Here is a 230,686-nt window from a genome sequence, read left to right on the forward strand (position 1 = left end):
AATGGGAATTAGAGATTTACCCTTTTCTGTAAGCGAATACTTTTTCATTGTTTTCACTTTTTCATACTTTTCACTTCTAATTATGCCTTCTAACTCCAACATCTTTAACCTATCTGAAAGAACATTAGTTGCAATCCCTTCTCCTGCTTCAAGAAATTCTTTGTAGAAACACTTTCCTTTTAGTGCTACATCTCTTATAATTAGAAATGTCCACTTATCGCCAAAAAAATCCATGGTATAGCTAATAGGGCAATTCGACCTTTTAACAATTTTCCTCATACATTTACTTGTTTTTTGCAAGTGATTATATATATTTGTTTACTTGCTTTTCACAAGTAACAAAGATACTTCTATTAATCTAAAACCATTTAACATGAAAAAAATAATCTTCGGAACGGTCATTTTTATACTCGTTTCGTTTGCTACTCAGTCTATTTCGCATTTTGTAATTAATATAGAACACTATGCTTCTATACCATTTATGAGAAAAGAACCTATTTTTATTCTTGGATTTCTAACAATGACAATACAAGGTGTTGTTTTATCATATTTATTTCAATTTTATAGCGACAATGAGGTTACTATACAAAAAGGTCTATTTTTTGGTCTAATGATAAGCGCGTTATTTGTTAGTTATCCAGCCTTAGTAGAACCTGCCAAATATCAGGTACCTAATGTTCTAAACTGGGTACTGGTAGAAGGTATTGTTGGTATATTTCAATTTACTCTATTCGGAGTTTTATTAAGTCTTACCTACAAAAAACTTAAATAACGAAATATCTAATCATGGCTAATCCTGTACCCTAGTGTCTACAAAAAATCTTAAAAAACTTGGAAAAACTTGTGTAACCAAATGGTTACTTATATATTTGTAACCGAACAGTTACGTAACTAAACAAAACATGAACAATTTGAACTACAAGACATTAACTATTACGAAAAGCTTTAATGCACCTATAGAAGATCTATGGTTAGCTTGGGCACACCCAAAGTATCTAATACGATGGTGGGCTCCAGAAGGAATGAAATTAAATATTCTTGAACATCATTTCGAAATTGGTAAGAAATGGAAATACTCTATGCCCTTACCCAATGGAGATGAATTTGTTTCAGAAGGTATTTATAAAGAGATTAGTAAACACAAAAAAATTATCACTTCTGCCGATTTTAAGCCAATGACAGAAAATGTAGAGTTACAGGTATACTTTAAAGCTGAAGGTGATACTACCCAATTAACCTTTAAAGTAATTCATCCCACAGAAGAATATTGTAAACAACAAGAAGAAAAAGGTTTTTATACTGGATGGGGAGGCGCTTTTGAAAGATTAAATTTTTTCGTTAATAACATTAACTTATTAAAAAATGAATAGCACAAGATCACAATTACTTTTTTATCGGATAGCAACTGGATTACTAACATTAATGTTGATAATGACCGTTATGAACAGTGTTTTTAATACCGAATTTAGTTCTAGATTTGTAAGACTAGGTTATCCAGAATATCTCATTATTCCATTAATGATTGCTAAAGTAGTGGGGATAATTACTATTTGGTCCAATGTATCATCAATAGTAAAAGAATGGGCATACATCAGTTTTTTCTTTCTCTTCATATTGGCATTATTAGCAGAAATTAATGCTTCAGATACTGATTATGTATCCCCCGTTTTAGCACTAATTCTATTACTATCCTCCTATCGTATCTGGAAGAATATTACCAATAAAAATTCGAAAGAATAAAAGATTATCATATTTTTATATCAACTATCAATTCGATGAATGTATAATACTAAGAAAGAAAATATCTTCAATGGCATTCGCAAATAATCTTAATATGGATATCACCAAGTACTTATATAGAATTAGATACACCGGCAGTTTGACTCCTACAAAAGAAGTGCTGGCAGATTTGCAGCTTCATCACTTATTGAATGTTCCCTTTGAGAATCTGGATATTCATTATCAAAATCCTATTTATTTAGATCTCGAAAAAATTTATTCAAAAATTATAGATGAACAGCGTGGTGGTTTCTGTTATGAATTGAATGGACTATTTTTTGAGCTTCTTATCTCTTTAGGGTTTAATGCAAAAAGAATATCTGCTCGGGTATTTGATAGCAAAAAGAACGATTATGGTAAAGAATTTGACCATCTAGCCATAATTGTAGAAATACAACAAAATGAATATTTAGTAGATGTAGGCTTTGGAGATTTTACATTTAATCCTTTACATCTAAAATTAAATGAAATTCAAAACGATCAAAGAGGAGATTTTATAATAGAAAAATACAAAAATGAGTACTACAAAGTATCCAAATTGATTGATGGAAAATGGCAACCAGAATATATTTTTAGCCCTGAAACTAGAGAATTAAAAGAATTTGGTGGTATGTGTACATATCACCAGACTAGTCCTTACTCCCACTTTACTCAAAAGAGATTGATCACTAAACCTTCAATAAATGGTAGGGTTACTATTACCGGTGACCAGCTAAAAATTACCGAAAATGAAAAGGTAATACTCCAAAAATCATTAACAAACAAAAATGATTGGCAAAATCACCTAAAGAGCTATTTTGGCATTGATGAAATCATACTAAAAAATTCATGAAAGAATTCTTATCCAAAATACATAAGGTAAATGACAGTATTCTGGAAGAGTATATTTCTCACTGGACTGAATATATTGTCCCAAAAAAAACAATAATGACTGCTAGCGGAGATACTGAACGGTTTATTTATTATGTACAAGAAGGAATTCAAAAATCGTACTATCTTAATGAAAGTAAGCAACATATAATTGCTTTTGCATACGCCCCATCTTTTAGTGGAATTCCCGAATCATTTTTTACTCAGACTCCGTCAAAATATTTTTTAGAAACTATTACTGACAGCAAATTCCTGAGGCTTTCGTTTGAAAAACATCAACTCCTGATGCAAGAACATAGAGAAATAGAGACCTTGTTTCGCAAAACAACAGAGCTCTTTTTAATGGGAATGATACAACGACATCATGAACTAATGGCTTTTGATATAGAAACAAGGTTTAAAACATTTGTACAAAGAAGCTCACATTTGCTAAATATGGTTTCGCAAAAAGATCTTGCTTCATATTTAAGAATTGATTCTACTAATTTCAGTAAGCTTATAAATAGTATCCACATTTAAAATCTTGGTGTATACCAAGAATAGAAAGTACAAAAGTCAAGACCTTTGTTTTAAAACATAACAATACAAATACATGAATAGCTGGATAGGTCGGATAGACAAAACTACAAATGAATTTATACATACTTTTGGCTCGTTAACAGATAATGAACTAAATTGGAAACCCAATCCAGAAACCTGGAGTATAGCCCAAAACATAGATCACTTAATCATTATCAACCAAAGCTATTTCCCCATTCTTTCTCTTATAAAATCTCCAAATTACAAACCTCCATTTATTGCTAAACTTGGTTTTATTGTAAATTTTTTAGGCAAAAGTATTCTTAAATCGGTACACCCCGACAGAAATAAAAAAATGAGAACTTTCTCAATTTGGGAGCCAACAACTAGTCATAAAACACTTGATATACTTAAAAAATTTAATAACCATCAAACCGAACTAAAGAAAGAAATCCTGGCATCAAGAGATCTCATCAAAAACAAAGTAATTATTTCTTCTCCAGCGAATAAAAATGTCGTTTACACGCTCGAAACTGCTTTTGAAATCATTGTAACCCATGAACAAAGACATTTGGAACAAGCTAAAGAAGTTTTAAAACTACTACCACAATCTACTCCTATGACTCAGTCTTAGCGACAACATGATCTTATATTTATAATAAACATCGAATTATTAACTAAAAATGATAAGAGCCAAAAGTTAGTATCTTTGAAAAAATCATAAGAGAATTTAATATCTATAAAGTCTACTTTTAATCCAGATATACAACACCAGATATCAATAAAATGAGTACCGTAAAAATCTATAATCAGGTAAATCAACAAAACGACAAATTAAGTTTTGGCATCTCCAAAATGGAAGATATTTATTTGAATCGAAAGGGAGAACCTGATGCTCCTCATCGACATGATTTCTTTACAATATTACTTATAGATCAAGCTAAAGGCAATCATATCATAGATTTTAATCAATACTCTCTGGGAAGTAATCAAATCTTTTTTATTGCCCCAGGACAGGTTCACCAAATGATTGAAGAATCCAAATCTATAGGATTCTCCATGGTGTTTTCTAATCAGTTTCTAATACAGAACAATATTCCGGTATGTTTTATAGAAGATCTAAATTTATTTAATGATTTTGGAGAAAGCCCTCCTTTGGAATTAAATAGTGAAGAATCTCAAAAGCTTAATTCCTATGCCGAGGAAATATATCAAATCTTCAACTCAGATCTATCATTCAAATACGAGGCTATAGGATCATTACTAAAACTTATTTTAATTTACTCTAATAATGTATGCTCTCTACCAAAAAACATTAACCCATCTATTCATAACGGTGATAGCTTGTTACGTGATTTTAAAACTTTGATTAATAACAATTATAAAAAATGGCATACTACAAAAGAGTATGCTTCTCAACTTCATATTACTCCAGATCATCTGAACCGTGTAATCAAAACACAGACTGGCAAAACTGCCAAAGAACATATCCAAAGTAGAATAATAGTTGCCGCAAAACGATTACTATATTTCAGTACATTATCCAATAAAGAAATTGGATATGAATTAGGTTTTTCTGAACCTGCAAATTTTAGTGCTTTTTTTAAAAACTGTGTAGGAGTATCACCTTCTAAATTTCAATCTATTTCGTAACATATCGGATTTTCATAAGTCTGCCCTGTATTTTCATATTCCTTAAACAACTCCCTATTCAGACCTTTGTAATCAATAAAGCAAAGAGTTATGAATAGAAAAGATTTTATTAAGAAATCATTAATTACCAGTGTAATTGGTATAACTACACCTACTTTATTAAAGGGAGCTAATACCAAATCAAAAAACACTAATAATCAAGAATCCATAACTCCACAAGGATTTAATCATTTACCTAATAAAACAGACAAAACTATGAACACAGTATTGCACAAAGCTAATACAAGAGGTCATGCCAATTATGGATGGCTAGATACAAATCATACATTCAGTTTTGCGAATTATCACAATCCAGAACGAATGAATTTTGGTGTCTTAAGAGTACTTAATGATGATCGGGTAGCAGAAGGCAGAGGTTTTAGCACGCACCCTCATGATAACATGGAAATTATATCAATCCCACTAGAGGGCGATATGGAGCACAAAGATAGCATGGGAAATGTAACCGTAATCAAAGAAGGAGATGTACAGGTAATCAGTGCTGGAACTGGTATTTTTCACAGTGAATACAATAAAAACAGTGATAAGGAAGTAAAATTTCTCCAGATCTGGGTATTTCCTAACAAAAAACAAGTTGAACCCCGATATGATCAGATATCACTAAAAGATATTGAAACAGAAAATCAGTTTTATCAAATAGTATCTCCAAATAAAACTGATCAAGGAGTTTGGATACATCAAGATGCATGGTTTAGCCTAGGTAAATTTACGCAGGAAACAAAAATAGAATACAAATTGCATTCTAATAAAAATGGCGTTTATGCATTTATCCTAAATGGCAAAGCTTCTATCCAAGGTCAACGATTAGAGCCGAGAGATGGCTTTGGGGTATGGGGTACAGATAGCATACAAATTACACCTGAAAAAGATTCAAAAATATTGCTCATGGAAGTCCCTATGAGCATCTAATTAAAAATTATAAAAATAGAATACAATGGAAATTATAACAAAAACAAAGTGGGAAATAGACCCTGTACACTCGGATATAGCATTTAAAGTAAAACATATGATGATTTCAACAGTCACAGGACACTTCAAAAATTTTAGTGCCTCTGTAGAGACTGAAAAAGAAAATTTTAGCGATGCTAATATCAACTTTGTAGCAGAAATCGATTCTATAAGCACAAAAAATAATGATAGAGATGCACATCTAAAATCTGATGATTTTTTTAATGCAGATGTATATCCCAGATTAACATTTGTTTCTAAATCATTTGACCACGGAAAACTAACTGGTGATTTAACAATAAGAAATATCAAGAAAGAAATTAGTTTGGATGTCGATTTTAATGGAATTGCAATTGATCCTTATGGACAAACAAAAGCCGGTTTTGAATTAGTGGGAGAGATTAATAGAAAAGATTTTAATCTAACCTGGAATACCGTTACAGAAGCTGGAAACATCGTAGTCTCTGACAAAGTAAAAATTGTGATTGATGCACAATTTGTAAAACAAGAGTAAAAAGGTTTTATAGAATCTATTAAAAAGATACCTAAAGCATAAAGAAAAGTTTTAGGTATCACCTTTTTTAGCATTCTCAAAAACCATCTTTTGCATTTTTGTTTTTCCAACAATAAGGTATGTTTTTCTTTCTTTTGAAATCTCTACTACATTAACATCAGAAACTTTTTCTATACTGGTATATAAAAAGTCAAAAACACTACCACGCAAAAAAGCATAGTCCTTGGATTCATAATCTATTACAGGATATTTTTGATCATACTTCGCTTCTTCGATAGGAGATGCCTCACAATGCAAGTCAGGAGTATAACTTTCTTTTCGCTTTGCTTTATACTTTTTATATCTTACATAAGCTATTTTGAAAATAAATTCTTTGAAACTAGCTTTTATATATTCAATATTGGCACTTATAGTTGCAGAAACAGATTTTTTTGGGTAAATAATTTGTTGTTCAAAATTATAAATATGATTACACCATTCTCTCTTATACGTTAAATCTCCCATTCCCATCTCATAAGACTTATGATCATTTGCAATACACCAATCCAGTTTTTTATATATCTCTACACTTCCTAAACTAAACTTGCTATAATCTATATCATATGAGGATATTGCACTAAACAGTCTTTGACGAAAATGATGATTAAGGGATATAATTATTGGTATATCTCTATCGAAAACGACAAATAATGATGCTTTTTTTTCATTAATTAATGAAAAGTACATATCCATATAATGATCCCATCTCAAAAGACTCTGACTTACATCATTGCGTTGTTCAAACCTTCGAATCAACATTTTTTTTAAAGAGTTCATCAAATCCTGATACTCTTCTTTTTCTATAGCGCCATAATATGTTTTTTCTGTGATCTGAAAACATGACTCAAGTCTTTTGACTCTTCTTCTTATTCCTTTGGCATTACTCCTAAAACGATATTTTATATAGGCATCTGCACTAGCAAAACCATCCAAAAAGATAGCATAACCTTTAAAGAATTGACTAATTTTCTTTACATTAAATAGACTCTTATCTAGTACCGGTTTTAAATAATCTATAATAAAGAAAATAGAGTATACTTTATCAGGGTTTTTAATCAGCTCGTTATCATAATCCGGATTAGCTGAAGAGCCTTCTCTTTCATAATACTCAATTTTATGAAATATCTTTGGTATACTACCTTTCTCAAAAAGCTCAAAAAAGTAATCTATATGCACTTTTTTCATACGCTTAATCTATAAAAGGGGAAAAAATAATCTTTTAAATTCTCTTTATGAACAGTAGAGTACTCTGTGTTAGAAGTCGAGCATAGCTCGTCATACACTTTCTCATTAACAATTTTTCTTCCGGTATAAAAAATCACATCTTCATCTTTAGGAAAAAGTGATTTCTTATGCTTATACAACCCATCTCCATCTTTCATACCTCCACCCAAAACATAGTGTTTTATATTATTTGCAATAGCCCATTCTATGATTTTTACTCTTAGAAAATCATTAGGTCTATAACTAAAATACTCGGCATTGGTTCCTCCCAGAAAAGCAAAAAAAGTATCTCTATAGCTAATAATTAGTTCTATCGAAATAGGGATGTTTTCATAATATGCAATAGCAATAGAGAAGTTCCCTAAATTAGATAAAATTAAATTTTCGAAGTAAGTACTAGAGAAAAAATAAATACTATCAGCATTATTACGGTTCATAGTATCTACATAGATATCATTAAAAATTTTAATAATATCTCTTGTAATCTCTTCTTTATGAAATATTTTGAATTCTAAGTTATGGTTTACTGCCTTTCTAAAGTTATTCCTCACTTTAGGTAAAAATGCGATCCATTGATCATCAAAATTTTCCAAAAGATGCCCTCTTACATTCGATAGCGTTTTTGTCAAATATCCAGAATACCCTTTATGATTTTCATTTAAACTAAATCGAATAAACTCTGCTATAACATTATTATCTTTATACCATTGATCCACGCTGCTCCAAAATTCTATAATATCTTCTTCAGATACCGTATCATTAAATAAAGGACCGCTGTAACCATAAGGGCTTATAACGTCGTAATATGGATAATTCTGACTTTTGAGTTTTATCTCTCTATAAATGAAAGGCATTAGAATAACTGGAGAGTCATCTTTCTCGAATAAAAAATACTTCAGTTTTTCTGAATCTTTCTCAAAATGTAGCATATGCTCGGCGGAGTAGTATACATTATTATCCCACTTGTTTTGCAAGAGTTTTTTGTATGCCAAGACATCTGAACTATCATCCAGGTTTTTTATAAATAGGTTGTAGTTTTGCTTCAATTGTTAAAATATTAGTTAGGTGTCGTTGTTAATTAGGTTTATTATATTGGCCGTTTTTTTAATTTGTTATTCTCAAAAAAGTATTCATTCATTTTGTTAGATAGCACCTCTGATAACCAAATAATTCTCCCACAATGCTCTACATGCCATACTGCTTTACCATCAAAAACATTTCCGGCTAGTAATGGTCCTACAATATGTAAATTATCTGAAGCTTCCAGGGATTCATTTACCTCAAATCCAATTTTAGATTCGTTAGGTTTGGTATATCCTTTATCTATCATATTTTTAAATAGATCAGGAATATTTGGTTTTGTCAAATTAGTACTACCTACACAATTGATTATAATATGAATAGGGTCTTCATGAATTTTATTTTTTCCGGAATCGGTATCTAAATATTCTAAAGAATACTCACCTGTATCGGTTTTTTTAATATCATTAAATCTTCCTGCTATATGGCTAAAGCGTTTTTCTTCTTTTAACCCGTCTACTGTCTTAGAATAGTGAAAACCTGCACATCGCTGTCTTCGTCCTATTTCATTTCCATAAAGACATGCGAATTTTTTTAGTTCTTCTGCATCAAGTTTACCTAATAATGAACCAAAAGCCTTAGATATAATATCTACTGTCGAGGCTGCTCCCAACGCTATCTGATCTGCATAGTCTAAGTCTTTGAACGCTGCTTCTGCGATAATTTTTGCAGTTATCGTTTCTTCTTTTGCTAGTGCCTGCAAATTAAAAGGTGTGTATTCTTTCTTTCGTTTTTCGTTTATAACAGCATCAGGTAATAATCCCTGAGTAGAAAGAAGTACAAATTTATCAATCTGAGACTCTATTTCTACAACATCATTCAGCTTATAAAGCATTTCTAGACCACTAGCATTGGCTCCTACAATAAGAACATTAAGCTTTTTATCTGGGGTTTTTCCTACAAAACCACCTATTTTAGTTAAAACCTCACCAAGTTCAGGATTGTACGGATCGTTTACAAAAAATAGTTTGTCTTCTTCTATTAAGATCTCATTTTTCCATAAACGATTAACAGGCATAGACCCCACAGCAAGAACTACTTTCTCTGATAAAATAGTTTTTTTGTTATCTAATGATAAGGTATACTTATTATCCTTCTTTTCTATGTCCTTTACCTCTCCGTGTATATACTCAACATCTACAAGCCCTTTGATTTTTAGATCCTCCAGTCTTTTATTCACTTTTTCATTAATATACCAGCCAAAAAATCGACGAGGAACAAAGAGGTCTTCCCATTCATTATTCTCAATTTTTTTGGCATGAGTAGTCACCCAATCCAATGATAAGGCACCTCCATCTTTCTTTAGCTCATCTATCAGCCAATTTTTATTATTATTGAGCCATTTTATAAACTTGCCGAGTTCTGGTTCTGGCAAAAAGTTCTTTAAAGATGTTATTAAATGTACCGAAAAACCAGATCTCGAACCATAAGGAATACCAGAATGAAACTCATGATATTTATCTATGATATTGATACGAATTTTTCTTTGTTCTTTATTATTTTCTATTAAATCTAAAAAATGTAAAATGGTAAAGGATGACGAAATCCCTGAACCTATAAAGGCAACATCTGATTGCATAGAGGTATTATTAAGTTGTAGTTCTGGTGATTTAGTTTTTATGATTTTACCAGGGTTACCAACCACAGTAGAATAATCAGGCACATCTTTTAAGACTACGGTCCCTGCTCCTATGGTGCACCATTTACCTATCTTAACCTTTGGTATTACTACAGCCCCTACTCCTACATGCGATCCTTCTCCAACTTCGACATGACCACAAAGCGCCGCTTTTGGTGAGACATGCGCATAATCACCTATAACATTATCATGATCAATACTTGCGGCAGTATTAATAATTACATGTTTTCCTATTACAGTATTAGGTTGTATAATTGCTCCTGCAAAAACAACCGTACCTTCTCCAATTTTTGCAGTAGGCGCTATAATTGCAGATTCATGTATTGCTTTTTCGAACTCACTTTTGAGAAAACCTGCTATTTCTGCTCTTTCTGCATTAATTCCTACTGCGATAATTACTGGATGTCCTTCGTGGGGGAAGTTTTCTATATTTTCTCGTGCTCCAGAAGTTACATTTTTTGATGCATAATGACGACCTGATGGCTTATCATCAAAAGTTTCTGTTACTTCATAACCATTATTTTCTAATACCTCTCGTATAACCTGAGAATGACCCCCAGCCCCATATATCCTGATTTTATTAGATTCTTTAGTTATTTTCATTTTACTCATTACTGTGTTTAAGTTGATTTGTTGGTGTTGTGAATTATAGTCCATTTACATGGACTGCCTTAAGTTTTTAGTTTAGTTATTTCCTTTCCAAGCTGGCATAATTGTATTTTGATCAACATTTACACCTTCTTTTTTTATTACTTTTTTTATAGTTAACAGCAAAATTCTAATATCCAGAAGAAAGCTTACATTTTCTACATACCATACATCATATTCAAATTTCTGACTCCAGGATATTGTGTTTCTACCTTTTACTTGTGCCCATCCGGTTATACCCGGTCTTACATTATGTCTTTTTTGCTGTGTCTCATTATATAAGGGTAAATACTCTATTAAAAGTGGTCTTGGACCTATTAGGCTCATATCTCCTTTTAAGACATTTATAAGCTGCAAAATCTCATCTAATGAATATTTTCTAATAAAAGCCCCAGCTTTGGTGATACGCGATACATTATGCACATCATCTTTATCTTCTGATTTTAGGTCAGCCATTGTCTTAAACTTAATAATCTTAAAAAGCTTACCGTCTTTGCCTGGTCTAGATTGAAAAAAGAAAGGTTCACCTTTATTCACAATCATCAATATCAAAACCAGCACTATAATAATTGGCAATAGCACTAAAATACCAAAAAAAGAAAGTGAAAAATCTAAAAATCGTTTTATATATGGGTTGTACATATACCTAAGTGTATCTTATATTTATCTAATTAACAATATCTTACTACCAAAATCTTACAGAAGCGTTTTTAATTCCTGCTAGGATTTAGACAAGTAGCTTTCGCCTTCTTTAATACTTCTTATTTCTTTTGCCGGAACTCCGTACACTAAGCTAAAATCAGCTACATCGTGCAAAATCAATGAGCCAGCCCCCACAATACTATGCCTGCCAATAGTAATCCCCTGTATAACATTGGCTCCCAGAGAAATTGCTGTACATCTACCTATACTAACATTACCACCTACTGTAACCCCTGGCGCTAAGCTCGAAAAATCCTGAATAGTACTATCATGATCAAAATTGGCATCGGTATTTAAAATACAAAAATTACCTATTCTTGCCTCGGCATTAATGGTTACTGAAGCTAGTATTATGGTTCCTACCCCAATTCTCACACTTGGGCTTATTATTGCCGAAGGATGAATCACTGTAACAAACTCAAAATCAGGAGATACTTCTTTTATTCGAGATTGCATTAAAAACCGAGTCCAATTATCTCCTATTGCAATAATTCCTTTATTAATTCCTTTACTTACAAAATCCGGAATATCATGCTCTGTACCCAAAATTTCGTAGTCAAGTAATTTCTCTCCTTTAGGTTTATAAGTGTCTATAAGCCCATGAATCTGATAATCCCCACCAAGTTCAATGGTTTCAATAATCACTTTAGCATGTCCAGAAGCTCCTATAATCAGGACTTTATCCATTCTTATTTTTTTTTATTTTTTGTACTCCTAAATTACTAAAAGAGATTCTATTAATCACTAACTTGCACTTATATCCTCATACCATAAGGATGTCGTTACTAATATAGAACTATAGTTCAGATTCAATCGTTTTAATCAAATCTCCAACATTATTCATATTCATCAAGTCCATTAGTTTAAATTTAATTCCAAAAGATTTTTCTACTTCTGAGATAATCATCATATGAGTAATAGACTCCCATCCATCAACATCATCTGCTGTGGTCTCATAAGTAAGTTGAAAATTCTCGTGGTCTAATACAGATACAAAAGCTTGTTTTACTTTTGATAAGATCTCTTCTTTATTCATTCCTATTTGTTTATTGTATGTCAAAATATGTTTTTAGTTCTTTTCTATTAATCTTGCCATTAATACTATGCGGAAACTCTTTTACAAACCTCACATGCGTAGGTACCATATAGCCCGGCATTTTTGTTTTCATATGGTCGAATATCTCTGTTGTATCAAATTCTTCTGATTCTATAGCTAATCCTAACTCTGCATTACCAAGATTATTAGTAATATCCAGAGCTACCATATTTACTTTCTTTTCTGATTTTGATTTTGCATGAAATTCGATTTCTGCTAGTTCTACCCGATATCCTCTTATTTTAACCTGAAAATCTGCTCTTCCTACATATAAAAAATCTCCCTCTTCATCTTTAAAACAAAGATCTCCTGTTTTATAATATCGTATCGGTTTACCATTTTCTTCTCTTGTAAAAAAGCTTATGGCATTACGTTCTTCATTTTTCCAGTAACCGGGGGTAATTTGAGGTCCTCCGAGGCACAATTCTCCAGTCACCCCTATTGCTACTTCTTTATTATTTTCATCTACAACAAGATACAACGTATCTTTTTGTGGCGTTCCTATGGCAATGATACCATTATGCGCCTTTTGATCTGTTTCTTTATGATATGGATAAAATCCACTATATACTGTAAATTCTGTCGGACCATAATAATTGAATATTTTACAGTTTGGTAGACAGTCACTCCATTCTTTTGCTATATCACTATGCAAGGCTCCTCCACCAAAACTACAATATCTCACATCGGGAGCGTTAATCTCCGGAAAATACGGTCTAAGATAATTTATGATTGAGGGTACCATAGTGAGCACCGTAAGTTTTTGTTCTTTTATTAGTTTAAAGATATAAAAGTACTTTATCGCCCCTTTTGGTATAGTGTACATACAAGAACCTGAAAGTAATGGAAATAGATACGTAACCACCGAAAAATCAAAGGTAAGCTCAAACATTTGCAAACATCGATCAGAAGGGGTCAGATTAAACTCTGGTTCGGCATCAATCGCATTGACTAGGGCATCGACATTATCAAATGTTATTGGTACACCCTTGGGAAGTCCAGTAGTACCAGATGTAAACAATATATACGCCAATTGATCCCCAGAAACATCTTTGGGTTTCAGGTTAATATCTGTATCATCTAAAGCCGCAGAAGCAATAACAGTATGATCCTCATAAATAGAAGATTCTGAAGAGTCAATTACATATTTTGTTTCTGTTAATTCAAAAACTTTAGTGTTACGCTCTTTTGGCGTAGTAGGGTTTACAGGAACATATGCTTTTCCTTCTAGCCAAAGTGCTATAATACTTGCATAGGTTTGTATATCATCATTTGTTACCAAACCAATTAACTTCTCTGAATCGTCTACAACATTAGTGACTGCAGATCTTATCTTAGATATTTCGATAGCAAAATCACGATAGGTATAAAACACATTATTTATACATAAAACATTGTGCGCTGCATGATTTTCTATGGATTCCTGTAGTTTATTTACAAATTTCATCTGTTTGGTTTAATAAAAATGACCGTCTCTATTCAGCATATTTGCATTTTCAAAATCCAGAGTAGTCTCATCATGAGCTAATCCCTTTTTTGTAACTCTATGCGTAAAAATAGTTTTGTATCTTTTGGTTATAGCATCAGATAATCTGGTATCATCGGTAAAGATAAATTTTGTTCTTTTTTGAATAAAATTATCCATCAACGCATCTATACACAGGTCATACTCTTCTTCTTTTGCTAAAAAATACTTTACATTAAATTCATTATAATTAACAACATAGGACAAAAATCCTATAATTTCATTCTCTTTTATAATTTTGAGATTATGAATATGAATATTATTACTCGTTCCTGTCTGTAATGATTTATAAGGGTGTTTTGTTGGTATCGGTGTTTGGGTATATTGCCTCCCATCGATTTGCCAGTTGATGTACTCTTTTGTTTTATAAATTAAATCATTTTTACAGAAGGGAGCGATAAACTCCCATGTAGCATCGTCTAATTGCGTACAATAATCATAGATCAATGCTTTTGTTCTTTTTCTGGCTTTTGGCCTGTTAAAAAGACGAATTATCGCAGCCGCTGTAGCATCTACCCTATCGAGGATAAACTTAAATAATTTAAGAAATTTAAACCTTCCGATAAGCATGGATGCATCTAAGCTAAAAAAGATAGTATGTCTTAATCTGGATGCTATAATAGTAAAAGGCTGTTTTTCATAAAAAGTAGTTACATTTTCGGCATAAGACTTAATAAGAATCTGCTTACCCGTATAATTTACCGCTTCATTATATATGTAGGTCCCCAGCACAGTATCTTTATATGCCTTATCTACCCACCATGATATCATCCAGTATACTTTGGTTTTAGTATCAGTAGCACTATTAAGCCAGTCAGGAAACATAAAAACAAAAGAGATCATTTTATGATCTGCATAGCCAATAACTCCACAATAATCATCGTCTTCTATTCTAGAATTAGAGACCAGCCACAATGCTTTACTCTTAGGTAATGGTGTTAAGTCCCCATGCCAATAGGTATTTTTATCAATGCCTTCTCTTAGCATTTTTTTTGTTATGGCAATTACCTCTATATTATTACTCATCTACGGTTTTTAAAAAATAAAACTAATTGGTACCATTAAAATATTCTGACGTTTCTTCTTCTGATAGATTTACATCAGATTTTTGAATTACTTTTTTAATGGTAAGCATTACTATCCTAACATCCAATAAAAAGTTAAGATGTTCTACATACCACACATCATATTCAAATTTTTGTTTCCACGGGATCGAATTCCTGCCATTTACCTGTGCCCATCCTGTAATCCCTGGTCTAACATTATGTCTCTTTTTTTGAGTTTCGTTATAAATAGGTAAATACTCTATAATGAGTGGTCTGGGACCTATCAGAGACATATCTCCTATAAGTACGTTAATCAATTGCGGAATCTCATCCAAAGAAGAGCTTCTTACAAATGCTCCAACTTTGGTAATTCTATCCTTGTCTGCTAATAAATTACCTTGCGCATCCTTTTTATCGTTCATGGTCTTGAACTTAATAATGCTAAAAATCTTTTCATTTTTACCTGGTCTTCTTTGCACAAAAAATGGAGTTCCTCCATTGGCAATAGCAAGAAATAGAATCAATAGTAAGAATATAGGTGAAATAAAGATCAGTAAGATTAGTGAAGCACTAAAATCCAGAATTCTTTTTATAAAAAATTTATACACCTTTTTTTAAAGTTTAGATGACCATAAAGTGGAGTCTTTTTATTAATTCCAACAAATGTATAAACCATTTGTTAAAAAGTGAAATAAAAGAAATACTATCTCCCTATACAGTCATTGATATTAATAACCCTTACCATAATCCCAAAATACATCCAGGATCATAAAAAAACACTTAAAAATTGGGGGAAAATTACTAGAAAAACAGCTTATATACTACTGGGGAGCGTAGCGTACTATTTATCTATGATTCTTTATTTAAAATCGAGCGTAAATATACAATCAATATTTCGGTTTTTGACAACCTGGATTAACTTTTTTTAGGACAAGACAACAGCATTAGAAAACTATACGATCTATCGAATCTAACAAACACTCTTCTGTATTGAGTTTTCATCGATTAACGGTAATATATCCCTTCCCTACAGTATAAAAACACTCCCGCACATAAATTTTATCGACCAGCGGTACTCCGATAGCATTCCGCACAGTATGGGTACCTTCCCCCACACAAGTTTTGTCGACCAGCGGTACTCCGTTAGCATTCCGCGCAGTATGGATACCCTCCCGCGCACAAGTTTTATCGACCAGCGGGACACCAATAGCATTCCGCGCAGTATGTATACCCTCCTTCGCACAAGTTTTATCGACCAGCGGTATATTCTAAGCTTTCAGCACCGCGCGGGCGCCTGTAAATAAGGGGTTAAAGAGATTCTAGTCTGCGATACTCTTCCAAAAGAGCATTCCAAACCACTTTACGCTCATATCTACTGGTGATAGACTCACGCGCTTTACTCGCCAATGTATTTCTCAAGGTTTTATCCTCTACTAAGGTCTTTAGATTTTCGAATAACAAATCTGTATCCTTTGCAGGTACTATTTTACCGTTTTCACCATCGGTTATGATCTCATTACACCCATTAATATCTGTCACTACACTAGCCAGACCCATAGATGCAGCTTGCATAACCACATTAGGAAATCCCTCTCGATAGCTAGGAAATGCCAATATATCCGAAATCGCAAAATAAGGTCGTACATCATTCTGCCACCCCACCATAATGATATTAGGATTCGTATTTATCTCCTCTTCTGCCTCTGGTTGTAATGGATCCAGATCTTTTTCATAGGTACCTACCAATAATAGCTTGATATTTTTTGAGACCTGGCTTAATTTCTTAAACGCATCAATAAGTTCATGTATCCCCTTGTCTCTTACCAGTCGACCTACATATACGATAACCGTATCTGTAGATTGAATCCCTAAACTATCTGATAAGGTAGTCTTATCCTTTTCTGAGTATAAAGCCGGATCAAAAAAAGAAGTATCTATACCATTAGAACTACCATTGGCAATAACTTTTAGTTTTTTGGGCGAAGTATATTTATTATTGATAATAATATCATTAAGACCGGTAGAATTAGGATAAATTTTGGTTGCACAGGCATAGGTCATTTTTTCTACGGTATCCAGTAATAGTCTTTTGGCTCCTGTAGCTTCTAGCAGTGGTAGACCAGCTATAGTATGTAATCGATGCGGTACTCCTGCCAGTTTTGCCGCCAGCATTGATAAGGTTCCTGCTTTTGGAGTATGGCTATGTACTATAAACGGTTTCTCTTTTTTAAACACCTTATATAGTTTATACACAGCTTTCAGGTCCTTAATCGGGGTAATTTTACGAGTCATCTCTACAGGAATAACAGCCACCTCCTCTTGTTTGGCTACCAAGTCCAACTGATCCTCTCCTTTACCAGACACACCGATCATAGTATAGTGCTGCGACATAAATTTTAATTGTCCCTGTAGTAGTTTTCTTAATGAAATGGGCACAGTCGTAACCCGAATTATTTTTTGCATTTCCCCAAATTAATAATGTGATGAACTCTAATCGAATTTTTCGAATACAAATATAGGTATCTAAAAATGTTTGAAAACCCTAAAGGATAGTTTCTTTTATTTTTTAGACCCAAAGTAAAAAAACAAGTATAAATGACTATTTACATACTGAAAGACATTAACATTTGTAAGGTTTATCCTAACAAAATCAAGGTTTTACATTTTTTTTTGAAATTTTAACATTTAAAAATAAAATTTGCACAATAGAATCACAAAACGTACGTTGAGCAATACATAATTAACCCAGAAAAATAGTCCCCCCCTCATGAAAAACTTATTGTATTACCTACTTATTCTTATGACCTGCGTTGCTATGTCCTGTAGCAAAGAGAATGTAGATGAAGTTCTTGCTCCTGAAACGGGAGAAGAAAATCCTACTCCCGATCCCGACAATCCAGATCCAGATAATCCTGATCCAGATACCCCTCCTAATGATGTAACTACTCCTTGTGATTTTGATCTTTCTAATGTAGCTGCTAACTCTACTATTATACTAGATTGCGTTTTAGATCTTAATGGAGAAACGATTACCTTGCCTAATAATGTTGATTTCGAATTTGAAGGAGGTGATCTCAAAAACGGAAAATTGATTTTCTCTGGTGGTAAAATCGCCGGTGAGCTTTTAAGCTCTTCATTAGAGCTTGAAGGTGATGTACAATTAAAAGAACCTGTATTTGAGTTTTTTGCTTCCCGTTGGGAAGGTATCGTAGAAGGTACAACAACCTCGGATATTGCTCAACAAAACAATGATGAATTGGAACGATTAATGGAATTTACCAAAAGCCTGGGAGCTACAACTTTTAAGATTGGTAAGTTTGATGCCTATTTTGAAGTAACTAAACCCACTGCTCCTTACAGTATTGTTTTTCATCCTTCAATAGAAGCTGTTAACATCCCTTCAAACTTTAATTTGGTGATGTCTGATGATACCTACCTGAGAATGTTTACAGGAGAAGCTGGTACAGAAAATGGAGCTATTTTAGCTTTTCGAGATGTCGAAAATTCGTCTGTTAAAGGAGGTCGCCTTATTGGAGATAGAAGATCTCGTGTGTATTCATCTGCAGATGTAGGTCTGGAAGGAGCTCATACATGCGTCATTGAATCTGGAAGAAATATTACTATTGATGGTGTTAAATTTAGTCAAGGTTCAAAAGGAGCTATTGCCATTCATTCTCTTGGTTTTTCCTTTAACCCAAACACTTACAAACCTACAACAGGGGTCACTATTAAGAATTGCTCCTTTACAGATATAAGAAGAATGAGTATCGCTCTTACTGATGGTCGTGATATCCTTATTGAAGGTAATACTTTTACTAATGTTGGGCAACCTGATGCTAATTCTGATGGTGGAGAAGTTGGTTATGCCATTAATATAGAAGCTACCCGAAGAAGAAACCCTGATACCGGTGAATTACAAGAATATGAAAAAGCCTTTGATATCACCATTAGAGGGAATACAGAAAAGAATAGCCGTGGTGGATGTGTATCGGTAACCATAGGACAAAATGTAACTGTAGAAAATAATACTTTTGATACCCAATTGGTATTTACACATACTTCTGGTACTCGAATAATTAACAATACGTTTAAAGCCCTATCCGCAGAATCTGCAGATCGATTTGCTATATTCGCAGCAGATGGTGGCGTTACTGCATTTAATAATGAGATCTCGGGTAATACCATCAGTGGGTATGATCTGGGGATTTCTACTAATGCAGATGATACCAATATTACCAATAATACAATCACCGACGGTGCCATAGGATTGCAAATTGGAAAATCTAAAAATTCTCAGGTAAATAACAACACCATAAATGTAAGTGGTAATGGTATTAGTGCTACCAACTCATTTGTAAATAATGTAACCCTAAAAGGTAACACTGTTACCGCTGGAGGATTTCATGTATATTTTGCACAATTAAACGATAAGCCAGAATACGATGCCTATAGAGTAACTCTGGATGGTAATAAATTCCTTAATGCCAAAAAGGTAAGTTTCTCTAATGCAAACGGAATTACTTTTAAGAATAACGAAGTTATTGGTGGTCTGGAGATCGGTAATGCATCCAATATAGTAGTATCATCTAATACGCAGATCAAACCTGAAGAAAGTGATGGTATACGTTTATATGGAACACACTCTGCTGTTTCTATTACCAATAATACAATCTCAGAACCATCAGGTGCTGCCAGGTTTGTATGCCTAAATAATAACTCTGACACCCCTGGTGCGATTACAGATACAGGAAATACCTGTAACTAACCCCTACAATCAATTTATAAAGTAAATAGATAATTTTTTATATAAATGACCTGCATAACAGATGTTATGCAGGTTTTTTTTGTTCCTAGGAAAAGGCTAAACGGTGTACTAATTACACTTTACATATTATAGGAGTACTGCTATTCCATAATAGAAATGTAACTTGATTTGGGCTCTAAAACTATACCTCTTCAGTTGTAATATCACTTATCAACACATCAAATTGAAGGAAAAAAAATAAGTTTTACATCTGCACCCAATATAAAATATGGGTGATATTTCCCCACACCACCACAGGTATCCACAGTTATTACAGGGATTCGCTTTGTTAACCCAAAAATATACAAAACCGTATAACAAAAGTGATTTATAAAACAATCTCTATTAATGGTCAAAATTACCGATAAAAAATACTGGGCATCCTAAACATTCTTACAAAAGTATTACAGTTCAATAGACAACACATTCTTCTTTTTTGTTATATAAAATAAAGGCATAAATCTTGTTTTTATAAAACCAATCACTTAACAATATACAATCTGCACTTAGTGCAAAATAACTAACCACAAAACACCACACATCAATGTTACCCATTTTATTTTCACCTCCTTCCATATCCCATAACACTATAGATCTACATACCAATGTTTGGAATAGCGATTAACTTAGTTGCTCCATGTAATACATCAATTTTTATGTAATACCCTCTTTTATTGCTTTTAGTTAACAATGCTAATTAAAGTATTTGTTACTACTCAGAATACATATACTACCAACAATAAAAGAAGACTTTGTTACATACCTATGATGATGATATCCCGATTTCATAGATCCTGTTTTACGGGCTTACATGATGCCAAACCATTACCTAAACCATAAATACTTACTAACACCATCTACAAGATTGTTTATAGATATATGCTTAATAAGCCTATTGTTACTATCCTAAGATGCTCTATACCATCCTATACACTATGATAAAACATTACTTTTTTTCAAATTAATAGTTTAACCAAAAACATCCCTCTAATGAAAAATTTGTTTTATTACCTGTTAGCCTCCATGATTTGCATAACCGCTTCATGCACCAAAGAAATCATACAGGAAGCTCCACCCGAAAGTCGTAATCAAAATACAGACCACGACGAGTGCCCTAATATAGTGACAACACCCTGTGATTTTGATTTGTCCAACGTTGTTGCCAATTCAACAATTGTATTAAATTGTATCCTTGATCTTAAAGGAGAAACCATCACTTTACCTAATAATGTTGACTTCGAGTTTGAAGGTGGAGATATCAAAAATGGGACATTAGTATTCTCCAGCGGAACCATCGACGGAAGATTATTAAGTTCTAACCTAAATATCGAAGGAAATGCACAGCTTAAAGATACTACCTTTGATTTTTATCCTTCCCGATGGGAAGGTATTGAAGAAGGACCCACAACTTCTGATACTGCATTAAAAAATAATCAAGAACTAGAACGTCTATTTTTCTTTATCAAAGAACTGGGAGGCACTACTTTCAAAATAGATAAATTCGATGCTTATTTTGAAGTAACTAAGATCACGCCTCCAAATGTGTATGTATTTCACACTTCAAAAGAGTCTGTAAATATTCCTTCCAATTTCAATCTCGAAATGACAGACAATACCCATCTACGTGCTTTTCCTGCCGAAGCGGGCAAAATGAATGGAGCAATCCTGGCTGTTCGTGATGTAGAAAACGTAACTGCATCTGGAGGAACCTTGCATGGAGATCGACTTCAAAGACAATATTCTGCCAACAACGGGCAGGAAGGAAGTCATCTATTTCATATCCATTCTGGAAGAAATATTACCCTTGATGGTATGACCTTTATCGAAGGGTCAAAAGGAGGTATTGCCATATACTCTTTTGGATTCTCTTTTAACCCCAACACATACAAACCAACTACAGGTGTAACGATCAAGAATTGTACTTTCAAAGACAACAGAAGAATGAGTATTGCATTTACCGACGGAAGAGATGTAACGATCAAAAACAACACTTTTATCAATACAGGACATCCAATGGGCAACTCTAATGGTGGAGAAGTAGGATACGCTATTAACATCGAAGCTACCAGAAGAAGAGACCCCGTTACCGGTGAGCTGCAGGAATATGAAAAAGCATTTGATATTGACATTAGTAACAATACAGAAATCAATAGTCGTGGTGGATCAGTATCGGTTACTATAGGTCAGGATGTGACCGTAGAAAATAATACCTTTGATACCCAACTGGTATTTACACATACCTCTGGCACTAAAATCATTAATAACACATTTAATGCTACCTCGGCAGGTGCACAAGAACGATTCGCCATATTTGCCGCCAATGGTGGTGAAACAGCCTTCAATAATGAAATATCCGGCAATACCATCAACGGATATACTATAGGGGTCGCTACAAATGCAGATGACACCAATATTACCGAGAATATTATAAACGATTGTGGTATCGGCTTACAAATAGGTAGGTCTACTAACTCTGAAATTAATGACAATATAATTAATGTAACCGGTAATGGGATTAGTGCTACAAACTCATTTGTAAACAACGTATCTCTTAAAGGGAATGAAGTGACCGCAGGGAGATTTCATGTGTATTTTGCTCAACTCAATGACAAACCCGAATATGAAAACTATAGACTAACACTTGAAGGCAATAAATTTCTTAATACAAAAAAGGTAAGTTTTTCTAACGCAACCGGAGTTACCTTTAAAAACAACGAAGTTATTGGAGGATTGGAAATAGGAAATGCTAAACATATAAAAATATCCTCAAACACAAAGATCAAACCAGATCAAAGTGATGGTATTCGTCTATATGGTAGTCACACCAGCGTATCTATAACAAACAACACAATTACCGAACCCACTGGTGCTGCTAGATACGTATGCCTAAACAATAACTCGAATACTCCAAATGCTATTACAGATACAGGTAATACATGTAACTAATACCCTCTAATCTCTAGTAGACCCTCAAAAAAGTCAGGACTACATTTAGTTCTGGCTTTTTTTTAATTGCTTGGCCAAATCTCTGGTAAACAAACGTGCACCATCATCATTAAGATGAGAAGGATCATGAAACAATTCTGGTATACTTGTAAATTGCCCTGCATTAAAATAATCCAAAAAAGGAACCTTTTCTTTTTCTGCTATCGCTTTGATATGAGTAAAAGACTCATTTGTAGAATGATCAACAGGTTTATAAGTTGGCGAAGTAACAAAAACCAATTTTATATTATTATCTCTTGCTGTAGTAATAAAACTATGCAATGCCGTAACAAAATTTTGGTCTATCTCTCCTTTTTTATCTTTATTATCAGATTCTTTTTCATCTATAGATCCAACAGAAGGCTTTATTTTACCAAATAAAGGTCGGTATCCTTTATAATCAATCTGAGGAGAAGCATAATATCTCAATACATGCATAATCGTTGAATTAGTCTGATAGGCATTAAAGAACAATTTGAAGTCTACTAATTTTGATTGTAATCCTAATATTGGTTGTAGAACATCGCCATGATCAGAATAATAAGGATGTAAATCGCTAAGTCTATCATAAGCTTCTTTAGAATAATACAAAAAGTCCTCGTCAATATTGAGAATAAGTAACTCGGGTTTTGTTCGCTTCAAAATCATTTTTTGTAGTGCTGCATGGTATAACAATTGCTGTCCTTCTGCCCCTGCATTGTAACAGGATACTTTTAATTCTTCTTCTATTACCTCTGGTACATAATGACGATGTGCATGAGAACTACCCAAAATCAGTACCTTGGCATCAGTTTTATTAATAGCATGATTGGCTCTGGCATATTTTCCTGTTTCCTGGCTAAAAAATAACTGTTTGGAAATCACACCCAATACAAGATCAGCTATGAGAAAGATGATAATAAACTTCCCTAGCTTGATAAATGATTTTGTATACTCCTTTTGCATCATTTCTTAAAACTGAAAATAAATAAATTGACTTTTACCAAATACCCCAAAATACAATATTATATAAATTAAAAAAGCATATCCTGCCATTCTTACCAATTCAAATTTGTGTTTTGAAATTGAAAACAAGGTATTAAAATATTCTTTTTTAAGCTCTACCAATACAAGGATAGCAATGGCTAGAGTTGCATATAATGAAGCTGTAATATCATCTCCACTTCCTATATATAATCGTCCCGGAACTGTACATATTTCGCTTATGATGTGCATAGCATTTTCAATACTATTTGCTCTAAAAAATACCCAGGCAAAATTGACCAAAACAAAAGTTAGTAACACATTGACTACCCCTTTTCTTTTCTTTTTAAATAGAAGTACTTCAAGAATTAAATAAAACCCGTTTAATGCTCCCCATGCTACAAAAGTCCAGTTAGCACCATGCCATAATCCACTAATCAAAAAAGTAATAAAAAGATTAAACAACCAACGTGGTTTTGCTACCCTATTACCTCCTAAAGGGATATATAAATAATCTCTAAACCATGTAGATAATGAAATATGCCATCGGGTCCAGAATTCACTAACCGATGCGGCAAAATACGGACGCCTAAAATTTGTCATTAGATCAAATCCAAAAAGTTTGGAGGTACCAATAGCAATTAAAGAATATCCAGCAAAATCTCCATATATCTGAAAAGCAAATAACACTGTAGCGGCAATAAAGCTAAGACCATCATGATTTTCGACATTATTATATACGGCATCAACATAGATAGCTGCTCGATCTGCTACAACCAGCTTTAAGAAAAATCCCCAAATCATTAATTTGATACCATAAGAAAATGCTTTATAGGTAAATGTTCTTTTTTGCAAAAACTGAGGTAACAGATTGGTAGCTCTTTCAATCGGACCTGCAACCAATTGGGGAAAAAACGAAACAAAAGCGGCAAAAGCAACAAAATCTTTGGTAGGCTGTAGTTTCTCTCGATATATATCTATAGAATATGACAAAGTCTGAAAAGTATAAAAAGAAATCCCAACAGGTAGAATTACTTTTAGTGTCCAGGTACTTGTGAATTCATAACCAACAGATGCAAAAAGATCGATCCATGATTCGATAAAAAAGTTATAGTACTTAAAAAAGCCTAATAACCCCAGATTAAATATAACACTTACCCATAGCCATCTCCTTTTTCTCTGCTTATCTATAGCTTTGTGTATGCGAAATCCAACGGTATAATCCATCAATGTACTCAATGCTATTAATGATAGAAAACGCCAATCCCACCACCCATAAAACACATAACTAGCTATTAACAATAATATGTTTTGAAGTTTTATATTATTATAGACAACAAACCAATAGAGAATGAAGACAATAGGTAAAAAAAAGAAGAATTCAAAGGAGTTAAAAAGCATGATTCTTTTACAATTTTATTTTGAAATTCCTTTTTACGGCGTCAAATTTACCATTTGGTCCTAATGGAATATCCTCTACAGTATTAATTTGATAGGATATATTTTCACCCAATCTGGTTTTTAGATTGTGTAATAAGCTTTCTTGCATTGATTCATCAAACTTTTGATCAGCTATTAAGTTGACAATAATCTCTTGCGGACTTTCTTGTATTATCTGGCTCTTTACGATTCCTTCTAATCCCTTATAAGCCGTATCCATTCTCCCTACATATCCTTTTTCTTCAGTCCATAAAATATCATCTTCTCGACCTGTTAGTTTTTCAATAATCGGCGTGGCACATCCGCAAGGACACACAATTTCCTTTTCAGATAACAATATGGTATCTTCTATATTATATCTTATTAAAGGGGTTTTTAAATTTGTAAAGCTTGTTACCATAAGCTGAGCAACGTCTCCTGGTTTAGCTTTTTTTCCATCGGTTGTTATAAATTCGAACACTCCTGAGTCTAAATTTAAATGCAAATTACCTTCTGTACATTCTGTTATAAACGGACTTCCTTCACTAGACGCATATTGATTAAAAACATGACATTTAAACGCTTTTTCCATTTCTAACCGTTGGTAATCGTATAACGTTTCTGCCGTAACAGCAATAGCTTTTGGAGTAAAATCTAAAGTAATATTGTTCTCATTAATAAATCGACTAAGAATATAAATCGCTGAAGGGTAACCATCTAATAACAAAGGCTTAAAATCATTTAATTTTTTTACATAGTGCCCCAAATTACTTTCTTTCAAATGATATGTTGACATGAGCAACTGACGTTCGAAATAATTATACACCCAAAATGGTGGTTTTTTTGCATCAGGGCGTACCATAAGTCTTCCAGAAAAACGAACTTGCCTTACCTTTTGCGTATCTAATCCTATAACTTTATGAAATCTCCTCCATAGCGCAAAGGAACGATTTATAGATTCTGAATCTAAATAATTAATAGTTGGTGCACCTGATGTACCACTAGTATAGCCAACAGCATCAGTCTTGCGGCTGGTATTTACAATTGTATCTGCACTGGTTTTCCTTTCTGTCTTTTTTAAAATAGGCATTTTTTGAAGCACCTCATATGGATTTTCTTCGATAGCCTTAATCGTTATTCCTAATGGCTTCATTATACTACTATACCATTCTGAATATTGATATGCCTCTGAAAGTAAACCAATCAATTTCTCTTTCTGATACTCTTTAATTACTTTTATATCTGCATTCCATAAACCAATATATTCTTGTAAGTATTTATCAAATTCTTTGGTGTACCGTTGCTTACTATTCTGAAATGCCTTAATATTAAGTAGGATAAACTTAAACGGATATGGCAGGTTGTTATATATTTTTTCTTGAAGCTTCCCCATGATTATTCACCTATTTGTTGGAAATAAAATTCTTCGATCGTTTTTGTATTTGAGACAATATCATAATCTCCTTCAATAATCTTATTGGTTTGATCTTCTTTTTTAAAAGTTCCTATATCCACTATCTGATCAGCCCATTCTTTTGCTGGAGCATCAATTGAAAGAAATTGAATATTATCTGTTAAATGAACCTCTGATGTAATGGTGTCAGAAGCAAAGATCTTTAAACTTGAGGCTTGCGCTTCGATCAGAGTAACAGGTAATCCTTCATAAAAAGAAGGAAAAACAAATATATCCAACATCTGGCATAACTGCGGAATATCTGTACGAACCCCAAAAAAATGTACTTTATGATCTATTCCCAAATGTTTAGCTTCTTTTTCCATTGAGGCTTTCAAAGGACCATCTCCTATAAGAATTAAACTCGAATCAGGTTTTTTTTCCAGTACAGCTGCAAAAATGTGCAGTAAAAACGCATGGTTTTTTTGACTTACAAAACGCCCTATATGACCAAGAACTAATTCATTTTCTAAACCAAATTCTTTTTTATAAGTCATAGACACTAACTCATCGTATTTAAAACTTTCTGTATCGATGGCATTATTCATTGTCGTAAAAGGAGTATCTCCAAATAACCAATTACCAGCTTTTTCTCCACAAGAAAAATAATGAGTGGCATCCTTCTTAATTCTTTTCTTGAGTTGAAATTTTATTAGCTTTTTTAATGTCTCTTTAAAACTTTCTTTTTGCGTAAATAGTGTAGAAAGATTCACCTTGTCAATGGCAATATGAGCATGGGCTATACGACAAGGGATATTAAACTCTTTTGCTATTTTTAAAGGAAAGCAACTAAATGTATTTAAGTGAGAGTGGATGATATCATATTCCTGATGTTCTTTAAAAAAAGCCCTCAATTGACTATAATAAGACCCTGGAAATAATGGATTGATGGCATCAAACTTATAGATCTTACCACCCAAACTTTCTATTTCCTCATCAAAGGCTGCTTTTTCTTTTCGATGAACCAAAAAATCAAATTGAATTTTTTCTCTATCTATCTTTCGATAATAGTTCATAATCATGGATTCTGCCCCTCCCCGGTTCATCACTGTAAAAACTTGTAGAACTCTTATTACTCCCATTAAAATTCGCCTTTAGTTTTAAATCTGATATATAAATTTAGTAATACCCCAAGCGGGATTGCTAAAAAAGTAATTAGTTTTTTAGGGGATTCTTTTAGAAAAGCACCATTCTTTATAAACAAAGAACTTGAAACATAATGAATGGCATTTTTAAACCTGTCCTTAAAATTATCTGCCAATTGCATTCTACTTTTTCTCGAGAACGCAAATCCTCTGGGGTGTCTTCTATACTGTTTTAGCATATTCATGCTAGAGCCATCAGTCATATACTCTACTACGCAAAAAACTTCATTAACAGGTAATAACTTATAATCCTGATCAATTAGTTGATATAAGTACCCTAGAGGAACAAACCGTTCTCCTTCAAAAATAGGATATGGCGGATATTTCTTTACTACTTCGGTTCTATATACTAATTTTTTATCGCCTACGACCTTATGAGTATGATATATTTCATACAATGTAGTTTCTTTAACATTTTCAGGGATTTTGGTTCCTATAATATTTCCATCTTCATCGGCATCAAGACCTACAATACCAGCAAATTCTGATTTATCTTTAATACGTTCCCAAGAGTCCAATATCTTCTGAATTGCTTCTTCTCCCATACAATCGTCACTATCGATGCAAACATTAAGTGTGGTTTCAATAAGCCTATAAGCAGCATTATGCCCTCCGTGCATCCCCAAATTTTCTTGGTAGTGATATTGTATATCTATCTTATCCTCCTTAATCCATGAGTCTACTAATTCTTTAGTATTATCAGAAGAGCCATCATCAATAATAAGCCATACAAAATCCTGATTTGATTGTCTAATTAGGCTTTCATAACATTTATGTAAGCAATAAGCTCTATTATAAGTAGGAGTAAATACTGTAATCGTTTTCATACTTTCTTTGTTGGTTAATCTTTATCAAGAATATAAATAATACATAGCATAGGTGAACATAAAATAGACGAGTACTATTTTACCAATCATAAAATGATGATCTTTAAAAAATTTTTGTTTTATAAATGGATAGATAACCACTAGCCCCATCATAAACCATGATAAATAAGCAAACCTATTCGAATAATTTGCTTTTATGACCAAAATCCAAAACCCATTACAAATTAGATAGGTGTTTAGAAGTTGGTAGTAAAACTGATCCTTGTAATCTTTCTTATAAATGGCGTACCATCCTGCAAATACCGCAAAAGCGCTATGAAACAAAAAATCCCATCGAAAACCAGTGCTCGCAAAAGTTCCTTCTTCTGCCTGAGTGGTTAAATATCCTGCAAGTCTATCATCAAAACCTAGGCTACTAAAAATAGATACCCAAACGCTTCCCATAGCCAATGATAAAGGAATACAGGCAAGCCATCCTTTTAAAAATACTTTAGGATCATTATAGAAATATGTAGTGACAAATGCGAGTATCGGAAGGAACATTGTTTTATGAAATGAAACCGAAACCAAAAAACAAAGCGCCATGATTACTTTGTTCCGATTATAACTTACCCCAAGTAAAAACAAAGAAGTTGCTGCTCCATTTCTAATACCGTTTACTCCATAGGTATAAAAAGAAAATGATACTACGAACATTAGAAATGCGTAATACCAATATTCTTTAAATAATTGTTTGGAAATTCTATATAATGGCAAGACATATATCATCGCCATAATCGTGAAAAAGGTATGTGTAGAAACAACATATGACAGGCTTTTCATAAACACATGAAAAAAGATATCTTTTGACCCTAATATCTCTCCTCCCATCATATAATTCTCAAAATACCGGGTATAGGTTCGCATATCCCCAAAGTATTTTCCACTGATAGGTCTTTGTCCCATATATAATATAACAAATGTCATTAACAAGTATCCTGCTATATTAATAAAAATGACATTCTTAGAATCTTCCATCTTTAACACTCGAGTGTGTAATAGTGTAAACATCACTAGAAAAAAGAAAGCGTTAATATATAGAGGGAAATAATATTCTAAAGGAACAAAATCAAACATGTTTAATCTTTTTTATATTTCATTTCTCTATTTATTTTTTTAGTTAGGATCCTTGCCGGATTACCAACCGCAGTACAATTATCGGGAATACTTTTGGTCACTACACTACCTGCTCCTATAATGCAATTATCACCAATCGTGATATCACCGATTACAATTGCTCCTGTATAGATCGATACATTATTACCTATAGTAGGTCTTTTTCCTTTTTCTTCACCTATTGTAACTAGGTGATTTACATAAAAATTATCCCCTATAGCGTCTGCATTTAAAATTGTGCAATATGGATGTCCTGTAACAATTCCCCCTCCTAATTTAGTACTAATATCAATTGTGAAATTAGACTGTTTTCGGCAATATATATTTAGGGCATGAGAAACCAAACTGCGTGTTCTAAAATAGAAAATAGTTCTAAAGTCGCGAGAATTTGCCAGAAAGTCCAGAAGTAACACATACTTTCCCATCTTCATTCCTTTCACTGCTGCCCATCGATCGATATCCATATCAATTTTAGCTCTATTCTTACTAAATCTATATACCACCAAATGCGGAATCAGAAAGATTTTATATAATGTTATAAGTATAGATACCATCTGTTTTGTATATTATTTTATTCTTGCAATGTATTAATTATCTTCTTTACTTACTATTAGCTCTATTTTTTAGGATTGAATCACAGAGTATATTTGTAAATTCTAAACCTCCATGTTTGTCCAAATGATGACCGTCATATGTTTTGAAAGTAGAATGTCTATCAGGTGCATTAAAATTAAAGTAGTCGATATTATTGGTTTTTGCAATGTCATTTATATCCTTATCAAAATTCAAATAGAATGATTTCTCTACGTCTATAAAATCCAAATCTATAGGCATACGTACCAAATACACTTCGCCATGTTCTTTTAACTTTTTAACTAACTCATCCAGGCTCTCTAGTCGTAAGGAAGAAGTTTCATAATTTCTTATCATTTTGTCAAATAATCTTCCTTGCCTTTTTTTCCATTCTTCAAAAACTTTTGGGTTTTTCGGAAGGTTATTCTCTTCTAGCCACCCGTCTTTATGCATGGTAGATGTTTTTCTAAAAAGTGCTTTGAAATGAAAATAGGTGAGGTTTTTAAAAAGATATTCATAATTAGGGTTTGTATTTACAAACCTCATATTATGTGGTGGTCGACCAGCCTCTCTAAACTCTCCTTTGTCATTATCATTATTTTTATCAGATCCAAACATCCATGGAGTAACCGAAATAATAAAGACTCCATTTTGCGATGTTTGATCTAATTTCTTTTCGATACTTTTATTGTAAAGAGGACCTATTGGTGTCTCTGCAATAGTTAAACTATAATTAAATATTGGTAACTGATACTCTAATTCTTTAAATCTTTCATTTATAACTCTAGGCTGTATTCCTTGCATACTTCTAGAATCACCAATAATCATAGATGTTGCTTTTGGGGTAGTAAATTTTTGATAAAAATAATCTACATTTCCTCCATATTTCACTAATACAAAAGTGGTTATCCCTAGACAACACATAAAAAAAAGACCCAACTTTAAAAGTAATAATCTCATAGTTTAAAATTGAAAGTATATAAATGTTTCAGAGCTTTTCCCAAAAAGTAAAATCAATACAAAAATAGATATATAAGAAATCCATCTCAGGTAAATACTATAGTTGCTTATCTCGAAATCATGATCTTTTTCTCTATTGCTCCATTCTACAAGAACAAATATTCCTATCAATGCAAGAGTAATTATACTGGCAGAAGTAAGTACAATAGAAGGAAATTCAGCAATGCTAAAAGAAAAAATTCTTCCCAAATAGTCAAACCCCATCGCAACATTATCTACTCTAAAAAAGACATCTGTTAGCATTACCAGAACGAATAGTAGGATCATCTTTAACACCTCCTTAATTGATGGAAATAACTTTCCTTTTGCTACAATTTCAGAAGAATTCATTTTTCCAGAATACACCAGTGGCACAAAATAAATCCCATGTAAAAGTCCATAAACCACAAATGTCCAATTAGCTCCGTGCCAGAAGCCCACCAAAATAAAGGTGGCTATAATAGAAAAGATCAATCCTTTTTTCTGGTGTCTCCTCAATGTAAATGAAAGTGGTGTAAACACATAGTCCATCATCCAAGTAGTTAACGAAATATGCCATTTTCTCCAAAAATCACTAATATTTGTTGAAAAAAATGGGGTTGAAAAATTACGCATTAACTGTATCCCAAAAAGTTTGGATACCCCAATTGCCATATTTGAATAACCTGAAAAGTCTGCATATAGCTGTATCGCATAAAAAAATGTACCTACCAACAATACACTTCCTGATTCATTTTCATAGTTGCCAAAAATAGGATTGACAATGGCCGCACAATTTTCGGCAACAACGATTTTGGCAAATAGTCCCCATAATATTTGTCGTAGCCCATCTACTGTTGTCTGATATGATAATTGTCTTTTTTCCTGGATCTGCGGGATAAACTTTGCTGCTCTTTCTATAGGTCCAGAAAGTATTTTTGGAAAGAAAGTGACAAAAACTGAAAATTCTATAAGGTTTTTACTAGGTTCTATTTCTTCATTATAAACATCAATAAGGTATCCCAATGTTTGAAAAGTAAAGAAACTGATTCCCAAAGGCAATAATATTACTAATGACGTATAACTTGATTCTACCCCAAATACGTTTAAAATCTCGTAAAATCCTTCATAAAAGAAATTAAAATATTTAAAATATAATAACAACCCAATATTAAATATCAACCCCAGATATAGAAAAATACTTTTTTTACGATCCTCTGGTGTACGATAAATTCTTAGTCCCAAATAAAAATTAACACCTATACTGACAAGTAATAATATCAAAAACCTCCAATCTGCCCAGGCATAAAAAAATAGACTTACCAGTAACAGAAAAAGATTCTGGTACACACTAGATTTACTAAAGAGTAACCAGTATAATAAAAATACAGGAATAACAAAAACGACAAAATCTAATGAATTAAAAACCACGTCTTATAGATTATATTTTAGTCTGAATTACAGAAACAAGCGAGCCTAAATTTTTAAGTTTATTCAAATCTCTTAGCTTAAATCGAATATTAAATTCTTCTTCGATCTTGGTAATAATCATCATATGTGATAGCGAATCCCAACCATCTACATCTTTGGCGGTTAATTCATCGTGCAGTTCAAAATTAGTATGCTCTAAAATAGCTTCTAGCACTCCGCTTATTTTTCCTTTTATAATATTTGTTTCCATGCTTTACAATTAATTCTTTTTAACCCTTATTAAATAACTCTTTTAGTTTTTTCCTATCTGTTTTTCCATTTGTATTAAGAGGAAATGCATTCATAAATTTGATTTGGGAAGGGATCATATACTGCGGGAGGCTATTTTTTAACTCATCCAGCAGTTCTTTTGTTTCAAATTCTTCAGATTCTATAACTAATCCAATTTCTGTATTATGTATGCTGTTTATAAAAGCTATAGCTGCAACATTTATCTTGTCTAAAGCTGCTTTTGCATGAAACTCAATTTCTGACAGCTCTACTCTAAATCCTTGTATTTTTGCTTGAAAATCTACTCTTCCGAGGTATAGTATATCTCCATCTTTATCTACTGTACATAAATCTCCGGTTCTGTAAAATCGTATATTTTTTCCTTTATACTCTTTATAAAAGAAAGTTTCTTTATTTTTTTCCTCATTTTTCCAGTACCCAGGGGTGAGTTGAGATCCACTTAAACACAATTCTCCGTTTTCTCCTTCTTTAACCTCATTATTATCTTCATCTACAATAATGGTAGTTGTATTTTTCATATCCTTACCGATAGTCAAAACTCCATTATGTGTTTTGTTATATTTTCCTCTCTTAAAGGTATAATCTGTGCAAAAAATAGTACATTCTGTAGGTCCATATACATTTGCTATTGTAGCATTAGGAATACATGTGCTCCATTCTTCTGTAACATCTAGTGGTAGTGCTTCGCCACAAAAAAGACTATATTTCATAGCTGGGCAATCAATTTCATCAAAATAAGGTCGTAAATAATGAAGTATTGATGGCACCATCAAAGCAAAGGTTAACTCATAATCCTCCATCAGCTCAAATATATAGCTATACTTGATTTCTTCTTTTGGAATTGTATAGATACAAGCTCCCTTAAGTATTGGCGCTAAATATGATACTACTGATAAATCAAATGTCAACTCAAACATCTGTAGACATCTGTCCTCACTTGTTATTGGGTAATCTAATTCCCAGAAAGCGTCCATAAAACCCGACAGATTACCAAAAGTAATAGGCACTCCTTTTGGGGTTCCGGTTGTACCTGATGTAAAGAATATGTATCCAAGATCGTCGTCGGTAACTTCTACTGGTGTTAAATTAATTTCTGAAGAATTACACTGTTTGGTTAAAATAGTATTGCATTCAGTAAAAATTTCAGTTTCAGAAGAATCCAAAACGGTTTTCACTTCTGCTTGGTCAATGACCATTTTATTTCTACCCACAGGAAAATCAGGGTGCAAAGGGATATAAGCTTTACCTTCCATCCATAAAGCAATTATTGATGCATAGGTCTGAATATCATCGTTGGCAATTAAGCCAATATTAATTTCATCATCTTTTACAGAAGATCGAATAGCCTTTCTTATATCGGATATTACCTGAGCAAAATCCTTATAACTATAATGGGTATTACTAAAACAAAAAGCGTTATTAGTATAATTCTCTTCTATAGATTTTTGTATGTCAAAAACTAGATTCATTTTGGTTTATTAGATATTACAACAATATCACTTTGAAGTCTAAGGTTACAAAGTTATTTTTTAGCTCAAATACTCGTTTGCTACTTTTTCTAGATCAAATTTCATTAATAATTCATTTTTGTTGCCTTCCAGATTTTCTTTATATTTTGACGATTGCAACATTAATTCTATAGCTTCAGAGAGGGTATGTTCTTCGCTAATAAAATCGTTCGTCTCAGGAATACCCAATTTATCTTTATACAAATTTGGAGTAATAATTCCTGCTTCTACTTCAATCATTTCATCTTTGACTGTATGCTCGTTAAGACTCATTAACTCAACAATCCCATATGTACAGCATGATGATACTATTGGAGTTGCTAGGCACATGGCTTCTACAATTACATTAGGTGTTCCTTCATAGTGTGAAGCAAGAGCTAATGTCTTAGCTTTTACCAAATACTTATAGGGATTCTTTTTTCTTCCCAAAAAATGTATTTGTTCTTTAATATTTAACTCATCAATCAAATTTTCAAGATGATTTAATACTCCTGCATCTCCATCTCCTATAAAAATTAACTTGGCATCTGGTATATTTTTAAGTACCAAAGAAAACGCTTTGATTAAATGCCATGGAGATTTTTGGGTAGAAAGTCTTCCTATAAATAATATTGATTTTGAATCAAATAATTCAATTTCTTCAGGTATTGTTATATCCTCGACAGAACGTTTCTGAATTTCATTAACATCATGAGGGTTGTATATGACTTTTAATTTATTGATAAATTTAAAATCACATTTATTTATTAAGTCTTCTTTAATAGCATTACTAATACAAACAACTTTATCAAGGTTTTTATAGGTGTATTTATAGCCAAATCTTGTCATTTTACTCAGTAAAGAATTATTACTAAGCTCTACACTTTTTAGGGCATGAATACTTGCTATTTTATAATCTTTTGTATAAGTCAAAGAACTATACACATTTGGCATTGCACCAAATGCTATAGAATGAGTTATTTTATGTTTTTTAATTACTTTTCTTAATTTGTACGGAACCGAAATATAGAATTTAAGTCGTTCTGCTTTTGACATTTCGCTAAAATCCCGATCTGAAAAATACAACTCATCCTCTTTATCAAAATTAATGATATCATTTTCGAGTTTAATAAATTTCACAGCCTTGATAAAATGCCCTTCTTTTTTATAAAAATTATAAAAAGAAAATGCTAACCTCTCCATGCCTCCTACACCTCCATATGGTATAATAAGTAAAATATTTTTCATTAATTAGGATGAATTAAATTAACAAATAATTGATTCCATTCTTTTATAACCGCTTCAGGAAGATATCGTTTGGCAGAGGTTCTTGCTTTATCTCCCATCATTTTTCTATCTTCTTCGTTTTCTATTAAAAACATGATCCCTTTTGCAAAAGCTACTGTATCATCATTTTTGATTAATAACCCATCTTTTTTATCAAGTATAATATCTGATGGTCCGTGTGGGCAATCAAACGAAACACAAGGAACCCCATATGCCATAGCTTCTGTTAAAACCATTCCAAAACCTTCATACCTGGAGGACATCACATAGATTGATGCTTCTTGATATTTATCTGCAATATTTCTAACGGGTTCATAGAAATTTACTTTTTCTGACACTCCCAAAGTACTAGCCAAACTATCTAACCCTTCTTTTTCGCTAATGGTACCATAAATATCCAAAACCCAATCAGGATATTTTTCCAAAACCAGTTTCCAGCTCTGCAACAATCTATCGTAACCTTTTTGAAAACTCTGTTTACCAACAGCCAAAACCTTTTTATTACTTAGAGAACTTTGCTGATCTGGATAAAATGACAATGGGTTAGGAATTACTTTAAGATTCTTTAAGTTCCATTCTTTCAAGTTTCCGTTTGTCAATACTATAAAACTATCGTATGATTTCCCACCTATATTCATAAGCCAGAACTTTAGGCTTGTAGAAATTCTACTTAGTAACGATGGTTTGGCGCTTTTAATTTCAATATTTTTAGACACATGCCTTTCATAAATCATCGGGCAAGGTTTACCTATCAATAATGGAACAAAAAAACCTTTTAACCCATCATCACATACAGAAATTATATCTGGTTTAACCTGCTTTACAACTTTCCTGAGTCCTTTTACGTAGTTTATCAAGAGTTGAACAGGATTACTACTTGTTGTTATATCGTGATGTATAATTTTAGAGCTAAAATCGTAAAACATTTCGGCATCACCCTGATCCAGGGTTACAATATGAACCTCATAATCCATATGGTCTGCCAAATGACTTGCTTTTATAGACAATACTCTCTCTAAGCCTCCTGGACCAAATGTTTTGTTCGTTATATAGAGTAATTTTTTCATTTATCTACTTCCTGTTAAAAGCGAATATACCTTTGGTGTTGTTTTCTGAAGTAACTTGGCACACCAAACGCATGCCAACGTTGCTAACACAGAGCTCATAAAAAATAGAGCCAACAACACAATATCATTCTCGCCAATGTATCTTACATATATCTTTGTAAAATATGTTAATGCAACCCCATGTGCTGCATATATAAAAAAACGATATCCATAAAGGGGTTTATTAGTAAACTCATATTTCTTGTTAATAAAATCATACATAGTCCACACTGTAAAAAAACCAACAAACATGGTTATTCTTTTACAGAGGATGGCAATTATATGTGTTTCTTCATAAGCATCTCTAACATAGAAATTAAAGAAAATACATATTCCCCAAACCACTACCGATAACAAGTAGGTTGATGTTTTGAAGTTTGATATGATATTAAGTTTTGCAATAGAAGTGTACGCCCCACAAGTAAATGAAAATAAACCCAAATACTGAAATAGATAAACATTATTGGCATAAAACAAACTAGGTTGTTCTAAAAAAAGTAAGGCACATAAAAAGATTAAAAAATAGAATTTAAAATATTTTATAGCCAAATAAATCAGAGGTGTTATCCAGATATAAAATATCAATTCTCTAATAAACCAAAATGTATAATTTATTGGATCAACAAATGCCAACCATGCTTGTCTCCACAGGGGCATTTCGTAAAGTGGTTCTTCAAAAAAATGAGATAGCATTGGTATAAACTGAATGGCATATACAATCAAAAACCATAATCCGCACCACAAAAAATATGGAATCACCAAAGTTTTAAATCTATTTTTAATTTTTCTCTTAAATGTAAAGACAGAGAAATCATGGTTCTTAAAAAATAGAAAACCAGAGATAAAAAAGAACATCGGTATAAAGATATTTGACAGCTCTAATGCGAACAAATACTCTATATAATATACTACATCTCTATTAGTTTCAATATCTAAATTGGTCAGATTGTATGCATGACAAACTACCACCATAAAAATGGAATAGAAAGAAAGAATACGTATCTTATTACTAACACTTTTGTCCATAAGCCCCCTTGGAAAATTTATTAGTTTACTTGGCTTCTCACCTTTTCTTTTAGTGCATTGGCAAGATCATGATGTTTTTCAAGGTTCTGCACTATTGTATTTTTATTAATTTTTCCGTCTAGATCAAAATTAGCAGTAAACTCCCCAGTTTTACTGTTTATATCAATTCGATTAAACAACTCTAGGATTCCATCAAAACGACAAGAGTCTACAAAACTATCAAATCCATTTACAAAAATTACTGGAGTCCCTAAAGCCAAGCATGGCAATGCACAATGAATTCTGGAGGTAATAACCAATTTTGCTTTTGCGTATTTACCTAACAGTGCTTCTGCCATTTCAAATTTTTCTTCATCAGTGTATTGATTTGATGGTGGCTCTTGATTAATAAATTCTGCTGTATTCAACACCTCTTCACTGATAAAATTCTTAAGATGTTTGTTCTTTTTATTTAATTGAAAAGCGGTTCCATTAAGAATATTTTTTATAGTATGCTTAGCGTTATAAAATACTTTTTCTGGTCTAGGGTAGCTATACAAAGGATCTACAATATAAATATCTTCACCACGCTCGCTATCATCAACTTTGTACGAGTCCAAAGTTAAGGTCAAACATCCAGTAAAGTACGCATCAATTCCTTTAGCCTTCAAAGTATCTGCAGTAAACTGATCTCTACACCCAATAGGTTCGTGTTTTTTTAGATATGCTATTCCTTTTTCGCTTAGCATAGCCGGCGCGGCAGTATTATTCATATGAAAAGATACAAATACAGGATCTATATCTTCTGATGGAACCCAATGATGAGTATTATGTGTAAACCAACCATTCATTATCAATTTTACAGGCTCACCATTATAATCCCCCAATTTCTCTCTATTTAGAAAAACATCGACTTTTGGTAAAAACTGCTTGGCAGCTAGACTTTGAATATTGTCTCCAACATTAAAAAATCGTTTATTTTCAACATATGTTAGTAGTCCGTATTTCATACGTTTAAATTTTTCTTTTGTTTTATTTAATATCTTAGTTTTCTATATATTTCTCTCAACCAAGGGAATTTATTTCTTACTATAAATTTTATCCTTTGTTTTCCTTTATTGGGGTTATTTAATTTTTGTTCTAAAAGTTGGTCAATTTTTCCTGCCCTAATTTTATCTATTTGAGAAGTTTCTTCTTCTTTATTTTTAAAGACATAAAACTCATTTGTTTTTTTAGCCTTCTCCATAAGTTCCCACCAAAAATACTTTACTCCTTTACTAGCGGATCCAATTTTTAGCACCTCATAAAACTTATCATACACGGTTTCGTCAACATTAAAACCATAATCGTTAGGATTTTTCCCATTTAGGATAAGACCAAGAATAGTTCTGAAACATTTCTCACAATTACTACAGTTGAACTCTGTTCTCAGCTCAGAATAACATACTCTAAGTTTGAACTTGTTATCTGTATATGAAGCGAATTGCGCTATCAAATCTACTTTATCTTGTCTTTTTAATTCATACCCATCATGATATACTTTTACTCCTCCTGCCCAAGTAATCTTTTCGTCTATCTCTGGAGTGGATCCCCAATCAATATCAATATGATCTGTATAAGAAGAAGCGATATAAATAGCTCTATAATCATATACAAAAGATAATGGCGCTAATGCTCCAATAAGAGCCAAACCATGTTGGACTTTGCCCCACCATCCAATATCTTTAAGTAAGAGCTCTACTTGATAGGTATAAAACTCTCTCAGGTTTGTTTCGATATATTCCTGATTATTTTTTTCTAATAGTTTCTCTGTTTCAATAAAATTAGTAAAATCTTCCCATTGTGAGTGATCTTCTATAGCAATATCAGCACCGTGAATAGTTACTAAATCTGGTTTTTGTTCAAAAACTCTTATATAAGTTGCATAAGCATCTACTCCACCACTAAATAGCATTGAAGATTTATTGCCAGAAATCTTATTTTTTACAAGTTTTTTAGCTTTTAACCCTCCTTCTATAGCTTGTAACGAATCTCTTTTTTGAAATTCCTTTTGCACCAATAACAAGGCGTTATAAAAATCTTCATCAACTTCTTCTACTTCAACAGTAAATCCTGCATACCATGCAATAGGCATCATATTAGATAAAAACGGGATTACAGCTATACTGTTTGGTATACTACTTACATCAACACCGTATTTGGAATAAAGAGGTTTATTATGTTCGAAATACTTCTGGATATGAGTATCTGCAGAATAATCATAAACGATTCTTTTTCCTTCGTCTGTATATGATATCGTATGAAGTGTTAGTTTTCTCATTACAATTTATTTTCGCTTTACTATTGAAGCTATTGGTTTTGAAAATAATTCTCTCTCATAGTCAAGCATTCCTACAAAATACATCAGTATTCCAAAAACTATAGTGTATGTACTTCCTTTTAATATAAAGTTAAACCATCCTTCACCTGGAACGTAGTTAATAAAATAGCCTATCGCAATTACAACAAGTACAACAAAGAATGTTTTATGAAGTAATTCTTTAAAAAACCTAAAAATATTTAGTCCAATGGTATTGTGATAATAAAAATTCATTACATTTTGTACTATTATCCACCCTACTACCAATCCAGAGATCATTCCTATCGCTTGATATTCTATTGCAAGAAATCCACCAAGACCGGCACCTAGAATCATAAATACGAGATATAGAATTGCTTTAAAAGATAATTTATTTTTAGCTTCTAATATTGAATTACCAAATGCCTGTAATAATGGAAGTGTATATCCTACCATTATCATCAATGCTATGATATAAATCTCTTTACATTCTTTTGCGTTATATCGTCCATCTGTTTTTAACTCTTCTCCTCCTACCCACAAATTAATAAACTGCTCTCCATACAATATAAAAGCCCCGAGTATATACATCAAAATAATAAAAGATAATCTACCAAGTTTAATCATCATACTTGTCAATTCTTCTCCCGTAGCATTATCTACTGCCATCTGAGTTGCTCTGGGCAAGAAAACACTTGATATTGCTGTTGAAAAAGCTCCATAATAGGTTCCCAATGCAATTCCGATCCCATAAATACCCAAAACTTTAGGTTCACTTAATGCTCCTAACACCCAGCTTCCTGATTTCCATTGTAGCATCCCAACAATCGAGAACACAAAAATCCAACTGGAATATTTAAAAATTTGTTTAATGAATTTTTTAGAAAACTGATGTAATTTAAATCTAACTTTTAATTTTTTAAACACATAATAGGCAGTTACCAGAATAGTAAACAAGTTAAACACCGTGTCTACTATTACCAAAGATATAGCTCTACCTCCTAAAAACAATACTGCAACAACAGTAATCGATCTTAAAAGATACCTAATTACACTTACTGACTCAGGAAACACAAATGCTTCATACCCTTTACATATTCCCGTAAAAATCATCCCCGGGAGCTGGATCGCCAAATTAAATATCAAAATCACAAACATTAATTTAGCAATTCTAATTTCTTCAGCATTAAATTTGGTAAAATACGAGTCTATGAAAAAATAAAAAACAACTCCTATTATAATTACCAAACCAGATATAGCTATATACAAAAGCTTTATAGTTGCCAAAAAGTTCTCTTCTCCTTCTCTATCTTTCTCTGCTCTATACTTTGCGACAAACCGAACAACCGTATTTGTAAGACCAAAATCTAAAAGCGCAATAGTTCCAATTAATGCTCCTATTGCATTAAAAATACCATATTCATCTTTTCCCAAAAAACTAACAATCAAAGGTGTAATCATTATACCGATAACGTTAGTAAGAAAAATCTTCAGGTATGTTAGTAACGCTCCTTTTTTGAGTTGACTCAAAATGATTATTTTTAATTATTATATATTCAAATACAAAGACCGGTCTTTATAGCCTTCCGTCTACTTTTTCTTCTAATATTCCTTTAACATCATAAATAATCCCATCTGGTAAAAGCATAGATTTTAAATCTACATCCAAGAATTCTTTATGAGCAACAGTTAATACAATTGCATCATACTTTTCTTTGGGCAATTTGGTGGTTGTTTCGAGATTATATTCGTGCATCACTTCTGATGGATTTGCCCATGGGTCATAAATCGTCACTTCGGTTCCAAAATCACTTAACTGCTTAATTACATCAACGGCTCTGGTATTACGTACATCGGGGCAGTTTTCTTTAAAAGTTATTCCTAGAACTAATACTTTGGCACCTTTTATATGAATATCATGTTTTACCATTAGCTTAATCACCTCAGAAGCTACATATTGCCCCATGCTATCATTTAGCCTGCGACCTGCCAAAATAATTTCTGGGTGATATCCAAACTCTTGTGCTCGTTGTGCCAAATAATATGGATCAACACCAATACAATGTCCACCAACTAGTCCAGGTTTAAAGGGAAGAAAATTCCATTTTGTTCCAGCTGCTTTTAATACATCATTAGTATCAATATCCATAAGGTTAAAGATTTTTGCTAACTCATTAACAAAAGCAATATTGATATCCCTTTGAGAGTTTTCAATTACTTTGGCTGCCTCTGCAACCTTAATGGTTGGTGCCAAATGAGTTCCTGCAGTAATAATAGAACTATATAAATCATCTACTTTTTTACCTATTTCGGGGGTAGACCCTGCGGTTACTTTAAGTATTTTTTCTACCGTATGTTTCTTATCTCCCGGGTTAATTCGTTCGGGTGAATATCCTGCAAAGAAATCCTCATTATATTTTAACCCACTTACTCTTTCTAGTACAGGGATACATTCTTCTTCTGTAACACCTGGGTAAACAGTGGATTCATAAATAACAATATCTCCTTTTTTTAGCACTTGTCCAACGGTCTCACTAGATTTATATAGAGGAGTTAGGTCTGGTCTATTATTTTTGTCTACTGGTGTAGGAACTGTAATCACATAGTAGTTGCAGTCTTTAATATCTTCTATCTCATATGAGCAATAAAGACCTTCTTTTATATCAGAATTATTCTTTAATACAGATTGTAATAATTCGTCTTCAACTTCAAGGGTCGAATCTGTACCAGAACGTAATTCATTGATTCTTTTTTGATTAATATCAAAACCTACGACTGGATATTTAGTTGCAAACAACCTGGCTAGAGGTAATCCCACATATCCTAATCCTATAATGGCAATTTTAATATCTTGCATAGCTATCCTTTTGTTTGTTAAAGAATTGGAATTATTTTAGATTTTCCCAATACCATTTTACTGCTTCTTTTAATCCAGATTTTATATCAAATTTAGGGTCATATCCCAAAAAAGATTTAGCTTTATCTACAGATGCCAATGAATGCGGTATATCCCCTTTACGTTCTGGTCCATATTTCACTTCTACATTAGCAATTTCTGCGTCATATTCTGACAAATATTCTTTTAAAAGAGAAGTAAGTTCGCTTAAAGTTGTTCTTTCTCCAAAAGCTGTATTGTATACATTATTTAAAGCTTCAGGATTATCGGATGACATAGCGCGCAAATTCATCTGAATTACATTGTCTATATATGTAAAATCTCTAGAAAACTGTCCGTCACCATTGATTACCGGAGACTCATGCTTCATAAATTGCATTACAAATTTTGGAATTACAGCGGCATAGGCTCCATTAGGATCTTGTTTTCGACCGAAGACATTAAAATATCTTAATCCTACAGTATCCAAATCATAGGTTCTTTTAAAGTTATCTGCATATAGCTCATTAACATATTTGGTAATGGCATATGGTGATAATGGTTTTCCTATTTTCTCTTCTACCTTAGGTAATGCTTTAGAATCTCCATATGTCGAAGAACTTGCTGCATAAATAAAACGTTTTACCCCAGCATCTCTAGAGGCTACCAACATATTAAGAAACCCTCCAACATTAACATCATTTGTAGTCACCGGATCATTAATAGACCTTGGAACTGATCCTAGTGCTGCCTGATGCAATACATAATCAACATCATTACATGCTTTATTGCAATCATCAATATTTCTAATATCTCCTTCTATAAAGCTAAAATTTGGATTCTCTATACAAGCTGAAAGATTTTTTTTATGCCCGGTAGCAAAATTATCTAATCCAATTACGGTACTTCCTATATTTAAGAGTGCTTCGCAAAGATTAGAGCCTATAAATCCGGCTGCACCGGTTACAAGTATTTTTGAGGAACTAAGATGTTCCAATTGATTTGTGTTCATGAATAATATTTTAACCCCCTGTTTTTAAGTGCAAAAGAAAACTCTTTCGCATAGTCAGCGCGAAATTAAGATTTAGTTCTAGAACATACAACATAAGTTAAAGGGGATTTTACCCCTATTTATAATTTATAATACTTAATTTACTTCCAAATGTATTTCCAGACATTATCAACATAAATAAACACCTGAAAAACAAAAACTTAACCACTATTTAGTTTTATTTATTAACTATAACGTTTTCAGAATAAATCATAAAACAAAAAAAATGATGACACGTAAAATTAGCACTCTTTTTTAGCATATTTTATAGCCCTTTTCTGTCTCGATACCTCACTCTTACATCGGCTACATTTTGATTCTTTCAGGGAAATTTACTCATAAAAGATTCTAACCATTGGATGTCTGACTATCCCTGATCATTTTTCGCACCCATTCATTCGGCAACATATCAATAGTTAGGTTTACTCGCTCTGTATCACCATGGTTATCAATCCTATGTGGATCTGTAAGTTTTAGATACCAACACTCACCAGGTTGCATTGGTACCACGGTATTATTCAAGAAAAAATTAACTTTATCATTTTTAAAAACAGGTATAGTAAGTCTAATTACAGATTTCTCTATTTCTAAAGCCAAGGTAGGATCTGTATGCTCTTTTACCATTGAATTAGGCGCAAGACGTAACAATCTAACTAGAGTAACAGTAGTATGCTTACGAAAAGTATCAACCACACTCATAAGATATGGAGATTGCTTCAACTCATTTGTATCCAACCAATCCGTCCACGAACCATCTGCATAATCATCGGCAGGTGGAGGAAAAGGTAATGAAGTATCTACTAAATGCGCAGGGGATCTTAAAGGAATAACATTGTAATATTCAAAATACTCTATTTTTAAAGCTTCAAATTCTGAAAACATTTTATTCGCTTCAAAAAAGAAAGGTAATTTAATGCGGTCAAAACTCTCTGTTTTTGTATCTATATTCTGGATCATTATTCAACTTTTTTATTCATTACCAATTTATGTTTTCAGGATAAGATTCATTTTCTCTTTATTCTATTTACAAATTATTCTTACACCTTTGATTAATTAGAAGTCAATGTATAAAAATACAAGAGATTTTATAAAAGAAAAAGGTGAAGTTATCATTTTTCACCTTTCACTACAATACGTAACTATATAATTTCAATACATTTATCTTCTTTTTTCTTTAACCAAATAAAAATAATTATTATCCTCTAAAAACTTAACAATGACAACAACTCTTCTTCAAATCTATTTTTACCAAGATATTGACTTTCTAAATTAGAATCAAATGGGATTGGAGTTTGTAAGCTTGCCACTCGTTTTACTGGTGCATCAAGAAAAGTAAAACAATTTTCCATTATCAATGCAGAAATATCTGAGGCGATTCCTCCAAACAAACTATCTTCTTGTAAGATAATAACCTTACTAGTTTTCTTTACTGATTGATAAATCGTGTCTACATCCAATGGTTGTAATGTTCTCAAATCTATAAGATCAGCCTTAATGTTCGTTTGTTTATTAAGAACTTCTATTGCCCAGTGTACACCAGCGCCATAACTAACAATGGTAATATCATCTCCTTCTCTTAATACAGATGCTTTTCCTAATGGTAAATTATAATATCCTTCAGGTACTTCTTCTCGAATACTTCTGTAGAGCGCTTTATGTTCAAAAAACAATACCGGATTAGGATCTTCTATAGCAGTAGCTAGTAAACCTTTGGCATCATAAGGAAAAGCAGGATATACAACTTTAAGCCCTGGAGTTTTGGTAAACCATGCCTCATTTGTTTGACTATGAAAAGGTCCTGCTCCCACACCAGCCCCACAAGGCATTCTAATAACAACATCTGCAGATTGATCCCATCTATAATTTGATTTTGCTAATAAATTTACAATAGGATTGAATCCTGAAGACACAAAATCTGCAAATTGCATTTCTACAACGGCTTTATAATTATTTATAGATAGCCCGTATCCTGCAGAAACGATTGCCGATTCACAAATTGGAGTATTTCGTACTCTTTCTTTTCCAAAAGCTTCTACAAAACCATCGGTTATTTTAAAAACGCCTCCATATTCTGCTATATCCTGCCCCATAATCACAAGATTCTCATACCGATGCATACTTTCTTTTAGACCATCAGAAATAGCATCAATCAATCTAAGCTCTTTGGTTTTTACATTAGGTTTTGCTTCTGTATACTTAAATGTGGTATAAACATCATTTAACTCCCTATCCAAATCTACGTTAATAACCTCTTCTGTATTTGCCCGTTCCCAATGCGCTTCTATTTCTGTTTTTAAAATAGATTTTTTTTGAAGATTTTCACCGACAGAAATAACTTCTTGATCAATTAAGTAATTTTTATAATTTTCTATTGGATCTTTGGCTGCCCAATATTCCATTAGTTCTTTAGGCACATATTTGGTTCCACTTGCTTCTTCATGTCCTCGCATTCTAAAGGTTTTAAACTCTAATAAAACCGGACGTGGGTTTTGCCTTATACTTTTAGCTAGATTACTAACATTGTGATGAACATCAAGCACATTATTACCATCAATAATATGAGATTCCATTCCATAACCAGCTCCCCGGTCAGCAATATCTTTACAGTTATATTGCTCGCTAGTGGGTGTAGACAAACCATACCCATTATTTTCTACACAAAATAGGACAGGTAAATTCCAAACAGACGCAACATTCAGAGCTTCATGAAAATCTCCTTCGCTAGTCCCTCCTTCTCCTGTAAAAACTGCTGTCACTTTATTATTCCTTTTTAAAAGATTACCCATAGCAATACCACAAGCTATCCCCATCTGTGGACCAAGATGCGATATCATCCCAATGATATTATATTCTTGTGTTCCAAAATGGAATGAGCGATCACGCCCTTTGGTAAATCCGCTAGCTTTACCCTGCCATTGACTAAAAAGCCTGTATAAAGGAATATCTCTTGTTGTAAATACTCCCAGATTACGATGCATCGGTAAAATATACTCATCACTATCTAAAGCTGAAGTAATACCTACTGATATTGCTTCTTGTCCTATGCCTCCAAACCATTTTGATATTTTTCCTTGACGTAGCAATACAAGCATTTTTTCCTCAATAAGCCTAGGTTTAAGCATCTTGAGGTATAATGAAATAAGCTGTTCATTACTGTATTCTTTTCGATCAAAGTGCAGTTGTTGTTTTTCCTTTGACATGTTATCCATAGAAGAAAATTTGATAGGTAAATGTACTTATTTTTACATCAGAACCCGCATTACTACTACAATATTATTAAGTAGTTGTTAATTTTCCTGAAACAATTCTATGAATTAGTTAAATTTACTTTAAATTAGAGATTAGAGATTCAGAAATAATGAATTTGACTGATATTTTACAACTGTAAATAAATTTGAGTTCCTATTAGGTATTTTCTATAAAATACGCCTAATTTAGTATCTTAGACACACAAAGACTAGAGTAATGAATAATATACCAAGTGTAGATTTGGCTGATTTTTTATCTGATGAACCATCGCGAAAACAAAAATTTGTCAACGAAATAGGAAAAGCCTATGAAGAGATAGGTTTTGTAGCATTAAAAAATCATTTTTTAAGTGATGAACTGGTAAAAAACCTGTATAAAGAAATCAAAAGTTTTTTTGACTTGCCAATAGACACCAAAGAGAAATATGAAATCAAAGGTCTAGGTGGACAACGTGGCTACACCTCTTTTGGTAAAGAGCATGCAAAAGGGAAGAAAGAAGGAGATCTTAAAGAGTTTTGGCATTTTGGTCAAGAAGCAGATCCTGACGCCAAATTAATAGAAAAATATCCTCCTAATGTAATTGTAGAAGAACTGAAGAACTTCAATTCAACAGGAATGGAAACATATAAAATGTTAGAAAAAACAGGAATATATGTCCTAAGAGCATTAGCTCTTTATATTGGATTAGACGAACATTATTTTGATCATTGGGCAAGTAACGGAAATAGCATTTTACGTCCAATTCATTATCCTCCGATACAAGAGGAGCCTAAAGGAGCTGTTAGAGCTGGAGCCCATGGTGATATTAACCTTATCACACTATTAATGGGCGCTTCTACAGGGGGATTACAGGTACAACATAAAGACGGCAGATGGATCGACGCGCTTCCAGAAGAAGATGAATTGGTAATTAATGTTGGAGATATGCTAGAACGACATACTAATAACAAACTACGATCTACTATACATCGAGTTACCAACCCTCCTAAGGATCAGTGGGACAAGCCTAGATACTCTATCCCTTTTTTCATGCATCCAAGAAGTGACATGAAGTTAAATTGCCTGAAAGAATGTATTACAGAAGATAATCCAAAACATTATGAAGATATTACTGCTGGAGAATTCTTACATCAGAGGCTTGTTGAAATTGGACTAATAAAAAAATAAAACCTCCTTATGGATTTACAAGATCAATTAAAAAATTTATTCCCCGATCATCAAATCGAAGAAGAGGAAAGTGCACATGATGATAAAGATCAAATATGGATGCAGGATGATCCGATATTATGCAAATACGAAAAGCGAAAAGGAAAACCAATCACAATACTAGAAGGGTATACTGGAGCAGATGACGATTTTAAAAAACTTGCCAAAGAGCTCAAAACACGTTTAAGTGTAGGTGGAAGTTTTAAAAATGATGCTATAATAATACAAGGGGATTATAGAAATCAAATTATGGAAATTCTTAAAGAAAAAGGGTTTAAAGTAAAACGAGTAGGAGGATAAACTAATACATATCATTTTGGGGAAAAACACATTACATATTACCAACGGGGATAGCCTAACCAATAGACTAAAGGAAATAAATCTTGTTACTGGAGAGTTTTTTGTATGGCGTGAGATGTTATGTGAAGGTCCTACCGAAATCAAGATTGAAACAGAGAACTCCATAAAAACACGTAAAACCTTTTTGAAGAAATATTACCGTATCCCTCATTCTGATTATGAAGAAAAGTTTGTTTCTCAACTAAAAAAGCTAGATGATCTTTCTAAATACAATGAGATTATATTATGGTTTGAATATGATCTTTTTTGTCATATTAATATGATTGCAGCGATTAGCTTGCTTCTTCGCAAAGAGATTAAAGATACTCCCATTTATTTAGTTTGTAGTGGTCGAATAGAGCATGAGAAAAAATTGTTTGGTCTCTGCGAGCTATCTGATGCCTTATTAAAAGATCAATATCAAAATAAGATTCTATTAAATATTGATGACCTTGAGTTTGCATCACATGTCTGGACCTTATATTGCGAATCCAAACCTCAAAAAATAGCTGGTCAGATTAAAAGAAACTCTTCGTTTGAGTATCTTTCTATATGCCTAAGAGCCCATTTACAACGTTTTCCAAATATGCTTACTGGTCTTAATGTACTAGAACATAACATCTTGGAAATGGTAGACAATTACCAAATAAAAAATGTAAAACAACTTATGGGGTATGCTCTAGAATATCAAGGTTATTATGGCTATGGAGATATGCAAATGAAAAGAGTACTAGCAAGGCTTTTTCAGTTTTTAAACCAAACAAAAGATCAACTTCTTTTATCCGAAAGAGGAAAACTTGCTTTACAGCACAAGAAAAACTTTTATAATACTCAAATCTTAAATTGGTATTATGGAGGTGTCAAAAAATATGATTACCTGTATAACGATGAGACACACTCACTCTTAAAATTATAATATGGCTATAGCCAAATCTGAATTAATACTTAATGAAGATGGAAGCATCTATCACTTAAATTTAAAACCCAAGCATCTTGCTCAAAACATCATAACAGTAGGTGATCCAGATCGGGTTAACCAAGTTACCCAGTTTTTTGATAAAATAGAACTCAAAATCCAAAAACGAGAGTTTCATACACAAACAGGAACCTATAAAGGGCAAAGAATAACTGTTATCTCAACAGGTATTGGAACAGACAATATTGATATTGTACTTAACGAGCTTGATGCTCTTGTAAATATCGATTTTAAAACCCGTACAGTCAAAAAGCAAAAAACTTCACTATACATCACCCGTATAGGAACTTCTGGAGCAATACAACCAGATATCCGTATAGATAGTTTTGTTGCTTCAGAAATTGCTATTGGTTTTGATAGTCTTTTGCATTTTTATGACAGTGAACATATACAACTTCCAGAAATTTCTAATACTCTAGCAAAACATTTAGAATGGGATAAAAACAAATCAACACCCTATGCAGTGTCTTACGACAAAAAATTAGGAGATCATTTGATAAGTAACTCTATTCAAAGAGGAATTACTGTTACTAATGTTGGGTTTTATGGACCACAAGGAAGAGTCTTAAGAATACCATTGCAAGACAATAAGTTAAATCAAAAACTAGCTTCTTTTGAATATCAGGCAAATAAAATAACTAATTTGGAGATGGAAACCGCCGGTATATACGGAATAGCAAAATTACTTGGCCATAAAGCTATATCGATGAATGCTATCATAGCAAATCGTGCTACAGGAGAATTTAGTCAAACTCCTAAAAAAACAGTAGAGAAACTTATCCTATATACACTAAACAAAATAGCCAGTTTTGTAAAATGATATTTAATCACTTTACCAAAAACTTTAAATTACAAATAAAAAAGAATGAATCTAATATCCATCCTTTTTTATTGAAACAGAATATATTAACCAAATAATATTTTCAAACTAATTAATAAATTAGTGAGCAACAATACTGCAATAAATACTACAATACCATTCTCAATAGAATTATTTTTTAACTTCGTAACCTTTACATAAGTATTTTTATTTTTAAAAAAATTCTTTTTCATAGCAATATTGTTTTTATTTGGGGTTAAAACTTATTTAAAGATAAATCTCTTTTAAAAAATATTGATTCAAAGATAAGAAAAACAACAGGTTTTATCGTTAAAAAACATAAAAAATCGATGAAATACACTTTTATTAACCTTTAGATAGCATGAATACGATAAAAATAGGCGGTGTTCCTGAGCATTTTAATTTACCATGGCACTTAAGTATTGAAGACGGAAGTTATCTAAAAAGTAATATACATTTAGATTGGATAGAATACCCTGGAGGAACAGGGGCTATGTGTGAAGCTTTAAGAAATAAAGATATTGATATGGCTATAATTCTAACCGAAGGTATAGTTAAAGATATTATTGATGGCAATCCATGTAAAATTATACAAACTTATATTCAAACCCCTCTTATTTGGGGAATACATGTAGGAGCAAACTCTAACTATACAAACCTTTCTGAATTAGAAAACACAAAAGCTGCGATTAGTAGATACGGATCAGGATCTCATTTAATGGCATACATAAATGCACAAAACCAAAATTGGGATACTTCCCTCCTCAAATTTGAAGTTGTAAAAAATCTCAACGGAGCTGTGGGTGCATTAACAAATGGAGATGCTGATTATTTTATGTGGGAGCACTTTACCACAAAACCACTTGTCGACAATGGAACCTTCAGAAGAGTTTTGGACTGTACCACCCCCTGGCCGTGCTTTGTAATTGCTGTTAGAGAAGAAATACTTGACACCAAAATAGAAGAAATTAAAACTATTCTAAATATAATCAATAGAACTACCGTAGATTTTAAGCATATCCCCAGCATAGATAAAACATTAGCGCTTAGATATGATCAACAGTTAGAAGATATTAATAAATGGTTACAACATACAGAATGGAGTCAATCTCTCATCAAAGAAGAAACTCTTAATGAAGTACAAGATTATCTGTTCAATCTAGATATTATTAGCAAAAAAGTAAAACCTAAAAACTTACTTTTTGACGTTAACCCACCAATATAAGCTAAAAAAAAATGACAAAAACAATATTTCTAAGGTAGGGTTATCGCATTAAGAAACGTTATTTATTAGAGGGTATATAAAGGAATCGAGGGTAATGTTAAGATATACTTAAAATTAGTCACTCTTTTTTAGCAAATAACTAATTATTAAATATCTATAAAACCTATAGATATCCAAATAAAATATTTTTGTACATTTGCCGAGCCTACCCCAATGATATGAACTAATTATTAGGAGCATACGCAACCAATTAAAAAAGTATGCATCTAGTAGTTAACTAACAAATCTTTTATGGTAACTTTTTTAATAATACTAGTAGCTCTTGTCGCTTTCAACTTTATTCTACTTAAATTGAGTACGCAATCAGTTGACACAGACAAAAAGAAATTAAGATCTCAAAAAGCTAAGATCAATTCAATACAAGGTCAATCTTCTGATAAGTCGAAATCTTCGGAGATTCCTAACGCAGCATAATCACCAATTTATACTTACCTGATTTGTTTCAAGTAAATATTCGTTGGTTTTACTAAAATGTCTATTCCCAAACCAGTAACCTCTATTGGCACTTAATGGAGAAGGATGACCACTTGTCAATACATGATGTTTGGATCTATCTATTTTTGCACCTTTTTTCTTAGCATAACCACCCCACAACAGAAACACAACATTTTTCTTTTTGTCAGAAATTGTTTGGATAACAGCATCTGTAAATTGCTCCCATCCTTTATTTTGATGGGATCCAGCCTGATGTGCCTTTACTGTCAGTGTTGCATTTAATAGTAAAACTCCTTGTTTTGCCCAACGCTCCAAATTCCCGGTGGAAGGAAAAGGTAAGTTCAAATCGCTCCTAATCTCTTTAAAAATATTAATCAATGAAGGTGGCATATCAATACCATTATTAACAGAAAAACACAAACCATTCGCTTGCCCAGCCCCATGATAGGGATCCTGACCAATAATAACCACTTTAACATCATCAAAACTACAATAATCAAATGCAGCAAAAATTTCACTCCCCTTAGGGTAACAGGTGCCATTTTTATACTCTGTTTTCACAAAATCTGTTAGCTTCGCAAAATATGACTCATCAAACTCTTGTTTAAGCTCCTGATTCCATGAAGATTCAATATTTACATTCATATTGGTGTCAAAAAATTATATCAATTATGTATTTTTGCTCTGTTCAAAAATCGACCGAATATAACCCAAAAAAAGGGTAAAAAAAAGTATGATCCGTATTTCTAAAAAAACACTTGACGATCTTGAATTTGATACAATCCTTAATCAAGTTGCAGAATATTGCAATACTGATTTAGGAAAATCAAAAGTAGCACTTATTGTACCTTATAGTACTAAAGAGAGATTGCACATTGCATTGCAGGAAGTATTTGAGTATAAATCTTCTTTTCTAAATGATGCCCGTATTCCAAATCACGGATTTGATAGTATTAATAAAGAAATTCAGTTACTGAACATCCAAAACACATTTTTGGAAGCGTCGAACCTAAAAAGATTGGTTTCTATAAGTGCAACAACCAACGAATTACTTCATTTTTTTAGAAAAAATGAAGAGCACTACCCTACTCTCTACCAAACATCATCAAAGGTGTACTTCACCAAAGAAATTATTAATTTAATCGAAATAGTGATTGATAAATTTGGAGAGGTAAAAGATAATGCTTCTTCTAAACTACTTGTTTTAAGAAAAGAAATTAATAGTATACAAGGAAAACTAAACGGAAGTTTTGGAAAAGATTTATCTAAGTATAACAGTTTGGGGTATTTGGATGAAATTAAAGAAAGTGTGGTCGATAACAGAAGAGTTTTGGCAGTAGCCGCTATGTATCGTCGTAAAGTAAAAGGAGCTATAATGGGTAATTCTAAAACAGGAAGTATCGTTTATATAGAACCTGAAGCTACCCTAAAATATAGTCGAGAACTTAGTAACCTAAAATATGAGGAACGAGAGGAGATAGTAAAAATTTTAAAAGAACTCACTAACAGACTACGCCCATTTATAGATCTTTTGCAACAGTACCAAGAATACTTAAGCGACATCGATATTGTCTCGGCAAAATCCAAATATGCAGGCTTACTTAATGCTGTATTACCAAAAATCACAGAAAATCGAGAGCTAACTCTTAAAGATGCCTATCATCCATTACTATATAGAGCTAATAAAATAAAGAACGAGAAAACTCACCCCCAAACCATCACCTTAGATCAAAACAATAAAATAATTGTAATCTCAGGTCCAAACGCCGGTGGTAAAAGTATTACATTAAAAACAATTGGTTTACTACAGGTTATGTTACAAAGTGGCATGCTGATTCCCGTACATGAATACAGCCGTATGTGTTTGTTTGATGTAATTCTTACTGATATAGGAGATAATCAATCTATAGAAAATCATCTTAGTACATATAGTTATCGTCTAAAAAACATGAATTATTTTTTAAGAAAGTGTAATGATAAAACTCTTTTTTTAATAGATGAATTTGGTACTGGTAGTGATCCAGAACTTGGTGGTGCCCTGGCAGAAGCTTTTCTCGAAGTTTTCTATGAGCGTGGCTCTTTTGGGATTATAACAACACATTATGCCAACTTAAAGATGCTGGCAAACGAATTACCGAATATGAGTAATGCAAACATGCTGTTTGACTCCAAAACTCTTGAACCATTATTTAAGCTACATTTGGGCGAAGCAGGAAGTTCGTTTACATTCGAAGTTGCCCAAAAGAATGGAATTCCCTATAGTCTAATCAATAAAGCAAAGAAAAAAGTTGAACGAGGTAAAATTCGATTTGATAAGAGTATTGCAAATCTCCAAAAAGAAAGGTCAAAATTACAAAAAACAACTGCTGGATTAAAAACCAAAGAACAAAAAGCAGAAGAAGAAAAAGAACGTTTAGAAAAAACAAACCAGCGAATTCAACGCAAACTAGAAAGCTATCAAGAGCTCTATGATAGCAATCAACGAATGATCTATCTAGGTCAAAAAATAGACGATCTGAGTGAAAAATATTTTAACAATAAAAAGAAAAGAGAATTAATAAACGAGTTTATTAAAATTGTTGAAGTAGAAAATTCTAAACGCAAAAAACAGAGTGCAAAACAACGAACAGCAGAAAAAGCCAAAACAAAAAAAATCATAAATGAAGTAAAGGAAAAGGTTCAGGTTATTCGCAAAAAAAAGAAAGAGGAAAAGAAAAAAGAAGAGAGAATTATAGCCTCAAAGCCTAAAGTTATCTTAACAATTGGAGATCGAGTAAGAATGATTGACGGCAAGTCCGTTGGCACTATAGACACCATAGAAAAGGGGAAAGCAGTTGTTAACTATGGGATTTTCACCACTAATGTGGCTGTTGATCAACTAGAATTTGTAGAAAGAAAAAAGAAGTAATCTTTCGCAACATTAAAATTTGCTATGCTTGTTAAAGTATCCTTAAACGATAATTCTGAGAATTTTATCTTTATATATTTGGGGAAATTCAATTAAAAATTGCACCCATAAATCATGCGAAAATTACTTTTTGTAGTCTGTATTAGCATTCTATCACCTTTTGTTTCAAAAGGACAACAACCCAACAAACCTAACGCAGCAGAAATCCATCAAGCAATACAAAAACTTAACTTTTTAGGTTCAGTACTATATGTTGCTGCTCACCCTGATGATGAGAATACTCGACTTATTTCATATATGTCGAATAAGGTAAAAGCAAGAACTGCCTACTTATCACTTACCCGTGGAGATGGGGGACAGAATTTAATTGGACCAGAAATTAGAGAATTACTTGGAGTAATTAGAACACAAGAGCTTCTTGCCGCTCGTAGAACAGACGGAGGAGAACAAATGTTTACACGAGCCAATGATTTTGGTTACTCTAAACACCCTGATGAAACATTATCTATCTGGGATAAAAAAGAAGTATTAAGTGATGTAGTTTGGGCGATCAGAAAGTTTAGACCAGATGTAATAATAAATCGATTTGATCATAGAACACCTGGTACAACCCATGGACACCATACATCATCTGCTATGTTAAGTGCAGAAGCTTTTGATCTAGCGGCAGATAAAAACATATACTCGGATCAGTTGCAACTTACTAATGTTTGGCAACCAAAACGCCTTTTTTTTAATACATCTTGGTGGTTTTACGGTAGTCGAGAAAACTTTGAAAAAGCAGATAAATCTAAACTTTTAGAATTTGATACTGGAGTATACTACCCTGAAATAGGGCTATCCAATACTGAAATAGCTTCTTTAAGCCGAAGTCAACATAAATCACAAGGATTTGGCAGTACCGGAAGTCGAGGTCAACAGAGTGAATATATAGAATTAATAAAAGGCGAATTGCCTAAAGATAAGACCAATGTTTTTGAAGGAATAGACACCTCTTGGAACAGAATTAAAGGAGGAAAAGAGATAGGAAATATCCTAACACAGGTAGAAGAAAACTTCAATTTTAGAACTCCAGAAGCTTCGATTCCACAATTAGTAAAAGCATATCAATTAATTCAAAAACTGGAAGATATTCACTGGAGAACTATTAAATCCAATGAGATTAAAGATATAATTACAGCTGCCTCTGGGCTTTATCTAGAAATCGTATCTACAGAAGTTAACGCTACCCAAGGAAGTGAAGTAACTCTAAAAGTAGAAGCTATTAATAGAAGCACAAGTAATATAACTTTAAATTTTGTAAAAATTGATGCCATTGGAGTTAATGATTCATCTCAAAAAGCTTTAAAAAATAATATTAAAAGTAACTTTGAATTTATAGGAAGTATTCCTGAAAATTTTGACTACACCTCTCCTTACTGGCTCAATGATAAAGGTACTTTAGGAATGTACAAGGTTAATGATCAAAAATTAATAGGTAAACCTGAAACAGAACATGCTATCAAAGCAGAGTTTAACCTAACAATTGAAGGGGTTTCTATTCCCTTTATTAAAGATGTAGTATTTAAAGTAAATGATCCTGTAAAAGGAGAAGTATACAAGCCTTTTGAAATTATCCCTGCAGTTTCTGCAAGTATAAAAGACAAAGTTATCATCTATGCAAATGGCGCTTCTAAACAAATACCAGTAACTATAAAAGCTGGAAAAGCAAACCTAAATGGAAAAATAACACTCAAACATCCTGTAGGGTGGCAAGTAAATCCAACGGATATAAACTTTAATCTTTCTCAAAAGGGAGAAGAAAAAACCGTTGTATTCACGCTTACTTCTCCTGAGACTCAAAGCGAAGGTTATATTTCTCCAAAGATTGAAATTAACGGAAATGAATATTCTAAAGAAGTTGTAACTATTGATTATAACCATATCCCCTATCAAACAGTAGTTTTACCATCTAAAACCAAAGTCGTTCGGTTAAACATAAAAAAGAAAGGTCAGAATATTGGTTATATTGAAGGAGCAGGAGATGTAGTTCCCGAAAGTTTACAACAGATCGGTTACAAAGTAACTATAATAGATCCAGAATCTATTTCACCAGAAAACATAAAATCTTTTGACGCCATTGTTGTTGGAATAAGAGCTTACAACACCATTGATCAATTAAAATTTAAACAACAATACCTACTAGACTATGTTAAAAATGGAGGGAATCTTATTATCCAATACAATACTAATCGAAGATTAAAAGTAACTGATAATCTAGGTCCATACCCTTTCAAACTATCAAGAGATCGAGTAACCGATGAAAATGCAAAAGTTACTTTTTTAACTCCAGAACATCCAGTTCTTAATTCGCCAAATAAAATTACCCCTGATGATTTTAATGGATGGGTACAAGAACGCGGACTATATTTTCCTAATGAGTGGTCTGCCGATTACACTCCTATTTTATCAACAAAAGATAAAGGAGAAAGTATAAAAAAAGGATCACTTCTAGTAGCACAATACGGAAAAGGATATTATGTATATACAGGATTAAGCTTTTTTAGAGAATTCCCGGCTGGAGTCCCTGGTGCATACCGCCTTTTTGCTAATATGCTATCTCTAGGAAAATAATTATACAAACAATAAAAATTAGCAACTTAGATATGGAAGAGGTTAAACAAAAATTAAAATGGAAAAAGCTATACACTGCTGTACTTATTGCTAATGCTATATATATAGTATTATTCTATTTAATCACTAGTAGTTATTCTTAAAGAATATTCTTTAAAAAACATCAATCACTCAACAACTAATTTAATTAATCAATTATGCAAATCATTGACTGGATCGTTCTACTCGGCACTTTACTATTTATAGTGTTATATGGAGCATGGAAAACCAAAGGAAGTAAGAACGTAAAAGACTATATACGAGGAGGTAATGATGCTCACTGGTGGACTATTGGCTTGTCAGTAATGGCAACTCAAGCCAGCGCTATTACCTTCCTCTCTGCTCCTGGGCAAGCTTTTCATGATGGAATGGGATTTGTTCAATTTTACTTTGGAGTCCCAATAGCAATGGTTGTTATCTGTATGGTTTTTATCCCAATATATCATAGACTTAATGTATATACTGCGTATGAATATCTAGAAAGCAGATTTGATCTTAAAACTCGAAGCTTAACCGCCATTTTGTTTTTAGTACAAAGAGGACTAGCCGCAGGTATAACTATTTTTGCTCCTTCTATCATACTATCTTCAGTATTGGGATGGGATTTGACAACTTTAAACATTATCCTGGGAATTCTTGTTATAATATATACAGTATCTGGAGGTACAAAAGCGGTTAACATAACTCAAAAGCAACAAATGGGTATCATTTTTACAGGTATGTTAGTTGCCTTTTTTATCATTATTAGCTATCTACCAGAAGGGATAACATTTTCTAAAGCCTTAGATATAGCTGGAGCCAGTGGAAAAATGGAAGTGCTTGATTTTTCTTTTGATCTTAATAATAGATATACTATATGGAGTGGAATTATCGGAGGAACATTTTTAGCACTCTCCTATTTTGGAACCGATCAGAGTCAAGTGCAAAGATATCTAACAGGCAAATCAATAAAAGAAAGTCAACTTGGACTACTATTTAATGGTCTACTAAAAGTACCTATGCAATTTTTTATCTTGCTTGTTGGTATTATGGTATTTGTTTTTTATCAATTTAACGCTTCACCACTTAATTTTAATCCAGAAGGAAAAAAAGCCGTTATAGATTCGGAGTATATAGAACAATATACTTCTTTAGAGAATAAACTTAATAAAATCCATAACTCTAAAGATGAAGCAATTAAAGAATATCTTTCCGAAAAAGAATCAGGTAAGACCGAAACTTCTGATCATAAGATTTTAATTCAAGAACTTAACAAAAAAGAAAAAGAAACCAGAGAAGCAGCCAAAGAATTAATAAAAAAGGCTAACCCTGATGTAGAAACCAATGATAAGGATTATGTATTTATTCATTTTATACTAAATAATCTTCCGAGAGGGCTTATTGGCTTACTACTGGCGGTAATTTTATCGGCCGCCATGTCTTCGACAGCATCAGAATTAAATGCTTTAGCTTCGACAACAGCTATTGATCTTTATAAAAGAAATGTAAAAGAAGAAAAGAGTGATCAACATTATGTCTCTGCTTCTAAATTTTTTACGCTCTGCTGGGGTGTATTAGCAATAATTGTCGCATGTTTTGCTAACCTATTTGATAACTTAATTCAACTGGTTAATATTATTGGTTCTATCTTTTACGGAAACGTATTAGGCATATTTTTATTAGCATTTTTTATAAAATTCGTGCACAGCAACGCTACTTTTATAGCAGCTCTTATCACCCAGGTTGCTATTATTTTAATATGGTATTTTGCGATATTTAGATTAGAACAAATGGGATTAAAACCATATGTTGGTTTTTTATGGCTTAATCTTATTGGTTGTGTTCTTGTAATGGGTATTGCCATTATTATACAACCGATGATAAAATCTAAAGTTAAAGCATAATGAATTCAGAAAGAATTATTAACTGGGGAATATTGGGTTGTGGTAAAATTGCACATTATTTTGCTACGGATCTAAAGCATGTCCCAAATGCTAATCTATATGCCGTAGCAAGCAGAAGCCTTGAGAAAGCTAAAGCTTTTGGTAATGATTATGAGGTCTCTACTTATTATGACACCTATGAAGCATTAAGTAAAGACCCTAATATCGATGTAATATACATTGCCACTCCTCATGTTTTTCATTATGAAAATGCAATAATGTGCCTTAACAATAAAAAAGCTGTTTTGTGCGAAAAACCATTTGCTATGAATGCATTGCAGGTTAAGAAAATGATCTCGACTGCAAAAGAAAGCAAGGTATTCTTAATGGAAGCGCTATGGACATATTTTCTACCACATTATAGATATGTCTTAGATTATATCCAATCAAAAGAACTCGGGGATATAAAAACACTAAAAGCAGATTTTGGATTTAGAGCTCCTTTTGATTCCCATGGTAGAGTATTTAATAAAAAACTTGGCGGTGGAAGCCTTCTTGATATAGGTATCTACCCATTGTTTGCTGCCCTAAGTATATTAGGGTATCCAGAAGAAATACTCGCACAAGCCACAATAGGAAAAACAGGAGTTGATGAAGATTGCGCTATGCAACTTCATTACAAAAATGGAGTAAGCGCTTCCCTCTTTAGCACGGTTACCGAAGAAACTGCTACCGAGGCAATCATTGAGCTAGAAAAAGGAACGATAACAATCAATAGCCAATTTCATAAACCTTCTTCTGTTACTATTGTTAAAGAAGGAAAATCTAAATCTGAATGCATTGAATTTGGAGTGACTACCAATGGATATAATTTTGAGGCGATTCATGTACAAGAAATGCTACTTCAAAATCGTACTGAAAGTACCATCATGAGTTTTGAAAAAAGCCTACAGCTTATAGAGCTTTTAGATAATGTAAGAAACAAAATAGGACTGCATTACGATTAAAACCTTATTGTTTCTTAACATTATTTATCTATAAATAAAAAGTTTGTATGATACAAAAAAGCGTTCTGAGATCTCAGAACGCTTTTTAGGTGATTTATGTGTTATTAAGAAAGAGTATCTTATTTTCCTCCCCACTCTGCAATAGAATCTTTATTCATTTTTACATAGTCAGCATTTCCTGCTTTTTCTGCAAGTTCTAGTGAAGTTTTTGCTGCCTTTATTGCTCCTGCCTTATCTCCTGATTTTGCATAGATTAAAGATTGTTGTCTATGATACCAAAAAGCCGGTTCTTTACGAATAGAAATTGCCTTATCAATATTTTCTTTGGCTTTAGCTATTTCTCCTATTGCTTTATAAAAAGTTGCCGCTTGATAGTGATCATTAGCAGATGGACCAGCCATTGCTTTTTCGATACTAGCTATTGCTTTTTCTTTAGAAGGAACTTCTAATTTAACTGCAGCTTCAGTATTTGCCCATAAAAAATTAATAATTGCAGAATCCATTTTAAAATCACTAAACATAATTGTAAATGTCTCTACATTCATAGGAATAGTATTTGCTTTTACTGTTACTTTGGCTCCTACTTTTGCATCATCCCATTTTTGCGGGGTTCCCCAATTATTCGCATCACTATAAAAAATCACTTCCCAATTTTCTTTTCCTGGCTTAGTAAATATAGCATACGTTCCTTTTTTAAGTTCTTTTCCTTCTACCTTTACATCATCACTAAAAGTAATTTGTGTATTCTTATTAGCACCAGTTCTCCAAAGTTTATCATAAGGCACTAAATCTCCAAAAATAGTTCTTCCTTTCACACTAGGGCGTGAATACTCTACAGAAACATCTGTTAACCCTACAACTTGCTCTATTTTTGAAGTTGGACTAGGTTGCGGTGTTTTTACCTGAGCCTTTATCCCAAAAGATAATAAAGCCACAGAAAGAAATAATAAAGTCTTTTTCATTGCGTTGAATTTATTTGTTTTTTTGAATTATTATTGACGAAAATAAGAATTACACGTGCATTTAGAGTTAACAAAAACTTAAAATAAGGATAGTTATATTTGTTCTCATTTTAAGAGTAATTCATGAGAAAATATATTTCAGAAGTAATAGGGACATTTAGCTTAGTCTTTTGTGGTACTGGGGCCATGGCGATTAATGAAGTTACAGGTGGCGACATTACTCATGTTGGTGTAGCCATTACCTGGGGGCTTATTGTGATGGCTATGATCTATGCATTTGGCGAGATATCAGGTGCCCATTTTAACCCAGCTGTGACTATTGCCTTTGCTTATGCAAAAAAATTCGATTGGAAAGAGGTTCCCAAATATATTATGGCCCAATGTATAGGAGCCATACTTGCTAGTAGTGTTTTGCTTTTCTTGTTTCCACAAAGTGAATACCTTGGAGGGACCTTGCCAGTTCTTGACGATTTAAGGGCATTCGTCTTAGAACTATTACTTACCTATTTTCTTATGGTTGTTATTATTAATGTCTCGACCGGTTCTAAAGAAATCGGTACTATGGCTGGTATTGCAATTGGAGGTGTAGTATTACTCGAAGCCATGTTTGCTGGTCCCATGACCAAGGCTTCTATGAATCCTGCAAGATCACTTGGTCCTGCTTTATTATCAGGTCACTGGGAGCATCAATGGCTTTACTTTACAGCTCCGGTTCTTGGAGCGTTATTAGGTGTACTAACTTGTAAATTAGTAAAGCCAAAGAATTGTTGTGATGACTGTTAGCCTGCAATATTTTTTGTTCTTGTAACATAAAATCTATTAAATTAATTCTTTTTAACATATATTTACAATTAAATAAACCATACCCATATCCCCCAATGGAGCATTTTACGAATGAGTTTTGTGAAATAGAATTATACCATCAATATGTTATAGTTACTATTAATGAGAATATCGAGTTTACACTGGATAAAGCTTCAATAATAAGAGAAAAATTACGTAGTCATTATAAATCTAATGACTTCATTCTTATAAGCCACCGTAAGTATAAACATCAAATTTCCTCAGAAGTCTATAAACATGGGCAGTTGGATAATATGAAAGGGCTGGCAATTGTTTCTAGTAGTGATGAGGAGAGGGATAAAGCAATCATTGAACAACCATTGTTTAATAAGCCTTTTACCTTTTTTAGTACAATTGAAGAGGCTAAATCTTGGGCAGAAGTATTTTTTTAGAAATAAACATAATACCAACCTCAAAAATAAAAGTCAGTACTTCTTTTTTTAAATCCAACGTAATGAGAAAAAATATTCTACTTATTGGTGGTAGTCATGGTATCGGTTTTGAAATAGCACTGAAGCTATACAATGACCATAATGTTTTTATTGCCTCAAGAACCTCTGAAAATCTAGGTAACCTTGAAGTCACTCATATACCTTATGATGCCTCAAAAGATGAGATTGAAACCTCAACCCTTCCTGAAAGGATTGATGGATTTGTATACTGCCCAGGTAGTATTAATCTAAAATCATTTGAAACGCTTACTCCCGACATCTTTGAAGAAGATATGCAGATCAATTTTATGTTTTTAATCAAAATCATACATACATTACTCCCTAAACTAAAGAATTCTGAACAAGCAAGTTTGGTTTTTTTTAGTACTGTCGCCGTAAAAATAGGGATGCCCTTCCATACTAGTATTGCAGCTGCAAAGGGAGCTATTGAAGGTTTTGCAAGAGCATTGGCTGCAGAATATGCTCCCCAATTTAGAGTTAATGTTATTGCTCCTTCTTTAACTGATACGCCATTATCAAAAAAACTATTAGGAAACCATAAAAAAAAGGAACTTATGGATAATCGTCATCCGATGAAACGTGTTGGACAGGCAGAAGATGTGGCCAATATTGCTCGTTTTTTATTGAGTGATGACAGTAGTTGGATTACAGGACAGGTTATAGGAGTTGATGGTGGGATGTCTACTTTAAATGTAAACTAAGGACTTATTCCTTTTGTTTTGTATTATACTCTCAATGCAATTAGTAATCAACTGATTTCCAAATTATATCATTTCTTTATCGCTAAAAATTGAAGTTTTTTGTAATTTACATATCACAATTTACAAACCAATAAAATTTTGATATAATGAATACACAAGAAGTAGCCACTCGTTTAGTTGAGCTTTGCCGTCAGGGAGAAAACATGCAGGCTCTTAAAGAATTATATGACCAAAATATAGTAAGCAAAGAAATGCCGGGAACACCTAATGAAATTACATCTGGTATTGATGCAGTAGTTAAAAAAAGTGAAGATTGGTATGCCTCTGTAGAAGAATTTCATGGTGGAGAAGTATCTGAACCTGTTGTTGCCGAAAATCATTTTAGTTGCACTATGAAAATGGATTGTACTTTTAAAAAACAAGGACGTATGCAAATTGAAGAAGTCTGTGTATATCAGGTTAATGATGGAAAAATTACCGCAGAACAATTTTTTTACTCTATGCCGAACTAGTTAGAAAACTAAAAAACACCTATCAGCATTAACGTGTACATAGAGTTTCTTTCATGTGCCAATACAATCTCTTCTGATATATTCACGTTACTAGTTACATATCTTATTATGATTGTTTGTTATGCCTCTTTATTATAATGGATTAATATCAACATCAATTGTATTTTTAATGAATGTTTGTGATTATCGAGTTTTTAACCGATATTTACAATTATTGACTAAAAAGTCAATAATCTAAATTATTGACTAAAAAATCAATAATTAGCATTATTGATAAGAAAAACAATTTATTATAAAATATTTATGACCAGTATACTAACAGGTGATATCATAAATTCTAGAAAAATTGAACCTCAGCATTGGATGCCAGTCCTCAAGGCAGAACTGAATAAATACGGATCCCAGCCTTCACAATGGGAAATCTATAGAGGTGATAGTTTTCAACTAGAAGTTTCTCCTAGTAAGGCAATAGAAGTCGCAATACTTATAAAAGCAACTATGAAGCAATTTAAGCCCCTTGATGTCAGAGTCGCCATTGGTATTGGAGACAAAACATATACCTCAACAAAAATTAAAGAATCTAACGGGAGTGCATTTGTTTATTCTGGTGAATGTTTTGAACAATTAAAAAAACAAACTATCGCAATAAAATCTCCTTGGGAAACTTTTGACAAAACCATAAATTTAATGCTTCAATTAGCGTTACTCTCTATGGATTATTGGAAACCCGCATATTCTACAATCATTAAAACAGCATTGGAGTATCCAGAAAAAACTCAGGAACAAATTGCTCATATATTAGGCAAAACCCAAGGTACAATTAGTGTTGGCTTAAACAGAGTCGGTTATGACGAAATAAAAAAATTAATTACTTATTATAAAAATTATATACAAACTAAATGATCGCACTGATCCTAAAACTAACATTATCTCATTTAATGGGAGATTTTTTATTCCAACCGCTTTCTTGGGTAAAGGATAAAGAAGAAAAAAAGTATAAATCTATTTATTTATATCTGCATATTCTAATACACACTTTACTCCTGTTTATATTGCTTCAATTCAATATCAAATATTGGGTAGGGATATTATTCATAGTTTTATCCCACTTTTGTATAGATATATTAAAAATTTCATTAAAAAATCGTTTTAATCAAAGAATCTTGTTTTTTGGAGATCAGGCACTACACCTAATTATGATAGGATTTGTAACCTATTATTATTACCCGTATGACCTTCCTTTTTCATATTTATTTACTCCAAAATTTATACTCTTTATAACCTCTATTCTAATAGTTACTATCGTCACATCCGTCATCATGAAAACGATTATTTCTAAATGGGACATCGAAGATGATCGAGATTCATTAGAAATGGCTGGTTCATATATTGGGATGCTCGAAAGAATACTAATTTTTGTGTTTATAATCAGTGATCACTGGGAAGGCATTGGGTTTTTATTAGCAGCCAAATCTGTATTTCGCTATGGGGATCTTTCTAAAACCAAAGACCGAAAACTTACAGAATACATCCTTATAGGTACACTTATTAGTTTTGGTCTAGCCATGTTAACAGGAATAGGATACAATTATTTTCTAGAATTGATACCTGCCAATCTGTAACAATTACTTAAATAAACAACAAAATCAAGTTACATAATCAAAAGAAAAAAGGCTGCCCAAAGAATTTTAGGCAGCCCTTTTAATATGATACTTTATACCTAATCAATGATTAGTTTTTTCACTTGTGTTTTCTGTGATGAAGTAGTCATTCTAATAAAATAAAACTCTTCAGACAATTCGGTTAGATCAAGTTTTTCTTTATGCATTCCTTTATTCATTACCTTATTAACTAATACCCGATGATATGTCCCTTTAACATTTAGCAATTCTATTCTTACATTCTCCCTTTTTGGTACAAAAAAGTTGATCGTAGTTTCTATTTTTGCAGGGTTTGGGTAATTATAAAAAGTTGAGGTTGATCTATTTTCTTCTCTTTTAAAAACTCCAACAATTACATTTGATTTTTTAGTCCCTTCTTCAAAGTGTATGTTATCTAACCAAACACAATCACTTCCGCTACTTACAGAATAATCCTTCTTATAAATCCAGGTCAAAACATGATCTCCTGCATTAACTGTATAGCTCACTTCATTCCAATCGATATCTCCACTCCATCTATTCTTTTCTTCTCCATCAATTTTGAATATTAAAAAGTCATAATTCCTCTCTGAAGAAACTTTATAATCAAACTTAATAACAGCCTCCTTAATAAAGCTTTTCTTTACAGATAATTGAGTTTGCTCATTATCAACAATTCTCAAAGATTTTGCACTTACACCGTGATTAGAGTCCAACGCAACCAAACTCCATTCAGGATTATGAATAAAACTAAAATCAGCCTGACTATAATCATTGGTTTCAAAATCTACGATTGAAGGTTCATTAGAAGAGCCTCCTTCTTTTACTTCTATCTCAAATATCTGATTGTTGGATATAGCTGCATCTTTTACTTTTAATTCTATTGTATATCTCCCAACATCATCAGAAGTTGGAGTTCCTGTAAGCCTATAACTATTGTTATCCGATACAATTTGTAACCATACAGGTCTCTGAACAAGCTCTATCTGTAACTCATCGCCATTCTCATCAAATGTTTGGATTGCATACGTATATTCCTTATCTACCTGTGCTTCTGCAGAAGGAATAGAAGTAATAATCGGAGCCATATTTCTAGGCTTCAGATTAATAATAGCAGAATTATTCTCTACCCAATTATGATCTCCATTATGAGTAATCATTTCGGTTAGGTAGAAATAACCATTAGATCTACCTCCCCATCCCCAATTGATATGAAAATAATCTCCCTGGTCGGTTATCTGATAGCCATCCAAAGCAAATAAATGTCCTGCAGAGGTAGTAAGACTACTTCTTCCGGCATACAAAACTGGTCTTTTAGCCTCCAGCTCTCTTTTCATTATAGTATTCCAATCGGATTGATTGTAAGAATATCTATAAATCTGACGAGCACTTTGATCATACTTAAAATATCTTTTCAATATATCCTGAAGATTATAAGTATAAGCACCAGAAGAATTGGCTCCATAATTCATATTTACTGCTACTCCACAATGATATAAAAGTTTTGCATTTTCTTGATCAGGAACATCTTTAGACATTTGATCCCAATGATAAGTTGTCTCTCCAAAATTAACAGATAGTTGACCATACTTGCTATGAGAATAGGTATTGGAGCCGGAGCCGGTTTTAGGAAACTCCCAGTATCTCAATACTTGCCCCATGGCAGTTGCTACACACCCTACCAAAGCACGTCCATCTCTTCCTTCAGGATCTTCTGGGCATTGTTTGTTCCACCCGGATCCCTGACTGTATTTAACATCTGCCATAAACGGAATCACCTGAGTAACCCTGTTCTTTGCAGACTTCTGCTTTAGGCTTTTCCACTCGGGAGATACATAATTAGATTTAGAAGTTTTACCTATCAATACCTGATTATAGACGTACTCCTTATATTGTTCCATCCAAGAAACAATAACAGGATTATGATTAGATAAATCCAATAAATTTTCATCAGAATACCCTAAAATAGGCTTGGCTGCATCATCAGCAGAGACAATTACAAACCCACCTTCATTGTATTCAATTAAATAATAGGCTGTAATACCTTTATAGGTAACTTCATGTACATTTTGTACACTTTTTGCATTAGAAGATTTAAGATGGGTACTTCCATTAACCCAATTGTTGGCAACATCAATAGCTGTTTTTTTGTCTATTGAATTGGCGTTCATTCTGAAGAAAAAAAAGCATAGAATGACTACTGAATAAGATAATAATCTTTTCATTTAAGTTGGTTTTAATTAATATAATTTATTAAATATTAATACGAATTTAACCTCTCTAACTTTAAATAATTAATTATCCAACTAAAAAATTTAACACAAAAATACTAGTAAAACACCATGTATTATATCGATTTAACCAATTACAACCAACATATAACAAAATTGATTTTTGCAATAGCAATTTTGGTAATGTATCAACAAAACAGAAAATAAAAAAGGGGAAAATTCCCCGTTTCATGTTTTAAAAATTTTCATTTCATAGTTAAAACTTTAGCAAGAATTAAAGAAATTTCATGATCTGCCATAAGGCTGGGTTTCGATTATCCTCTTTCCAAATAATAGAAAGTGCTGATTTTTGAGGTATTTTAGGGATCTCCAAAAATTTCACCTTCAAATCAAAACCATATTGCAATGATGTGGGTACAATAGCAACGCCAAGACCACTCTCTACCAATTTAAATATAGTTTGAGCATGTACAGATTTATGAGATACTTTGGGCGTAAAACCTTTATCCTCACAAATACTCATTATTTTATCATAATAAAGCGAACTATAATCTGATGAAAACAATACAAAATGTTCATTAGACACCTGTTTGATACTTTTAAAAGTACTTTTTGAAAGATGATGGTTATCCGGTAAAACCAAAGAAAAGGTATCTACATGTATTGTTTTCATTTGCATTCCTTCAGGTACTCTCGCCAATCGTACAAAACCAATATCCAATTGATCTTTTTGGATAGCCTCTACCTGAAGATAGTTCGATATTTCCTCTAAACTAAATTTTATGTTCGGATACTCCTCATTAACCTTTACTAATAAATCAGGAATCACAGTTTGTATTGCAGAACCAAGAAAACCTATTCTAATCTCTCCATCACTTCCTTTATCTATCAACTTGGTTTGCTTAAGAGTAAAATCAATATGATTAAAAATATAATCTAACTCTTTTTTAAGATACTCTCCCGCAGCAGTCAGGCTAACCTTTCTTTTATTTCTTATAAAAAGAGCCACTCCTATAATATCTTCCATTTGTTTAATCTGCCTACTTAAACCTGGTTGTGAAATAAACAACCTATCTGCTGCTTTTCTAAAATGTAACTCTTCGGCAACAGCCATAAAATATGTAAAATGACGAAGCTCTATCTGATAACTCATAGTTATTAATTAATGACCAAATAAGTATTTCTAATTATTAAAAATAAGCATTAAATTAGTACTATCAAATAGAAACATACAAATGACAGATACAATACACCATTTTGCATACGGAGAAGATCACCTAACAGCAGGAATAGCCATCAAAATTGCCAATGGCAAGACCAAGGGTATAATCTCTGAAACTTCTAGAGAAAAAATCAAAAGAAGTAGACAAATCGTAGAAAATATTGTAGAAAAGGGAGACCCGGTATATGGAATCAATACAGGTTTTGGTCCATTATGTACTACAAAAATATCTAAAGAAGAAACTAATATTCTACAAAGTAACATTTTGCAAAGCCATAGTGTTGGTGTAGGAGAACCTATCGATTCTGAGATCGCTAAGCTTATGATGATTCTTAAAGTTCAATCCTTGTCACAAGGGTACTCTGGTATTGCAGAAGGGACTTTGGATCGTATTTTATGGCATATTGATAATGATGCAATTCCTATTGTTCCTTGCCAGGGTTCTGTAGGTGCATCAGGAGACCTTGCTCCTCTTTCTCATCTATTCTTACCTTTAATAGGTTTAGGAAAAGTAGTATATCAAGGAAATGTAATTACTACTGCAGAATTGTTTAAAGCAACTGGATTAGAATCTATAGACTTAGGACCAAAAGAAGGATTAGCATTAATAAACGGAACACAATTTATTGCAGCACATGCCGTACAGGTAGTAGCAAAACTACATAATTGTCTTGCACATGCAGATATTATTGGTGCTATGATGATCGAAGGGTTACAAGGATCAGTAAAACCATTTTTTAAAGAATTACATCAATTACGTCCTTTTAAAGGAAATATTCATGTAGCATCCAGAATAAAGTCCTTATTAAAAGGTTCCGAAATTATGGAAGATCATATCGATTGTGATCGTGTTCAGGATCCATATTCATTGCGATGCATGCCACAGGTACATGGATCGTCAAGAAATGCATGGTTACATCTAAAAGAACTTCTCGAAGTAGAATTAAATTCGGTAACCGATAATCCTATAATTATCAGCGAAGACCTCACCATTAGCGGAGGTAGTTTTCATGGTCAACCTTTGGCAATGGCAATTGATTATGCTTGTTTAGCAGCTTCAGAATTAGGAAATATTTCTGATCGAAGAATATACCTCGCTTTAGAAGGAAACTCTCCTGGAGTTCCTAAATTGTTAATGAAAGATACAGGTATCAATTCTGGATATATGATATTGCAATATACCACAGCAGCTCTAGCCAGCGAAAACAAAGGCTTATGTTTTCCCTCTAGCGCAGATAGTATCCCAACATCTCTAGGGCAAGAAGATCACGTAAGTATGGGTTCTATTGGAGGTAGAAAGGCACTAAGAGTTATAGAAAATGTAGAAAAAATACTGGCTATCGAACTTTTAACAGCTGCTCAGGCTTTTGAGTTTAGAAAACCTCTAAAATCAGGAATCATACTGGATGAAGTTCATAAAATAATTAGAGAACATGTGTCTTTTGCTGATAAAGACAGAGTATTCGCGGATGATATAGAGAAAGGAATACAAATAGTAAAAAACAAAACTATTGTAGATATCGCTACTAAAATATCTGAAAAAGAAAACTTATCATTAGAAACAGAATTTTCTGGTGAATTAGAAGTATACTAAAAAAAGTACTCTTATTACTCTGATACCATTATAGTATATATAATCACTACCAGAGTTTATACCTTAACGATAATTATGAAAAATTATAAACTAATAGGACCAATCACTCAGCTTATTTCAATGGATAATCTGAGTATCAAAGGTGCTATAAAAGATGAAGATCTCGAAATAAAGAAGGATGTTGGTATACTTATCGAAGATGGATATATCCATAATATCGACACTTTCGCAGATTTAAAAATAAAGACCAAAGAGTTGAATGCTGAGATTATAGAACTACAATCTGATTATGTATGTACTCCAGGGTTTATTGACGCACATACGCATATTTGTTTTTCTGGATCCAGAGCCAGAGATTACGCAATGCGAAATGCTGGAAAATCATATCTAGAAATAGCGGCAAACGGTGGAGGTATATGGGATACCGTTACCCAAACCAGAAAAGCAAATCAAGAAGAACTTACTCAAGGAGTGATAGAAAGAGCCAATGCCTTATTAAAAAAAGGGATTACCACCATCGAAGTAAAAAGTGGGTATGGGCTTTCTGTAGACGAAGAACTCAAAATGCTACGAGCAATCAAAACTGCAAATACAGATACTAATGCAGATTTAGTATCAACTTGTTTGGCAGCACATATATTGCCAAAAGATTTTGAAGGAGATCATAAAGCATATCTTCAAAATATTAGTGATACCTTATTCCCTATACTAAAGGAAGAGCAACTAGCCAGTAGAGTTGATGCTTTTGTAGAACAAGGAGCTTATGAACCAGAAGATATCTATCCTTATTTTGAAAAGGCAAAAGCAATGGGATTTGATATTACAGTACATGCAGATCAGTTTAGCCCCGGTGGCAGTGAAGTAGCTGTAAAAATGGAAGCCGTTAGTGCCGATCATTTGGAAGCAAGCTCAGAACAAGAAATTAATATACTGGCACAAAGTAATGTAATCTCTGTAGCCCTACCAGGAGCTTCAATAGGATTAGGTTGTGACTTTACTCCTGCCAGAAAAATTCTGGATGCTGGTGGCGCTTTGGCAATTGCCAGTGACTGGAATCCTGGTTCTGCTCCTATGGGAGACCTGTTAACACAAGCCTGTATTCTTGGTACTTTCCAAAAATTAAGTAATTCTGAAGTTCTTGCAGGAATAACATATAGAGCGGCAGCAGCACTTCGTCTGGAAGACAGAGGAAGATTAGTACCCGGGATGTTAGCAGATTTTAATCTGTTTGAAACCGATCACTATAATGAAATCTTTTACCACCAGGGAAAAATTGTTCCTTCTCAGGTATGGAAACTAGGAAATCTAGTATCATAAAACAAAAAACACCCCTTTTTAAGGTACACACCTTGGGGACAAAAAAAACAAATATGACCTTCAAAGAGCAAATACTTCAAGGGATCCCTAAAACATTACCTCCAAAGAAATCTTTGGATACAAAAATTAGTCGTGCTCCCAAACGAAAACAAATTTTATCCAACGAAGAAAAGAAATTAGCGCTTAAAAATGCTTTGCGATATTTTCCAAAAAACTGGCATAACGAGCTTGCTACAGAATTTTTGGAAGAATTAAATACCTATGGGCGTATCTATATGTATCGATTTATTCCTGAATACACTATCTATGCACGACCTATAGACGAGTATCCTGCCAATACAAAGCAAGCAGCGGGTATTATGCTAATGATACAGAATAATCTTGATGATGCAGTTGCACAACACCCATACGAATTAATAACTTATGGAGGTAATGGAGCTGTATTTCAAAACTGGGCGCAGTACCTACTTACAATGCAATATTTGGCTACAATGACCGAAGAGCAAACCTTGCATATGTACTCCGGGCACCCTATGGGATTATTTCCTTCATCCAAGGATGCTCCTAGAGTTGTAGTAACCAACGGGATGATGATTCCTAATTACTCTAAACCTGATGATTGGGAAAAGTTCAATGCGCTGGGTGTAACACAATATGGACAAATGACCGCAGGAAGCTATATGTATATTGGACCACAAGGAATTGTGCATGGTACTACGATCACAGTCATGAATGCATTTAGAAAAACATTAAAATCTGGTGAAACGCCAGCAGGAAAAATTTTCTTAACCTCTGGATTAGGAGGAATGAGTGGAGCGCAGCCCAAAGCAGGAAATATAGCAGGATGTATCACTATCTGTGCGGAAGTAAACCCAAAAGCTGCCAAAAAACGCCACGAACAAGGCTGGGTAGACGAAATTATTGATGATATCAATGACTTAGTTACCCGAACACAAAAAGCGATGGATCAAAAAGAAACTATCTCTATTGCCTATCAAGGTAATGTAGTTGACATATGGGAACGATTTTATGATGAAAATATACATATCCAATTAGGGTCAGATCAAACTTCTTTGCATAACCCCTGGTCTGGTGGATACTACCCGGCAGGAATAAGTTATGACGAAGCCAATGCCTTAATAAGTACTGATCCCGATGCATTTAAAAGTAAAGTACAGGAATCTTTGCGTAGACATGCAGATGCTATTAATAAACATACTACCAGAGGCACCTATTTCTTTGATTATGGTAATGCTTTCTTATTAGAAGCTTCTCGTGCAGGAGCAGAAATCATGGCAGAGAATGGCATAGACTTTAAATATCCATCTTATGTACAAGATATTCTGGGACCTATGTGTTTTGATTATGGATTTGGTCCTTTTAGATGGGTATGTACTTCAGGTAAACCAGAAGATCTAGATACCACAGATCAGATTGCTTTAGAGGTAATGGAAGCCATTAAAAAAGTATCTCCAAAAGAAATACAACAGCAAATGCAGGATAATATTACCTGGATTAGAGAAGCAAAGCAGAATAAACTTGTTGTGGGTTCTCAAGCTCGAATTTTATATGCAGATGCAGAAGGTAGGATAAAAATCGCTGAAGCCTTTAACAAAGCTATAGAAAGTGGAAAAATCTCTGCCCCGGTAGTTTTAGGACGAGATCATCATGATGTTAGTGGTACTGATTCACCTTATCGAGAAACCAGTAATATCTATGATGGTAGTAAATTTACTGCAGATATGGCTATTCATAATGTAATCGGTGATAGTTTTAGAGGTGCTACCTGGGTCTCTATACACAATGGTGGTGGCGTTGGATGGGGAGAAGTAACCAACGGAGGTTTCGGAATGTTACTTGACGGATCTGCCGAGGCTTCAGAAAAACTGGAGCGTATGCTTTTTTATGATGTAAACAATGGCATCTCTAGACGAAGCTGGGCTAGAAATGAAGAAGCTTTATTCGCCATAAAAAGAGAAATGGAAAGAACACCAAAACTTAAAGTCACCCTACCAAATCTGGTAGATGATGATGTATTAAAGGATATGCTATAATTTTTATGCACTTTAAAATATCAAATTGAGCTTGCCAAAATTTTACCCAAACAGGATTGTTAAAATTTTGACAAGCTCAATTCAATAATTATATGATCATTTTTATTTATGTTTACGCTATATGGAAGCTACTCTTATCACATCAGATAATTTTATAACCAATAATTGGTCAGGAGGAACAACAACGCAGTTTTTTATGAACCCTCCTACGGCAGATTACAAAAAATTAAATTTTGATTTTAGGCTAAGTATGGCAACAGTGGTGATAGACACATCTGTTTTCACCTCATTACCTGGTATATCAAGAACATTAATGGTTTTGGATGGCGAAATCACTCTGGATCATAAAAACAAGCATTCAAAACACCTTACCCCCTTAGATAGCGATCATTTTGAAGGAGGTTGGAAAACAACCTCTACAGGAAAATGTACCGATTTTAATTTGATGACTTCGGGCAATACAACCGGTAAGCTAGCAGGTCATACTATAAAAGAAAATAATAGTATCCAATACCCATCACAAGATATATGGGATTGGGTATTTATCTATAACTATTCTGGCAAAGCCACTATTACTGTTAATGAGCAGATATATACTATACACCAATCCGACTTATTGGTTATTAAAAAACCCACGAATAGCGAAATAGATATTAAGGCTATCGAAGACAGTATTCTGGTATTTTCTGAAATAGCAAACAAAAAATAATATGAAATTATTTGAAATAAAGGAGCCACAAGCACCATTAGTTCCTATCATTATAAGTGTTCCTCATTCGGGTACAAAATTCCCGTCAGAAATAAAAAAACACTACAAAAAAAGAATGCGCAAGCATCTTGATGACACTGATTGGTATGTACATCGATTATATAGTTTTGCCTCTTCCATGGGTATCACTATAATTAAAGCAAACCTAAGCCGATGGGTAATTGATCTTAACAGAGATCCAGAAAGTGTCCCCCTCTATAATGACAACAGGCTTATTACAACAAATACACCTACCACTGATTTTTATGGTAATAAAATCTATAAATCAAAGAATGTAGAGCCTGATCAAGATGAAATTAATAGAAGACTAGACACCTACTACTGGCCATACTACAAGCAAATTGAAGCTTTACTGGAAGAAAGAAAAAAGCAGTTTGGCAAAGTAGTATTATGGGATGCCCACTCGATACGCCATAGGGTAAGCACTATCCAAAAAGATCCTTTTCCGGATATGATTTTAGGAAATAACGACGAGAAAACGGCATATCCCGAACTTATCAAATCTGCCTTAAACGGATTACAATCAGGAGAATTCCAAATCAATCATAATACTCCTTTTAAAGGTGGACATATTACACGGTACTTCGGAAAACCGAAAAATGATATTCATGCCCTACAATTAGAAATGAATAAAATTCTATATATGGATGATAATGAAATTACCTATAATACAGACAGGGCAAAACAAGTACAGCAAGTGCTACAACATACCATGGAGCGTTTGATCGAAACGTTGAATGCTTAATAGTATTGAAAAGTTGGAGGATTGGAGGTCGGAAGTCCGATGTTTGGAGTTGAAGGCTTTGATTGAATGCTGAAAGGCTAATAAAAACTTATAACTTAATAGTATTAAAATAAGATATAGAGATCAATAAATAAGTTAACACTCTCTAATCACAAAGAATATAAGCAAATGAAAACCTATCATTTTAAAGGAATATTACAAAACACAGGTTGGAAAGAAAACGCAGGAATAACCGTAGATGGTACAGGTATAATTACAGACATTTTTTCTATAGATTCTGATCATGATGTAAAACCTAATGTAGAGACTTATGATGGTTATGCCATTCCGGGATTTCAAAATGCACATTCACATGCGTTTCAATATGCGATGGCAGGATTGGCTGAGCGACATGAAGGAGGTGCCAACCCAGATGATTTTTGGGGGTGGCGAGAGGCTATGTATCAATTAGCACTAAGCATGAATCCTGAACAGATGGAAGCTATCGCTACTATGTTATATGCAGAGATGGCTAGACATGGATATACCAATGTTGCCGAATTTCATTATGTACATCATGATAAAAACGGAAAACCCTATGCTAACCTATCAGAAATGGGTAGTGCTCTTATTTCTGCAGCAAAAACAGCCGGTATTGGCATTACACTAGTTCCTATATTTTATCAAAAAGGTGGTTTTGGGCAAGAACCTAACGATAGACAACGTAGGTTTATCTCCCCTACTATTGATGACTATCTACAACTATTAGAATCTAGTAGAGCATCCTGTAAAGAATATCAGCATGCTAATATAGCCGTTGGCATCCATTCTATGCGAGGTGTAGAACCAACAGACATTGCCGAAATTGCAAAATCAGGTCCTGAGGACATTCCTTTTCACATCCACGTTTCTGAACAACTAAAAGAGATCGAAGACTCAATTTCCTATCTAGGAAAACGACCTGTAGAATGGTTATTAGATAATGTAGATATGAATGACAGATATCATCTGGTACATGCCACACACCTTACAGATCATGAGGTTAATGGGATTGCCAAAAGCAAAGCCAATGTGGTTCTTTGTCCCAGTACCGAAGGTAACCTGGGAGATGGGTTATTCCCTTTAAGAAAATATCAGGAAGTAGGTGGTAAATGGAGCATAGGAACGGATAGTCATGTGGGATTAAACCCTCTTGAAGAATTACGCCTTTTGGACTATGGACAACGACTCATCTCACATAAACGAAATACATATTCTTCTCCTCAGCAAGGAGATTGTGGGATGTATGCCTTAGAAATGGCAACTGTTACAGGAAGAAAAGCGATGAATAATTTTACACCAGAATTCTTTACCATTGGAGAACCGCTAAACGCTAACATTATTGATGCCACTTCTCCCCTTCTCACTACTGCCTCTTCAAAAAATCTGGCATCGACCATCATATATGCTAATGATTCTAATATGCAGCTAGGAACAATCTCTTATGGAAAAACCATAGTAACCAATAGAACACATCATAAATACCAAAGTATCGTAAAAAACTTTGCCACCGCAATGAATGAGTTGCAAAGCAGGTAACGCTTTTAACACCACTGTATATAGTAACACCTTCTTTTGTGTATGAATTTTACATATAAAAGAGGGTGTTCTTATTTATTTGAGCAAGGTCAATTCCTTAATAAAAATCAGCTTTCTTAACACAATCCTCTATAATTCTACATTTTTATTACTGCTTCCCGTAAAACAGCTGTTTTTACTATCGAAATACGAACGTGATTTAATGCTAAAAAAATTAAGACTAAAAAGGGTATAGGAATTATTAAAATAACAACAAAAATCACGCCATTATTACGCAAACCAATCTGTTTTTTAGCAAAAAAAACACACAACTCTTTAATTATAAGCTATTTAACACGCAAAGCACAACAATTTTAGCAAAAAAACAAAATCAAATATTGTGGTTTTCCCGTACCCAGCATAACCTTAACTTCCTTAACTTCCTTAACTTCAGTAACTAAAATGTGTATAGGGTACATCAATATTCATAGGGATCACATATTCTCAATATTGTGGATAAAGTAACCTCAATAACTATGCTCTAAAGTTGCTAACAATTAAAACATAAAACTAGCAACACACCATAACTGAATTAGATAACTAACTGATATTTAAAATTTACTCAAACTTAATTTATAAATTCTACCAATAGAATTAGTTTCGAAAAACCGAATTATACAATGAAAAAAATATTTTTAGTAATAGTATTCTTTTTAACGTTTTCGTCCTTTTGTCAAGATATGTATTTAGAGGATGTACCAATCAGAGGAAGTGTTTCGGAATTGGGAATTTCACCTTCCGAAAAGATTTGGATTGCAACAAAAGCTGGTAATACATACTACACTAATAAAGTTGGTGACTTATGGCATTTCGGTCCCATAGGAACAAAAGACCCTTTATCAATTACAAGTAGCGGAACTTTTGAGAGAGTGAGTTTCTTTTCAGAAGATATTTTGATGATTTCTGGTTTCATTCATGGAGAAAACTCAAATCATGATTTTGTTTTTCGTTCAACAGACAAAGGAATGACTTGGGATAAAGTAAAATTTGGCAAAAGTAGTTGGATTGATGCAGCTTACATTAACGACAACGGTAAAGCTTGGATGAGTGGAAATTCTCAACTTATCTACTATACTGAAAATAAAGGAGAAACTTGGAAGAGCTTTGATAAAGCAGGAAATGAAAACGCATTAAGATTTGCGACAATTCATTTTGCTAAAGATGAAAAAACAGGCTTGTTTGGTTCTTTTTGGAACGTTCTATATAAAACGACCGACAATTGTATTACTTGGGAGAGATTACCAACACCTTTAGACCAAAAAAAATACAAAAGACTTTCCAAAGAACATAGACCAGATATTAGAAAAATAAGGGTTTTTGGAAACTATTACATTATCAACCAGCAAGGAAATATTTTTTATACAAAAAATGATAATATAGACTGGATAGAATTACCTAATATATCTGACTTTGAAACTACATCTAATGAATCGGTTTATTTGATTGAATCAGATTTAAAAATTGATTTGAGAGATTCAAATTTCACTTCTATTTGGCAATCCAATAAAAATTTGAGCCGCCTACCAATAGCTATCGCTACAAAAAACAATAGCCTTTTTGCTTTTACTTTTGATAAAATTTATAAAATCAATAAAAACGATTTTATAGGTTCAAAGCTTATGACAAATGAAGTACCAATTAAAGAACCTTATTTAAAGGTAAATTACAAAAGTGAAGAAATAGGTTTTGATAGAAATACTGTTTTAAGATTTGATAAAATAAAAACAGTGTGGTATCGATTTATGGAATTACCTATCAATGTTTCAAATGCTGTTATTTTCAAAAACCAAATTGTAGTTGCTGACAATTATTTGGATAAAAGATTGTTTATAGACATTAATGAACAAAAAACCAAGGAATATGAGCTTCCAAAATCGCTATTCGACCTGTCAAAAAATAGTATTGATAAATTCTCTATCGAAACAGGCAGTCAAGGTTGTTTTCATAGTGACAGGCAATTCAAAAAGTATCATTTAAAAAATAATTTATTTAAGCTTCACAAAAAAAGTAGACGATTTTTATCCAAAATGGATAAAGAAATAAACCCTCAAAAATTAAACGAGATAGTCAGCGAAATTGATAATTCTCGTTTCAAAGAGCTAACAGTAAATGATGTAAAAGCTTCAAATGAAGATTTAAAGAACTTTAAGGACTTCATAGATAAAGAAGAACAAAAAATAAAGAAAAAAGGCTATGACCACTTTGGTTATAATAATTACTACACGTTCCCAGGAGAAAACACAGATTTCAGTTTTTACAAAAAGGTTGTTGACAAATTTGATTCGATTCCTGATACTGTGATTGACGAAGTATTTAATACTGGATATAGAAATTGGAGCACCACAACTGATTGGAGAAAAATAACAATTGAATTTAAAAATGGAGAAGTCTTGACCATTGAAAATTCTGACAGTAAGCCAAATTATTTATATACGCCTTGGATTATAAATTTTAACGGACTAATTATGAAAAGTAATTCACTGAAATTAGGTCAGATGATTAATGAACTTACTAAAGGCGATTTATATTCCGATATTTCAAAAGAAAAGAATTACGCTATCTACAAAGTAGCAAATTTCCTCTATGAACAATCATTGAACAAAAAATAGCAGTTAATTCGCTTAAACGAAAATGAATAAATTAAATATCATTCTACTTTTTATAACTTCCTTTTGTTGCTTCGCACAAAATAGGAATAATGTAATGATTAAGTTTAATGGACTTTACGAAACGAAATGTGAATATGAGGAAGATAACGAAGAAGGAACTCAAGGCTACTTAAGGTTTTACTCGAATGGAAAAGTTATTAGTGCTTCTACTGAATGTGAAGCGACAGCTCTTGACTTAAAGGATTGGTTTAATCTGGAAATGGAATATCTAAGTATTGGGAATTATAAGCTGAATGGACAAAGAATTAGATTTTCAACCACGAGCAGAAATGGTAAGGTTAATTATAAAGGACAAATTAACAAAGATGGTACGTTAAAATTAAAATCGAAAAGCTTAATAAATGGATATAAAAGTCGAGAAGAATATTTATTTGTTAAGGTAAGTGGACTGAAGTAAAAACTTTAGTCAGCAATGACTATAATTCATTGTGCTATTATTCCACACCTATATAAAAGTATAAACATAAAAATTAAAAAGTTAGTACGTAAAGTCTAATACTAGTCATACACAAACTATTACCTACAATGATAAAAAACATTTTACTCCCATTTATAATCCTGATTTTTAACTTAATTGTTAGTTGTAAATCTATAGAATATAAAAAACCAGAATATCCTAATATTCCCTTCGAGCTGCAGTTCCTCTCGCATTTTCGAACTGATATGGTAGAAAAAACAAACGAAGTAGTTATTGAATATGAAAAATTAAAACTCAAACGAATAATAAAAGATTCAGAATCCGAATTTTGGATTGCAGGTAAAAAAGTAATTACAGTCCCAAAAAGTTCACATGAAAATTGTTACATCAGAGAGATTTTCAAAAAGAACTTTCTTCTGATTTCAAAGAGTAATTGTAATGCTGCTGGACCAGATTTAATAGAAAGAAAAGAAGTTATATTAGTTGATTTGAATTCTCACAAAACATACACCATTGACTTTGAGGAATTTATGTTGACTCGTTCAAAAAAAGCAGTTGATGAATTTTATAGTAATTCCGAAAAGTATTCAGCAATTTTTGATGTCAATGTTGAAAAAAGAATTATTCGGATTACTAACAACAAAATTGGAATTAGGACTTTCGATATGATTATAAAAGAATAATTGAATGGTTGTTGTATTTTTGATAAGGTGCAATGCTTGCAAAGGGAAAATATAGCTGTCCATGTACAGAAAATGTCAATAGTTAGCTAACAATTTGCCCAGGTACGACATATATATTAAACGTTAGTAATAAGCTAAGACAAAACTATAAACAATGTCTAACATATATATATTTATAACCAACCAAGTACACTTGCTTGATTTAAGTGGAGTTTCTCAGGTATTTCAAGAAGCTCAACAATTAGGTTTTGATTATAATTTAAAATTTATCAGTAACAAATCTACTGTTAACAGTTCATCTGGGTTAGAATTTTCTTCTTTAATTCATTTCTCAAAAACAAATCCCAAAAAAAATGATATAATTTTTATTCCAGGATTTAGTACACAACAACTTAGTGATTATTCAAGTCACGATTTGTTTTTTGAATGGTTAAAAAATGCAAACGCTAATCAAACAACAATTTGTAGTATTTGCACGGGTGCATTCCTTTTAGCAAAATCTGGAATTTTAGACAATCAAGAATGTACGACACATTGGAGGTTTATTGAAAAATTAAAAACAAATTTCCCTCTTTTGAAACCCCTTGATGATAGACTATTTGTAAAATCTAAAAATATATACTCCAGTGCAGGAGTGTCTACAGGGATTGACTTGGCATTATTTTTAATTGAAGAAAGACATGGAGAACTAAATGCTCTAAAAATTGCCAGAGAACTAGCTGTATATATTAGAAGAAATGAAAATGACAAACAAGAAAGTGTTTTTTTACAATTTAGAAATCATCAAGACCAAAGAATTCATACTGTACAAGATTGGATAATTCATAATTTAGATAAACCTTCAACTCTTGAATCTTTAGCTAATTTAATACACATTAGTCCACGAAATTTAACACGTATTTTCAAAAGACAAACAGGAATCACCATATCTGAGTATCGTACTAAGCTAAAAATTGAAAGAGCAAAAAAACTGTTACAAAATTCAGGACATAAAGTAGAACATATTGCTCACTTATGTGGGTTTAAATCGTCAAAGCAATTAAGAGTTATATTAGAAAAAACTACTTAACTTAAGCTTAAAAATTAACTTCAACTGTCTTAAAAAGACCATTTTTTGTCCTTTTATTAATTTTTTATAGCGACTACATTTATATCCAAATTAGTAATCAGATTATATATTATGAAAAAAAATGTAGCAATTCTTATTTTTAATGACGCAGAAGTATTAGATTTTTCGGGACCTTTTGAAGTTTTTGCTGTGGCATCACAATTACACAGTTTTAAACTTTTTAATGTTTTTACAGTTGCAAAAAAACAAACACCTATTTCAGCAGTAAATGGTCTTTCTGTAAATCCAACATATGACTTTAACAACAGTCCAAAAATAGATGTTTTAATAGTATCCGGTGGTCAAGGAACAATTCCCTTACTTAAAGATACTGAAGTATTAAATTGGGTGGATAAGCACCATAAAACTACAGAGTTAACATTAAGTATCTGTTCCGGTTCGAGAATTTTAGGAGTCCTGGGATTATTAGACAATCAACATTATTGTACTCATCATGAAGTTTATGACCATATGCAAAAGATAGTACCAACAGGAATACCACAAAAAGACAAAAGATTTACAAATTGTGGAAAAATTTATACTTCCGGAGGAATATCGGCAGGAATAGATTTGTCATTTCACATTGTAGAAAAATTATATGGAACTGAAATAGCAAATACTACTGCAAAATATATGGAATATCATAAAGCTAGCTACTAACATCGTGCATAGCTTATTGCTAGTACGCTCTTACCCAAGGTTAGTTACCATTTACAAACTTCTGCCAAATTTTTCATTTTACTTTTAAATTAAGATAAAACAAAATGTGAAAATTTGGCTTTGCACTAAATCTAATTCGATTTTAATTTACTAAATTAGTTATTAAACCATATAACCAACTACTTACATACAAACGCGACGATTAACTGGGCTTCAAAAGGACAGTCAGAACCAATCCTTCACAACAAAATCACAAAGGAAACTTCTACCTTAATCTAAAAAAAATGAAAAATGAAAAACTCACTTATTATACTACTAATCACAGTAAGCCTTATAAGTTGTAAAAAAGAAACGGTACAAGAAAACCTAAACACGGTTGTGTATTATAATGGAGATATTCTAACCATGAAGAGTGATAAACCAATCTATGTAGAAGCGTTAGTATCCAAAGACGATACTATAAGTTATATAGGCGATGCCAAAACTGCCATGCAAATTGCTGGTGCCGGATATCAAATAGTAGACCTAAAAGGTAAAACCCTACTCCCTGGTCTTATTGATGCTCATGCACATTTTGCGGCATTTTCTGCTCAGGCAATTGGAGCGCAAATCCTACCTCCACCAGATGCCAGAGCAAAAGATATTCCTACCTTACTAAATATTCTGAAAAAATGGAATACCCCAGAAAACAGAGCCCTGACAGGTTGGGTTTTCGGAATGGGTTTTGATGATTCTGTATTAGAAGAAAAACGTTTTCCTACCAAGCATGATTTAGATCAGGTATCTACAGAGTTTCCGATTATGATAATTCATATTTCGGGGCATTTTTCTGTTGTTAACTCAAAAGGTCTCGAACAATTGGGTATAACCTCTAAGACAGAGGAGCCAGAAGGTGGTATTATAAGACGAGAAAAAGACAATGAGCCTAATGGAGTCTTAGAAGAGTTAGCAGCAATCCCGCATATGCTAGCTGCCTTAAGTCCAGTTAACAAAGAAGCCGAAGATCTATTTTTTGAAGCAGGACAACGTATGGCATTATCCTATGGATATACCACGGCTCATGAAGGTAGAGCAATGCAAAATCATGATATGTTAGTTGATGCTGCCGAATCTGGAAAGTTAAAATTGGATGTTGTAAGCTATGTTGATTATCTATTTGCCGATAAATACATGAATTCTATATGGAATAGTAAATCATACATCAATCACTATAGAATTGGAGGTATGAAAATCACCTTAGATGGCTCGCCGCAGGGTAGAACTGCATGGCGAACACAACCCTATCTACTCCCCCCAGATGGAGCAGATAAAAAGTATAGTGGTTATCCCGCTATTCCAGAAGATAGTGTAGTTGCTTCGTTGTATGAAAAGGGGTTTAAAAACGATTGGCAGATTTTGACGCACGCAAATGGAGATGCTGCTATGGATCAGATGATAAGAACCATGAAACCAGCCATAGATAAGTATGGAAATACCAACAGAAGAAATGTGCTAATCCATGGACAATATATACGTGAAGATCAATTAGACTCTTTCAAAGAGTTAGATGTTATTGCCTCTTTATTCCCTTTACATACTTTTTATTGGGGAGACTGGCACAAAGAAATTATTGGTGACAGTCTCGGTAACAAAATAAGCCCTACAAAAACCGCTTTGGACAAAGGTCTAAAGATTACCATACATACAGATGCCCCTGTAGCACTGCCAAACTTAATGCGTATGGTCGGCATTTCGGTAGAGCGAAAATCACGTTCTGGACAAGTTATTGGACCTAATGAAAAAATAACCGCTTATCAGGCGCTACAAGCCATTACTAGCTGGTCTGCTTATCAACATTTTGAAGAAGATACCAAAGGTACGCTAGAAGTAGGTAAATTAGCAGACATGATCATTGTAGATAACAACCCTCTAAAAGTTTCAATAGAAGAAATTAAAAATATCACGGTCTTAGAAACTATCAAGGAAGGAATATCTGTTTATAAGAAATAATACCCATAACATTCTGAATTGATCCTAACAAGAAAAAAGTTACAACAATAATGTAGAAAAATTTGTGATTCAGGTAACATTTTACCATTTTCTGACATATACATTAACTTGTATCCAAGAATTAAAAGAAATGAAAAGCAATACTCTATAATCAATGACCATTTGAAAACAGTAATACTTTTTATTACTTAGGTAACAACACACAACACAAACCAGTAAATGAAATCTATACTTCTTACTCTATTTAAAACTAAAAAAGGTCTCGAACTCCTTGATAACGAATATGAGGATGATCTATGGAGAAAAAGTGCTATAATTTTTGGTTTATACGCGATGATTCAATTCCTTTTTGATTTTGATGAAGACAAAGAAGTAAATAAATTCATACTCAATTTAATGGAGTTAATATTTTTTATATTTCTTTTTATTTTGGTTGGTATGTTTTGCTCTCTTATTCTCTATAAAATCGGAAAATGGATGAAAGGAAAAGCGAAGTACATAGAAATCTATTCTCTTTCTGCCTATGCTCTTATTCCAATTACAGTAGGACTCATAATAAGAGGAGGGTTGAAACACTCAGTTTTTTTTGTTCATGATTTTAACAATCCCTACTCCAGAAATTTTATTCTCTACCTCAGTTGGTTTTTTTCTCTAAAAATTCTGATTTTGGGACTGACCAAATTCAATCAATATGGAATAAAAAGAGCTATATTAAATCTCTCTCCTTTTATCTTATTACAAATTAGTCTTTTAGTAATTAGCCTTATACTTAGTTAGGTAAAGAGATTTACAGATAATCCATTAACCCCTACAGAAATCGGTAGCCAACATTAAACCTATGGGAAAATATAGTAATTCAGAATGGTATCTAAAATTAAGCAAAGAGTATCTCGAAAAACATGGAGACGTACCTCCTCCTTGGGTGTATTGCCCAACGTGTCACCCATATAGTATTTGCTGGCGAATGGGAGGAGGAGAAACACACATCATGGTATTATCAGAGTGGTTAGATCAAAAAAAGCTAACATTTAATCAACGAGTAGCCTATTTAAAAAGATACCCTGCACCGGCAAGATGGTATCAATGGATCGTTAAGTTTCTTTGGGATCTAGCACCAGAAGAATCTGATTTTGCATTGTATTTTGGAAAACTGGAAAAATTAGGTTTTCCTAATGTATCAAATTTTAAAGAAGACTTTGACAGAGAAGATTTGGAATAAAGTGGATAATGATATCAATACGCCATTATACATAAAAAGCTATAAATAGACTACCTATAATAATTTCTTTACCAGTCTTATCGTTTTTTATGAAAATGATATATTGAGGGGCTAAAACCCCCATCGTAAGACTATTCATTCAGGCATAGTCTGGCGTGAGAGTTCAAAATAAACAAGTTATTTTAAAATGACAAAAAGGGATTACCAGAAAATAATCCCTCTTATAGATTTAAAAAACAAATGCCCAAAATTTGTTATATCTCTATTACTTACGAATCGCATAGCTTGAAGCCCTAGGTAGTTCTTTTAAAAAATTTACAAGGCTCTTAAAACTTAGCCCAAAAGTTAAATAAAAATGACTCATGATTGTGTGATTTAAGGTTAATCACCTCTAATATAACAAGTTATCAACAACTAACAAAGATATTTGTTCATTATATGTTAATAATTTGTTGAAAACATCATTTTTATCGTTATAATACACAAAATTTTGTAATAATTTAAGAGACAAATAGATAAAACTTATCTAAATTGTTAATAACTCTGTTTATTATTCACTTCAACCTAAAACCCTAAAACTACTTATCAAAAATTGAATACTCATCAAACTATTCTTTTTGCTTAACAAAGTATATTTTAACTTAGGATTAACCAAATATGGATATTACATCATAAGTACTTTTACCTCTTCCATTAACACATAATAATTTTCTAGTAATATGTTCTACTTCGTAATTTGATAACAGAAGACCACTCATCTAATAATTTGTATATATACTTTTACTTAAATTGCACATATGAAAACTGCCACTGTAAAAGAACTTAAAACTGAACTCACGGATCGATCTCATCAAGAGCTTTTAGAATTGTGTCTTAGATTATCTCGATTTAAAAAAGATAATAAAGAATTACTCACATATCTCCTATTCGAATCTACTGATGAAGAAGAATATATACTAAGTATAAAAAGAGAGGTTGATGAACTATTTGAAACAATTAATACAGCTTCTTACTATTTTATAAAAAAAAGTGTTCGAAAAATTTTACGCACCATAAAAAAGTATATCAGATACTCTAATAAGAAAGAAACGGAGGTAGAACTTATTCTTTTCTTTTGTGAAAAATTAAAAAATTTGAATCCATCGATACATACGAATACCGTTTTAAAAAATATGTATAAAAGAGAACTGGGAGCAATCAAAAAGAAGATAGGTTCATTACACGAAGACCTACAATATGATTACACATTAGAATTGCAAAAATTACTTTATTAGACAATTTAGATATAGATCATTCACTATCAATGATTTCAATAAACATGCTTTCTTTCCTTTTTTACAAGTATAATTGATATTTTTTCTGCTTTTCTTAACAATAAACACAAAAAAAATGTGTTTATTGGACAAGTAAAAACATCTAAATGATGATCATTTGGATATTTGGGCTTATCTTTGATACTTATTAACTAACATTTTAAATTTTAACAATGAACAAAGGAACAGTAAAATTCTTCAACGATGCCAAAGGATTTGGATTCATTACTGAAGAAGATTCTAACAAAGAACATTTTGTACACATCTCAGGCTTAATTGACGAAATTCGTGAAGGCGATGCAGTTGAATTTGATTTACAAGAAGGAAAAAAAGGATTAAACGCAGTAAATGTGAAGGTACTTTAATATACCCTATTTAGTTTTTTAAAGCATAAAACCTGTCTTACAAGACAGGTTTTTCTTTTTTATCTCTATGTTTTTCTCTATTCTTCAAAAGAGAATCTATCGTAAAACATTAAAAAGGTTTCACTTTACCCTTATTCGAGTACCTTTAACACTAGTTTTCCCATTTTATCTCCAGAAAAGAGTCTCAAAAAGGTTTCGTAAAAGTTTTCTATACTTTCATATATATCTTCTTTACTTTTTAGCTTTCCTTGAGCCATCCATCTTCCCATTTCTATAGCCGCTTTGCCATAATCCTCTACATAATCAGTTACTAATATTCCTTGCATCGTTGCTCTGTTTACTAATAGAGATAAATAATTACCAGGTCCTTTTGGAGTTTCTTTATTATTATACTGAGAAATAGCTCCACAGATTACTACACGTGCATGTAGACGCAATTTGGTTAAAGCGGCATCCAATATTTCTCCTCCTACATTATCAAAATACACATCGATACCCTTTGGGCATACTTGTTTTATAGCATCATAAATATTTACTGCTTTATAATCAATAGCCGCATCAAAACCTAGTTCATCTATGAGATAGCTACATTTTTTTGCACCTCCAGCTATTCCTATAACCCTACATCCTTTGAGCTTAGCGATTTGCCCAACTACGCTTCCTACTGCTCCTGCTGCTCCAGAAACCAATACAATATCTCCTTCCTTAATTCTTCCAGCTTCCAAAATTCCAAAATATGCCGTCATTCCAGGCATTCCAAGTGTACTTATAAATAATGGTAATGGTGCTATTGTTGGGTTCACAGAAAACCAGCTACTCCCATCGGTTATAACATACTGCTGTACTCCACCCCAACCAGTAACATAGTCTCCTTCCTTAAATTTTTGATGATTATTCGTCTTAATGACTTTTCCTACAGAACCAGCCCGCATCACATCATCCAATTCTACAGGCTCTATATACGACTTGATATCATTAATCCAGCCGCGCATTGCCGGGTCTAAAGACACATAATGTTGTTGAATCAGAATCTCTCCTTCTTTCAGTTCTCTAAGCGGATTATTCTGTAATTCCCATGTATCTTCTTCTGGAAGCCCAATAGGTCGTTTTTTTAAAATGATTTGCTTATTCATACACTTCGTTTAGTTATCTATATGCGAATATTTTTTCTATTTCAATTATAAAGAAATACCTCCATCTAAGGTAATTGTTTGCCCAGTTATAAATTTAGTGGAATCAGAAGCTAACCAAACCACAGCCTCTGCTATTTCTTCTACTTGTCCGTAACGATTCATAGGGATCATACTTTTTAGCCGCTGGTCCATATCCGATCGTACGGACAATAGTTTATCTAATAAAGGGGATTCTGTATACCCTGGGCAAACTGCATTGATACGAATATTCTTACTAGCATACTCAAGAGCTGCTGATTTGGTCATACCTACCACTGCAAACTTACTTGCACAATACGAAAGATTATTTATTGAAGCTTTTAGACCTGCCAAAGAGGCTATATTAACTATATTTCCACTTTTTTGTTTTGCCATTTGTTTTAATGCCAGCTTCATACCATAAAAAACCCCAGTTTGATTAACTGCTATCACATTATCCCAATCTTCTAATGTGTATTCTGCAGTTCTTACAATATTCTTAGGTCCAACTCCTGCATTATTAACCAAAACATCCAACCGCCCATACCTTGAAATCGTTTTAGAAACAAGTTGTTCAACCTCATCAAATTTTGCAACATTTGCAGCGATCACAACACCTTCTCCTCCATCTTTATTAATCTCATCTGCTATTTCTTGTGCTTTATCTTCTCTGATATCAGAAATCACAACTTTTGCTTGATGTTTTGCAAAATGTTTTGCTGTCGCGGCTCCAATTCCTGAGCCAGCACCGGTTACAATAACTATTTTATCTTTTACTTCCATATTTTTATTCATTAATACCTCTTTTCTATTTACCCGTGCATACTATTAATCTCGAATCAATCAAAGCTCGGTTTCTCATTTCAGAAGGGTACCCTTCTGCTGCAATCATTTTCAAAAAATCTTCTTTACTCGCATACTCTACTATTAATATTTTATCCCATTCCCTTTTCTCTTTAGGGCCTATAATATTAAACATTGGTTTACCATGGTAAATAATTTTAGCTTTTGAAGTTTGAAAAAAGGGCTGTACAGCATGCATATATTCGGCATATGCTTGTGCTCCAGAAATTTTTGTTTTTTCTACCCTGTCCTTAAATTTCAAAAGATTAAACATCTGAAAAGGACCTTCGACAGGAAGAGATGTAAATTCTTTAAATTGCTTTGGGGTAGTTTCAATAAATGTCTCGCTCATACATCGATTTTATAAATTGATATTTATGTTTTTTTATAATCTTATCTCTTTGGCTCCCTGAAATTGTTTTACAATTTTCGGATAATGATTTTTCATGTTTTTAAAAATAAAATCAAAAGGAACATCTTCAAAATGACCATAATCCTCAATATATTCCATAAATATGCTTCCTTTTCTATCGTACTCCTGGAACATTGAATCATTTTCGCCATCAAATTCTAAAGGAAGAACATTACATTTTTCACATAGCGCTTTATTAAAAGCAGGAGACACTTTAAGCCATTTCCCTTCTAAAAATACATTTACCATTCCGTGAGGAGTTAGCTCATTGGTACCAAATTTTTCAATTAATCGCTCAACGGCGATATGATTTTTTACTTTAGCAAGGTGAATTCTTGCAGGAATCCCTACTGCTCTCAGACATGCAATAAGAAGAATCGATTTATCTACACAATGCCCTGTTGTTTTTTTAGCTACAGCACTTGCTTTATAACCTTCTTTCAAAAGGCTAATATGATAAGGATCATATCTCCATGAATCTCTGATTTTGAGATATAGTAGCTTAGCCTTTTCTTTTGAAGTGAGTCTATCTGTTTTAAATTCTTTGACGAGCTCTTGAATTACATCTGTCTCATAGTCAAAATAATATGTAGTGGTTAAATACTCCATTTTTATAATTTTATTATATATCGTAAAAAATCCTGCTAGATCAATTGTTTTCTAAAAACATGATACATCTGTCTATCAATCTATTTTTTTATCATAGATTGCCTGTAATCCAAGATTACAAAGTAGTTCTGTTGCCTTGTTCAGCTCTGCAAAACGAGGGTCTGTAGTTAATCCTTTCAGATACCTATAATATATTTGTTGCGCTATAACTGCAATTTTAAAAAGTCCAAAAACATAATAAAACACCAAATGATCTACATCCCTACCACTTTTTTTAATGTATGATTCTACAATATCACTTCTTGTCGGATTACCATCCATAATAGTAGGCAAAGGCATTCCTTGTTTTACAAAAGCATGATCACTTGCCATAGTCCAATACCCTAGTGAGGTACCTAGATCCATAAGCGGGTCTCCTAATGTTGCCATTTCCCAATCCAAAACCGCTATCACTTCATCCCAACTATCATCTTTAAAAACAACATTGTCATATTTAAAATCATTATGAATCAAACTGTGGCGGTATTGACCTGGTTGGTTTTCTTCTATCCATTGCATTACTTTTTTTGCAGCAGGTATATCTTCTGTAGCTGCTTTAAGGTATTGTTTGCTCCAATTAAGCACTTGTCGTTGTACATATCCTTCGGGTTTTCCCAAGTCTTTAAGTCCCGATTCTTTATAATCTATATTATGTAATGCCACAAAAGTATCTAGCCAAGAATCTGCTATAACTTTAAAGCTTTTGGCAGGGATATTCCTTTTCTTAGCTTCATAAATACTAAGAATAATCCCATCTACTTTTTCCATGATATAAAAAGGAACCCCTAGAATACTCTCATCATTGGTATAGGTGTACATTTTTGGAACCTTACGAAAAGTATCATATATACCAGACTGCACTTTGAATTCTCTCCCCATATCATGTCCTCGCCTAATAGCTCCAAAGGGTGGGCGACGTAGTACGTATTCTTTATTTTCTATATGCAACAGATACGTTAGATTAGAATATCCATGAGTAAACTGGGTTACTTGCCAATCACATTGATCTGTACTGATCAACCCTTCTTTTTGAAGAAATGCCTTTAATCTTTTCTCATTTAACTCTTCGCCTTTGCGTACTTTTTGCATATATCTCTTTTTAAATATGTAACATTCTAAAAACTCTCTTTAAAAAAGTAGTGCAATGCATCCTATTCTTTTACATGTTTATTGATTACACTTTTTCCTAGTTGATACATATGTACTTCATCTGGTCCATCGGCTAATCTTAATACTCTTGCTGCAACAAAAAAATGTGCCAATGGGGTATCCGCACCTACTCCTTTGCCCCCATAAATCTGCATGGCTCGATCGATAACTTTTAAAGTCATTTTTGGTGCTATAATCTTTATCATTGCTATCAAATCCTTTGCTTCCTTATTCCCTTCTTTATCCATCTTATCTGCTGCAGAAAGTGTTAATAACCGAGCTTGTTCTATTTCGCATTGGGATTTTGCAATTTCTTGTCTGATACTACTATAATCTTTTAGTGTTTTTCCAAAAGTAGTACGCTCTGAAGCTCGCTGTGACATTAATTCTAATGAACGTTGAGCCATGCCAATCAAGCGCATGCAATGGTGGATACGTCCTGGTCCCAAACGCCCTTGGGCAATCTCAAAACCTCTCCCTTCTCCAAGAATTAGATTTTCTTTTGGTACTCGAACATTTGTAAGTTCAATCTCTGCATGCCCCTCTGGAGAATCATAATACCCAAAAACTGATAGCGGTCTTATTATTTTTAATCCAGGTGTATCCATTGGTACTAAAATCATACTTTGTTGCTCATATCTTTTGGCATTAGGATCTGTTTTTCCCATAATGATAGCAACCTTACAATTAGGGTTCATCCCCCCAGAAGACCACCATTTATGACCGTTGATTACATAATCGTCACCATCCCTAATTATAGATGTTTCTATATTCGTAGCATCTGATGAGGCTACCTGTGGTTCTGTCATTAAAAAAGCAGATCGAATATCTCCATTCAGTAAAGGCATTAACCATTTTTCTTTTTGATATGGAGATCCATATTTTGCTAACACCTCCATATTTCCTGTATCAGGGGCATTACAATTAAACACTTCTGAGGACCATAGTACACGACCCATAATCTCTGCCAAAGGAGCATACTCAAGATTAGTTAAACCAGGACTAAACTCGTTATAACTTTTAGGGAGAAAAAGATTCCATAATCCGGCTTCTTTCGCTATTGTTTTAAGGTTTTCTATTCCTGAGTATTGTTTCCAATAATTATCAGGATTTTGATTAAAATTATTTACTTCTTTTTCTATTGGGAGTATATGATCTTCAAAGAAGACATTAAGTTTTTTTCGAAATGAGTTTGTTTTTTCTGAGTAATCAAAATTCATACTAATAGTATTAAATAATACGATTTTACTTTGTTTGAAATAAGAAAAGAGTGCTACCCCGCAATCATATACCCTCCATCTGCATTATAAACACCTCCTGTCATATAAGCCCCTGCATCGGATGCGAGCAAGCATACTAATCCTGCCATTTCATTAGGCATTCCCATTCTTGAAACGGGTAAAGTTTTTTCTATTTTCTGTAGTAATTTCTCATTTTGCCAAAGTGCCGCACTAAATTTGGTTTTAATCAATCCGGGGCATATTACATTAGCACGAATACCATATTGTCCCCATTCTTTTGCTAGATTTTTGGTTAGCATTAACAATGCTGCTTTGCTGGTACTATATAACCCTAGGCCTTCTCCGGGGTGTAATGCTTCTACAGAGGCTATATTAATAACACTACCACCACCACGTTGTTGCATAAATGGCCAAGTTAGGTTTGATAATATCCATGGAGCTTTTACATTAATATCCATAATTTTATCAAAAACAGCTTCTTCCGCCTTCTCTATAGGTGCATAGACTGGGTTAATTGCTGCGTTATTTACCAAAACATCAATTCCTCCAAAATGTTCATTAGTTTTTTTTATCAGAAATTCTCGTTGATCTGCCTTACCAATATGACATGCAACGCCAATTGCTTTTAGCCCTTTGGATGTAAACTCTTCTACCACTTTATCAACACTCTCTTGACTACGACTACTAATTACAACACTTGCTCCAAATTCTGCTAGCCCTTGTGCTATAGATTTTCCTATTCCTTTACTAGACCCTGTAATAATAGCAACTTTACCCTCTAGATCAAATGATTCTTTTATACTACTCATTATAAATTAATTAGTTAAAAACTTTATTTCCGTCTGCTACAGTAAGTGTATTTTCATCCATCAAGGTTTCTGCTAATCCTATCGTCTTAGGTAATTCATATTTGTAGTAAAATTTCATAGCATGAATTTTACTTTCATAGAACTCTTCAGAGTGATTTCCTGTAGCAGTAATTAAGGCTTTTTTTGAATGACAGGCAATATCTAACCATATCCATCCCATAGTAATATTTCCAAAGAATTCCATAAATGGAGTGGCATCAGATAGAAAACGCTCATACTCTCCCTTTTGAGCAAAATCGAGTAAAAATCCTATTACCTTCTTAGCTAACTGCAATTTTTGACCAAGCGTATTAGCATACTTTTTTAAGTTATCATATTTTGAAGCTTGTTGGATAGTTTGCATTATTTCGTTGGTTAACAACTTCAATGCTTTACCATCTTCCATAATTAGTTTTCTACCCAGTAAATCTTGTGATTGAATTCCGGTTGTACCTTCATAAATCGAAAAAATACGAATATCTCTATAGTATTGCTGAAGTATAAAATCAGAACAAAAGCCGTATCCTCCAAGTACTTGCACTCCATTAGAGATTGCTTGTATTCCCATTTCTGATGGATATGTCTTCACCATTGGAATTATCAATTCTAATAAAAGTGAGTATTTTTCTTTTTCGTCTTTATCCGTCAGTGTTGTCTTAAGATCATAATACTTTGATGCCAAAAGGACAAGACTTAAGGAACCTTCTGCAATAACCTTTTGCAACAATAGCATTCTTCTTACATCAGAATGGTTGATAATTAAAGTCTGACCTAGTCCTGAATCTTTTTTTCCTGCATTAGTTAATTTTCTTCCCTGCGGTCGTTCTTTTGCATATTGCAATGAGGCTTGATAAGCTGCTGTGGTAATCGCAGCAGCACCTCTTCCTACAGCAATACGGGCAGAATTCATCATCATAAACATACATTGTAGCCCTTGATGCTCTTTTCCTACTAACCATCCATAACAATCATGAGTATCACCAAAACTGAGATGGGTTGTACAATACCCCCTTTGCCCCATTTTTTGAAAATCTGCGACTGTAGTTACGTCATTCTGCATCAAATTACCATCTTCGTTAAATCTCTTTTTGGGAACTACAAATAATGAAATTCCTTTTGTCCCCGAAGGAGCCCCTTCTATACGTGCCAAAACTAAATGCACAATATTCTCTGCGTATTGATGATCTCCGCCAGAAATAAATATTTTTTGACCAGTAATTTTATAACATCCATCATCTGAAGGAACTGCCTTTGTAACAATATCAGATAATGAGCTTCCCGCCTGTGGTTCTGTAAGACACATTGTACCTCCCCATTTTCCCGAAAGCATATTAGGTACATAAATCTCATTGAGTTCTTTATTTGCAAAATGTGTTATTAGCTCTGCAGCTCCTATGGTAAGACCCAAATATCCTGGCAAATGATTATTCGCTGCATCTTGTATAAATGCTGACGCGGTATAAATCATCATGGGTAATTGTAACCCACCAGAATTATAATCAAAAGTACCAGAAATGAGTCCCATCTCCCCGCCTTTTTTCATTATAGCTTCTACTTGTTTATGAACAACGATCGATCCATCTTTATAATACGCTGGATTTTCATCCATTTCTTTAACAAAGGGAAACAATTCTCTATCAGAAAACTCCTTTACCGAGTTCAAAAACATATCCAAAGACTCTTTATCATGATCGGTAAACCGGTCTTGTTTTAGTATGTTCTCTAACCCATGTATTGTATATAAAAAATATTTAAGAGTTTCAAAATCTATATATTCGTTAGCCATTACTTTGCTTTTAAGAGTATTTGTGCAATAAATTTCGGCAATATCCAACAGATTCTCATTAAACTAGTTTAATAAGTGTTGAATTTTAGATTTTATTAACTTATTAGTAAATATTACTTTTCGCTTAATCTCTTTCGAATTTTTGACAACCCTACTGGAGTTACTCCCAAATAGGAAGCAATTAAATATTGTGGTACACGCTGAAAGAGTGTTGGACGTTTTTTTAACAATTGCGTATACCGCTCTTGATTGGTAAGACTTCTAAGCTGGTTAATTCTTTGAAAATTCACAACAAATGTTCGCTGCATGGATAATCTCCCAAAACGTTCAAACTGATGAGAATGATCAAATACTTTCTGCTGATCTGTTTTTGAAATACTATATACCGTTACATCTTCTAACGCTTCGAGATAAGCTGTCGATGGAGTTTCTTCTATATAAGCATATAGATCTGTAAAAAAATGTCCTTCAGTAAAAAATTCCATTACTCTGGTAGTCCCTTTTTCAATAGTATAATAAGACACACATCCCTGGATGGTAAAATAGAAATCATCTATATATTGACCAGGCTGTAAAAGCAATGTTCCTTTTTTAAAGGTTTTCTTTTCAAAAAATCGAATTCCGAACTCCATATCAGCATCACTGATTTGTGTAAAAGTTCGTATCGTTTTTTTTAAATCCTCCAAGGTGTAATGTTGTTTTTAACGAAAAAACAAAATATTTTGTGATTGACAAAAAGTAGCTCTTCCGTATTTCAAATTTTAAAATAAATTTTGATAATTTACAACCATGATTCTAAAATAAAAATAATTTTTTACGGTTTTACGTAAGTGAAATTTAACAATTGTTCGTAGCTTTAAGGGACATAAAAATTATATACTATATACTTTAGGTTAGTAATAACTATAAAAATCCACTTATTGTAGTATTGACTCTATGGATACACTAAATTTTTATCAAATCTTAATTTTTCTCTTTCAGGGGTTCGTTGTAGCATTTCTAATACTTCTCCTCTTCCGCCTGCGAACAATGATTGGTTTAGGGGTACTATTTACCTCATTGGGGCTTTTTCAGTTCATTCAGGTTTTTATGGCTAGTACTCTGTATTTTGAAATATCCGAGGTTATCGTAATTTCTCCTGGTTCATCGGTCTTATTTTCGGCCACACTTTTTGCTATATTACTAATATACATTAAAGAAGATGCCATGACTGCGAGAAAATTGATATATGCGCTTGTTATTGCTAATATCGTATTATGTTTTCTATTGTTATCGTTTAGAATGAATATTGAAGGAGCATACAGCTACAATCCCTTTGATGTCTCTACAGAATTCTTTTACACTAATGTATTTGTTCTATTTGTAGGAACAGGTATACTTTATCTCGATTCAATATTAATAATTTTTTTGTATGAATTTGTATCTAAACATACTTCTAGTTTATTTCTAAGAATGCTATTTACCATGGCGTTAGTGCTAAGCTTTGATGCCGTTTTCTTTACTTTAGGGTCATTTTGGTTTTTTGAGGACATACAGAAGATTATGATTTCTGGTTTAGTATCCAAAAACTCAATGGCTCTTGTTTACAGTATCCTCTTTACAGTATATTTGAAATTTTTCGAAAGAGAAGAGTACCAAGCCAGCTACATGGCTTTTAAAGATATTTTTCATTCACTTACGTATAAGCAAAAATTCGAAGTAGCCGAGAAAGCAGTTCAATTTTCTAAAAGCAGATATCATACCTTAACCAATCTGGTGCCTGTTGGTATTTTTATGACCCATTCTGACGGAAAAACTATTTTTGTTAATTCAAAATGGTGTGCAATTTCTGGTTTATCACAGGAAGAAGCACTAAACGATGGCTGGCTTAATGCGGTGCACCCTGACGACAGAAAAAGGTTAAAAAAAGGATGGTATACTGCCGCTGACAAAAGAGAAACATCTGATGCCGAATATAGGTTTCTTAAACCAGATGGATCCATTACCTGGGTATTAGGTCGCGCTATGCCGGAGTATAATGATAAACATCAAATTATTGGTTATGTAGGTACCATTACTGACATTACTAATATCAAATTATACGAACTCGAACTAAACAGGTTAAAAGAGAAAGCCGAAGAAAGCGACAGGCTCAAATCTGCTTTTCTTGCTAATATGAGTCATGAAATCCGTACACCTATGAATGGTATATTAGGGCTTGCAGAGCTTTTAAATGAGCCTAAACTTTCTGGTGATGAGCAACAACTTTATTTAGATCTTATTAAAGAAAGTGGAGCAAGAATGCTCAATATTATCAAAGACATTATAGATATTTCGAGAATAGCTGCTGATCAGGTAGAAATTTCCATTGATGAAGTCGACATTAATAAACAAACCAAAGATCTATTTGAGCTTTTTAAACCGCAAACCGACAAAAAAGGAATTATTTTATCCTTATCTAATGGATTACCTTCTGATGATGCTATTATAAAAACTGACAAAGAGAAATTCAATACAGTAATAACCAATTTGATAAAGAATGCTATCAAATACACCAATGATGGTGGTATAGAATTTGGATATCAAAAGGATAATGGAGTGTTGCAATTTTATGTAAAAGATACTGGAATGGGCATTGCCAAAAATCGTCAAAAAGCTATTTTTGAACGATTTGTTCAGGCTAATATTGAAGATAGATATGCATTAGAAGGTGCTGGTATTGGGCTCTCAATCGCTAAAGCATATGTCGAAATGTTGGAAGGAGAAATATGGCTTGAGAGTAAAGAAGATCAAGGATCTACATTTTACTTTACTTTACCCTATACAAAGGTAGAATTTATTCAAGGGTAATATAAAACTGATCACACTACAATAAGAAACACCCATTACAAATCACACACACAACCGAAGTACTAAAAACAACTCATTAGATCAATTGTAATCTATTCTTTTTTATCCCCTCCAAAATACCATTCCATAAATTCAATCTCACTTTTAAAGCTTTTTTACTAATAGCTATGGATTCTTCCCATTTATCAACATTATCTCCGCATAATTCTGTTATCATTCGCATTGCCAAAGGTCCGTGTACATCAGCATCTAACTCTATATGTCTATCTAAATAATACACCAATTGATCTAATTTGCCAGGTAATTTAGAATTTAGATCTGTTACCAATGCATTAAACATATCTGGGATTAAGTCTTCTCTTCCAAAGGTAAAAGCTGCAGCGATTTTATGAGGCTCTTTAGTATCTATTACATCAAAAGTAAAAAAGACAAATTCTTTTACAGATTCTGATATATCAAGTTTTGCAATAGAAGTTCTTAAATCTTCTCCTTGATTCAACAAATCAACCAAACATTCAATTTCTTTGGTATTTGCCTGGCATTCTGCCATTGCTTGTAGATATAATTCGAAATGACTTGCTGGATTACCTTCTTTATCCCTATCGGTTTCTTCATCCAATACAATTTCATTTATAAACCTACGTGTAGATGGATTTCCTTTAGGTATCCATGGTGTAGTAACACAGGTTAATTCTATTTGTAATCCAGTTAGGAGAGACATAAAATCCCATACTGCAAATACGTGATATTCTAAAAACACTCGTAAATCATCAAGGTCATTTATGGATTTATACACTTCATGATTTAGAAGTTTCTTTCTTAAAGGCTCAATCTCTCTTTGGATATCTACGGTGGTAATCATCTTTGTTTTTCTTTTACTAAACAATCTACGAATTGTTATTTTGAGTTTTGGAAAAAATAATTACTCCTAAATACAATTTATAACTATCCGCTGAATATAGGGGTCAAAAGAAACAAAATACTTATTCTTATACAAGGTTTTATTCTATTTATTCTGCAATATTACAGTAGTACAAAAAAAGAAAACCGGAGCTTAAATATTCGAAAGAATTCATTAAATGGGAGTTGGTCTCATAAAATGATTGGGCATAATAAAAAAAGCTTTTCAAAATTTGTTAAGAAAAGCTTTTTTGATTTATCATAATATCATCAAAGTTATGATGAAATTCTTGTTATTTTGGCTCCAATTGCTCTAAGACGTTCATCTATATTCTCGTATCCTCGATCAATTTGTTCTATATTATGTATTGTAGAAGTTCCTTTAGCACTTAATGCTGCAATCAATAGCGATATCCCTGCTCTAATATCAGGTGATACCATGGTGGTAGCTTTTAATACAGATTGAAAATCATGTCCTATTATTGTAGCCCTATGTGGATCACATAGAATAATTTTGGCTCCCATATCAATAAGTTTATCGACAAAAAACAGACGGCTTTCAAACATTTTTTGATGTACCATCACTTCTCCTTTAGCTTGTGTAGCCACGACCAACACTATACTAAGTAAATCGGGAGTAAACCCTGGCCAAGGAGCATCAGCGATCGTCATAAATGATCCATCTATATAACTTTCTATCTGATATCCTTCAGTATGAGCTGGAATATAGATGTCATCTCCTACTTTTTCTAATGTAATTCCTAGTTTTCTAAATGTATTTGGGATTACACCAAGGTTTTCCCAGCTTACATTTTTAATAGTTATTTCACTTTTGGTCATGGCAGCCAGACCTATCCAAGATCCAATTTCTATCATATCTGGTAGTACACGATGCTCGCATCCTCTTAGAGATTCTACTCCATTTATCACCAATAAATTAGAACCAACACCAGATATTTTTGCTCCCATTGAGTTGAGCATTTTACACAATTGCTGCAAGTAAGGTTCGCAAGCAGCATTATATATGGTGGTAGTTCCTTTGGCGAGTACCGCAGCCATAACAATATTTGCCGTTCCTGTTACTGATGCTTCATCAAGTAACATATAGGTACCTGTTAGCCCATCAGGTGCTTCTACACCATAAAAACGTTCTTCTTTATTATATCTGAACTCTGCTCCAAGATTTATAAATCCTTCAAAATGAGTATCTAATCGTCTTCTACCAATTTTATCACCTCCCGGTCTAGGGATATATCCTTTTCCAAATCTAGCCAATAATGGACCTACAATCATGATTGACCCTCTTAGCCCACTTCCTTCTTTCTTAAACTGTTCACTCTCGAGGTAGTCTAGATTGAGTGCATCACTTTTAAAGGAATATTTTCCTTTTCCCAGTTTTTGTATCTTGACTCCAAGATTTCTAAGAATATCTATTAGTTTATTAACATCTCTTATATCCGGGATATTAGAAATTGTTACTTCTTCTGGTGTTAATAATACGGCACAAAGAATTTGTAGGGCTTCATTTTTGGCTCCTTGTGGAGTTATCTCTCCTTTGAGCTGGTGCCCTCCCTCTATCTGAAAAGTACTCATGTAATCGTCAATAATTAGTGGTTAGAAAATTTGGTAGTTGGTTTTGGTTTAGTAGCGTTTTTTACCACGATTGTTATTTCGGTAATTCTTTTTGCCACCACTATTATTCGTAGTATGTTTTTTCTTATTTCCTCTCATAAGATTTGAAGAGTCCATAAGAATTTCACTACTTCCTTTAAGATTAATCTTACCATCACTTAGTTCATAAAGATGATTAAAAATAGCGCTATCTTCTACTGTATCTTTATTCCAGTTCAGATAGCATTTTTTCATATGATTAGCAATAGTCAAGGTAAGCGCATTTTTTAAATCTCCTTCTTCCCAACTATTTGCTACATCAATCATTCTTTTAATATTATTTCCGTAAAAACGATATTTAGGAAAATTCTGAGGATAATTGAGGCGCTCTGGTCTCTCTTGCAATTTTTCTTTAGTCAACACAGGAAAAGGAGTGTCCACATCAAGTTTAAAATCACTCATAATAAATAACTGATCCCACAACTTATGCTGAAACTCAGGCACATCTCTTAGATGTGGTTGTAGATTTCCCATCACCGCAATAATAGATTTAGCAACCTTATTACGCTCTTCTCTATCCTCGATAGCGACTGCATGATTGATCATTTTCTGCAAATGACGACCATACTCAGGAATAATCAGTTTCTCACGCTCAGTATTATATTCAATATTATATATGTCCATAAAATGTATGTAAAAAAAATGTAGAGATAGCCTAAAATATCAATGTGTAAAGTGATGTTACAATAAGTAATTGAAGACTCCTAACAAGCAATGATGTGTAAAGTTTATAGGTTCGGTTTGACAATTAGATCCCTTTTTGGGCTATTCTATAATTTGTTTCGCAAAATACTAAAATAAAATAAGTATGCTACGATCATTGCCAAATTTATTTCCGAACCTTTTATATTGACTCTATACTTCTATAAACTAAAGGCTAACCATCACTATAATAGAACAAGTGACTATACATTATAAAGATATTACTCCCTCTACCTTATCTGCAACTTCTTTGTATTTGAGAATCACATGGTCAGGGTTTTTCATTCTTACATTAATTGATACGCTTGTATACTTTCCATTTTTGGATTGCTTTGTACTTATTACTGACCCCAAGTTGTCAAAAATAGTTTCGATTTGTGCTATCTTAGCAGTATCTGTAGGTACTATAAACTTGTATAAGTAAGCAGTAGGCCAAAGAGATGTATCTGCCAGCTGTAATTTTAATTTTTTGTAAAATTCTTCTTGATCTTTCATAATAATCTATTCCTGCAAAATTTAGACCAAAGATAATAGGTTACTTTTTATTTTTTATCAGAACAAAGATCGGTGTTTTTATTAGTTGTTTTTGGAAGAAAATAGCGTTTTATTACATTTTTGTATTCTGCTATTGTATCGATATCTACACCTCTGGTGCTTGCTAATACCGTTTTTACATTATCTATATTTTTTTTGATAACATATCTAGCCCCATGATCAGCCTGTAATCCACTCAATTCATCAAAAAATATTGCAGGGATTATTGCCGGTACACCGATAACGCCCTCTCCAAGATCTGTTGCGACAATTCTATTAGTGTTTTTGTTAAACAACTCTTTTAATGCTTCAAAATGAATACTACCTAACAATGGTTGATCTATTAATGAAATTAAGACAGCATCATACGACAAATTGTCTTGTTGTATCCACTGTATTCCATATTGTATGGAAGTTCCCATTCCCGATTCCCAATCTACATTTTCAAGTATTTGGATAGGAAAATGCTTAATCTTGTTATAAATAGCATTATAATTTGCCCCCAAAACTACGTGAATCGATGTGTTTTTTAACAATAGACTTTGTTGTATAGAATGTCCTATCAAATTTGTATCACCCCAAGGTAACAATTGCTTTGGTTCGCCCATTCTACTGGAGGATCCAGCTGCCAAAATGAGATGTGCTATTTCAGGATTTGACTTTAACGACATCTAACTCTTTCCTTTTAGGATCATCATGAATAGCTCCTATTTTTTCTTGTAATGGTATTGGATTTTGCCCTCTTATTACCGACAAAATTTCTGCAATAACTGAGATAGCAATTTCTTGTGGGGTTTCTGCTCCCAAGTTTAATCCTGCAGGACCATGTATTGCATCCAAAAAAGTATCTGAAACCTCTGGGAAATATTCTATAAAGGCAGAAAGTAGCTTTTCTCGACGACGTGCAGGTCCTAAAAGACCAATATAGGCAGGTCTAACCTCTTTTATTGCTTGAAGATATAATAGATCCTTGGCAAAATTATGTGTCATTAGAACAATTGCTGTTTGATTATCTACATTGTCTATATTCAAATTTTCTGGTATGCTATGAATTATATTTTTTGCTCCCGGAAAATCTTCTAATTGTTTAGGGCTACTGGGTGAACCTATTATAATTACTTCCCATCCCGTTGCCGTGGCTAATTTACATAGCTGTACGGCATCATGTTCTATTCCTATTATCACTAACCTAAAACACGGTTGTATTTCTCGTCTAAAGTTATTGAGAGATTCATCTTGCACGACATTATCTGAAAAAGAAAATGTCTTTTCTTTATTAAATTGTACTATAGAGCCCATAGACGAAATATCTGTCTCCGTTTTAGAAAATACAGATACAATTGTGAAAGTTGTTCTAGATTTCAGATAATCTCTTATTGTTTCTATTATAGTTTTACTAATATCGAATGTTTCTATCAAAATATACAATAGCCCTTCACATCCCAATCGATATTTACCATCATAGGTCATCATTTTTGGTTTTCCCGATTGAAATACGGATTGCGCTTGGCGTAATACTTCTTTTTCTACGCAACCTCCGCTAACGGCACCTGTCATTTTTCCATTTTGAAGTATTAGCATACCAACTCCAGGTCTTCTATAAGAAGAACCTTCAACATCCACTACGGTAGCAATAACAGCAGGGATTCCCTGCTGTTTTGCTTTAGAATAGGATTCTATTATTTCTATAAATTCGTGAGTCATAAAAGTATTATCCAAGTGGAGCTTTGGCATTCATATTTTTAATAAACGGTTGTTTATAAATACGTATCCCTTTGGCTGCTTTAATTGCATTTGCAACTGCTGCTCCCGCTGGTGGTAATGTAGGTTCTCCTAAACCTGTAGGAGCAATATCACTTTCTACAAAATGCGTTTCTACTACTGGAGTTTCATTGATACGTATCAAACGATATGTATCAAAATTTTTATCTTGTGGCACTCCTTCTTTAAACGAAAAGTCTCCATACATAGCATGACCAACACCATCAATTACACCTCCTTCAATTTGATTTTTGGCTCCCAATGGGTTTACTACTATTCCACAATCCACCACACAGGTCACTTTTTTAACCACAGGAATATCATTTTCTAACACTACATCTGCTACCTCTGCTACATGAGTGTTATGGCAATAATACGCACTAAACCCTTGATAAACCCCTTCTTTTTCTTTTCCCCATCCTGATTTATCAACCGCCACTTTAATCACTTTCTCTAACCTTTCTGGAGAATATTCGATTCTATCATCTGTGGTTCCTTTTACTTTTTGAAGTAAATCCAAACGCAACTGGATACGATCAATTTCTAATATTTCTGCCAGCTCATCAAAAAAGCTTTGTTCTGCAAACGATAAAAAGTTTGTATATGGGGCTCTCCATGCTCCTGTAGTAATCTTACTGCTATATTTGGCTACATCAACCTGGTAATTTTCTACTGCTCCCGCCGGAAAAAAATTAGGGATAAGACCATACATATTTGAGTTTATTGAAGCTTCCTTAAGATGATACCCTGTTATTTTACCTTCTTTAATCGATGCTCCTATCTTATACTTTATTGCAGGTCGATATATTCCAGCAGACATATCATCTTCTCTAGAAAACACAACTTTAACCGGTTTTTTGGCTATTTTTGATACTTGTGCAGCTTCCATAGCAAAATCACCATAAAGTCGTCTTCCAAAACCACCTCCCATTCTAGTCATTTCTACAGAGACGTCTTCAGGATCACGATCTAATTCTTTGGCTATCCAACGTGCTGTACCTGCAGGAGTCTGTATTGGTCCTACCAAGCGTACTTTTTCTTCGGTAACATCTGCAAAGAAGTTCATGGGTTCCATACAATTATGAGGTAAAAAAGGAGACTCATATGTTCTTTCTATTACCTGATCTGCTTCGGCAAAAGCTTTTTTCACATCACCATCCGATCTTAGGGTATCAAACTCTTTACCATTAAGAAGGTCTGTAAGCAGTTTATCATGCTCTTCGGTACTTTCTAATTTCGAATCAGTACTCCAGTTTGCTTTTAAAGCATTTTTACCTTTCATTGCTGTCCAGGTATCTTTTGCTAAAACGGCAATTTTATCTCCAAACTTGACTACATCATATACTCCAGAAATTGCTTTAGTAGCTGCATCATCAAAATCAACTAATTTTTTACCAAAAGCAGGAGGTCGTAATACCGAGGCATACACCATTCCTTCTTCTTTATAATCCATTCCATATAGTGATTTTCCTTCCAGAATATTATCAATATCTACATTCGGAATATCTTTTCCTATAATTTTAAAATCTTTTGGATCCTTTAATACTACATTCTCTGGTACTTCTAAAGCTGCTGCTGCTTTAACCACTTCTCCATACCCCAATGTTTCTCCATTAGAATTAGTAATTACTCCGTTTTCTGTTTTGCATTCTGAGGCATCTACACCCCATTTGGCTGCGGCAGCATTAATTAGCATTTGTCTGGCTGTAGCACCAGTTTGTCGCAGAGGCTCCCAGCCAAATCTAAGAGATTGGCTTCCACCGGCAACTTGTCTGGTAAAGTTTTTGGTATCCAAGGCTCCTTGCGCTACATGCACATTATCCCAAGACACATCTAACTCTTCTGCAATAAGCATTGGCATTGACGTCTTAACTCCCTGCCCAATTTCTGGATTTGGTGAAAAGATAGTTACCATCCCATTATCTGCTATTTTAATAAATGCATTGAAGTCATTAAAATTTAATTTAGAAATATCAACCGGAGGTGCCACCTCGGGTTTACATGCTTGAAATAAGTTAAACCCAATTAGCATTCCGCCACCAGCTAAAGCTGATGTTTTTAAAAAAGACCTTCTACTTACTGAAGGAGAGATACTATTTTTCATCTGTTTAAAATTTAAAAGGGTTAACTCATTTTACTGGCAGCAAGTTCTACAGCCTTTTCTATTCTATTATACGATGCACATCTGCATATATTACCACTCATGGCATCTCTAATTTCTGATTTATTAGGATTTGCATTTTCTTTTAGGAATGCGGCGGCAGACATCATTTGCCCAGCCTGACAATAGCCACATTGCGGTACATCAATTTCTTTCCATGCTTCCTGAACAGGATGTATAGTATCTTCAGATAATCCTTCAATGGTCGTAATCTCCATATCTTGAGCTGTAGAAACTGGAAGTAAACAACTTCTTGTAGCGGTACCATCGATATGTATAGTACAAGCTCCACATTGACCGACACCACAACCATACTTGGTTCCTACCATATCCAAATGATCTCGCAACACCCACAAAAGAGGAGTGTCTTTATCAGCCTCAACACTGTGAGATTGACCGTTAATTTTTAAATTATAAACAGGCATGAGTTTAATTTTAAGATTTATTTTTAACTAATCTAAATAAAGCAAAAGAGAGTAAATTGCTAATGAAGTTACTAAAAATTCACTTCGTTGATTCAACTTTAACAGATCATTACAATTTTAGATAGTTAATCCAAATAGGATGTATCTCTTCTACTTTTTCGGCAATAGCCACTGTTAGTTTTTATATTGTGATATTCTTATATCCCCGTAAAACACAATACTCTTCCTAAAATAAGCAAATCCAATTTCTCTATTAAAATCTTTTTGCTAAGCGACCAATATGCCACTACAAATTGAATATTTACCTCGACATACTGCTAAAACCGCACTATTTGTATTTTATCTAAGAATTAATGTTTTTGATAGAAATTAGTTGCCTTTTTGGGTCCAGACAGTTTTTGAATATTAGAAATCTACAAGGTTAAAGCATCTAATATTATACCGTTTTTGTATTTTGGAATAGAAAACTTTAAACGACTTCTTTTTAAAATCCTTTAATAATTACGAAATTTGCAACAAAACTAATCTTTTGATAAGTAAAAGAATTCTAATCACCGGGGGACCGGGAACAGGCAAAACCTCTATAATTAATAAATTGGAAGAGGGTAATTTTTTCTGTTTTCATGAAATTATACGTAGTATGACTCAGGAAGCATTAAAGAGTAATGATTCTACTACAATTGTTTCTAACCCTATAGTTTCTGTATCTGATCCGTATCATTTTAATTTACAAATTCTGAACGGAAGAATTGATCAATTCGAAGAAGGAGCGTCTCAAAATGATCATCTTTTGTTTTATGACAGAGGCATTCCTGATGTATTGGCATATATGAACTATTTTGATCAGCCCATAGATGATTATTTTATAAATGCTTGCAAAAAACATATTTATGATCAAGTATTTTTATTACCTCCATGGAAAGAAATTTACATCTCTGATGGTGAGCGTTATGAAAGTTATGAGCAAGCAACAGAAATACATCATTCTCTCTTAGATATTTATCGTCAATTTGGATATAATTGTTTTGAGGTTCCTTTTGGCAGCATAGAGGAACGCTATGATTTTATTATAAAAAACATAAAATAATTTGATAAAACCTCCTGTAAAAATATTACAACACTACTGGAAGCATTCTAGTTTTAAGCCCATGCAAGAAGAGATCATCTCTTCTGTACTTAAGAATGAGGATACTTTTGCTTTGTTGCCTACGGGAGGAGGCAAATCAATTTGTTTTCAGATACCCGCTTTGCTAATGGATGGTATCTGCATTGTTATTTCTCCTTTGGTTGCCCTAATGCAAGATCAGGTAAAAAACTTACACCAAAAAGGCATTAAAGCAATCGCGTTGCCAAGTGGTATCAAATATGCTGAATTAGATACTTTGCTGGATAATTGTATTTATGGCAATTACAAGTTTTTATATCTTTCTCCAGAGCGACTTCAACAAGATATTGTACAGGAGCGATTAAAGCAAATGAACATTAATCTTATTGCTGTAGATGAGGCGCATTGTATTTCGCAATGGGGAAATGATTTCAGACCTTCTTATAAAAAAATAGAAATCTTAAGGAAACTGCACCCTTCTGTACCCATGATTGCTCTGACAGCATCAGCTACTTCAGAGGTTGTAAATGATATTATTGTAGAACTGGATCTATTTCAACCCAAAATTTTTAAACAATCGTTTTTCAGAGCTAATCTGGGATATATGATTGAAAATGTCGTAGATAAAAAGTATAAGCTTACTCAAATTCTGAGTGCACACTCTGGCACCTCTATTGTTTATGTGCGTAATAGAAAATCTGCTGTTGAGCTAAGTGATTTTCTAAATGCTAGTGGGTATTCTGCTACCTATTACCATGGAGGGGTTGATTCTGAAAGCAAGACAAAACGATTTAAGCAATGGCTGAAAGAAGAAGTAAGAGTTATGGTTGCTACCAATGCCTTTGGGATGGGTATAGATAAACCTAATGTTCGCACTGTTATTCACTACACAATTCCAGAAAGTATAGAAAGTTACTTTCAAGAAGCAGGTAGAGCAGGTCGCGATACTAAGACATCCTATGCTTTTCTCTTAAAGAATAAAAACGACAACCAAAGACTTCACAACCAATTCATAAAAGTATTACCCGACATTGATACAGTAAAACTAGTTTATCGAAAACTATGCAATTACTTTAGAATATCATATGGCGAGGGAGAACAAACCGTCCATAATTTTGAATTTAATACATTTTGTAAAACTTATAATCTTAATACATTAATTACCTATAATGTATTTCTATTTCTAGATCGTTGTGGTGTCATTAGGTTTATGAAACGATTTACTAAAAAAAGTAAACTGCATGTTTTAACAACCGGAAACCATCTTTTGGATTTTTTAGACGACAACAAAGAATATGAATTGATTACCAAAGCCATCCTAAGAACGTATGGTGGGATCTTTGATGAAGAAGTACCTATCAATATACCAATGATTGCTTCTAAAATAAACACCCCAGATTCAAAAATAATCCAAGTACTTCGTAAATTAGAAGAAGCCGAATTATTAAAATTTGATCATAAAATTTCTGATGCAGAAATTATCTTTTTACTCCCCAGAGAAGATGACCACACTATCAATAGAATTAAACATCATCTAATAGAACAAAACACTTCAAAAATTAAAAAAGTAGAAGCTATCTTAAAATTTACAGAAAACATTACTGAATGTAGAAGCAGGCAATTGCTGCATTATTTTGGAGAGGAAAATACGCAAGATTGTGGTATCTGTACCTTTTGCATTACTCAAAAAAGTAACACTACACCTACTGATCTTAATAAAATACAAGAGGATATCATCTCACTTTTAAAAAGAAAAAACTTATCTTCAAGAGATTTACTAGCCGAACTTACTTATCCTGAAAAATTAGTTCTTAATGTATTACGGGAAATGAATGAACATCAAATCATAAAAATCAACTACGATAATAACTACCAATTAGTATAAAAATAATGAGAGATTTACGAATTCTGTTTATGGGGACTCCAGATTTTGCTGTCGAGACCTTAAAAGCCATCATAGAGCATAGGTATAATGTAGTTGGGGTTATTACGGCTCCCGATAGACCAGCAGGTAGAGGAAGAAAACTTAGAGCTTCTGCTGTAAAAGAGTATGCTATTACTAAAAATCTAAAGGTTCTGCAACCCACTAATCTAAAAGATGACAGTTTTATTGAAGAATTATCTTTACTAAAAGCAAACCTTAATATAGTTGTAGCGTTTAGAATGCTCCCCAAAGTAGTTTGGAATATGCCAGAATACGGTACTTTCAATCTACATGCTTCACTTCTGCCAGATTATCGTGGAGCAGCACCAATTAATTGGGCAATCATTAATGGTGAACAAAAAACAGGGATTACTACTTTTTTTATAGATGAAAAAATAGATACAGGTCATGTTATATTTCAAAAAGAGGTAACAATAGATAGTGATGATACTGCCGGTATTTTGCATGACAAGCTTATGGTACAAGGAGGAAAACTGGTAATTGATACTATAAAGGCTATAGAAAATGATTCGGTAACCGTAAAACCTCAACCCAAAGAGGATACATTTAAAACAGCCTACAAATTAAATCGTGAAAACACTAAAATCAATTGGGAAGAAGACATTAATACTATTCACAATCTTATAAGAGGACTAAGTCCTTACCCTTCTGCTTGGTGTCAATTATACAATAAAGGTATATCAGAAAATATAAAAATATATGATGCCAAATCTATTATAGAAGCTCACAACCATGAGACTGGTAAAGTTATTATTGAGGATTCTATCATAAAAGTTGCTGTAAAAAGTGGATATATACTTCTCAATAAACTACAACTTCCCGGAAAAAAAGCGATGGAGTCTAAAGCACTATTAAATGGCTATGTTTTTTATAGAGATGCAAAAATGAGTTAAGTCTAGGGTGCGACTAGGGTATGAAAATCGATATAAACAACTATGGTTATTAACAATCACCTTGAGTTATCAACAAATCCCTGTATTTACTGGGCTAATCCTTGCATGAATCATAAATCCGTATAAATTTGTAAAGCGTTTAACATAAAAGATTGGTTTAACCAACAATTAATTTAAAAACAGAATTATGAACAAAACAGAATTAATCGATGCAATGGCAGCTGACGCTGGAATTACTAAAGCAGCGGCTAAAAAAGCCTTAGAATCTTTCTTAGGAAACGTTGAAGGTACTCTTAAAAAAGGAGGACGTGTTTCTTTAGTTGGATTCGGATCTTGGTCAGTTTCTCAAAGAGCTGCAAGAGAAGGTAGAAACCCTCAAACTGGTAAGACTATTAAAATCGCTGCTAAAAACGTTGTTAAGTTTAAGGCTGGTGCTGATTTATCAAGTTCAGTAAACTAATCAGTTCGTTTCCGATATTATTTAAGAGCCTCCAAATACCGGAGGCTTTTTTTTATGCTTTTTCTACAAAAAACAATGAACTACTTTGATTTTTAGAAATATTTATTTAGATTTAAGATAACCAAAATAGTTAATATGATATCACTTCAACCCTCGAAAGGACATTTATTAATCGCTGAACCATCCATTATTGGAGACGTCTCTTTTAATCGTTCGGTAGTTCTTTTGGCGGATCATAGTGACCAAGGCTCTATTGGTTTTATAATGAATAAACCTCTTGAATATTTTCTTGCAGATCTGGTTCCCGAAATAGAAGTAGAATTTAAAATATATAATGGTGGTCCGGTAGAGCAGGATAACCTCTATTTTATACACAAAGTACCTGATCTAATTCCTAATAGCGTAGAGATATCCGGAGGAATCTATTGGGGTGGCGACTTTACCATAGTATCCAGGCTTATTGCTGATGACAAAATTACACCTAGCGAAATCAGATTCTTTCTTGGATATTCTGGTTGGGATTCAAAACAGCTTAATCAAGAACTTGAAGCTAACTCTTGGGTTATTGTAGAGAATAATTACAAAAAGAATATTTTTGGAAAGTCGTATGACACCTTCTGGAAAGAGAAAATGATCGAACTAGGAGGAGAATATCTACTATGGTCTAATGCTCCAGAAGATCCCACTTATAATTAACCTCCTAATCTAATCCTGCTATTTAGTATACCAAGTAATCTTTTACTTGTTTTAGAGGTATAATTCTTTTTCCTAAACTTGGTAACGGGTCGAATTCCGGTTATAACATTAGTAATAAACAATTCATCTGCTTTTTGTAACTCAAAAGGAGAAATTGAACCTTCTTCCACTTTATAATCCGGTAATTTTTCGAGTATGCGTAATAATTGAGTTCGTAAAATTCCTTTTAAGCACCCATCTGATATAGGTGGTGTTTTTATAACATCACCTTTTACCAAAAATAAATTCCCATTAAGAGCTTCGATTACCATCTTATCAGAATTCATCAATACACAATTATCAAAACCATTTTCTTTAGCAAAAATCCCTCCTAAAATATTTACTAGCTTATTATTGGATTTAAGAGTTGATAGAAGGTCTTTTGCCACATAGTGATCTTTAAAAAGTGTAATTTCATACTCCTGATCAGAAATCGTATAAAAAGTAGATTCTATTTTGGTAACTGATATAGTATAATCTATATCATGAGAAGAAGGGGTATACAACCCTCCTGACGACCTATTAACTATTATTTTAACTCTTACAGAAGAATTAAGTAATCCATTTTCTGTAACAATATCGATAATTTCCTGTTCCAAAAACTCTGGGGTAAATTGCATAGGAATTTGCATCCTAAGAATTCGCATAGAAGCCATTAGTCTAAAATAATGATCTTCCCAAAACAAAATTGTTCCCGAATTTACTCTAATGGTCTCAAATAAAGCATCACCATAGGTATAACCCCTATTATTAATCGCTAGTGTTGCTTTATTATCTTCCACCAAATTTCCATTAATATTAATCATAAAAAAAAGTCCCATAAATTTAACTCTATGGGTGATAAAATTTATAAAAAAAAAGAAGATTTAAGCCGAGCCCAAAACATGTTTAAGGTTACCTATCATATTATCCCATAACATTTTGTTTTCATCCATCTCATCATCATCAGAATAATCTGTTATCATAAGAGAAACATCTTTGGTTATTTCATCCACTTGTATACGGATTTCGAAGAAATAATCATTTCCTTCTTCTTCATCTTCTACCCATCTAAATTTGATTCGTTCACCGCTCTTTCTACTTAATAGTTTTGCCTCTTCTTCAGAGTCATCCCAGATAAAAGTAAACAACTCTCCTCTCGAATTTACATTATCCGCAAACCACTCTGAAAGCCCAGATGGAGTAGATATATATTGATATAATAGTTGCGGTGAAGACTGTACCACAAATTCAAGTTCATATTTTGTTTTTTCAGACATATCATTAATTGTTGGTAAGCCAATATATAGATTAATTATCGACTATAAAAGGACAATGAAAAAAAAATTATTTATGCATTATTGTTTGCGACATTCCATTTTGTTTTTATATTTGCACCCTCCTTGAGAGCAGATAACAAAAATGTTCTTTTTACATACACTTTAATACAGTGTTTTGTAATTACAAAACAAGGAATATGGCGAGGTAGCTCAGTTGGTTAGAGCGTCGGATTCATAACCCGGAGGTCACGAGTTCAAATCTCGTTCTCGCTACTACAAAATCAAGCAGTTACAAATATTTGTAACTGCTTTTTTTATGTTTCAAATGTAAATTTTCTTTAATCTGGTTTCATCAAATCTTTAACGGATACTCGTTTATAATGTCGTATTATTTCTTTTGAATTTTACTGCGAGTACCAATTATAGTTACCATATTTCTAAAATGTATTTCTTACCATAAGTTGTAACTACGATTTTATTTTCTTTAGCTAAGCAAATTGACTGCATTTACAATTGGACAAAAAGCACTAATTGCAGATACGATTGCCTGAGCTTCTTTTGACGAAAGTCCGAAAACGTTTTGAAGAATTCCTTTTATTTGATCTTCTACCCACCCTAGTACTTTAGCTGCCATTTCTGCCCAATATTTTGGATCTGTAAAAAGTTTAACAAGAAAATCTTTTACTGCTTCAAAGAGTTTAGAAGGTAAATCAGAGAGTTTACCTACATGGACATCTAGGCTAATTTTTCCAATTGAGTGATGATCTCCTCCCAATTCAAAACCAGCTGTAAAAAATGCTCCAAATGTACCATTCTCTAAATCTGCATAAATATCTGATTCGGCATAGACCCCGGTATTAATATTCCAAGTTCCTAATTTCCCAAGATCAATTGCTCCAATTCCAACATTAACTTTGCCATCAATATTGAGTTTCTTTGCGGTGAAATTTCCAGTAAGAATCCCTTCAAAAAAACCACCAAGAGAAGAACCTGAAACCTCAAAATTAGCTCCACTTTTATTAATATCAACAAAAATACCATAACCAGCTCCAAGAATAGTCATCTTTCCATTGATAAAAAAATGTGGTTCCCTGAATTTTTCTGGTGCACTTTCCTGCGTAAATGTAGAAATAGACACTTGTGGTCCTCCCGAACCTTCTTCTGCCCCTATACTAAAGAAATTATCAGAAATGAGGCTTATTTTATCCATTTGAGCATCTACCTTAATTCCTTTATTTATTTCAATATCTATATCTACATCCACCTTAAATAAGAGAAATTGAATACGCCCACTAATTTTCATTCCTTGAGGATAGAAAAATGTTCCAATATTTACACCAGATGGAGAAGGAACAAAGTAAAGTTGTGCTTCTTTAGAAACATTTATAACTCCCTTAGAATTTTTTATTAATTGCCAATGTGTTATAGTAGAACTATCTCCTGATCCCGATTTTTCGGTAATATACCATTTTCCATTTTCTGAATCATTAAAGATCATCATACCTTCACTAGTACTGGGAAAACTTGATTGCTTACCATAATTTATAAAATCATTCTGAATTACTTCTCCGTCAAAATTGTTTAAAGCATTTTCCAAAGTAGTTGCCGAGGAACCTTTAGGAACCTCAAAGGAACCATCTTTAGTTCCTTTAATAGCTACCTCATCCAATACAGATTTAATTGGTGTAGGTAGTTCTTCATTAGCCTCGCCAACAAGTTTATCCACCACATCACCCAAAGTAATATCACTTAGAGCTCCAGCAACCATACTTTCTGAAGGGTTAGAGGTATTAATAAGTACCGCCAGAGTACTATCGAATAGATTTTCTACCATTAATTCTCCTGAGAATCCAAAACTTGGCAGCCCCTCAAAAGAAATACCCAATTCAATTGCCAATCCTCCTAATTGTAATGGTCCTATTTTTAAAGGTTTTTCTACTTTCAAAGTTCCAGAAACAAATACGCCATTAGCAACTACACTTAGTACAACATCAAACTCAAGATTAGTACTATCAAGAATTGTTTTAAGTGAAGCGGTAAGACCAAAAGCAAAACTATCAGATCCACCTGCAATTATCATCATTGTCCCTGTTAAACATGTATTTTGGTACCCCAGTTGCCCAGTGCATGTTCGTTGGTTTATATCTTTAACTGGAGTAAGAAAAGTGGTTAATGATATCCCAAGTTGAAATTGTTTTTTCTCTGTAAGGTATGCCAAGAAAGCATCTAACTTTGTTCCTTCAGGAATCTTTAAAATATCAATTAACGCCCTTAGAATCTTGTTTTTTTTGGTAAAAACAGTACTTGTATAGAGAAAGAACCCTGGTTGAATTCCTTGTGCAATTGCTGGTAATGTAATTTTAGAATTCCCTAAGCTTGTTTGGTTAAATTGTTTAAAACCAGGGAAGGTAAATGATTGGTCTTTTAAGGTTGAAACTGCTAAAGTAAATGTCTGAAACGGAAACCAGGAAGCAAATGCTTGTACACTATCTCCTACTCCACCAGATAAATTACCAAGTTGATCCAACTCGATTTGTAATCCTGCCGCTACACCCCATCCTGTAGCTCCTTTTTGAAGCACAAAAGCTAAGCTTCCTATTTTGTCTACTACCGTTCCCAGTTCCATTTTATAATCGGCTCCCTTCTTTTGGAGTATAACATAGGATTGTGTAAAAGTAAGATCAAAGCCTTTTGGTACATTTATTTGTTTCTGAATGAAAAAAGATACTATTTCACTAAGTGTTACACTTGGAAAGTTTCCTCGAATGATAACATCTCCAGGTATGTCGTAACGAGAACTTAGTGTAACCCCAGCTATTTGTGCTGTACCAGAAAAACTACCACTTAAATCTCCTGTTTTTGGTTTTAACAAAAACATCCCCACGTCACTAAACTTTAATTCAGTAACCCCGAGAGGAATAACCCAAGGTGTGGGTTGTTGTGCCATCATGAGCATTATGGAATAGTAATTTCCTGGAGACACAATAAGTTCTAAAGCATTAATTGAAAGATCACTTACAGGTGGGATTCCTGGAGCGTATGTTGACATTAGTTGAGACAATGGTACATTAAATCCATCAGGAAGTGAAGCTATTATTACAAAACCTGTTGTTTTTTGTGCAGCAATGTTTACTTGTACTCCTTCGATTTCAAGGTTACCTCTCACCAAAATATTTACAACACGTGTTTTTGAATCAAATGGATTTTGAACATCTAACTTTGCAGAGACCGATGCTACTTCAAAATGTCCTGGCCATATATCCCAATTAAGTTTTGGCATACCTATAGTTACAGAAACAGCTCGAACATCTAATTTTTTATCAAAACCAATTGTCACACTTGCTCCTTGAATTCCTAATCCACCTAGGTTGCCATTTTGAATACTATCAGGAAAAGAGCTAAGTACATTATTTATTCCAAGAATATCTATCAATTGACCAAAATTTCCGATAGGAGAATCCTTAAAATTTGCAATTAATTTTGCTGTTTTTGTTCCTGGTGGAGTCACTGCTGTTACCCCAATTTTAGAAGATGCACTAGGTATATCAAATATTCCTGTATATGCTATTGTTGTAGTATAGGTACTATTTTTTCCAAACCACTCTACTGTAGCAGCAGAATACATTCTAAAATAATCTGCATCAAAAGTCATATTACCTAATAAGAAAGGTGCTACGGCAAAACTGGCTTTTAAATTAATTCCAGGTGCAGTTCCTTTTGGATCCCAAGGAAACTCCCAAGGTTTTAGAGCTGGTGTAATTACTGTAGAACCAGGAACATTAATAGTACCCTGTAATTTTAAACCCCCACGCCCCCAAATAAAAGTTTCAAAAACACTTAAAATCTCGGTAGGTGCCATGTCAGCACGAAAATTCGTACCTATGATTAAGACTTGGTCATCTACTGTTTGTTCATAGGTAGATACAAGAAATTGTGCATTGGTCATTACCAATGAATCTAAAGGACTAAATGGATCAGATCCTGGTTTGGACACATCTATAATCTTTGGTAGTTCAGGAAAACTATCAGAAAATTTCCAAGGAGTGGCAGGTGGAGTTTCATCAATTACCGTAAATACAAATAATGCTTGTACATTACCATCAACCATAGTTAATGTTGTTTTTGTAATGGCTCCATTAGTTTTGAATCGAAAACTACTTATTCCTGTAATAATGACATCTGTACCATCAGTAGCTTGATTTGCTTGTGCATCAGTAATCTCGATAGGTTTATTATCAAATGCTTTAAGAAGAATAGCAGGAATAACCTTTTTTTCATCTATCGATGATAAAGTTGTTCCATTAATTATAACTTTTCTTCCAGGAATAGTTCCATCTTTAGAAATTTGAAGCAACGTTCTGATTGGATTATCTACCACCTCCTTTAACCCTACATTTTCTGATGTTTTATTCGCCATACCATAATTTATTTTAGTCCCAAACTACTTTTTACGACAATTATCTATTTAAAATTAATCCTTTATAGAGTCTAACTTCTACCTTTTATAGCTGTGAAAGAAACTACCTCAAACTTTGTATAACCACTAGTTTTATAGATCTTATTCCACACCTCATCGCTAAAAAAATCACTGAGCCTTTCTTCTGTTCCAAAAGTAAATTGCCCCAAATTAGCGTCAAAGAATTGAAATATCCCTGGAAAATTAGAGGACGCGGATAGATCTGGTCGAAAACCAAAGGCAATAGCGTGCCCAGTACCGTTATCCCTTCTCATTCCAACAAAAAAATATGACGGTCCTTTATCTTCTACAATATCATTCATATCCACAAAAATCTCAATAGGCGCAAGGTCGGCATCAGCATCTTTTATTTCTTTTACAGCATCCATCCCTGGTCCAAACCGTTGTTTTATACGATTACTCTTTAAGGTTCTGATAGAAGCCATAACTTCAGGTTTATTTGCTGATTCAGCCGCCTTGTAATTAGCAATAAGCTGAGCCATATTCTGTTTATATTGTACTAGCATTGCTTTCAAAGCTGATTGAATTTCTATATATTTTGCCGGAATTCTATTAGTTGTCGGATCCACTTTTGATGTATCACGAATATCATTTAAAAAATTAAATGGACCAGGTGCTCCCACTTGAAAGGCAGTAACAAAATCAAAAGCCATTGCTGCACATACACCATTGCTATTGATCTCTTTTAATAAAGAATCTGAAGATTGATCTACCCAGACCACAAATGCTCCCTTATATTTTTTGACAATATCTATCCAAGTTTGTTTATCCATACTAATCGTGTTAAATATTAAGTTATCCCTATGCCAGCTATCGTTAGAAATTACTTCAATAAAAATTCTTTCTTTTTATGTAATACATTAAACCTACTTCCAAATAGGAACTAGAATTTTGAAAACCTTATTATAAAAATCTAAAGACTATTTTCTAGTTCTTTATTGGCTCCGAGTTGTTGATTAAGTAAAGCTGTAATAAGTTTTGTAACCTCATTACTTATAGCCGAAAGATGATTTTGGAACTGACCATTTACCGCAGAAACAATTTTATCTTGAACTTCTGAAGTATTCAATACTTTTTGAACTGCGGGACCAAGACCAGTTTGGTCAGATATAGTGATCTGCATATCATTTACATTTGGAACCTTATATGTAATTGAATCAAAAGTTATTACCAATTCACTGGCGTCAGCTCCACTAGGAGTAACAACACTTGTTAATGAAACAGATTTAGCTGTTATTGTAACTCCGAATTTTAAAATCCCACCAGTGTATGATGCTGAAAAATCTGCGGTAGCAGAAGTACCAGAACCTAATGAACCAAGTAAAACCAATATATTTAAAGTTGGCGGTGTTAAAAGCATTTGATCTGCTGGTGCGGTTGCATTAGGAAAACCAGTAACTACAACATTGGATAAGGTTACATTTGATAATTTGAATCCTGCAAAAATCTCAAAAGACCCAATAGAAAGATCATCTGGTTTAAAAGGGTTTAATGATGGATTGTTATAATTCTTTAATAATGTTTGAACATACCAACTACTGCTTGGATTATTTAATGAATAACGAATTCTATCAAATATATACAGATCCACTTTATTTGTACTCTTTTGTCCTGTATCACTTGGTAGCGCTCCAGTAACAGGACCTAAACGAGTATCTAGGAAATTAGCAAATTGTTCTGTCATTGTATTAGATAGCGCATCAATGTTAGTTGGAGTGTTAAGAGATGCCTGCATTTGTGTAAATACAGCGTCACTAGCCTCTGGTGCACTCATAAAAGAAGTAATAGATGCCGAAATTAGATCTTGATAGTCAGAGATATTACTCAATTTTGCGTCTACATCTATAAATTTGGGAGCCTCTGCACCACTTGTAATCAAGGATAGTTTTGTTACTTGCACATCCAATCCAGCTCGTTTTGGTTTCACTCCAATTTTTATAGAAGCAACAAAATTTAATTGAGTGATATTTGCTGTAAATATTCCATTTCCAACGATAGAAATTGGTTTCGCATTCGGGTCTTTACATTTCTTATCCCCCAAGTTATCTATAGTACACAGGTATTGCGTTAGAATAAAAGGTGTACTTAATGCAAGTGGTGTTACCTTCTGTCCTGGTTGTAACCCTTCTGGATTTCTTGTCCAATAATTAAACTGCATATTAACATCTGCTGTTACTGTTGCACTTGCCTCATCATAATTATAATTATCAAACCCAGTAACAAAAACATTATCTAATCCTTCAATCACAACTTTATCAACACCTTTATCATCTTTTAATTCTAAGGACGGTTCTGGGTCGTTTGGATATGGGATTGCTGGATCTCCATTAAGAAGAAAATATTTGTCAGCGATATTTTTTGCAACTGTTAATCCACTTGTGCCTCCCAATTTACCTACAGTCCAACTATCTTCTTTTAGAGGAAGAAGAGGTTCCCCATCTCTTTGAATGTTTGATAATATTTTGGGAAGAAAGTTCTTCGATTTAGGATCATTTGCGGAAGCTTTTACCGTAAGAAATATAAACGAAAATAATTTTGAATTACCTGCCATAATAAATTGTTTTAAATTTTTCTATCGATGGTATAAAGTGCTATTTCTTCTAAAGCATCTCTATATTTATTCTTTTTAAAGTGTTTTAGGTACTCCAATGCATCTAATGCTTCATGTCTTGCATCGGCATACGATCGTTCAATAGCTTGTGTAGATTTTATTGCTTCTATTTCTGCACTCACATCTTCTGGAACTGCGATTTCTCCTCTAATGATTCGGCTTACGGTATGTGATCTTCCTAGTTCTTCCATTGCATAAATAATTGGTAAGGTTACCCGTCGTCGTATCAAGTCAATTCCTAATTGCTTTCCTGAATCTTTCTCATCTTGTAAAAAATCAAAGAGATCATCCATAATCTGAAATGCTCTACCTACGCGGCGTCCGTAGAATCCTAACCTTCGAGATTCTCCCGTACGACTTTTGGCTAGAGCCATTCCTGTCTCACATGCCAAACCAAACATAATAGCTGTTTTTCTTTCAATTACTTCAAAATATCGCTGTTTTAGTGTTATCAAATCCCAATCTGGATCTGTTTCTAATTCATCCAATTCTCCAGCACAAATATTAAATGCAGTATCCAAAACCATTTTTACTAATCCCATTTCACTATCTGTTTCTACAGCATCTGTGAATGTTCTGATGGCCTGAACAAATTGTAAATCTCCAACCAATATTGCAGCATTAGTACCCCGTTGAGCATTAACAGAAGTTAACCCCCTTCGTACAAGGGCGTCGTCTATAATATCATCATGAATCAAAGTAGCTACATGAAGCATTTCGAGAGATACACCCGCTTTTATGATCTTGTGTGACAATTCTTCTCCTCCTCGTAGCATACGTGCAGATAAGAAGAGCATAATTGGTCGTATTTTTTTACCTCTTTTATAGATTTGACGTTCTGTCTCTGATAGATATTTCGATTGTGGTGTTAATGCCGTTTCCAAAGTTTCTTCAAAACGAATCATATCACCATCTAGTAACTCTTCGAGTATACGGTTTAAAGGGTTGGATCTACCATTGATTCCTGCTTCTAGCACACTCCCTCTAGGCAAATCGATTTCATACTTAGTGTTTTCCAATGTATAACTTAATTTATGGTAATTATTAAATCGCTGTAATCGCCTGCAAAGCAGATTTCTGTACGAGTTTTTCTAAGGTTAGTTTAACCTTACTCTGAAGTAAACTTTTTACAAAATGAATACTAGTTAAACGTTCTCTAACAACATCTGCTGTTTTTCCTTTCCAAAAAGAATCATCTATTTCTATTGCAAAGCCAGGAAGTGTTATCTTCGATTCACTAGTTTTCCATTCTGCTCTTTCTTCATCGTACCTCAACGTTACTGATGCTTCGGTTTCACCAAGTTCGGCCCAACAATCCCCTTCCCATAATAATTCTGGTTTAACTCCTTTTATTTTCATCATTTCTTCTTCAAAAAGAAACAACCGTTCCCTAATTAATGCTCGCTCCTCTCCTCTCAAAATTCTCCAGCCATTATTACGTGCTTCTTCATCTGCGCCACCATCTTTACTATCTTGATCATTTGCTTGATCTATCATGTTTTTAAATTCTGAATTCGATACCTTCTTATGTGATGCATTATGATCATCTAGTGTACTAAATACTTGTTCACCAGTCATTGGATCTGCTCCAGAATCACCAGACCCCAAACTATTTACTGTTTTATTAAAACTTGCAGCTGCTAATGCTGCTTCACTATATTTGGTTGCTAATGCGGTGTTTCCTTCTTTCTTTGCTTGAATCGACATAACCTGAAGTGCAAATGCAACATTTGTCTGCTGTGTACCTGCATTATTGTTAAACGGAAGGTTGTTTGCATACAATTTTGTCTTTGAGTTTACAATTGTATTATTGTTAAGAGCATCATGCGTATCTCTTGACATTTGTGTTGTAACCCCCTGTGCCGCCCATAACTTTCTTAGTGTATCACTTACTACAAATGCAGAATTATAAGATTCACTGTGCTCATTATATGTTGACATTAATGTTGGTCCATGAACCGTAGCTTGAATTGGTGTTTTTTGGTCTCTTGCTTGAGTTAACATTGCATCAACCTCGGTCGATGAAAGCGGTTCTACTCCACTATCTGAAGCTCCTGCTTCTCGTGAGTAATCTTCTCCAAATTCTCTCATGTTACCAGCAGTATCCATTGTAATTTGACTGGCATACTTACCATTAATTTCATACTTAGCTTTCAGTATCATTTCATCTATTCTCATTTGAATATGAACTTGATTTTTGGATTCCTTAAAGGATGTAGAGGTTACATTAAGACTCTGAAGACCGTTTAATTTAAACTCTTTGAAACGAAAGGAAAGATGACCATTATCAAAATCTACATCTTCTGGCATTTTTGCATGAAATGCAAGTGGATAAAATGGTGTGTCATTTAAAATAATATTTTCTTGCTCTTTTTTTAGATCAGCTTTGATTCCTGCTTCAAGAGACTTCCAATTGTATGTTTTATTGTTTTTCATGATTAATTGTGTTCTAATGATTTACTATTATTGCCATTAAGAAAAAGCTATGGAGAATCCTTCAATAATATAATTATCTCCTTGTGGAACGAGTGCTGCTCCGGGCTCTGCCGAAAGTGTTACATTTATTCCTTCTATTTGCTTGGTTACAGAGGCATTTTTCCAGACTTCGATATCTTGTGCATTATTTTTAATGATATCATTTACTATTTTTCCTTTAAAAATTGCAGATAGTAAATCAACAAATCCTGCTGCAGCTGCTGCAAGTGCAGATCCTATTACTCCACTCCATTTTGGTGCAGCAATAATCTGAACAGAATCTATTTCTCCAATACTCACTTCAACACTTTCTTTGGTTGTTACTTTTGCAGTAAAAGGGATATCTAATGGATTAGGTTTATATTCAATCGAAAAACTTGAAACCACTTTGTCCCAATTTTTAGGATCCGAAATCGCATCAATAGCGGTACCTATAGGACATAAAACTGTTTTGGCAATTGTTGTTGCAGTCCCTGATAATTGTCCATACCCACTAATATCAATGATACTTAAACTTACCAATGTTTTTCCTCCAGAAATTTTACCAACAGCGCTTTTTAAGGTTCCTTTAATCTCTGCACTTGCTTTTGCTGCACTACCTCCACTAGAATCTGATGCTTCTAATGGAAGATTACTTAGTTTTTCTTCAAGTACCGTGTTGATTAATGATATCCCTGCTTGTAAATAGATTTCTTCAGAAGGTGGAGGTGTATAGTCATCCAAGTTTGCTGCCTCGCTGGTTTTCATAGATGTTGCCAAAACAAGCTCATTCTCATTAGTGATACCCAGTATAGGATCCTGAAATGTGGTAGTCGTATATTGTGTTGGAATTTGTGGAAAAGGAATTGCATTCATTAGCCCATTAACAGTATCTAAAGCGTGCGGAATAATAATGGCATTTACTATTGCTTTTGTAATTCCGTCCTTTTTCCATTTACTTTCGTCCAGCCAAACAGAAAGTCCTGTAACATTGAGTACATTTTTGGCTAACGAAAATTGAGCATACACTTCTATCTCACCAGTTCCTGTTACAGATACTCCAGCAATTGTTCCTGTCACTTTTACACTAGACAGGAGCACCTGAAACACATTATTTGTTGGAGGTTTTCCTGTTTTCTGTACTCCATCAGCACCATAAGACGCTTGCCATTTCTCGTCTGAAGGTGAAGTGAGCAATACAGTGGGCACCTTCTCTATTACGAATTCTACTACAACTGCAATGCCTTCGACATCTTGCGATATCTTTTGTTTAAAAATTTTAGATTGCGCTGTAGAATTACCAAAAAAACTTTCAAGTGTTGTATTTATACCACTTTGAGTAATCCCCACAGCAACGTCAAAACTTGCCATATCTATTCTATTTATTTTGTTGTTAATTTATTTGTCCAAAAAGTCTCAGTCCAAACCGCACCTCCTTCTCTATATTTTTCAGGGAATGTATCATACAGTTGAATACTTGATCCATGCAATGAATCTTCAATGATAAGATTTCCTTCTTCTGCGTTGTACCCTTTTACAAGTATATAATGTGCTCCTCCTTTAAACCATTCTAGTCTAACTCCAAGAGGTCTCCCTTGATTTATTTCGAATTGGATGCGTTCAAAAATGGGTTTACCTAAAGTCCAATGACTAAAACTACCTACAAACTTTAGTGCTATATCCAATTTGAAATTGATATTCTTCTCTTGAATTTCAGATTCTGTATATTTACTTTGATCATAATCTACATCTCTAAGTATTTTTTTTACCAAAGACTTTTGCTTAATAGTACATGTTTGGTAATAATTCCCAACCGCACTTGCAATTGCAGCCCAACACCATCTGGATTTTAATTGCTTATTGATATCGATTGGCAACCAGACATCAGAACCTTTTATTTTTGGAGCTCGATAAAATTCTCCCAAAGTAGATTTCTTAGCTTCATTCGAATCAATAAAAATCTTCATTAAAATACCAGATATTGGTTATAAACTAGTGCATTGTGGTAGAACACCATCCAAGGCATTATTGATTGCTGGAGTAACAGCTCCTTCTATTGTATTGATAACGGATCCTTTTACTAACCCCAAAATAAAGTTTTCTAGAGGATGAAGTAAGCTATTAAAGATCCCTAGCCCATCAATATCTACATTGATATTACCATAGTTTAATCCAGGATTTTTTACATCGATCTCTGTCAAACACAATTTTTCTCCAACAGTTGCATCAAAATCTCCCGTTGCATTAATGCTTACTTTAGAAATGGTTACATTTCCTCCAATTCCTACAGAAGGTTTTAAAAACCCACAACCTGCCTTAAATTTTCCTCCAACATGAATACCTAAATTTGACGTTACAACTGCTTCTAGTTTAACGGCTCCATGAAGAGTTTTGCCATCTTCACTTGTAGTTGCCGAAGTGATTACTAGAGAATTGATATGAAGGGAAGAAAGTCCTGTAAGGTTTTGCAGTGCATAACTAGCTACTGCTTCAGCCGTACAAATACCTAGGTCTATACTTCCTATTTTATCTGATCCAGATGCTACATGAATCATAGGATCCAACCCTCTGGATTTAATGGCTGATGTAACAGCAGAGTTTATATCAGATAGTTTTGATTTAATTAATGCGTTTAATAGATCTTGAAATTGACTCATAGTTGGTTAGTTATTTAAAATATTGTTTAGACTCTTTTAATCCTGATTTATTCAGTGCTACTAAGCTACATCACCCTTAATGAAAATAATATTTCATCATATTTCATATTTTGTCAATTGAAACTGTGAATAGAGCGAACGTCTCAAAAAGATCTACACATATTACCTAAAGGGGCTTCTACTTAAAGTAAAGAGCAAACACACCTGGATTACAGCTATACATCAAACCATGTAAACCAATATCCCATTTTAAAAATAACAACATGATATACAGACATTAAAACAGCACTAAGTAGTATTCAAGATTCCGAATATTAATTAGTGCTGTTTTAAAAATTAAGAGCATAGGAGAAAGAGTATTGCCTTTGAATCATGTAATTATTTTTACATGACCTCCTAACAAGTTTACTTAGTGTTTTTCTCTAAATAACTTTGGAGAAATAGATACATACTTTTTAAAAAATTTCCAGAAATATGCAGAATCTTCAAAGCCCAATTCATAAGCAATTTCAGAAATACTGAGGGAACTAAAAATCAAAAGACGTTTGGCTTCTAATATAATTCGCTCTCTAATAAGCTCGCCAGCGGTTTTTCCAGTAGATTTTTTTATAGTATCATTAAGGTAGGTTGGAGTAATATGTAGTAGAGATGCATAATAGCTTACTCCTCTTTCTTTCTTGTAATATTGATCTATCAAGTTTCTAAAATTTTGAATAGTAGTGTGATTTACACCACTATTTTCAATATTTATATCTTGATACACTTGTCGTAAGACATGAACCATCAGGATATTTAGGTAATTACTTATAATCTGATCTTTTTCTACAAACTCATGAATACTTTCTTTCCAGATATCTAATACAATACCATGAATTACTTTTTCTTCAGCTTTATCTGTTTTGACGACTAATACAGTATTGTTAATCGTTTTGTTTATCTCTTCGAAACTAGAACATACACCTTTTTGAGTCAATAGAAGATCTGGAGAAAAATGAACTACAAATCCTTTAAAATCATTGGAGATTTTACAGGCATGTACTACACCTGGGCTGATATAAAACAACGACCCCTTTTCCATTCGATACATCTGTTCGTCGACCATGATGTCCCCAAATCCATGAGTAATCCATATAATCTGAAACAAATTAAGATGGCGATGCGGGCGATGTACCCTATCAGATTGTTCAGGAATCTCTTCAAGGCGTTTGATGTTAAAAAAAGAAGCTACTTCATCTTTAGTTTCATCGCCATACAGACGGTAGTTCGGTATTTTTTTATCAGATTTTAAAAACATCATTGACTGTATGCATATTCATTCTTGTATAAATATAAAGAATATCATACACTTAGATTTCTTCTCCTTCGGGATTAAATATTTTTTTAAAAGTAAAAGCCCCGGCAGTCAAACCATTTTTATCTATACCTTCAAGTTTGGACATGGCTTCATGCATTGTTGGTATATGATCGCTGTCGATCCACCATAGTGCCATATGAGGGCTTTTCATCCTTTCGAACCATTTTCTACCTGCTCTTACAAAATAACTGTGAGCGGTACCGTATGTAAAATTCTTAAGAGTTTCGAGATCTTCCCATACAGACATATTAATTAGCATCATATCATCTTCTAAGGGGGATTCTATATTCGCTGCGGCACTTCCGTCTTCATCTTTTAACCTCCAAATAAAACCAGGACTTTCATCAGCCATTTTATTTATAGGATCCAGAAAATCTACAAATTCTTTTAATAAAGGGGAGTCCAAAGGAGCTTTCATTCTTGCAATATTAATCTCTGCGATATACTTTTTACTCATATTTTGATTGCTATTATTATTTAGACTTTCAAAATTAGAGATAAGAGGCTCCTTAGTTTACACCATAATCACGGTTGTTTCTGTACTTTTTACAGAAATCATATTGTTATACCAGTTACACTTTGAATTTACCGCAATAAAATGTACCTAGTCATTGTTATTTCTTTATCAAAATGGTACGGTACCTGCAAAAATAGATTTTTATTCTTTTAGAAGTTTATGAAATGCATCTGCCAGTCGTATCTCTATAAACTTTATAATATGCTCTTCTGACTTTTCGTTTTCATACATTGAGAATACTTTTGAAGCATTTCGTTTTTTGAGTGCTTTAATGACTCCATCTGGATTTTCGATATCTTGTGGTTTCAAATTCCATTGTAGCAATGATTGCAGCAACACGGTATGTGATTCATAACGTTTCTCTAGTATTTTTTGTCGCTCCAGATCTTTTGAATCTTTTTCTTCTGCACTATTAATTTTGGCACTAAGTACTGTAAATTCATCTCGGATCTGACGATCAATTTCTTGTGCTTCGCTAACCAGTTTTAGGTAAGCTTTATATATCTTCTCATTATAAAATTCTGCAAATTCTAAATAAGAGTCCATTTCTTTAAGGTAACCAACTGCTATTTCTTTATATACTCTTTTATCTCTTTCTTCTGTTTCTAAAAGCTGCTCCTTTAATTCACTAACCTTTCCTTTTTTGTCTTTTATAATATGTGCAAATCCTTCTTTTTCTGGTAGCGATAACAATTGCGGTGTAATCTCTGTGGGCAGCCCTTCAAAACGATAGGTTCTATAATTGATTTTGATAGAATCATTATCTTCTTTTGGTGTTTTAGGCTTTTTGGCTTTCTTTTTAAAGTTTAGTTTAGGTTTCTTTAGTCCAAACGCATAGTTATACCCAAAAGTTGCTGTAAACTCACTTAATTGTCCATTACTACCTCCTTCTCTAAACAATTGCACGGCGTTAAGATTAAAATTATGTCTTTCTTTTAGCGTATAGGTAACAGCACTTCTAAGGTTAACTACACTTGTATTGGTTGTCGAACTATTAGAACTGTTATAACCAGATGAAAGTCTTACATTCAAGGTTTTCTTTAAATATCGTTTACCTATACTTATAGTAGGTCCCCAGGTAGTTGATTCTTCTCTGCCAATGGTATTGTAGGTGCCATTAACAGCCGTACTAATACTTAGGTTTCTTTCAGAAAAATTTATGGTATGCCCTATATTCATATTATGAAAAGTAGATGCATCTCCCAGTCTTACGATCCCCCCCTGCTCATTAGCCACATCATTAAGTGCATAATTGGTAATCAGGTTTTGTCTCGATGTTTTTTTGTTGGATAGTACATAACTCACGGTTAATGTTGCGGTTTGAGATAGCTGTCTATAATCTAACTCTTCTATTTGTTCATCTAGCAGATCAGCATCATTAATTTCATCAAACTGATTGGGTTTGATATTGGTAAATGTGCTAAAGTTAGAATAAGAACCAGAAATATTTAACCGCTCTGATAGTGCCAGGGTACCATTTAACGAGCCTACTGTTCTATTGGTATTGTTGGCTTTTAAATTATCCAAGTCATCTCTTTGGTATCCAATATTAAGAGCTAGTGTTAACCGATCTCTAAAAAAAGTATTAGAGGCATCAAAAGTTATATTTTCAAAGTCATTATTAAAGTAATAGGCTCCCAAGGTCTCATAACCGGGATCAATACGTTCGTATCCCACCCCAAGATTTACTCTACCTATAGCGTATCCCAATCGGGTTTTTACCGCATTATAATATTCTGTAGAAGCTCTATTATTAAATAGCGTGGCTATGGGTGCGATTTCTGTATTTTCTGTCTCCTCTGCTCTGGTATCTTTGGTAATAGCTGTAGCGGCATATTCTGCCTGTAGGCTAAAACTTTTCCCCAGTTTCACTTCCCCTTCTACACTAACTACCAAGTTTTCTTGTGGTAATACTCCTTTTACTTCAGGTATAGAGTCAATAGAATTTTGATCATCTTTTGCATAGAACCCAATCACTCCAATTTTATATCGTTCTTTTTCAAAACTAGTTTTTAGTCCGTACCCCATACGGTTATAGGCTGGGATGGTTCTTGGATCATCGTCATCTTCTGTGGCTTTAAGCAATCGTCCTGCCATAGCACTTACTTTGATAGCTCCCGGGGGTGTCAGATCAACTCCTCCACCTGTAAACTGGTGTCCACTAAGGGTATAGGGAGAAAAGGTCATACTCACATTACCAACATGCCCGGTTATCCATTTATACTTAGGGTGCAAGCTTATACGATTAAAATCAAAAGGTAACTGATATCCTAAATCCTCTCCCTGATTCGAAAAACTATAGGATATCGGTATCGAAAAACTATAAATACTTATATTAAGTGCTCCTTGCAAAAAGTATGTGTATGGCTCTCTATTATTATTTTGATTAGAGTTATAATAAATCCCACTCGCAGAAACCTGTCCACTAATTTTAAATGGCTTACTCTGGGTAATAGATTCATAGTCCAACGTTTGGGCGATGGATATAAAAGGTAATAGTATAAGTGCGAGTAATAGTTTTCTCAAATGAAGTACGCCTGTAGGTTAATATAGAAAAGATTTAGGTTTTGGGTTCTTACAACCTCTTCATACTAAAGAAATTGAAGGTGCGAAACTACTAAAAAAACAGGAGTCAGCAAAGAAAAAAGGTGCTAAAGTGGGTGGTTTTATCATAAGCGAATTACTGTAATTCATTACTAATATGGTAAGGTTTTTTGGAAATGCATTTTATCATTACCTGACAATAAACCTCTTTTATCTATAAAAATCGTTTAAAAACTTGACAGAAAGGTTCTGGATTTTAAGAATGTTGAAGATCCAGAACCAATTTATAGTACTTTTTGTATAAAATCCCTCTCTCTTGATGATATCTTATAAAATGGTTGTGCTCATACCATTTGTATTTTGAATTTAGTCGTTTGTAGTCGGTTATATTTGCTCTGCAATGATTGCAGAAGGACTTGTTGCCATGACAAGAGCTTCCGCAAGCATTGCAAGACCCATTGTTGATACGACAATCGCATCAGCAAGTAATGTAAAGGCAATAGTTGTGGTGTAGATTGACTCTGCAACCATTGCAGAGCTAATTGTAGTGCTTTAGATACCTTCAGCAAGTATTGTACAGGGTAGTGTTTCATAAAATGTGTTAACAACTCATAGCAACAGGTAACCTTTTGCTAGTTAGAGACATATACTAATATGGTGGATATTTCCACTCTTATTATTAACTTAAAAAATTTAATAAATGAACACACCTTATTTGAACCGTTATCGTAATGGAGAGTATTTACAGTATATGACAGATTTTCTGGATCTACTGAGTAAACAGGACTTACAAGTATTGCAACTTACTACACAACAAGAAACTCTAGAACCTATTGTTGCAAAGATCGATGCTGCATTTAAACAAAGTTACGGAAGTGGATTAACCCAGGAAGTTATAGCTCTTGATGAGCGCAGAGATCGTGCAATTGTAGGATTAAGAAGTGTTGCAGATAGCTACAAATATCATTTTGATAAGAGTATTTCTGAGGCAGCCACAGCATTATATACGAATATTGCATCGCATGGGGATAATATCCAACGTCTTAGCTACCAAGAAGAGACAGCTGTTATTAATAGCATTGCCAAAGATTGGGATACCGAACCAGAGTTAAAAGCTGCTGTTATGAAGCTTGGTCTAGAAAACTGGCATGAAGAATTAAAAGAAAGTAATGCTAACTTCTCTGTCAAATATCTTGATCGTGTAGACGAGGCAGCTTTGAATCCATTGGCAGATATTCCAGAGCTAAGAAATCAGGCAACAGAAGCATACCGAATATTGGTTAATCATATTAGAGCCCATGCTACTCTTAGTGGCAAAGAAACTTACAATATTATTCTTAACCAGATTGATGTTTTGGCGGGGCAATATAATCAAGTAGTGACAAACCGTTCTAACAACAGCTCGAATGATAATGATTCATCAACGGAAATCTAACTCACATTGGGGGGCTGACTTTTTAAAAATAGTTTAGAGTACTACTTTTGGCACGAATCAACATTATTATTTAGCTAATTGTCGCACTGGGCTATTCAATAAAAACTCAGGAAAAGCTTGTCGAAGTGCTCCTAAATTTAGGTTTTTATAGTCTTCGACAAGCTTTATACATTAAAACCAATCTAAAAAGATTGGTTTTAATGTATAGTTTTATGTCCTTATATTTTATTAAGCTGATTCTTTCTCAAAAATATGGAGAGTGTTATTTCTATCCAATACTCCAATCTTTCCTTCTGATATTTTTAAATCCCGTAATAAACTCAAAACAAAAGAATCTTCTGTTTGTATCTTTAAATCATGATTCCATACAATTTCGAAGTTGTTTCTATCCATAACAATAACTACTCCTTTTGGTCCATCATAAAAATAGAAATAGTTATCATCAAATTTAAACCCTTCATTTCCTCCCATCTCACATTGTAATCCCTTTAACGAGGAAGCCATATTTCTCCATACTTTTTTCGGATTAGATTTATTTAAATCTACTTCAAAATAATCTTCTCCACTAATAAGAATAATCTTACCTGTATTACTGTCTAACTTATATTGCGAACTAATATACACATGCCCTAAATCTTCATACCATCCCCTTTCTGTATTATTTTCTATAGCGTAACCTAAGTAATGTTTTTCTTTTCCTGTATCTATATCAACTCCAAGTAAAAAACCATTATTTAAAACCATCCATAAGGTATTATCATATACTCCTAAAAAGCTAGTAACTTCTATACTATTCAATTCGGTTGACGTGCGATTGGCTTTAAATCCTTTTTTGTTTAAAACTTGACAGACCCATATTGGTTTTCCATCAAACACCTTTCGGGCTATTATATTATTGTTATTGTTATTAAAAATTTTATCTTCAAAAACGATGTTTCCTATAAATTCGTTAGTTTCAAATAAAATTTTTTTTTCTTTTAAAGAAAAAATGCCAAAGGTCTGATCAAATAGCCCTCCAGAATAAAATTTCATATATATATTGTTTTGGTCTACAATAGAAAAGTGAATTTCACTTTCCAATTCAATTTCCTTAACAACACATTCTTTATCTATATATTGAATTTTATTGCCTAATAGATTATAAAAAAAACTCGATTTCAATTCATAATCATCTTTTAATACTAATAGTTTCTTATGATTTAAGAATAAGTTATTGTTTTTGATATATAAGAGACCACATGAACTATAATTATAGTCTTCAATTTTTTCTATGTCTATATTAGAGCTATACATTTTTCAATTTGTTTTTACAAAGTCAAAAATAAATGTTTTTAAAACATCTTTATGTTCCAAAATTTGTTTAAAATTATTTTTGGTTATCTCTATTTCTTTTCCTTCCAATTTAATTTTCTTTCCTCTAAACAAATCTCCTTTTTCTTTCCAAATATCATCAACATTATTTTTAAATATTTTCTTAAACTTATTCTTCCAAACCAATTCATCTGCTTTAGAGACATTAAAAACATAGTTTAACTCTGTTAAATCCGTTATATCTTTTAAATATTCTTTAAATTGTTTTATATGCTCTTTTGTTCCAAAACCATCTGGCAAATAACTTTTATACTCAATGTATTTTAATGTTTTTCCATTTACAAATTTAAGGTCAAAAAAGTTGTCGGATGTATCAAACTTACCTCCTAGACTTGATACGTCTTCAGCTTTATATCCTTTTTCTCTCATGTCTTTAAACATGTGTTGGATACCATCTCTTCCCCTAAAATTACGAGTTAATAGCTCTTGTCCAAACATTTTACTATCCATTTTATCACCAAACTCCTTTAAACAATACGTCGTATTATCTATAATCTCATGTAACATAGGCATATATGCTTTATATCCACCTGTATCTGGACAAGTTGCACAGCGTACATCATTATAAGCTTTTAAAAAATTCTGTATTCCTCCAATTTTTGGATGATCAAACAATGAAACAAGTTCATCGCTTTTTAATACTTTACCTAAGGTCTGTAAAACATCAAAATCTTTTGCAAAGGATGTTTTTTTACCAATACTATTTTTAAGCAATTTCCAAGCCGCAACAATATCCTCTGTCAAATCATCAATATGCTTCGCAAAATCTGGTGTATCTGCAATATCATCTAATAACCTAATCACATCCCCATCAGCTTTATTGATAATATCCGCTTTTTGTAGCAGTTTACCTACATTATCAGCCCCCAGTTTTTCTACCAACTGTTTTGCTTTATTTATGCTGGTAATATTAAAGCCGTCTTTTAATTGATTCGCTAGTGCTTCAAGGTTACCTAACTCTTCTACCACTACACGATAAGCGCCATTGGTATCACTTACAATTTTAAGTATTCGGTTTTCGAATTCTTTGATACCATTATGAACACCAATGCCTTCGGGTAACTCTAAGGCAAAGACGGTATTTCAAATAAATTGGAAATATTAAAACTCCTATATAATAGGACTATCTTATACCGATTAAGATATTAAATCCTCTTCTGAATACAATCTCGAAAGAAACTCTTCAAAAGAATTTGAGATATACTCTGTTTCATATACTTCTTCTCCATTATCAACAATTCCTTCATGTTTCCACAAAATAATATTAGGTTCAAGATTATCCGTATTATAATCAAAACATAAATAATCACCACTTGGTTCTGAACCAAAGGGATAAACTTTAAACGGTAATATGTCTTTAATTCTAGAATGAACATCTAGCACATTATTTGAATTGTTCAAATTAAAGTCTAGTAAATTACTAAAAACCTTCTCTTTTGACATATCTGTATCAAATATGTTTTTTGTCGGATAACCTCCATTATTTTCTAAAATAATTTTCCGAAAATACTGTGCAATTTTACCCCAAATTTTAATTCAATTGTTTCTAAAAAAAGTTTATCATTAAGCGTTTCAATATACTTCCATTCCATAATTAACTGTTCTATTTTTGCTTTTACCTATCTATTCTCTATATTTTTTTACCACTCATATGTCTTGATAAGCCATGCGCAACTTCATCTATTAGTATTGATAGAACTGGAAATGCATTTTACACACTATTTTCTTTTACTCTCCAAAAATCTTCTCCCCAATTTTTATAAAATTTTTCAGTATCTATTTTCTCATCGAAATTTTCAAAATTTACTACAATTGGCTTGATGTTTAGGAGTACTTCATAGATATTATTAGCAATAAAATTAATTTCCTCAGTATCTTGAGTTAAATATATTTCATCTTGATTATCTTCATTAATCCCTACTAATAAACCTCCATTAAAACCATGAATACTTATAGGTAATAAACCATATTGGTTAACATAATGTTTGTACCCTTCACAAATAAATAATTCATTTATATCCATGAAATTTTCTAAAGATAGCTCATCATCATCTATACTATAAGAATCCTTATTTTTAGAAGAATATATATAGGCAATAAAACTATTTGCTTCCCTAGAATCAGAAACTTTATAGGTTTGATGAGTAAAATAAGGATTAAGAACATTCAAAAAACTCTTATAAACAGGAGGTAACTGTACTTCATTTTGCTTTTCTATTTCTTCGATATTAATTTTTTTATTTCGAAATCTTAAAAAACTAATTTGTTCTTTATTTATCATAATATTTATTTCCCAGTTGAATCCAAGCGAAAAAATACCTAGTACTGATTTAGTGTTGGCATTATTCTATATTATCAAATTTCCCATCCATTACACCTATTTTAAACAAAAAAATAGAAGAAACAAATCAATTACTCCCTCATGAAAATTTATATCCTTTGTCTGATCATCTTAAAACTAAGATTCTTCATTCATAGATTCCCAATACCTTTGTTCCTGAGGAATTAAATCAAGAAAAACTTTTATATCTTCAATCCAAACCCCTTTCCATATTTCGGGTACTCTATCTTCTAAAGCTTGGTCATAATAATTATTTACTAATTCCTTATTATCAAAATCAATCAATAGTTGAGGAAGATTATTTTTTAATAAATCTATTGTATATAATGACAAGTCTAATTCAAACTTAGCTATAAATTCAAAATAACTCTTATCATTAATTTCACGATCCCAATCATCAAGTAACCAAGTAGAGTTTTCTGAATAATAAAAAGCTCCATTCCCGTTTTTTATAATATAAACTACGATGCCACCACTTAAAATTAAATTATCATTCATTATTATTCTATTACTTTAACACTACCTTTTATATAATTTTCTTCTATTAAAGTTTGCCAAGACTCCTTAATTCCAAAAGGATTTCCCGGTTGATTATAATCCACTATTTGAGGAGAATTATTATTCAAAGCATTTGATCCAGATTTATGTTGCGGGATTGCATCTTGTTTTAACTTATCATCTAACCATTTCGGAACTTTGAATTCAACTATTGTACCATTAGGTCTATTAGCTGGTGTTTTGGTTATAACCTTTCCATTAATATTTGTTCCCGTCCCATTTACATAGTATGCAGCATGATCAATATTATCAGTACTAAAATACAATTCTTTTGTTTTATCAGCAAAAGACATATTACCATTAGCTTCTAAAACTAACAATTCTCTACTTGTAGCACTACCAGAACCACCACCTTGAACTCTATAATATTTTACAGTACCAGAACCTCCAATACCTTTTTCGTATTGAGTCATTTTCTTTAAACAAGTCAAATAATCATTAGGCTTGTCTATTCTAAAAGAAGGAATCCCGTCAGCAATTTTTTTCCATGCTAAAGAACTTATTTCTCCAGATTCCATAGCAGCTTTCAGACCACTATTTTTTCCTAGTTCTAAAATTAATTCATCTGCTTGGTTTGTTGGAAGTTTATTAAAAATCTTAGAACGCAAGGCATTTGATATTTCACCCCCGGCGTTATTGACACCTCCTGCCTTTTTAACAGCAGCTTTATACTTCCCTTTCGCATCTTCAATAATATTAAAAACACGATCAGAGATACTTGTTCCATCATCTAAATTTACTCTATACCCCTCAGGAGTAATTAATTGTCCAACAGGTTGTAAGTTCTCATCAATACTCTCTGATAGGGCTTTTATATATAGGGTAAGCTTTTCTTTATTCAAAGTCGCTATTCTTTGCCCTTCAATTAGGATATCTCCAGTTATATTATCAATCTTGACCAATACTTTTTTACTAAGTTTTCCTATGCCCACCACCATTTCTTGTAATTTGGATGGTATCGCTTGCAAGGCTTTAAAAGTAGTAGATGTAATCTTCCCTGTTTTCAAAAAAACCTTTACCTCGCCATATCCAATAAATAAAGAAGCAACATCAAAAATCAACTTGCCTTGGTTATATCTCGCTTGAGGGTCAAAAGCTAATGTTTCATCTACATACTTCCCAAATTCTTTTTTTATAGTGTCAGTAACAGAACTTACTAGTTTGTCTTCCTCATCCAACTGACGGATCAAGACAACAATATCTATAGTTTGTTGCCGTATTTTATAAGCTTCAGCATTTAGGAAAAAAGGATCAAGAGGATCCCATGCAGCTTTAAATTTATAGAGATCAACTACCATTTCTAATCCTTCCCACGCAGCGTCGATAAAACCAGCATAATATGCCATGGCAGGATTAACATTATGATCCCATAAACATTTAGGAACAATTCCTTTTTTCTGAGATTTAAAATCCTCAGCACATTTTTTTGTAAAACCTAGGACTGATTTAAGAACATCATAGGTAGAATATCCAGCTATTAATTCTTCATTCACGAATGGAATATGATCTTTATATTCTTCTAATAACAGATCCAAATGCTCTGAAGTATTGATTATAGCAGACCCTATAGATTCTTTGATATTGGTTGTAAGTATATCATTATAAAGCTTTACATATTCTTCTTTTACAATGTTTAATGCTCCAAAAAAGTTGTCTTTAAATGATATCTTATATTTAAGCATTTGCTCTTTGAGGTCGTAGTGTGCCCATAACAAATGCTCATTACCCGGATTAGCCACCCATTGTTTTATACTATCAATACTTTTCTGGGTAGTTTCAGAATTAGTAATAATCAATTTTTTATTACTTCCAAGAGTCTCTATAATTTTTTGATTATCCTTTGCATAATCAGTAGAAGAATATAGTACTGGAAGATTCAGATTACCAATACCATCAACTGATTTTGGGTTATCACTATTCTCTATTTTGGAAAGTTTAATAGTACCATCAAAATAACTATCGTTACCAATGGTAATATCTTTATCGTTACTAATGCCTAATCTGTTCTCTAAATTATCAGCAGCTTTTTTTACTTTTTCAGCTTTTTCTTTTGCGTTTTCTAGTTTTTCTTTTGCCTGTTCCTGTAATTCTTTTTTCTTTTCGGCATCTTCTTCATTTTCTGCCAATTCCCGTAATCTGTCTACCTCTTCTTTTTCCTTTTCTAACTCATTAGTCTGTTCTTCTATCGACAGACGTTCTGCATCAATCTCATTTCTTTCTTCTTGTGATATACTTCCATCATTTTGTAACTCCTCAACTCTTTCTTCTATACGATTGGTAGCATTAAAAATATCAGCTATTATACCTCCTAAACTTTTCAGAGCATCAATCTCATCACTAATATCATCGACCCCTCCCCAGTTTTCATCATAATCGGTAACGACAACGCCATCTAATAGCTGGTAATCGGTATTAATTCTAATCCCATCAAAACTTACTTTAAGCCTTGTATCTTGTAAATAGGGCACTACAATATATCCCCATCCAGAAAAAGATCCATTGGCTCCTGTGACCTCTTTTATCGTCACCGGAAAGTCTCCTGCTGTAAATACTTCGTTTACCACCAGAGTTTCCAGAGGGTCCTGATTCGTTATTACAATTTCTGGCGTGATCCCACAGTTATAGGTGGATTCTTGATCTGCTGCCAGTGTGGTCGTAAATTCATAAATCTGAGAATATGTAAAAGGTCCATTATCCAAACACTGCCCTCCTACTCTAAACTCATAGGTAGTACCAGGCTCGAGATTATATATATTGGTATATTGATTGATGGTACTGCTATCAAACCAGATTGCATTTTCTGTGTCTTTTTTGCGGTACTGTACATTGTAGCGTAGGTGATCTACTCCCTGCCAAAGAATTTTTTCTGTAGTTGTGTTTTTTGCTTCTGCCAGGATATATTCTGGTTCTGCACAACTACCGGTATAGGTAAAATAATAAATTTCACTATAACCATTATTTTTAAATACTGAGGTCTCACTTATCCCATCACTAACCATGGCACGAACACGCCAGCCATAGGTTTTATCAGGTAATAAAGGAGTTTCTCCCGGACCATATAATAAAGTAGTGGCAAATGTATTGTTTTGATATATGGGGCGACTCGCCAAAAATGCTGCCTGTGGATCCATCTGATTATCCCAAATCTCTGCCAGTGTAAATTCATATTCTACATTGGTAGCATTAAGATGTCTGGGAGTCCACTGAAATATAATATTTTGAGGATCGCGCATGAGTACCTGCTCCCCGCGATTGGGTAAGTTTAAGAAAGGAGGATCATTAAGTACCAGATATACTGCGGTGCAACTTTTGCGAGAAATCTGTTGTCCCGATTGTGAGTCATACACCTCAAAACAAAAACGATATAAGCCCTCGGGAAATGGCACACTATACTGTTGAGGGGTGATCCCTATAAGGTTTTGAAATTGAAAATAGGGTTGTAGATCAAAATTGGTGAGTCGTAGTGGTACTCCTCCATCCAGAAAAATAGGATTGGCGCCAATTACAACATCGGTGCTTTGTATAGCTAAGCCAGCGTTGTTCTCTACATAAAATTTTAAATTAACCTGCCGATTGGATTCTGTGATATCGGTTAGTAACAGGTTAAGAATTAATTTATCTGAAGATGCCGTAGCATATTCTGATAGTTTTAAACTATAAGGAGGTATTACCAGTGGAGTTACATTAACAGGAAATACCTGAGCAATTGCAATATATGGGCATATCAATAAAAGGACAAAAACGGTATGTACCCATATCCTGTATCGTGTAGTCTTCTGATAGTAATTATGCTTCATATGATAAAACCCGAGTTAATTTTGTGTTTTTTATTTTCTGGTCGGTAGACCAATTCAATGGCATAAAACAGGTTGTTTACTAACAACCTGTTTTATCAATACTTGTTTATTATCTCGAGTAGTAATAATCATAGGTTTTAGAAGCTCCTTCGCTATCAGGTCCTTCAATCGATTTTGTAATTAATACTCTCCTGTAATTTCTATTCTGATTTTGGTAAGTATTTCTCCTAATAGATTTTTGCCTTGCCAAGTTTCTCTATTTTGTACTCTGGGATCATCTTCTGCTAGACCAATACCCCAAGTTTTATCATTAGGTGCTGCTTCTACAAGAGTAGTTCCTTTTGTGGCAATTAAAGCCTTTTTTAAATCTTCATTTTGGGTAAACTTTGCTTTATTAGCATCATAGACAACATAAGCTTTAAAAACTTCCCATGTTTCTAATATTTCCTCTGTCATTTTCACAGAACGTCCTATCTGCTTTTGCTTTTTTGGGTCTTTTGTTGATAATACCTCCTGTGCCGCGTCAAAATCTAAGGACAGTAAACATTTATGGTACATCATGTACTGTTCTGTTGATGAAAACACCTGTTTATTATCAAATCTTTTCAGTAAGTAATCAGAAGCTCTAAACATACGCCCCCCTATAAAGTTACATTTATGCCACTGAGAAAAAGGTGATTTTGTTGCCCAAAAAAAAGTAAATTTTTCTTCTTTACGTTCTTTTGCTTTTAACAACAATTCATCTCCTAAAGTTAAGCCTATAACATGATTGGCGGCAGGTTGAAAGCTTCGTAAATGCTTTATCTCTAATTCTCTCTGTGTCATTTTAGAGTACTCCTTTTCAGCTTCTTGACGTTGAATACGCCCTTTAGCTTTTCCATATTCTATAAGTTTACGAGCTGGTAATTTATCCAAAAAATCACTTCCAAATGAATCTAATTTTTCTTCTAATTCAACAAGTTCCTTTGCTAAATCATTATCTATAACACTAGACAAAACTTTATTTAGTAAATCTTTCATATTAAAATTCTCTCAAAACTATTTCAAAAATTCCTTCCGTATTTTTTTCTGCGGATTCTACTATAAATTTCGTACCACTTTTAAATAAAACTTCTGCTTGATTTTCTCCCACTACTTTAGTATAGTGCGACATATCATTAATATCAATACCTGTTTTTGATTGTATATAATATTTAGCTTGAATCTTATTAGGATCCCTAAATTTTTCTATAAAATCATCTGCTACTTTTTCTAATTTACTAGACGATGTAAAAGCATCTTCTGTAATTTCCTTTCCTACATTATTGATATACTTATTGATCACTAAAGATTCATCTAAATTAGCCCCTCTAAAAACTAATTTATCATATAATTTAGTGTTTTTCAATTTATCCAAAGTAGCATTCATCATTTTCTGATGTAATTCGAGTTTTCCTGTTAAGGCTTGTCCTGCGTTTAATGGGTTATTCAAGTTCTTGGAAGACGCTGTATATCTGTATATACTAATGATTTCTAGTTCATCTAACTCTGGATAACTGGTTTTAAACTCATCAAGCAATCCACTTTTCTCCAATGACTTTTTAGCTTTTCTAAAACTCGAACCACTTTTGCCCCATAAAAGAGCTCTTTCGGCATCTGTTATCAGTTTACCCCCAGTATTATTGATCTTCCAAGCATTATATCCACCATCAAAAGCCTTAATTTTGTCAATATTCTTGCTTACCAATTCGAGTTCACTGATATTTATTCGTATTGCATCATCGACCCCTTCATCACTTAAGACCTTCCACGCATCCAGTAAATCAGGATTTTCATCAATTGCTTTTGCTAATGCCTTGCCGTTTATTGAAGTCTCATCCGTATCTTTTTTAAACCGTTCCCATTCGCAATCTTGCGCCAAAGAAAGCACTGTATTGCATAAAAAGAGGAAAATTGCCAGATATATTTTTATAATTCGTTTCATTAGTTACAATCAAAGTTTTTAGATTTTTTAAGCACCTTGGGGTTTCTTCTTAATTTAGGATTTACACCAGCTTTTTCCATTTTAACCCACACAGATAACAAATCAGGATTATTACCAATATCATCAATCACCTCTTTAGAGGCATTTGCAAAATCATCAAGAAAAGCCTTACCACCATCAGGCAACCCTAATTCAGCAATTTTATCCTCAAAATCAGATTCAATACATCGGTTAGTGAATTTCTTGTTATGAACGTGATGAAATGACACCTAGTATCGATACCGCTAAAAAAATAGCTAATTTATTAGATAATTCTGTAAGGTATTATTAGGTAAAACGAAGAAGCTGACCTTTTAAAAACCCTGAGACACAACGGTTCAAGGATATTCTTTCTTTTCTTAAAGATAAACAAAACATATCCTATTTGCCATAGATTCTATGATTAAAGCTACTAAATTAGAAAATAAATGAGTGCTTATCTCTAAAAGAAAAATTCAATCGAATTATAAAACTTGTCTTATTTTTTTATATAAAATATCCATAGGCTTTAACTCTATTCCTTCTGGAATTTTTAATGTAATATCCGCTCCATAAGCTTGTGGTACTTCCATTACATCTTTTCGATACATCTCTAATCGCTCAATAGAAATTAACATATCAGGACAAGTTTCTAAAAATAATTCGTCTTTTATACTGTAATCATTAATTGCTCGGCCAGAAAGAAAAACTATTCCATTATTACTAGAATGAACCATAGCGACTAATATAGCCTTTTTTTTCATGTTATTTTAATTATTAGTTATTAATTATTCTCATGAACTCAGTAACTTCTTTTGGAGTCAACTTTCTCGTATTTTCGATATAGTAAGCCACATCTTCAACCGTTTTAAAACTAGAACTGCTTGGTAAATCTATTCCAAAATTCTTCAATGCTTGTCTGGCTTGTTCTATCGGTATTTCTTTAGTTACGTAGTTTGAAAAATTTGAAGGAGATATCTCTAAGGCAAGTTCCATTTCAGATTTTGAAAGTATATTAGGAAAGCCTAGGTCTACATTTTTTAAGCTATTCACATCTGATACTTTCAAAACCCCTTTTCCTCCCGAAAGGTAATCTGAGTTTAATCCAAAAATAACAGAAGATGCAGGATCTACAGATGTTGAAGTAATTCCAACAGCTGCATTACCTTTACCTCCAAAATTTTGTGATGTCCCTCTGAAAATATGTTCTACAGGAACATCATCAGTAATAATTTTATTTAAGATATTCATATCATTAACTCCATCTAAGTATGAAGAAACAGAACTTATTTGAGTAGCATTATTTTTGTGCTTAGAAATATAATTTAACAAATCATCAAAAAGTTTCTCATTTGTACTTAGATTAAATCGATCGATCAAACCACTAACATTGCTTCGTTCTGAGCCTAAAAACAAATCCATTAAAATCTCTCCATTAACTTCATGATAAGAAACATTTCTAACTATGTCGTCAAGTTTAGATTTTAAATTTTGAGGTACTAATTCTATTAATCCGTCATACCTCTCTTTAATAATATCATTAGCAAATTTTAATTCACCTCTTCTACCCCCTATATTTTGACCAGAGGTGTTTTTTCCTCCTATATTTTTACTAATTACATCACCATTCTGATTAACTGTACGTAAATCAATATCGGTAACAGTAATCGGTTTATCACGAATACCCAGATGCTTATCTGCATTACCTCCTTTGGCAACAATACTGCTAATATCACCATTATTCATAGCTTTAACAACATTTTGCCGTTTTGAAGTTAACGATCCTGAAATATCATCTAAGGATTTTTTGTTGTTTTCAAAAACGATACGATAAATACTTTGCCCTCCTTCTTCTAACTCTTCCAACAAAGGCACTCTTATGGTAATCTTATCACCGTTTTTGATAGTGACCTCTAAAGTGATGTTAGCTCCTTGCTTTTTGATTTTTCTAGAGATATTTCCAGAAACATTTTCAATAATCTGATCATTAATATTTGTTTCGGTATCGGCAGCAATATCTTTTATTGTATTTTTAACCCCCTCATTACTTATTTCACTTACATATTCTTCTATAGATTCTCCTAATTCTTCTTCAACCTTAAAACTAGATTTAATATATTTTGCTATTTTTTTATCCAAACTATTAGAAACTCCCAATGCCTTAAATAGATCATCTTTATACTCTTTTACACCTGTCCTTAAATCTTTTTTAAAAGTGGGACCAAAATCATCTGAAAGCTTACGCCATGCCTTCATGAATTCTTTAGGATTTTTTTTGATAAGAGTTGATAATCTTTTAAAAACATATCCCAATGCTTTATCTGTAGGGCCATCGATAAAAATATACTTTACCACATTTTGTACACATCCTTTTAGGTCTACGGTTACTTTTGCATTACTTGCGTCCATAGTTTCCCAATTCATATTCTCTATTTTAATACCATCTTGCAGACATGCCAAAACCAATTTATGTCGTGTGCTAAGGGAATAAGCAGCATCTAAAACTTCTTGACCTAATTCAAATTTATCAATTGAAAGAAAAGCTTTATGCCAACGTTGATTATCATCTTTAATGGATGTAATCTCTTCACCACCAAAATAATAATTGGTAATAGTCTGAATAGCAATGTTGGTAGCCACGGCTATTGATATCTCTTTGGCTTTTTCTTTTCCGATCTGACGTAATGCTTCGGTTCCTGCTATAGAAGCGGCTGGTATCGCCAGAGCTATATATAAGGGAATAGCGATTAGAGTTTCTGTCATTGTCATCCACTCAGATTTTTCTATATCTTCTCCCCACGGAACTATATTTTTAAGAATACAAGGGTTGTTTTCTGCATGTCTTCTAAACTCTGGAAATTCAGTCATTATAGGTTTATTCCTATACTCTGCTAATAATTCTTCACAATCTTTATAATCAAAATCTTCATGAAAATATACGGTAATTGCCTTTATAACTTTGGCTATTTTTTGCTCTGTATTAGAAAGTCCAAACTCGGGATCTCTATTATTATAAATGGTCTTAAACTTTCCTTTTTCTAAAGGTTTTTCTAATTTAGGTGTATACAATGTATAAGAAAAACCCTTTGATTTTATATACGTATCTTCACTATCTACTTTGCGAATTACCTCTCTTATAGAGTAATTTGTAAAAGGTAATAATATGTTTGGTTTGTCACTTTTACTTAATTTTGAACCTTTATAAACTTCTACCACTAAATCTCGAAATGTTTGAGAGAAGGTGAGAAAAGTTTTTAATTCTTTTTCACTTCGTTCGCTAAAATCCTTATTTTTTATAAGCTTAGTAATATAACTTTCTTTTTGAGCCATTGATGACATATCACTAGGAAAAATAGGAGTCAAAATTTTGTTCTCATAATCAGTAAAAGCTACATATACAGCTGTCGTACTATAAGAATTAAGTTTTATAAGGTGATTATTAAGATTAGTTAAATACTCATTTCTAATTTGTGTATCCTTTGTCTTGTCAATAATATATTTTAGTTCTTCTAGGGTTCCACCAGCTATATATATGTACCAAGATGAAGAAAGATCATTTGTATTTGCTGCTTTTTGGTTATGATCAACCAAATAATCCAATTGCTTTATAGTATTTTTAACAAATGAAGATTTAATTTTCTCATCATAACTAATATCACTAAAAGCATAACCTGCCTGTACAAAATAGAGTAACAATATTGGTAATATTCTTAATATCATACTACTTCTTTTTTGCTTTAATCTCATTTATAAAATTCTTCCCAAAACCCAATCCAACGATTAATGGAATACATCGAACCACCCAAAAACCGTATTTATTTTGAGCAATTGCATATATAATAGAACGCGTCATCCTATTTTTGGTTGTAACCGCACCATCTATGTAATCTTTATCAACTACAATAAAATCTTCAAAGCATATGAATATATATATACCTACTAAGCAAAGAACTAAAGAAAACCAAGTTTTTATACTATACATAATCTTTCTAAATATTTTCTATTAATATATTACTAAACAATTTTGTTAACTCTTCAACCAAAAAATCTACAATTTCTGAATTAGCCTGTCCTTGATCGATACGTTGTTTCATCAAAACTAATACATTCGTTTCTTGAGCTTTTAACTTTTCTAAAAAACCAATAAACGTTTCACTTTTACTATCAGATTCATTTAAAATTTTAGCAAATAAATAAACCCCTAGTTTTAATTCTACCTTATTTAATTCTCTTTGAATCTCACCTACTTCTACCGTCTCCAGTTCTTCAACAACCTCATTATCGAAAACGAAATAATTATTATTTTCTATTGAATTGTGACTTTCTATTATTTCATTTGCTTTATTTACTTGCTCCTCTGAAATATCTTTTCCTTCTCTATAAATTTTGTTTATGGCTTTTTTTAATAAATCGGCTACTTTAATTTTATATTTATCTGCAGCTTCATTAACTTCTTTTAGTTCACTTTGGGCTCCTTTAAATTTACTTTCTGCGATATCCATTTCCTCTTTAGCCGCTTCCCTTTCTGCTTCAGAGGCATCTTCATTTTCATATATTTGTCTTGCTTCTTGATATGCATAACTTGCTTCTTGCATATCGGTAGCAGCATCTTGCATATCTTCTTTTATGCTATCAGGCAAGCTTTCTTTATCAATGTGATTTACTATAGTTCCTGCAATCTGGTCAATCTTGTCTTTTGTAGCCGAACTAATGTCCAAATTAAGAGCTTCAATAATAGCATCCCCAAAGCTAATCAACACTTCCAACTCATCACTAATATCATCAACTCCTCCCCAGTTCTCATCATAATCGGTTACCACAACGCCATCAAGTAACTGGTAATCGGTATTAATACTAATCCCATCAAAACTTACTTTTAGCCTTGTATCCTGCAAATAAGGTACTACAATATATCCCCACCCTGTAAAAGAACCATTGGCGCCAGTAACCTCTTTTACCGTTACCGGAAAGTCTCCTGCTGTAAATACTTCATTGACCACCAGCGTTTCCAGAGGATCCTGATTGGTAATTACTATTTCTGGGGTGATCCCACAGTTATAGGTCGATTCTTCATCTGCCGCAAGTGTGGTCGTAAATTCATAAATCTGAGAGTATGTAAAAGGACCATTATCCAAACACTGCCCTCCTACCCTAAATTCATAGGTAGTGCCAGGCTCAAGATTATAGATATTAGTATATTGATTGATGGTACTGCTATCAAACCATACTGCATTTTCTGTGTCTTTTTTGCGATACTGCACATTGTAGCGCAGGTGATCTATTCCCTGCCATAGAATTTTTTCTGTAGTGGTGTTTTTTGCTTCGGCTAGTACATATTCTGGCTCTGCACAGCTGCCGGTATAAGTAAAATGATAAATCTCGCTATAGCCATTATTTTTAAATACAGAGGTTTCACTTATCCCATCACTAACCATGGCACGTACACGCCACCCATAGGTTTTATCCGGTAATAAAGGTGTTTCTCCCGGACCATATAATAAGGTAGTGGCAAATGTATTGGTTTGATATATGGGACGACTTGCCAAAAATGCGGCTTGCGGATCCATCTGATTATCCCAAATCTCTGCCAGTGTAAATTCATATTCTACATTGGTAGCATTAAGATGCCGGGGAGTCCACTGAAATATAATATTTTGAGGATCTCGCATGGGTACCTGCTCTCCTCTATTGGGTAAGTTTAAAAAAGGGGGATCGTTAAGTACCAGATATACTGCGGTGCAACTTTTACGAGAAATTTGTTGTCCTGATTGTGAGTCATATACCTCAAAACAAAAACGATATAAGCCCTCGGGAAATGGTACACTATATTGCTGAGGGGTAATCCCTATAAGGTTTTCAAATTGAAAATACGATTGTAGATCAAAATTGGTGAGTCGTAGCGGCACTCCTCCATCCAGAAAAATAGGATTGGCGCCAATTACAACATCGGTGCTTTGTATAGCTAAGCCAGCATTGTTCTCTACATAAAATTTTAAATTAACCTGCCGGTTCGATTCTGTAATATCGGTAAGTAACAGGTTAAGAATTAACTTATCTGAAGATGCCGTAGCATATTCTGATAGTTTTAAACTATAAGGGGGGATAACCTGTGGAGTTACATTAACAGGAAATACCTGAGCAATTGCAATATATGGGCATATCAATAAAAGTACAAAAATGGTATGTACCCATATCCTGTATCGTGTAGTATTCTGATGGTAATTATGCTTCATATGATAAAACCCGAATTGTTATACTTTTATTTTCTGGTCGGTAGACCGGTAAATAGCAGACTGCCTATTTTTTTGAATACAAACAGTCTGCTTAAATTATACTACATATTACTGTTTTTGGAAACTATAAGAATAACTTGATTTACCCGTTGAGGTATCTACATCGTATGCATAGGTTAAATAAGATATACCTACGATACAAGTAATAGAAGGAGTAGTCCCGTCATCAAAGGTAAGCTTAAAACGTGGAGTAGTACCAGCAGTCCCATCCGTTACCCACTTGCCATTAAGAGTAGACACTAACTTACAATCACCAGAAGTTGCATCTTTTTCATAATATTTATTTACAAATTTACCGTCCTCCGTAAATGAATATGTTTCTAGTAATTCACATGCACCCAACGTACTGGTGCTATCTTTACCATCTATAGAAAATGTAGATAGTTTCCATACTCCACCGGTTATTGATAAGTTATCCGGTCTACTATCGCCATCATCGCTACTGCAATTGGTGGTTGTTAAAGAGATAGCGGTAATAAGGGTAATTAAAAAAAGGTTTTTCATTCTTAATAGAATTTTAAATTTAAAAAATTGATTATTATAATTGTTCACATTAACTGACTTTCTATTCTTTTATTTTATTTCTATAGGGCTTCTTTTTGTACTTTGATATCTACCAAAATATAGGAGTTGGCTCCATCATCAACAAAATCTTTGATTTTAATAGCTCCTTTGGTTCCTTCCTGAGTTTGAAATAATACAATTCTAGGTTGCATCGTATCATCAAAACTTTGTAGTCCCCCCGGGGTCTCTTCTATAACCATGGGTCTGAATAATGCATCATCCTGCATGGCATCAAATTGGGCTGATGTCAAAGACGTAGCACAACCACAGAGTTCCTGAGAGTTAATAAATCTGGTTGTTCTTGGATTCTGAAATTCCTCAAAAGTAGTTCCTCCTAACTGCGCAGGGTTTACAAAGCGGTTTAGCGTAAATGCATTACTTAGCCCAAAAAACACCAAATCGATCTGTGCTTCGATCTCTGATGTCATTTCCGAAGCCATATACACCTTTCGGGTATCAATGCTATAAAAGCTTCCTATGGTATTAGCATGATGTGCGCTATTAACTCCCAACTTTATATCTTTTAACGTTCTAAGATTGGTGTTGGTAAAAAAGGTAATCTCTTTACTACTGGTTTTAGTCTCTTTTCCATTAGTTGCTGTCAGTAGTACCGTTTGGGTTCCCGGGTGTGTGAATACCACCTCCGGGTTTTCCTGATCAGAAACAAATATTGATGCTCCACTAAAATCCCAATGATAGCTGGTAGCACTAGTAGAGTTATTCTGAAGCTGGATTCGCGCTGGCACCTGATAATCATCATCATCAAAAGCGACTTCAAAACCAAAATCAGAAATCAAAAACGGAGCTACCGTTATTGTCTTTTGTATATCATAGGTTTCTCTACCATTACTAATCTCTAAAGTAATCGTATGATCTCCAGGCTCTGTAAACACTACCTCTCCTGGATTCTGACTTGATGATGTTGCAGGAGTTCCCCCTTCAAAAGTCCAGATATAACTATCTGCTCCTGATGATTTGTTATGCAAGGCATACGTAGCAGGAGCAAAATTATCGACCAGATTGGTGACTTCAAAATCTACTAATACGGGGTCGTCTATTTGGATTTCGATTGTTTTACTATCTTTTTCTCCATCCTGATTGGTAGAAAAAAGTTCAATAGTATATGTCCCTTTGGTATCATATTGTATCATTCCGGGATTACGATTTACAGACCTTGATGGTACTCCGCCTTCAAAAGTCCATTCGTAATCATCCCCTCCCTCGGTACGATTAAAAAACACTACCTGAACCGGAATAGAAAAATCATCATTAAATACTTCAAACTCAAAATCTACAATAACCGGTACTGCCTCTTCTTTGGCACAGCCTGTAAGGAGGATAAGAATGGTTAGTATGTATATTATTTTGTTCATTTTGTTTTTATTTAGAGAATCTAAGGTTTAAAGACTTAGAGATGCAAAGACTCAAAGAAGCTTAGACTTGGAGATACTGAGAAGCAAAGTTTCAAAGACTTTTGGAATCTGAGAAGCTTAGACTCAAAGGCTCTTAGAATCTGAGAAGCTTAGACTCAAAGAAGCAAAGACTCAGAGACGTTGCGTTTTCTTGGGCTCTTATCACATTGATTCTTCTACTTTTTTGTTATAACTTGATAACATTCGTTCTAATTCTCTTGTTTTATCATAAATAGTTTCAAATTTATTCTTATTCATGTATTTTAAATTTTTAGCAATCTCTAATTGTGTCTGCATCTCAAATAATGAACTCATTGCAATATTTAAAAACCTTACGTATTCTTTTTTACCTTTTCTTCCATATCCCTCAGCAATATTACTGGGTATAGAAACACATGCTCTTCTTATCTGAGAAGTAAGCCCATAAACCTCTTCCTTAGGAAAATCATTTGTATCTCTATAAACAGTCGTCACTATACTCATAGATTTCTGCCAAATTTTTAAATCCCTAAAGGTACTCATTACTATCTGATCTTTTAATTTTAAAGTTTTAATCAAAGTTCTAAAGAAGCAAAGTTTCAAAGACTTTTAGAACCTGAGAAGCTAAGACTCAAAGTTACAGAGAATCTGAGACTCATAGAATTTTTAATTCTCTATCTCCTCCTCCAAATATTTGCTTCTCAAATTTTCCGCATCTCTGCTTCTTGCTTCTCTCTATACTCCTTTTCTCATCTTAATCTTTGATTCTTTTCTTCTCCCTCTACTCCGTTATATCTCTTGATCTTCTCAGATTCTCTGTAACTTTGAGTCTTTACACCTCTCAACTTCCTCTTAATCTTTGCTTCTTCATCACTCAGCTTCTTTGCTTCTTTGAGTCTCTCTACTTCTCCACCACACATCTCACTTCTACTCAAACACCAATTTACGTGTCTCTGTCCCTTTGGGAGTTTCTAATAATAGTAAGTATACTCCTGTGGGCAATGACAAAGAATAGTCTAACAAAAAGTCCTGATTATTCTTTTCTGATCGCTCATGCATGGTTGCTCCAGACATAAGGTTGATAATCTTCAGGCTAATATTAGCATGTTCTGCCAGCGTAATCTTTGTTTTAAAAGCTCCTCCGTTAGGGTTAGGATATACTATAAACTCTTCTATAAACTCTCCTTGCGAAGCAAAAACTTCTGGTGCTTCTATTGCTGGTTGTACCAATACGGTTTTGGTAAAATCCTGATAACAATCTCCTTGATTCGATCTTAAATTAATATCATAAGGACCCGCCCCATCAAACTTAAGCACCAATTTTTCTTCACTTTCTGAAATCACCTCTACTCCCTCTGGGATAGTCCATTCGATGGTTTCTCCCATTGGATCGCTTACATTTACCAAAATTACCTCCTGATCATCATACGCCTGAGTGGTAATTAAGAAATCAGCATCAATAGGGGTATCAAAAACCTTAACCTCTATCTCTCCAATCCCTATACATCCCAGACTACTGGTTATCGTTGCCGTGTAACGCCCGGCATTGGTAATTTCTACTGCACTATCTGAGCTTACAAAACCATTATCACCAGACCATGAATATACCGCTCCCGGATCGGGTATTGCAATATCAAGTTGTAAAGACTGTCCATTACATAAGGAACGCTCTTGCTCCATAGCAACTACAATTGGATCAGGATTCGTAAGTGTTTCTTCAAAAAAGGCTTTACATCCTTTGTTATCTTCTACTTCTATTCGATATGTTCCTGCAAATAATCCATTAACACTTGTGGTTGTATTCCCTATATCCCAGGTATAGGTATACGGAGGGTTACCACCCGTAATCTCCACTTCTATCTGCCCATCGTTGCCCTCAAAACAAGTAGGATCTACGACTGAAATTGGCGTGATTTCTAACCCATTGGGCTGTTCGATTTTTACACTACCTTCTATACGACACCCTTTGGCATCGGTAACAAATACTAAATAAGTTCCTCCGATCAGATTATTGACCGTAGGAGTATTTTGCCCATTACTCCATTCATAACTATATGGAGGTGTTCCTCCGGTCACCATAACAGTTGCCTCTGCATCATCACCATTAAGACAGGTAACTACCGTATTAGTAAAGGCTATTTCTAATTTATCAGGTTGCGGTAAATATTTTGTTTCATCGGTAGCTTCTACCAACCTATATTCTCTGGATCCATCTGGGGATATAAATTCTTCATAGGTTCCCAGTACAATGCCATTTTTATCTTCTACATTAAGGGCATAGGTTCCTACACTTTGATGATATATAATATTATCATTGGTAGGTATATCTACCCAGATGCCGCCAACTAGTTTTTTCCAGTTATAGCAATAGGGTTTAAAGTTAGCTCTACACTCATCTGCTCCAGCTATAGTATTCTCAAATGGTACTCCACCAGTAACCGTAGCGATCAATGCTCCATCCTGAAATTGATCAGGAATCCCTAATGGACTATTAAAATCAACTCCATCATTATATTCATTTTCGATATGACAAGAAATAGGCAAATGTATATCTATGGTTACTTGTATGGGTTCTGGTTGCTCCAGTGTATATTCTGAATTAATTTGAAAACAACCTGTTTTATACGTGGCTTCATCATACTTAGCATCCCAAACATTTAGATAATAGGTACCAGCACCAATAGAATGTAATGTAAGCTGATACCCTTGATCTCCCGACAATACTTCTGTAAATACTGAATTAAGAACTTGACCCGCTTCATTTTTCCATTCGAACCTATAACTACCGTCAACAAACTTAGACCCTCCAAAAATTCTAGCCATAATTCTACCATCTTCAAAACCAAAAGCGCTAGGTTCATTAAGCAAGGTATAGGCTATACCTATTGGATCTTCTGGCTCTGTAATACTTACTGATACCAGTTTAACCACAGATGTTGGCTCATTACTACTATTTAATTCATAAGCGACACATTCTACGGGATAATCTCTTAAAACCTTTTTTACTTTGATATCATAGTCTCCTGGTTTTACATCTATCATTCTATGTTGTAAACCATTATTAAAATCTATCCATGCAGAAAAAGCACCTCCATCAAGTCTATAGGAATACTGAAATTTCCCAGGATTTCCACCTTTTGCAGTAATCAATATCTCTCCATCATTATTATTATCAGGGTTGCTATCACCATCATCACACCTACTATTAACCCCAACCACAGATTCAATCTCCACCACACTTGGTTGACCAATAGTGAAATTCATAGAATGATCAGCATCCTCTGAATATGTATTATAAGTTCCATAAAACCCAAGTACCGTGGCTCTATAGGTACCTGGGGGTAAATTTTCTAAAGTATATGTATCTCGTTTTCCTGATATAGGATTCACTTGCAATTCTGTAATATCTCCTGTTGAGGGAAAGCTCGTTGATCCAACCTCAGGTAGAATTACTAATTTTTCTCCAGAAAATAATTCTCTAGAAAATGTAAAACGTACACTACCATCAACACTGGAATAACAACTGGTTAAAAATTCTTCTTTAGCGCTAAATGTTGGAGCAGAAGGTACTATCGTATAAGTCCTTGGAGGCACAGAATATCTGCGATCATTACATGAACTCATCCTAAACTGTATCTGTTTTCCTAAATAGGATTCTACAGCTGCCCCCAATATATCTCTTGCACTTATATTCATTATAGGCTTACCGCTGTGAGCCATAGGTACATCATGAAAATTCACAGCATTATCTATACTATATTGCCAAGTATAAACACTAAAGTTTTCTGGAAAACCTGGAGTAGCTTTAACCTCTACCTTTCGATCCATTGGCAAAAAATCATTGATTCCGGGAGATAGAACATCAACCAAAGGTTCTGCGTTAATAGTAATATCAGCAAACCATAATGCATTCCCAAACAGATTGTCTCCATGGTCAGTACTTTCTGAATAAAAACAAGTATAAGGATTCTGTAGCGGAAAGTCTATCGAACTATTTGGTCGGGGACCGCTACAACTACTTCTTTCACGACGCGAAGCCCATAATCTAATCTTATGAATAGTCACATTATCAGGAACAGATATTTGCTTATCAAAATCTATCCTAAAAGGAGCAGTATTATAACTTTGTCTATGTACCTCTCTTACATCTCCATCACTAAGGGTAACCTCGACACCTAGTTCAGCACAATGCGCATTCTTACTATGATGTGCATTTCCATGAACGCTTATCATATACTGTATCTGTGCATTTGATATAGTAACTCCAAAAAGAATGTATACAATAATTACTATTTTCTTCTTCATATAATTAATATGTTATATTAACCACTTCTATCGTACTATAGGCACTATTTTTTAATATCGCTTTTAGTTGATAAGTATATTTTATATTGGGACTAACACTTTTATCTGTAATTTTTTTTATTCCTCCAGGTAATTGTTTCCACAATACTGGTTTATTACCTTCTTTGTTTTTATAAATTAATATCTCAGAAACGTTATCATTTGTAATTTTCCAGGATAGATCAATCTTATATCCTATTCTATCGGCTAATCCCGTAAAATTCTTTACTACTTGTATTGGCTTATTTTTCTGTATTGTTAGCGTTAAAGGTGTAGACGGTATTGAGGTAAGCCCTGATTCATCTTCTGCAAAAATGGCATATCTATATTTTTGCCCTGTTACAACTTTATTATCTACGAATTTAGAAATCGTATCTGTTTGATATATCACCTGCCAACCTTTATCGGCTATAGCTACTTGTTGACGATATAGTTTGTGATGCTTAACGTCTTCACTACTACTATTGATCCATTGTAACTGTACTCCTTCTTCTTTTACTTTATATCCCGAAAATATTGGAGATGATGGGGGTACTACATCGGGTTTTTTTAGCGCCAGTTTTTCTGAGTAGTCAGACATATTAAATCGTTTATCTACAGCTACAATCTGATAAAACACTTTGGTATTCAACGATTTTACCTGTACTGTATCTGTAAATGTAGTTTGCTCGATGGGAGCTACAGTAAGTTGAGATACTTCTTCTTTTTCTAAGTTTCCTCTAAAAACACGATACCCCAACATATCTTTTTCTGTATTTGCCTGCCATTGTAATTGCACCACTCCAAGGGAATCTACGACTCCTGTTACTCCCTGAGGTTGTGATGGAGGTATAGAATCTATGGTTTGTACAAAAGCTGTTAAAGAGGTGGTTTTTTGATTGTTTTTTCCTATCGCAGTAATTCTAAAGTAATTAGAGGGTTCTGGTTCCAAGTAGATTGTTTCTCTGGCATTAGAAGGGATATCTGCCTGTACTACCTTGTATGGTCCTTTTTCTTGTGCTGCCCAATTAAGTTCGAATCCCTGGATTTCATTTTCTACAGCTTTTTCAAAACCCCATTGTAGTACGACACCGCCTGATACATCAAATTCGTATTTTGAGATATGAGGTACAGCAGATAGTTTTTTAACTCCTTGCCCAGAAGCTATTTTTGAAGCTGGGCTTTCTTCTCCAAAAGGAGAAATCCCTTTAACTCTATAATAATATGTTTTATCATTCTGGGATAAGGTATCCACATAAAACATACGTTTAGAAGGGCTTTCAGGTTTATCATTAAGATTAACCAAAGGAGTATCTCCCAAACGCTTAAAATCTGTACCATTCTCAGAGCGTTCTAAGTAATATGATGTAAATACTGTTTTGAACATTTCATACTCCCAAGTGAGTAATATACTTTTATCATCTCCTATTGCTATAAGATCTATGGGTTGAGGTAATTCTTCTTGTTTACTGCTTTCTACAAATACATTACCTTCTTTTACAATCAATACCTCCGAAGGGATCGCAGTTTTTATTGTATAAAAATAATCTTCGTTTTCTTTGATAGTAGCATCGATATATCCTAATCCACCCAATAGTGCTGCCTCAAAGTTGAGATCAGCGGCAAATAATGCAAACGAAAAACGCTGTTCTATTTCTTTAGATTTATTAATGATTTGAGCAATTCCACCTTGCATTTCTTCAACCTGAAAAGTTTCACCATACAATGCTTGTGCAAGAATAGCTGCATAATCATTTTTTTCGATAATACTCTCCCATTCTGCCATAGGTTTAGGAGTAATAGGAACTGGTGTTACTATCTTTTTTTCGGCTGTATCTAACTGTTTGCCATCTCTTTTGATAGTATATCGTTCTATAATATACCCATATTTATTTGCCCTTAACCAAGCTGTTGCACTTGTTATAGCCCAGCGTAACCTAACTTCGTTTGACTTTACTCTAGAAATCACTTTGACAGTCGGAGAGTCTTCCTTCAAATTCTGAGATTGGGAATGCATACTACCACTAACAAGCAATAAACAGGTAATTATTAAACATAAATAGTTCCGCATTATCTAAATTTTAAGGTGTTTTTAAAATCAATTTTAGCTTCGGTACCTTTTATTCCACCGGGTAAAATATAATTCAACTTAATCTTATATTTTCCATATCTCATGAAATAGTATTGCGCTTTGGTTAATGACATAGCAGCATGCTGTCCATTAATTAAACCTTGTGTAAAATCACTATACACCTGATCTCTTAGATCGACAAAATCTTCTTTATAAATCCTTGGCAAATTATATCTATATGGGAAATTAGTTTCTATTAGATTTCGATTTACATCGTTTTCTAGACTTGTAATGTAATCACTCCCTATTGGCAAAGCTTTTCTCGGAGGGACTCCTAATATCTCGATTTCTCTTCTTGTAATTTGATACTTTCCGGCAATCGGATATGAATTGTATAATATCGGATTGATATCTTCTGTAAAATACGAGTCTGTTAAAATCGCCTTCTGAATTACTAGTGCCTTGTTTTCAGAATATGAATTCCCCCTTAACTCCACTAGATCAAAACCTTCATAATTCGAAACATTATTAAACAAATAAATTACATCTGAGTTAATTTTACCAACACTATAGTTTCTTACAGAAATAGCTTTTATTTTATTTGCAAATGTTTTATATCTACTAGATTTAAATTCATATGCTAGCCGTTCTATTTCTCCTTCTTTCAGTACATTTTCTGCAGTATTTTTTCTAATTTCGACAGTATTATCATCACCATAATCTCTTTTATCACTGGTTGTTCTAGAATTTACCGTACCACCCGATCCTTTTGTGGCACTAACAATTGACATCAGATATTTTGTTTCTTTACTTACTTTTGGAAGTGTGTAACTCACTTTATTTTCTCCATTATTATACCCAAATTCGGACTCTTGTATTTCTCCTGTTTCATCTATATATTTTATCACGCTTTTCCATTGTGCATCATCAAATAAATAGTCTTGCCCTCTTTGTAATTGGATATAACCATTCTTATATTCTCCTGAGTAAAATAATTGTTGATCTACTACAGGATACGAGTATTGAATATTATGAAGTGGTATATGATCAGGAGCTCCACCTGTAGTAAAATTACGTTCTTCTTTTTCTATTGCTTTTTGTCCATCTACCAATATGGTCTTAAACGCTCCATTTACTTTTTCCTGAAAACTAACTTCTACCGCTACCTTTAGTTTGGTGTCTGGAGGTAAGATATCATCAGAGATAAAAGTTGTTCTGTCATTCATTCGACCCCATTCTAACTCTCCTACGATCTCTTTTCCTGTCTCATCTATAATAGCAAAGCGTTCCAGAATAACTTTGTAGGTTTTATCGCCATCATCTTCTGGGATTACTATGGGTTGATTTACTCTCATAGCGAATGCAGCTTGTGGAGCAGCAAAAACATCAACATCACTATCTCCTTCTTTTGGGGTTAGACCTGTAATCATTTTGATTCCACCAAGCGGAGATGCATTATCCAATTCACACTCCTCACCGATTGTCATTTTAAATCTAAAGCTTCCTTTGACCAATCCTCCTAAAAGGTCATAGTATCCTCCTACATATCCTCTAAACCAAAACGGATTTGGTCCTTTACCTTGTAGTAAGACAGCAGCTCCTCCTTTGATAATTGGGATTTTCTTTTTTATAAAAAACAGCTTAATATTTATTCCTAACTCTCCTTGCAAATAGGCATAGGATTGTCCATTAGCATACCAGCCATTAATACCAATCTCATCATTAGAGCCAACACATTTGGCACTGCCATAATCTTTTAGCATAATATCAAAACCAACACCTGCCTGAAAACGAGCATATAGAATTAGAAAATTAAGATCCCCCGTATCTATTTTGAAATCTGCTCCAAAGGCAAATCCTCTTCCTTCTCCTAATGCATTTAAATCACGCATATAGTCTAACTCTTCTGCATCTACTCCTAATATTTCTGCTACTTCTGGTGGTGGTGGTGGGCTACCTGGGATACGATCACCCATCATAAAATACCCTCCTGTTTCTATAGAGAAAGAGCCTACGCCCATTTTTAGCCCCAAACGATCGGTGGGTGTTCCAAAATGCACATACCACTCATCGGGAGAGACATGAATTACTCCCCACCCTGCTCGACCTCCTGATGCTCTTCCTTGCACTATCCCTCCTGGAACATTTACATATAGATCTAGAGTAGCGTGAAAAGAATCATTTACAAAATCAAACTCCATCCCCATTTTGGCACTAATTGATACCTGCCCCACAATATCAGGCTCATATTCTGTATCGGCCTTATCCAAGAAAGTCTTACCTGCTTTGCTATCCATGACTCCGTTTATGAGTTCACTATCAACCATCCCGCTAAGTTTATCGGTTAGTTTGCCTACAGGATTTGGAAAATTAAATGCTTTCATGACTTGGGCTTCTCCAAAAAAGCCTAGTCTATTTACGCCGCCTTTATTGTTAAATTCTATTTCAAAACCAGCTCCAACTGCTATTGCGCTTTCGTCTCCAATAGCTCCAAATACCATTGCTTTTACCCCCAGGCTAGAGTTTTCGCTAGGGATATATGAAAGTCCTGAAGGTGAAAAATCAGGTCCTGCATTGGGCCTTCTTGTCATTTTATAAAATGCACCTCCGGCAAATCCAGATATTTGTATAGGACCTACTTGTATTTTTAATCCATGGACAGCTGCATCCACATACCAATACCTAAAGTCTTTTTTTCCAAAAATTGCTTTACAAGTTAAAGGTCCAAATTTGCCAAATGTTCCTTCTATTTCGGCAGAAAAACCATCTCCATAGATAGGATCATTATTCATAAGTTCCAGACCTCCTTTGAGCTCAATAGCCCCCATATTAACAGCTATATTAATCCTGGAGAGATGGAGTCTGTCATATTTCCATCGTTGTTTGTAGTTTTCTTCCTGAAACTTTCCAAAAATTCCTAAACGGGCATCACCAGCAAAGCCTTTGTCCTTTTTACCCATCAGATTGATCATAAGATCAAATTCTATCCCAGCTTCAAACTCGTTGGACATAAAAGCAATATTGCCTATGGATACAGGAAAATTTGCTAATTTGACTTCATCTCTGTATCCGAAGTAATCTACCTGAATAATCGGAGATACAGTCTGAAGCACCAGGTTTTGAAATTCTATTCCTTTAAATTGAACCGTATGCTTCTCTTCGTCATCTCCTTCTCCTGTAGTATATGTTTGCCCTTCATTGGCTAGTGATTCCTTCTGACTGGCAGAGATTGCCATACGACCATTTAAAACTGCTTTAGGTCTAAAATTACCGTCAACTACCATAAGTTCTACTGAAGAATTTGGTAATAGTTGTGCTTTGGCTTTAAAAACATCAAAACTTAAGGTATCTAAAGTAGATACAACCAGGCCATACTCTTCTTCAGAAATAATCCCTTCGTAGCCTAATCCCATTTTACCGTCTGCTCCTGCCTGGGTATTATTATTTTTTCCTTTATCAGAGATTGGAAGTAATATTTGCCCTCTAAAATCTGCTCCTACTAATCTATTAGATGCTAACTCTATACCTATCCTATCTACAGAATATGCCCAAGATTTGGATTCTGATGTTCTACCAGATTTTAATGGAATTACATTTTCTGCAGAAAAGTATCCTGAAACCCCATAACTATCTATTAAAAGATTTGCTGCTTCAAAAGTAATTCTGCTCTTTTGAGAGATACTCTCTTCTGTCTTAAACTCTTGAGGCAACCCTACTTTTAGAGATTGTACATATACTCCTCGCCAGGTATCCTCATTTGGCAGCAATAATCCATTATCATAATAATGCTGTGGAAAATTAACATTTTCGGTTCTAAGATCACTAAAATCAAAAACAGCTTGATTGACAGAGAACATAAATTTATCAGGCTGGCTAGCCATCACAAATGGAGATAAACTTATTTCTACAATAAGGTCATTCCAATCTGAAGCTATCGCTCTAAAATTACCTCGTACCCTATTAGGTATTTGTATAGGCTCCTTAAGTGCTCCCGTATATGTTGTAGTTTCTGGTAATGGTTGCCCAATACCATCTACTGGTAAAATCATATTTCTTGAAAACTGAACCTCTCCTTCAATTCCCATTTCTTTTACACCGTCACAATCTATGGTAACAAAAGTTCTATTTAGAGTATCTCCTGTTCTATAATCAAACCCTCCTTTAAGAATTAGCAACCAATTCCCTCCATTAAAAGGGATAAATATATCACCAAGTAATACCAAATTAGCTTCACCTATAATTCCTCCCTGATGAGAGAGTTTTACATTATTTGCTCCAAAAAACAGCTCTATTGGCAAGCCTTGCTCATCAGACTGAGGTAAAATAATTTTCACAAAAACAGTTAGTTCTGTAAACTCTTTTGTGAATCTAGCTTTTGTAAATCCTAATTGGTACTCGACCTCATTTAGTTTATGTTTTATTCCTACAGGTAATACCTGTATATCTTCATTGCTAAAAGAAGACACCCATCTGCCAGTGCTATCAATTTCTCTAAACCCAGCTTTTGCTTCAGACCTCGCATCATTAACACTTGCTACTGGAGCTGGGAATTCATTTTTAATGTTATCAAAAGTAAACTCTGGAAGTGCAATCTTATTGATCAGATTGTGGACAGGAAATTTTTTATCTAATTCTGGTAAATGAACAAATTTTGAAATCTTTTGTTCTTCTTCAATAGGATTGTTTTTCTTTATGGATAAAGAGTCTTTTTCGCCAGCAAAAAGGTTAAAAGAGTATAAACCAACACACCACAAAAGTAGGAGTAATTTTATTTTCATAAAAAAGTGTTAAGATTTGGGTCTACAATATTACAAAAATTTAGGGTATTTATACAGCAATTATACGGCATACACTTAAAAAAAAGGTTCTGGATCTTCAACTTCTTATAAATCCAGAACCTTTTTTTACTAAAAATTTCTACTTATACAGTAACAAAAAAAGCCATCTCAAATAAAATTGAAATGGCTTCTTAATTATTAGTAAAGTAGTATTACATACTATCAGACAGTTTTGCTAATTGCTCTGATTTAACCTGCATATACTCGCTTAGTTTTGTTATTTCTTCTCCAGGAAGTATATTCATAAGACGACTATACTGTCTGGTTAGGTCACTACTGGCATCGCTAAGTTTAAGAAAAGAATCCATATCGTTTGATTCTACTGCTTTTTTATAATTAGATACATAACGTTCATAATCTCTTACATATTTTTTCACATAAGAATTATCTGTCGAATCAAAAGTCCCAGGTATACGAAGGGTCTTATCCTTTGTTGTAGATTTCTTTTTAGTAGTTTTTTTCTTCTTTTTAACTACAGGCTTTTTTTCTTCTACAACCTCTTCTGCAATCACAATGGTTGAATCTTGAACTACCTCTTCTACCACTTCAAGTTTGTCAGATTTAGGATCTTTTTTACAAGATATCACCGACAACACCATAATGGAAAGAAAAATAGTTAAAATGGGGGTTTTCATAATTTTGATTTTAAGAATATAAATAGTTTGTTTAGCGTTATAAATAGTAACGTCAGTAATATATTTTATTTTAAAAGTAACAAAAAAATTATCGTAAAAGCCCTTTTAGCTCCTTTAAATCCATTTCTTTTTGAGTACCCGCTTGCATATCCTTGACGGTAAATGTATTATTTTCTATCTCAGAAGTACCTGCCAACACCACAAAAGGGATATTTCTCTTATTTGCATATCCCATTTGTTTTTTCATTTTAGCGCTATCAGGATAAATCTCGGCAATTATTTTGTCTTCTCTAAGCATATTAACAGCTTTTAGGCAATATAACGCTTCAGTTTCTCCAAAATTTATAAATAGGGCTTTTGTAGAAGGTAGCACTGTTTCTGGAAATAAACCCAACTCTTCTAGTACTAAATAAATTCTGTCTAAACCAAAAGATATACCAACTCCACTGATATCTTTTAATCCAAAAATACCTGTAAGATCGTCATATCTACCACCACCACCAATGGATCCCATCTTCACTGTTTCTGGAGGAGAAACTTCAAAAATCGCCCCAGTATAATAATTCAATCCTCTTGCCAAAGTAACATCAAGATCCAAAATTGCCGTTTCCAAAGGAACCTCTTTAATGGTATTAATAATATACTCTAATTCATTTACACCTTGTGTCCCTTCTTCTGAAGAAACTAGCATACTGCGTAGCTTATCAATTTTTTCGGTTGTGCTTCCTTCGAAACTGAATAATGGTTTTACACTTTCTATAGCGGCTTCAGAAATTCCTTTATTAAGCATTTCTTTTTTCACTCCATCTTCTCCAATTTTATCCAACTTATCCAAAGCAACTGTAAAATCTATCAGTTTATCACTTGCACCTATTACTTCAGCAATACCCGACAAAATTTTTCGGTTGTTCATTTTAATAGTTACTCCTTTTAGGTTGAGTTTTGTAAACACTTTATCGTACAGTTTTACAAAATCAACTTCTTGTAATAGAGATTTACTACCAACTACATCAGCATCACATTGAAAAAACTCTCTGAATCTTCCTTTTTGTGGTCTGTCTGCTCGCCAAACTGGTTGAATTTGAAATCTTTTGAATGGGAAATCGATTTCATTTTGGTGTTGCACTACATACCGTGCAAATGGTACAGTAAGATCATAACGAAGTGCTTTTTCACTAATGCTAGGTGTTATTTTCCCACTGTCCTTAGCTTCATATAAAGCGTCATCTACTTTATTAAGAAAATCCCCGCTATTCAATATTTTAAAAATCAGACGATCACCTTCTTCTCCATACTTTCCCATCAAAGTATTACTATTCTCAAAACTTGGTGTTTCAATAGGTTGAAAACCAAACAATCGAAATTGCTCTCTTATGATATCAATTATATAATTTCTTTTTGCAACTTCTACAGGAGAAAAATCACGTGTTCCTTTAGGTATTGACGGTTTTTGTGCCATTATTATCTGTTTGTATCTTATGATCGAAACTAGTTAGTTTACTGGATTTCAATATTAAATATACCAATCTTCGATCTGGTCTTCATCACAACTAGTTATTTTCAGGCTGCAAATATCTAAAAAAGGATAAAGACCTTCACTATTGGCAATAAAAAATATAGTTTTTTAAGTAACTTTAAACGTCTTTTGGAGTCCTATTATAAATAACGCTTATCAAAAATTATTATGTTTTCACTTTTTAGAGAGAATATCAGAATTGCAATGGATTCTATAAAGGGTCAGGTTCTACGAACAATTCTTACGATATTAATTATCGCTATTGGTATTACTTCACTAGTTGGGATTCTTACATTGGTAGGGGCTTTGGAAGATACAATTTCAGGAGATTTTGCTTCAATGGGAGCAAACACCTTCAATATACAGCGTTATGAATTCAATACCAGAAATAATAGAGATCAGAAAAAAATAAATCCAATTATCAGCTATCGAAATGTAAAGAAGTTCAAAGACAAGTTTGAATATCCCTTCTCCAAAACTTCAATTCATTTTACGGGTACACGCAATGCAGAGGTAAAATATGAAAATGAAAAAACTTATCCCGAGGTTTCTGTTTTAGGTATAAATGAAAATTACCTCGAGAATACGGGAACCGAAATTGATAAAGGTAGAAATTTTACTTTTTTTGATGTAGAGAACAATAATCACGTTTGTTTAATTGGAGCGGATTTCAAAAAGAATTTGTTTAAAAACAATATAAACCCAATAGGAAAAACCATCAGCATCAGAGGTGTAAAATTTAAAGTTATTGGATTGTTAGAAAGCAAAGGAGCTACTTTTAGAAATAATCAAGATCTACGTGTTCTTATCCCTTTACAGATCGCAAGATCAATCTTTACTCTTCCTAATATCAATTATGGCATTAGTATACGTGTTGATGACAAACAATTCATAGAAGGAGCTATGGATGAAGCAATCATTACATTTAGGAACATCAGAGGATTAAACCCTATTGAAGAAAATGATTTTGGTCTAGAGCGTAGTGATGACTTATTAAATAGAATAGCAAGTATTACTGTATATCTATATTATGCAGCATGGATAATCAGCATTATAACCATCTTAGGTTCCTCGATTGCTTTAATGAATATCATGTTAGTTTCTGTTACAGAAAGAACGCGAGAAATTGGGGTTAGAAAGGCTTTAGGCGCTAAAAAACATACAATAGCAGGTCAGTTTTTTATGGAAACTTTAATCATTGGACAAATTGGGGGTCTGGCTGGTATTATTTTAGGGGTTGCTATTGGTGGAGGAATAGCTTATGCATTAAGCTTTGCTTTTAGTGCACCATGGTTAGCTATTATCGCTGCAACTACCATTTCTTTTGTTATTGCGGTTGTTTCAGGACTATACCCTGCACTAAAAGCTGCTAAACAAGATCCTATTGAATCCTTAAGATATGAATAATAAGATTATCCTTTGTTTTTAATTAGTTTATCAAAAAAGTGATACAACTCTCCTTTGGTAATATTAGCTCCTTGTTGGATAATTTTAAACTTATCGAGGTTTTTATCTTCCCCGTATACTTTAGAAGCATTATAAAACACCACTTCATCATTTAATAAGTTCTCCTTTAACCAACTATAACCATCCTTTGTAGTTAAATCAATTGTAGTATCATTAATCTTTATAGCAATAAGATGCATTTCATCTTCTTTCAATTCAAAAAGATGTATCTGGTTTTTAGAAAAATGCTCCAAATATTGCGCATTAGTAAGTACTTTTTCCCACACCAAATCACTAAATATATCTATTTCTTCTTCTGCCACATGTGGCTTATTGGCTTTAATATCACTCCATTCATCTGCTGTAATAGATTGCGTAGCCAAAAAATTAATAAACTCTACATGCAACTCTTCTAGTTGCTCTTTACTTAATCTTAGATATTTCATTTAAAAAAAATTGACTGCAAAAGTAGTTATAAAAAGGTGATTATAAAATAGTAATTAGAGTATTCTAACGGTAATAAATCATTTTTAACTTAGCGTATCTCAAAGTTTTTATTTTTATACTTTTAAGCAAAATATTACAAAAAATGAACACCTCTTTAGCAACAAAAATCACTTATACATTACTATTTCTCCTGACTACTTTTATCATGAACGCTCAAAAATTATCTAAAGCAGAAAAAAAAATCATTACCTCTATAGAGAATAATCACAAATCTGCTATTCTGTTTTTGGAAAAAGTAGTAAACATCAATAGCGGGACAATGAATCACCAAGGTGTTAAAGAGGTTGGCATGGTGTTCAAAGAGCAGTTTGACGCTATCAATTTTAGAACAAAATGGATTGAAATGCCCCCTGAAGTTAATCGTTCTGGGCATTTGTTTGCAGAAACTTTTGGGAATAAAGGAAAAAAAATATTGCTTATTGGGCATTTGGATACTGTTTTTGAAAAAGACAGCCCTTTTCAGCAGTTTAAAGTAAGTGGTGATATTGCATATGGTCCTGGCACTAATGATATGAAAGGCGGCAATGTAATCGTCTTGTATGCACTAAAAGCGCTATACGAAAACAACCTGTTAAACGATGCGCAAATAATAGTAGCCTTTACTGGTGATGAAGAAAGTACCGGAAAGCCATTAGATATAAGCCGAAAGGATTTAATTGACTCAGCCAAAAAAAGTGAAATAGCTTTAGGGTTCGAAACCTCCACAGGTTTTAACTATGCTACTGTTGCACGAAGAGGCTCTTCTAGCTGGAGTCTAGAAGTTAAAGGCAAAAGAGCTCATTCTTCTGGAGTGTTTAGCGAGCATACTGGAGCAGGTGCCATTTTTGAAACTTCCAGAATCTTAAATTCTTTTTATAACGAAATTAAAGGAGAAGAATTTTTAACCTTTAATCCAGGAATAATCCTAGGAGGAACAAATATAAAATTTGATGATGAAACAAGTAAAGGAGATGCTTTTGGAAAAAACAATGTTGTATCTCAAACTGTGGTTACAAAAGGTGATCTACGTTTTATTTCTGAAGAGCAAAAAGAAAGAGTTCGCGCTGAAATGAAAAGTATTGTTAAAAATAACCTACCTCATACCACTGCCGAAATAACCTTTAAAGATAGCTACCCCGCAATGCAGCCCACAGCAGGTAACCTAAAATTACTAGAGTTGCTAAATGAAGTTAGTATAGATCTAGATCAAGGAATAGTTGAAGCGTACGATCCGGGAAAGCGTGGTGCCGCAGACACTTCTTTTGTTGCCAAATACGTAGACTGTTTAGATGGATTAGGTACCATGGGAACAGGAGCACATACTCCAGAAGAAACCTTGGATCTAACCACTTTTGAAGCATTAACCAAACGTACTGCTATATTAATCTATCGATTAATCAACCAATAGATATAAACAAAAAGAGGCTGCTTTACTAGTATACTTTTCAAACAACCTCTTCTTGTAATATTTATGAGAAAACAGTTTTATTAATTAAAAATATATCTTAATCCTACCTGCGCCTGCCATCTTGAGTCCAGACTAAAATCATTTGCAAAAGTTTTTGTCTGAGAAGTATCAAACGTATAAATAGGATCCAAAGGTGCTCCATCTGCAAATCCAACACCAATAGGCTGATCATTAACGGGTAGTTCTATCACACCCCAATCTGAGTTAAGCAAATTACCAAAATTTAATATATCCAAACTAAGTTGAATCGTATTGATTCCATCTCCAACCTTTATATCATAATCCTGTAAGAATTTAACATCCCATCGACCTCTCCACGGACTTAAAATTTCATATTTCTCGGCATAATTTCCTCTTCGCTCTCTTAGATATTCATCTTGTTCTATATACGCTTCAAAAGCCGCTCTTTGCGCTTCTCTTTCATCAAAAGACACCCCACTAAAAGTATAAGTTGCTAACTCGCTCTGAGTAGGTATATAAATCAAATCATTCAAAGGGGATCCATCTCCATTTATATCTCCAGAATATGTATAAGAAAACCTTCCTCCTTGCGCATACTCATAAAAAGCACCAAAAGAGGTTTTCCATTGTTTGTTTTTACCATAACTAAATGATTTATTGATCTGCCCTACAAATCTATGTTTGTCTCCATAACGAGAAGTAGAACTTACTGCTTTATTCACATTCCCCAAAGCTGGATTTCTATCGAATGCATCACTCGAAATCTCGGCATCTAGCGAACTTGCATCTTCTACTTCTAAAAAATTATATGCTATACTAGCAAATATGCCATTATTAAAATTCTTTTGTAACTTAAATGACCAGTTAAAAGAATATCCAACGTTAGTATTTGTAAACACATAAGCATTTGTAGGTCCTCCAAACTCATTAAGCGCTCTATCAGAAGCCAAATAAACCTGCCTGTTATCAACACCATTCAACGCCCCTTTTGGCGTACCTAAACCATAATTCCTCACCATTTGGGCATTTACATCCTGAGTATAAATAATATCAGTTGAGGCTACAATTCCATTTTTGAACCTATAATCTACACCTAGGCTATTTCTCCATACTTGAGGAAATTTGAAATTTGGTGCTGAAGTCGTATAGAAAAAGAAATTAGGGTTTGCTACCTGATTTCCTATCCAAACAAATGGTAAGCGTCCACTAAATATTCCTGTTCCTCCTCGAATTTGAAACGTCTTATCCCCTTTTATATCATAATTAAATCCAAATCTAGGAGAGACCAACAGTCTTCTTGTAGGTAAATCCAGACTGTTTAAATTAAGAGGGGTTCCATTTTCATCAAAATATGTAATTCCCGGTTGATAATTTCCATCAGGAAATGTCCCTCCTGCTCCTCTTTCTATATTTTCTGCAATTTTATCTTCTGTATCAAAATACAAAGGCTGATCAACTCTCAAACCAAATGTTAATGTAAGTTTATCATCTACTTTCCACTTATCTTGGGCATAAAAAGCTAATTGTCCTACATTCGTTTCTGCCAGTGCCCAACTACCCGCAGCATTGTTAGCATCAAACACATTCTGTGCATTAGCCAAAGCCGCTGCTATTGTTCCATTATTAATAGCATCTTCAAAACTGGTTCCTGGAGATGCCGGGTTAATTCTTACACTTTGAAAAGCATCAAAAAAAGTACTCACAGGTCCATGTCCCAAATCAGCATCTCCACCATAATCGAATACTCCCAAATTAAATGAGTTATCAAATTCAAACCGTTCAAATGACCCTCCTATGGTAATCGTATGATTACCCGTTACAATATTTAGATTATTAGTTATCTGATATACTTTTTGCTCTAATCTATTATTTATCGAAAATGGTTCGTGCCCCGCTACAATATATCGCACTCCATCCTGTTGAATATTAATTGGTGGTGCAGGAGCAGAAAAGGGATCTCTACTATCATCAAAAAAGGTATATCCCGCTTGAAACTTATTAGATACATTTCCTCCAAAATTAGAATTCAGTTCTACTAGAAAAGAGTTTATTTTATTATTGATGCGATACCCAGAATTCTTAAACTGTAGCGTTGTAAGATCTGGCCCTCTACGCCCAATAGCTTCTCTGTTTGCAGGTAAATCCCTCGATGCATTCAAAAAATTATAAATTATTGCTGCCCTATGATTATCATTAATATTCCAATCTAGTTTAAGAATTCCTTTTGTAGATTCGGTATCATGTGTATATCCCTCATATGCCCCTGTATCATAACCCAAAGCACTCAATTGTTGAGAAACATAATCTAAATCTTCTGCAGATACCCTAGACACATTAGCTCCAGTCAACCCTGCTCTTGCAGCAAGAAAATTTGATCCTAGATCTTCTCTATCATCTTTTTCAAAATTACCAAAAACAAATAATTTGTTTTCAATAATTGGTCCTCCGATACTTACTCCATACTGAGCTTGTGTTAAATCAGGTACGATAATATCATCATCCCCAACCTTATCTCCTGTCATATCTTGATTTCTATAAAACCCATATATAGTCCCCTTCCATTGGTTGGTTCCACTTTTTGTCACAGCATTTACCGACGCACCTGTAAAGCCTGCTTGAGTAACGTCATAAGGCGCAGTAGATACCTGTATTTGATCTATTGCATCTAGGGATATTGGCTGGGCGTTGGTCTGCCCGCCAGGAGTAGCTGCATCTAATCCAAAAGGGTTATTAAAAATAGAACCATCTAAGCTAAAATTATTAAATTGATCATTTCTACCCCCAAAAGATCCATTACTGGATGCTGTTGGTTCTAGCCTATAAAAATCTGCCGCGGAACGAGTAATGGTAGGTAAGGTCTTCAACTCTCTATTACCAATGCTTGTCTCAGCTCCAGTTCTTTCACTACTAAAGACACTGGATAAACCACTTCCCTTTGATGTTATAACCACTTCTTCTAATTGATTATCATCCTCTATCATAACGACATCTATATTAAAAGTTTGACCTAGCTGAAGAAAAACATCATCTATCAGTTGCTTCTTAAATCCCAAATAACTTATAGTTACCCTGTATGGTCCACCTACTCTAAGGTTAATTAAATCAAAACGACCATCAAAATTTGTTGTCCCGCCATAACGGGTGCCTGTCGGTTGGTGTACTGCAACTATACTTGCTCCTGGTAGCTCCTGATTACTGTTATCATATACTACCCCAGAAATATTAGATGTAGTAATCTGGGCATTAATTGTAAATCCAATTAATACAATGCCCACTAAAATAATTCTTTTCATATAGTTATGCTTTTAAGTTAATTAATTGTTACAACTAAAAATAAAACAAAAAAATCGCTCAAAAGAGCGATTTTTTTAATATTATAAAACAGTTATTAACTGTTATACTTCTTATTTACCTTGAGACACTATCTCAAAAGCAACAGGAATAATTACTTCTCTATGAAGACGAACAGTAGCCTCATACTGTCCTAATCTTTTGATTGTTCCACCTGGTACAGTAATAAACTTCTTTTCTAATTCTACATCTTGCTTAGCGAATGCTGCAGCAACATCAGCATTAGAAACTGAACCAAACAACTTGTCTCCAGATCCTACTTTAGCAGATATTTTGATTTCTAACCCACTAAGTTTCTTACCTACTTTTTCTGCATCTTCGATTTCTTTCTTTTCTTTAAAAGCACGTTGCTTTAAAGTTTCGGCAAGTACCTTTTTTGCAGAAGGAGTTGCCAACAAAGCAAGCCCATTAGGTATCAAATAGTTACGACCATAACCATTCTTAACTTCTACTACATCGTCTGCGAATCCTAGATTCTCAACGTCTTTCTTTAATATAAGTTCCATAATATGTTATGACGAATTTTATTTTAATAAATCACCAACGTATGGCATCAAAGCTAAATGTCTTGCTCTTTTTACAGCAACACTTACTTTACGCTGATATTTTAACGAAGTTCCTGTAAGACGACGAGGTAGTAATTTACCTTGTTCATTTACAAATGCCATTAAAAAATCTGGATCTTTATAATCGATATATTTGATTCCTGATTTTTTGAAACGACAATACTTCTTAGTTTTTGTAGTATCTATATTAAGAGGAGTAAGATATCTGATCTCTCCATCTTTTTTTCCTTTAGCTTGTTGTTCTATAGATGACATAATTAAGCTTTTTGTTTGTTTCTATTTCTTCTCTTTTCTGCCCAAGCAATTGCGTGCTTGTCTAGACGCACAGTTAAATAACGCATCACACGCTCATCTCTTCTGTACTCAACTTCTAAAGCGTTAATCGCCTCACCAGGTACTTGGTATTCAAATAAGTGATAAAATCCACTTTTTTTGTGCTGGATTGCGTAAGCAAGCTTTTTAAGCCCCCAGTCTTCTTTTGATATCATCTTGGCACCATTAGAAACAAGAATGTCTTCGTATTTCTTAACTGTTTCCTTTATCTGATCTTCAGATAAAACGGGATTCAAGATGAAAACAGTTTCGTATTGATTCATAATAAATCTAAGTTTAAATTAAAATTGGCTGCAAAAGTAAGACTATTTTTTCAATTTTCAAACCTTATTTTTACTTCGACGAAACACTATTTTTATCGATAAAAAGCTAAAAATGTTTGTTAAAATAAGATATATTCATTAATATTGTAATCAGAAATCTAACACGATACAAGTGGAACAATCTCAATTAAAATGTGCGGTAGTAGATGATTCCCGCCTCCAAAGACTAGCTATTGTCAAGCTCATAGATGAACATTCTTCACTAGAACTAGTGGCCGAGTGGAATAATGCTATTGAGACAAAAAATGGTTTACTCGATACACAAGTAGACTTGTTATTCCTGGATATCGAGATGCCAATCCTTACTGGATTTGATCTTTTGGATGATTTGGAGAACAAACCTCATATCATTTTTGTTACCGGAAAAACAAAATATGCGTTTAAAGCTTTTGACTATGATGCTGTAGATTACTTAAGAAAACCTTTAAAGAAGGATCGTTTTAATGCTGCTGTTGACAAAGCATTAAGTATGTCTCGTATAGGTGGTGAAAATGCTGCTGTAGAAGATGATGACTATATTTTTGTAAAAAGTAACCTTAAAAAGCGAAAAATCTTCCTTAATCAATTAAAGTATGTTGAAGCTTTAGGAGATTATGTAAAACTTATTATGGAAGAAGGTGACCCTATCGTAGTTTTGGCAACTATGAAATCTTTTGAAGCACAATTACCAAGTGATCGTTTTTTAAGAATTCACAAATCTTATATTGTTAATCTAGATAAGGTAGAGCGTTACAATAGCCGTAATATAGAAATCGCTGATGAAAAAATTCCTCTCAGCCGACATAAAAAGCATTCTTTGATTGAAGCTTTGAACAATTAATAATTATCTACATTAATCACAACTCTTACCCCTGAAAATTCTTTTATACTTTTAAAGGAACTGTGGATTTTTTTGATTACTTCTTTTGTTTTACCCAAAGATTGCCCTTGAGGTATTTTTATAATTAGGTTTTTATGATACTGATTCCGTATTCTGGATATGGGTGGAAACTCTGGTCCCAAAACATTTTCTTTGAATACATTTCTAAAAGACCTACCCAACCAATTTGTTGCCTCATTAACCTTGTTATAATCTTTATGCTTACCTGTTATTTTGATTAGTTTATAAAAGGGAGGATACTTATACTGATGCCTCTCTTCTATCTGATCTTTATACATTCCTGTATAATCATTTATAGATACTTGTTGTAAAATTTGATGAAACGGGTTAAAAGTCTGGATCAATACCTTGCCTCTTTTTTTGGTTCTTCCTGCTCTTCCTGCTACTTGCTGCATTAACTGAAAACTACGTTCATGTGCTCTAAAATCTGGAAAATTAAGCAAGTTATCAGCATTCATTATACCAACAAGGCTTACATTTCTAAAATCTAATCCTTTAGAAAGCATTTGTGTACCTACCATAATATCAATATCTCCTTGCTCAAAACTATTGATAATTTTTTCATAACCATGTTTACCTCTTGTGGTATCCTGATCCATCCTACCAATTCGATGATCCGGAAAAAGTTCTTTTAATTCCTTTTCTATCTGCTCTGTCCCAAAGCCTTTAGTTGTCAAATCTACACTCTCACAAGCCATGCATTTTTGTGGCATTGCCATATGATATCCACAATAATGGCATCTCAGTTGGTTTTTATAATTATGAAAAGTAAGGCTAACATCACAATTTGGACATTGAGGAGAATGACCACAAGTATTACATTCTATCACTGGGGAATACCCTCGCCTATTTTGAAAAAGAATAACCTGCTCACCTTCCCTAAGAGCCTCGTGAATTCCTGCTAATAAAGTATCACTAAAATGCCCTGTCATTTCTTTTTTACGATATTTTGTCTTTATATCTACCAAATTAATATCTGGCATCAACACATTACCGTATCTTCGAGTAAGTTTTACATACCCATATTTTCCTTGTTGCGCATTATAATATGTCTCTAGAGCTGGAGTCGCCGACCCCAAAACTACCCTTGCAGAAAACATATTAGCCAAAACAATAGCACTATCCCTTGCATGATATCTCGGTGCTGGGTCATATTGTTTAAAAGTATTTTCATGTTCTTCATCAACAATAATCAACCCTAAATCCACGAAAGGTAAAAATATTGCTGACCTAGCTCCGATTATGACCTGTGCTTTAGCTTTTCCTTCTTTTACATTATTCCACGCCTCTACTCTTTCATTTACAGAATACTTAGAATGATACACTGTTAATTTTTCTCCAAAATATTCCTGCAAACGAGAAATAAGCTGTGTAGTTAACGCTATTTCTGGTAATAAATACAAAACTTGCTTATTCTCTAATATAGCTTCTTCTATAAGTTTTACATAAACCTCTGTCTTACCTGAGGAAGTAACTCCATGAAAAAGACATACACTTTTATCTTTAAAAGAATCTTTTATTTCCTGAAGAGCGTTATCCTGATACTCATTAAGCTGTTTTGTATAACCTTTGATATCCCCAGAAAACTGAACTCTATCGGTTTGCAAATGGTATTCTTCCAGTACATTTTTGTCAATTAATGTACGTATTATAGATGAAGAACTTTTTGACACTTCAACTAGCTCACTTACCTTGATTGGCTTGGTTGCTTTGGCTTGTAAGGTAAATAAATGCATCAACACCTCTCGTTGTTTTGGTGCACGAGTCATCGTATCTAACAAAGTTCGTAATGAATCCTCTTTAGTATATTCAGAATTTAACCTTATGTACCTTACTATTTTTGGTTTATATTGCTCATAAATTTCTTCTTGAACTGTAATAACTTTCTTCTCTATCAAGCGTTTTATAACTGGTAGTACATTTTTCTTGCCAATTATATTCATTATTTCTTGTATCCTAAGCAAACTCTGATACTGTAACGCCTCATAAATTAAGAATTCATCATCTTTTAAAAGAGATTCATCAAATTCTACTTTATCATTTTTTAATATAATAGTTTCACTTTCCAGTAAAAAAGCGCCTGGTAATGCAGCTCGCATCACTTCTCCTTTTGTACATAGATAATAGTTAGAGATCCATGACCATAGTTTAAGTTGATATTGAGTAACAATAGGTGTTTCATCAAGGATATGTTCTATTTCCTTGGCTTCATAAATCAAAGGTGCATTTTGATGTACCGTGGTAACCAAAGCTGCATACACTTTACTTTTTCCGAATTGAACGGCTACACGCATTCCTGGTTTCAAAAAAATTGCCTCACTTTTATTAATACAATAAGTAAACTCTTTATCAAGAGGTATAGGAAGGATTACATTTATAAAGTACGACATTTCCAATTATACGAAAATCAAAATAATTAAGTGTAGGAACAAAAATACAAGTTTAAGTAATAGAATAATGCCTAAAAACAGAGAATAACTACACTTGTATTATTTTAAAAACTACTTTATTCTTTTTATTTATATCAAGGAAAAACCAGCTTATCTTATTTTAAAAGATATTTTTGAGCACATCCTTTTCGTTAATCACCTAAATACCAGAACTTATACATCGTATTCCAATTGTTTAATGAAAATAGTTCTCTTTTTTATAAATCAAAAAAGGCTATCCAAAACTATTTTTGGACAGCCCTTTTTTTTGGCTAACATAAAGCTTCACTACACTGGTTTACTTTATAAACACTTTTTTGGTCATAGTACTTTTGGCAGAAGTCAACCTTAGGAAATAAATTCCTTTTGGTAAATCACTAACATCTAACCTACCCTTTAACATCCTTCCTGGAGGTGCTTTTATGGTTTCTGTTTTTAACCTCTTTCCATTAATGTCATTTAACTCTATACTAATTAAACTAATATCTAATAGATTAACATCAATGTTTAATATCTCCTTTGCAGGATTTGGATACACTGCAAAATCTAATTTGTTATCAGTAGGCTCAATTGGTGGGGCAATTTTTGCTGATCTACTTGTTCCACAAGCTCCAAGGTCTTTCCACCCTGTTTCTGTTTTTTCATACAGACGTCCTTGATAGGTAACTTTATCTCCAGGAGAATATGTTGTACCACTAGACCATGGACTAACACCTTGACAGGGATCTGTTGGGGTACCACACGGCCCCAAGTTTTTCCAGCCGGTAGCGGTTTTTTCATAAAGATTTCCTTGATATGTTACTCTATCTCCTGGGGAGTACGTTACAGAACTCGACCATGGGCTAACACCATCACAAGGGTTTCCTGTAACAGTACAAGAACCAGAAGATGAATAGGTTGTCTGATTACAAACAATAGAGAAATTATCAATTGTATCTCCAGAAGGTTTTTTTACAACCCAATTACTTCCAACTGTTGTATTGGCCGTAAAGTTTCCTCCTGCATTTGCAGATCCTTTTAGTACATTATTTTGGTAATACTCCAAAGTACAATCGGTAGTATTTTTAAAAGTCACAGTAACCGGATCACCAGCCGAACAACCTCCAGAGCCTCCTAATTTTTGAATTGCTGCTTTAATATTTGGTAATGGACCGATATGTCCTCCTCCTCCTTGAGCAACGCCTGTAGACTTAAGAAGGTCTCTCATCTCTCTTGGCTTAAGTCGTTTTCCTAATTTTGATAAAGCATAGGATTGAATACATGCAACTGCACTTGTTACTACAGGAGTTGCAGAACTTGTACCACTAAAAGACGGGGTATATTCTTTTCTATAATCATTATCATAAGTTAAATGCCCATAACCTGTGGTAAATACATTTTGTCCCCATCCTTGTACATCTACTCTTTGTCCATATGTACTAAAACTAAGTTTGCTGTGAGAGGTATTTGAAGAACCTGCTCCTACTATAATACTCCCATTATCTCCTCTGTTTCTATAAGCACGATATGAAGATGAATCCAGATTAGCATTACCATTTCCTGCCGCGGCTACTACAATAATCCCAGCATTTGTTGCTGCTCTTACTGCATCCCATACAGACTGTGTAACATCAGCCGGAGCTAGATTACCATCAGGACCTCCAGTTTGCATTTCTAATACAATCACATCTCCTGCTTTTGAGTTTTTTGTTGCATTTATTATTGCAGCAGCACGCCCTTGTACCTCACTAAAAACTCGTCCTACTGCTTTTGGGGCTGTTCCTTTGATTCCCACATTATTATCCTCATCACCAACAAGAATTCCCATAACTGCTATACCATGATCTGCATGTTGACCTGCGTCATGTGACGATCCATAAGCAATATCCTGATTAATAAATTCTTCATGGTCCAATTTTCCCCAACTGTATTCTATGTCAGATATTTTGACTCCTTGTCCCATAGCACCTTGAGACCATGCATAATCAACATCAATTCCTGGGTTTGCCTTTCTATACCCTTGTCTATTTACCAAATTAGGAGTAGCGTAGTAGTCAAAAAAACCTGGTGGAGGTGGAGATTTTACTGGTTCTAAAGAGCAATACTCTACTTCTGCGAGTTTTTCTAATTGTTTTCCTAATGCTAGTAAATAATGTTTATCTTTCTTTGTTGCGGTTACTTCACATAAACCGGCAAAGTCCAAAATATTAAACCCATTTTCATTTACTTCTTTTCGTTTAGAAGAAATTTTAGCCTGTTGCTTTTCTTCTTCTGTAAACTTTACAACAGGAGTAAATACTAAATCGGTCAAACTGTTGCTGGATTTTGAAGAAAAAGAATGATTAAGAAACTGTATTTTTCCTTTCTCTACAACAGGTTCTAATTTGGGTCTGAATTTAACAATGAGCTTATACTCATCTACTTCATCAAGAACATAAAGTTGCCCTTTAAGCGGATCACTATTTTGCGCATAAAAAACATTTGCCATCATGAGGCAAATCAATAAGTTAAAAAAATTTTTCATAATTAAGATTGAGTTTGTTATTATGTAATTGCTAATTTATATAAACCCTATCTACTTACTAGGAGAAATTTTATTCAAAAAGGAGGACTAAATAGTCGTAGCATATCAATAATTAAAAACATCCTCTTTTTTGACAAAAAAGTGTGATATAAAAATATCGTAAGCCCTGTATATTTGTTTTTCATACTTATACAAAATTGTATCAATTAAATTTACTTAGAAATGTTAACTAAAGCGAGGTTAGGATTACAATAAAACATCTGTTCATTAGCTTTGTAGGTCTAGTAAATTTGATCTTAACAAATACACCTTCGTTATGTTATACAGCTTCACTTAAATACATATTGAAATAAAAACAAACTCAACTAAATTTAAAAATCATGAAATTCTTAAAATCAAGTTTTCTCATTGCAATTCTATTAACTTTCACACTTATTACATCTTGTGTCAAGGACGATATACTTGAAAAACAAGAACAAACAATAGAACAAACAACACCGGATCTTAATTCCAACAAAAATGCTGGTCCTTATCCTGGTGATTGTGATATAGTGCCTATTTGGGCTCCTCGACATTATAATGTGGGAGAGAAAGTAAGATATAGATCTAATAACAACCAACCGTATACCGTTTATGAAAGAACGCATAATGGATGGAAAAATCTGGGTGTATGTAGTGATAATCCAAATCCAGGGTTTTCTATTTCTGTTGCCACACGCGGAAATAGCTGGGTGATCGGAAATCCAGCACAAACAAATAGAGTAGTTACCGGTTCGGGAATTAGAAACTGGAATAATTCTAACATAACAATAAGAACTTATTTTTATATTACATCTCCTGGAACATATAGTTTAGGAATTAATGCTAGAGTGCAATCTGGTAATTCTAAAATAGAGGCTTCATTCGGTGGTACGTCTAATGGAACTAGTACAACTAAACAAATAAATGTTTCAAATACAGGTTTTCAGGATATATCTATAGGAAATCTTCAGGTAAGTGAAAAAGGATATTATTATGTTGATTTAAAAGGTATCTCAAAGACATCTGGCAATTATGCTGATGTTAATTCGGTTAGACTAGGTGGTAATGCCAGCAATTCTAATATAAAGTATATTAAGAATGATACTCATTTTGGAAGAAGAGGACCTTCTGTTCATCTAAAATTTAGTAATCCTTCAAATAATAACATACAGGCGTTCTATAACGAAATTGAAATAGAGCCAGGACAAGATGTTATTGGGTCTTATTTTAACGCTAATGGTTTTAATTATGGTTATTTTGGTATTCAGGTAAACTCAAGTTCTGAAAGAAGAGTTCTGTTTTCTGTATGGAGTCCCTATTCTACAAATGATCCTGGTTCTGTTCCTCCAGAATACAGAATAAAGCTTCTAAAGAAAGGTGCAGGAGTATACACAGGACAATTTGGAGGTGAAGGTGCCGGAGGTCAAAGTTACAAAGTATACAACTGGAAGGCAGGAGTTAGATACAAGTTCTTATTACTAGGAAAACCAGCAGGAAATAATAAAACAGATTTTACAGCCTATTTTATGGATCCATCTCGTGGCACATGGGATTTGATAGCAAGTTTCAGAAGACCTAAGACTAACACATACTTAGGAGGTTTATATTCTTTCCTTGAAAATTTCCATCCAAACAGAGGAGATGTTCAAAGAAAAGCTGGTTTCTATAACCAGTGGGTATATGATACGTCTAATAACTGGCACGAAGTAACTAATGCAAATTTCACTTATGACGCTACCGCTTCTAACGGATTTCGTTGGGATTATTTCGGAAGAAGCAATGGTAAAGGTTTTGAGTTAAAAAACTGCGGTTTCTTTAGCACCAATACGAGCGCAAATACTCAATTACGTAGAAGTAGCACTAGTGCCAGTAGACCACAAATTAATTTTTCTACCTTAGAATAAAAATGATAGTAAAAGAAACGTCTGAGATGTAATCTCAGACGTTTTTTATATTTAAATAACACTATTTCCCTATTTACTAAGGCCTAACATACCTCCTTTAATTAGTCTACAAGCTGGTTCGTTTCCTAACCAGATTTTAAACAAGGCGTATTTAAAATCTCTTCCCTCAATAAAACCAAGTTCTTCTCCATTTTTATATGTTTTGATTCCTTTTCCTTTGATATACACCAAATCGAAGTAATCATTAATTTGCATAGGAGAAGAAAACAATTTTAAAAACTCTTCAATTCTTACATCCAAACTTTGTGTATTACCGTACATAGCATCATCAAAACCTTTTTTAAATACCTTAATCATTCGGTTATTACTTACTTTCTTTGAAACAATATTTAGGCGTATTGACATAGTTTCATCAGAATCCAAAACTACTCCCGGATCATTGTATTTCTTTTTGGTATACAGTCCTCCTGAGTATGTATCAAACCCAAGAACACTACGCATTCCTGCACCGTTTAAGGACAATTCTTCTCCTTCAAAATTCACTTTATATGGTAATACAATATCTCCTACTCTTACTTGCGCCATAGATAGTGTAGAAATGACAAGTATGATTGTTAATGTAATTATTTTTTTCATGGTTTAGCTTTTATAGATTACAGAGAGTTAGTTCCATGATTTATAAAAAACTAACATTAAAAAAATGTTAAAATTTTCATTCAGAAAAAATAATATTCAAAAAAGACTATATTTTTTATACCCTAATCCATTGTTGTGTCCTGAACAAAAAAGCGATATATCCTCTTACGTTAAGCACATTAGGATTATTCTTATCAATCCATATTTTACATCGATATACTTTGCCATTTTCTGGATCAGTTATAGTTCCATCTTCATATTCATTTCCATCTTTTTCTAATCCTTTAATGATTACCATACCTTCAATTGGTTTATTATAATCAGTGCCTTTACATTCTACACATAATTTATTTTTTTTGGTTATATCCAGTATCTGTTTGATCTTGCCATATAATTTATCTCCTTTTTTATATATTTCGACAATAGATCTCGGCTCTCCTGTAGTATCATCAATAGTTTTCCATTCGCCAATTATTTGTTTTTGTGCAATTGTAGTTCCAGAAAACAAAAGGACTGTTGCCAAAAGTATTTTATAAAAACTCATATGTAATAAATAGGGTTAAAATTCTAAGATAAAGAAATACGATAAAAACAAAAAGCTACCTAATTAAATCAGGTAGCTTTTATAAATATTTATTTAGAAATGTTTAGAACTATTGAATTCCTAGCATTCCATTTTTTACATCTTCACTTGCTGGTTGTTCTCCCAGCCAAATTTTGAATAGTGCATACTTAAAATCACGCCCTTCGATTACTCCAAGTTCTTTCCCGTTTTTATAAGAAACCACTCCTTTATCTTTAACGTAAACTAAATCGAAAATATCATTTTTCACAATAGGTTCAGAAAAGAAATTAATGAATTTATTAATTCTCTCATCCAGAGTTTTAGTATTTCCGAAAGTAGCCTTAATGAAGCCATCTTGCACTGCTTTAATCATTTTCTTTTGTGTAACAAATCCAGAGACAATATTTAACTTTATTGCCATAGTTTCATTTGCATCAAGAATTTCTTTTGGGTTTTTACTTTTTTTGGCAAGGTAGAGTCCTCCGGCATACATATCTATCCACAGAACTTGTCTCATTCCTGCCCCGTTTAATTTTAATTCAACTCCTCCAAAATTTTCTTCATAAGGTAAAATAGCTTTTCCTACTCTAATCTGTGCAGTTGCAGATGATAGAGAAATTAATGCTATCAATATCAAAACAGTTTTTTTCATTGTTACTTAGGTGTATTTGGGTCTTTAATCAATTTTATATTCCAATTTTTCAAGAGGCAAATATAAAAATTATTATGCATGCACAATAATTTATTTATCTCTTCAAAATTTCTGCAAAAATACGAATATCTAACTGATTACTACATCCCTAACATTTCTTTTTTGAGCCCTTTGTCTGCAGGTTTGTCACCAATCCATATATTGAATAGAGCTTCTTTGAAGTCCATTCCTTTAATATATCCCTTTTCTTTACCGTCTTTATAGATTACACTTCCCTTTCCTTTTTCGTATACTATGTCGTATATCTGTCCTACTTCGATTTCGTTATTTATAAAGCCTATAAATTTTTCAATTCTTTCGTTATACAGTTCTAATTTACCTTTAGTTGATTTTTTAAACCCTTCTCTCAACGCAGTTGCCATTTTAGCCCTAGACATCATACCTGATAAGATATGTAATTTGATCGCCATAGTTTCGTTAGCTTTGGCTATACTAGCTGCGTTTTTACTTTTTTTCTTAAGATATAGAGCTCCTGCATAGATATCAAAAAAGAATTTTTCTCTAATACCCGCTCCGTTAATTGACAAGTCTTCACCATTAAACTGTACAGTGTTGGGTAATGTAGCATCCCCAACTTTAGTCTGAGCCTGAGTTGATACAATTGTCAATAAAACGAGAAGTAATGTGCTGAGTTTTTTCATTTTCTTAATTATTAAAATAGTGTTAATCAATTATGTACTAAAATTTTTTCTGAGTTGATTTAATGATGCATTTAGTTCAAAACCAAGTAAAACCAAATTGGCATTCAACCATATATACAGCATTAATATCAACATTGCTCCAATGGACCCATACAACTTATTATAATTTGAAAAATTATCTATATAAATACCAAACAGATAAGTGGTAACTATAATCAAAAAAGTAGTCATAAAAGCTCCCGGAGAGAAAAACTTATTCTGTCTCCCTTCAGAAGTTCCAAAATAGAATAAAGTAGCAATAATAACAAATATCATAAAAACAAATAGTGCATATTTCCCTATTGTTAACCAAAAAACAGTATCATTTACTACTCCCATTTTATTTAAATCATCTACTAAATATGAAAAATACAGGGTTCCTATAACGGTTATAAGCAATAAAGATGCCACAATAATAGAGACCCCTAATGCTACTAGGTATTGTCTTACAAAATTTCTATTAAGGGTTACATGATAAGAGTACTCAAAGCCCGAAAAAACAGCATTAACTCCATTTGTCATAAACAATATTGATAACACAAAAACGGTAGACAGTAATCCTCCGCGAGGGTTGGATGCAATATCCTCAAATATTCCAGAAAAAAAATCTGAGGATTGTTTTGGTAATGCTCCATTAATAAATTCGAAAAAATCGTGCTCAAACCCTTGTATGGGGACATAAGGGATTAAATTAAGAAGAAATAACAAAAAAGGAAACAGAGAAAGAAAAAAGCTCCAGGATATAGCACTGGCTCTAGCCGAAAACGTTCCTTTTATAATTCCAATAGCATAGATTTCGATAAGGTCATAAATAGATAACCCTTCAAAACCAGGAAGAATAAGTTTCTTTCCGATTTTAACCAAAATATTGATTACAGGAATTTTACTAAGCTTATCTTCTATGTTTTTTGACATATACTATACTGCTTTCAAACTCAAATCCAGATTATAAACAGAGTGCGTTAATGCGCCACTACTTATATAATTCACACCACATTCTGCATATTTTCGCACAGTTTCTTCATTGATCCCTCCACTTGATTCTGTGAGGCAGGTGTCCCCTATTAATGCTACAGCTTTTCGGGTATCTTCATAATTGAAGTTATCGATTAATATTCGATATACTCCCGGTGTTTTTAGTATTTCTTTGATCTCATCAAGGTCTCTAGCTTCAACAATAATCTTAAGATCTCGATTATGATCAGTAAGATATTGATTCGTTTTTTCTATTGCCTTAGTTATTCCTCCTGCAAAATCTATATGATTATCTTTTAACATTATCATATCATAAAGTGCAAATCGATGATTCTCTCCTCCTCCTATCTTTACGGCCCATTTTTCGAGAGCTCTAATCCCTGGGGTTGTTTTACGAGTATCCAGGATCTTAGTTCCTGTACCCTCCAGCAGTGTAACAAAATGGTTGGTCTTAGTAGCAATCGCACTCATTCTTTGCATCGCATTAAGTACCAATCGTTCTGCTTTGAGAATAGATTGTGAGCTTCCTGAAACATAGAATGCTATATCCCCATATTTAACCGGAGTTCCATCTGTAATTTTTACATCGATTTCTATATTTGGATCTACATATTTAAACACTTTTTTGGCAAAATCTACACCTGCCAAAATTCCTTCATCTTTGACTAAGAGTTTTGCTTTTCCGGTTGCAGATTTTGGAATACAGGCTAATGAGCTATGATCTCCATCACCAACATCTTCTCTTATCGCATTGGATATTATCAAATCAATTTCTGTATTGAATTGGGTTTCACTAATCATATTGAATGGTTATTTTTGCTAATGTAAAAAAAGAAGTCGGAAGTACGAAGCCCAAAATGCATGGTATTTCTATTTACTTTTATCATTAATTTAAAAAACATCGAGTTCTCTGGATGTAACATAGTATAATACTTTGTAATAATGAATATTAAATTAGTAGCGATTGGTAAAACTGATAACAAGCAACTTATCGACCTTATCGACAACTATATCAAAAGGTTAGGGTTTTATATTAAGTTTTCTTTTGAAATAATCCCTGATATAAAGAATGCCAAAAATCTAAGTGAATTTCAACAAAAGGAAAAAGAAGGGAAACTCATTCTTAACCATGTTGCAAATTCTGATACCCTTTTATTACTAGACGAAAAAGGAAAGCAATATGATTCTGTTGCTTTTTCTGAAGTATTACAAAAACATATGAATAGTGGTATCAAACAATTGATTTTTGTCATAGGGGGTCCTTACGGGTTTAGTCCTGAAATATATAGTAGAGCTAATGGTAAATTATCATTATCAAAAATGACTTTTTCGCATCAGATGATACGTCTCTTTTTTGTAGAACAATTGTATCGTGGTTTTACGATCTTAAAAAACGAGCCGTATCACCATCGATAGGTTCTTTACTCTTTTACTAGTCGAGTCCAACTTTTTCCGGCAATAGAAATACTATAAAAGCCTGAATTTAGATTTGCTATAACGAGCATTTCTTCTTCACTTTCTGCGACAGTTTTTTTTACGATTTTTCCCAGATAATCATGAATTAAAATAAGGTCTCCTCTTTCAATACCTTCAATATTTATTATCTCTTGTGCGGGATTAGGGTATATTTTTATTCCAGCATATTTTTCATGAAAATCAATAATGCTTTTTGGCGCAATAGCATCATTAACTTTTTTTATTATACCAGCCATATTATTTCTTTCTTCGGGTAATTTTCTATCGGTCCATGACCAGACTAAGGATCCTGCCCATTGATTGCTGAGAAGAATATTCCCTAGATCAGTTGCAAAAAGAGTAGATAAATCATGATCTTGGTCTCCTTTTTTTTGATCAAAGGATAAATCATCTGGATAATATTCTCCTATAACTGCCGGTTTATCGATTTTATCAGGATCGTAGTTATTATGAAATGGAGATCCTTTGGAGCGAGCCCAATTGTAGTAATGAATATTATAAAAATCCAGATATCCTTTTTCATCATTTCCTTGCGAAAAAAGATTAGCATCAGAGTATGCATTCCAAAACTCTTTTGATGCATCTTCAACATTTGTCATAAACCCTAAAGCGCCATTGGTGATCCTAACCTGGGGTTGTGCTCTTCGAATCGCTCCTGCTGTTCTATTAATGAATCGCTGGATATCAGACATTGTTACTCTTTCTTTAAATCCCTCCCAATGACTAGCATATTTATTGGTCATCCCTTCTGGTTCGTTAAAAATTTCCCATGCAAAAAGTGCAGGATGATCTCCTATAAAATTAACAAGTGGTAGCAATGCATTGTTGATATAGCTATCCATATACTCATCTTGGGTAAGTATATTTTTGTTTGCTATTGTATCTACTCCCCATTGGTCTTTTAGCATATCAAAAGACCATAGACAGATTTGTACTTTAAGCTCTCTTTCTTCTGCTAAGTCCAAAATAGCCTTAACATCATCATGAAAGAAAGACGGGTTAGGTTTTACCTTTTTATCAGTATCAAAAACCGGATTTGTAGCACCATTGGTATGATACCACCAGCGTATCATGTTTCCTCCCTGCTCTTCGACAAAGTTCATTGCTTCAATAAATTTTTCTAAATCCGGTCGATAATAAATATCTGAAGAAGCAGGGCTTACCCCTATATCTCTTCCATAATTGACCCAGGCAAGGTTCATTCCATTTACAAATAAAATATCGTCTGTAAAATCAGATTTGCTTTCTCTATTTTTCAAATTTAAACTGGCTAATAGTTATTACATCAATATACTTAAAATTAATATGTTCAGGATTATTTTTTTAAAGAATTCTATTTAATATCATTTTAGGTTCGGATTTGCCGTATTTCTTTTGAGCACTTATACATTAAAATTTCTCCCTGCATAGTGCAGGAAGCTTTTTTAACCCCTACAATTCCTCCCTGCATGGTGCAGGGAGCTTTTTAACCCCTATAATTCCTCCTTGCAAGGTGCAGGGAGCTTTTTAACCCCTATAATTCCTCCTTGCAAGGTGCAAAGCTTTTTAAGCTATACAATTCCTCCCTGCACGATGCAGGAAGCTTTTTTAACCCCTACAATTCCTCCCTGCATGGTGCAGGGAACTTTTCTAACTGTAGAATTCCTTACTGCATCATGCAGTAAGGAATTCTAATTATGACTATACTTTGATTTGACTCAGGACAAGTGATTATGCCAAGATTTTTTCTTTTGTGTCATCAAAAGATATAATTGGGACTATTCTTTAATTACCTCTTTTATATCTGTAAACATATCAATTAAGGTTTCGATCATATCTGCCGATATGTTTTGTTTATTAATAAAAATATCGAGTTTTCCTTTCTTCAGTTTTACAGTATATCCCGGTTTTCTATTCGAAGTATACTTCCACACATTCATTGAGTTTTCTTTGATCATCTTAGTATCCAAATGATCTTTTAAAAATTGCTTTACTTTTTCTGTATTAGCGTGCGGAAACTTTGCCTGTAAACTGTACTCCTCTTCTGTATTACTAATAGAGATATTAATTTTATAGTTTTTATCTCCTTGTTTGTCACTAGAATGTGTAATAGTAACCTTAGAGTTCGAAGATGTCTGCGCATTTCCAAAAGAAAATGCTAATACTAGACTTGCTACATAAATGATTGTTTTCATACGATTCGTTTTTTGATTTATAAATGATTGATTTAATTCGGGTTATCAATGTCGTTCTGTTAAGGGTATTATTGGATACTCTTTGTCACACTGGGTTGTTACACCGGGCTTCGGCTCCGCTCAGCCCTCGGGTGAGAACAGTTTAAGCCAGAAGGTATAGCGGTCACTGAGCGTAGCCGAAGTGAAAGCGGGATTGCATCATTCGGTTTAACTATTTCCTTCTCTTGATGTGATAGATTTTAATTCTTTTCCTATCTGTCTAAACTTTTTAACAAGCTTATTAGGAGCTAGATCTTTGTCGATGTTAATCCTTAATCTATTTCCTTTAAGTCTTACTTCATATATTTCTTCATCTTCAATTTCTTTTTTCCAGAAATATGTGTTAGCATCCACGATCATTTTTTCTTCTCCAAACTGATCTATCAGATAGGATTTTACTTTACTGGTCATAGACTCCATAAATCTTATTTTAACTCTAAAATTTTCCTCTGTGTCAATAACAACAAAAGATCGAGAAAAGCTTTCTTCTTCTGTATCACTATCTATACTTACTGTAACCTGCGTTGAAGATTGAGAAGTGGTGGTGGTTGAGCTTTGAGCACTTACTGTTAATATACCAATTATGAGGTGTATTAAAATGGTGACTAATGTTTTCATGATTATTTGTTTTTTGATTGTGATTATTGATGTTATACTATTTATACTACATTAAATGTGAGTCCTACGCCTCTCACACTTTCTATAGTGATATTATGATCTTGTTTAAAATATTTTCTTAATCTGCTAATAAATACATCCATACTTCTACCAGAGAAAAAATCGTCGTTCCCCCAAACATCTTTAAGCAGTTCTTCTCTTTTTATCATACTATTTTTGTGTTTCCACAAATACTGTATCAAGATGGTTTCTTTTTCTGTAAGCCTCTGGGATTCATTATTTATTTTCAGTTGATGATTTATAAGATCAAATTCATAATTACCAATACGTATAACTTCTTCTTTTAGTAATTCTACCTTATGTGATCGTTTTAGGATATTTTGAAGTTTTAGCACCAGTATATCTGCTTCAAATGGTTTTACGATATAATCATCTGCCCCTAGCTTTAGTCCTCTGATTTTATCTTCTTTCATTTTCTTGGCGGTAAGAAAAACAAATGGCATTTCGGGATTATGATCAATTACCTTTTCTGCCAGAGTAAAGCCGTCCATTTTGGGCATCATCACATCAAACACGCATATATCAAACTGTTGCTTAGTAAATGCTTCAAAAGCTTCTTTACCATCTTTGGTCCATGTTACGGTATAATTGTGCAGTTCTAAATATTGTTTTAGGATACTGCCAAAATCAAAATCATCTTCTGCTAGTAGTATATGTTTCATGTAGTTATAATATTGTTTTAGATGTCACATTAAACTAACCAAACAATCATTCTTTTGTCTATCAAAAATTCTTGTTGTGGCTCGTTTCATTATTCTTTTATCGTTGGTATGGTTATTATAAATGTTGTTCCAATATCCTGTTTGCTTTCGACCTTAATTTCTCCCTGATGTGCTTTAATAATCTGATCTGTATAAAACAACCCTAGCCCCAGCCCTTTTACATCATGCACATCGCCACTATGTACTCTATAAAATTTATCAAAAATATTGGGTTGGTCTTTTTCAGGAATCCCCATACCATTATCTTTAATCGAAATGGTATATCCTGTCTTGGTTAATTCTGTTTTAATATCTATTACAACTTCATCCTGCCCATATTTTACTGCATTATCCATAATATTAAATAAGGCAGTGGTGACCAAAAACTTATCTATATCAAGATATGCATCTCTATATTCTATCTTTGTATTAATAGCTACATCCTTATCTCTAACAGATAGCTTAAAATCTTCAATAACATTGTTGAGGTATTCGTTATCCAACACTCTTTCTTTTTTCAACAGTAGTTCTTCTGATCCCAGTGTATTATTCATTACCTGATCAATTAGCTTTTGCAGTCTGTTGTTTTGACGATCCAGTATATCCAGTGCATTAGAAAATAGTGTTGGAGAACTTTGTATTTCTTTATTTCTTATACTTTTGGAAGCGATACTTAATGTTGCCAGCGGGGTTTTGAGCTCGTGAGTTATATTATTAATAAAATCATTACGCACATCTGCTATTTTCTTTTGCTGAATTAAGCTTTTTATCGAATAGAAAAGCAATACTACAACAAACAACAGTAGTACTACAGAAAATATAAAAAGGCTTGTCATCTGCCCAAACACAATTTTTTTCCAGCCAATAATATTGATGGCATCCTGTGTTTTAATTTCGACATCCAAAGTCGTTTTTAAAATCTCTCCTTCATCGCTATCATCTTCATAATCGTGTTCTGTAAACCACCTTGCATTACTAATTACATTACCTTCTTCTTCAGGAAAATTTTCCCCAAACAAAAAGTAGTTATTTCCCTTTTCTGAATAAAAAATAGTATCTAATACATCATTATCGTAGATAATAATACTCTTTATCGTTTTTTTATATTGTAATGGATATCCTAAATCAGCTTTACTAATTTCTTTTTTATAATACTGGTTAAAAATATCATTTAATGAGTCTGTAAAAGGCTTAAAACGTTCTATAGTCTCATTTTTGAGAAGGTTATTTTTTTTATACTCTGTCAGGTTTTTTGCCAATTGATTATACCATAGCTCTGCCAGAGAATCTATTTCTTTGGTGTTATCTATACTAGACACTGATTTCTTGGTTTCTTTTATAAATACATCTTTTTTTAATTGATATGTATTATGAATCAAATATCCCTGAATTCCGCAGAGTGCAACCAATGCCAAAATCGACATGACAATTAATATGTTTATCTTTTGCTTCATTATAATGATATCTGAATACGTTCTATAGCTTTTTGAAGTTGCTCTTTAGGATCTAAGATATAATGTTTAGGTCTAAAATTTTCTCTTGGCGTTCCATTTACATGAAATAACTTTTCTACAGGGATCTGATATCCTATTTTGGTTTCTGGCAACGTATAGCTATATATTGCCCCCAGTAGTCCTGCCATCTTGGTTCCTACTATTCCTGCTCTGCCCATGGCATCAAAACCGATCACCATACCTTCTCCCATACTACCTGTCCATCTGCCGCATAACACTATCAGCGGTTTGCTATACACTTCTCCCCGGGGAGCAACCAGTTCTATGGTATTTCTTTTTACTCCATATAACTTTTCTTCATAAGTAAAGCTATGCCTTTGGTAGGGTTTTTCTTCATCTATAAATCTTCCCATAATCGCTCTGGCGATTGTAGTATTGCCACCGCTTGGGGTTTCTCTAAGGTCTACTATCAACCCTTTAGTATTTTTCATACCAAGCATTGCTTTGTCAAATGCTGCTACTGTTCCCTCTTCTCCAAGGGAATTATTGAATTTTATATATCCAATAGCATCAGAGAGCATCTTTGTTTCTATAAAACTACCAGATTCTAGGTTTTTTACCTTATCCAGATTGAATGTTAATGAGTCATTAACTTTCAATACCCGATCTGTATCATGAGTAGCGGCGATAATCATATTAGCCACATACTCATACATGGATTTGGTATGTTTTTCTGTTGCTTTTGGTAAGTATTGAGCTACTATTTTTTCAAAAGGAACTCCATTAAATGAAGTGATTTGCATACCCGGTTTTATTCCTGATTTTTCTGCAGAAAACCCTTCTCTCAGGTTACTTACAAAAAACTTTTTGTCTTTATAAGACACCCAGATATCTGTTCCTGTAGGGATTAACCTGTGTGATGATGGCAGGTTTGTATTTAGGCTTATATGCCCGTTATGCAACTCATTGTTTGCTTTTTCAAGAACTTTAATAAAATCAGCAGTATTACTTATCGTATCAATGATGGGTTGATAAATCGTTTTAGCCTTTTGCCAATCTACTTTTTGTGAATCAAAATATGCAAAATAGGAGTCTACAGTAGTCCAATACGTTGTAAAATCTTTTTGATATTTGGATTGTGCAAAAGTGGTTAATCCGATAAAAAAGGTAATAATGCTGATTTTCAAAATAGTTCGTTTTTTGATTGATGATGGTATCAAAAGTATAACAAGCTCCCCTTGATTCAATAAAATCTAATGCCATTAACCCACCATTAACGTTAATAAAGCTGGGCTTCTCTTAATAATAAGGGCTTGAGGTATCTGTGTTAATAGTCTTTTTGTAAAAGTCGGGTATCGGAAGTCGGAAGTCGGAAGCTCGAAGTGGATCGTAATGTGGGGCTGAGTCCCTCCCGAGGGCTGAGGCTCTCGAAGCCCGGTGTTGGAGGTCAGAAGACGGAAGTCGGAAGTCGAAAAACTCGAAGTGGATCGTAATGTCGGGGTTAGCCCTTGAGGGCTGAGCGGAGTCGAAGCCCGGTGTTGGAGGTCAGAAGACGGAAGTCGGAAGTCGGAAGCTCGAAGTGGATCGTAATGTCGGAGTTAGCCCTTGAGGGCTGAGCGGAGCCGAAGCTCGGTGTTGGAGGTCGGAAGACAGAAGTCGGGTGTCGGAAGCTCGAAGTGGATCGTAATGTCGGGGTTAGCCCTTGAGGGCTGAGCGGAGTCGAAGCCCGGTGTTGGAGGTCGGAAGACAGAAGTCAGGGGTCGGAAGTCGGAAGTCGGAAGCTCGAAGTGGATCGTAATGTCGGGGTTAGCTCTTGAGGGCTGAGCGGAGTCGAAGCTCGGTGTTGGAGGTCAGAAGACGGAAGTCCGAAGTCGGAAGCTCGAAGTCGGAAGCTCGAAGTGGATTGTAATGTCGGGGTTAGCCCTTGAGGGCTGAGCGGAGCCGAAGCCCGGTGTTGGAGGTCAGAAGACAGAAGTCGGGTGTCGGAAGCTCGAAGTGGATTGTAATGTCGGGGTTAGCCCTTGAGGGCTGAGCGGAGCCGAAGCCCGGTGTTGGAGGTCAGAAGACAGAAGTCGGGTGTCGGAAGCTCGAAGTGGATTGTAATGTCGGGGTTAGCCCTTGAGGGCTGAGCGGAGCCGAAGCCCGGTGTTGGAGGTCAGAAGTTGGAAGTCCGAAGTCGTCAGTTTAAACCCTTAGACAAAATATTCAGGACAGGCATATCGAAGACAATGGAAAATGCAAATTCGTGTTTTAGTGCCTAATACCTCCAAAAGGCTTCCGACCTCGGACCTCGGACTTCCAACTTCTGACCTCCAACCATTCTTAACTAAACGACATTGATAATACGGGTGTAAAAATTGGGATTAATTATTACATTTGCTGACTCATTAACCAATTACTTCTATGCTTCCATATTTAAAGCTTATAAAATTTGATAACTTACTTATTATTGCCCTTGCTCAATTCTGTATTAAATATGGTCTTTTTGAGCCTTTTAATATAGCCATTACGCTCAATGGGATAGGTATTACCATGCTAGTGGTTGCTACTGTCTCTATCGCAGCGGCGGGTAATATAATTATTGAGATCTATGATCGGGAGGATTCTGGTGCCAAGAGCTTACTGCAAGGATCGATTACTGAGAAGTCTGCTAATCGATTATTTATTGTTTTTAATATCATTGGTGTTCTTATTGGTTTTTATTTAGCTAATCTTATCAGTAGACCAGGATTTGCGGCATTATTTATTATTATTTCTGTAGTGTATTACATCTATGCCTCTTATCTAAAAGAAATTATTGCTGTAAAAAATATTGTTATTGCACTACTGGCAGCATTAAGTCTGATTGTAGTAGGGATTTTTGATCTTCTACCAGCTATAACCGAAAAAAACAGAGCGTCACAAACCGTTATTTTCTCTATCATTACGGATTATGCCATATTTGCATTTATCATAGTTATCCTACGAGAGCTTGTAAAAGATTGCCTGACCATAGATAAAGATCATAATGTTGGTATACGCACTGTTCCTATTGTTTTGGGAAAAAGCAGAACCACAAAACTGATCGGGGTGTTAACGCTTCTACCTATCGCAGCCGTGATTTATTATATCTATACCTATCTTTTTTCTAATAGTAAAGCGGTTATTCTGGTGTTGGCTCTTGTGGTTGCCCCACTGCTCTACTTTATGATCAAAAGTTTTAGTGCAGAATCCGACAAGCAATTTATACACTTGCGTCTTATTCTCAAGCTAGTTTTGGTCATAGCCTCTATTTCATTGTTACTCTATCAATTTGTTTTAATATAATCTGCATGTTAAAGGATATACTAGCCAATAAAACAATAATTCTTGCTTCTGGTTCTCCCAGAAGGCAGCAATTTTTTAAAGATCTAAATCTCGATTTTACCATACAACTAAAGGAAATCGAAGAAATATATCCTGATCACCTTAAGGCAGCAGAAATATCAGATTATCTGGCTAAACTCAAAGCAGCTGCTTTTACAGATATACAGCCAAACGATATTCTGATTACCAGTGATACTATCGTTTGGCATAATAACAAAGCCTTAGGGAAACCAAAAAGCCTGGAAGAAGCTGCCAGTATGATTGCCTCCTTATCCGATGATACCCATGAGGTGATCACTTCGGTATGTTTTAAAACGGTGGATCAGATAAAAGTAGTACATCAGACTACCAAAGTAACCTTCAAAAAGCTCTCTAAAGAAGAAATCGACTATTATGTAAACACCTGTAAACCTATGGACAAAGCCGGAGCGTATGGCATACAGGAGTGGATTGGTTTTATCGGGATATCAAATATCGAAGGTAGCTATTTTAACGTAATGGGACTTCCTACCCATCTTGTTTACGAAACGTTAACGACACTTGCCAAATCCTAGGTTTGTTGTAATTTGCTATTAAAAATACTATTATGAAACCCTCATAGAGGGATTTATTACAGCAAAGTAATCGCCTCTAAAAAAGGAAATGAGAAAAATCGAGAGTTGTCGAATCTAAAACGCTTGTTAAGACACTCTTATCAAATAATTAAAAATCAAATAGTTAAACTAAATTTATTCGTATGAAAAAGTTAGTCTTCATATTTGCGATATTGGGCATATTTGTCATTATCGCCTGTAGCAATATTAAAGCAGAAAAAGCCGCCAAAACCACTATAGTAACAGAAGAACCCACGATAGAAAAAGAGAAGCCAGCAAAAGCGCTTTCTGAAGATTTTAAAAAATATTGGTATGCCGGTAAAGCAGAAATAACCTCCTATCAGCTAGAACAAGCACGATATGGCGAAATAAGAAAGGGAACGGCAGTACTTATCTATGTTACCGAAGATTTTTTACCCAAGGTACAGGTAAAGGCAGATCGCCAAAATGATGATAACATACCCGTCTTAAAACTTAATGCTACCAAAAAATTTAATACCGGGATTTATCCCTACTCTACCATGCAGAGCGTATTTTATCCCGTAGCCGATAATCGCCATGCGATTAAGGTATCTAATTCGATGCAAGAATGGTGTGGGCATGTATACGCTCAATTAAATAACAAAAAGCAGTTTGAAATCACATCCCACTCCTATTTTGAGAGTGAGGCAGATCAGGAATTTACATTAGATAAAGCAATATTAGAAAACGAACTGTGGGCAAAAATCAGGATTAACCCAAACGAGTTACCACAAGGTGATCTCCAGATTATCCCTTCTTTTGAGTATTGCAGATTAAGGCACAAAGAAATCAAAGCATATACCGCCAAAGCTTCTATCCAAAAAGGTGGTGACATCACTACATATACTCTAGAGTATCCTGACCTGGATCGTAGTATAAGTATTACCTTTACCAGCTCTTTTCCTTATGAAATCGAAAACTGGGAAGAAACCTACAAAAGTGGTTTTGGTCCCAATGCAAAGAAGCTTACGACAAAAGCGACGAAGATCAAAAGTATAAAATCCGCATATTGGGGAAAGAACAGCAATAAAGATGAGGTCTTGCGGGATGAGCTAGGACTCAATAAATAAGAAACAAATAGTAATTAACAAATACCTAATAGTATACTAATGATAAAATTATCAGAATCTGAAATCAAAGCAAAATTAAACGATGTAGATGGTTGGGAGTATCACGATAATGCGATCCATACTACCTTTGAGTTTACTGATTTTAAAGATGCCTTCTCTGTTATGACTCGTATTGCTTTTGAAGCTGAAGCCCTACAGCATCACCCAGACTGGTCTAATGTGTATAATAAATTACAGATTAGCCTTTCTACGCACGATGCCGGTGGCATTACAGAAAAGGATTTTACGCTTGCCAAAATCATCGATACGATTATCGAGGGGGAGTAATATTATTTCTAATATATTGAAGTTACACAAACATTTGTCAAAAACTTGGTTTCTACTTATGTTTGTATTCAGATTTTTAAAACTAGCATAATGGGAAGAGCTTTCGAATTTAGAAAAGCACGTAAGATGAAGCGCTGGTCAGCAATGGCAAAAGCGTTTACTAGAATAGGTAAAGATATTGTAATGGCAGTAAAAGAAGGAGGACCTGATCCCTCCACTAACTCTCGCCTAAGAGCAGTGATCCAGAATGCCAAGTCTGTAAACATGCCCAAGGACAATATCGAAAGAGCCATCAAAAAAGCCTCTGACAAAGAACAAGGGGACTACAAAGAAGTTCTTTTTGAAGGGTATGCTCCCCATGGTATTGCTATTTTGGTAGAAACAGCAACAGATAATAATAACAGAACCGTAGCCAATATACGATCATATTTTAATAAATGTGATGGTAACCTGGGTACATCGGGATCTGTAGAGTTTATGTTTGACCATACCTGTAACTTTAGAATCAATGGAGAAGGATTAGATCCAGAAGAACTAGAGCTAGAGTTTATCGATTTTGGTGCCGAAGAGGTATTCCAGGATGATGATGGAATATTAATCTATGCACCCTTTGGAAGTTTTGGAACCATCCAAAAGGAGTTAGAAAGCCGTGAAATCGAAATCCTGTCTTCTGGTTTTGAAAGAATCCCACAGGTAACCAAAAAAATTACTCCAGAACAGGCTGCCGATGTAGAAAAGCTACTAGAAAAGATCGAAGAAGATGACGATGTGCAGAATGTATACCACACTATGGAAGAAATAGTGAATGAATAACCTACTCTACCAGGTTTTTTATACTATACCAATACTTAAAACACTTATAATTGTTATTATTTGTTAGCTTATGTACTACTCATCTACATAAGTTAGCAAATAATAGCATTACCATACTCTTTATAACTGCAAATAAGAGCGACTACCAATACGATAAGAATTTTGCGCCCTGAGTTGTCACACTGAGCTTGTCGAAGTGTTGTCGAAGTGTTGTCGAAGTGCTGTCGAAGTGTTCTCAAGTGTAAGCGGTCACTGAGCGTAGCCGAAGTGAAAGCGGAATTGTACTATGTGGTTTATTATTAAGGTAGGCATTCGGTTGTCATAACACCGGGCTTCGAGAGCCTCAGCCTCGACACGAATACAAAGTAAGTAGTTCGTACCCTGAGTTGTCACACTGAGCTTGTCGAAGTGCTCTCGAAGGGTAAGGCTTCGTGATGTATAAGTTATATAGTTTTCATAACACCGGGCTTCGGCTCCGCTCAGCCCTCGGGAGAGAAAAGCTAAACAAAGATGGCAGTATGAAGTGTTTTATTCCCGATATACTTATTCAGAGTTTTATAGATTGCTTCTGAAAACCCAGAGCAACATCCAGAGCTTTGAAAAGCTTCCCGGAAAACCCATCACAAAATCCAGAGCCCTGGAAAGCTTCCCGGAAAATCCGGCACAAAATCCAGAGCTCTGGAAAACGTCTCGGAAAATCCAGCACAAAATTCAGTTGGCAATAATCATTCTAAATAAGAGTGCTCTCCGTACCAAATTATTGTAACAAAATGTAGTTTTAAAAGAACATAGATCGATATATTGGATTGTCACACTGAGCCTGTCGAAGTGCTACCGAAGTGTAGCGGTCACTGAGCGTAGCCGAAGTGAGCGGTCACTGAGCTTTTCTCGAAGCACTCAAACCAAACATTAGCTACCCAACATCAAAAAGTTGGAAATATCCCCTCACACCTATATACATTTCATCACCACTACCCTTTCGTACCTCCTATGGTTATTACGGTTTTCCGTAAAACGGGTGTTCTTAGGAATTATTAAAACGGACACAAAAACTACACCATTATTAGCCAAAATTCTGTGTTTTTGAACCTTAAAAACTTAACTATTTAATTTTATGACAATTACACTTTTACTTTACCCCAATTTTAACAAAAAATCATTTTTAAAATAATTTAAAAAGTGTGGTTTTACCGTAATCTTCGTGGTGCTAACTTTCTTAAATTCAGGCTTTCGAATAAATATAGACTTGGTGTATGGTTGCTTAGGTGGCTGTGTATCTTAAATATTGGAGATGTAGTTACTTTGGTGACTATACTCCTGCATTATCAATAATTAGATGAAAACTAATCTTGAAAAAATTAAAGTAGATCTCAAAAGGTTACAACGAACTGGAATAGAACTTCAGTTAGGAATAGTTAAAGATTTAGGAAATCTGGACAGCATACCAAATAAAGAAGAGGTTTTAGAAACAATAAAACCAATTGACTTCAATAGAAATTACGAACAATGGTACTCCGAAGCTTTTCAAGTTATCAAACAACTAATTCCTCATAGACTAGATGATTTTAAAATTCTTTATAAAAATGATAACAGAAAAAAATTAGAATACACAAACTATTCTGTTTCTGATTATTTAATAAATGTTGTTAGAAAAATTGGTGATGAAATTATAGCTGACAGGTCCGCTGCCTATCCTAAATTTGTTCAACAACTAGATATCTTAAATTCGGCAGAAAACAAACTAAAAAGTTCTCTTTTCGATATTAAACAAATAGTGCAAGCTGATTTGTTTGACACAGAATTAGATTCAGCAAAAGAATTATTAAAGAAAGGGTTTTTAAGAGCTTCGGGAGCAATAGCCGGTGTTTTAATAGAGAAACATTTAAATCAAGTTACTGAAAATCACAATATTAATATTGAGAAAAAGAACCCATCAATAGCAAGTTATAATGACTTATTAAAAACAAATGATGTTTATGACACTCCTGATTGGAGATTTATTCAAAGACTTGCTGATTTGAGAAATTTATGTGATCATTTTAAGGATCGGGAACCAACAAAAGAGGAAATTTCAGAGCTTTTAAATGGTACGGATAAAATAATGAAAACTATATTTTAAAAAATATTGACAACAATTTGTATAGTTCATTTGCTCCCTTCGGGAAGCAAACGCACCATACAAGAAACGTTAGTGTAAAATAAAAAAAATGATTGATAAACCTCAAATTCTCACACTAAACCTAACCACAAAGACTAATCAAGCTTTGAAAGAAAAAGGTTTCAATATTTATGAAGGCAGTTTGGGAAAATTAGTAGACACGAAAAACCAAAAATACGAGTTCAAGTACTGTCTTCCAAATAAGGATTTTCCACCAAATATTCATGAATTTGAAATTGTAATTGTGGATTTGTCAAATGAAGATACAATTGATTATAAAAAAGAAGATCATACAAGAACTGTTAACAAAACTGAAGTTGATAATTATTTGGAATGTAGGCATCCACAAACCATTTTTGATCCTCGCGGATTCGCATCAAAATTTTTAGTAAAAGGAATTAAAGAAATATTAAAGAGAGAATGCATAATTATAGTTTTTCAAAACGAAAATATTAATATTGAATATAAGCTTGTCAAAAAAAATGGTGATCACTCAAAATTACTAACCAGAAATAAATATAGTTTATATGAATTCATGCCGATCTTCCCCTTTAAACAAAATAAATTTGGAAAAGAAACCGAAGTAATTATTAAAAATAATGAGTTCGGCAATTTTCTTGAAAAATATAATTCGGATTTTACTTATGAAAATATCTATCATTATCCAACTGTTTGGGATAATGAAGAACAAATACTCGATCCTCGATTTCATCCGATTTTGAAAAATAAAAGTGACGAAATAATTTCATTTACATATTTCGACGATAAACTAAGGCTTTATTTATTCCCTATATTAGAAGATAATTCTGATTTTATATTAGAGTTCCTTCAGTCTATTGCTCCGACTGCTCACCCCTCTTTATTTCCTAATTCTAATCAAAAGAAATGGACAAATAAAACTGAATATGCCTTACCAAATCATTTAAACCTGCTAAATGAAAAGGAATTAATTTTCAAAGAATATCAAAGAAAAATTAAACAAAAAGAAATTGAAATAGAAGAAAACCTAAAGAAGTATGGTTTTTTACATGATATCATTACAGAAACTGGTGATAAATTGGTTGCAGCAGTTATTAATTTTTTAGAATGGCTTGGTTTTGAAAATGTAATAGACATGGATACTCAAGCAACTAAAATAAAAGAAGAAGATATCCAAATTGAAAACGAAAAAGGGCTTTTGATTATTGAAGTAAAAGGTATTGGAGGAACCTCAAAAGACTCGGAGTGTAGTCAAATTTCAAAAATAAAGTATCGTAGAGCAAAGGAAAGAGGAAAGTTTGATGTTTTTGGATTATATATTGTAAATCATCAAAGGCATTTACCCGCAATCGAAAGAGAAAATCCACCATTTACAGAGGAGCAAAAAAATGATGCTCTCAACGATGAAAGAAGTTTATTAACAACATGGCAATTATTTAATTTATATTATGATATTCAGAATGAAATAATAACAAAAGAAGAAGCAAGAGAAGTAATATATAATTATGGTTTGATCTCTTTTATACCTCAAAATATTGAGCTTATTGGTACAGTAGATGAAATTTTTCTAAAAGGGGAAGTTTTTATTCTTAAAATTAATGATGTTAAACTTAAAACTGGGAACTATCTATTTATTGAAAAAAATAATAGTTTTAGAAAACTAAAAATTATTGGACTTAAATTAAATGATGATACCGTAGAGGAAATAAGTAACGGAGAAATTGGAATAAAGGTAAATAGTAAAGTGAGTAAAAAATCTAAAGTGTGGATTAAAAATACTTACCCAAGCACAAATATATAAAGTCATAATGCCCTATCGCGATATAACGACTTATACATAAAACGTTAACCACAAAATAAATGAGTAAAAGAATAATTAAAGGATTAGACATTGAAGAATGTAGAATTTTGAAGCATATAGTTATTGTTGCCGATAAAAATTATGGTGAAACAACTATTGGAAATGTTTTTTATAAAAGAAAATTCTCTACTGTTTACAATTTATTGGAACAAAAAAAAGAGGATGACAAATATACAGGAAGTAGAATTGAAAAACTCTTAAAAGAGTATCCGCAACAAGAAAATTATCCAAATGACAGGATTGATAAAATTATATTAGAGTCAATTAAAGACAAATATCCTAAATCTTATTTAAGAAATTATTTAATAATTTTTAATACGGATTTAGAAAAAATCGAAACTTTAAAAAGTAAAAACAAAATCAATAGTAAAATTTATTTCACTCCAAATATTACAGATTTATCAAATGTTTTTGTATATGTAGGTAAGACATTTGAATCACCTGAGATAGAAATAAATATTTATAGTGATTATCAAAATGAAATAAAAAATGGATATACTTTTTCTTCAAGTTATTTCTTAGACGAAAAGCAGATATTAGATGAATTAGAATTAATTGAATTTGAATAAAAAACTGGCAAACAAAACCTATTATTAATACGGGTTTTGATGTTCAATCCAAAGTTTAGTTTAGTCTATTCTTATAATATCCACCGAATCTTTTGACTTGGCTTTGAAAATGAAAAATTAAAACAAAATAAAAAGTTTTGGCTAAGTGCTTAATCGGAAATTAATCACATTTTAATCCCGTACTAACCATAGCCGAGATGTTAGCATTCATTAATACTCTACTTTGAAAAAAGCTTACAAAAAAGAAATTGAAGATATAAACAAGCAAATCTCACAAGTAAAAAAGCTTGATCAAGTAAATGAAAGCCTGAGAAAATCAAATTGGATTTTCTTACATCCATATGTACAAGTATTTGAAATTAATAAGCTGAGAAGAATAATTTCTGAAAATGATAATATTGATGAAAAAATACTAACTCATTTTGCAGAAAGGTTTTTAAATTTAAGGTCAACAATACATTTTATAGATGGATTCTTTGCTACGCGACCATTTTTAAAAGATTATGAACAATCAATAAATGAATCAGTAGTTTTATGCTTACAAAAGGATTTCAATGGTGCAATAAACACATTATTGCCTATTATTGAGGGGACATTAAGAAAACTATTGGTAGAAAAAAAAGGTATTCACAAAGAGAGCGAAATTAATATAGAGGAGCTTTTAAAAGTATTCAATTACTTAACTGCAGATTATGTTAATCTACAAAAAGAATACTTAAATAAGAGGTATGAATCTAACATAAGAAACAATGAATATTTTGATAAAAATCAAGAAAAATCTATATTAAAAAAACATAGAGAATATTATGAATTATGGTCAAATCAATTTGTAAAGTATCTAAAAGATAATCTCTATGCTAATACGAAAAATAGAAATATTAAGGATAGCTTTAATAGACACATAATGTTTCACAAATTAAGTGATAATGTAGATTATAATTTCGCGAACTATTTAAGACTGTTTAATTGCATACATTACTTAAGTTGGGCTATTGGCTCAGTTTACAAAGAATGCTCTATTTTATCTGCAGCTGACGAAAAACAGGTATTAAATAAATGGTTTGACTATTTCAGCATACTAACCGTTTCTGAATCATTAACTGAGACTAAACGAAATATTTACAAAAATCCAGAAATACCATATTTTAAGACATATTTGAACCCTAAAATAGCTAAATTGATGGTTGTTCCAAAATTAGGGGTGGATATAGCACTAAAAGCTTATAACCTTATGAAAAGTAACGAATTCTAACAATGGTTCCTATGCAAAGCCTTTTTCCCAAGACCTAGGTAATAAAAATCCAATATTTTAATATTCTAATTAATTAATAATAGTGATTTTAGATTGTTAAATTGTCAACAACTTTAATAAAAGTTGTCAATATTTCAACGATAACCTATTATAACTCTACACCACTTCCTATACAAAGGAGGTCATCTCACAAACAACAACCTCCTTTATAGAATACCAAGTTTAAGCTTTATCCAACCCCTCAAACCTTTCCCATAAGATTTTTACATCATGTAGGGCAACTTTTTCATGTTCATCAATCAGGTAATCCGAGTGATACAATGAAATGTCATGAATCAATTTTAGAGATCTAATAAAGCTATCTAATCCGTGAAATTTTACATAACTAAGGAATTCTTTTTCCTCATCAGTTAAAGGTTGTGAGATTGCTGTCTTACCAGCCTTACTTTTTAAGCAAGTGCAGGTTTCCTGACCATTCTGTGTTCGCATAAGAATGAAAATTTAAGATTAATAAAATTCAAAAAAAGGGAAGTCACTGCGAACACATTCCAAGCGGTGCTTAGATAGGTCTCGGGACTTTCACCCGTATGCTCCCCCAAGATTTTCTGTTTAAGACGTAATTGTGATAAGTACACCATTGATAATAAAATTGAAATATGTTCGCATTTCAAAAGTACAAAAAAGAATCGAGTAAAAAAGCAAACGTGATATTAAGCAAATAATCCATTGAGTAGTCAATCAAAGTTTTGTATTTTTAAGCCATCCTACCCATACGATTTATAGGTTTAAAAACTCTTAAAACCAAAAACATGGGCATTATTGCCAAATTATATGCCGATGGGCAAGTGTATAATGTACTACAAGCCAGTCACAGTATAACACAGGGTAGTGATGAGACAGGGCGACCAACCTCGAGACCTTTTCATACAGGATTATTAGCTGTGATCGAATCTACAAAAGACACCTACTTTTTTGAAAAGGCGATACACCCCACCCAACAGATACAAGAAATCATTCTGGAATATACCAATAGTATGCCCGGTAGCAGACCCCGTAGGATTAGATTTGTTGATTGCTATGTAACCTATGATCGTACAGACTTTAAGGCAAACGGCACAGAATCACTTACAGAAACCCTACTAATCACGGCTGCAGGAATCGAAGATTCACACTCCCGAGGTAAATATACTACGCCTAGACGAGTAACGGCGTTTCTTAGTGATGAGGTAGCTCTAACTACGCCAGATGAGGAAGAAGAAGCTATAAAAGTAATCAAAGTAGAGGGACCGTTTGATGAAGCAGGAAACAAGATAAAATATATTAGCCCTAAGCATGAATACTTTTATCATGCAACTTTAAAAAATTATGAAGAAGGTGATGATTTAAGCCAGATACAATGGTCTGCCAGTTATGATGATGAGAGTACTACTCAACAACTCACCACAGGAGGCACGTATGAGGATGGACTGTTAAAAACACCAATACAAGTAACCAAAGGCAAACAAACAGCAACTATTTATGCCCACATAGGCAGTCTTAACCCAAATATAAATACCAAAGCAACTTACAAACAGGTAGTCACCTTTTTTATTGGCGGTGCTGGGGATAAGGAGCCTTTTTATGGCTCTGGTCCTACAAATAATATGTCTCGAGTAGGAACTGACTTTAAAAAGAAAATACTACACACTCAGTATCATTCTAAATTCCTTGGATATAATGAGGTAAAAGGAGAGGAAGATATTAGAATTAATGTACTAAGTCTAATACCCAATAAAGATGGTACACAAGTAAATATTGTAGGGCATAGTTTAGGTGGATGGAATGGGGCGCATTTATCCCAAATACTTACTGATATGGGATATATGGTAGAGGTATTAATTACTCTTGATCCTGTAGGAGCAGGAGAACATATCAAAATAATTTCGGATATTCATATGCGTACACCAAAACCTAAGATGAATTACTGGATCAATATTTATACTCACCCAGAAAATTATATTGTAGATGATGCTGTGGCAGATGCAGGTAGACAATGGACTCCTGATCCAAAAGATATTCATGTGCTACACATTACCAAATATAGTCATGGTGAGGCCAAGAAAATGCTTAATGAAATACTCGTAAAGGCAACAATTTCCGCTTCTAGCTTACTATCAAATTCTATTAATAATTTTATAGAAACACAATGAAATCATTAAAAAATAAAATAGCACTTTTGACTGTGTCCATAGGAATATTCTATTTTGTTTCCTGTTCAAAAGATCATAATATACCTCAAGCCAATTTAAATTATTTAAAATTTAAACCTATTGACAAAAAGCATCCTATTCTGGATATTTATAATGTGAATTTTTCATCTGATATTGCAATTGATTCGTTATTAAAAGAAATAGGAGGAGATCCTTACTTATTTTGTTCTCTAAGTAATGAAAATATTGATTTTGGTATAGAAGCTACAGGTATTAACAACCCACATTTGTCAGGATCATTTGAAAAAGTGAAGAGCTCACCCAAAATTGAAAAATTGCATTATTACACTGCAGAGGTAATATTCTATAACGCTGATCATAGTAGTGAAGAATATTTAAGTAAAGAGTTTCTCAAAAACCATATTTCAAAAATAGAATGTATCAATTGTAAAGTAGTAAATAGATTTTTTATGGATACTCGAAAACCCTATATTTCTAACTCAATGTGTATCCCAGTAGAAGATATTTTAAAAGCTTTGGATGATTAAAAAATATCTTTGAACAGCATCCTAAATATAGTCATGGAGAATCAGGAAACATGTTCAATGAAGACATAACCAAAAATAGCATAACATCTTCTAGTCAGTTACTTTTTGCAATACAAAAATATTTAGAAACTAAATGAAAATAATTAACTTCACACTCATTATTTTAATATTGGTATTTTCAATCAGCTGCCGTTTGGACAATAATATACAAGAAACAAAAATCCAATTTTTGGATTTCGAAAAGAGTCCTACCACTAATAGATCTGATTTATACAATATATATTTCAATACGAACATAAAATTAGATAGTACTCTCATTAATTCTTTAATGTATTGTCCATTAAATAAAAATGTCAATTTTACTGTAGAAAACCTTAGAAAATCTAATAATGCTTTATCTGGTTTCATTTTGGAAAACAAAAAAGTTAATATCCCTGAAAAACCATACACTTATATTGCAGAAGTAGCATTTAAAACATCCAAAAGTCAAGGAAGTGAAACTAGTTTTTTGGAGGAAAAAGAAATAAAAAGGTTACTTGAAAATTTAACTTGTGTGCCTTGTAAGATATACAAACCCTTCTATTTAGATTCATACAAACCCTACCTCTCCAACCCCATGTGTATCCCAGTAGAAGATATTTTAAAAGCTTTGGATGATTAAAAATATTGACAATTATTTCCAAAATCTAATTGATAATAAAAACTCAAAAGATTTTATTTCCTCGAAACTCTCATAAGAGATTATCATTTTGGAAATTTCAATGGAAAGCATTACAAGATGATATTATAAAATTTTATAAAAAATGAAATATATAGCTTTTACGATACTATGGTGCTGGATAATAACTAATAGCTATTTAAATGCGCAAATACAAGAAGTAAAAAAACCAGTTATCCCTACATCTTCACATAGAATATTGATAAATAATAAACAAGGGGTTTTTATTTATAATAGAAAGTCCGACAATCATTTACTTAACAGTAAATATGAGATATGTGAAACTTATTTAGATACCGATACTGATATTGTAAACAGCTATAACTTTTCTGGATTATGTGAGCAAGGTAATATAAGAAAAGGTTACAAGGATGGCTTTTGGAAAACCACATATGAAAGCAAACTAGTAAAAACTGAAAACTGGAACAATGGATTAATTTTGGGGAAATATAGAGTTTATAATTCTAAAGGAGATATACTTTATAAAACCAATTTTGGATCAAATGGTAGTGGCAAGTATAAAGATTTTTATTATACAACAGGAACCCTAAAACAAGAAGGTAATTACGAAAATGGTAAAAAAGAAGGAGAATGGTGTGATTATAATAAGCAAGGTAAAATAATAAAAGTCATTAAATATAAAACAGGAAATATAGTTAATGAATAAAAAAACAGCTTAGCCTAAACTACTAATTGATAGCTAACCCATCGAGATAATCACATAGTCATACAACAATCGTTGGTCTAATTAAAAAGAGTAAATCATAAGATATATATACATAGGTACGCCGATATCATATTGAATTCTGATTATGAACTTAGGGAAGAACTTGAACAAATCTTGAATTCGATTTCTTATGATCGGGGTTCCGAAATTTTTAATACGCGTAATCTGCAAAGAAAGGAAGAGGGTAAAAAATTAATGAAAGGAAAACATGACATACGCTAAATACTCTTATTAGATGAAAAAAATAATTTCAGTAACTGTAGTATCAATTTTGATCTTTCTTTCAATATCATTTTTGACTGTTTTAAACTTTGTTTTTACTTCGGGTTTCCCTGAATTAAAAATTGGTTTTCCTTTACAATATTATAATCGATTTTTTACTGCTCCAGATGAATTAAGATTTTCTTGGAACATTTGGAATTTAATAATAGATTTTTTAGTTATTTGGGGAATCACGGCAGTAGTATATTATCTAAGTAAACGAATAAAAAAATAATCGATAATAAAAACTCAAAAGATTTTATTTCCTCGAAACTCTCATAAGAGATTATCATTTTGGAAATATCAATGGATAGCTATGCAAGACCATATTATAAAGTTTTATAAACCGTAAATCAGCTAATATGAAAAAAAATATTCTTTCTTTAGTTTTATTATGTAGTTTTCTATCTTTTTCTCAAAAAAAAGTTTTCGAACCAATTACGAAACCTATTTTATCTTTCGATATTAAAATAGAGAATAAGAATGGTATTTCTTATTATCAATATAAAGATGATTTAAAACCACTTAACGGAGTTTATAACATCAATATCTATATTAAAGATGAAAATGTAGGTGATATTGAGGTTTCAGAAAATGGAACAAAGAAAAGAACATTAAAATATGACTTACCCAATAAAAATTATATTAATATAAATATTAATGAAAAAGGTTCTTTTAAAAATGGATACAAAACAGGTCTCTGGAAAACCACATACAAAGGAAAAGTAATCAAGACAGAAAACTGGGATAATGGTCTGATGATAGGTAAATATAGAATATATGGCAGCCAAGGAAACTTACTTTACCATACTAATTTCGGATCACTTGGCAATGGCAAATACAAGGACTACTATTATAAAACAAACATTCTAAAACAAGAAGGTAATTACGAAAATGGTCAAAAAGAAGGAGAATGGTGTGATTATAATAAGCAAGGTAAAATGATAAAAGTCATTAAATATAAAACAGGAAATATAGTTAATGAATAAAAAATAGCTTAGCATAAACTACTAATTGATAGCTAACCTACTAAGACAGTTACATAATCTTATTACAAACAGTACCCACAATGATGAAAAAAAAATTAACATTTATACTAATTGTTTTCGCCTTTAGCCTGGCTTCGTCCCAAGAAATGAAAAAAGAACATCAGGATGTTATCAAAACATTTATTGATTGTATTGAAAATAGGAATATCGAAAAATTAAAAACCTTTATCGCATTTCCTTTTAAAAGAAGATATCCTCTTCCTCATATAAAAGATGAAACCGATTTTATGAAGCGATATGATAAAATTTTTGATGATAAACTAACACAAACGATTACCAAATCAGACTTGAATAAAGATTGGTCTGCTGTAGGTTGGAGAGGAATAATGCTAAACAGAGGGGCGCTTTGGATTGATTATGATGGCAGATTACTCTCTTTAAATCTATCTGATACAGAACAAACTATTAGAGAAAAAATAATTGAAGCCGATAAAAATTCGATTCACAATAGCCTGGGCGAATTCGAACAACCTATACTACTAGCAGAGACCAAAAAATTTAGAGTTAGAATAGATGTGTTAAGTAACGGAAAGTATAGATATGCCTCTTGGTCAATTAACGCCGAAATGAATGAAAAACCTGATTTAATAATCGAAAACGGAAAACAAATTCTGAATGGATATCGTGGCGAAAATATAAGCTATGAATTCATTAATGGAGATTATAAATATGAATGCATATTTAACAACAGAGGTGATAGAGAATTATGTGTTTATAAAAACGGCAATAAAATATTGACTCAGCCTTTTCTTATAGTAAATCATTAAAAGTACCTGACAAAGATTATAATCAATACCCGTTTTTGGTATTTACCCTATAGTTTAGAGGTTATTTTAAATTATATTTTTTATTCAAAAGAGAATGATGAGTCAGTAGTTATACCAGTTATACTTCTGCAAAGTTTATGGAAAAAATTTTAGGGCATGATTCTGAAGTTGGTTATAAATTCTCTGGACAACAACCTCCAACTACTAAAGACTACTATACATGGACAGCTTGGTATACTATGAATTATAATAATTAGAGATATAACAGAAAAAGAAGTATTTACAGAATTCAGACTCGATAGAATATCAGAGTATAAGTTAACCAATAGTACATTTAAAAATGTAACTGATTTTTGACCTTTCAAAAAAATTATTTGAAAACTATCAACCAAAGTTGACATAGGGTTGTCATGACTCCATCGTAATTTAGCCATTAGTAAATAACAAATTGTATGATAATCAAAAATTTTAAGCCGTTTAATGGGCAACATTGCGAAACTACAACTACAGGAAGTTTACTATATCAACTTGATATTAACCTGTCAGAACCCATGCTATTTGGACTTGGAGAAGGTTTAGGGTATATTTTTTGGAATATGAAAATCATGGATTTTCCATTTATCGGTGGTAGAGTAAAACCAGACGTATTAACGGAGAATATTTGTAGAAACCTAAACTTAGATTTAGAGGTAAAAGAAACTTCATCAATAAAAAAAGCCTGGAGAAATGTTCAGGAAAATATAGAAAAAGGGAAAGCAGTTGGTCTAAAGTTAGACTGTTATCATTTGGATTATTTTACCACAAAAATTCATTTTGCAGGTCACTATGCCTCAATCTATGGTTATGATGACCAATTAGCATATCTAAATGATACGAATCAGCAAGGTAGAAATGCTAAAACAACATTAAAAAATTTGGCGTTAGCAAGAAACGAAAGAGGTCCTATGTCTTCTAAAAACCTTTCATATACTATTTCTAAAAAAGGAGAAATGCCAAATTTAAAAATTGCAATTAAACATGCGATTCGCAATAATGCCAATGACTTCTTAAATCCACCTATAAAGAATATTGGCTACAAAGGAATACTTAAGACAAGTACAGAGATTAAGAAGTGGTTTGAAACCAGTAAGGATATAAAAAAGGATTTTCAAACTTCAGCTTCTTTAATGGAAAAAGGAGGAACAGGAGGTTCTTTGTTCAGAAAAATATATCGCGATTTTATTAAAGAAAGTGGAGAACTCCTTAATTCTAAGGCATTAATTATACTAAGCGAAGAGTACGATGCAATAGCTAAATTATGGACAAATGTTGCAGATTTATTCATTGAAATAGGAGAAACAAAAGACATTAAGTATGTAAATCATGCTTCTGAAATATTAATCGAATTATCAAAACGAGAAAAAACAGTTATGGAACAACTAAAAGATGCCATTGCCTGATACTGTATAAAAAAATCTAAGGCAATTTAGCCTTTCTGAAAGGTATGCGCTTATTTACAAAGTTAGTGACACATCATTTACATTTTTTTAGGTATTAATTTGACATAAAAATCAAATGTTCATACCTTGGAAAGGAACATCAATTATCGAACGAAAAAATGAGTTTGTTTCTAAAAATCAATAATGAATAATAAATACATAAGTATCATAAAAAACGCACCCGACGGGTTTGGATTAGAAGAAACAGATACATGGCAAAAAACATTTCCTAGAATTGATTCATGGAAAGAAATCTCTCATTTATACAAGCATCCTCAATTAGAAAGCGCAAAAGATTTTACTGCACTATCTATGTTTACCTATCAAAGTTATTTTCATGATGTATACGAGAGTATTTGTTCACAAAATTCTATTAAAGATAAAATCTTCGGAGGAAAAATGGAAGCGTATTTTCAGTATAAAGAACTGAAACCTGAACACCACTCTTTAACCCTGTTTGAAGACAAAAGCTATCGATTAGATTTTAGCAACTTTAATGCGTTACGAAAACTAAATATATCCCGGTGCAGGAATGCTGTGGAAATAATAGTACCCAAGGATAATACCTTAGAAGGTTTTGAAGTTATCGGAGGGCAGCAGCTGAAAATTATTAATGGATTAGAAAGCCTGAGTAATGTAAAATACCTGAGCATAAAAAAATGCAATAAGTTTAAAAATTTTAACTTGGCAGGAGAACTCAAACAACTAGTTTTTCTAAATTTGAGCGAAAATAAAGGCTTAACTCATATTAACTTTCTTGAAGGACATCCAAATATTGTTTTTCTTTACCTAATAGGTTGCTCAAAAGTAATTAAAAACCCATCAACTATTGAAATATTAAAGAGTCTTCCTAAATTGAAATTTCTTAGGATTGCTGCAAACATGAGTGAAAGGGCAAACCTCAAAGAAAAATTACCAAACATACATAGTTAATGTATTATTATAAACAGAATAAAACACATTAAAACGAGCTTTATTTAAACCTTTAGCGTAATTAGAATACATGGACAAAAAAACAATCTCGATATTAAAAAAGGTTTATTTCCATGAAAATGGTTTTTACAACCCTGAGCTTGATAGACACGAGCACAAAATTCCTGATTCGGTTACTCAATCCGATTTGAATCTGTTAAAGGACAATGATTTTTCTCCTAATAATTTTGAAACATTCGAACACGATAATTCTTTAGATAGATTATTAGCGTTTAAAAGTAACCCCAAATTGACATTGGATTTTGCAAAGGCAATGTTTCTAAAAGGGATAACAGGTGAGTTTCCTAGAGGAAGACAAACGTTGATGAGTTATATTTATATTAAAAATTTGTCGAAGCATAACTTTGAAGGAAAAGATACTTGCGAAATATGCGGACTACCCAAAAAGAAAACTATTGATAGAACCTCTCAACTTTATACCTATTATTTAGGGCATTCTTGGAATGAAATGCCAGTCCATAACCTGATTGAGCTTGAGGAAATCCTGAAGTATGAAAAGCCAAATTCTACAAAAGAAGATAAAGACAAACTTATTGAATTGTTAGATTTAATTTCTAAATCCAAACCAAATGAAACTCCCGGAAAGTTGGAAAAAAGAATAGCAAAAAATAAGACTTTACCAAAAACGGATAAGTATAAACGGTATGGAATCCTATTAACGTTATCAGAATGTGGAATACTACCAAACGAATTTATCTTACCGACATATGATAAATTTTCGACCAGAAAAGAAATATGGAAAGCAAGTGAACATTTAAAAACTTCACATCGCTCAGATATTGTTTTACCTTTTGGTGGTTGGAAAGGGAAAAATGGAGTTAACTATAAGCGATATAAAGAGATATTTTAAACAAAAACAGGTTCTATACTATATTAAAAGAGTTTAGCCATGCTAAGTTCTTTTTTAAGTATATCCCATTCTATTTACAAACTCAATTTGGCAGTGACGCATTACTTTTAGAGTATATTTTTTTAAAATTTTACATGAAAAAATCTTACTTAAAATGACATAAATAATAAGCTTTAGATCTTTCACTTGATTTTGAGTTTAAGTATATTTATGAAAAACATTAGTCGGTATATTTCTAAAAAATAATTAGACAAAAATAGTATTAAAAATTCTCGAACAACAAACAACACTATATCCAAAACATACAAATTAATAGGCTTATGACACATTTTGCACATCTTATTATAGGAACAGGACAAGCTACAGGAACCTTACTCGGCAAGCTAATCCCTACAAATGAAACCATCGGAGTTATTGAAGCCGATAAAGTAGGCGGCAGCTGTGTTAATTATGGCTGTACTCCCACCAAAACCCTGGTTGCCTCTGCAAAAGCCTTTTATCAAGCCAAAAGAGGTGATTTTTATGGTTTTCATTCTGAAAACCTAACTCTTGATTTCAGTACCGTAAGAGATCGTATGAACAGCATAAGAAATGGCAGCAGTAATGGACTGGCATCTTGGATGAATAACACCCCTAATGTAACACTCATTATGGGCAAAGCAAGTTTTACAGGAGATAAAAAGATTAAAGTAAATGATCAGACTTATACCGCTGATAACATATATATTAATATAGGAACCAGACCTTCTGCCCCACCAATCCCAGGTTTAGATACTGTAAACTGGCTTGATAGTGCCAGATTATTGGATCTGGAAAATATCCCTGAGCATTTAATAGTAATTGGAGGAGGATACATCGGTGTTGAATTTGCTCAAGTCTATAGAAGATTTGGTGCTCGGGTAAGTATTATACAAAGAAATAGCCAGTTAATGCCCAGAGAAGATAAAGACGTTGCCGATGCGATAAAAGAATTTATAGAAAATGAAGGAATAACTATTTATTGTGGTGCCAACACAACAAATATCATACAAAAATCCGATCATAAAGAAGTTGAAATTGAAATAAATGGAGCATCCAAAACCTTATCTGGAGATCAGATTTTGGTAGCTGCAGGAAGAACTCCTAACAGCGATACCCTAAATCTTGAAAATACTGGGATAAAAACCAATACCCGTGGATTTATCGAAGTAGATACCTATTGCCAAACTACTGTTGAAGGTGTATTTGCCGTAGGAGATGTAAATGGTCATGGTGGATTTACACATACCGCAGTAAATGATGCAGAAATTGTTCTGGACAGACTTTTTGAAGGGGGTCGCACCCTTGGGGATAGAAATATGGTCTATGGGCTGTTTACCGATCCACCGCTTGGCAGAGTAGGTCTTACAGAAAAAGAGGCTATAAAAAGTGGAAAAAAGGTGTTAAAAGCCATTAAACCTATGAGCAAAATAAGTAGAGCTAAAGAAATGGGAGAAACGAATGGGTTTGTTAAAATATTGGTAGACGCAGAAACCGATCTGATTTTGGGTGCTTCAATTTTGGGAGTTGGCGGTGATGAAATCATTAATATGTTTGCCACTCTTATACATTCTAATATTACCTATAAAGAGTATCGCAAAGTCGTATTAGTACACCCTACCGTTTCTGAATTAATGCCATGGACACTAGACGGGCTACAGGAAATCAAGTAAGCTTTATGATATCTTGCATAGATTAAGTAACAATTTACTAACTCATGACATATATATAATACAAAATGTATTTGAAAAGCTATTCCTTTTTAAACATTGATGCTAATTATAAAAATATATGAAGAAAAAATATGCAATTTTACCTAATCGAATAAAAGCTGTTGTAGTAGACGGAATAATAATAATCGCTGCGATGTATGCTGTAACAGAAATTTTTGCATTGTTTGATAATGTTCCTAACATTTTCAGAATTATTGCTTTTACCTTTATATTTATCCTCTATGATCCTATCATGACAAGCGCATATGGTACTACAGTAGGGCATTCCTTCAGCAAAATCGCTGTAAAAAGAGAAGACGATCATAACAAAAATCTCCCTTTTTTTAAAGCGCTTATTCGATTTTTTATAAAATTCTCTTTAGGTTGGATTTCATTGCTGACCGTAACTGCAAATGAGAAAAGAAAAGCAATTCATGATTTTGCAGTTGATTCTATAGTTATCGAAGAGGCATAGTCTACATTAGAGAATATTCGTTAAACATTCTTTCACAGAATAAATCCTAAAAAAAGAGTTTAGTTATATGACTAAGCTTTTTTTGTTATGTTTTCCTCATAAAACCGACTATAATTTAAATTCAAAGCTATGAAAAGACTACTCTTTCTTCTTTTGTTTTCATTTTCGGGTATTATTTGTGCCCAAGATATGGATAACAACAAACTACAAGAACTTATTAAGAAAAATGCGGATACTTTGAATGGATCTTTAGGCAATTGGAAATTTATATATAAAAAAATCCCAATGCTTTGTGTTACTGATCAGACTAACAACAGGATGAGAATTATCTCGCCAATTACATCATCTAATTCTCTCGACAAAGATTTGCTACTAGATACAATGACTGCAAATTTTCATTCGGCACTTGATGTAAAATATGCTATTTCTAATGAGATTCTCTGGTCTGTTTATATTCATCCTTTAAAAGAGCTTAGCACAGAGCAGGTAGAAAGTGCAATATCACAAGTGTATTATGCAGCAATAACTTTTGGAACTACATTTTCTAGTACAAAATTTTTATTTGGCGGAAATAATATTGAAACAAAGACCAAAGACAAAATAAAGAACGATAAAATTCAAAGGTTTTAATTCCCATCAAAACTATATTCAGGAACCTTACCTATAACTCCTTTAAAGAAGCTGTACATATACTCTAAATCTTTTTCAATATTATCTGTTGGATAAAACGGTTTGGATATTACGTTTTGTTTTTTTCCAAAATCAAAAGTTACCATGATGATTGGTACTTTTGCAGTTTTGGCAATATGATAAAATCCGGTTTTCCATTCTTTCACCTTCTTTCTGGTTCCTTCTGGAGCCAAAGCCAGTCTCAATTCATCTCTTTTTTGAAAAAGTTCTGCAATGGCTTCGACTTTATTCTGACCTGGTGTTCTATCAAGGGATATCCCTCCTACTTTTTTAAGGTACCAGCCCAATGGCCATTTAAAGAGCTCCTTCTTTCCTAAGAAACTAATTTTCAAATTTACCAGTTTACGAATTAGCAGACCAATATAGAAATCATGCCAGCTAGTATGAGGTACAACAACAACGACGCATTTTTTTACCGTTTCGGCACTAAAGTCACCAACAATCTTCCATCCCAGAATTTTGTGATATATAAAGGACGAAAAATATTTCATATATACTTAAATCGAAAAATGCTTATAAAGAACGATAAATTTCTTTCAATTTATCTGCATTTATTTTTGACTTCCAATCGCTTCCTAATGCATTTTCCCAAAGTGGTTCTAAACTTAATGCTACCTGAGTCATTACATTCAATTGATCTTCGGTTACATTAGCACAAACTCCTTTAGGCAAATTAATATTATGAAACTCTTTCATTTGTTTAAAAACAGCTACTCCTTCTGGATAATACTCTCCAAGTTTATCAAATACGATGCAGTTCCCTATTCCATGTTTGGTACCTAACACATATGCTAAGCCATAACTCATTGCGTGAGCAACACCAACCTGAGAATATGCGATACTCATCCCACCATGCCAAGAAGCCATCATTAATTTTGCATCTGCTTCTTCTTTGCTTAAAGAAGTTTCTAGGAAAATTTCTTTACAAAGATCGAGTGCTTTTTCTCCATAACTCTGGCTAAATGCATTTAAATAGGTACCATCCAAAGACTCAATACAATGAATATAGCAGTCCATTCCTGTATAAAACCATTGGTCTTTAGGAACATCCTTTATCAATTCTGGATCCAAGATTACCTGATCAAACGGAGTATAATCAGAATTGATACCTAATTTACGTTCGGGTCCGGTAAGAACGGTGGTACGAGATACTTCTGCACCAGTTCCAGAAATTGTTGGAACCCCAACATGATATACCGCTTTATTTTTAACCAAATCCCATCCTTGATAGTCTGCCGCACTACCAGGGTTTGTCAGCATAATTGCAACAGCCTTAGACAGGTCTAGAATAGAGCCTCCTCCGATTCCAATAATTCCACTTGGGATATATTGATAATCGTCTTTAATTTTAGAAACTATTGCATCTACCTGCGATGTTTTAGGCTCTTCTGCTGTAGATACATAAATTATTTCATCTGTATAAGACAACGGTATTCTATCCTCTATAAACGAGGTGTTACTTTCGAACACACTATCTATCAGATAAATAAATGGAGCAACGCTATTTCGCTCAGATGAAATAATAGAACTCATCTGATTAAAGGCGCCTTTCCCAAATACTACCTTAGGCACCATAGGAAAGTTTTTGTGCTTAGAAGTAGGTACTACTACTTCGGGTGTAGTAATTATAGATTTTGGATTCAATAGATCTTTTTTATTTATTAAACTCTTTGCTCTTTCTAAATCTTCCGGGGTATCAATCTCTACGCCTTCATGATGCGTTTCGACCATCTTAATATTTTTGCCATATTCAAGATATCGAATACATTCAATTTTTTCTGACGCTTCTAAAGAGCGCATAGATAAACGATAAAAATCTAAAATGGCTTGTTTTCTAAATGCATAAACTCCTTTATGCTTATAATATATATGGTTTATTTCTTTATCTCTAGGATATGGGATGGGTGCTCTCGAAAAATACAATGCATAGTCATTTTCATCCACGATAACCTTTACACTATTAGGATTCATGATATCATTCCAATCATCCATAGGTGTCATCAAACTAGCCAAATCTATACGGTCTGAGTCATCCTGATAAAATACATCTAATACTTTTTCTAAGCTCTCACGATCTGTAAAAGGCTCATCTCCCTGAACATTTACAACAATGTCCACATCCATATTTTCAACAGCTTCTGCAATTCTATCACTACCACAAGTATGTTCCTTCTTACTCATTATAGCAATACCTCCATGAGAAGTGATTTCATCAAATATTATATCACTATCCGTAACTACGTATACTGCATCAAAAAGTTTCGAATTGAGGGTTGCTTCATATGTTCTTCTAATGACGCTTTTCCCTCCAAGATCCTGCATTAGCTTACCAGGAAATCGCGTGGCAGCATATCTCGCAGGAATCATTGCGATAGTTTTTAGAGTATTTTTGTTCAAAATCTGTTGCTTTTCTAGAATTGCAAAAATAACTTTTTTAAATTAATTCTCCTGCTTAAGAATGTATTTAGTTAAATACTATTTCTAAAAAGCACCTTAAATCCAAGATTATAAACAAGTTAAGAATGTTAATTTTCAACAAAAAAATCGTCTTTAAACCCTATAAGATATAGTTTTTTCTTAGCTCTGGTAACTGCTGTATACAACCACCGTAAATAATCTCTGGTTATCCCATCGGCAAGATAAGGCTGTTCTATAAACACATTATCCCATTGTCCTCCCTGAGACTTGTGACAGGTAATAGCATAAGAGAATTTAACTTGTAAGCTATTAAAAAACTTATTATTCTTTACTCCCATAAACTTTTTGTACTTCGATTTTTCATCTTCAAAATCCTTCAAAACTTCCTGATAGAGTCTATTTGATTCTTCATATGATAAAGATGGAGTTTCTGAGGTTAAAGTATCGAGCAATAAAACAGTTTCAAAAGGTTTTTGATCAGGATAATCAACCATGTTTACATTGACAATAGCAAATTTGAATCCATACAATTCTTTAATAGAAAAAATCTCCAAAACTTTGATTATATCACCATTAGCTATAAAACCTGCTTCGCTTTTATTATCTAACCAAAAATAGTTATTCTTAACGACCATTAAATAATCTCCGGCAGACAATTCGTCTTCCTGAAAAAGTATTCTTGAGCGAATTTGTTGATTATAAATATTCGCTCTTTTATTAGATCGTAATATAATTACAGATTCTTCATGTCCAGAATTAGCATATGCATCGTTGAGTGCATCCATAATTTCATGACCATCAAAAAAGCGAATAATATCTGTATAACCTAATGTTTGAAATTGAAAAGACTCATAAAATCCATCGTTAAGAATTTCCCTCAAAGATGTCGCATTCATAAGAATTCCACTGTTTTCTGCCTGTCTTACTACTTCATCCAGTTCGATTTGAGTAACTTCTTTATTAAAACCCATTTCGAGATTATTGGGATCTAATGCCGGGCTCACTTCTAATTTAACAGGAGGTAATTGGGCTGTATCGCCTATAAACAATATTTTACAATTATACCCAGAATATACATACATCATTAGATCGTCTAGCAATGACCCATTTTCAAACAACTTGCTATCACTAGGGGTATCAGGAATCATTGAGGCTTCATCTACTATAAATACAGTATTGCGACTTTTATTTTGTTTTAATTGAAAAGCCAATCCACCGCTCTTATTTTTTTTGGGGTAGTAAATATTTCTATGTATAGTCTGAGCATGTTTTCCTGAGAAATTACTAATTACTTTTGCTGCTCTACCCGTTGGAGCCAAAAGAACTGCATTTAACTTGGCTTTCCATAAATTCTTGACCAAAATTCCAATTAATGTTGTTTTTCCGGTTCCCGCATACCCTTTAAGTAAAAAAAGGGAATCTTTTGATCCTGATAACACAAAATGAGACAACTTTTGTAGTACAATATCTTGTTTTATGGTGGGTTCAAAAGGGAAATCTTCTTTTAATAATTCGTAAAATTCTTTTTCCCTCATTAAAAAAACTTATCTATATAGTTCATATCTCTATTAATAAATCAAAGATAAGAAGGATTTTTTGGCAATAAACTTTTACGATTAAAAAAAAATTGTAGATTTGCGTATACACTAATGTTTAAAGCTAAATCATAAAATGAAAATTGTTGTTCAATTAGTTCTTTGGGTAGTTATAGGATTTCTAGGGTACATGGTATTCAATTCTGTAAATGGTCCTGTAAAGTTCAATAAAGTAAAGAAAGCAAGATATGCCAAAGCTGTTGATAATTTAAGAGATATCCGTACAGCTCAATTAGCGTATCGATCAGTTACTGGTAAATTTGAAAAGGATCCGGTAAAATTAATTGCTTTTATCGATACTGCTAAGTTTACGCTAACCCAGAGAAGAGATTCGAGTTTTACTAGATTTAATAAGATACTTAAAATCGACGAGCCAAGAGATACTGTTGTTATAGATACACTAGGTTTTGCTTCTGTAAAAGATTCTCTGTTTAAAACAGGAAGTCATAAAAATATGATGAAAGTACCTATTGAAGGTGTTGATTCTAATTTTGAATTAGATGCTGGCTACATTAATAAAAATGATCTTAGAATAGCTGTTTTTGAAGCTAAAGTTTCTAAAGACGTATTATTACATGATCAAGACAAAGATCTTTTGTATCAAGAAAAAGAAGTACAATCAGTTGATGGAGTTAATGGTCCATTTTTATCTGTAGGATCAATGACCGAGGTAATGACATCTGGAAACTGGCCAAGAACTTATGGTGCAAACGACCAATAATAGTATTGACAATACATCAAAAAAATTGTCCATTCAGGTAAGCCTGAATGGACTTTCTTTTTGTGCTTCAAATTCTAATGATCAACAAATTACATCAATTGAGCACGAAAATTTTGGAATACAATTAACCCCGAAACAAGTTCTTGATAAAATCAAGTATAATTTTGATCATAATTATAACCTAAAAGGAACTTATGATATCATTGAAGTAATTTACCACAATGATCTATACACTGTTGTCCCCAAATCCTTGTTTAATAAAGAGTTAATAAAAGACTACTTAAAATTCAATACAAAAGTTCTTCAAAACGACTTTATTACCTATGATGAATTGGATCAACATGATATCATAACGGTATATATACCATATACGAATATCAATAATTTCTTTTTTGATACTTTTGGTTCATTTACCTACAAACATTCTAGTTCTATCTTGATAGACACACTTCTGAGGCAAGAAAAAAACAGCGATTCTGCTATGGTTTTTGCTAATATGAATAAGACTTCGTTTGATCTGGTTATAATCAATAAAGGCAATCTGATACTTAGCAATACTTTTCAATACCACACAAAGGAAGATTTTTTGTACTATCTAATGTACACCACTGAACAACTAAAATTTAATCCTGAAGAGTTTAAATTAGTCTTCTTAGGGGATATCAACATTGGTAGTGATCTTTTTGACATTGCACATACTTACATTCGAAATGTAAGTTTTGGAAATCATACCAAAGAACCAAGTATATCCCCAGAAGTGTCCCCTTTTGAGCCTCATCAACATTTTATATTACTAAGCCATTTCTAATCATATGCGTATCATCTCAGGAAAGTTTAAAGGAAAAAGACTGACAGCACCAAAAAAATTGCCCGTTCGCCCGACCACAGATATGGCAAAAGAAGGTCTATTCAATATATTAAGGAATCAATACAATTTCTCTCAGCTATCTGTTCTCGACCTTTTTGCAGGAACAGGTAACATTTCTTATGAATTTATTTCTAGAGGAGTAAAAAAAATAACTGCTGTAGATTCTCATTATGCGTGTGTCGGATATATTAAAGGCACAGCAAAAGAACTCGATTCGACAATTGAAACAATTAAAAGTGATGTATATAGCTATCTCGAAAAAGTAAAACATAAAGCAGATATAATTTTTGCTGATCCTCCTTACGATTTTACAAGTGAGCAGTTTCACAAAATTGCTTCATTAGTCTTCGAGAATGAGTTACTAAACAAAGAAGGTGTGTTGATTATAGAGCATTCTAAACATACCTCTTTAGAGGAATCCAAGTATTTTAGCCATTCAAGAAAATATGGAGGATCTGTTTTTAGTTTTTTCGAAAACTAAAAACAGGTAATCTTACCATACTATAATCCTTAACTAGTATAGCCATATCAAAAACCAAATGTACAGACATCCTTTTTCATAAAACACTTGCTCAAATAAAGATACTTCCTCTTCTTCTATTAAGAAGTACTACAATACAATTACGCATTAAAAACGGTGCAATAGTATTTCAGAGAGATCTACTCATGTAAAACTATGAAGTCATTACCGATGTTCTAATCGAAAACTCGTCAATACTTGTTAAGTTGCTTAATGAACTAATCTGACAAGAGGCATTGCTAATTATTTCTTCATAAAAAGCCAAAACATGAACATTAAATCCTGGCGTATCCTCTGCTGTAATTTTAAATATATCCATTTGATAAATAAAATTATTCAAAATATGATGACTAGAAGAAAGCATAGCCTTATATATATTAAGCTTAGCATTTTCAACTTGCACCTTTTTACTATGTCTTCTAGTATCTATAAAAAGGAAAATAAAAAATATGATAAGAGGAATTATGATTTCATCAAATTCAAATTTCTCCAAACTTTCTAAAAAAGTAACAAATTTTTCAAATAATTCAAGTTCTAAAGTAACAGATGTTATGAATATAAAGATAGATAACGCCAATCCTATAAAGGTTAGTTTGTACTTATTCATTAGTATTTGATAAAGGTTAGGGGTATAAAGTTTACATTGTATTTAAAGTATATCCTTTTGCAGAAAAATATATCGCTCTATAAATACAATGTTAATTATCAGAAATAAATGTACACAAAAAAACTATAATTTACAAGTAGAATACAATCACTTCTTTAAAATTATACTTATTCCCCTATCAAAAAACCGTAACAACTAGCCTACTATGGTACCGATTTACCCATCGAAGCTTCCCAAATCATAAACCATTCTTCATCGGTAATTCGGATTTTTAAAGCATCTACAGCAGATTGTATACGGCTAATTTTGGTAGAACCTATTACTGGTATTATTCCTGAGGGATGCTTAATAAGCCAAGATATTAAAATTTTGTCTAGCGTTGTATTATACTTTCTAGCCAATTGATTCGCGACTTCATTAATTCGGACTACTCTATCCCCAGGAGTACTTGCAAAAAAGCTACCTTTAGCAAGTGTAGAATATGCCATAGGTCTAATATTTTTAGTAATACATTGATCCAAAGTTCCATCAAGAAAAGGGTTCAGATGCAAGGGAGAAATTTCTATTTGATTTGTTGTCAAAGGCACAAAGGTATTTAACATTTCGAATTGAGTTCTGGTAAAATTAGAAACGCCAAAATACAAAACCTTACCTTTGCTTTTGAGTTTAGTAAAAGCTTCTGCAATTTCATTCGGGTTCATTAACGGACTAGGTCTATGAATCAATAGAAGATCCAGATAGTCTGTTTGCAATTTTTTTAAAGATTCCTCCACTGATTTAACAATATAACCTTTACTAGTATCATAAGAAGTAATATTGTTATCAGGGCGATTAGGAGTTACTAATTTAATTCCGCACTTACTAATAAGTTGTATTTTCTCTCGTAGCGCATGATTGCCTTTTATCGCCTTACCAAATAACTTTTCTGTAGTATAATGACCATAAATATCTGCATGATCAAAAGTAGTCACCCCAATATCAAGGCAATTATCGATTAATTCTTTAGCCTCATTTACAGTTAGGTTAACACCCCACTCACCCCAATTCATACAGCCAGCTACTATTCGTGAAAAAGTAGACCCTTTACTTGAGACTTGAACATTCATATCAATTAAGTATTAAAAAATGATTATCAATTGGGTATCAAAAAATCAATAATCTATAGACTCATATATAATTCTTTGTATTTCTGAACGAATATCATTAGATATCAGTTTTCTATTTGCTGCATTGGGAAAAGTACGATTGCTCAAAAAGACATATATTATCTCTTCTTCAGGGTCTGCCCATGTAAAAGTGCCTGTAAAACCACTATGACCAAAACTTGTTTTTGATAAACATCCACAAGTGGGTCCTGACTCACCCAATTGTGGTTTATCAAACCCTATCCCACGGCGTACTCTTCTATGGCAATAATGACAGGTATTAAACTCATCCAAGGTTTCTTTAGCAAAATATTGTTTTCCGCCATAATACCCTCCATTAAGATACATCTGCATTATCTTAGTCACATCATTTGCATTAGAAAACAAGCCGGCGTGTCCTCCAACCCCTCCTAACATAGCCGCACCCTGATCATGAACATAACCATGAACAACCTCTCCTCTATAAATTTTATCATTTTCTGTAGGCACAATCCTTTTTTTCTTAAATTTTGTCAAGGGTAAATATGTAGCATGATTAGCTCCTAATGGCTTATAAAAATGTTGCTGAGTGAGTTTATTTAACGAATTACCGTAATGTTTTTCTATAAAAGCTTTTAAAAGATAAAATGGTAAATCGCTATATTTATAACTTAATCGTCCTCTTAATTCACTATCCCTAATCTTTAACAACAAGGAATCCTTCATATCACTTCTAAAGTAAAGATTATTGGTTACTTCAATATTAAATTCATCAGAACGGCTAGTTCGATAGTATTTCTTATCCGGTTTTCGGGTTATAGAATCCATGGTATGCACATAAAAAGGAATCCAAGCTTTTAACCTTGCATAATGAGACAACATTGATTTTATTGTGATATCTTCCTTATTTGAACCTTGGAAAGAAGGTAACATTTTACCTACTTTAGTATTTAAATTAATTACCCCTTTATCTTTTAATTCTATAGTTAGCGGTAGGGTAGCCAATATTTTGGTTAGAGATGCCAAGTCATACACATCAGACCCTTTAACTTTTCTAAATTTGTTATAGGTGTGATATCCATAGTTTTTATTAAATATCACCTTGCCCTTTCTTGCAACTATTAGCTGTACACCAGGAGCCATTTTTTCGTCTATAGCAAAATTTACAATAGAATCAATTCTAGCAAGTTTATAAGAATTCATGCCTACACTTTCTGGTAAACCATATGACAACCTATTAAGCAATCTTGTTTCAAGTCCTGTTCCTACAGGAAAATCTTCTCCTATACTTACAGGAAGTTTCCCTTTAGATTCCAAAGCACCAAAAAGCAATTGCGCACTTTTTGCCTGAGCTATCTCACTGTTTTGATACCCCATTACAATTCCTTCAAAGTTTGTAGTAGTTAACATATCTAACATTGCATAGGGTTTTGCAAAAATGTTAAGAATCGTTGTATTTGTTCTAGCTATCTCATACAACCACACCAGTTCTTTATCTTTAAATTTATATGAAGCCCAAGGAGAATCATTAGATTTATGAAACCCCACAATAACATAATTATAATTACGTAATTGATCCATCATTTCTCCTAATTGACCTGCTTTCACCCAATCCACCTGAGTATATTTACTTAATTCCTCATAAAAGGTTTCTCCTGAATCATCCCCAAAAGAAACATATGCAATTTTCTTTAAATCAAGATTCTTAATTGGCAATGTTGCTCTTTCATTTTTTAAAACTGTCAAAGAATTCTCTACTAACTTATGCCTAAGCACCTTATTTTTTTGACTGTTTAATTCTTCAAGAAGAAAATTTTCTTTAATTGGTTGATATGCATTAAGACCTGCCTTATATTTTGCAAACAAAATCTTTTTAACAGAATGCGACAATCGCTCTTCACTTATTTCTCCAGAATAGTATGAAGAAACAATCTTCTGAGATGCCAGTGGTACATTTTCTGACATTAAAAGTATATCGTTTCCAGCCAAAAAGGCAGCCAAATCAACATCTCCAGGAGCCTTATAATCAGAAACACCTTTCATATCAAGGGCATCTGTAAAAATTAACCCTTTAAAATTCAAACTATCTTTTAGTAATGCTGAAACTACCTTTTTAGAAATTGAAGAAGGATAATCCGATCTATACTCCAAACTAGGAACATTCAAATGCCCAACCATCACACTTGTCAATCCTTGATCAATAAGTTTTTTATATGGATACAGCTCAATACTATCGATTCTCTTATAATCAAAATTAATTGTAGGAAGCGTCTGATGTGAATCACTATCGGTATCTCCATGCCCAGGAAAATGTTTTGCACTTGCCAATATCCCTTCTTGTTGCATCCCTTTCATAAATGCTAGTGATTTCTGAGCAACTACTTCTTTATCCTCACCAAAGGAACGATTTCCTATAATTGGATTTTGAGGGTTTGTATTTATATCTACAACCGGAGCAAAATTAATATGCACTCCAATTCGTTTACAATCTCTTCCTATTTGTCTTCCGGCTTCTTCTATTAAACTATCATCTTGGATAGCACCAAGTGTCATGTTCCAAGGAAAGTCTTCTACAGAATCGAGGCGCATTCCTAAACCCCATTCTGCATCCATACCAATTAACAATGGTATCTTGGACAATTCCTGATACTGATTACTTAATTTCACTTGTTTTCCAGGAGTTCCTTTAGAAAAGACAACACCACCGATCTGAAACTCCTCAATAAGCTTTCTTATTTTATCTTTCTCTTTTTGAGAATCAGAAGAAGACATACTTACCATAAACAACTGCCCCACCTTTTCCTTAAGAGTCATTCTATTATAAATACTATCCACCCACCTTTGTTGGCTCTCAAAATCCTCAACAATCAGCGGATTATCCAGCTGTGCATTACCAACAAAAGTTAAAAAAAATAGTATGAAAGAAAAATACTTACTTATTATCTGCCGCACGAAAAATTTAGTTTAAAAAACGATTATGCCAACTATCTTTTGCTGGGACTTCCCAATTGGTGCGATATTCGGCAATATTCGTAACTAGGTTATTAAAAACGATAGTATTTGGGGATACTGACTTGTTTTTAGCCATTTTCTTAAAATCTGAAAGAGCTTTATAAGCTACAAACTCTCCTTGTTTAAAAGACACATTCATCTTATCTAATAAATCTACACCATATTTCTGCTCCAATTGTTGGATAAAATATACTGAAGCGTCAATAGAACAACCTGTAGCCGGGTTCACTCCTTGATCCAATCCAATGGTTATAAATCTCTTATATTTAATCTCATAACTCGCTCGTAGATCTGCACCATGTGCTGTCCATTGAGTTATAAATTCGTCTAACTTTTTTTTTATCTCTTCCAATTCATCAACACTGAATGACCTATTAGCTTGATAAATCCAAACTCTAGATGTTTCGGGAAGGTCATTAAATTCTACTAACATGAGCTATTTTTTTTATTAAAGTAACAAAAACTATTCCTATTTATTATCACAAAAAAGAGTTAATATGAATAAACAAATTAACTCTATTAAATTATCCTTAATCAGAAAAGCTTATAAATCTTGAGCATTAGCAATAAGCTCTGCCACGTCTAACACCTCAATACTATCTTCTTTTTCTTTACTTTTTACTCCGTCGGTCATCATTGTATTACAAAACGGACATCCCGCAGCAATTATATCAGGTTTAGTTTCTAAAGCATCCTCTGTTCTCACAACATTAACATCTTTATCACCTGGTTCAGGCTCTTTAAACATTTGCGCCCCTCCTGCCCCGCAACACAATCCTTTTTTCTTGCAGCGCTTCATTTCTATAAGTTCTACTTCAAGTTTTTTAAGTAAATCTCTTGGAGCTTCATATACATTATTCGCTCTACCCAAATAACATGGGTCGTGAAATGTAATTCGTTTGCCTTTAAACTTTCCTCCTTCTACTTTTAGTCTACCTTCATCCAAAAGTGACTTAAGAAACTGAGTATGATGCATTACCTCATAACTACCTCCTAATACTGGATATTCATTTTTAATAGTATTAAAACAATGAGGACAAGCTGTTACTATCTTTTTTACTTCATAAGCATTTAGAACTTCGATATTAGTAACTGCTTGCATTTGAAACAGGAACTCATTTCCCGATCTTTTTGCCGGATCTCCAGTACAACTTTCTTCTGTTCCCAACACAGCAAAGTCTACATTAGCATTATGAAGTAACTTCACAAAAGCCTTAGTTATTTTTTTGGCTCTATCATCAAAACTACCCGCACAACCTACCCAAAACAAAACTTCTGGTATCTTGCCTTCTGCCATATATTCTGCCATTGTAGGCACCTTTACTGTTTCACTCATATATAAAGTATTTAAAATCTATGATTTCTATTTTTAAAATTAAAAACCACAGAATTTATATTTTAATCGTGTTTTCCGTCATCAAAAACTTCGATAGTCACCACTCGCTCTACCAATTCGGTAAATTTACCCGTATATCTGGTAGCCTTAACTAAGTGATTATCTATCCAATGATAATTCCCTCCTCTTGGTTTACCCATTAAAAGACTATGATACTTAAACCCATGCGTTTTTAACCATGTTTCGGTTACTTCTCTGTGTTCTTCAGTTCTTGAAGTAAAAAAGCATATAATATGCCCTTCATCATACCATTTGTTTAAAGTAATCAGCGCATCAGGAAAAGGAGCACAAATAGCCATTCTTTCTGGTTCTTCATTAGGCACATCTTCTGTAATAGTACCATCAATGTCAATAAGATAATTCTTAATTCCTTCTGGTAAGACAGGACTTATATGCTCTCCTTCTTCTATCTTATCATGCAATAATTTTTCTACTTCTTCCTTTTTCATCGTTTTTATTAATTTATGGTTTAATTGGTTAAAAGTTTTAGGTTAAATTAATTTATTATGATCGGTTATTCAATAAAGTTTATTCTTTACTCCAATTTAATCGGTCCATTTGGTTAAATGGCCATGGAGCCCCATTATTCTCTATATTCGACATCATATTATTTAAATCCATTGGTGCCGCACTCTGTTCCATTACTAGATAGCGTCTCATATCTATAATAATAGACAAAGGACTTATACTCACAGGGCAAGCTTCAACACAAGCATTACAACTTGTACAAGCCCATAATTCTTCAGGAGATATATAATCGTTTAGCAATTGTTTTCCATCATCAACAAAACTACCGTTCTTATCTATATTATCTCCAACTTCTTTAAGACGATCTCTGGTATCCATCATAATTTTTCGAGGAGATAACTTTTTGCCTGTTTGATTTGCAGGACATTCACTGGTACAGCGTCCACATTCGGTACATGTATATGCATTTAATAACTGAACCCAATTTAGATCTGTAACATCAGACACTCCAAATTTTTCTGGCTCTCCTTCTTCTTGATCATCTGCAGGCGCAGCAAAAGGATCAGCATTTGGATCCATCATAAGCATTACTTCTTTAGTAACCGCTTCTAGGTTGTCAATTTTTCCTTTTGGATTTAAATCTCCATAGTATGTATTAGGAAATGCCAACATGATATGAAGGTGTTTAGAAAAATATAAATAATTTAGAAACACCAATATCCCCAAAATATGAAGCCACCAGGCAGTTCTTTCTATTATTATCAATGCCATTTCAGATACCCCATCAAAAAGAGGTGATATGAATTGACTTACTGGGTAAGCTCCGGCTTTAATATAATGATCAGCACCCATATCCTGTAATTGCAGATCTGCCGCATTCATTACCAGAAATAAAGTCATTAAAACCATTTCAAAATACAAAATGAAATTTCCGTCATTTTTTGGCCAACCTTTCATTTCGGGATTCCAGAAACGCTTTAACTTAATAATATTACGACGAATCCAAAACAAAACAACCCCAACAAATACTAAAAGTGCTAAAATCTCAAATGATGCGATTAAAAAATCATATATACCTCCCAAAAAGGCAAAAACTCTATGTGTCCCAAAAATACCATCGATAATTATTTCTAATACTTCAATGTTAATAATAATAAAACCTACATACACTACAATGTGTAATATCCCCGCTACCGGACGACGAACCATTTTTGATTGACCTAAAGCAATCATTGCCATATTCTTAAATCGTTCTCCTTTATTATCAGAACGATCAACATCTTTTCCTAGTCGTATATTACGAATTACTTTGCGAATATTTTTGGTAAAATACCCTACACCTGCTACTAGGGCAAGAACGAATAGAATATTAGGTATATAGTTCATCATTTTTTAATGTATTGAATCTGTTGGTTTTTCGTAAGGAGTATTTTTCTTTCCAAAAACCGAAATATGAATATATCTCTTCGGGTTTAATCGTAAATCCTGTAGAAGTAATTCTAATTGTTTACCAGTTTTTTCTAAATTATCATATAACTTATCATCTTTTAACAGCTTACCCGCGGTGCCTCTTCCAGAATTTAAGTCTTTAGATATTTTATTAAAATTAGCTAATACCTTTTCTAAATCTCTTCCTAATTTAGCCACATTTATTTGGGCTAAAGAGTCAGAAACTTTGTTAAGGTTTGTAGACATACTATTCAGATTGTTAATCGTATTATTCAACTTACCTTCGTTACCTGCTAAGATAGTATTTAATGATCCTGAAGCTCCTTTAAAATTCTTTACTGTAATGCTTAGATCTTTAAAAATTGAATTAAGATTGTTCTTATTATCTACGTTAAGAATCCCATTTACAGAATTTAGTAGTGTATCTGCATCTGTAATTGCAGCTTCAAGTTTTTCTTGTAAAGGTGCTAGCTTATCATTTACCAACTCTAGTAATCCTGATTCTATTTTACCTGGTAATGTATCCCCATCTTTAGCATCTAATCCTTGTTCATAAATGGGCATTATCGCCAAAGACTTTCCTCCTATTAATCCCCCTCCATATACCTTTGCAAGACTATTTTTAGAAAATGAAAAATCACTATCTACATTAAATTCTACAACAAGATTACCTTTGCTATCTGCAAAGCTTATTGATACTATTTGCCCAACTACCAATCCATTGATCGTTACAGGAGAAGAGGGTATTAACCCTTCTACATTATCATAGACAGCATAAAAGGTTCTGTCGTTTTCTAGGAGATTTTTCCCTTTCAGGAAGCTGTAGCCAAAAATCAAAAGTGCTATTGCGCAAATTGCTAATATTCCAGTCTTAACTTCTCTAGTAAATTTCAAAATAGATTATATTTTAGGACACAAATTTAGAATAAAAAATAGATTTCTACTGATAATTTGATAAGGAATTATCAGTATTTATTTAGATTAATTCGAAGATGTGCTGGGTTTTAATGCTTCTGTTAATGGAATTGATTCATTATCGCGAAATGCAACAATAAAGCTAGAGTCAAATCCTTTGCCTACGGCAATTTCTCTTAATTCTTGAATTAAAGTATAATTAGATGTACTGCCATAGTAATATTTATACAATTCTCCGGTCTTAATTTTAGATAGTTGATCCAACCCACTAAAATTAAAAGGTTTTAGTTCTATATCACCAGCTCCGGCAGCTATCTGCACTTTAAATGTTATATCGTCATACACTTTATCTCCTTCCATATGAGCTGTTACTCTGGTTACTTCGGGAGCTTTGGGCTGATATACTTGATAAATAGCATCCAAACTTTCTTTATAATCTATTATCGATTTGGTTATAGATTTTGCCATATCATCTTGCCCCTTTATAGAATTAAGATATTTTCCCTCATTAATATTTGTCAGAAAACCTAGCTCTATCAAAACACTAGGCATATACGTTTGGTGTAGTACTACAAAACCTGCTTGTTTAACTCCTCTACTCTTCCTATCTAGACTTTTTTTAAATCGGTTTTGCACAAAACTTGCCAAAGTAAGGCTTTGATCTAAATACTCCTCTTGCATTAGAGTCAATCCTATTATCGACTCTGGGGAGTTAGGATCAAATCCATCATAATTCGCTTGATAATTATCTTCTAAAAGTATAACAGAGTTTTCATTTTTTGCTACATTAAAGTTTTCATCATTGGCATGCAGCCCCAACACAAACGTCTCTGTTCCATAGGCTTGGGATCGGTGCGAATTACAATGAACAGAGACAAATAAATCTGCTCCTGCCTTATTCGCTATACTTCCTCTTTCATGGAGCTCTATAAACACATCTGTTTTTCGAGTATACACTACCTTAAACCTCCCATCATTCTCTAAGGCTTTACCAACCGCCAATACCACTTTTAATGCAATTTCTTTTTCTCTATATCCGTTACCCCTATTTCCAGAATCATGTCCTCCGTGTCCGGCATCTAAAACGACAACAAATTTTTCTTTTTCCTTAAAGACATCAACAGGTCTAAAAGAGAATATTATAAAAATAAAAAATACTAAAAAAACAATATGTATTATACTTCGTTTCATCAATTACAAATAATTTTACTACTATTCTTGAAACATTCCCTTCATGTTTCAGTTTTTAATATAACAAGTTAAAAATCTAAAGATTGTGATCTATAAAATAAACTTAAATCTTCTATGTTTATATAGCTTAGAAGACCCGTCATTGACATAATTTTTTATTTTTTCACTAATTACAATCTAAGGATAAAAAATATATGTAATTTTGGCACTTCAAAAACTAAGCCATACTTATACAAAAATAGGATTTAAACCATTGCAAACAAAGGTACGCTACATACTTTATTCACTAAGTTTTTCACTGCTTTGTATTTATCAAATTAGTGCACAAGAAACAAACAAAACTAAAGAAGTGCCCATTCCTGCGGCTCAAGACACGGTTATCAACACTGAAAATGGTATTGAGATAAACAGGGAGGAATTACTTAATGAAAAAAATCAGGATACAACAAAACAAGACACCCTTGCTACAGAATCACAACTACTAACTGATAAAGTAGTATACAAAGCAATTGATTATATGCGATTAAGCCGTAAAGAAAACAAAATGTATCTTTATGATGATGCCGAAATTGTATATGGTGAAATGCAAATTAATGCAGGTTATATTGTAGTAGATAATAATAAAAATGAAGTATATGCTTATGGAATCAAAGAT

The 230,686-nt window shown here is 33.2% G+C and carries 202 protein-coding genes, 1 tRNA gene and 1 pseudogene (2 of these 204 running past the window's edge); 82 read left to right on the top strand and 122 right to left on the bottom strand.

Features of this window, described 5'->3' with window-relative positions; translation table 11 throughout:
- On the bottom strand, positions 1-279 hold the 5' portion of the coding sequence (locus C1X07_RS03330) for a winged helix-turn-helix transcriptional regulator (protein ID WP_103068535.1). It extends 126 nt beyond the left edge of the window; only the first 279 of its 405 coding nucleotides appear in the window; its start codon is at positions 277-279; its stop codon lies beyond the left edge, outside the window.
- Between the two features lie 94 nt (positions 280-373).
- On the opposite strand from C1X07_RS03330, the gene C1X07_RS03335 reads away from it, so the two are divergent.
- The 9 genes from C1X07_RS03335 (at position 374) to C1X07_RS03375 (ending at position 6,343) form a co-directional block, all read left to right on the top strand.
- Positions 374-772: a hypothetical protein gene (locus tag C1X07_RS03335; protein ID WP_128755182.1), complete on the top strand. Its 399-nt coding sequence runs from the start codon at positions 374-376 to the stop codon at positions 770-772.
- 139 nt (positions 773-911) lie between these two features.
- Positions 912-1,370 (top strand): SRPBCC family protein, encoded by a 459-nt coding sequence (locus tag C1X07_RS03340; RefSeq protein WP_206604204.1) that lies wholly within the window; start codon positions 912-914, stop codon positions 1,368-1,370.
- Entirely contained in the window at positions 1,363-1,740 is a 378-nt protein-coding gene (locus tag C1X07_RS03345; protein WP_103068538.1) for a DoxX family protein, read from the top strand. Before C1X07_RS03340 ends, C1X07_RS03345 begins: the two co-directional genes overlap by 8 nt.
- Positions 1,741-1,810: 70 nt before the next feature.
- Positions 1,811-2,611 (top strand): arylamine N-acetyltransferase family protein, encoded by an 801-nt coding sequence (locus C1X07_RS03350; RefSeq protein WP_206604205.1) that lies wholly within the window; start codon positions 1,811-1,813, stop codon positions 2,609-2,611.
- Positions 2,608-3,168: a Crp/Fnr family transcriptional regulator gene (locus C1X07_RS03355; RefSeq protein WP_103068539.1), complete on the top strand. Its 561-nt coding sequence runs from the start codon at positions 2,608-2,610 to the stop codon at positions 3,166-3,168. The genes C1X07_RS03350 and C1X07_RS03355 overlap by 4 nt, the downstream gene beginning before the upstream one ends.
- A 73-nt stretch (positions 3,169-3,241) precedes the next feature.
- Positions 3,242-3,802, top strand: coding sequence for a DinB family protein (locus C1X07_RS03360; protein ID WP_103068540.1), 561 nt, complete (start codon positions 3,242-3,244; stop codon positions 3,800-3,802).
- A 152-nt stretch (positions 3,803-3,954) separates the two neighbouring features.
- Entirely contained in the window at positions 3,955-4,821 is an 867-nt protein-coding gene (locus C1X07_RS03365; RefSeq protein ID WP_103068541.1) for an AraC family transcriptional regulator, read from the top strand.
- Between the two features lie 255 nt (positions 4,822-5,076).
- Entirely contained in the window at positions 5,077-5,790 is a 714-nt protein-coding gene (locus C1X07_RS03370) for a pirin family protein (RefSeq protein WP_103068790.1), read from the top strand.
- A 25-nt stretch (positions 5,791-5,815) separates the two neighbouring features.
- Complete coding sequence (locus tag C1X07_RS03375) at positions 5,816-6,343, top strand: YceI family protein (protein WP_206604206.1); 528 nt, start codon at positions 5,816-5,818, stop codon at positions 6,341-6,343.
- Between the two features lie 51 nt (positions 6,344-6,394).
- On the opposite strand, the gene C1X07_RS03380 is transcribed toward C1X07_RS03375, so the two are convergent.
- The 10 genes from C1X07_RS03380 to C1X07_RS03425 all read right to left on the bottom strand — a co-directional run bounded on the left by C1X07_RS03380 (position 6,395) and on the right by C1X07_RS03425 (position 17,805).
- Positions 6,395-7,567, bottom strand: a complete 1,173-nt coding sequence (locus tag C1X07_RS03380) for a GNAT family N-acetyltransferase (RefSeq protein WP_103068542.1) — start codon at positions 7,565-7,567, stop codon at positions 6,395-6,397.
- Positions 7,564-8,652, bottom strand: coding sequence for a GNAT family N-acetyltransferase (locus C1X07_RS03385; protein ID WP_241507179.1), 1,089 nt, complete (start codon positions 8,650-8,652; stop codon positions 7,564-7,566). The genes C1X07_RS03380 and C1X07_RS03385 overlap by 4 nt, the downstream gene beginning before the upstream one ends.
- 41 nt (positions 8,653-8,693) lie before the next feature.
- Positions 8,694-10,928, bottom strand: coding sequence for a NeuD/PglB/VioB family sugar acetyltransferase (locus C1X07_RS03390; protein WP_103068543.1), 2,235 nt, complete (start codon positions 10,926-10,928; stop codon positions 8,694-8,696).
- Between the two features lie 81 nt (positions 10,929-11,009).
- A complete protein-coding gene (locus tag C1X07_RS03395) occupies positions 11,010-11,615 on the bottom strand; it encodes a sugar transferase (RefSeq protein ID WP_103068544.1) in 606 nt (201 codons plus the stop codon).
- A gap of 78 nt (positions 11,616-11,693) precedes the next feature.
- Positions 11,694-12,362, bottom strand: a complete 669-nt coding sequence (locus tag C1X07_RS03400; protein WP_103068545.1) for an acetyltransferase — start codon at positions 12,360-12,362, stop codon at positions 11,694-11,696.
- 109 nt (positions 12,363-12,471) lie between these two features.
- Positions 12,472-12,711: an acyl carrier protein gene (locus tag C1X07_RS03405; RefSeq protein WP_103068546.1), complete on the bottom strand. Its 240-nt coding sequence runs from the start codon at positions 12,709-12,711 to the stop codon at positions 12,472-12,474.
- Positions 12,712-12,721: 10 nt separating this feature from the next.
- Positions 12,722-14,218 (bottom strand): AMP-binding protein, encoded by a 1,497-nt coding sequence (locus tag C1X07_RS03410; protein WP_103068547.1) that lies wholly within the window; start codon positions 14,216-14,218, stop codon positions 12,722-12,724.
- 9 nt (positions 14,219-14,227) lie between these two features.
- Positions 14,228-15,322 carry a hypothetical protein gene (locus C1X07_RS03415; RefSeq protein WP_103068548.1) on the bottom strand — a complete coding sequence of 365 codons (1,095 nt, stop codon included), beginning with the start codon at positions 15,320-15,322 and terminating at the stop codon, positions 14,228-14,230.
- A 22-nt stretch (positions 15,323-15,344) separates the two neighbouring features.
- The gene (locus C1X07_RS03420) at positions 15,345-15,950 is read right to left on the bottom strand and encodes a sugar transferase (RefSeq protein ID WP_103068549.1); all 606 of its coding nucleotides are present in this window, start codon (positions 15,948-15,950) and stop codon (positions 15,345-15,347) included.
- Between the two features lie 700 nt (positions 15,951-16,650).
- A complete protein-coding gene (locus C1X07_RS03425; RefSeq protein WP_103068550.1) occupies positions 16,651-17,805 on the bottom strand; it encodes a glycosyltransferase family 4 protein in 1,155 nt (384 codons plus the stop codon).
- A gap of 304 nt (positions 17,806-18,109) precedes the next feature.
- Here C1X07_RS03425 and C1X07_RS03430 point away from each other — a divergent pair, with 304 nt between their 5' ends.
- Together C1X07_RS03430 and C1X07_RS03435 are read left to right on the top strand one after the other, a co-directional pair.
- Positions 18,110-20,107, top strand: a complete 1,998-nt coding sequence (locus C1X07_RS03430; protein ID WP_103068551.1) for a right-handed parallel beta-helix repeat-containing protein — start codon at positions 18,110-18,112, stop codon at positions 20,105-20,107.
- A 1,029-nt stretch (positions 20,108-21,136) separates the two neighbouring features.
- Complete coding sequence (locus C1X07_RS03435; protein WP_103068552.1) at positions 21,137-23,092, top strand: right-handed parallel beta-helix repeat-containing protein; 1,956 nt, start codon at positions 21,137-21,139, stop codon at positions 23,090-23,092.
- Positions 23,093-23,137: 45 nt separating this feature from the next.
- Here C1X07_RS03435 and C1X07_RS03440 read toward each other — a convergent pair whose 3' ends face one another.
- From C1X07_RS03440 to C1X07_RS03540, 21 genes are all read right to left on the bottom strand, one after another.
- Positions 23,138-24,079, bottom strand: a complete 942-nt coding sequence (locus C1X07_RS03440; protein WP_103068553.1) for a hypothetical protein — start codon at positions 24,077-24,079, stop codon at positions 23,138-23,140.
- A 3-nt stretch (positions 24,080-24,082) separates the two neighbouring features.
- Positions 24,083-25,396: an MBOAT family O-acyltransferase gene (locus C1X07_RS03445; protein WP_317046065.1), complete on the bottom strand. Its 1,314-nt coding sequence runs from the start codon at positions 25,394-25,396 to the stop codon at positions 24,083-24,085.
- A gap of 106 nt (positions 25,397-25,502) precedes the next feature.
- The gene (locus C1X07_RS03450; protein ID WP_103068555.1) at positions 25,503-26,906 is read right to left on the bottom strand and encodes a phenylacetate--CoA ligase family protein; all 1,404 of its coding nucleotides are present in this window, start codon (positions 26,904-26,906) and stop codon (positions 25,503-25,505) included.
- 2 nt (positions 26,907-26,908) lie between these two features.
- Positions 26,909-28,048 (bottom strand): glycosyltransferase family 1 protein, encoded by a 1,140-nt coding sequence (locus tag C1X07_RS03455; RefSeq protein WP_103068556.1) that lies wholly within the window; start codon positions 28,046-28,048, stop codon positions 26,909-26,911.
- Positions 28,048-28,938 carry a glycosyltransferase family 2 protein gene (locus C1X07_RS03460; RefSeq protein WP_103068557.1) on the bottom strand — a complete coding sequence of 297 codons (891 nt, stop codon included), beginning with the start codon at positions 28,936-28,938 and terminating at the stop codon, positions 28,048-28,050. The genes C1X07_RS03455 and C1X07_RS03460 overlap by 1 nt, the downstream gene beginning before the upstream one ends.
- Positions 28,939-28,962: 24 nt before the next feature.
- Complete coding sequence (locus C1X07_RS03465) at positions 28,963-30,054, bottom strand: EpsG family protein (protein WP_103068558.1); 1,092 nt, start codon at positions 30,052-30,054, stop codon at positions 28,963-28,965.
- A gap of 2 nt (positions 30,055-30,056) precedes the next feature.
- On the bottom strand, positions 30,057-30,647 hold the full coding sequence (locus tag C1X07_RS03470; RefSeq protein WP_103068559.1) for a serine O-acetyltransferase: 591 nt from the start codon (positions 30,645-30,647) through the stop codon (positions 30,057-30,059).
- 46 nt (positions 30,648-30,693) lie between these two features.
- Positions 30,694-31,626 carry a hypothetical protein gene (locus tag C1X07_RS03475; protein WP_128755183.1) on the bottom strand — a complete coding sequence of 311 codons (933 nt, stop codon included), beginning with the start codon at positions 31,624-31,626 and terminating at the stop codon, positions 30,694-30,696.
- 3 nt (positions 31,627-31,629) lie between these two features.
- A complete protein-coding gene (locus tag C1X07_RS03480; protein WP_103068561.1) occupies positions 31,630-33,075 on the bottom strand; it encodes an MBOAT family O-acyltransferase in 1,446 nt (481 codons plus the stop codon).
- 10 nt (positions 33,076-33,085) lie between these two features.
- Entirely contained in the window at positions 33,086-33,325 is a 240-nt protein-coding gene (locus tag C1X07_RS03485) for an acyl carrier protein (protein WP_103068562.1), read from the bottom strand.
- Positions 33,326-33,344: 19 nt separating this feature from the next.
- Entirely contained in the window at positions 33,345-34,835 is a 1,491-nt protein-coding gene (locus tag C1X07_RS03490; RefSeq protein ID WP_103068563.1) for an amino acid adenylation domain-containing protein, read from the bottom strand.
- Positions 34,836-34,895: 60 nt separating this feature from the next.
- A complete protein-coding gene (locus tag C1X07_RS03495) occupies positions 34,896-36,101 on the bottom strand; it encodes a glycosyltransferase (protein ID WP_103068564.1) in 1,206 nt (401 codons plus the stop codon).
- A complete protein-coding gene (locus tag C1X07_RS03500; RefSeq protein ID WP_103068565.1) occupies positions 36,101-37,207 on the bottom strand; it encodes a glycosyltransferase family 4 protein in 1,107 nt (368 codons plus the stop codon). The genes C1X07_RS03495 and C1X07_RS03500 overlap by 1 nt, the downstream gene beginning before the upstream one ends.
- Entirely contained in the window at positions 37,208-38,272 is a 1,065-nt protein-coding gene (locus C1X07_RS03505) for an acyltransferase family protein (RefSeq protein WP_103068566.1), read from the bottom strand.
- Positions 38,273-38,292: 20 nt separating this feature from the next.
- A complete protein-coding gene (locus tag C1X07_RS03510) occupies positions 38,293-39,261 on the bottom strand; it encodes a polysaccharide pyruvyl transferase family protein (protein ID WP_103068567.1) in 969 nt (322 codons plus the stop codon).
- Between the two features lie 26 nt (positions 39,262-39,287).
- Entirely contained in the window at positions 39,288-40,571 is a 1,284-nt protein-coding gene (locus C1X07_RS03515) for a hypothetical protein (protein WP_103068568.1), read from the bottom strand.
- A 6-nt stretch (positions 40,572-40,577) separates the two neighbouring features.
- Complete coding sequence (locus C1X07_RS03520) at positions 40,578-42,119, bottom strand: oligosaccharide flippase family protein (protein WP_164914080.1); 1,542 nt, start codon at positions 42,117-42,119, stop codon at positions 40,578-40,580.
- Positions 42,120-42,165: 46 nt separating this feature from the next.
- Positions 42,166-43,446 (bottom strand): nucleotide sugar dehydrogenase, encoded by a 1,281-nt coding sequence (locus tag C1X07_RS03525; RefSeq protein WP_164914081.1) that lies wholly within the window; start codon positions 43,444-43,446, stop codon positions 42,166-42,168.
- Between the two features lie 31 nt (positions 43,447-43,477).
- Positions 43,478-44,476 (bottom strand): SDR family oxidoreductase, encoded by a 999-nt coding sequence (locus tag C1X07_RS03530; RefSeq protein ID WP_103068570.1) that lies wholly within the window; start codon positions 44,474-44,476, stop codon positions 43,478-43,480.
- Positions 44,477-44,863: 387 nt separating this feature from the next.
- A complete protein-coding gene (locus C1X07_RS03535; RefSeq protein ID WP_103068571.1) occupies positions 44,864-45,472 on the bottom strand; it encodes an aspartyl/asparaginyl beta-hydroxylase domain-containing protein in 609 nt (202 codons plus the stop codon).
- A 245-nt stretch (positions 45,473-45,717) separates the two neighbouring features.
- Positions 45,718-47,715, bottom strand: coding sequence for an alpha-ketoacid dehydrogenase subunit alpha/beta (locus tag C1X07_RS03540; RefSeq protein WP_394335662.1), 1,998 nt, complete (start codon positions 47,713-47,715; stop codon positions 45,718-45,720).
- 265 nt (positions 47,716-47,980) lie between these two features.
- Between C1X07_RS03540 and C1X07_RS03545 the strand changes: the two genes are divergently transcribed.
- The 4 genes from C1X07_RS03545 to C1X07_RS03560 are packed head-to-tail and all read left to right on the top strand — an operon-like array spanning position 47,981 to position 51,105.
- Positions 47,981-48,931: an isopenicillin N synthase family dioxygenase gene (locus tag C1X07_RS03545; RefSeq protein WP_103068573.1), complete on the top strand. Its 951-nt coding sequence runs from the start codon at positions 47,981-47,983 to the stop codon at positions 48,929-48,931.
- A 9-nt stretch (positions 48,932-48,940) separates the two neighbouring features.
- Complete coding sequence (locus C1X07_RS03550) at positions 48,941-49,270, top strand: translation initiation factor (protein ID WP_103068574.1); 330 nt, start codon at positions 48,941-48,943, stop codon at positions 49,268-49,270.
- Between the two features lie 16 nt (positions 49,271-49,286).
- Entirely contained in the window at positions 49,287-50,225 is a 939-nt protein-coding gene (locus C1X07_RS03555) for a DUF1835 domain-containing protein (protein WP_103068575.1), read from the top strand.
- 1 nt (position 50,226) lies between these two features.
- Positions 50,227-51,105, top strand: a complete 879-nt coding sequence (locus C1X07_RS03560) for a nucleoside phosphorylase (protein WP_103068576.1) — start codon at positions 50,227-50,229, stop codon at positions 51,103-51,105.
- An 86-nt stretch (positions 51,106-51,191) separates the two neighbouring features.
- Here C1X07_RS03560 and C1X07_RS25215 read toward each other — a convergent pair whose 3' ends face one another.
- Positions 51,192-51,338: a hypothetical protein gene (locus tag C1X07_RS25215; protein WP_206604207.1), complete on the bottom strand. Its 147-nt coding sequence runs from the start codon at positions 51,336-51,338 to the stop codon at positions 51,192-51,194.
- A gap of 149 nt (positions 51,339-51,487) precedes the next feature.
- On the opposite strand from C1X07_RS25215, the gene C1X07_RS03565 reads away from it, so the two are divergent.
- Positions 51,488-52,351 carry a substrate-binding domain-containing protein gene (locus tag C1X07_RS03565; protein ID WP_103068577.1) on the top strand — a complete coding sequence of 288 codons (864 nt, stop codon included), beginning with the start codon at positions 51,488-51,490 and terminating at the stop codon, positions 52,349-52,351.
- A gap of 474 nt (positions 52,352-52,825) precedes the next feature.
- Here C1X07_RS03565 and C1X07_RS03575 read toward each other — a convergent pair whose 3' ends face one another.
- Positions 52,826-53,491 (bottom strand): uracil-DNA glycosylase, encoded by a 666-nt coding sequence (locus tag C1X07_RS03575; protein WP_103068579.1) that lies wholly within the window; start codon positions 53,489-53,491, stop codon positions 52,826-52,828.
- 88 nt (positions 53,492-53,579) lie between these two features.
- On the opposite strand from C1X07_RS03575, the gene C1X07_RS03580 reads away from it, so the two are divergent.
- The 4 genes from C1X07_RS03580 (at position 53,580) to C1X07_RS03595 (ending at position 61,275) form a co-directional block, all read left to right on the top strand.
- Positions 53,580-55,754, top strand: a complete 2,175-nt coding sequence (locus C1X07_RS03580) for an endonuclease MutS2 (protein ID WP_103068580.1) — start codon at positions 53,580-53,582, stop codon at positions 55,752-55,754.
- Positions 55,755-55,868: 114 nt separating this feature from the next.
- Positions 55,869-58,367, top strand: a complete 2,499-nt coding sequence (locus tag C1X07_RS03585) for a PIG-L family deacetylase (protein ID WP_103068581.1) — start codon at positions 55,869-55,871, stop codon at positions 58,365-58,367.
- Positions 58,368-58,564: 197 nt separating this feature from the next.
- A complete protein-coding gene (locus C1X07_RS03590) occupies positions 58,565-60,289 on the top strand; it encodes a sodium:solute symporter family transporter (RefSeq protein WP_103068582.1) in 1,725 nt (574 codons plus the stop codon).
- Positions 60,289-61,275 carry a Gfo/Idh/MocA family protein gene (locus C1X07_RS03595; RefSeq protein WP_103068583.1) on the top strand — a complete coding sequence of 329 codons (987 nt, stop codon included), beginning with the start codon at positions 60,289-60,291 and terminating at the stop codon, positions 61,273-61,275. Before C1X07_RS03590 ends, C1X07_RS03595 begins: the two co-directional genes overlap by 1 nt.
- A gap of 119 nt (positions 61,276-61,394) precedes the next feature.
- On the opposite strand, the gene C1X07_RS03600 is transcribed toward C1X07_RS03595, so the two are convergent.
- Complete coding sequence (locus C1X07_RS03600) at positions 61,395-62,237, bottom strand: DUF2911 domain-containing protein (protein WP_103068584.1); 843 nt, start codon at positions 62,235-62,237, stop codon at positions 61,395-61,397.
- Positions 62,238-62,360: 123 nt separating this feature from the next.
- On the opposite strand from C1X07_RS03600, the gene C1X07_RS03605 reads away from it, so the two are divergent.
- The 6 genes from C1X07_RS03605 (at position 62,361) to C1X07_RS03630 (ending at position 66,367) form a co-directional block, all read left to right on the top strand.
- Positions 62,361-63,020, top strand: a complete 660-nt coding sequence (locus C1X07_RS03605; RefSeq protein ID WP_103068585.1) for an MIP/aquaporin family protein — start codon at positions 62,361-62,363, stop codon at positions 63,018-63,020.
- Positions 63,021-63,115: 95 nt separating this feature from the next.
- On the top strand, positions 63,116-63,472 hold the full coding sequence (locus tag C1X07_RS03610; RefSeq protein WP_103068586.1) for a hypothetical protein: 357 nt from the start codon (positions 63,116-63,118) through the stop codon (positions 63,470-63,472).
- A 62-nt stretch (positions 63,473-63,534) separates the two neighbouring features.
- A complete protein-coding gene (locus C1X07_RS03615; RefSeq protein ID WP_103068794.1) occupies positions 63,535-64,233 on the top strand; it encodes an SDR family NAD(P)-dependent oxidoreductase in 699 nt (232 codons plus the stop codon).
- A 146-nt stretch (positions 64,234-64,379) separates the two neighbouring features.
- Positions 64,380-64,745 (top strand): nuclear transport factor 2 family protein, encoded by a 366-nt coding sequence (locus C1X07_RS03620; protein WP_103068587.1) that lies wholly within the window; start codon positions 64,380-64,382, stop codon positions 64,743-64,745.
- A 303-nt stretch (positions 64,746-65,048) separates the two neighbouring features.
- A complete protein-coding gene (locus tag C1X07_RS03625) occupies positions 65,049-65,648 on the top strand; it encodes a transcriptional regulator (RefSeq protein WP_103068588.1) in 600 nt (199 codons plus the stop codon).
- Entirely contained in the window at positions 65,645-66,367 is a 723-nt protein-coding gene (locus C1X07_RS03630) for a DUF3307 domain-containing protein (RefSeq protein WP_103068589.1), read from the top strand. Before C1X07_RS03625 ends, C1X07_RS03630 begins: the two co-directional genes overlap by 4 nt.
- A gap of 98 nt (positions 66,368-66,465) precedes the next feature.
- On the opposite strand, the gene C1X07_RS03635 is transcribed toward C1X07_RS03630, so the two are convergent.
- Both C1X07_RS03635 and C1X07_RS03640 read right to left on the bottom strand, forming a co-directional pair.
- Positions 66,466-68,610, bottom strand: coding sequence for a C10 family peptidase (locus tag C1X07_RS03635; protein ID WP_103068590.1), 2,145 nt, complete (start codon positions 68,608-68,610; stop codon positions 66,466-66,468).
- Between the two features lie 280 nt (positions 68,611-68,890).
- Positions 68,891-69,769 (bottom strand): LysR family transcriptional regulator, encoded by an 879-nt coding sequence (locus tag C1X07_RS03640; protein WP_103068591.1) that lies wholly within the window; start codon positions 69,767-69,769, stop codon positions 68,891-68,893.
- 82 nt (positions 69,770-69,851) lie between these two features.
- Here C1X07_RS03640 and hutH point away from each other — a divergent pair, with 82 nt between their 5' ends.
- The 16 genes from hutH (at position 69,852) to C1X07_RS03720 (ending at position 88,337) form a co-directional block, all read left to right on the top strand.
- Positions 69,852-71,432: a histidine ammonia-lyase gene (gene hutH / locus C1X07_RS03645; protein WP_103068592.1), complete on the top strand. Its 1,581-nt coding sequence runs from the start codon at positions 69,852-69,854 to the stop codon at positions 71,430-71,432.
- Between the two features lie 75 nt (positions 71,433-71,507).
- Entirely contained in the window at positions 71,508-72,749 is a 1,242-nt protein-coding gene (hutI, locus tag C1X07_RS03650) for an imidazolonepropionase (RefSeq protein WP_103068593.1), read from the top strand.
- Between the two features lie 53 nt (positions 72,750-72,802).
- Positions 72,803-74,803, top strand: a complete 2,001-nt coding sequence (locus C1X07_RS03655; protein ID WP_103068795.1) for a urocanate hydratase — start codon at positions 72,803-72,805, stop codon at positions 74,801-74,803.
- A 121-nt stretch (positions 74,804-74,924) separates the two neighbouring features.
- Positions 74,925-75,512, top strand: coding sequence for a HutD/Ves family protein (locus tag C1X07_RS03660; RefSeq protein ID WP_103068594.1), 588 nt, complete (start codon positions 74,925-74,927; stop codon positions 75,510-75,512).
- A 1-nt stretch (position 75,513) separates the two neighbouring features.
- Positions 75,514-76,317: an N-formylglutamate amidohydrolase gene (locus C1X07_RS03665; protein ID WP_103068595.1), complete on the top strand. Its 804-nt coding sequence runs from the start codon at positions 75,514-75,516 to the stop codon at positions 76,315-76,317.
- A gap of 168 nt (positions 76,318-76,485) precedes the next feature.
- Positions 76,486-77,874, top strand: a complete 1,389-nt coding sequence (gene hutF, locus C1X07_RS03670; RefSeq protein WP_103068596.1) for a formimidoylglutamate deiminase — start codon at positions 76,486-76,488, stop codon at positions 77,872-77,874.
- 659 nt (positions 77,875-78,533) lie between these two features.
- Entirely contained in the window at positions 78,534-80,522 is a 1,989-nt protein-coding gene (locus C1X07_RS03675; RefSeq protein WP_128755184.1) for a WD40/YVTN/BNR-like repeat-containing protein, read from the top strand.
- Positions 80,523-80,616: 94 nt separating this feature from the next.
- Entirely contained in the window at positions 80,617-80,979 is a 363-nt protein-coding gene (locus C1X07_RS03680) for a hypothetical protein (protein WP_103068598.1), read from the top strand.
- 128 nt (positions 80,980-81,107) lie between these two features.
- A complete protein-coding gene (locus tag C1X07_RS03685; RefSeq protein WP_103068599.1) occupies positions 81,108-81,683 on the top strand; it encodes a hypothetical protein in 576 nt (191 codons plus the stop codon).
- Between the two features lie 154 nt (positions 81,684-81,837).
- Positions 81,838-82,752: a GlxA family transcriptional regulator gene (locus tag C1X07_RS03690; RefSeq protein ID WP_103068600.1), complete on the top strand. Its 915-nt coding sequence runs from the start codon at positions 81,838-81,840 to the stop codon at positions 82,750-82,752.
- A 111-nt stretch (positions 82,753-82,863) separates the two neighbouring features.
- Positions 82,864-83,451: a DJ-1/PfpI family protein gene (locus C1X07_RS03695; protein WP_103068601.1), complete on the top strand. Its 588-nt coding sequence runs from the start codon at positions 82,864-82,866 to the stop codon at positions 83,449-83,451.
- A gap of 291 nt (positions 83,452-83,742) precedes the next feature.
- Positions 83,743-85,440 carry an amidohydrolase gene (locus tag C1X07_RS03700; RefSeq protein ID WP_103068602.1) on the top strand — a complete coding sequence of 566 codons (1,698 nt, stop codon included), beginning with the start codon at positions 83,743-83,745 and terminating at the stop codon, positions 85,438-85,440.
- Between the two features lie 219 nt (positions 85,441-85,659).
- Positions 85,660-86,217 (top strand): YIP1 family protein, encoded by a 558-nt coding sequence (locus C1X07_RS03705; protein WP_103068603.1) that lies wholly within the window; start codon positions 85,660-85,662, stop codon positions 86,215-86,217.
- A 61-nt stretch (positions 86,218-86,278) separates the two neighbouring features.
- A complete protein-coding gene (locus C1X07_RS03710) occupies positions 86,279-86,659 on the top strand; it encodes a hypothetical protein (protein ID WP_103068604.1) in 381 nt (126 codons plus the stop codon).
- Between the two features lie 797 nt (positions 86,660-87,456).
- The gene (locus tag C1X07_RS03715) at positions 87,457-87,933 is read left to right on the top strand and encodes a hypothetical protein (protein WP_103068605.1); all 477 of its coding nucleotides are present in this window, start codon (positions 87,457-87,459) and stop codon (positions 87,931-87,933) included.
- A 212-nt stretch (positions 87,934-88,145) separates the two neighbouring features.
- On the top strand, positions 88,146-88,337 hold the full coding sequence (locus tag C1X07_RS03720; RefSeq protein WP_103068606.1) for a cold-shock protein: 192 nt from the start codon (positions 88,146-88,148) through the stop codon (positions 88,335-88,337).
- 131 nt (positions 88,338-88,468) lie between these two features.
- Here the strand turns inward: C1X07_RS03720 and C1X07_RS03725 are convergent, their stop codons facing one another.
- The 9 genes from C1X07_RS03725 to C1X07_RS03765 form a co-directional block, all read right to left on the bottom strand.
- Positions 88,469-89,470, bottom strand: a complete 1,002-nt coding sequence (locus C1X07_RS03725) for an NADP-dependent oxidoreductase (protein WP_103068607.1) — start codon at positions 89,468-89,470, stop codon at positions 88,469-88,471.
- 45 nt (positions 89,471-89,515) lie between these two features.
- A complete protein-coding gene (locus tag C1X07_RS03730) occupies positions 89,516-90,283 on the bottom strand; it encodes an SDR family NAD(P)-dependent oxidoreductase (RefSeq protein WP_241507180.1) in 768 nt (255 codons plus the stop codon).
- 13 nt (positions 90,284-90,296) lie between these two features.
- Positions 90,297-90,683 (bottom strand): DUF1330 domain-containing protein, encoded by a 387-nt coding sequence (locus C1X07_RS03735; protein WP_103068608.1) that lies wholly within the window; start codon positions 90,681-90,683, stop codon positions 90,297-90,299.
- A gap of 33 nt (positions 90,684-90,716) precedes the next feature.
- Complete coding sequence (locus C1X07_RS03740; RefSeq protein WP_103068609.1) at positions 90,717-91,352, bottom strand: transglutaminase-like domain-containing protein; 636 nt, start codon at positions 91,350-91,352, stop codon at positions 90,717-90,719.
- A 75-nt stretch (positions 91,353-91,427) separates the two neighbouring features.
- Positions 91,428-92,480, bottom strand: coding sequence for a phosphotransferase family protein (locus C1X07_RS03745; RefSeq protein ID WP_103068610.1), 1,053 nt, complete (start codon positions 92,478-92,480; stop codon positions 91,428-91,430).
- A gap of 62 nt (positions 92,481-92,542) precedes the next feature.
- A complete protein-coding gene (locus C1X07_RS03750; RefSeq protein WP_103068611.1) occupies positions 92,543-93,760 on the bottom strand; it encodes an acyl-CoA dehydrogenase family protein in 1,218 nt (405 codons plus the stop codon).
- A 53-nt stretch (positions 93,761-93,813) separates the two neighbouring features.
- A complete protein-coding gene (locus tag C1X07_RS03755; protein ID WP_103068612.1) occupies positions 93,814-94,590 on the bottom strand; it encodes an SDR family NAD(P)-dependent oxidoreductase in 777 nt (258 codons plus the stop codon).
- 10 nt (positions 94,591-94,600) lie between these two features.
- Complete coding sequence (locus C1X07_RS03760; protein ID WP_103068613.1) at positions 94,601-96,415, bottom strand: acyl-CoA dehydrogenase; 1,815 nt, start codon at positions 96,413-96,415, stop codon at positions 94,601-94,603.
- A gap of 113 nt (positions 96,416-96,528) precedes the next feature.
- Positions 96,529-97,101, bottom strand: coding sequence for a Crp/Fnr family transcriptional regulator (locus C1X07_RS03765; protein ID WP_103068614.1), 573 nt, complete (start codon positions 97,099-97,101; stop codon positions 96,529-96,531).
- Between the two features lie 250 nt (positions 97,102-97,351).
- Here C1X07_RS03765 and C1X07_RS25255 point away from each other — a divergent pair, with 250 nt between their 5' ends.
- Complete coding sequence (locus C1X07_RS25255; protein ID WP_103068615.1) at positions 97,352-99,244, top strand: sensor histidine kinase; 1,893 nt, start codon at positions 97,352-97,354, stop codon at positions 99,242-99,244.
- Positions 99,245-99,320: 76 nt separating this feature from the next.
- On the opposite strand, the gene C1X07_RS03775 is transcribed toward C1X07_RS25255, so the two are convergent.
- The 8 genes from C1X07_RS03775 to C1X07_RS03810 form a co-directional block, all read right to left on the bottom strand.
- Positions 99,321-100,106, bottom strand: a complete 786-nt coding sequence (locus C1X07_RS03775) for a DUF3050 domain-containing protein (RefSeq protein ID WP_103068797.1) — start codon at positions 100,104-100,106, stop codon at positions 99,321-99,323.
- A 314-nt stretch (positions 100,107-100,420) separates the two neighbouring features.
- Entirely contained in the window at positions 100,421-101,737 is a 1,317-nt protein-coding gene (gene murA, locus C1X07_RS03780; protein WP_103068616.1) for a UDP-N-acetylglucosamine 1-carboxyvinyltransferase, read from the bottom strand.
- Between the two features lie 48 nt (positions 101,738-101,785).
- Positions 101,786-102,439 (bottom strand): DUF4290 domain-containing protein, encoded by a 654-nt coding sequence (locus tag C1X07_RS03785; protein WP_103068617.1) that lies wholly within the window; start codon positions 102,437-102,439, stop codon positions 101,786-101,788.
- 288 nt (positions 102,440-102,727) lie between these two features.
- The gene (locus C1X07_RS03790; RefSeq protein ID WP_103068618.1) at positions 102,728-103,012 is read right to left on the bottom strand and encodes a DUF493 family protein; all 285 of its coding nucleotides are present in this window, start codon (positions 103,010-103,012) and stop codon (positions 102,728-102,730) included.
- A gap of 47 nt (positions 103,013-103,059) precedes the next feature.
- The gene (locus C1X07_RS03795) at positions 103,060-103,722 is read right to left on the bottom strand and encodes a nucleotidyltransferase family protein (protein WP_103068619.1); all 663 of its coding nucleotides are present in this window, start codon (positions 103,720-103,722) and stop codon (positions 103,060-103,062) included.
- Positions 103,700-104,785, bottom strand: coding sequence for an XdhC family protein (locus C1X07_RS03800; RefSeq protein ID WP_241507182.1), 1,086 nt, complete (start codon positions 104,783-104,785; stop codon positions 103,700-103,702). Before C1X07_RS03800 ends, C1X07_RS03795 begins: the two co-directional genes overlap by 23 nt.
- On the bottom strand, positions 104,763-106,916 hold the full coding sequence (locus C1X07_RS03805) for a molybdopterin cofactor-binding domain-containing protein (protein ID WP_103068620.1): 2,154 nt from the start codon (positions 106,914-106,916) through the stop codon (positions 104,763-104,765). Before C1X07_RS03805 ends, C1X07_RS03800 begins: the two co-directional genes overlap by 23 nt.
- 20 nt (positions 106,917-106,936) lie before the next feature.
- Entirely contained in the window at positions 106,937-107,398 is a 462-nt protein-coding gene (locus C1X07_RS03810; RefSeq protein ID WP_103068621.1) for a (2Fe-2S)-binding protein, read from the bottom strand.
- 529 nt (positions 107,399-107,927) lie between these two features.
- Between C1X07_RS03810 and C1X07_RS03815 the strand changes: the two genes are divergently transcribed.
- The 5 genes from C1X07_RS03815 (at position 107,928) to C1X07_RS03835 (ending at position 112,497) form a co-directional block, all read left to right on the top strand.
- Complete coding sequence (locus C1X07_RS03815; protein ID WP_103068622.1) at positions 107,928-108,485, top strand: AAA family ATPase; 558 nt, start codon at positions 107,928-107,930, stop codon at positions 108,483-108,485.
- Between the two features lies 1 nt (position 108,486).
- Positions 108,487-110,388: a RecQ family ATP-dependent DNA helicase gene (locus C1X07_RS03820; RefSeq protein WP_317046066.1), complete on the top strand. Its 1,902-nt coding sequence runs from the start codon at positions 108,487-108,489 to the stop codon at positions 110,386-110,388.
- Positions 110,389-110,393: 5 nt separating this feature from the next.
- Positions 110,394-111,341, top strand: a complete 948-nt coding sequence (gene fmt / locus C1X07_RS03825) for a methionyl-tRNA formyltransferase (protein WP_103068623.1) — start codon at positions 110,394-110,396, stop codon at positions 111,339-111,341.
- Positions 111,342-111,528: 187 nt separating this feature from the next.
- Positions 111,529-111,801 (top strand): HU family DNA-binding protein, encoded by a 273-nt coding sequence (locus C1X07_RS03830; RefSeq protein WP_103068624.1) that lies wholly within the window; start codon positions 111,529-111,531, stop codon positions 111,799-111,801.
- 135 nt (positions 111,802-111,936) lie between these two features.
- Entirely contained in the window at positions 111,937-112,497 is a 561-nt protein-coding gene (locus C1X07_RS03835) for a YqgE/AlgH family protein (protein WP_103068625.1), read from the top strand.
- Here C1X07_RS03835 and C1X07_RS03840 read toward each other — a convergent pair.
- Positions 112,494-113,342 (bottom strand): aminotransferase class IV, encoded by an 849-nt coding sequence (locus C1X07_RS03840; RefSeq protein WP_103068800.1) that lies wholly within the window; start codon positions 113,340-113,342, stop codon positions 112,494-112,496. The two genes, C1X07_RS03835 and C1X07_RS03840, sit on opposite strands and share 4 nt — an antisense overlap.
- Before the next feature lie 60 nt (positions 113,343-113,402).
- Entirely contained in the window at positions 113,403-113,795 is a 393-nt protein-coding gene (locus C1X07_RS03845; RefSeq protein ID WP_103068626.1) for an START-like domain-containing protein, read from the bottom strand.
- Between the two features lie 199 nt (positions 113,796-113,994).
- Between C1X07_RS03845 and C1X07_RS03850 the strand changes: the two genes are divergently transcribed.
- Positions 113,995-114,068, top strand: a tRNA-Met gene (locus tag C1X07_RS03850).
- A 211-nt stretch (positions 114,069-114,279) separates the two neighbouring features.
- On the opposite strand, the gene C1X07_RS03855 is transcribed toward C1X07_RS03850, so the two are convergent.
- The 12 genes from C1X07_RS03855 to C1X07_RS24910 all read right to left on the bottom strand — a co-directional run bounded on the left by C1X07_RS03855 (position 114,280) and on the right by C1X07_RS24910 (position 130,940).
- Positions 114,280-118,212: a hypothetical protein gene (locus C1X07_RS03855; protein WP_103068627.1), complete on the bottom strand. Its 3,933-nt coding sequence runs from the start codon at positions 118,210-118,212 to the stop codon at positions 114,280-114,282.
- A gap of 71 nt (positions 118,213-118,283) precedes the next feature.
- On the bottom strand, positions 118,284-119,045 hold the full coding sequence (locus C1X07_RS03860; RefSeq protein WP_103068628.1) for a YopT-type cysteine protease domain-containing protein: 762 nt from the start codon (positions 119,043-119,045) through the stop codon (positions 118,284-118,286).
- A gap of 140 nt (positions 119,046-119,185) precedes the next feature.
- Complete coding sequence (locus tag C1X07_RS03865) at positions 119,186-120,823, bottom strand: hypothetical protein (protein WP_103068629.1); 1,638 nt, start codon at positions 120,821-120,823, stop codon at positions 119,186-119,188.
- An 11-nt stretch (positions 120,824-120,834) separates the two neighbouring features.
- Positions 120,835-121,902 carry a polyprenyl synthetase family protein gene (locus C1X07_RS03870; protein ID WP_103068630.1) on the bottom strand — a complete coding sequence of 356 codons (1,068 nt, stop codon included), beginning with the start codon at positions 121,900-121,902 and terminating at the stop codon, positions 120,835-120,837.
- 25 nt (positions 121,903-121,927) lie between these two features.
- Entirely contained in the window at positions 121,928-123,319 is a 1,392-nt protein-coding gene (locus C1X07_RS03875) for a hypothetical protein (protein ID WP_103068631.1), read from the bottom strand.
- A 36-nt stretch (positions 123,320-123,355) separates the two neighbouring features.
- Entirely contained in the window at positions 123,356-124,708 is a 1,353-nt protein-coding gene (locus tag C1X07_RS03880) for a hypothetical protein (RefSeq protein WP_103068632.1), read from the bottom strand.
- Positions 124,709-124,719: 11 nt separating this feature from the next.
- Positions 124,720-125,304, bottom strand: a complete 585-nt coding sequence (locus C1X07_RS03885) for a papain-like cysteine protease family protein (RefSeq protein ID WP_103068633.1) — start codon at positions 125,302-125,304, stop codon at positions 124,720-124,722.
- A gap of 18 nt (positions 125,305-125,322) precedes the next feature.
- Complete coding sequence (locus tag C1X07_RS03890) at positions 125,323-125,994, bottom strand: hypothetical protein (RefSeq protein WP_103068634.1); 672 nt, start codon at positions 125,992-125,994, stop codon at positions 125,323-125,325.
- 409 nt (positions 125,995-126,403) lie between these two features.
- Positions 126,404-127,291 carry an AraC family transcriptional regulator gene (locus C1X07_RS03895; RefSeq protein ID WP_103068635.1) on the bottom strand — a complete coding sequence of 296 codons (888 nt, stop codon included), beginning with the start codon at positions 127,289-127,291 and terminating at the stop codon, positions 126,404-126,406.
- Between the two features lie 49 nt (positions 127,292-127,340).
- Positions 127,341-127,805: a DUF3291 domain-containing protein gene (locus tag C1X07_RS03900; protein ID WP_103068636.1), complete on the bottom strand. Its 465-nt coding sequence runs from the start codon at positions 127,803-127,805 to the stop codon at positions 127,341-127,343.
- Between the two features lie 201 nt (positions 127,806-128,006).
- A complete protein-coding gene (locus C1X07_RS03905) occupies positions 128,007-130,391 on the bottom strand; it encodes a porin family protein (protein WP_164914082.1) in 2,385 nt (794 codons plus the stop codon).
- A 402-nt stretch (positions 130,392-130,793) separates the two neighbouring features.
- Positions 130,794-130,940, bottom strand: coding sequence for a hypothetical protein (locus tag C1X07_RS24910; protein WP_164914083.1), 147 nt, complete (start codon positions 130,938-130,940; stop codon positions 130,794-130,796).
- Positions 130,941-131,109: 169 nt separating this feature from the next.
- Between C1X07_RS24910 and C1X07_RS03910 the strand changes: the two genes are divergently transcribed.
- On the top strand, positions 131,110-131,844 hold the full coding sequence (locus C1X07_RS03910) for a DUF6261 family protein (protein WP_128755185.1): 735 nt from the start codon (positions 131,110-131,112) through the stop codon (positions 131,842-131,844).
- A 228-nt stretch (positions 131,845-132,072) separates the two neighbouring features.
- Here C1X07_RS03910 and C1X07_RS03915 read toward each other — a convergent pair whose 3' ends face one another.
- From C1X07_RS03915 to C1X07_RS03955, 9 genes are all read right to left on the bottom strand, one after another.
- On the bottom strand, positions 132,073-133,137 hold the full coding sequence (locus C1X07_RS03915; RefSeq protein WP_103068638.1) for a hypothetical protein: 1,065 nt from the start codon (positions 133,135-133,137) through the stop codon (positions 132,073-132,075).
- Between the two features lie 3 nt (positions 133,138-133,140).
- Positions 133,141-134,184, bottom strand: a complete 1,044-nt coding sequence (locus C1X07_RS03920; RefSeq protein WP_103068639.1) for a hypothetical protein — start codon at positions 134,182-134,184, stop codon at positions 133,141-133,143.
- Between the two features lie 168 nt (positions 134,185-134,352).
- Positions 134,353-134,751, bottom strand: coding sequence for an SMI1/KNR4 family protein (locus tag C1X07_RS03925; RefSeq protein WP_103068640.1), 399 nt, complete (start codon positions 134,749-134,751; stop codon positions 134,353-134,355).
- 175 nt (positions 134,752-134,926) lie between these two features.
- Complete coding sequence (locus C1X07_RS03930; RefSeq protein WP_103068641.1) at positions 134,927-135,496, bottom strand: SMI1/KNR4 family protein; 570 nt, start codon at positions 135,494-135,496, stop codon at positions 134,927-134,929.
- A 177-nt stretch (positions 135,497-135,673) separates the two neighbouring features.
- Complete coding sequence (locus C1X07_RS03935) at positions 135,674-136,054, bottom strand: hypothetical protein (RefSeq protein ID WP_103068642.1); 381 nt, start codon at positions 136,052-136,054, stop codon at positions 135,674-135,676.
- A 2-nt stretch (positions 136,055-136,056) separates the two neighbouring features.
- On the bottom strand, positions 136,057-139,911 hold the full coding sequence (locus tag C1X07_RS03940; RefSeq protein WP_128755186.1) for a fibronectin type III domain-containing protein: 3,855 nt from the start codon (positions 139,909-139,911) through the stop codon (positions 136,057-136,059).
- A gap of 180 nt (positions 139,912-140,091) precedes the next feature.
- Positions 140,092-140,931, bottom strand: a complete 840-nt coding sequence (locus C1X07_RS03945) for an NADAR family protein (protein ID WP_206604208.1) — start codon at positions 140,929-140,931, stop codon at positions 140,092-140,094.
- 1 nt (position 140,932) lies between these two features.
- Positions 140,933-141,874: an ADP-ribosyltransferase family protein gene (locus C1X07_RS03950; RefSeq protein WP_103068644.1), complete on the bottom strand. Its 942-nt coding sequence runs from the start codon at positions 141,872-141,874 to the stop codon at positions 140,933-140,935.
- Positions 141,874-142,143, bottom strand: coding sequence for a hypothetical protein (locus tag C1X07_RS03955; protein WP_103068645.1), 270 nt, complete (start codon positions 142,141-142,143; stop codon positions 141,874-141,876). Before C1X07_RS03955 ends, C1X07_RS03950 begins: the two co-directional genes overlap by 1 nt.
- Between C1X07_RS03955 and C1X07_RS25465 the strand changes: the two genes are divergently transcribed.
- Complete coding sequence (locus C1X07_RS25465; protein ID WP_394335663.1) at positions 142,137-142,205, top strand: hypothetical protein; 69 nt, start codon at positions 142,137-142,139, stop codon at positions 142,203-142,205. The genes C1X07_RS03955 and C1X07_RS25465 overlap by 7 nt on opposite strands.
- Before the next feature lie 172 nt (positions 142,206-142,377).
- Here C1X07_RS25465 and C1X07_RS03960 read toward each other — a convergent pair whose 3' ends face one another.
- The 12 genes from C1X07_RS03960 to hisS all read right to left on the bottom strand — a co-directional run bounded on the left by C1X07_RS03960 (position 142,378) and on the right by hisS (position 163,466).
- The gene (locus C1X07_RS03960; RefSeq protein WP_103068646.1) at positions 142,378-142,656 is read right to left on the bottom strand and encodes a hypothetical protein; all 279 of its coding nucleotides are present in this window, start codon (positions 142,654-142,656) and stop codon (positions 142,378-142,380) included.
- A 13-nt stretch (positions 142,657-142,669) separates the two neighbouring features.
- Entirely contained in the window at positions 142,670-145,612 is a 2,943-nt protein-coding gene (locus C1X07_RS03965; protein WP_128755187.1) for a hypothetical protein, read from the bottom strand.
- A 269-nt stretch (positions 145,613-145,881) separates the two neighbouring features.
- Positions 145,882-148,125: a fibronectin type III domain-containing protein gene (locus tag C1X07_RS03975; protein WP_103068649.1), complete on the bottom strand. Its 2,244-nt coding sequence runs from the start codon at positions 148,123-148,125 to the stop codon at positions 145,882-145,884.
- A gap of 108 nt (positions 148,126-148,233) precedes the next feature.
- Positions 148,234-148,689 (bottom strand): lipocalin family protein, encoded by a 456-nt coding sequence (locus tag C1X07_RS03980; protein ID WP_103068650.1) that lies wholly within the window; start codon positions 148,687-148,689, stop codon positions 148,234-148,236.
- 80 nt (positions 148,690-148,769) lie between these two features.
- Positions 148,770-150,122, bottom strand: a complete 1,353-nt coding sequence (locus tag C1X07_RS03985) for a PKD domain-containing protein (protein WP_103068651.1) — start codon at positions 150,120-150,122, stop codon at positions 148,770-148,772.
- Between the two features lie 201 nt (positions 150,123-150,323).
- Complete coding sequence (locus C1X07_RS03990; protein ID WP_103068803.1) at positions 150,324-150,683, bottom strand: four helix bundle protein; 360 nt, start codon at positions 150,681-150,683, stop codon at positions 150,324-150,326.
- A 206-nt stretch (positions 150,684-150,889) separates the two neighbouring features.
- Positions 150,890-151,075 (bottom strand): hypothetical protein, encoded by a 186-nt coding sequence (locus tag C1X07_RS24750; RefSeq protein ID WP_128755188.1) that lies wholly within the window; start codon positions 151,073-151,075, stop codon positions 150,890-150,892.
- Positions 151,068-154,445 (bottom strand): T9SS type A sorting domain-containing protein, encoded by a 3,378-nt coding sequence (locus tag C1X07_RS03995; RefSeq protein ID WP_103068652.1) that lies wholly within the window; start codon positions 154,443-154,445, stop codon positions 151,068-151,070. The genes C1X07_RS24750 and C1X07_RS03995 overlap by 8 nt, the downstream gene beginning before the upstream one ends.
- Before the next feature lie 4 nt (positions 154,446-154,449).
- Entirely contained in the window at positions 154,450-156,534 is a 2,085-nt protein-coding gene (locus C1X07_RS04000) for a fibronectin type III domain-containing protein (RefSeq protein ID WP_103068653.1), read from the bottom strand.
- Positions 156,534-161,312 (bottom strand): hypothetical protein, encoded by a 4,779-nt coding sequence (locus C1X07_RS04005; RefSeq protein WP_103068654.1) that lies wholly within the window; start codon positions 161,310-161,312, stop codon positions 156,534-156,536. Before C1X07_RS04005 ends, C1X07_RS04000 begins: the two co-directional genes overlap by 1 nt.
- 212 nt (positions 161,313-161,524) lie before the next feature.
- Entirely contained in the window at positions 161,525-162,007 is a 483-nt protein-coding gene (locus tag C1X07_RS04010) for a hypothetical protein (protein ID WP_103068655.1), read from the bottom strand.
- A gap of 88 nt (positions 162,008-162,095) precedes the next feature.
- A complete protein-coding gene (gene hisS, locus C1X07_RS04015; RefSeq protein WP_103068656.1) occupies positions 162,096-163,466 on the bottom strand; it encodes a histidine--tRNA ligase in 1,371 nt (456 codons plus the stop codon).
- A 225-nt stretch (positions 163,467-163,691) separates the two neighbouring features.
- On the opposite strand from hisS, the gene C1X07_RS04020 reads away from it, so the two are divergent.
- Positions 163,692-164,930: an ABC transporter permease gene (locus C1X07_RS04020; RefSeq protein ID WP_103068657.1), complete on the top strand. Its 1,239-nt coding sequence runs from the start codon at positions 163,692-163,694 to the stop codon at positions 164,928-164,930.
- 5 nt (positions 164,931-164,935) lie between these two features.
- On the opposite strand, the gene C1X07_RS04025 is transcribed toward C1X07_RS04020, so the two are convergent.
- On the bottom strand, positions 164,936-165,415 hold the full coding sequence (locus C1X07_RS04025) for a DUF6495 family protein (RefSeq protein WP_103068658.1): 480 nt from the start codon (positions 165,413-165,415) through the stop codon (positions 164,936-164,938).
- 143 nt (positions 165,416-165,558) lie between these two features.
- Here C1X07_RS04025 and C1X07_RS04030 point away from each other — a divergent pair, with 143 nt between their 5' ends.
- Positions 165,559-166,863, top strand: a complete 1,305-nt coding sequence (locus C1X07_RS04030) for a M20/M25/M40 family metallo-hydrolase (RefSeq protein ID WP_103068659.1) — start codon at positions 165,559-165,561, stop codon at positions 166,861-166,863.
- Positions 166,864-166,943: 80 nt separating this feature from the next.
- On the opposite strand, the gene C1X07_RS04035 is transcribed toward C1X07_RS04030, so the two are convergent.
- The 4 genes from C1X07_RS04035 to rpsF all read right to left on the bottom strand — a co-directional run bounded on the left by C1X07_RS04035 (position 166,944) and on the right by rpsF (position 171,397).
- Positions 166,944-170,177, bottom strand: coding sequence for a TonB-dependent receptor (locus C1X07_RS04035; protein ID WP_103068660.1), 3,234 nt, complete (start codon positions 170,175-170,177; stop codon positions 166,944-166,946).
- Positions 170,178-170,288: 111 nt separating this feature from the next.
- The gene (gene rplI / locus C1X07_RS04040) at positions 170,289-170,741 is read right to left on the bottom strand and encodes a 50S ribosomal protein L9 (RefSeq protein ID WP_103068661.1); all 453 of its coding nucleotides are present in this window, start codon (positions 170,739-170,741) and stop codon (positions 170,289-170,291) included.
- An 18-nt stretch (positions 170,742-170,759) separates the two neighbouring features.
- A complete protein-coding gene (gene rpsR, locus C1X07_RS04045; RefSeq protein WP_189457518.1) occupies positions 170,760-171,059 on the bottom strand; it encodes a 30S ribosomal protein S18 in 300 nt (99 codons plus the stop codon).
- Complete coding sequence (gene rpsF, locus C1X07_RS04050) at positions 171,059-171,397, bottom strand: 30S ribosomal protein S6 (RefSeq protein WP_024769054.1); 339 nt, start codon at positions 171,395-171,397, stop codon at positions 171,059-171,061. The genes rpsR and rpsF overlap by 1 nt, the downstream gene beginning before the upstream one ends.
- A 172-nt stretch (positions 171,398-171,569) precedes the next feature.
- On the opposite strand from rpsF, the gene C1X07_RS04055 reads away from it, so the two are divergent.
- Positions 171,570-172,277: a LytR/AlgR family response regulator transcription factor gene (locus tag C1X07_RS04055; RefSeq protein WP_103068662.1), complete on the top strand. Its 708-nt coding sequence runs from the start codon at positions 171,570-171,572 to the stop codon at positions 172,275-172,277.
- On the opposite strand, the gene priA is transcribed toward C1X07_RS04055, so the two are convergent.
- Both priA and C1X07_RS04065 read right to left on the bottom strand, forming a co-directional pair.
- Positions 172,274-174,727: a replication restart helicase PriA gene (gene priA, locus C1X07_RS04060; RefSeq protein ID WP_103068663.1), complete on the bottom strand. Its 2,454-nt coding sequence runs from the start codon at positions 174,725-174,727 to the stop codon at positions 172,274-172,276. The two genes, C1X07_RS04055 and priA, sit on opposite strands and share 4 nt — an antisense overlap.
- Positions 174,728-175,064: 337 nt before the next feature.
- Positions 175,065-177,269, bottom strand: a complete 2,205-nt coding sequence (locus tag C1X07_RS04065) for a S8 family serine peptidase (protein WP_103068664.1) — start codon at positions 177,267-177,269, stop codon at positions 175,065-175,067.
- A 380-nt stretch (positions 177,270-177,649) separates the two neighbouring features.
- Here C1X07_RS04065 and C1X07_RS04070 point away from each other — a divergent pair, with 380 nt between their 5' ends.
- Positions 177,650-179,194 carry a DUF3472 domain-containing protein gene (locus C1X07_RS04070; RefSeq protein WP_103068665.1) on the top strand — a complete coding sequence of 515 codons (1,545 nt, stop codon included), beginning with the start codon at positions 177,650-177,652 and terminating at the stop codon, positions 179,192-179,194.
- A 69-nt stretch (positions 179,195-179,263) separates the two neighbouring features.
- Here the strand turns inward: C1X07_RS04070 and C1X07_RS04075 are convergent, their stop codons facing one another.
- From C1X07_RS04075 to nadC, 6 genes are all read right to left on the bottom strand, one after another.
- Positions 179,264-179,830: a chalcone isomerase family protein gene (locus tag C1X07_RS04075; RefSeq protein WP_103068666.1), complete on the bottom strand. Its 567-nt coding sequence runs from the start codon at positions 179,828-179,830 to the stop codon at positions 179,264-179,266.
- Between the two features lie 115 nt (positions 179,831-179,945).
- The gene (locus tag C1X07_RS04080) at positions 179,946-180,374 is read right to left on the bottom strand and encodes a DUF2147 domain-containing protein (protein WP_103068667.1); all 429 of its coding nucleotides are present in this window, start codon (positions 180,372-180,374) and stop codon (positions 179,946-179,948) included.
- Between the two features lie 109 nt (positions 180,375-180,483).
- Complete coding sequence (locus C1X07_RS04085) at positions 180,484-181,047, bottom strand: chalcone isomerase family protein (protein ID WP_103068668.1); 564 nt, start codon at positions 181,045-181,047, stop codon at positions 180,484-180,486.
- Positions 181,048-181,187: 140 nt separating this feature from the next.
- Complete coding sequence (locus C1X07_RS04090; RefSeq protein ID WP_103068669.1) at positions 181,188-181,748, bottom strand: chalcone isomerase family protein; 561 nt, start codon at positions 181,746-181,748, stop codon at positions 181,188-181,190.
- A gap of 30 nt (positions 181,749-181,778) precedes the next feature.
- A complete protein-coding gene (locus C1X07_RS04095; protein ID WP_103068670.1) occupies positions 181,779-182,702 on the bottom strand; it encodes a YihY/virulence factor BrkB family protein in 924 nt (307 codons plus the stop codon).
- 3 nt (positions 182,703-182,705) lie between these two features.
- Positions 182,706-183,563: a carboxylating nicotinate-nucleotide diphosphorylase gene (gene nadC, locus C1X07_RS04100; RefSeq protein WP_103068671.1), complete on the bottom strand. Its 858-nt coding sequence runs from the start codon at positions 183,561-183,563 to the stop codon at positions 182,706-182,708.
- 141 nt (positions 183,564-183,704) lie between these two features.
- On the opposite strand from nadC, the gene rlmH reads away from it, so the two are divergent.
- The gene (gene rlmH, locus C1X07_RS04105; RefSeq protein ID WP_103068672.1) at positions 183,705-184,178 is read left to right on the top strand and encodes a 23S rRNA (pseudouridine(1915)-N(3))-methyltransferase RlmH; all 474 of its coding nucleotides are present in this window, start codon (positions 183,705-183,707) and stop codon (positions 184,176-184,178) included.
- Between the two features lie 5 nt (positions 184,179-184,183).
- On the opposite strand, the gene C1X07_RS04110 is transcribed toward rlmH, so the two are convergent.
- The 6 genes from C1X07_RS04110 to C1X07_RS04135 all read right to left on the bottom strand — a co-directional run bounded on the left by C1X07_RS04110 (position 184,184) and on the right by C1X07_RS04135 (position 190,471).
- Entirely contained in the window at positions 184,184-185,497 is a 1,314-nt protein-coding gene (locus tag C1X07_RS04110) for a T9SS type A sorting domain-containing protein (protein WP_103068673.1), read from the bottom strand.
- Positions 185,498-185,995: 498 nt separating this feature from the next.
- On the bottom strand, positions 185,996-186,412 hold the full coding sequence (locus tag C1X07_RS04115) for a hypothetical protein (RefSeq protein ID WP_103068674.1): 417 nt from the start codon (positions 186,410-186,412) through the stop codon (positions 185,996-185,998).
- Between the two features lie 207 nt (positions 186,413-186,619).
- Positions 186,620-187,069: a hypothetical protein gene (locus tag C1X07_RS04120; RefSeq protein WP_103068675.1), complete on the bottom strand. Its 450-nt coding sequence runs from the start codon at positions 187,067-187,069 to the stop codon at positions 186,620-186,622.
- A gap of 41 nt (positions 187,070-187,110) precedes the next feature.
- Positions 187,111-187,791 (bottom strand): response regulator transcription factor, encoded by a 681-nt coding sequence (locus C1X07_RS04125; RefSeq protein ID WP_103068676.1) that lies wholly within the window; start codon positions 187,789-187,791, stop codon positions 187,111-187,113.
- 89 nt (positions 187,792-187,880) lie between these two features.
- On the bottom strand, positions 187,881-189,284 hold the full coding sequence (locus tag C1X07_RS04130; RefSeq protein WP_103068677.1) for a sensor histidine kinase: 1,404 nt from the start codon (positions 189,282-189,284) through the stop codon (positions 187,881-187,883).
- Complete coding sequence (locus tag C1X07_RS04135) at positions 189,284-190,471, bottom strand: S41 family peptidase (RefSeq protein ID WP_128755189.1); 1,188 nt, start codon at positions 190,469-190,471, stop codon at positions 189,284-189,286. Before C1X07_RS04135 ends, C1X07_RS04130 begins: the two co-directional genes overlap by 1 nt.
- Positions 190,472-191,687: 1,216 nt before the next feature.
- Here C1X07_RS04135 and C1X07_RS04140 point away from each other — a divergent pair.
- The 9 genes from C1X07_RS04140 to C1X07_RS04180 all read left to right on the top strand — a co-directional run bounded on the left by C1X07_RS04140 (position 191,688) and on the right by C1X07_RS04180 (position 201,272).
- A complete protein-coding gene (locus C1X07_RS04140) occupies positions 191,688-192,590 on the top strand; it encodes a geranylgeranylglycerol-phosphate geranylgeranyltransferase (protein WP_103068679.1) in 903 nt (300 codons plus the stop codon).
- A 5-nt stretch (positions 192,591-192,595) separates the two neighbouring features.
- Positions 192,596-193,183 carry a Maf-like protein gene (locus C1X07_RS04145; RefSeq protein WP_103068680.1) on the top strand — a complete coding sequence of 196 codons (588 nt, stop codon included), beginning with the start codon at positions 192,596-192,598 and terminating at the stop codon, positions 193,181-193,183.
- A gap of 182 nt (positions 193,184-193,365) precedes the next feature.
- A complete protein-coding gene (locus tag C1X07_RS04150) occupies positions 193,366-194,313 on the top strand; it encodes a septum formation inhibitor Maf (RefSeq protein WP_103068681.1) in 948 nt (315 codons plus the stop codon).
- Positions 194,314-194,352: 39 nt separating this feature from the next.
- Positions 194,353-194,640 (top strand): 4a-hydroxytetrahydrobiopterin dehydratase, encoded by a 288-nt coding sequence (locus tag C1X07_RS04155; RefSeq protein WP_103068682.1) that lies wholly within the window; start codon positions 194,353-194,355, stop codon positions 194,638-194,640.
- 90 nt (positions 194,641-194,730) lie between these two features.
- Entirely contained in the window at positions 194,731-195,453 is a 723-nt protein-coding gene (locus C1X07_RS04160; protein ID WP_103068683.1) for a YebC/PmpR family DNA-binding transcriptional regulator, read from the top strand.
- A gap of 1,336 nt (positions 195,454-196,789) precedes the next feature.
- Complete coding sequence (locus C1X07_RS04165; RefSeq protein WP_103068684.1) at positions 196,790-197,572, top strand: carbohydrate kinase family protein; 783 nt, start codon at positions 196,790-196,792, stop codon at positions 197,570-197,572.
- 145 nt (positions 197,573-197,717) lie between these two features.
- Entirely contained in the window at positions 197,718-199,391 is a 1,674-nt protein-coding gene (locus C1X07_RS04170) for a hypothetical protein (RefSeq protein WP_128755190.1), read from the top strand.
- A 59-nt stretch (positions 199,392-199,450) separates the two neighbouring features.
- Positions 199,451-200,020, top strand: a complete 570-nt coding sequence (locus tag C1X07_RS04175) for a hypothetical protein (RefSeq protein ID WP_103068686.1) — start codon at positions 199,451-199,453, stop codon at positions 200,018-200,020.
- Positions 200,021-200,243: 223 nt separating this feature from the next.
- Positions 200,244-201,272 carry a hypothetical protein gene (locus C1X07_RS04180; RefSeq protein WP_103068687.1) on the top strand — a complete coding sequence of 343 codons (1,029 nt, stop codon included), beginning with the start codon at positions 200,244-200,246 and terminating at the stop codon, positions 201,270-201,272.
- Positions 201,273-201,494: 222 nt separating this feature from the next.
- Here C1X07_RS04180 and C1X07_RS04185 read toward each other — a convergent pair whose 3' ends face one another.
- Positions 201,495-201,761 (bottom strand): hypothetical protein, encoded by a 267-nt coding sequence (locus C1X07_RS04185; RefSeq protein WP_103068688.1) that lies wholly within the window; start codon positions 201,759-201,761, stop codon positions 201,495-201,497.
- Between the two features lie 320 nt (positions 201,762-202,081).
- On the opposite strand from C1X07_RS04185, the gene tssD reads away from it, so the two are divergent.
- The 13 genes from tssD to C1X07_RS04250 all read left to right on the top strand — a co-directional run bounded on the left by tssD (position 202,082) and on the right by C1X07_RS04250 (position 213,687).
- Positions 202,082-203,461 carry a type VI secretion system tube protein TssD gene (gene tssD, locus C1X07_RS04190; protein ID WP_103068689.1) on the top strand — a complete coding sequence of 460 codons (1,380 nt, stop codon included), beginning with the start codon at positions 202,082-202,084 and terminating at the stop codon, positions 203,459-203,461.
- Positions 203,458-204,009, top strand: a complete 552-nt coding sequence (locus C1X07_RS04195) for a hypothetical protein (protein ID WP_103068690.1) — start codon at positions 203,458-203,460, stop codon at positions 204,007-204,009. The genes tssD and C1X07_RS04195 overlap by 4 nt, the downstream gene beginning before the upstream one ends.
- A 229-nt stretch (positions 204,010-204,238) precedes the next feature.
- The gene (locus tag C1X07_RS04200) at positions 204,239-204,670 is read left to right on the top strand and encodes a hypothetical protein (RefSeq protein ID WP_128755191.1); all 432 of its coding nucleotides are present in this window, start codon (positions 204,239-204,241) and stop codon (positions 204,668-204,670) included.
- 142 nt (positions 204,671-204,812) lie between these two features.
- On the top strand, positions 204,813-205,394 hold the full coding sequence (locus C1X07_RS04205) for a toxin-antitoxin system YwqK family antitoxin (RefSeq protein WP_103068692.1): 582 nt from the start codon (positions 204,813-204,815) through the stop codon (positions 205,392-205,394).
- 295 nt (positions 205,395-205,689) lie between these two features.
- Positions 205,690-205,950 carry a hypothetical protein gene (locus C1X07_RS04210; protein WP_103068693.1) on the top strand — a complete coding sequence of 87 codons (261 nt, stop codon included), beginning with the start codon at positions 205,690-205,692 and terminating at the stop codon, positions 205,948-205,950.
- A gap of 127 nt (positions 205,951-206,077) precedes the next feature.
- Positions 206,078-206,704: a toxin-antitoxin system YwqK family antitoxin gene (locus C1X07_RS04215; protein ID WP_103068694.1), complete on the top strand. Its 627-nt coding sequence runs from the start codon at positions 206,078-206,080 to the stop codon at positions 206,702-206,704.
- An 80-nt stretch (positions 206,705-206,784) separates the two neighbouring features.
- Positions 206,785-207,531, top strand: a complete 747-nt coding sequence (locus C1X07_RS04220) for a hypothetical protein (protein WP_128755192.1) — start codon at positions 206,785-206,787, stop codon at positions 207,529-207,531.
- Between the two features lie 452 nt (positions 207,532-207,983).
- Positions 207,984-208,970, top strand: a complete 987-nt coding sequence (locus tag C1X07_RS04225; protein ID WP_103068696.1) for a BtrH N-terminal domain-containing protein — start codon at positions 207,984-207,986, stop codon at positions 208,968-208,970.
- Positions 208,971-209,153: 183 nt separating this feature from the next.
- Positions 209,154-209,942 carry a leucine-rich repeat domain-containing protein gene (locus tag C1X07_RS04230; RefSeq protein WP_103068697.1) on the top strand — a complete coding sequence of 263 codons (789 nt, stop codon included), beginning with the start codon at positions 209,154-209,156 and terminating at the stop codon, positions 209,940-209,942.
- A gap of 70 nt (positions 209,943-210,012) precedes the next feature.
- A complete protein-coding gene (locus tag C1X07_RS04235; RefSeq protein ID WP_103068698.1) occupies positions 210,013-210,852 on the top strand; it encodes a hypothetical protein in 840 nt (279 codons plus the stop codon).
- 320 nt (positions 210,853-211,172) lie between these two features.
- Complete coding sequence (locus C1X07_RS04240; RefSeq protein ID WP_103068699.1) at positions 211,173-212,543, top strand: mercuric reductase; 1,371 nt, start codon at positions 211,173-211,175, stop codon at positions 212,541-212,543.
- 118 nt (positions 212,544-212,661) lie between these two features.
- Positions 212,662-213,057 carry an RDD family protein gene (locus C1X07_RS04245; RefSeq protein ID WP_103068700.1) on the top strand — a complete coding sequence of 132 codons (396 nt, stop codon included), beginning with the start codon at positions 212,662-212,664 and terminating at the stop codon, positions 213,055-213,057.
- Positions 213,058-213,186: 129 nt separating this feature from the next.
- Entirely contained in the window at positions 213,187-213,687 is a 501-nt protein-coding gene (locus C1X07_RS04250) for a hypothetical protein (protein WP_128755193.1), read from the top strand.
- Here C1X07_RS04250 and C1X07_RS04255 read toward each other — a convergent pair.
- From C1X07_RS04255 to C1X07_RS04265, 4 genes and pseudogenes are all read right to left on the bottom strand, one after another.
- Positions 213,684-214,238 carry a 1-acyl-sn-glycerol-3-phosphate acyltransferase gene (locus tag C1X07_RS04255; protein ID WP_103068702.1) on the bottom strand — a complete coding sequence of 185 codons (555 nt, stop codon included), beginning with the start codon at positions 214,236-214,238 and terminating at the stop codon, positions 213,684-213,686. The genes C1X07_RS04250 and C1X07_RS04255 overlap by 4 nt on opposite strands.
- Positions 214,239-214,260: 22 nt before the next feature.
- Complete coding sequence (locus C1X07_RS25260) at positions 214,261-215,322, bottom strand: iron-containing alcohol dehydrogenase family protein (protein ID WP_241507190.1); 1,062 nt, start codon at positions 215,320-215,322, stop codon at positions 214,261-214,263.
- Positions 215,323-215,409: 87 nt separating this feature from the next.
- Positions 215,410-216,114: pseudogene (gene kdsB, locus C1X07_RS25265) on the bottom strand (3-deoxy-manno-octulosonate cytidylyltransferase); the annotation flags it as partial.
- 158 nt (positions 216,115-216,272) lie between these two features.
- Positions 216,273-217,700: an ATP-dependent DNA helicase gene (locus tag C1X07_RS04265; protein WP_103068704.1), complete on the bottom strand. Its 1,428-nt coding sequence runs from the start codon at positions 217,698-217,700 to the stop codon at positions 216,273-216,275.
- Between the two features lie 136 nt (positions 217,701-217,836).
- On the opposite strand from C1X07_RS04265, the gene C1X07_RS04270 reads away from it, so the two are divergent.
- From C1X07_RS04270 to C1X07_RS04280, 3 genes are read left to right on the top strand one after another with little or no spacing between them, the layout of a single operon-like run.
- On the top strand, positions 217,837-218,481 hold the full coding sequence (locus tag C1X07_RS04270) for a hypothetical protein (protein WP_103068705.1): 645 nt from the start codon (positions 217,837-217,839) through the stop codon (positions 218,479-218,481).
- Complete coding sequence (locus tag C1X07_RS04275) at positions 218,462-219,289, top strand: DUF3822 family protein (RefSeq protein ID WP_103068706.1); 828 nt, start codon at positions 218,462-218,464, stop codon at positions 219,287-219,289. The genes C1X07_RS04270 and C1X07_RS04275 overlap by 20 nt, the downstream gene beginning before the upstream one ends.
- Positions 219,290-219,293: 4 nt before the next feature.
- The gene (locus tag C1X07_RS04280; RefSeq protein WP_103068707.1) at positions 219,294-219,830 is read left to right on the top strand and encodes an RsmD family RNA methyltransferase; all 537 of its coding nucleotides are present in this window, start codon (positions 219,294-219,296) and stop codon (positions 219,828-219,830) included.
- Between the two features lie 193 nt (positions 219,831-220,023).
- On the opposite strand, the gene C1X07_RS04285 is transcribed toward C1X07_RS04280, so the two are convergent.
- The 9 genes from C1X07_RS04285 to C1X07_RS04325 form a co-directional block, all read right to left on the bottom strand.
- A complete protein-coding gene (locus tag C1X07_RS04285; protein WP_103068708.1) occupies positions 220,024-220,476 on the bottom strand; it encodes a hypothetical protein in 453 nt (150 codons plus the stop codon).
- 203 nt (positions 220,477-220,679) lie between these two features.
- Positions 220,680-221,582: an aldo/keto reductase gene (locus C1X07_RS04290; protein WP_103068709.1), complete on the bottom strand. Its 903-nt coding sequence runs from the start codon at positions 221,580-221,582 to the stop codon at positions 220,680-220,682.
- 45 nt (positions 221,583-221,627) lie between these two features.
- The gene (locus tag C1X07_RS04295) at positions 221,628-224,552 is read right to left on the bottom strand and encodes a glycoside hydrolase family 3 N-terminal domain-containing protein (protein ID WP_394335659.1); all 2,925 of its coding nucleotides are present in this window, start codon (positions 224,550-224,552) and stop codon (positions 221,628-221,630) included.
- A gap of 7 nt (positions 224,553-224,559) precedes the next feature.
- Positions 224,560-225,045, bottom strand: coding sequence for an ABC transporter ATPase (locus tag C1X07_RS04300; RefSeq protein WP_103068710.1), 486 nt, complete (start codon positions 225,043-225,045; stop codon positions 224,560-224,562).
- A gap of 111 nt (positions 225,046-225,156) precedes the next feature.
- Entirely contained in the window at positions 225,157-225,948 is a 792-nt protein-coding gene (locus C1X07_RS04305) for a (Fe-S)-binding protein (RefSeq protein WP_103068711.1), read from the bottom strand.
- 62 nt (positions 225,949-226,010) lie between these two features.
- Complete coding sequence (locus C1X07_RS04310) at positions 226,011-226,457, bottom strand: LNS2 domain-containing protein (RefSeq protein WP_103068712.1); 447 nt, start codon at positions 226,455-226,457, stop codon at positions 226,011-226,013.
- A 79-nt stretch (positions 226,458-226,536) separates the two neighbouring features.
- Positions 226,537-227,862, bottom strand: coding sequence for a (Fe-S)-binding protein (locus C1X07_RS04315; protein ID WP_103068713.1), 1,326 nt, complete (start codon positions 227,860-227,862; stop codon positions 226,537-226,539).
- 6 nt (positions 227,863-227,868) lie between these two features.
- A complete protein-coding gene (locus C1X07_RS04320; RefSeq protein ID WP_103068714.1) occupies positions 227,869-228,819 on the bottom strand; it encodes an MlaD family protein in 951 nt (316 codons plus the stop codon).
- Between the two features lie 87 nt (positions 228,820-228,906).
- Positions 228,907-230,031 (bottom strand): N-acetylmuramoyl-L-alanine amidase family protein, encoded by a 1,125-nt coding sequence (locus C1X07_RS04325; RefSeq protein WP_103068715.1) that lies wholly within the window; start codon positions 230,029-230,031, stop codon positions 228,907-228,909.
- 202 nt (positions 230,032-230,233) lie between these two features.
- On the opposite strand from C1X07_RS04325, the gene C1X07_RS04330 reads away from it, so the two are divergent.
- Positions 230,234-230,686, top strand: the start of a protein-coding gene (locus C1X07_RS04330) for a putative LPS assembly protein LptD (RefSeq protein WP_103068716.1). Its footprint extends 2,331 nt past the window's final position; the window shows 453 of its 2,784 coding nt (coding positions 1-453); it begins with the start codon at positions 230,234-230,236; its stop codon lies off the right edge, out of view.

It is taken from the genome of Aquimarina sediminis (genome assembly GCF_002895435.1).
Taxonomy (GTDB): domain Bacteria; phylum Bacteroidota; class Bacteroidia; order Flavobacteriales; family Flavobacteriaceae; genus Aquimarina; species Aquimarina sediminis.

Excerpts from the sequence above, each read along its gene's own strand:
- C1X07_RS03335 (WP_128755182.1), top strand. The coding sequence starts at position 374 with ATGAAAAAAATAATCTTCGGAACGGTCATTTTTATACTCGTTTCGTTT.
- C1X07_RS03345 (WP_103068538.1), top strand. The coding sequence starts at position 1,363 with ATGAATAGCACAAGATCACAATTACTTTTTTATCGGATAGCAACTGGA.
- C1X07_RS03350 (WP_206604205.1), top strand. The coding sequence starts at position 1,811 with ATGGCATTCGCAAATAATCTTAATATGGATATCACCAAGTACTTATAT.
- C1X07_RS03355 (WP_103068539.1), top strand. The coding sequence starts at position 2,608 with ATGAAAGAATTCTTATCCAAAATACATAAGGTAAATGACAGTATTCTG.
- C1X07_RS03360 (WP_103068540.1), top strand. The coding sequence starts at position 3,242 with ATGAATAGCTGGATAGGTCGGATAGACAAAACTACAAATGAATTTATA.
- C1X07_RS03365 (WP_103068541.1), top strand. The coding sequence starts at position 3,955 with ATGAGTACCGTAAAAATCTATAATCAGGTAAATCAACAAAACGACAAA.
- C1X07_RS03370 (WP_103068790.1), top strand. The coding sequence starts at position 5,077 with ATGAACACAGTATTGCACAAAGCTAATACAAGAGGTCATGCCAATTAT.
- C1X07_RS03375 (WP_206604206.1), top strand. The coding sequence starts at position 5,816 with ATGGAAATTATAACAAAAACAAAGTGGGAAATAGACCCTGTACACTCG.
- C1X07_RS03380 (WP_103068542.1), bottom strand. The coding sequence starts at position 7,567 with ATGAAAAAAGTGCATATAGATTACTTTTTTGAGCTTTTTGAGAAAGGT.
- C1X07_RS03390 (WP_103068543.1), bottom strand. The coding sequence starts at position 10,928 with ATGAAAATAACTAAAGAATCTAATAAAATCAGGATATATGGGGCTGGG.
- C1X07_RS03395 (WP_103068544.1), bottom strand. The coding sequence starts at position 11,615 with ATGTACAACCCATATATAAAACGATTTTTAGATTTTTCACTTTCTTTT.
- C1X07_RS03400 (WP_103068545.1), bottom strand. The coding sequence starts at position 12,362 with ATGGATAAAGTCCTGATTATAGGAGCTTCTGGACATGCTAAAGTGATT.
- C1X07_RS03405 (WP_103068546.1), bottom strand. The coding sequence starts at position 12,711 with ATGAATAAAGAAGAGATCTTATCAAAAGTAAAACAAGCTTTTGTATCT.
- C1X07_RS03410 (WP_103068547.1), bottom strand. The coding sequence starts at position 14,218 with ATGAAATTTGTAAATAAACTACAGGAATCCATAGAAAATCATGCAGCG.
- C1X07_RS03415 (WP_103068548.1), bottom strand. The coding sequence starts at position 15,322 with ATGAGTAATAATATAGAGGTAATTGCCATAACAAAAAAAATGCTAAGA.
- C1X07_RS03425 (WP_103068550.1), bottom strand. The coding sequence starts at position 17,805 with ATGCAAAAAATAATTCGGGTTACGACTGTGCCCATTTCATTAAGAAAA.
- C1X07_RS03430 (WP_103068551.1), top strand. The coding sequence starts at position 18,110 with ATGAAAAACTTATTGTATTACCTACTTATTCTTATGACCTGCGTTGCT.
- C1X07_RS03435 (WP_103068552.1), top strand. The coding sequence starts at position 21,137 with ATGAAAAATTTGTTTTATTACCTGTTAGCCTCCATGATTTGCATAACC.
- C1X07_RS03440 (WP_103068553.1), bottom strand. The coding sequence starts at position 24,079 with ATGATGCAAAAGGAGTATACAAAATCATTTATCAAGCTAGGGAAGTTT.
- C1X07_RS03450 (WP_103068555.1), bottom strand. The coding sequence starts at position 26,906 with ATGGGGAAGCTTCAAGAAAAAATATATAACAACCTGCCATATCCGTTT.
- C1X07_RS03455 (WP_103068556.1), bottom strand. The coding sequence starts at position 28,048 with ATGGGAGTAATAAGAGTTCTACAAGTTTTTACAGTGATGAACCGGGGA.
- C1X07_RS03460 (WP_103068557.1), bottom strand. The coding sequence starts at position 28,938 with ATGAAAACGATTACAGTATTTACTCCTACTTATAATAGAGCTTATTGC.
- C1X07_RS03465 (WP_103068558.1), bottom strand. The coding sequence starts at position 30,054 with ATGTTTGATTTTGTTCCTTTAGAATATTATTTCCCTCTATATATTAAC.
- C1X07_RS03470 (WP_103068559.1), bottom strand. The coding sequence starts at position 30,647 with ATGGTATCTATACTTATAACATTATATAAAATCTTTCTGATTCCGCAT.
- C1X07_RS03475 (WP_128755183.1), bottom strand. The coding sequence starts at position 31,626 with ATGAGATTATTACTTTTAAAGTTGGGTCTTTTTTTTATGTGTTGTCTA.
- C1X07_RS03485 (WP_103068562.1), bottom strand. The coding sequence starts at position 33,325 with ATGGAAACAAATATTATAAAAGGAAAAATAAGCGGAGTGCTAGAAGCT.
- C1X07_RS03490 (WP_103068563.1), bottom strand. The coding sequence starts at position 34,835 with ATGAATCTAGTTTTTGACATACAAAAATCTATAGAAGAGAATTATACT.
- C1X07_RS03495 (WP_103068564.1), bottom strand. The coding sequence starts at position 36,101 with ATGAAAAATATTTTACTTATTATACCATATGGAGGTGTAGGAGGCATG.
- C1X07_RS03500 (WP_103068565.1), bottom strand. The coding sequence starts at position 37,207 with ATGAAAAAATTACTCTATATAACGAACAAAACATTTGGTCCAGGAGGC.
- C1X07_RS03505 (WP_103068566.1), bottom strand. The coding sequence starts at position 38,272 with ATGGACAAAAGTGTTAGTAATAAGATACGTATTCTTTCTTTCTATTCC.
- C1X07_RS03510 (WP_103068567.1), bottom strand. The coding sequence starts at position 39,261 with ATGAAATACGGACTACTAACATATGTTGAAAATAAACGATTTTTTAAT.
- C1X07_RS03515 (WP_103068568.1), bottom strand. The coding sequence starts at position 40,571 with ATGAGAAAACTAACACTTCATACGATATCATATACAGACGAAGGAAAA.
- C1X07_RS03525 (WP_164914081.1), bottom strand. The coding sequence starts at position 43,446 with ATGCAAGATATTAAAATTGCCATTATAGGATTAGGATATGTGGGATTA.
- C1X07_RS03530 (WP_103068570.1), bottom strand. The coding sequence starts at position 44,476 with ATGAACACAAATCAATTGGAACATCTTAGTTCCTCAAAAATACTTGTA.
- C1X07_RS03535 (WP_103068571.1), bottom strand. The coding sequence starts at position 45,472 with ATGATCCAGAATATAGATACAAAAACAGAGAGTTTTGACCGCATTAAA.
- C1X07_RS03540 (WP_394335662.1), bottom strand. The coding sequence starts at position 47,715 with ATGTCAAAGGAAAAACAACAACTGCACTTTGATCGAAAAGAATACAGT.
- C1X07_RS03545 (WP_103068573.1), top strand. The coding sequence starts at position 47,981 with ATGAATAATATACCAAGTGTAGATTTGGCTGATTTTTTATCTGATGAA.
- C1X07_RS03550 (WP_103068574.1), top strand. The coding sequence starts at position 48,941 with ATGGATTTACAAGATCAATTAAAAAATTTATTCCCCGATCATCAAATC.
- C1X07_RS03560 (WP_103068576.1), top strand. The coding sequence starts at position 50,227 with ATGGCTATAGCCAAATCTGAATTAATACTTAATGAAGATGGAAGCATC.
- C1X07_RS25215 (WP_206604207.1), bottom strand. The coding sequence starts at position 51,338 with ATGAAAAAGAATTTTTTTAAAAATAAAAATACTTATGTAAAGGTTACG.
- C1X07_RS03565 (WP_103068577.1), top strand. The coding sequence starts at position 51,488 with ATGAATACGATAAAAATAGGCGGTGTTCCTGAGCATTTTAATTTACCA.
- C1X07_RS03575 (WP_103068579.1), bottom strand. The coding sequence starts at position 53,491 with ATGAATGTAAATATTGAATCTTCATGGAATCAGGAGCTTAAACAAGAG.
- C1X07_RS03580 (WP_103068580.1), top strand. The coding sequence starts at position 53,580 with ATGATCCGTATTTCTAAAAAAACACTTGACGATCTTGAATTTGATACA.
- C1X07_RS03585 (WP_103068581.1), top strand. The coding sequence starts at position 55,869 with ATGCGAAAATTACTTTTTGTAGTCTGTATTAGCATTCTATCACCTTTT.
- C1X07_RS03590 (WP_103068582.1), top strand. The coding sequence starts at position 58,565 with ATGCAAATCATTGACTGGATCGTTCTACTCGGCACTTTACTATTTATA.
- C1X07_RS03595 (WP_103068583.1), top strand. The coding sequence starts at position 60,289 with ATGAATTCAGAAAGAATTATTAACTGGGGAATATTGGGTTGTGGTAAA.
- C1X07_RS03600 (WP_103068584.1), bottom strand. The coding sequence starts at position 62,237 with ATGAAAAAGACTTTATTATTTCTTTCTGTGGCTTTATTATCTTTTGGG.
- C1X07_RS03605 (WP_103068585.1), top strand. The coding sequence starts at position 62,361 with ATGAGAAAATATATTTCAGAAGTAATAGGGACATTTAGCTTAGTCTTT.
- C1X07_RS03610 (WP_103068586.1), top strand. The coding sequence starts at position 63,116 with ATGGAGCATTTTACGAATGAGTTTTGTGAAATAGAATTATACCATCAA.
- C1X07_RS03615 (WP_103068794.1), top strand. The coding sequence starts at position 63,535 with ATGAGAAAAAATATTCTACTTATTGGTGGTAGTCATGGTATCGGTTTT.
- C1X07_RS03620 (WP_103068587.1), top strand. The coding sequence starts at position 64,380 with ATGAATACACAAGAAGTAGCCACTCGTTTAGTTGAGCTTTGCCGTCAG.
- C1X07_RS03625 (WP_103068588.1), top strand. The coding sequence starts at position 65,049 with ATGACCAGTATACTAACAGGTGATATCATAAATTCTAGAAAAATTGAA.
- C1X07_RS03630 (WP_103068589.1), top strand. The coding sequence starts at position 65,645 with ATGATCGCACTGATCCTAAAACTAACATTATCTCATTTAATGGGAGAT.
- C1X07_RS03635 (WP_103068590.1), bottom strand. The coding sequence starts at position 68,610 with ATGAAAAGATTATTATCTTATTCAGTAGTCATTCTATGCTTTTTTTTC.
- C1X07_RS03640 (WP_103068591.1), bottom strand. The coding sequence starts at position 69,769 with ATGAGTTATCAGATAGAGCTTCGTCATTTTACATATTTTATGGCTGTT.
- hutH (WP_103068592.1), top strand. The coding sequence starts at position 69,852 with ATGACAGATACAATACACCATTTTGCATACGGAGAAGATCACCTAACA.
- hutI (WP_103068593.1), top strand. The coding sequence starts at position 71,508 with ATGAAAAATTATAAACTAATAGGACCAATCACTCAGCTTATTTCAATG.
- C1X07_RS03655 (WP_103068795.1), top strand. The coding sequence starts at position 72,803 with ATGACCTTCAAAGAGCAAATACTTCAAGGGATCCCTAAAACATTACCT.
- C1X07_RS03660 (WP_103068594.1), top strand. The coding sequence starts at position 74,925 with ATGGAAGCTACTCTTATCACATCAGATAATTTTATAACCAATAATTGG.
- C1X07_RS03665 (WP_103068595.1), top strand. The coding sequence starts at position 75,514 with ATGAAATTATTTGAAATAAAGGAGCCACAAGCACCATTAGTTCCTATC.
- hutF (WP_103068596.1), top strand. The coding sequence starts at position 76,486 with ATGAAAACCTATCATTTTAAAGGAATATTACAAAACACAGGTTGGAAA.
- C1X07_RS03675 (WP_128755184.1), top strand. The coding sequence starts at position 78,534 with ATGAAAAAAATATTTTTAGTAATAGTATTCTTTTTAACGTTTTCGTCC.
- C1X07_RS03680 (WP_103068598.1), top strand. The coding sequence starts at position 80,617 with ATGATTAAGTTTAATGGACTTTACGAAACGAAATGTGAATATGAGGAA.
- C1X07_RS03685 (WP_103068599.1), top strand. The coding sequence starts at position 81,108 with ATGATAAAAAACATTTTACTCCCATTTATAATCCTGATTTTTAACTTA.
- C1X07_RS03690 (WP_103068600.1), top strand. The coding sequence starts at position 81,838 with ATGTCTAACATATATATATTTATAACCAACCAAGTACACTTGCTTGAT.
- C1X07_RS03695 (WP_103068601.1), top strand. The coding sequence starts at position 82,864 with ATGAAAAAAAATGTAGCAATTCTTATTTTTAATGACGCAGAAGTATTA.
- C1X07_RS03700 (WP_103068602.1), top strand. The coding sequence starts at position 83,743 with ATGAAAAACTCACTTATTATACTACTAATCACAGTAAGCCTTATAAGT.
- C1X07_RS03705 (WP_103068603.1), top strand. The coding sequence starts at position 85,660 with ATGAAATCTATACTTCTTACTCTATTTAAAACTAAAAAAGGTCTCGAA.
- C1X07_RS03710 (WP_103068604.1), top strand. The coding sequence starts at position 86,279 with ATGGGAAAATATAGTAATTCAGAATGGTATCTAAAATTAAGCAAAGAG.
- C1X07_RS03715 (WP_103068605.1), top strand. The coding sequence starts at position 87,457 with ATGAAAACTGCCACTGTAAAAGAACTTAAAACTGAACTCACGGATCGA.
- C1X07_RS03720 (WP_103068606.1), top strand. The coding sequence starts at position 88,146 with ATGAACAAAGGAACAGTAAAATTCTTCAACGATGCCAAAGGATTTGGA.
- C1X07_RS03725 (WP_103068607.1), bottom strand. The coding sequence starts at position 89,470 with ATGAATAAGCAAATCATTTTAAAAAAACGACCTATTGGGCTTCCAGAA.
- C1X07_RS03730 (WP_241507180.1), bottom strand. The coding sequence starts at position 90,283 with ATGAATAAAAATATGGAAGTAAAAGATAAAATAGTTATTGTAACCGGT.
- C1X07_RS03735 (WP_103068608.1), bottom strand. The coding sequence starts at position 90,683 with ATGAGCGAGACATTTATTGAAACTACCCCAAAGCAATTTAAAGAATTT.
- C1X07_RS03740 (WP_103068609.1), bottom strand. The coding sequence starts at position 91,352 with ATGGAGTATTTAACCACTACATATTATTTTGACTATGAGACAGATGTA.
- C1X07_RS03745 (WP_103068610.1), bottom strand. The coding sequence starts at position 92,480 with ATGCAAAAAGTACGCAAAGGCGAAGAGTTAAATGAGAAAAGATTAAAG.
- C1X07_RS03750 (WP_103068611.1), bottom strand. The coding sequence starts at position 93,760 with ATGAATTTTGATTACTCAGAAAAAACAAACTCATTTCGAAAAAAACTT.
- C1X07_RS03755 (WP_103068612.1), bottom strand. The coding sequence starts at position 94,590 with ATGAGTAGTATAAAAGAATCATTTGATCTAGAGGGTAAAGTTGCTATT.
- C1X07_RS03760 (WP_103068613.1), bottom strand. The coding sequence starts at position 96,415 with ATGGCTAACGAATATATAGATTTTGAAACTCTTAAATATTTTTTATAT.
- C1X07_RS25255 (WP_103068615.1), top strand. The coding sequence starts at position 97,352 with ATGGATACACTAAATTTTTATCAAATCTTAATTTTTCTCTTTCAGGGG.
- C1X07_RS03775 (WP_103068797.1), bottom strand. The coding sequence starts at position 100,106 with ATGATTACCACCGTAGATATCCAAAGAGAGATTGAGCCTTTAAGAAAG.
- murA (WP_103068616.1), bottom strand. The coding sequence starts at position 101,737 with ATGAGTACTTTTCAGATAGAGGGAGGGCACCAGCTCAAAGGAGAGATA.
- C1X07_RS03785 (WP_103068617.1), bottom strand. The coding sequence starts at position 102,439 with ATGGACATATATAATATTGAATATAATACTGAGCGTGAGAAACTGATT.
- C1X07_RS03790 (WP_103068618.1), bottom strand. The coding sequence starts at position 103,012 with ATGAAAGATCAAGAAGAATTTTACAAAAAATTAAAATTACAGCTGGCA.
- C1X07_RS03795 (WP_103068619.1), bottom strand. The coding sequence starts at position 103,722 with ATGTCGTTAAAGTCAAATCCTGAAATAGCACATCTCATTTTGGCAGCT.
- C1X07_RS03800 (WP_241507182.1), bottom strand. The coding sequence starts at position 104,785 with ATGCCAAAGCTCCACTTGGATAATACTTTTATGACTCACGAATTTATA.
- C1X07_RS03805 (WP_103068620.1), bottom strand. The coding sequence starts at position 106,916 with ATGAAAAATAGTATCTCTCCTTCAGTAAGTAGAAGGTCTTTTTTAAAA.
- C1X07_RS03810 (WP_103068621.1), bottom strand. The coding sequence starts at position 107,398 with ATGCCTGTTTATAATTTAAAAATTAACGGTCAATCTCACAGTGTTGAG.
- fmt (WP_103068623.1), top strand. The coding sequence starts at position 110,394 with ATGAGAGATTTACGAATTCTGTTTATGGGGACTCCAGATTTTGCTGTC.
- C1X07_RS03830 (WP_103068624.1), top strand. The coding sequence starts at position 111,529 with ATGAACAAAACAGAATTAATCGATGCAATGGCAGCTGACGCTGGAATT.
- C1X07_RS03835 (WP_103068625.1), top strand. The coding sequence starts at position 111,937 with ATGATATCACTTCAACCCTCGAAAGGACATTTATTAATCGCTGAACCA.
- C1X07_RS03840 (WP_103068800.1), bottom strand. The coding sequence starts at position 113,342 with ATGATTAATATTAATGGAAATTTGGTGGAAGATAATAAAGCAACACTA.
- C1X07_RS03845 (WP_103068626.1), bottom strand. The coding sequence starts at position 113,795 with ATGTCTGAAAAAACAAAATATGAACTTGAATTTGTGGTACAGTCTTCA.
- C1X07_RS03855 (WP_103068627.1), bottom strand. The coding sequence starts at position 118,212 with ATGGCGAATAAAACATCAGAAAATGTAGGGTTAAAGGAGGTGGTAGAT.
- C1X07_RS03860 (WP_103068628.1), bottom strand. The coding sequence starts at position 119,045 with ATGGATAAACAAACTTGGATAGATATTGTCAAAAAATATAAGGGAGCA.
- C1X07_RS03865 (WP_103068629.1), bottom strand. The coding sequence starts at position 120,823 with ATGGCAGGTAATTCAAAATTATTTTCGTTTATATTTCTTACGGTAAAA.
- C1X07_RS03875 (WP_103068631.1), bottom strand. The coding sequence starts at position 123,319 with ATGAAAAACAATAAAACATACAATTGGAAGTCTCTTGAAGCAGGAATC.
- C1X07_RS03880 (WP_103068632.1), bottom strand. The coding sequence starts at position 124,708 with ATGGCAAGTTTTGACGTTGCTGTGGGGATTACTCAAAGTGGTATAAAT.
- C1X07_RS03885 (WP_103068633.1), bottom strand. The coding sequence starts at position 125,304 with ATGAAGATTTTTATTGATTCGAATGAAGCTAAGAAATCTACTTTGGGA.
- C1X07_RS03890 (WP_103068634.1), bottom strand. The coding sequence starts at position 125,994 with ATGAGTCAATTTCAAGATCTATTAAACGCATTAATTAAATCAAAACTA.
- C1X07_RS03895 (WP_103068635.1), bottom strand. The coding sequence starts at position 127,291 with ATGATGTTTTTAAAATCTGATAAAAAAATACCGAACTACCGTCTGTAT.
- C1X07_RS03900 (WP_103068636.1), bottom strand. The coding sequence starts at position 127,805 with ATGAGTAAAAAGTATATCGCAGAGATTAATATTGCAAGAATGAAAGCT.
- C1X07_RS24910 (WP_164914083.1), bottom strand. The coding sequence starts at position 130,940 with ATGGTTGCAGAGTCAATCTACACCACAACTATTGCCTTTACATTACTT.
- C1X07_RS03910 (WP_128755185.1), top strand. The coding sequence starts at position 131,110 with ATGAACACACCTTATTTGAACCGTTATCGTAATGGAGAGTATTTACAG.
- C1X07_RS03915 (WP_103068638.1), bottom strand. The coding sequence starts at position 133,137 with ATGTATAGCTCTAATATAGACATAGAAAAAATTGAAGACTATAATTAT.
- C1X07_RS03930 (WP_103068641.1), bottom strand. The coding sequence starts at position 135,496 with ATGATAAATAAAGAACAAATTAGTTTTTTAAGATTTCGAAATAAAAAA.
- C1X07_RS03935 (WP_103068642.1), bottom strand. The coding sequence starts at position 136,054 with ATGAATGATAATTTAATTTTAAGTGGTGGCATCGTAGTTTATATTATA.
- C1X07_RS03940 (WP_128755186.1), bottom strand. The coding sequence starts at position 139,911 with ATGAAGCATAATTACTATCAGAAGACTACACGATACAGGATATGGGTA.
- C1X07_RS03945 (WP_206604208.1), bottom strand. The coding sequence starts at position 140,931 with ATGAAAGATTTACTAAATAAAGTTTTGTCTAGTGTTATAGATAATGAT.
- C1X07_RS03950 (WP_103068644.1), bottom strand. The coding sequence starts at position 141,874 with ATGAAACGAATTATAAAAATATATCTGGCAATTTTCCTCTTTTTATGC.
- C1X07_RS03960 (WP_103068646.1), bottom strand. The coding sequence starts at position 142,656 with ATGAAAAAAAAGGCTATATTAGTCGCTATGGTTCATTCTAGTAATAAT.
- C1X07_RS03965 (WP_128755187.1), bottom strand. The coding sequence starts at position 145,612 with ATGATATTAAGAATATTACCAATATTGTTACTCTATTTTGTACAGGCA.
- C1X07_RS03975 (WP_103068649.1), bottom strand. The coding sequence starts at position 148,125 with ATGAAGCATAATTACCATCAGAATACTACACGATACAGGATATGGGTA.
- C1X07_RS03980 (WP_103068650.1), bottom strand. The coding sequence starts at position 148,689 with ATGAAAAACCTTTTTTTAATTACCCTTATTACCGCTATCTCTTTAACA.
- C1X07_RS03985 (WP_103068651.1), bottom strand. The coding sequence starts at position 150,122 with ATGAACAAAATAATATACATACTAACCATTCTTATCCTCCTTACAGGC.
- C1X07_RS03990 (WP_103068803.1), bottom strand. The coding sequence starts at position 150,683 with ATGAGTACCTTTAGGGATTTAAAAATTTGGCAGAAATCTATGAGTATA.
- C1X07_RS03995 (WP_103068652.1), bottom strand. The coding sequence starts at position 154,445 with ATGAAGAAGAAAATAGTAATTATTGTATACATTCTTTTTGGAGTTACT.
- C1X07_RS04000 (WP_103068653.1), bottom strand. The coding sequence starts at position 156,534 with ATGCGGAACTATTTATGTTTAATAATTACCTGTTTATTGCTTGTTAGT.
- C1X07_RS04005 (WP_103068654.1), bottom strand. The coding sequence starts at position 161,312 with ATGAAAATAAAATTACTCCTACTTTTGTGGTGTGTTGGTTTATACTCT.
- C1X07_RS04010 (WP_103068655.1), bottom strand. The coding sequence starts at position 162,007 with ATGAAAACCCCCATTTTAACTATTTTTCTTTCCATTATGGTGTTGTCG.
- hisS (WP_103068656.1), bottom strand. The coding sequence starts at position 163,466 with ATGGCACAAAAACCGTCAATACCTAAAGGAACACGTGATTTTTCTCCT.
- C1X07_RS04020 (WP_103068657.1), top strand. The coding sequence starts at position 163,692 with ATGTTTTCACTTTTTAGAGAGAATATCAGAATTGCAATGGATTCTATA.
- C1X07_RS04025 (WP_103068658.1), bottom strand. The coding sequence starts at position 165,415 with ATGAAATATCTAAGATTAAGTAAAGAGCAACTAGAAGAGTTGCATGTA.
- C1X07_RS04030 (WP_103068659.1), top strand. The coding sequence starts at position 165,559 with ATGAACACCTCTTTAGCAACAAAAATCACTTATACATTACTATTTCTC.
- C1X07_RS04035 (WP_103068660.1), bottom strand. The coding sequence starts at position 170,177 with ATGAAAAGAATTATTTTAGTGGGCATTGTATTAATTGGATTTACAATT.
- rplI (WP_103068661.1), bottom strand. The coding sequence starts at position 170,741 with ATGGAACTTATATTAAAGAAAGACGTTGAGAATCTAGGATTCGCAGAC.
- rpsF (WP_024769054.1), bottom strand. The coding sequence starts at position 171,397 with ATGAATCAATACGAAACTGTTTTCATCTTGAATCCCGTTTTATCTGAA.
- priA (WP_103068663.1), bottom strand. The coding sequence starts at position 174,727 with ATGTCGTACTTTATAAATGTAATCCTTCCTATACCTCTTGATAAAGAG.
- C1X07_RS04065 (WP_103068664.1), bottom strand. The coding sequence starts at position 177,269 with ATGAAAAATTTTTTTAACTTATTGATTTGCCTCATGATGGCAAATGTT.
- C1X07_RS04070 (WP_103068665.1), top strand. The coding sequence starts at position 177,650 with ATGAAATTCTTAAAATCAAGTTTTCTCATTGCAATTCTATTAACTTTC.
- C1X07_RS04075 (WP_103068666.1), bottom strand. The coding sequence starts at position 179,830 with ATGAAAAAAATAATTACATTAACAATCATACTTGTCATTTCTACACTA.
- C1X07_RS04080 (WP_103068667.1), bottom strand. The coding sequence starts at position 180,374 with ATGAGTTTTTATAAAATACTTTTGGCAACAGTCCTTTTGTTTTCTGGA.
- C1X07_RS04085 (WP_103068668.1), bottom strand. The coding sequence starts at position 181,047 with ATGAAAAAAACTGTTTTGATATTGATAGCATTAATTTCTCTATCATCT.
- C1X07_RS04090 (WP_103068669.1), bottom strand. The coding sequence starts at position 181,748 with ATGAAAAAACTCAGCACATTACTTCTCGTTTTATTGACAATTGTATCA.
- C1X07_RS04095 (WP_103068670.1), bottom strand. The coding sequence starts at position 182,702 with ATGTCAAAAAACATAGAAGATAAGCTTAGTAAAATTCCTGTAATCAAT.
- nadC (WP_103068671.1), bottom strand. The coding sequence starts at position 183,563 with ATGATTAGTGAAACCCAATTCAATACAGAAATTGATTTGATAATATCC.
- rlmH (WP_103068672.1), top strand. The coding sequence starts at position 183,705 with ATGAATATTAAATTAGTAGCGATTGGTAAAACTGATAACAAGCAACTT.
- C1X07_RS04115 (WP_103068674.1), bottom strand. The coding sequence starts at position 186,412 with ATGAAAACAATCATTTATGTAGCAAGTCTAGTATTAGCATTTTCTTTT.
- C1X07_RS04120 (WP_103068675.1), bottom strand. The coding sequence starts at position 187,069 with ATGAAAACATTAGTCACCATTTTAATACACCTCATAATTGGTATATTA.
- C1X07_RS04125 (WP_103068676.1), bottom strand. The coding sequence starts at position 187,791 with ATGAAACATATACTACTAGCAGAAGATGATTTTGATTTTGGCAGTATC.
- C1X07_RS04130 (WP_103068677.1), bottom strand. The coding sequence starts at position 189,284 with ATGAAGCAAAAGATAAACATATTAATTGTCATGTCGATTTTGGCATTG.
- C1X07_RS04140 (WP_103068679.1), top strand. The coding sequence starts at position 191,688 with ATGCTTCCATATTTAAAGCTTATAAAATTTGATAACTTACTTATTATT.
- C1X07_RS04145 (WP_103068680.1), top strand. The coding sequence starts at position 192,596 with ATGTTAAAGGATATACTAGCCAATAAAACAATAATTCTTGCTTCTGGT.
- C1X07_RS04150 (WP_103068681.1), top strand. The coding sequence starts at position 193,366 with ATGAAAAAGTTAGTCTTCATATTTGCGATATTGGGCATATTTGTCATT.
- C1X07_RS04155 (WP_103068682.1), top strand. The coding sequence starts at position 194,353 with ATGATAAAATTATCAGAATCTGAAATCAAAGCAAAATTAAACGATGTA.
- C1X07_RS04160 (WP_103068683.1), top strand. The coding sequence starts at position 194,731 with ATGGGAAGAGCTTTCGAATTTAGAAAAGCACGTAAGATGAAGCGCTGG.
- C1X07_RS04165 (WP_103068684.1), top strand. The coding sequence starts at position 196,790 with ATGAAAACTAATCTTGAAAAAATTAAAGTAGATCTCAAAAGGTTACAA.
- C1X07_RS04175 (WP_103068686.1), top strand. The coding sequence starts at position 199,451 with ATGAGTAAAAGAATAATTAAAGGATTAGACATTGAAGAATGTAGAATT.
- C1X07_RS04185 (WP_103068688.1), bottom strand. The coding sequence starts at position 201,761 with ATGCGAACACAGAATGGTCAGGAAACCTGCACTTGCTTAAAAAGTAAG.
- tssD (WP_103068689.1), top strand. The coding sequence starts at position 202,082 with ATGGGCATTATTGCCAAATTATATGCCGATGGGCAAGTGTATAATGTA.
- C1X07_RS04195 (WP_103068690.1), top strand. The coding sequence starts at position 203,458 with ATGAAATCATTAAAAAATAAAATAGCACTTTTGACTGTGTCCATAGGA.
- C1X07_RS04205 (WP_103068692.1), top strand. The coding sequence starts at position 204,813 with ATGAAATATATAGCTTTTACGATACTATGGTGCTGGATAATAACTAAT.
- C1X07_RS04210 (WP_103068693.1), top strand. The coding sequence starts at position 205,690 with ATGAAAAAAATAATTTCAGTAACTGTAGTATCAATTTTGATCTTTCTT.
- C1X07_RS04215 (WP_103068694.1), top strand. The coding sequence starts at position 206,078 with ATGAAAAAAAATATTCTTTCTTTAGTTTTATTATGTAGTTTTCTATCT.
- C1X07_RS04220 (WP_128755192.1), top strand. The coding sequence starts at position 206,785 with ATGATGAAAAAAAAATTAACATTTATACTAATTGTTTTCGCCTTTAGC.
- C1X07_RS04225 (WP_103068696.1), top strand. The coding sequence starts at position 207,984 with ATGATAATCAAAAATTTTAAGCCGTTTAATGGGCAACATTGCGAAACT.
- C1X07_RS04230 (WP_103068697.1), top strand. The coding sequence starts at position 209,154 with ATGAATAATAAATACATAAGTATCATAAAAAACGCACCCGACGGGTTT.
- C1X07_RS04235 (WP_103068698.1), top strand. The coding sequence starts at position 210,013 with ATGGACAAAAAAACAATCTCGATATTAAAAAAGGTTTATTTCCATGAA.
- C1X07_RS04240 (WP_103068699.1), top strand. The coding sequence starts at position 211,173 with ATGACACATTTTGCACATCTTATTATAGGAACAGGACAAGCTACAGGA.
- C1X07_RS04245 (WP_103068700.1), top strand. The coding sequence starts at position 212,662 with ATGAAGAAAAAATATGCAATTTTACCTAATCGAATAAAAGCTGTTGTA.
- C1X07_RS04250 (WP_128755193.1), top strand. The coding sequence starts at position 213,187 with ATGAAAAGACTACTCTTTCTTCTTTTGTTTTCATTTTCGGGTATTATT.
- C1X07_RS04255 (WP_103068702.1), bottom strand. The coding sequence starts at position 214,238 with ATGAAATATTTTTCGTCCTTTATATATCACAAAATTCTGGGATGGAAG.
- C1X07_RS25260 (WP_241507190.1), bottom strand. The coding sequence starts at position 215,322 with ATGGTGCCTAAGGTAGTATTTGGGAAAGGCGCCTTTAATCAGATGAGT.
- C1X07_RS04265 (WP_103068704.1), bottom strand. The coding sequence starts at position 217,700 with ATGAGGGAAAAAGAATTTTACGAATTATTAAAAGAAGATTTCCCTTTT.
- C1X07_RS04270 (WP_103068705.1), top strand. The coding sequence starts at position 217,837 with ATGAAAATTGTTGTTCAATTAGTTCTTTGGGTAGTTATAGGATTTCTA.
- C1X07_RS04275 (WP_103068706.1), top strand. The coding sequence starts at position 218,462 with ATGGTGCAAACGACCAATAATAGTATTGACAATACATCAAAAAAATTG.
- C1X07_RS04280 (WP_103068707.1), top strand. The coding sequence starts at position 219,294 with ATGCGTATCATCTCAGGAAAGTTTAAAGGAAAAAGACTGACAGCACCA.
- C1X07_RS04285 (WP_103068708.1), bottom strand. The coding sequence starts at position 220,476 with ATGAATAAGTACAAACTAACCTTTATAGGATTGGCGTTATCTATCTTT.
- C1X07_RS04290 (WP_103068709.1), bottom strand. The coding sequence starts at position 221,582 with ATGAATGTTCAAGTCTCAAGTAAAGGGTCTACTTTTTCACGAATAGTA.
- C1X07_RS04300 (WP_103068710.1), bottom strand. The coding sequence starts at position 225,045 with ATGTTAGTAGAATTTAATGACCTTCCCGAAACATCTAGAGTTTGGATT.
- C1X07_RS04305 (WP_103068711.1), bottom strand. The coding sequence starts at position 225,948 with ATGAGTGAAACAGTAAAGGTGCCTACAATGGCAGAATATATGGCAGAA.
- C1X07_RS04310 (WP_103068712.1), bottom strand. The coding sequence starts at position 226,457 with ATGAAAAAGGAAGAAGTAGAAAAATTATTGCATGATAAGATAGAAGAA.
- C1X07_RS04315 (WP_103068713.1), bottom strand. The coding sequence starts at position 227,862 with ATGAACTATATACCTAATATTCTATTCGTTCTTGCCCTAGTAGCAGGT.
- C1X07_RS04325 (WP_103068715.1), bottom strand. The coding sequence starts at position 230,031 with ATGAAACGAAGTATAATACATATTGTTTTTTTAGTATTTTTTATTTTT.